This is a genomic window from Halobellus sp. LT62 (assembly GCF_037031285.1).
Taxonomy (GTDB): domain Archaea; phylum Halobacteriota; class Halobacteria; order Halobacteriales; family Haloferacaceae; genus Haloquadratum; species Haloquadratum salinisoli.
Genome location: NZ_JAYEZO010000002.1, coordinates 1 through 225,081 on the forward strand (window position 1 = coordinate 1; position 225,081 = coordinate 225,081).

General features: G+C 65.8%; 219 protein-coding genes, 2 tRNA genes, 1 rRNA gene and 1 pseudogene. 128 read left to right on the plus strand and 95 right to left on the minus strand.

The window, feature by feature from the left end; genetic code table 11:
* A 16S ribosomal RNA gene (locus U5919_RS09310) occupies positions 1-189 on the minus strand; the annotation flags it as partial.
* Positions 190-1,063: 874 nt separating this feature from the next.
* Positions 1,064-1,396, minus strand: coding sequence for a non-histone chromosomal MC1 family protein (locus tag U5919_RS09315; protein WP_336023902.1), 333 nt, complete (start codon positions 1,394-1,396; stop codon positions 1,064-1,066).
* Between the two features lie 291 nt (positions 1,397-1,687).
* Here U5919_RS09315 and U5919_RS09320 point away from each other — a divergent pair, with 291 nt between their 5' ends.
* Complete coding sequence (locus U5919_RS09320; protein WP_049987936.1) at positions 1,688-1,885, plus strand: hypothetical protein; 198 nt, start codon at positions 1,688-1,690, stop codon at positions 1,883-1,885.
* Positions 1,886-1,963: 78 nt separating this feature from the next.
* Positions 1,964-3,067, plus strand: a complete 1,104-nt coding sequence (locus tag U5919_RS09325) for a quinone-dependent dihydroorotate dehydrogenase (RefSeq protein ID WP_336023903.1) — start codon at positions 1,964-1,966, stop codon at positions 3,065-3,067.
* A gap of 43 nt (positions 3,068-3,110) precedes the next feature.
* Here U5919_RS09325 and U5919_RS09330 read toward each other — a convergent pair whose 3' ends face one another.
* From U5919_RS09330 to pheS, 3 genes are all read right to left on the minus strand, one after another.
* Positions 3,111-5,741, minus strand: coding sequence for a valine--tRNA ligase (locus U5919_RS09330; protein WP_336023904.1), 2,631 nt, complete (start codon positions 5,739-5,741; stop codon positions 3,111-3,113).
* 77 nt (positions 5,742-5,818) lie between these two features.
* Positions 5,819-7,621 (minus strand): phenylalanine--tRNA ligase subunit beta, encoded by a 1,803-nt coding sequence (locus U5919_RS09335; protein ID WP_336023905.1) that lies wholly within the window; start codon positions 7,619-7,621, stop codon positions 5,819-5,821.
* Positions 7,621-9,192, minus strand: coding sequence for a phenylalanine--tRNA ligase subunit alpha (gene pheS, locus U5919_RS09340; RefSeq protein ID WP_336023906.1), 1,572 nt, complete (start codon positions 9,190-9,192; stop codon positions 7,621-7,623). Before pheS ends, U5919_RS09335 begins: the two co-directional genes overlap by 1 nt.
* A 404-nt stretch (positions 9,193-9,596) precedes the next feature.
* Here pheS and U5919_RS09345 point away from each other — a divergent pair, with 404 nt between their 5' ends.
* Complete coding sequence (locus U5919_RS09345; RefSeq protein WP_336023907.1) at positions 9,597-9,884, plus strand: amphi-Trp domain-containing protein; 288 nt, start codon at positions 9,597-9,599, stop codon at positions 9,882-9,884.
* Positions 9,885-9,937: 53 nt separating this feature from the next.
* On the opposite strand, the gene U5919_RS09350 is transcribed toward U5919_RS09345, so the two are convergent.
* The 3 genes from U5919_RS09350 to U5919_RS09360 all read right to left on the minus strand — a co-directional run bounded on the left by U5919_RS09350 (position 9,938) and on the right by U5919_RS09360 (position 13,826).
* Positions 9,938-11,578, minus strand: coding sequence for a tryptophan--tRNA ligase (locus U5919_RS09350; protein WP_336023908.1), 1,641 nt, complete (start codon positions 11,576-11,578; stop codon positions 9,938-9,940).
* Entirely contained in the window at positions 11,575-12,756 is a 1,182-nt protein-coding gene (gene endA / locus U5919_RS09355; RefSeq protein ID WP_336023909.1) for a tRNA-intron lyase, read from the minus strand. The genes U5919_RS09350 and endA overlap by 4 nt, the downstream gene beginning before the upstream one ends.
* 323 nt (positions 12,757-13,079) lie before the next feature.
* Complete coding sequence (locus U5919_RS09360; protein ID WP_336023910.1) at positions 13,080-13,826, minus strand: DUF91 domain-containing protein; 747 nt, start codon at positions 13,824-13,826, stop codon at positions 13,080-13,082.
* A 75-nt stretch (positions 13,827-13,901) separates the two neighbouring features.
* Between U5919_RS09360 and U5919_RS09365 the strand changes: the two genes are divergently transcribed.
* Together U5919_RS09365 and U5919_RS09370 are read left to right on the plus strand one after the other, a co-directional pair.
* Positions 13,902-14,555 (plus strand): HAD family hydrolase, encoded by a 654-nt coding sequence (locus U5919_RS09365; protein ID WP_336023911.1) that lies wholly within the window; start codon positions 13,902-13,904, stop codon positions 14,553-14,555.
* 110 nt (positions 14,556-14,665) lie between these two features.
* Complete coding sequence (locus U5919_RS09370) at positions 14,666-14,881, plus strand: hypothetical protein (protein WP_336023912.1); 216 nt, start codon at positions 14,666-14,668, stop codon at positions 14,879-14,881.
* A gap of 13 nt (positions 14,882-14,894) precedes the next feature.
* Here U5919_RS09370 and U5919_RS09375 read toward each other — a convergent pair whose 3' ends face one another.
* Positions 14,895-17,237, minus strand: a complete 2,343-nt coding sequence (locus U5919_RS09375; RefSeq protein WP_336023913.1) for a DEAD/DEAH box helicase — start codon at positions 17,235-17,237, stop codon at positions 14,895-14,897.
* Between the two features lie 216 nt (positions 17,238-17,453).
* Here U5919_RS09375 and U5919_RS09380 point away from each other — a divergent pair, with 216 nt between their 5' ends.
* Positions 17,454-17,729, plus strand: a complete 276-nt coding sequence (locus U5919_RS09380; RefSeq protein WP_336023914.1) for a ubiquitin-like small modifier protein 1 — start codon at positions 17,454-17,456, stop codon at positions 17,727-17,729.
* A 60-nt stretch (positions 17,730-17,789) separates the two neighbouring features.
* Here the strand turns inward: U5919_RS09380 and U5919_RS09385 are convergent, their stop codons facing one another.
* A complete protein-coding gene (locus U5919_RS09385; RefSeq protein WP_336023915.1) occupies positions 17,790-19,466 on the minus strand; it encodes an aldehyde ferredoxin oxidoreductase C-terminal domain-containing protein in 1,677 nt (558 codons plus the stop codon).
* Between the two features lie 6 nt (positions 19,467-19,472).
* Between U5919_RS09385 and lipA the strand changes: the two genes are divergently transcribed.
* The 3 genes from lipA (at position 19,473) to U5919_RS09400 (ending at position 21,969) form a co-directional block, all read left to right on the plus strand.
* Entirely contained in the window at positions 19,473-20,501 is a 1,029-nt protein-coding gene (gene lipA, locus U5919_RS09390; RefSeq protein WP_336023916.1) for a lipoyl synthase, read from the plus strand.
* A gap of 62 nt (positions 20,502-20,563) precedes the next feature.
* On the plus strand, positions 20,564-20,977 hold the full coding sequence (locus tag U5919_RS09395) for an EamA family transporter (RefSeq protein WP_336023917.1): 414 nt from the start codon (positions 20,564-20,566) through the stop codon (positions 20,975-20,977).
* A gap of 98 nt (positions 20,978-21,075) precedes the next feature.
* Positions 21,076-21,969 carry a hypothetical protein gene (locus U5919_RS09400; protein WP_336023918.1) on the plus strand — a complete coding sequence of 298 codons (894 nt, stop codon included), beginning with the start codon at positions 21,076-21,078 and terminating at the stop codon, positions 21,967-21,969.
* A gap of 54 nt (positions 21,970-22,023) precedes the next feature.
* On the opposite strand, the gene codB is transcribed toward U5919_RS09400, so the two are convergent.
* On the minus strand, positions 22,024-23,418 hold the full coding sequence (gene codB, locus U5919_RS09405) for a cytosine permease (RefSeq protein ID WP_336023919.1): 1,395 nt from the start codon (positions 23,416-23,418) through the stop codon (positions 22,024-22,026).
* A gap of 127 nt (positions 23,419-23,545) precedes the next feature.
* Here codB and U5919_RS09410 point away from each other — a divergent pair, with 127 nt between their 5' ends.
* Together U5919_RS09410 and U5919_RS09415 are read left to right on the plus strand one after the other, a co-directional pair.
* Positions 23,546-24,874 (plus strand): cytosine deaminase, encoded by a 1,329-nt coding sequence (locus tag U5919_RS09410; RefSeq protein ID WP_336023920.1) that lies wholly within the window; start codon positions 23,546-23,548, stop codon positions 24,872-24,874.
* 102 nt (positions 24,875-24,976) lie between these two features.
* Entirely contained in the window at positions 24,977-26,041 is a 1,065-nt protein-coding gene (locus tag U5919_RS09415; RefSeq protein WP_336023921.1) for a DNA cytosine methyltransferase, read from the plus strand.
* Between the two features lie 8 nt (positions 26,042-26,049).
* Here the strand turns inward: U5919_RS09415 and serB are convergent, their stop codons facing one another.
* Complete coding sequence (serB, locus tag U5919_RS09420; protein WP_336025545.1) at positions 26,050-26,748, minus strand: phosphoserine phosphatase SerB; 699 nt, start codon at positions 26,746-26,748, stop codon at positions 26,050-26,052.
* Positions 26,749-26,859: 111 nt separating this feature from the next.
* On the opposite strand from serB, the gene serA reads away from it, so the two are divergent.
* Positions 26,860-28,455, plus strand: coding sequence for a phosphoglycerate dehydrogenase (gene serA, locus U5919_RS09425; RefSeq protein ID WP_336023922.1), 1,596 nt, complete (start codon positions 26,860-26,862; stop codon positions 28,453-28,455).
* 422 nt (positions 28,456-28,877) lie between these two features.
* A complete protein-coding gene (locus U5919_RS09430) occupies positions 28,878-29,786 on the plus strand; it encodes a ferritin-like domain-containing protein (protein ID WP_336023923.1) in 909 nt (302 codons plus the stop codon).
* An 87-nt stretch (positions 29,787-29,873) separates the two neighbouring features.
* On the opposite strand, the gene thrC is transcribed toward U5919_RS09430, so the two are convergent.
* Positions 29,874-31,139, minus strand: coding sequence for a threonine synthase (gene thrC / locus U5919_RS09435; protein ID WP_336023924.1), 1,266 nt, complete (start codon positions 31,137-31,139; stop codon positions 29,874-29,876).
* Between the two features lie 130 nt (positions 31,140-31,269).
* Complete coding sequence (locus U5919_RS09440; RefSeq protein WP_336023925.1) at positions 31,270-31,647, minus strand: helix-turn-helix domain-containing protein; 378 nt, start codon at positions 31,645-31,647, stop codon at positions 31,270-31,272.
* A gap of 169 nt (positions 31,648-31,816) precedes the next feature.
* Here U5919_RS09440 and U5919_RS09445 point away from each other — a divergent pair, with 169 nt between their 5' ends.
* Positions 31,817-32,863 carry a sensor histidine kinase gene (locus tag U5919_RS09445; RefSeq protein WP_336023926.1) on the plus strand — a complete coding sequence of 349 codons (1,047 nt, stop codon included), beginning with the start codon at positions 31,817-31,819 and terminating at the stop codon, positions 32,861-32,863.
* 5 nt (positions 32,864-32,868) lie between these two features.
* Here the strand turns inward: U5919_RS09445 and U5919_RS09450 are convergent, their stop codons facing one another.
* Complete coding sequence (locus U5919_RS09450) at positions 32,869-33,108, minus strand: DUF8001 family protein (RefSeq protein ID WP_336023927.1); 240 nt, start codon at positions 33,106-33,108, stop codon at positions 32,869-32,871.
* Between the two features lie 60 nt (positions 33,109-33,168).
* A complete protein-coding gene (locus U5919_RS09455) occupies positions 33,169-33,855 on the minus strand; it encodes a DUF5828 family protein (RefSeq protein ID WP_336023928.1) in 687 nt (228 codons plus the stop codon).
* Positions 33,856-34,002: 147 nt separating this feature from the next.
* Here U5919_RS09455 and U5919_RS09460 point away from each other — a divergent pair, with 147 nt between their 5' ends.
* The 3 genes from U5919_RS09460 (at position 34,003) to U5919_RS09470 (ending at position 35,422) form a co-directional block, all read left to right on the plus strand.
* Complete coding sequence (locus U5919_RS09460) at positions 34,003-34,437, plus strand: cupin domain-containing protein (protein WP_336023929.1); 435 nt, start codon at positions 34,003-34,005, stop codon at positions 34,435-34,437.
* A gap of 1 nt (position 34,438) precedes the next feature.
* Positions 34,439-35,119, plus strand: a complete 681-nt coding sequence (gene upp, locus U5919_RS09465; RefSeq protein WP_336023930.1) for a uracil phosphoribosyltransferase — start codon at positions 34,439-34,441, stop codon at positions 35,117-35,119.
* Positions 35,120-35,209: 90 nt separating this feature from the next.
* Positions 35,210-35,422 (plus strand): DUF7569 family protein, encoded by a 213-nt coding sequence (locus U5919_RS09470; RefSeq protein WP_336023931.1) that lies wholly within the window; start codon positions 35,210-35,212, stop codon positions 35,420-35,422.
* 115 nt (positions 35,423-35,537) lie between these two features.
* Here the strand turns inward: U5919_RS09470 and U5919_RS09475 are convergent, their stop codons facing one another.
* The 4 genes from U5919_RS09475 to U5919_RS09490 all read right to left on the minus strand — a co-directional run bounded on the left by U5919_RS09475 (position 35,538) and on the right by U5919_RS09490 (position 40,251).
* Positions 35,538-36,389, minus strand: coding sequence for a hypothetical protein (locus tag U5919_RS09475; RefSeq protein ID WP_336023932.1), 852 nt, complete (start codon positions 36,387-36,389; stop codon positions 35,538-35,540).
* A gap of 356 nt (positions 36,390-36,745) precedes the next feature.
* Positions 36,746-37,531, minus strand: a complete 786-nt coding sequence (locus U5919_RS09480; RefSeq protein WP_336023933.1) for an IMPACT family protein — start codon at positions 37,529-37,531, stop codon at positions 36,746-36,748.
* 92 nt (positions 37,532-37,623) lie between these two features.
* The gene (trpY, locus tag U5919_RS09485; RefSeq protein ID WP_336023934.1) at positions 37,624-38,127 is read right to left on the minus strand and encodes a TrpY family transcription regulator; all 504 of its coding nucleotides are present in this window, start codon (positions 38,125-38,127) and stop codon (positions 37,624-37,626) included.
* Between the two features lie 90 nt (positions 38,128-38,217).
* Positions 38,218-40,251, minus strand: a complete 2,034-nt coding sequence (locus tag U5919_RS09490) for a Cdc6/Cdc18 family protein (RefSeq protein ID WP_425604212.1) — start codon at positions 40,249-40,251, stop codon at positions 38,218-38,220.
* A 937-nt stretch (positions 40,252-41,188) separates the two neighbouring features.
* On the opposite strand from U5919_RS09490, the gene U5919_RS09495 reads away from it, so the two are divergent.
* The 5 genes from U5919_RS09495 (at position 41,189) to U5919_RS09510 (ending at position 44,308) form a co-directional block, all read left to right on the plus strand.
* Positions 41,189-41,830 (plus strand): Era-like GTP-binding protein, encoded by a 642-nt coding sequence (locus U5919_RS09495; protein WP_336023935.1) that lies wholly within the window; start codon positions 41,189-41,191, stop codon positions 41,828-41,830.
* A 5-nt stretch (positions 41,831-41,835) separates the two neighbouring features.
* Positions 41,836-42,225: a DUF2073 domain-containing protein gene (locus U5919_RS09500; RefSeq protein ID WP_336023936.1), complete on the plus strand. Its 390-nt coding sequence runs from the start codon at positions 41,836-41,838 to the stop codon at positions 42,223-42,225.
* A 56-nt stretch (positions 42,226-42,281) separates the two neighbouring features.
* A complete protein-coding gene (locus tag U5919_RS09505; protein WP_336023937.1) occupies positions 42,282-43,160 on the plus strand; it encodes an OapC/ArvC family zinc-ribbon domain-containing protein in 879 nt (292 codons plus the stop codon).
* 104 nt (positions 43,161-43,264) lie between these two features.
* Entirely contained in the window at positions 43,265-43,354 is a 90-nt protein-coding gene (locus tag U5919_RS15930) for a hypothetical protein (RefSeq protein WP_425604213.1), read from the plus strand.
* 162 nt (positions 43,355-43,516) lie between these two features.
* Positions 43,517-44,308, plus strand: coding sequence for a DUF7089 family protein (locus tag U5919_RS09510; RefSeq protein WP_336023938.1), 792 nt, complete (start codon positions 43,517-43,519; stop codon positions 44,306-44,308).
* Positions 44,309-44,356: 48 nt separating this feature from the next.
* Here the strand turns inward: U5919_RS09510 and U5919_RS09515 are convergent, their stop codons facing one another.
* Positions 44,357-44,935, minus strand: a complete 579-nt coding sequence (locus U5919_RS09515) for a DUF7090 family protein (RefSeq protein WP_336023939.1) — start codon at positions 44,933-44,935, stop codon at positions 44,357-44,359.
* Between the two features lie 94 nt (positions 44,936-45,029).
* On the minus strand, positions 45,030-45,485 hold the full coding sequence (locus tag U5919_RS09520; RefSeq protein ID WP_336023941.1) for a DUF2391 family protein: 456 nt from the start codon (positions 45,483-45,485) through the stop codon (positions 45,030-45,032).
* 204 nt (positions 45,486-45,689) lie between these two features.
* Here U5919_RS09520 and U5919_RS09525 point away from each other — a divergent pair, with 204 nt between their 5' ends.
* The gene (locus tag U5919_RS09525) at positions 45,690-46,370 is read left to right on the plus strand and encodes a class I SAM-dependent methyltransferase (protein WP_336023942.1); all 681 of its coding nucleotides are present in this window, start codon (positions 45,690-45,692) and stop codon (positions 46,368-46,370) included.
* Here the strand turns inward: U5919_RS09525 and U5919_RS09530 are convergent.
* The 3 genes from U5919_RS09530 to U5919_RS09540 all read right to left on the minus strand — a co-directional run bounded on the left by U5919_RS09530 (position 46,348) and on the right by U5919_RS09540 (position 50,670).
* A complete protein-coding gene (locus U5919_RS09530) occupies positions 46,348-47,637 on the minus strand; it encodes an ABC transporter ATP-binding protein (RefSeq protein ID WP_336023943.1) in 1,290 nt (429 codons plus the stop codon). The two genes, U5919_RS09525 and U5919_RS09530, sit on opposite strands and share 23 nt — an antisense overlap.
* A gap of 2 nt (positions 47,638-47,639) precedes the next feature.
* Positions 47,640-49,310 (minus strand): ABC transporter permease, encoded by a 1,671-nt coding sequence (locus U5919_RS09535; protein WP_336023944.1) that lies wholly within the window; start codon positions 49,308-49,310, stop codon positions 47,640-47,642.
* A 217-nt stretch (positions 49,311-49,527) separates the two neighbouring features.
* Positions 49,528-50,670, minus strand: a complete 1,143-nt coding sequence (locus U5919_RS09540) for a thiamine ABC transporter substrate-binding protein (RefSeq protein ID WP_336023945.1) — start codon at positions 50,668-50,670, stop codon at positions 49,528-49,530.
* A 129-nt stretch (positions 50,671-50,799) separates the two neighbouring features.
* Between U5919_RS09540 and U5919_RS09545 the strand changes: the two genes are divergently transcribed.
* Complete coding sequence (locus tag U5919_RS09545; protein ID WP_336023947.1) at positions 50,800-51,921, plus strand: AI-2E family transporter; 1,122 nt, start codon at positions 50,800-50,802, stop codon at positions 51,919-51,921.
* Here U5919_RS09545 and U5919_RS09550 read toward each other — a convergent pair whose 3' ends face one another.
* The 3 genes from U5919_RS09550 to U5919_RS09560 form a co-directional block, all read right to left on the minus strand.
* Positions 51,922-54,534, minus strand: coding sequence for a DEAD/DEAH box helicase (locus tag U5919_RS09550; RefSeq protein ID WP_336023948.1), 2,613 nt, complete (start codon positions 54,532-54,534; stop codon positions 51,922-51,924).
* Positions 54,535-54,612: 78 nt separating this feature from the next.
* Positions 54,613-54,807, minus strand: coding sequence for a hypothetical protein (locus U5919_RS09555; RefSeq protein ID WP_336023949.1), 195 nt, complete (start codon positions 54,805-54,807; stop codon positions 54,613-54,615).
* A gap of 80 nt (positions 54,808-54,887) precedes the next feature.
* Positions 54,888-55,130, minus strand: coding sequence for a ferredoxin (locus U5919_RS09560; RefSeq protein ID WP_336025549.1), 243 nt, complete (start codon positions 55,128-55,130; stop codon positions 54,888-54,890).
* A 179-nt stretch (positions 55,131-55,309) separates the two neighbouring features.
* On the opposite strand from U5919_RS09560, the gene U5919_RS09565 reads away from it, so the two are divergent.
* Positions 55,310-58,039 (plus strand): DEAD/DEAH box helicase, encoded by a 2,730-nt coding sequence (locus U5919_RS09565; RefSeq protein ID WP_336025552.1) that lies wholly within the window; start codon positions 55,310-55,312, stop codon positions 58,037-58,039.
* Positions 58,036-58,548, plus strand: coding sequence for a KEOPS complex subunit Cgi121 (cgi121, locus tag U5919_RS09570; RefSeq protein ID WP_336023950.1), 513 nt, complete (start codon positions 58,036-58,038; stop codon positions 58,546-58,548). Before U5919_RS09565 ends, cgi121 begins: the two co-directional genes overlap by 4 nt.
* A 163-nt stretch (positions 58,549-58,711) precedes the next feature.
* On the opposite strand, the gene U5919_RS09575 is transcribed toward cgi121, so the two are convergent.
* Positions 58,712-58,784, minus strand: a tRNA-Gln gene (locus U5919_RS09575).
* A gap of 390 nt (positions 58,785-59,174) precedes the next feature.
* Here U5919_RS09575 and U5919_RS09580 point away from each other — a divergent pair.
* The 5 genes from U5919_RS09580 (at position 59,175) to U5919_RS09600 (ending at position 66,239) form a co-directional block, all read left to right on the plus strand.
* Positions 59,175-60,986, plus strand: a complete 1,812-nt coding sequence (locus U5919_RS09580; protein ID WP_336023951.1) for a nitrite/sulfite reductase — start codon at positions 59,175-59,177, stop codon at positions 60,984-60,986.
* Positions 60,987-61,073: 87 nt separating this feature from the next.
* A complete protein-coding gene (nasA, locus tag U5919_RS09585) occupies positions 61,074-63,167 on the plus strand; it encodes an assimilatory nitrate reductase NasA (protein WP_336023952.1) in 2,094 nt (697 codons plus the stop codon).
* A gap of 377 nt (positions 63,168-63,544) precedes the next feature.
* A complete protein-coding gene (locus tag U5919_RS09590; RefSeq protein WP_336025554.1) occupies positions 63,545-64,843 on the plus strand; it encodes an MFS transporter in 1,299 nt (432 codons plus the stop codon).
* Positions 64,844-64,922: 79 nt separating this feature from the next.
* Positions 64,923-65,498 (plus strand): IMP cyclohydrolase, encoded by a 576-nt coding sequence (locus tag U5919_RS09595; protein ID WP_336023953.1) that lies wholly within the window; start codon positions 64,923-64,925, stop codon positions 65,496-65,498.
* Positions 65,499-65,555: 57 nt separating this feature from the next.
* On the plus strand, positions 65,556-66,239 hold the full coding sequence (locus tag U5919_RS09600) for a metallophosphoesterase family protein (RefSeq protein WP_336023954.1): 684 nt from the start codon (positions 65,556-65,558) through the stop codon (positions 66,237-66,239).
* A gap of 29 nt (positions 66,240-66,268) precedes the next feature.
* Here the strand turns inward: U5919_RS09600 and U5919_RS09605 are convergent, their stop codons facing one another.
* Entirely contained in the window at positions 66,269-67,447 is a 1,179-nt protein-coding gene (locus U5919_RS09605) for an aspartate kinase (protein WP_336023955.1), read from the minus strand.
* A gap of 229 nt (positions 67,448-67,676) precedes the next feature.
* Here U5919_RS09605 and U5919_RS09610 point away from each other — a divergent pair, with 229 nt between their 5' ends.
* Positions 67,677-68,291 (plus strand): hypothetical protein, encoded by a 615-nt coding sequence (locus U5919_RS09610; protein WP_336023956.1) that lies wholly within the window; start codon positions 67,677-67,679, stop codon positions 68,289-68,291.
* A gap of 12 nt (positions 68,292-68,303) precedes the next feature.
* Here the strand turns inward: U5919_RS09610 and U5919_RS09615 are convergent, their stop codons facing one another.
* On the minus strand, positions 68,304-69,977 hold the full coding sequence (locus tag U5919_RS09615; RefSeq protein WP_336023957.1) for a DNA-directed DNA polymerase II small subunit: 1,674 nt from the start codon (positions 69,975-69,977) through the stop codon (positions 68,304-68,306).
* A gap of 111 nt (positions 69,978-70,088) precedes the next feature.
* Here U5919_RS09615 and U5919_RS09620 point away from each other — a divergent pair, with 111 nt between their 5' ends.
* Positions 70,089-71,111 carry a S24/S26 family peptidase gene (locus tag U5919_RS09620; protein ID WP_336023958.1) on the plus strand — a complete coding sequence of 341 codons (1,023 nt, stop codon included), beginning with the start codon at positions 70,089-70,091 and terminating at the stop codon, positions 71,109-71,111.
* A 7-nt stretch (positions 71,112-71,118) separates the two neighbouring features.
* On the opposite strand, the gene U5919_RS09625 is transcribed toward U5919_RS09620, so the two are convergent.
* Positions 71,119-71,823 carry an Sjogren's syndrome/scleroderma autoantigen 1 family protein gene (locus tag U5919_RS09625; protein ID WP_336023959.1) on the minus strand — a complete coding sequence of 235 codons (705 nt, stop codon included), beginning with the start codon at positions 71,821-71,823 and terminating at the stop codon, positions 71,119-71,121.
* Between the two features lie 66 nt (positions 71,824-71,889).
* Positions 71,890-72,414 (minus strand): DedA family protein, encoded by a 525-nt coding sequence (locus U5919_RS09630; protein ID WP_336023960.1) that lies wholly within the window; start codon positions 72,412-72,414, stop codon positions 71,890-71,892.
* A 109-nt stretch (positions 72,415-72,523) separates the two neighbouring features.
* Between U5919_RS09630 and hemB the strand changes: the two genes are divergently transcribed.
* From hemB to recJ, 12 genes are all read left to right on the plus strand, one after another.
* Positions 72,524-73,504: a porphobilinogen synthase gene (gene hemB / locus U5919_RS09635; protein ID WP_336023961.1), complete on the plus strand. Its 981-nt coding sequence runs from the start codon at positions 72,524-72,526 to the stop codon at positions 73,502-73,504.
* Between the two features lie 335 nt (positions 73,505-73,839).
* Positions 73,840-75,267 (plus strand): ammonium transporter, encoded by a 1,428-nt coding sequence (locus U5919_RS09640; RefSeq protein ID WP_336023962.1) that lies wholly within the window; start codon positions 73,840-73,842, stop codon positions 75,265-75,267.
* Positions 75,260-75,619 carry a nitrogen regulatory protein GlnK1 gene (gene glnK1 / locus U5919_RS09645; protein WP_336023963.1) on the plus strand — a complete coding sequence of 120 codons (360 nt, stop codon included), beginning with the start codon at positions 75,260-75,262 and terminating at the stop codon, positions 75,617-75,619. Before U5919_RS09640 ends, glnK1 (U5919_RS09645) begins: the two co-directional genes overlap by 8 nt.
* 536 nt (positions 75,620-76,155) lie before the next feature.
* Complete coding sequence (locus U5919_RS09650) at positions 76,156-77,574, plus strand: ammonium transporter (RefSeq protein WP_425604214.1); 1,419 nt, start codon at positions 76,156-76,158, stop codon at positions 77,572-77,574.
* Positions 77,571-77,939 (plus strand): nitrogen regulatory protein GlnK1, encoded by a 369-nt coding sequence (glnK1, locus tag U5919_RS09655; RefSeq protein WP_336023965.1) that lies wholly within the window; start codon positions 77,571-77,573, stop codon positions 77,937-77,939. Before U5919_RS09650 ends, glnK1 (U5919_RS09655) begins: the two co-directional genes overlap by 4 nt.
* A gap of 109 nt (positions 77,940-78,048) precedes the next feature.
* Positions 78,049-78,906, plus strand: coding sequence for a CPBP family glutamic-type intramembrane protease (locus U5919_RS09660; RefSeq protein ID WP_336023966.1), 858 nt, complete (start codon positions 78,049-78,051; stop codon positions 78,904-78,906).
* Positions 78,907-78,983: 77 nt separating this feature from the next.
* On the plus strand, positions 78,984-80,342 hold the full coding sequence (gene hemL / locus U5919_RS09665; RefSeq protein ID WP_336023967.1) for a glutamate-1-semialdehyde 2,1-aminomutase: 1,359 nt from the start codon (positions 78,984-78,986) through the stop codon (positions 80,340-80,342).
* Between the two features lie 66 nt (positions 80,343-80,408).
* Positions 80,409-81,110 carry a hypothetical protein gene (locus tag U5919_RS09670; RefSeq protein WP_336023968.1) on the plus strand — a complete coding sequence of 234 codons (702 nt, stop codon included), beginning with the start codon at positions 80,409-80,411 and terminating at the stop codon, positions 81,108-81,110.
* 109 nt (positions 81,111-81,219) lie between these two features.
* Complete coding sequence (hemC, locus tag U5919_RS09675) at positions 81,220-82,320, plus strand: hydroxymethylbilane synthase (RefSeq protein WP_336023969.1); 1,101 nt, start codon at positions 81,220-81,222, stop codon at positions 82,318-82,320.
* 2 nt (positions 82,321-82,322) lie between these two features.
* The gene (cobA, locus tag U5919_RS09680) at positions 82,323-83,180 is read left to right on the plus strand and encodes a uroporphyrinogen-III C-methyltransferase (protein WP_336023970.1); all 858 of its coding nucleotides are present in this window, start codon (positions 82,323-82,325) and stop codon (positions 83,178-83,180) included.
* The gene (locus U5919_RS09685) at positions 83,177-83,944 is read left to right on the plus strand and encodes a uroporphyrinogen-III synthase (RefSeq protein WP_336023971.1); all 768 of its coding nucleotides are present in this window, start codon (positions 83,177-83,179) and stop codon (positions 83,942-83,944) included. The genes cobA and U5919_RS09685 overlap by 4 nt, the downstream gene beginning before the upstream one ends.
* 275 nt (positions 83,945-84,219) lie before the next feature.
* Positions 84,220-85,671, plus strand: a complete 1,452-nt coding sequence (recJ, locus tag U5919_RS09690; RefSeq protein WP_336023972.1) for a RecJ family nuclease — start codon at positions 84,220-84,222, stop codon at positions 85,669-85,671.
* 732 nt (positions 85,672-86,403) lie between these two features.
* Here recJ and U5919_RS09695 read toward each other — a convergent pair.
* Positions 86,404-87,210 (minus strand): DUF7847 domain-containing protein, encoded by an 807-nt coding sequence (locus U5919_RS09695; RefSeq protein WP_336023973.1) that lies wholly within the window; start codon positions 87,208-87,210, stop codon positions 86,404-86,406.
* A gap of 109 nt (positions 87,211-87,319) precedes the next feature.
* Between U5919_RS09695 and U5919_RS09700 the strand changes: the two genes are divergently transcribed.
* From U5919_RS09700 to U5919_RS09720, 5 genes are all read left to right on the plus strand, one after another.
* Positions 87,320-87,643 (plus strand): DUF5783 family protein, encoded by a 324-nt coding sequence (locus U5919_RS09700; protein WP_336023974.1) that lies wholly within the window; start codon positions 87,320-87,322, stop codon positions 87,641-87,643.
* Between the two features lie 78 nt (positions 87,644-87,721).
* Positions 87,722-88,081 (plus strand): NifU family protein, encoded by a 360-nt coding sequence (locus U5919_RS09705; protein WP_336023975.1) that lies wholly within the window; start codon positions 87,722-87,724, stop codon positions 88,079-88,081.
* Between the two features lie 87 nt (positions 88,082-88,168).
* A complete protein-coding gene (locus U5919_RS09710) occupies positions 88,169-89,728 on the plus strand; it encodes a sulfatase (protein ID WP_336023976.1) in 1,560 nt (519 codons plus the stop codon).
* A 629-nt stretch (positions 89,729-90,357) separates the two neighbouring features.
* On the plus strand, positions 90,358-91,725 hold the full coding sequence (locus U5919_RS09715; protein WP_336023977.1) for a glycine cleavage T C-terminal barrel domain-containing protein: 1,368 nt from the start codon (positions 90,358-90,360) through the stop codon (positions 91,723-91,725).
* Between the two features lie 141 nt (positions 91,726-91,866).
* Positions 91,867-92,532 (plus strand): helix-turn-helix domain-containing protein, encoded by a 666-nt coding sequence (locus tag U5919_RS09720; RefSeq protein WP_336023978.1) that lies wholly within the window; start codon positions 91,867-91,869, stop codon positions 92,530-92,532.
* A 314-nt stretch (positions 92,533-92,846) separates the two neighbouring features.
* Here the strand turns inward: U5919_RS09720 and U5919_RS09725 are convergent, their stop codons facing one another.
* From U5919_RS09725 to U5919_RS09735, 3 genes are all read right to left on the minus strand, one after another.
* Entirely contained in the window at positions 92,847-97,091 is a 4,245-nt protein-coding gene (locus tag U5919_RS09725) for a DNA-directed DNA polymerase II large subunit (RefSeq protein ID WP_336023979.1), read from the minus strand.
* Between the two features lie 2 nt (positions 97,092-97,093).
* On the minus strand, positions 97,094-97,513 hold the full coding sequence (locus U5919_RS09730) for a PPC domain-containing DNA-binding protein (RefSeq protein WP_336023980.1): 420 nt from the start codon (positions 97,511-97,513) through the stop codon (positions 97,094-97,096).
* 133 nt (positions 97,514-97,646) lie between these two features.
* Positions 97,647-97,814, minus strand: coding sequence for a DUF7556 family protein (locus U5919_RS09735; protein WP_203229141.1), 168 nt, complete (start codon positions 97,812-97,814; stop codon positions 97,647-97,649).
* 358 nt (positions 97,815-98,172) lie between these two features.
* Between U5919_RS09735 and U5919_RS09740 the strand changes: the two genes are divergently transcribed.
* From U5919_RS09740 to argF, 15 genes are all read left to right on the plus strand, one after another.
* A complete protein-coding gene (locus U5919_RS09740) occupies positions 98,173-99,348 on the plus strand; it encodes an alpha-hydroxy-acid oxidizing protein (RefSeq protein WP_336023981.1) in 1,176 nt (391 codons plus the stop codon).
* A gap of 101 nt (positions 99,349-99,449) precedes the next feature.
* A complete protein-coding gene (locus tag U5919_RS09745) occupies positions 99,450-100,295 on the plus strand; it encodes a CBS domain-containing protein (RefSeq protein WP_336023982.1) in 846 nt (281 codons plus the stop codon).
* Positions 100,296-102,095 carry a glycine--tRNA ligase gene (gene glyS, locus U5919_RS09750; RefSeq protein WP_336023983.1) on the plus strand — a complete coding sequence of 600 codons (1,800 nt, stop codon included), beginning with the start codon at positions 100,296-100,298 and terminating at the stop codon, positions 102,093-102,095.
* A 4-nt stretch (positions 102,096-102,099) separates the two neighbouring features.
* A complete protein-coding gene (locus U5919_RS09755; RefSeq protein WP_336023984.1) occupies positions 102,100-102,753 on the plus strand; it encodes a dolichol kinase in 654 nt (217 codons plus the stop codon).
* 66 nt (positions 102,754-102,819) lie between these two features.
* Positions 102,820-103,305, plus strand: a complete 486-nt coding sequence (locus tag U5919_RS09760; protein WP_336023985.1) for a cation:proton antiporter regulatory subunit — start codon at positions 102,820-102,822, stop codon at positions 103,303-103,305.
* On the plus strand, positions 103,305-104,507 hold the full coding sequence (locus U5919_RS09765; RefSeq protein ID WP_336023986.1) for a cation:proton antiporter: 1,203 nt from the start codon (positions 103,305-103,307) through the stop codon (positions 104,505-104,507). Before U5919_RS09760 ends, U5919_RS09765 begins: the two co-directional genes overlap by 1 nt.
* Before the next feature lie 520 nt (positions 104,508-105,027).
* On the plus strand, positions 105,028-106,245 hold the full coding sequence (locus U5919_RS09770) for an argininosuccinate synthase (RefSeq protein ID WP_336023987.1): 1,218 nt from the start codon (positions 105,028-105,030) through the stop codon (positions 106,243-106,245).
* 3 nt (positions 106,246-106,248) lie between these two features.
* Positions 106,249-107,730 carry an argininosuccinate lyase gene (argH, locus tag U5919_RS09775; RefSeq protein WP_336023988.1) on the plus strand — a complete coding sequence of 494 codons (1,482 nt, stop codon included), beginning with the start codon at positions 106,249-106,251 and terminating at the stop codon, positions 107,728-107,730.
* 204 nt (positions 107,731-107,934) lie between these two features.
* The gene (lysW, locus tag U5919_RS09780) at positions 107,935-108,114 is read left to right on the plus strand and encodes a lysine biosynthesis protein LysW (RefSeq protein ID WP_049985548.1); all 180 of its coding nucleotides are present in this window, start codon (positions 107,935-107,937) and stop codon (positions 108,112-108,114) included.
* A gap of 1 nt (position 108,115) precedes the next feature.
* The gene (gene lysX, locus U5919_RS09785) at positions 108,116-108,988 is read left to right on the plus strand and encodes a lysine biosynthesis protein LysX (protein ID WP_336023990.1); all 873 of its coding nucleotides are present in this window, start codon (positions 108,116-108,118) and stop codon (positions 108,986-108,988) included.
* Complete coding sequence (gene argC, locus U5919_RS09790) at positions 108,985-110,061, plus strand: N-acetyl-gamma-glutamyl-phosphate reductase (protein WP_336023991.1); 1,077 nt, start codon at positions 108,985-108,987, stop codon at positions 110,059-110,061. Before lysX ends, argC begins: the two co-directional genes overlap by 4 nt.
* 35 nt (positions 110,062-110,096) lie before the next feature.
* On the plus strand, positions 110,097-111,092 hold the full coding sequence (locus U5919_RS09795; protein ID WP_336023992.1) for an acetylglutamate/acetylaminoadipate kinase: 996 nt from the start codon (positions 110,097-110,099) through the stop codon (positions 111,090-111,092).
* Positions 111,089-112,228, plus strand: coding sequence for an aspartate aminotransferase family protein (locus U5919_RS09800; protein ID WP_336023993.1), 1,140 nt, complete (start codon positions 111,089-111,091; stop codon positions 112,226-112,228). The genes U5919_RS09795 and U5919_RS09800 overlap by 4 nt, the downstream gene beginning before the upstream one ends.
* On the plus strand, positions 112,225-113,373 hold the full coding sequence (locus U5919_RS09805) for a [LysW]-lysine hydrolase (RefSeq protein WP_336023994.1): 1,149 nt from the start codon (positions 112,225-112,227) through the stop codon (positions 113,371-113,373). Before U5919_RS09800 ends, U5919_RS09805 begins: the two co-directional genes overlap by 4 nt.
* A gap of 6 nt (positions 113,374-113,379) precedes the next feature.
* Positions 113,380-114,279: an ornithine carbamoyltransferase gene (gene argF, locus U5919_RS09810; protein WP_336023995.1), complete on the plus strand. Its 900-nt coding sequence runs from the start codon at positions 113,380-113,382 to the stop codon at positions 114,277-114,279.
* Positions 114,280-114,320: 41 nt separating this feature from the next.
* Here the strand turns inward: argF and U5919_RS09815 are convergent, their stop codons facing one another.
* Entirely contained in the window at positions 114,321-116,396 is a 2,076-nt protein-coding gene (locus tag U5919_RS09815) for a M61 metallopeptidase family protein (RefSeq protein ID WP_336023996.1), read from the minus strand.
* A gap of 76 nt (positions 116,397-116,472) precedes the next feature.
* Positions 116,473-116,931: pseudogene (locus U5919_RS09820) on the minus strand (DUF6789 family protein).
* A gap of 163 nt (positions 116,932-117,094) precedes the next feature.
* On the opposite strand from U5919_RS09820, the gene U5919_RS09825 reads away from it, so the two are divergent.
* A complete protein-coding gene (locus U5919_RS09825; RefSeq protein ID WP_336023997.1) occupies positions 117,095-119,272 on the plus strand; it encodes an ATP-dependent DNA helicase in 2,178 nt (725 codons plus the stop codon).
* Positions 119,273-119,303: 31 nt separating this feature from the next.
* Here the strand turns inward: U5919_RS09825 and U5919_RS09830 are convergent, their stop codons facing one another.
* Positions 119,304-119,843, minus strand: a complete 540-nt coding sequence (locus U5919_RS09830) for a 2'-5' RNA ligase family protein (RefSeq protein ID WP_336023998.1) — start codon at positions 119,841-119,843, stop codon at positions 119,304-119,306.
* A gap of 40 nt (positions 119,844-119,883) precedes the next feature.
* Positions 119,884-120,084 (minus strand): DUF7554 family protein, encoded by a 201-nt coding sequence (locus U5919_RS09835; RefSeq protein WP_336023999.1) that lies wholly within the window; start codon positions 120,082-120,084, stop codon positions 119,884-119,886.
* A 128-nt stretch (positions 120,085-120,212) separates the two neighbouring features.
* Here U5919_RS09835 and U5919_RS09840 point away from each other — a divergent pair, with 128 nt between their 5' ends.
* Positions 120,213-121,397 (plus strand): SPFH domain-containing protein, encoded by a 1,185-nt coding sequence (locus tag U5919_RS09840; protein WP_336024001.1) that lies wholly within the window; start codon positions 120,213-120,215, stop codon positions 121,395-121,397.
* 36 nt (positions 121,398-121,433) lie between these two features.
* Entirely contained in the window at positions 121,434-121,580 is a 147-nt protein-coding gene (locus U5919_RS09845; RefSeq protein WP_336024002.1) for a hypothetical protein, read from the plus strand.
* A gap of 30 nt (positions 121,581-121,610) precedes the next feature.
* On the opposite strand, the gene uvrB is transcribed toward U5919_RS09845, so the two are convergent.
* The 6 genes from uvrB to U5919_RS09875 form a co-directional block, all read right to left on the minus strand.
* Positions 121,611-123,740, minus strand: a complete 2,130-nt coding sequence (gene uvrB / locus U5919_RS09850; protein ID WP_336024003.1) for an excinuclease ABC subunit UvrB — start codon at positions 123,738-123,740, stop codon at positions 121,611-121,613.
* Positions 123,741-123,836: 96 nt separating this feature from the next.
* A complete protein-coding gene (locus U5919_RS09855) occupies positions 123,837-124,541 on the minus strand; it encodes an ABC transporter ATP-binding protein (protein WP_336024004.1) in 705 nt (234 codons plus the stop codon).
* Positions 124,534-125,298, minus strand: a complete 765-nt coding sequence (locus tag U5919_RS09860; RefSeq protein ID WP_336024005.1) for an ABC transporter ATP-binding protein — start codon at positions 125,296-125,298, stop codon at positions 124,534-124,536. Before U5919_RS09860 ends, U5919_RS09855 begins: the two co-directional genes overlap by 8 nt.
* Positions 125,291-126,319, minus strand: coding sequence for a branched-chain amino acid ABC transporter permease (locus U5919_RS09865; protein WP_336024006.1), 1,029 nt, complete (start codon positions 126,317-126,319; stop codon positions 125,291-125,293). Before U5919_RS09865 ends, U5919_RS09860 begins: the two co-directional genes overlap by 8 nt.
* A gap of 1 nt (position 126,320) precedes the next feature.
* Positions 126,321-127,217 carry a branched-chain amino acid ABC transporter permease gene (locus U5919_RS09870; protein ID WP_336024007.1) on the minus strand — a complete coding sequence of 299 codons (897 nt, stop codon included), beginning with the start codon at positions 127,215-127,217 and terminating at the stop codon, positions 126,321-126,323.
* A gap of 23 nt (positions 127,218-127,240) precedes the next feature.
* Entirely contained in the window at positions 127,241-128,578 is a 1,338-nt protein-coding gene (locus U5919_RS09875) for a substrate-binding protein (RefSeq protein ID WP_336024009.1), read from the minus strand.
* Between the two features lie 301 nt (positions 128,579-128,879).
* On the opposite strand from U5919_RS09875, the gene U5919_RS09880 reads away from it, so the two are divergent.
* A complete protein-coding gene (locus U5919_RS09880) occupies positions 128,880-129,926 on the plus strand; it encodes an aliphatic amidase (protein WP_336024011.1) in 1,047 nt (348 codons plus the stop codon).
* Positions 129,927-130,094: 168 nt separating this feature from the next.
* Complete coding sequence (locus U5919_RS09885) at positions 130,095-130,364, plus strand: DUF7553 family protein (RefSeq protein ID WP_336024013.1); 270 nt, start codon at positions 130,095-130,097, stop codon at positions 130,362-130,364.
* 167 nt (positions 130,365-130,531) lie between these two features.
* Here U5919_RS09885 and U5919_RS09890 read toward each other — a convergent pair whose 3' ends face one another.
* Entirely contained in the window at positions 130,532-131,146 is a 615-nt protein-coding gene (locus U5919_RS09890; RefSeq protein ID WP_336024015.1) for a transcription antitermination protein, read from the minus strand.
* Between the two features lie 125 nt (positions 131,147-131,271).
* Between U5919_RS09890 and U5919_RS09895 the strand changes: the two genes are divergently transcribed.
* Positions 131,272-132,849, plus strand: a complete 1,578-nt coding sequence (locus U5919_RS09895) for a stage II sporulation protein M (protein ID WP_336024017.1) — start codon at positions 131,272-131,274, stop codon at positions 132,847-132,849.
* Between the two features lie 138 nt (positions 132,850-132,987).
* On the opposite strand, the gene U5919_RS09900 is transcribed toward U5919_RS09895, so the two are convergent.
* Positions 132,988-133,854: a sulfurtransferase gene (locus U5919_RS09900; protein ID WP_336024019.1), complete on the minus strand. Its 867-nt coding sequence runs from the start codon at positions 133,852-133,854 to the stop codon at positions 132,988-132,990.
* Between the two features lie 252 nt (positions 133,855-134,106).
* Here U5919_RS09900 and U5919_RS09905 point away from each other — a divergent pair, with 252 nt between their 5' ends.
* Both U5919_RS09905 and U5919_RS09910 read left to right on the plus strand, forming a co-directional pair.
* The gene (locus U5919_RS09905; RefSeq protein WP_336024021.1) at positions 134,107-134,889 is read left to right on the plus strand and encodes a sulfurtransferase; all 783 of its coding nucleotides are present in this window, start codon (positions 134,107-134,109) and stop codon (positions 134,887-134,889) included.
* A 59-nt stretch (positions 134,890-134,948) separates the two neighbouring features.
* Positions 134,949-135,755, plus strand: coding sequence for a hypothetical protein (locus tag U5919_RS09910; RefSeq protein ID WP_336024022.1), 807 nt, complete (start codon positions 134,949-134,951; stop codon positions 135,753-135,755).
* Between the two features lie 20 nt (positions 135,756-135,775).
* Here U5919_RS09910 and hisB read toward each other — a convergent pair whose 3' ends face one another.
* Positions 135,776-136,420 carry an imidazoleglycerol-phosphate dehydratase HisB gene (hisB, locus tag U5919_RS09915; protein WP_336024024.1) on the minus strand — a complete coding sequence of 215 codons (645 nt, stop codon included), beginning with the start codon at positions 136,418-136,420 and terminating at the stop codon, positions 135,776-135,778.
* A 39-nt stretch (positions 136,421-136,459) separates the two neighbouring features.
* On the minus strand, positions 136,460-136,678 hold the full coding sequence (locus tag U5919_RS09920) for a hypothetical protein (protein ID WP_336024026.1): 219 nt from the start codon (positions 136,676-136,678) through the stop codon (positions 136,460-136,462).
* Between the two features lie 63 nt (positions 136,679-136,741).
* Between U5919_RS09920 and hisG the strand changes: the two genes are divergently transcribed.
* The gene (gene hisG / locus U5919_RS09925; RefSeq protein WP_336024028.1) at positions 136,742-137,587 is read left to right on the plus strand and encodes an ATP phosphoribosyltransferase; all 846 of its coding nucleotides are present in this window, start codon (positions 136,742-136,744) and stop codon (positions 137,585-137,587) included.
* Between the two features lie 21 nt (positions 137,588-137,608).
* On the opposite strand, the gene U5919_RS09930 is transcribed toward hisG, so the two are convergent.
* A complete protein-coding gene (locus tag U5919_RS09930) occupies positions 137,609-137,989 on the minus strand; it encodes a DUF7473 family protein (RefSeq protein WP_425604215.1) in 381 nt (126 codons plus the stop codon).
* A 21-nt stretch (positions 137,990-138,010) separates the two neighbouring features.
* Positions 138,011-138,574 carry a TATA-box-binding protein gene (locus tag U5919_RS09935; RefSeq protein ID WP_336024030.1) on the minus strand — a complete coding sequence of 188 codons (564 nt, stop codon included), beginning with the start codon at positions 138,572-138,574 and terminating at the stop codon, positions 138,011-138,013.
* 146 nt (positions 138,575-138,720) lie between these two features.
* Between U5919_RS09935 and U5919_RS09940 the strand changes: the two genes are divergently transcribed.
* Entirely contained in the window at positions 138,721-139,710 is a 990-nt protein-coding gene (locus tag U5919_RS09940; protein ID WP_336024032.1) for a methyltransferase domain-containing protein, read from the plus strand.
* Positions 139,711-139,749: 39 nt separating this feature from the next.
* Here U5919_RS09940 and U5919_RS09945 read toward each other — a convergent pair whose 3' ends face one another.
* The 4 genes from U5919_RS09945 to U5919_RS09960 form a co-directional block, all read right to left on the minus strand.
* Complete coding sequence (locus tag U5919_RS09945) at positions 139,750-140,841, minus strand: molybdopterin-dependent oxidoreductase (protein ID WP_336024034.1); 1,092 nt, start codon at positions 140,839-140,841, stop codon at positions 139,750-139,752.
* 73 nt (positions 140,842-140,914) lie between these two features.
* Positions 140,915-141,520, minus strand: coding sequence for a protein sorting system archaetidylserine decarboxylase (locus U5919_RS09950; protein ID WP_336024036.1), 606 nt, complete (start codon positions 141,518-141,520; stop codon positions 140,915-140,917).
* Position 141,521: 1 nt separating this feature from the next.
* Positions 141,522-142,616: an AAA family ATPase gene (locus U5919_RS09955; RefSeq protein ID WP_336024038.1), complete on the minus strand. Its 1,095-nt coding sequence runs from the start codon at positions 142,614-142,616 to the stop codon at positions 141,522-141,524.
* A gap of 184 nt (positions 142,617-142,800) precedes the next feature.
* Entirely contained in the window at positions 142,801-143,256 is a 456-nt protein-coding gene (locus U5919_RS09960) for an SHOCT domain-containing protein (RefSeq protein ID WP_336024040.1), read from the minus strand.
* 98 nt (positions 143,257-143,354) lie between these two features.
* Here U5919_RS09960 and rnz point away from each other — a divergent pair, with 98 nt between their 5' ends.
* Together rnz and U5919_RS09970 are read left to right on the plus strand one after the other, a co-directional pair.
* Entirely contained in the window at positions 143,355-144,284 is a 930-nt protein-coding gene (gene rnz / locus U5919_RS09965) for a ribonuclease Z (protein ID WP_345786354.1), read from the plus strand.
* Between the two features lie 86 nt (positions 144,285-144,370).
* Positions 144,371-146,353, plus strand: coding sequence for a DUF460 domain-containing protein (locus tag U5919_RS09970; RefSeq protein WP_336024042.1), 1,983 nt, complete (start codon positions 144,371-144,373; stop codon positions 146,351-146,353).
* 21 nt (positions 146,354-146,374) lie between these two features.
* Here the strand turns inward: U5919_RS09970 and U5919_RS09975 are convergent, their stop codons facing one another.
* Together U5919_RS09975 and U5919_RS09980 are read right to left on the minus strand one after the other, a co-directional pair.
* The gene (locus U5919_RS09975; RefSeq protein ID WP_336024043.1) at positions 146,375-146,692 is read right to left on the minus strand and encodes a PLDc N-terminal domain-containing protein; all 318 of its coding nucleotides are present in this window, start codon (positions 146,690-146,692) and stop codon (positions 146,375-146,377) included.
* Between the two features lie 158 nt (positions 146,693-146,850).
* Positions 146,851-147,609: a hypothetical protein gene (locus U5919_RS09980; RefSeq protein WP_336024044.1), complete on the minus strand. Its 759-nt coding sequence runs from the start codon at positions 147,607-147,609 to the stop codon at positions 146,851-146,853.
* A gap of 198 nt (positions 147,610-147,807) precedes the next feature.
* Between U5919_RS09980 and U5919_RS09985 the strand changes: the two genes are divergently transcribed.
* Both U5919_RS09985 and U5919_RS09990 read left to right on the plus strand, forming a co-directional pair.
* The gene (locus U5919_RS09985) at positions 147,808-148,803 is read left to right on the plus strand and encodes a tyrosine--tRNA ligase (RefSeq protein WP_336024046.1); all 996 of its coding nucleotides are present in this window, start codon (positions 147,808-147,810) and stop codon (positions 148,801-148,803) included.
* 91 nt (positions 148,804-148,894) lie between these two features.
* Positions 148,895-149,065, plus strand: coding sequence for a hypothetical protein (locus tag U5919_RS09990; protein ID WP_336024047.1), 171 nt, complete (start codon positions 148,895-148,897; stop codon positions 149,063-149,065).
* Here the strand turns inward: U5919_RS09990 and hisA are convergent.
* Both hisA and U5919_RS10000 read right to left on the minus strand, forming a co-directional pair.
* A complete protein-coding gene (gene hisA, locus U5919_RS09995) occupies positions 149,037-149,762 on the minus strand; it encodes a 1-(5-phosphoribosyl)-5-[(5-phosphoribosylamino)methylideneamino]imidazole-4-carboxamide isomerase (RefSeq protein ID WP_336024048.1) in 726 nt (241 codons plus the stop codon). The two genes, U5919_RS09990 and hisA, sit on opposite strands and share 29 nt — an antisense overlap.
* A gap of 89 nt (positions 149,763-149,851) precedes the next feature.
* Positions 149,852-150,082, minus strand: coding sequence for a DUF7860 family protein (locus U5919_RS10000; RefSeq protein WP_336024049.1), 231 nt, complete (start codon positions 150,080-150,082; stop codon positions 149,852-149,854).
* A 157-nt stretch (positions 150,083-150,239) separates the two neighbouring features.
* Between U5919_RS10000 and U5919_RS10005 the strand changes: the two genes are divergently transcribed.
* Both U5919_RS10005 and glmM read left to right on the plus strand, forming a co-directional pair.
* Entirely contained in the window at positions 150,240-150,497 is a 258-nt protein-coding gene (locus tag U5919_RS10005; RefSeq protein WP_336024050.1) for a DUF8151 family protein, read from the plus strand.
* A gap of 97 nt (positions 150,498-150,594) precedes the next feature.
* Positions 150,595-151,962, plus strand: a complete 1,368-nt coding sequence (gene glmM, locus U5919_RS10010) for a phosphoglucosamine mutase (RefSeq protein WP_336024051.1) — start codon at positions 150,595-150,597, stop codon at positions 151,960-151,962.
* Positions 151,963-152,015: 53 nt separating this feature from the next.
* Here the strand turns inward: glmM and U5919_RS10015 are convergent, their stop codons facing one another.
* From U5919_RS10015 to hisI, 3 genes are read right to left on the minus strand one after another with little or no spacing between them, the layout of a single operon-like run.
* Positions 152,016-152,273: a hypothetical protein gene (locus U5919_RS10015; protein WP_336024052.1), complete on the minus strand. Its 258-nt coding sequence runs from the start codon at positions 152,271-152,273 to the stop codon at positions 152,016-152,018.
* An 8-nt stretch (positions 152,274-152,281) separates the two neighbouring features.
* The gene (locus tag U5919_RS10020; protein ID WP_336024053.1) at positions 152,282-153,490 is read right to left on the minus strand and encodes a DUF7118 family protein; all 1,209 of its coding nucleotides are present in this window, start codon (positions 153,488-153,490) and stop codon (positions 152,282-152,284) included.
* Positions 153,491-153,494: 4 nt separating this feature from the next.
* Entirely contained in the window at positions 153,495-153,860 is a 366-nt protein-coding gene (gene hisI / locus U5919_RS10025; RefSeq protein WP_336024054.1) for a phosphoribosyl-AMP cyclohydrolase, read from the minus strand.
* 125 nt (positions 153,861-153,985) lie between these two features.
* Here hisI and U5919_RS10030 point away from each other — a divergent pair, with 125 nt between their 5' ends.
* Positions 153,986-154,984, plus strand: a complete 999-nt coding sequence (locus tag U5919_RS10030) for an arsenic resistance protein (protein WP_336024055.1) — start codon at positions 153,986-153,988, stop codon at positions 154,982-154,984.
* A 28-nt stretch (positions 154,985-155,012) separates the two neighbouring features.
* Here the strand turns inward: U5919_RS10030 and U5919_RS10035 are convergent, their stop codons facing one another.
* Positions 155,013-156,077, minus strand: a complete 1,065-nt coding sequence (locus tag U5919_RS10035; RefSeq protein WP_336024056.1) for a prepilin peptidase — start codon at positions 156,075-156,077, stop codon at positions 155,013-155,015.
* Between the two features lie 100 nt (positions 156,078-156,177).
* Here U5919_RS10035 and U5919_RS10040 point away from each other — a divergent pair, with 100 nt between their 5' ends.
* Both U5919_RS10040 and U5919_RS10045 read left to right on the plus strand, forming a co-directional pair.
* The gene (locus U5919_RS10040; protein ID WP_336024058.1) at positions 156,178-158,034 is read left to right on the plus strand and encodes a helicase C-terminal domain-containing protein; all 1,857 of its coding nucleotides are present in this window, start codon (positions 156,178-156,180) and stop codon (positions 158,032-158,034) included.
* 435 nt (positions 158,035-158,469) lie between these two features.
* Complete coding sequence (locus tag U5919_RS10045) at positions 158,470-158,658, plus strand: DUF7317 family protein (protein ID WP_336024059.1); 189 nt, start codon at positions 158,470-158,472, stop codon at positions 158,656-158,658.
* Between the two features lie 78 nt (positions 158,659-158,736).
* On the opposite strand, the gene U5919_RS10050 is transcribed toward U5919_RS10045, so the two are convergent.
* The gene (locus U5919_RS10050; protein ID WP_336024060.1) at positions 158,737-159,861 is read right to left on the minus strand and encodes a 60S ribosomal export protein NMD3; all 1,125 of its coding nucleotides are present in this window, start codon (positions 159,859-159,861) and stop codon (positions 158,737-158,739) included.
* A gap of 123 nt (positions 159,862-159,984) precedes the next feature.
* Here U5919_RS10050 and htpX point away from each other — a divergent pair, with 123 nt between their 5' ends.
* The 5 genes from htpX to radA all read left to right on the plus strand — a co-directional run bounded on the left by htpX (position 159,985) and on the right by radA (position 165,044).
* Positions 159,985-160,854, plus strand: coding sequence for a zinc metalloprotease HtpX (gene htpX / locus U5919_RS10055; protein ID WP_336024061.1), 870 nt, complete (start codon positions 159,985-159,987; stop codon positions 160,852-160,854).
* 20 nt (positions 160,855-160,874) lie between these two features.
* Positions 160,875-161,528, plus strand: a complete 654-nt coding sequence (gene pspAB / locus U5919_RS10060; RefSeq protein ID WP_336024062.1) for a PspA-associated protein PspAB — start codon at positions 160,875-160,877, stop codon at positions 161,526-161,528.
* Between the two features lie 264 nt (positions 161,529-161,792).
* A complete protein-coding gene (locus tag U5919_RS10065) occupies positions 161,793-162,461 on the plus strand; it encodes a hypothetical protein (RefSeq protein WP_336024063.1) in 669 nt (222 codons plus the stop codon).
* Positions 162,462-162,529: 68 nt separating this feature from the next.
* Positions 162,530-163,888 carry a hypothetical protein gene (locus tag U5919_RS10070; RefSeq protein WP_336024064.1) on the plus strand — a complete coding sequence of 453 codons (1,359 nt, stop codon included), beginning with the start codon at positions 162,530-162,532 and terminating at the stop codon, positions 163,886-163,888.
* Positions 163,889-164,012: 124 nt separating this feature from the next.
* A complete protein-coding gene (radA, locus tag U5919_RS10075) occupies positions 164,013-165,044 on the plus strand; it encodes a DNA repair and recombination protein RadA (protein ID WP_336024065.1) in 1,032 nt (343 codons plus the stop codon).
* A 231-nt stretch (positions 165,045-165,275) separates the two neighbouring features.
* On the opposite strand, the gene U5919_RS10080 is transcribed toward radA, so the two are convergent.
* Positions 165,276-165,632, minus strand: a complete 357-nt coding sequence (locus U5919_RS10080) for a four-helix bundle copper-binding protein (protein ID WP_336024066.1) — start codon at positions 165,630-165,632, stop codon at positions 165,276-165,278.
* A 287-nt stretch (positions 165,633-165,919) separates the two neighbouring features.
* The gene (gene sufU, locus U5919_RS10085) at positions 165,920-166,339 is read right to left on the minus strand and encodes a Fe-S cluster assembly sulfur transfer protein SufU (RefSeq protein ID WP_336024067.1); all 420 of its coding nucleotides are present in this window, start codon (positions 166,337-166,339) and stop codon (positions 165,920-165,922) included.
* A 105-nt stretch (positions 166,340-166,444) separates the two neighbouring features.
* On the opposite strand from sufU, the gene U5919_RS10090 reads away from it, so the two are divergent.
* From U5919_RS10090 to U5919_RS10100, 3 genes are all read left to right on the plus strand, one after another.
* Complete coding sequence (locus U5919_RS10090; RefSeq protein ID WP_336024068.1) at positions 166,445-166,774, plus strand: DUF7347 domain-containing protein; 330 nt, start codon at positions 166,445-166,447, stop codon at positions 166,772-166,774.
* Between the two features lie 94 nt (positions 166,775-166,868).
* A complete protein-coding gene (locus U5919_RS10095; RefSeq protein ID WP_336024069.1) occupies positions 166,869-167,603 on the plus strand; it encodes an AzlC family ABC transporter permease in 735 nt (244 codons plus the stop codon).
* Positions 167,596-167,901: an AzlD family protein gene (locus U5919_RS10100; RefSeq protein ID WP_336024070.1), complete on the plus strand. Its 306-nt coding sequence runs from the start codon at positions 167,596-167,598 to the stop codon at positions 167,899-167,901. Before U5919_RS10095 ends, U5919_RS10100 begins: the two co-directional genes overlap by 8 nt.
* Here the strand turns inward: U5919_RS10100 and U5919_RS10105 are convergent.
* From U5919_RS10105 to U5919_RS10120, 4 genes are all read right to left on the minus strand, one after another.
* Positions 167,885-168,472, minus strand: a complete 588-nt coding sequence (locus U5919_RS10105) for a mechanosensitive ion channel domain-containing protein (RefSeq protein WP_336024071.1) — start codon at positions 168,470-168,472, stop codon at positions 167,885-167,887. The genes U5919_RS10100 and U5919_RS10105 overlap by 17 nt on opposite strands.
* A 91-nt stretch (positions 168,473-168,563) precedes the next feature.
* Positions 168,564-169,841: a bifunctional cysteine desulfurase/selenocysteine lyase SufS gene (gene sufS / locus U5919_RS10110; RefSeq protein ID WP_336024072.1), complete on the minus strand. Its 1,278-nt coding sequence runs from the start codon at positions 169,839-169,841 to the stop codon at positions 168,564-168,566.
* 322 nt (positions 169,842-170,163) lie between these two features.
* Entirely contained in the window at positions 170,164-170,463 is a 300-nt protein-coding gene (locus U5919_RS10115; RefSeq protein WP_336024073.1) for a DUF424 domain-containing protein, read from the minus strand.
* Positions 170,463-171,230 (minus strand): tetratricopeptide repeat protein, encoded by a 768-nt coding sequence (locus U5919_RS10120; protein ID WP_336024074.1) that lies wholly within the window; start codon positions 171,228-171,230, stop codon positions 170,463-170,465. Before U5919_RS10120 ends, U5919_RS10115 begins: the two co-directional genes overlap by 1 nt.
* Positions 171,231-171,352: 122 nt before the next feature.
* Here U5919_RS10120 and thpR point away from each other — a divergent pair, with 122 nt between their 5' ends.
* A complete protein-coding gene (gene thpR / locus U5919_RS10125; protein ID WP_336024075.1) occupies positions 171,353-171,913 on the plus strand; it encodes an RNA 2',3'-cyclic phosphodiesterase in 561 nt (186 codons plus the stop codon).
* A gap of 35 nt (positions 171,914-171,948) precedes the next feature.
* On the opposite strand, the gene U5919_RS10130 is transcribed toward thpR, so the two are convergent.
* Positions 171,949-172,887 carry a DMT family transporter gene (locus tag U5919_RS10130; protein ID WP_336024076.1) on the minus strand — a complete coding sequence of 313 codons (939 nt, stop codon included), beginning with the start codon at positions 172,885-172,887 and terminating at the stop codon, positions 171,949-171,951.
* A gap of 150 nt (positions 172,888-173,037) precedes the next feature.
* On the opposite strand from U5919_RS10130, the gene U5919_RS10135 reads away from it, so the two are divergent.
* From U5919_RS10135 to ftsY, 6 genes are all read left to right on the plus strand, one after another.
* Positions 173,038-173,190, plus strand: a complete 153-nt coding sequence (locus U5919_RS10135; protein WP_049985609.1) for a 50S ribosomal protein L39e — start codon at positions 173,038-173,040, stop codon at positions 173,188-173,190.
* A gap of 2 nt (positions 173,191-173,192) precedes the next feature.
* A complete protein-coding gene (locus U5919_RS10140; RefSeq protein WP_336024077.1) occupies positions 173,193-173,471 on the plus strand; it encodes a 50S ribosomal protein L31e in 279 nt (92 codons plus the stop codon).
* Between the two features lies 1 nt (position 173,472).
* Entirely contained in the window at positions 173,473-174,138 is a 666-nt protein-coding gene (locus U5919_RS10145; RefSeq protein ID WP_336024078.1) for a translation initiation factor IF-6, read from the plus strand.
* 224 nt (positions 174,139-174,362) lie between these two features.
* A complete protein-coding gene (rpl18a, locus tag U5919_RS10150) occupies positions 174,363-174,548 on the plus strand; it encodes a 50S ribosomal protein L18Ae (protein ID WP_336024079.1) in 186 nt (61 codons plus the stop codon).
* Complete coding sequence (gene pfdA / locus U5919_RS10155; protein ID WP_336024080.1) at positions 174,545-175,012, plus strand: prefoldin subunit alpha; 468 nt, start codon at positions 174,545-174,547, stop codon at positions 175,010-175,012. Before rpl18a ends, pfdA begins: the two co-directional genes overlap by 4 nt.
* 36 nt (positions 175,013-175,048) lie before the next feature.
* Entirely contained in the window at positions 175,049-176,290 is a 1,242-nt protein-coding gene (gene ftsY, locus U5919_RS10160) for a signal recognition particle-docking protein FtsY (RefSeq protein ID WP_336024081.1), read from the plus strand.
* Positions 176,291-176,318: 28 nt separating this feature from the next.
* On the opposite strand, the gene U5919_RS10165 is transcribed toward ftsY, so the two are convergent.
* A complete protein-coding gene (locus U5919_RS10165; protein ID WP_336024082.1) occupies positions 176,319-176,990 on the minus strand; it encodes a LysE family translocator in 672 nt (223 codons plus the stop codon).
* A gap of 61 nt (positions 176,991-177,051) precedes the next feature.
* Between U5919_RS10165 and U5919_RS10170 the strand changes: the two genes are divergently transcribed.
* The 4 genes from U5919_RS10170 (at position 177,052) to U5919_RS10185 (ending at position 181,002) form a co-directional block, all read left to right on the plus strand.
* Positions 177,052-178,464, plus strand: a complete 1,413-nt coding sequence (locus tag U5919_RS10170; RefSeq protein ID WP_336024083.1) for a signal recognition particle protein Srp54 — start codon at positions 177,052-177,054, stop codon at positions 178,462-178,464.
* A gap of 225 nt (positions 178,465-178,689) precedes the next feature.
* Entirely contained in the window at positions 178,690-179,271 is a 582-nt protein-coding gene (locus U5919_RS10175; RefSeq protein WP_336024084.1) for a magnesium transporter, read from the plus strand.
* On the plus strand, positions 179,272-179,829 hold the full coding sequence (locus U5919_RS10180; RefSeq protein WP_336024085.1) for a magnesium transporter: 558 nt from the start codon (positions 179,272-179,274) through the stop codon (positions 179,827-179,829).
* A gap of 123 nt (positions 179,830-179,952) precedes the next feature.
* Positions 179,953-181,002 carry a nucleoside recognition protein gene (locus U5919_RS10185; RefSeq protein ID WP_336024086.1) on the plus strand — a complete coding sequence of 350 codons (1,050 nt, stop codon included), beginning with the start codon at positions 179,953-179,955 and terminating at the stop codon, positions 181,000-181,002.
* 77 nt (positions 181,003-181,079) lie between these two features.
* On the opposite strand, the gene U5919_RS10190 is transcribed toward U5919_RS10185, so the two are convergent.
* Both U5919_RS10190 and U5919_RS10195 read right to left on the minus strand, forming a co-directional pair.
* Positions 181,080-181,499, minus strand: a complete 420-nt coding sequence (locus U5919_RS10190) for an RNA-binding domain-containing protein (protein ID WP_336024087.1) — start codon at positions 181,497-181,499, stop codon at positions 181,080-181,082.
* Positions 181,496-182,128 (minus strand): AAA family ATPase, encoded by a 633-nt coding sequence (locus U5919_RS10195; RefSeq protein ID WP_336024088.1) that lies wholly within the window; start codon positions 182,126-182,128, stop codon positions 181,496-181,498. Before U5919_RS10195 ends, U5919_RS10190 begins: the two co-directional genes overlap by 4 nt.
* A gap of 145 nt (positions 182,129-182,273) precedes the next feature.
* On the opposite strand from U5919_RS10195, the gene U5919_RS10200 reads away from it, so the two are divergent.
* The 3 genes from U5919_RS10200 (at position 182,274) to U5919_RS10210 (ending at position 184,270) form a co-directional block, all read left to right on the plus strand.
* A tRNA-Arg gene (locus tag U5919_RS10200) sits at positions 182,274-182,347 on the plus strand.
* A gap of 328 nt (positions 182,348-182,675) precedes the next feature.
* On the plus strand, positions 182,676-183,041 hold the full coding sequence (locus U5919_RS10205) for a Rieske (2Fe-2S) protein (RefSeq protein WP_336024089.1): 366 nt from the start codon (positions 182,676-182,678) through the stop codon (positions 183,039-183,041).
* 98 nt (positions 183,042-183,139) lie between these two features.
* Positions 183,140-184,270: an amidohydrolase family protein gene (locus U5919_RS10210; RefSeq protein ID WP_336024090.1), complete on the plus strand. Its 1,131-nt coding sequence runs from the start codon at positions 183,140-183,142 to the stop codon at positions 184,268-184,270.
* 3 nt (positions 184,271-184,273) lie between these two features.
* Here the strand turns inward: U5919_RS10210 and U5919_RS10215 are convergent, their stop codons facing one another.
* Entirely contained in the window at positions 184,274-184,588 is a 315-nt protein-coding gene (locus tag U5919_RS10215; RefSeq protein WP_336024091.1) for a hypothetical protein, read from the minus strand.
* Between the two features lie 144 nt (positions 184,589-184,732).
* Between U5919_RS10215 and mdh the strand changes: the two genes are divergently transcribed.
* The gene (mdh, locus tag U5919_RS10220; RefSeq protein ID WP_336024092.1) at positions 184,733-185,647 is read left to right on the plus strand and encodes a malate dehydrogenase; all 915 of its coding nucleotides are present in this window, start codon (positions 184,733-184,735) and stop codon (positions 185,645-185,647) included.
* A gap of 30 nt (positions 185,648-185,677) precedes the next feature.
* On the opposite strand, the gene U5919_RS10225 is transcribed toward mdh, so the two are convergent.
* Both U5919_RS10225 and U5919_RS10230 read right to left on the minus strand, forming a co-directional pair.
* Positions 185,678-186,076 carry a CBS domain-containing protein gene (locus tag U5919_RS10225; protein ID WP_336024093.1) on the minus strand — a complete coding sequence of 133 codons (399 nt, stop codon included), beginning with the start codon at positions 186,074-186,076 and terminating at the stop codon, positions 185,678-185,680.
* A 264-nt stretch (positions 186,077-186,340) separates the two neighbouring features.
* Positions 186,341-188,074, minus strand: coding sequence for an excinuclease ABC subunit C (locus tag U5919_RS10230; RefSeq protein ID WP_336024094.1), 1,734 nt, complete (start codon positions 188,072-188,074; stop codon positions 186,341-186,343).
* Between the two features lie 133 nt (positions 188,075-188,207).
* On the opposite strand from U5919_RS10230, the gene U5919_RS10235 reads away from it, so the two are divergent.
* The 3 genes from U5919_RS10235 (at position 188,208) to U5919_RS10245 (ending at position 190,561) form a co-directional block, all read left to right on the plus strand.
* Complete coding sequence (locus U5919_RS10235; RefSeq protein WP_336024095.1) at positions 188,208-188,501, plus strand: DUF7967 family protein; 294 nt, start codon at positions 188,208-188,210, stop codon at positions 188,499-188,501.
* Between the two features lie 114 nt (positions 188,502-188,615).
* Positions 188,616-189,644, plus strand: a complete 1,029-nt coding sequence (locus U5919_RS10240; protein ID WP_336024096.1) for an ABC transporter ATP-binding protein — start codon at positions 188,616-188,618, stop codon at positions 189,642-189,644.
* Positions 189,641-190,561 carry an ABC transporter permease gene (locus U5919_RS10245; protein ID WP_336024097.1) on the plus strand — a complete coding sequence of 307 codons (921 nt, stop codon included), beginning with the start codon at positions 189,641-189,643 and terminating at the stop codon, positions 190,559-190,561. The genes U5919_RS10240 and U5919_RS10245 overlap by 4 nt, the downstream gene beginning before the upstream one ends.
* Positions 190,562-190,592: 31 nt before the next feature.
* Here U5919_RS10245 and ligA read toward each other — a convergent pair whose 3' ends face one another.
* Positions 190,593-192,665, minus strand: coding sequence for an NAD-dependent DNA ligase LigA (ligA, locus tag U5919_RS10250; protein WP_336025558.1), 2,073 nt, complete (start codon positions 192,663-192,665; stop codon positions 190,593-190,595).
* A 242-nt stretch (positions 192,666-192,907) separates the two neighbouring features.
* Here ligA and U5919_RS10255 point away from each other — a divergent pair, with 242 nt between their 5' ends.
* The 7 genes from U5919_RS10255 (at position 192,908) to fer (ending at position 200,722) form a co-directional block, all read left to right on the plus strand.
* Positions 192,908-194,137, plus strand: coding sequence for a pyridoxal-phosphate-dependent aminotransferase family protein (locus U5919_RS10255; RefSeq protein ID WP_336024098.1), 1,230 nt, complete (start codon positions 192,908-192,910; stop codon positions 194,135-194,137).
* Positions 194,138-194,345: 208 nt separating this feature from the next.
* A complete protein-coding gene (locus U5919_RS10260; protein WP_336024099.1) occupies positions 194,346-195,719 on the plus strand; it encodes an O-acetylhomoserine aminocarboxypropyltransferase/cysteine synthase family protein in 1,374 nt (457 codons plus the stop codon).
* On the plus strand, positions 195,716-196,921 hold the full coding sequence (metX, locus tag U5919_RS10265) for a homoserine O-acetyltransferase MetX (RefSeq protein WP_336024101.1): 1,206 nt from the start codon (positions 195,716-195,718) through the stop codon (positions 196,919-196,921). Before U5919_RS10260 ends, metX begins: the two co-directional genes overlap by 4 nt.
* 53 nt (positions 196,922-196,974) lie before the next feature.
* The gene (locus U5919_RS10270) at positions 196,975-197,388 is read left to right on the plus strand and encodes a hypothetical protein (RefSeq protein ID WP_336024102.1); all 414 of its coding nucleotides are present in this window, start codon (positions 196,975-196,977) and stop codon (positions 197,386-197,388) included.
* Positions 197,389-197,552: 164 nt separating this feature from the next.
* Positions 197,553-198,767: an inorganic phosphate transporter gene (locus U5919_RS10275; protein ID WP_336024103.1), complete on the plus strand. Its 1,215-nt coding sequence runs from the start codon at positions 197,553-197,555 to the stop codon at positions 198,765-198,767.
* A 58-nt stretch (positions 198,768-198,825) separates the two neighbouring features.
* The gene (locus U5919_RS10280) at positions 198,826-200,124 is read left to right on the plus strand and encodes an O-acetylhomoserine aminocarboxypropyltransferase/cysteine synthase family protein (RefSeq protein ID WP_336024104.1); all 1,299 of its coding nucleotides are present in this window, start codon (positions 198,826-198,828) and stop codon (positions 200,122-200,124) included.
* 208 nt (positions 200,125-200,332) lie between these two features.
* Positions 200,333-200,722 carry a ferredoxin Fer gene (gene fer, locus U5919_RS10285; protein WP_336024105.1) on the plus strand — a complete coding sequence of 130 codons (390 nt, stop codon included), beginning with the start codon at positions 200,333-200,335 and terminating at the stop codon, positions 200,720-200,722.
* Positions 200,723-201,039: 317 nt separating this feature from the next.
* Here the strand turns inward: fer and U5919_RS10290 are convergent, their stop codons facing one another.
* Together U5919_RS10290 and U5919_RS10295 are read right to left on the minus strand one after the other, a co-directional pair.
* The gene (locus U5919_RS10290; protein ID WP_336024106.1) at positions 201,040-202,446 is read right to left on the minus strand and encodes an ATP-binding protein; all 1,407 of its coding nucleotides are present in this window, start codon (positions 202,444-202,446) and stop codon (positions 201,040-201,042) included.
* 263 nt (positions 202,447-202,709) lie between these two features.
* Entirely contained in the window at positions 202,710-202,913 is a 204-nt protein-coding gene (locus U5919_RS10295; protein ID WP_336024108.1) for a DUF7561 family protein, read from the minus strand.
* A gap of 152 nt (positions 202,914-203,065) precedes the next feature.
* Here U5919_RS10295 and U5919_RS10300 point away from each other — a divergent pair, with 152 nt between their 5' ends.
* The 3 genes from U5919_RS10300 to U5919_RS10310 are packed head-to-tail and all read left to right on the plus strand — an operon-like array spanning position 203,066 to position 205,798.
* On the plus strand, positions 203,066-203,980 hold the full coding sequence (locus U5919_RS10300) for a YkgJ family cysteine cluster protein (protein ID WP_336025559.1): 915 nt from the start codon (positions 203,066-203,068) through the stop codon (positions 203,978-203,980).
* Between the two features lie 25 nt (positions 203,981-204,005).
* Positions 204,006-205,067 (plus strand): NAD(P)H-binding protein, encoded by a 1,062-nt coding sequence (locus U5919_RS10305; RefSeq protein WP_336024110.1) that lies wholly within the window; start codon positions 204,006-204,008, stop codon positions 205,065-205,067.
* Positions 205,067-205,798 (plus strand): DUF7530 family protein, encoded by a 732-nt coding sequence (locus U5919_RS10310; RefSeq protein ID WP_336024112.1) that lies wholly within the window; start codon positions 205,067-205,069, stop codon positions 205,796-205,798. Before U5919_RS10305 ends, U5919_RS10310 begins: the two co-directional genes overlap by 1 nt.
* Positions 205,799-205,811: 13 nt before the next feature.
* Here U5919_RS10310 and U5919_RS10315 read toward each other — a convergent pair whose 3' ends face one another.
* On the minus strand, positions 205,812-205,985 hold the full coding sequence (locus tag U5919_RS10315) for a DUF5786 family protein (protein WP_336024114.1): 174 nt from the start codon (positions 205,983-205,985) through the stop codon (positions 205,812-205,814).
* 130 nt (positions 205,986-206,115) lie between these two features.
* Here U5919_RS10315 and U5919_RS10320 point away from each other — a divergent pair, with 130 nt between their 5' ends.
* Positions 206,116-207,108 (plus strand): DUF5784 family protein, encoded by a 993-nt coding sequence (locus tag U5919_RS10320; RefSeq protein ID WP_336024115.1) that lies wholly within the window; start codon positions 206,116-206,118, stop codon positions 207,106-207,108.
* A gap of 112 nt (positions 207,109-207,220) precedes the next feature.
* Here the strand turns inward: U5919_RS10320 and U5919_RS10325 are convergent, their stop codons facing one another.
* Entirely contained in the window at positions 207,221-207,505 is a 285-nt protein-coding gene (locus U5919_RS10325; RefSeq protein ID WP_336024117.1) for a DUF5789 family protein, read from the minus strand.
* A 155-nt stretch (positions 207,506-207,660) separates the two neighbouring features.
* On the opposite strand from U5919_RS10325, the gene U5919_RS10330 reads away from it, so the two are divergent.
* A complete protein-coding gene (locus U5919_RS10330; RefSeq protein ID WP_425604216.1) occupies positions 207,661-208,503 on the plus strand; it encodes a PHP domain-containing protein in 843 nt (280 codons plus the stop codon).
* A gap of 86 nt (positions 208,504-208,589) precedes the next feature.
* Positions 208,590-208,754 (plus strand): DUF6757 family protein, encoded by a 165-nt coding sequence (locus tag U5919_RS10335; RefSeq protein ID WP_175454563.1) that lies wholly within the window; start codon positions 208,590-208,592, stop codon positions 208,752-208,754.
* 303 nt (positions 208,755-209,057) lie between these two features.
* Here U5919_RS10335 and thsA read toward each other — a convergent pair whose 3' ends face one another.
* Positions 209,058-210,710: a thermosome subunit alpha gene (thsA, locus tag U5919_RS10340; RefSeq protein WP_336025561.1), complete on the minus strand. Its 1,653-nt coding sequence runs from the start codon at positions 210,708-210,710 to the stop codon at positions 209,058-209,060.
* A gap of 202 nt (positions 210,711-210,912) precedes the next feature.
* On the opposite strand from thsA, the gene U5919_RS10345 reads away from it, so the two are divergent.
* On the plus strand, positions 210,913-211,686 hold the full coding sequence (locus U5919_RS10345) for a DICT sensory domain-containing protein (protein ID WP_336024119.1): 774 nt from the start codon (positions 210,913-210,915) through the stop codon (positions 211,684-211,686).
* 21 nt (positions 211,687-211,707) lie between these two features.
* Here the strand turns inward: U5919_RS10345 and U5919_RS10350 are convergent, their stop codons facing one another.
* The 3 genes from U5919_RS10350 to eif1A all read right to left on the minus strand — a co-directional run bounded on the left by U5919_RS10350 (position 211,708) and on the right by eif1A (position 213,557).
* Positions 211,708-212,250, minus strand: a complete 543-nt coding sequence (locus U5919_RS10350) for a KH domain-containing protein (protein ID WP_336024121.1) — start codon at positions 212,248-212,250, stop codon at positions 211,708-211,710.
* 90 nt (positions 212,251-212,340) lie between these two features.
* The gene (gene rio1 / locus U5919_RS10355; RefSeq protein ID WP_336024123.1) at positions 212,341-213,270 is read right to left on the minus strand and encodes a serine/threonine-protein kinase Rio1; all 930 of its coding nucleotides are present in this window, start codon (positions 213,268-213,270) and stop codon (positions 212,341-212,343) included.
* A complete protein-coding gene (eif1A, locus tag U5919_RS10360) occupies positions 213,267-213,557 on the minus strand; it encodes a translation initiation factor eIF-1A (protein ID WP_049985645.1) in 291 nt (96 codons plus the stop codon). Before eif1A ends, rio1 begins: the two co-directional genes overlap by 4 nt.
* Positions 213,558-213,716: 159 nt before the next feature.
* Between eif1A and U5919_RS10365 the strand changes: the two genes are divergently transcribed.
* Complete coding sequence (locus U5919_RS10365; RefSeq protein ID WP_336024125.1) at positions 213,717-215,024, plus strand: amidohydrolase; 1,308 nt, start codon at positions 213,717-213,719, stop codon at positions 215,022-215,024.
* Between the two features lie 443 nt (positions 215,025-215,467).
* Here U5919_RS10365 and U5919_RS10370 read toward each other — a convergent pair whose 3' ends face one another.
* From U5919_RS10370 to U5919_RS10400, 7 genes are all read right to left on the minus strand, one after another.
* Positions 215,468-216,592, minus strand: a complete 1,125-nt coding sequence (locus tag U5919_RS10370; RefSeq protein WP_336024126.1) for a zinc-binding dehydrogenase — start codon at positions 216,590-216,592, stop codon at positions 215,468-215,470.
* Positions 216,593-216,643: 51 nt separating this feature from the next.
* Positions 216,644-217,672: a dihydrodipicolinate synthase family protein gene (locus U5919_RS10375; RefSeq protein ID WP_336024127.1), complete on the minus strand. Its 1,029-nt coding sequence runs from the start codon at positions 217,670-217,672 to the stop codon at positions 216,644-216,646.
* Positions 217,673-217,782: 110 nt separating this feature from the next.
* On the minus strand, positions 217,783-219,108 hold the full coding sequence (locus U5919_RS10380; RefSeq protein ID WP_336024128.1) for an ABC transporter substrate-binding protein: 1,326 nt from the start codon (positions 219,106-219,108) through the stop codon (positions 217,783-217,785).
* 86 nt (positions 219,109-219,194) lie between these two features.
* Positions 219,195-219,878 (minus strand): cysteine hydrolase family protein, encoded by a 684-nt coding sequence (locus U5919_RS10385; protein WP_336024129.1) that lies wholly within the window; start codon positions 219,876-219,878, stop codon positions 219,195-219,197.
* A 74-nt stretch (positions 219,879-219,952) separates the two neighbouring features.
* A complete protein-coding gene (locus U5919_RS10390) occupies positions 219,953-220,744 on the minus strand; it encodes an ABC transporter permease (RefSeq protein WP_336024130.1) in 792 nt (263 codons plus the stop codon).
* Positions 220,745-220,871: 127 nt separating this feature from the next.
* Positions 220,872-221,678 (minus strand): ABC transporter permease, encoded by an 807-nt coding sequence (locus U5919_RS10395; RefSeq protein ID WP_336024131.1) that lies wholly within the window; start codon positions 221,676-221,678, stop codon positions 220,872-220,874.
* The gene (locus tag U5919_RS10400; RefSeq protein ID WP_336024132.1) at positions 221,675-222,463 is read right to left on the minus strand and encodes an ABC transporter ATP-binding protein; all 789 of its coding nucleotides are present in this window, start codon (positions 222,461-222,463) and stop codon (positions 221,675-221,677) included. Before U5919_RS10400 ends, U5919_RS10395 begins: the two co-directional genes overlap by 4 nt.
* Positions 222,464-222,727: 264 nt before the next feature.
* Here U5919_RS10400 and U5919_RS10405 point away from each other — a divergent pair, with 264 nt between their 5' ends.
* The 3 genes from U5919_RS10405 (at position 222,728) to U5919_RS10415 (ending at position 224,878) form a co-directional block, all read left to right on the plus strand.
* Complete coding sequence (locus U5919_RS10405; RefSeq protein ID WP_336024134.1) at positions 222,728-224,224, plus strand: aldehyde dehydrogenase family protein; 1,497 nt, start codon at positions 222,728-222,730, stop codon at positions 224,222-224,224.
* A 177-nt stretch (positions 224,225-224,401) separates the two neighbouring features.
* Positions 224,402-224,620 carry a DUF7979 domain-containing protein gene (locus U5919_RS10410; protein ID WP_336024135.1) on the plus strand — a complete coding sequence of 73 codons (219 nt, stop codon included), beginning with the start codon at positions 224,402-224,404 and terminating at the stop codon, positions 224,618-224,620.
* Between the two features lie 42 nt (positions 224,621-224,662).
* Positions 224,663-224,878 (plus strand): hypothetical protein, encoded by a 216-nt coding sequence (locus tag U5919_RS10415; protein ID WP_336024137.1) that lies wholly within the window; start codon positions 224,663-224,665, stop codon positions 224,876-224,878.
* The last annotated feature ends 203 nt before the right edge of the window (positions 224,879-225,081 follow it).

Genomic DNA, 225,081 nt, shown 5'->3' on the forward strand with positions numbered 1-225,081 from the left:
TTTGTCACTCTCGGTGTTCAAACAGGAGAGTTCTATCACGAATTAGCCTCAGTTTCCCGAGGTTATTCGCGTCTGTAGGGTAGATTGGCCACGTGTTACTGAGCTTTCCGCCACGAGTGTGAACTCGTGCGACTAGCATGGCTAAATCGGACTCCGATAGCAATGGCCTCCGGCAGGATCAACCGGAATGGGTCCCTCCCCGAAGGGAGGGGGGTGTGGCGGGATTTCCTCTCCGTGAAGAGAGGAGATCACCAAATATCATTGCGTGGTCCGTTCAGTGGTTCAGTGAACACCAGACAGGTGTCACCGAACCACCAAGGCTAACATCAGATCCCATCTGTACGGCGGACCGCAGGGGTGGAATCCTCATCTCTTGCGGACATAAGCATACGTCGGATAGAGCCATAAAGGCTCCGATCCGCGATGCTTGTCGACCGAAGTCGACGTGTCCGATCGGGCACGGGGTTGAACCGCACCCAGTCGCGGTGTGTCGTTCGCATTCATCCGAAACCGACTCGAACACTTAAGCCCGTCGTATCACCCTCGGCCCGAGACCGGGACGAGGGTTGACGGGGGTTCGAGACGTTCCGTCGTAGATCCCGCCCGGGGCGACCCGAGTGGGTTTCCGCGTATTTCTACGAATGCCGGGGTAACATAAAAGACCGTCGAACCGTCCCCGCTACGTTATGCGATTTCACACCGAGCGGTAACAAAAGCACCTCGACGATCGACAGGCGCTGACAACAGTTGTGACTACGGTAGCGTACATAGGGAGTATCGGAAATCCTCAGAGAATCCTCGCCGGACCGTCCGACGAGAATCTATGGACAGTTACGATACTCCCGATAACGAATAGGTATCGCGCGGCCGGAGGCCGACACGTCATCCCTCGCGTGTCGCGTCGGGTCTGGTCGGGTAGTAACCGCGCGAACGTACGTCGTCCGGGTACGGGGAAAGTGATGTCGGATCGGTCCGACGGGACGGATCAGAGAGCGAACGGTGATACAGATGAGAAGCGAACCTCTATTCGAACGGCGGGCGGACGCCTCGCGCGCGGTGAGAGTTATTTATCGATGTGTTCGATGCCCTGCTTCGCGACGTTTCCTCTCGTGACTTCGGACACCTCGTTCTGTTGCATCCAGCCGGGCTTGTCGTTCGGAGCGGTGTCGCGCCACGCCCACGCCTCGTACACGTGCACGCGATCGGTTCCCCGTTCGAGCAGGCGTATCTCGGTCGGCTCCGCCTTCGCCTCGTCCTCTGACTCGTAGGACTCGTATCCTTCGAGCCGGCGGGCCGCTTTGAGTGCGGCCTGCCGCGGCATCCGGCCGGTGAACTGTTTGGTCTTCTCTCCGTCCTCGAGCATCACGAAGTTCCGTTTGCCGTCCTCTCGTACCATCGATATGTACCTCTATGGCAACGATGCACATAGTCTGGCATAAATATATCGGCAAAAATCGATTGCAGCGGCGGGGTCGCGAGCCGAGTCGCCGGGTCGGACACGCTTCGCGCCGGGCGCGTGAGACGAGCGTCACGCCGCTGAGGGAGCATTTTCACCGCCTGTCTGGGGGCTTCGAGTGCGAATTTTGCCGTCGAACCGAGCCAACATCACCGTTTCGGGGCGAATCGAAGCAAAGCGTAAACAACACTTATGTATGTGCTGTGGCGAAGCATCGCCTAGACAGCTCCGATGGTTCGGAAAAAGAAGCTCAGCCCGAGTGGCGCGAAAGACGAAGATGGCGAGTACCACAACGTACACGTCAACCTCCACGAAGACGAACTCGCCGTGGCCGGAATGGAAATCGGCGACGAGGTGTTCGTCCGGGTCCGAGACGGCAAGATCATCATCCAGAAGGCGGACCCAGACGCGGTCGAACACGACTTCTGAGCACCCGATGATCCGAGGAACCGACCGATCGGCACCGATCCGCCGGACGAGCCACGCCCCATCCGAGAGCGAACCGTGATGCGTACGGCCTACCGCACGATACGACCGCTCTTGTTCTCTCTGCCCGCCGAGACCGCACACGGCGCGGTCCACCGCGGGCTGAACGCGATCCAACACACGGCGATCGAGGATCGCCTTCGCGACCGACTCGTCGTCGACGACGACAGACTCGCCGTCGAGGCCTTCGGTCAGTCCTTCTCGAACCCCGTCGGCGTCGCCGCCGGATTCGACAAGAACGCCGAACTTCCCGCGATCCTCGGTGCGCTCGGCTTCGGCCACGTCGAGGTCGGCGGCGTCACCGCACGCGCCCAGCCCGGGAACCCCCGCCCGCGGATGTTCCGGCTGGTCGAGGACCGCGCCATCGTCAACCGGATGGGACTCAACAACGAGGGCGCAGAGGCGGTCGGCGAACGCCTCAGGACGAGCCCCGATCCGGGAATCCCCGTCGGCGTCAACGTCGCGCTCTCGGAGGCGACCGACGCCGACGACGCGCCCGAAGACTACCGCTACACCTACGAGCGCGTCGCAGACGTTGCCGAGCAAGGCTCGGCGGCCTGCCGGACGTCGTCCGGCACCGTCGCCGACTACCTCGCGGTCAACGTCTCCTGTCCCAACAGCGAGGGGATGCGCGAGCTCCAGAACCGCGACGCCTTGGAGGCGATCCTCGGCGAACTCGTCGACGCTGGCGCGTCGCCCCTGCTCGTGAAGCTCTCACCCGACCTCCCGGGACCCGCGATCGAGGACGCCCTCGCCGTCGTCGACGACTTCGACCTCGACGGCGTCATCGCGACGAACACGACGACCGATCGACCCTCTGGTCTCAAAAGCCCGAATCGCGCGGAAACGGGCGGTCTCTCCGGGAAACCGATCGAAGCGCGCGCGACCGAGATGGTCCGATTCGTCGCCGAGCGGACCGACGTCCCCGTCGTCGGCGTCGGCGGCGTCTCAGACGCTGCGGGCGCGTACGCGAAGATCCGTGCGGGCGCGAGCCTCGTGCAACTGTACACCGGCCTCGTCTACGAGGGGCCGACGCTCGCGCGCGACATCAACGAAGGCCTCCTCGAGTTGCTCGAAGAAGACGGCTTCGAGAGCGTCGAGGACGCGGTCGGCGCAGATCTGTAGCACGGCCGCAGAAAAACAGTGGACGAGTAGACGAGCGTCGAACTCAGTCGTCGCGGTGGACGATCACGACCGCATCGCTCGCTTCGAGCATCTCGCCCGCGCCGACGTACTGTCGCTCCTCTTCGATCTCGAACATCTCCGGCTCCAGTTCGACGCCCGCGACGTGGAGTTTCCCATCCGCCGTCTCGTAGTCGCCCTCCGCGAGCGCGGCCTCGATTTCTGAGACCCGACTGCCGAACTCGGGGCCGACCAGCGAGTAATCGAGGTCGACGCCGGTGACGACCGATTCGATCGCGGGGCGTTCATCGAGGGTGTCGAGCTCGCGGACGTGCATCACGCCCGAGATGTCGGCCTCGAATCCTGAGATATCGCCCCAGACCTCGACGTGGTCGAGTTCGGCGTTCATCGACAGCTGCTCGTCGCTCTTGTACTTCCGAAGCGCGCCGACGACCGCCATCGCCGTCTCGCCGGCCTCGACGTCGGCGTCGACGCCGAGCGGCTCGGGCCAGCCGCTGCGGTGAATGCTCTCGCTTGCCTCGTGCATATCGTCCCAGAGCTCTTCGGTCGCGTGCGCGAGAATCGGCGAGAACAGTTTGAGAAAGCGCCGGTGCGCGACGTCGAGCGTGTACGCCGCCGATTCGTCGCCGTCGTTCTCGCGGACGCGCTGCTTGGCGATTTCGAGGTAGTCGTCGCAGAACGTGTGCCAGAAGAACCCTCGAAGCCCGTCGCGGGCCTTCGAGAACTCGCGGCTCTCGAATAAGTCGGTGACGCGCTCGATCTCCTGATCCAACTCCGCGAGCAGCCAGCGGTCCAGTTGGGTGAGGTCATCGTGGTCGAACTGCGCGGGCGCGTCCTCGGTCAGGCCCTCGACGAGTTTCGAGGCGTTCCAGAGCTTCCGCAGGAGTTTCTCGCCCGCGCGAAGGCCCTTCTCGGAGTAGGGAAGGTCGTCGCCGACGGCCGATCCCGCCGCCCAGTAGCGCGCGGCGTCGACGGGGAACTTCGAGACGACCTCGTCCGGCGAGACGACGTTGCCCTTCGACTTCGACATCTTCTCTCGGTTCTCATCGAGCACCATCCCGTTGATCATCACGCTGTCGAACGGCACCTCGCCGGTGTGCTCGTAGCACTTGACGACGGTGTGGAACAGCCAGAAGGAGATGATGTCGTGGCCCTGCGGGCGGAGGTCGAACTGGTAGAGTTCGGGGTTCTCGAAGGTGAATCCCGAATCTTCGTCCCAGTCCCAGCCCGCGTTGATCAGCGGCGTGAGCGAAGAGGTCGCCCACGTGTCGAAGACGTCGTTCTCGGGCTCGAACTCGTCGTGGCCGCACTCGGGACAGGCATCGATCGGCGGCTCGTCGCTGAGGGGATCGACCGGGAGGTCGGCCTTCTCCGCGAGGACGACGTGCTCGCAGTCGGCGCAGTACCACACCGGGAACGGGATGCCCGAGGAGCGCTGCCGGGAGATGGCCCAGTCCCACTGAAGCCCCTCGATCCAGTTCTTGTAGCGGGTGAACATCTTCTCGGGGAACCAGTCCATATCGCGGCCGGCCTGCAGGTACTCCTCGCGCTTGTCGAGCAGTTCGATGTACCACTGGTCCTTCACGAGGAACTCGACGCTCGTCCCGCAGCGCTCGTGGACGTTGACCGTGTGGGTGATCGACCGCCGGTCCAAGAGCGCGCCCGCGTCGTCGAGGTCGTCGACAATGGCCTCGCGGGCCGCCTCGGAGGACAGCCCCTCGTACTCGCCGGCGACGTCGGTCAGCGTGCCCGACTCGTCGATGGCGATCCGGAGGTCGAGATCGTGCGCTTGGTACCACTCGATGTCGGTCTGGTCGCCGAACGTACAGCACATCACGACGCCGGAGCCGGTCTCCATATCGACCCGCTCGTCCGCGATGATCGGGACCTCCTGATCGAACAGCGGGATCTTCGCTTCCTCGCCGACGAGATACTGGTTCTCGTCGTCGTCGGGGTGGACGAAGACGGCGACGCAGGCGGGGAGCAGTTCCGGTCGCGTCGTCGAAATCGTGAACGTCTCTGTCTCGTCGTCATCCGCGCTGCCGACGACCTCGAAGGCGATATCGTGGAAGTGACTCGGCTGCTCGTCGTCCTCGGTTTCGACCTGCGAGATCGCCGTCTCGCACTCGGGACACCAGATCGCCGGCGCGCGCTGGCGGTACTCGCGGCCCCGCTCGTAGAGGTCGATGAAGGAGAGCTGTGAGGTCCGCTTGACTTCGGGGGAGATCGTCTGATACGTCTGGTTCCAGTCGATCGAGATGCCGAGGCTCTGCATCTTCTCGGTGAACTCCGCCTCGTAGCGCTGGCAGACCTCCCGCGTCATCCGCTGGAACTCGCGGCGCTCGTAGTCCTGGTGGCGGACGTCGAGTTCGTCCTCCGCGAGGCGCTCGGAGGCGATGCCGTTGTCGTCGTAGCCGAACGGGAAGTAGACGTCCTTCCCTCTCATTCGGTTGAACCGAGCGACGAAGTCCTGCAGCGTGAAGCCGTAGACGTGGCCCCAGTGCAGGCTCCCGGATACCGTCGGCGGCGGGGAGTCGATCGAGAAGGCGGTGTCGGGGTCGGCCGCGCTTCCCTCGTACGCGTAGGTCTCGTCGTCGACCCACCGCTCTTGCCACTTCTGCTCGACGGTTTCGGGGTCGTATTCTCCGCTCGGCATTCTCGGGCGAAAATACCGGCGGGCGGCGTGTTAAGTCACTCGATTACCCGGACTCCAAGAGAAAGCGAGGGGTTCGGTTACTCGTCGCCCAGCGCGTCCAAATCGAACTCGAAAGCGGCGACGGGCAGTTCGAGATCGTGCTCGACGAGGACCGAGGGATGGAGTTCGCCGACGACACCGACGGTCTCGCCGTCGATCGCGACTTCCGCGACGCGCCCGTCGATGAACGAGGGGTGCTCGGTCGGCGGCGTTTCGAGGTCGACGTCGAAGTCCCGGCAGATCGCCTGTAGGCGCGCTTTCGCGTCCTCGTAGGTGGCGTCGTGACGCGCGAGCACGCCGGCGACGTGGCGACGCTCGCGAACGCGGGTGTTCACGTCGTCGTCGCGCTCGCCCACGAGGCCGACCTCCGCGAGGTCCTGCGGATACGCGCGGTGCGTGTTGTTCTCTAGGACCATCACGAGCGACGGCAACGCCCACGGCCGGAGGATCTCGTAGTCCTCGCTGTAGGGCTCGGTGATCTGAACCGGGTCGCCGCCGCCGAGGTAGTCGCCGCCGGCCTCGACGTTCATTCGGTCGTAGACCTCGGCCTCGCTCGTCATATGGAAGTTCAGCAGGTCCTCGAAGCCGAGACCGGTCAGGACGTTCCGGGTCGCCGCTTCGAGTCGCGAGCGCTCGTGGCGGCCGCCGACCGTCCCGACGTCGGGATACCGCGGTTCGAGTTCGTCGAAACCGTACGCGCGCCCGACGTCATCGATGAGGTCGAGCGGATGGAGTACGTCGACGCGGTACGGCGGGACCGACACCTCGTAGACGGTGGTCGCGCCGTCGGCGGCGTCCGTACCGGTATCCCCCTCGGCGTCGACGCTCGTCGCCGCGGCGGCACCGGTTTCCCCGTCGACGACTGCGTCGAGGCCGGAGCGCTCGAGGAGGTCGATCACCTCGTCGCTCGTGAACTCGACGCCGAGCATCGTCTCGATGCGGTCGTGGGTGACGGATTTCGTCTCGACGTCGAAGTCGGGGCGGACGAGCGTCCGTTCGCCCTCCGGCGACGACTCGCCGTACTCGATCTCGACCTCCTCGATCGTCGCGCCGCGCGCGGAGAGCGCGTAGCAGATGATGTTGCACATCCGGTCGATCGTCCACTGGTCGGTTCCCGTCAGCTCGACCAGCAGTTCGCGGGAGTCGGTCGACACCTCGGTCCGGCGACCGTTGATGACCGGCGGGAACGAGAACAGGCCGAGTTCGTCGTAGATCGCCGGGTAGCGGTCGTATTCGGCGACGAGATCGGCGTACGTCCGGCCGGTGTCGTGCGCCTCCAGCACCTCCGTGGGCGTCATCTCGCGGTCGCTGTCGAGCGGGACGAACGTGTCGCCGTCGGGAGCGATACCGGTGTACGTGATCGAATTCCCGTCGCCGTCTTCTGTCAGGTCGTCGCCCTTGATCGCGACGAGGTCGTGGATGCCGATCGCTCCCTTCGCACGCTTGCGGCCCATCGTCGCGTGCAGTTTCTCCTGCAACTGGATCAGCGAGTCCAGCGCGGCCTCATCGAGGTCGACGCCGCGGACGATCGCGCCCGTCACGTACGGCCGCTCGTCGGGGACGTCCTCGTCGACGACGTACGTGAAGTCGGGGTCGTTGGTAGCGGGCACGGCCACGCCGCGCGCGTCGCCGTAGTGATAGCGCAGCGAGCGCGCGACGCCCTCGACCGACAGCCGATCGAGGCGGTCGGGTCCGAACTCGAACTGCAGGAGGCCCTCCTCGGTCTCGCCCTCGTACTCCAGTCCGAGTCCGAACAGGTCGGATTTCAGTTCCTCGTCGCCCTTCTCCTCGTGACCGGTCAGTTCCCGGAGCTCGTCGGGGTCGATGTCGACGACTGGCATCAGTAGGTCACCTCCGCGCCGCGGAGGAACTCAAGGTCCGCGAGCGTGCCGTGCAGGTCGCGGATGTCCTCCGCGCCCGTCGTGAGCATCGCGAGACGCTCCAAGGCGAGCCCCCACGCCATCACGTCGTGCTCGACGCCCAGCGGTTCGAGCACCTCGTCGCGGAACATTCCCGAATTCCCGATCTCGATCAGTTCGCCCGTCGTGGGATGTCGCCCGAACAGCTCGAATGACGGCTCCGTGTAGGGGTTGTAGTGCGGTTTGAACTGAATGTCCGTAATGCCGAACTGCTCGTAGAACTCGACGAATGTCCCCATCAGATCCCGGACGGAGAGGTCCTCGGCCATCACCCAGCCCTCGATCTGGAAGAATTCGAGGAGATGCGTCGCGTCCAGCGTGTCGTTTCGGTAGACCTTCTCGACGGAGAAGAACCGCTGCGGCGGTTCGAGTTCGCCGACTTGGGTACCGGAGAGGTAGCGCATCGACAGCGACGTGGTGTGCCCGCGCAGCGCGATGGCCCGAGCGAAGTCCTCCGACCACGGCGAGTGGTAGCCGTCGCCGTCCTCGCCGACGCCCTCGCGGTGGGCGCTCTCGACGCGGTCGACGAGATCTTCGGGCAGGTCCTCGATCGGCGGCACGTCGAGCGCGAAGCGGTCCCAGTGGGTCCGCGCCGGGTGGTCCTGCGGCATAAACAGGCAGTCGTTGATCCAGAAGTCCGCGTCGGCGTGCGGGCCGTCCATCTCTTGGAAGCCCATCCCGACGAGGACGTCCTTCACGCGCTCGGCGGTCTGGCGGAGCACGTGCGTCTTGCCGCCGCGGACATCGGGCGCGTCGGCCTCGACGTTGTACTCGGTGAACTCGACGTCCGCCCACTCGCCGGAGGTGAGCATCTCCGGAGTTAACCGATCGACGGTCTCGGCGGCCTCGACGCCCTCCATCAGCGCCGTGACGCCCGCGTCGGTGAGCGTGACGGTCCGGACCGTCCGCTCGTGGCGCTCGATGAGGTTCCGGGAGACGAGCTGGTCGAGGACGTCGCCGTCGACATCCGCGAGCGGGCCGTCGGTAGGACCGTCGCTTTCCGCGTCATCGCCGGAACCGACTCCCCCCGCGTCGGACGCGGCGTTCGCGAGCGCGACGAGCGCGACCGCCTCGGGATCGGATTCGGGGTCCGAATCGCCGTCGGCCGCGAGTTCGCCGCTGTCGATGCTCCCGTATCCCTTGCGTCCGAAGTTCGCCAAAGCGATGTCGACCTCCGGCCCGTCGAGGTCGGCCGCGCCGATGACGCGACCCATCTGCACCGGTTCCGCGGCCGCGCCCGCCTCGATCGCGGCGCGGTACAGGCGCACCTCGGGAAGTCCGGCGTCGACGTACGCGCGGCCCTCCTCGGTCAGTTCGTACTCGACGGACTCGGACTCGGCGACGTCGACGAGACCGTCGTCGCGAAGCTCGAAGACCGCCTGCGTCACCGTCTCCGGCTTCAGGCCCGTCTCCTCGGCGAGTCGGTCGATCGGCTGTTCCTCCGTCGCGCTCGCGGCGTTCAACACCGCGACCTGTGGTTCGGGTAATTTCATGTATATCGTCAAGTCTCGCTGCGGCGTCGGTCGTTGTCACGTCTACCGACCGGCCGCCAGTTAGCAGTTCCGAAGACCGCAGAGCGCCTCGTGTCTCCGCGGAGCCGCCCTCGCTCCAACCGGACCGAATCGAGCGGTTTCGCCGCCGGCTTCGACGCGCTCTCGAGGAGACGACGCGTCGCACTCGGCGGGTCCGCCGCTCTCAGTCGATCCGGAAAAAGAAGACGGACCCGTCGATGTCGGTCGATTGCGTGTCGACGCCGCGCGCTGGGAAGTCGGGTCCGTGGCGCATACGCGAGTCGACTTCTCCGTTCGACAAAACGGTTGCGAAAGTGTGCGATCGAGTACCACGAAGAGGTGTCGTCGGACGTGCGTTTAAGAGTCGGGGCGTCGTATTAGCCCCTATGCCCGAAGAGGTCCTGTTCAAATCTGAGAGCCGACAGAGCCGAGCGGAAATCGCCACGTATCTGCGCTCGGTCGCCGACAAACTGGAATCGGGCGAGCCGGTCACGCTCAGTGCCGGCGACCAGTCGGTAACGATGGAGCCGCCCGCGCAGCCGACGTTCGAGGTGAAAGCCGAGCGCGAGGGGCCGACCGGCGCGCCCGGCGAACTGAGCATCGAACTCGAACTGGAGTGGGACGAGGGTGAGGGAGACGGCGACGGCGCTGGCGGCGATCTGACGATCGAATAGCGCGACGAGGTCGAATCGCGCCGGCGGCGACGAACCGACGGAAACGAAGCGACTCAGTCGTCGCCGGGAGCGACGCCCCGCCGTGACGACTCCAGCGTGATATCGAGGTCGTCGAGGACCTCCTCGGCCTCCGCGCGCTTCTCTTGGTGGTCTTCGAGGAACGCAGACATTAGTTCGGCCGCCTGCTCCTTGCAGCCGCCGCAGAGGCGCTCGCCGCCGACGCACTCGTCGTAGACCTCCTTCGCGAACTCGTCGTCGTCGCCCGCGAGCAGGTACGCGTAGAGTTCGTAGACCGGACACTCGTCCGCCTTCCCGCCCAGCCTGCGCTGCTCTTCGGCGGTGTCGCGGCCGCCGGTCGTCGCGGACTTCACTTTCTGATATCCGTCTTCGGGGTCGTCCAACAGGGAGATGTGCGACGCCGGGATCGACGAGGACATCTTTCCCCCGGTCAGGCCGGTCATAAATCGGTGGTAGATCGACGACGGCGGAACGAAGCCGTAGCCGCCGTGGTCGAGTTCGATCTCGCGGGCGAGCGCTTCTGCGTCCCCGGCATCGAGGTCGAACGCGTCGACGTGCTCGTCGTAGCGGCGCTTCTCGCCGTCGATGGCCTCGATCAGCGCCTCGAAAGCCGCCGCTGTCGCGTTGCGGTTCAGGAAGCGGACGCGGGGGCGCAGCGGCTCCATTCCGCCGTTTTCGAGTTTCTCGATCGCCGACTCGCGGACGTCGTCGCCGACGATCACGCCGAGTTCGTCGAGCGAGTCGAGGCCAGCGAGCCACGCGCCCGCCTCCTCACACCGGGGCGTGTCGGGGTCGTCGGCGTAGGCGTCGCGGGCCTCGTAGACGGTACCCACGAGCGCGCGCTCGGCGTCGTTGAGCTCGAAGCTCGCGTACGCCTCGGTCATCTTGAAGAATCGCATCCGCGCTGCGAGGTCGCGCGCGAAGCGGACGTGCGGATCCTGATCGGGGCCGACGGGGATGACCGTCGGCTTCGGCTCCTCCAGTTGTGGGTAGAGGATGTCGGCCATCTGCGTGACGACCGACTGCATATGCGAGACGTTGGTCTCGCCGTCGAAGCCGTAGATACCTTGGAACTCCGAGAAGTTCGCCTTCGAGCCGAGTTCGAAGGCGAGGTCCTGCAGCTCACGGTTGTCCGATTGGCGATACAGTTCGCCCTCCTCGGGGTCGAAGCCGAGCGCGAGCAGGCTCAAGAGGTAATCGCGGGCGTGCTCGTCGATCTCGGTCCAGCTCATCCCCCGGGCGGAGTGGGCTTCGAGGTCGGCGATGAGCCCGTAGGCGTCTGCGCCCTGCTCTTGGTGCCAGATGATCTCGTCGAAGACGAGCTTGTGGCCGATGTGCGGGTCCCCGGTCGGCATAAACCCCGAGAGGACCGCGGCGTCGTCGCCCTCGCGGAGCGCCTCGGCGACGGGGTCGTAATCGCGGTGCCCGAAGATGACGCCGCGGCGCATCAGGTAATGGGGGTTCGGGACCTCGGGGAGCACGTCGTCGAACTCCTCGATGCCGAACTCCTCGAAGAGCTTTCGGTAGTCCGAGACCGTCGAAGAGCCCCACGGGTCGAGCGCGACGTCGTCGGCACCCGCGGCGGAGTCGCTCTCTGCGCCGCCGTCGGTGGCCACCGGGCGCGACTGCTTGTCGGGCTCATCCTCGCGCTCGCGGGCGTCGTGGTCTCGTGTCATGGGGTCAGTCGGGCTACCGAGAGCCAGTCTATCTGGCCGTTCGCCCCGGTGAGCGCAAAAACCATTCGCTTCCGGACCCCGCCGGCCAGCCGGACGTCCAAGGAGAGGTCGCGCGGGTAGAACGCGTGTTCCGGCGCGAGCACGCGCACGAGATCCGTCGAGTGGCTCAGCGAGTCGACGTCGGTGAACTCCTCGTAGACGCGGAAGTCAGCGCCGAATTTGAACCCGCTCTTGGGGACGACGCCGCGGTCCCGGAGCGCGGCGTAGGCGCGGAGACGCCGATCGAAGCGCTCGCCCTCGACGTCGCGAGCGAGCGCGACGACGGCCTCGCTCTCGAGGTCGATGGCCCCGCGCTCGGCGAGGTACGTGCCCTCGACGAGCGAGAGCTGTATCGGCCCCTCGTCGGCGTTGCGGCCGAACAACCGCTGGCCGTAGAAGCGGTTCTCATAGAGGTCGTCGGCGTCGTAGCAGACCACCCGGTCGTCGAGCAGGTCGGCCTCGACGTCGGTGGGTACGGTTTCGTCGGGTGCTCCGTCGTCACCGCTCCCGTCGCCTCCGCCGAGTTCGGGATCGTCGTCCGTCTCGAAGTACGTGAGGTCGCCGTCCTCGTCGACGACCGCGAGGACGACCCCGCCGAGCGACGAGGCGGGGACGGACTCGCGCTCACCGACGACGCGGACCCGATAGGCGACCTCGCCGTCCCACGGGCCCTTCCCGCGCGGGTAGACGACGAAGTCGACCTCGGCGTTCGAGGCGGCCGCCTCGGAGCTGTCGCGTTCGTCGGCAGCGCTGGTGAGGGCGTCGTCGACCCCGGGCCACCCTTCCCGCGCTGGCGAGAGGTAGAACCCGCGGTCGCGGAGGTCCTTGTAGACCGCGAACCGGAGCGCCGCACCCGTTCGGACGAGGAACGCACGGAAGTTCAAGCGGGGCGCGTCGCTGTCGACATCCGCCCCGCCGGCGTCCACTCCGTCAGCGTCCACCCCGTCGGCGTCGCCGTCGACTCCGCGCTCGTCGACGACGGCCGCTAAGTCCCCGCGCGAGAGGAGGTGTGCCGCCTCCACGGGTGCCAGTTCGATGCGGTTGCGATCGAGCGGGCGGCCGTAGCCGCGGGCGTCGTAGAACCGCTGTCTGGCGTCGCCGCCGACGCGGACCACGCCGTCGGCCAGTGTCCCGTCCATACGTCATCTGGGAGTCGGCGAGGACATAGGGGCTGCGATTATGCGAGTGATATGGGGGCAGTGGCGCTGTGAGGGCTGGGGAGATAGTGTTGCCACTGCAAGCCCCCGCCCGCTCGACTCGGGGGCCCCATCTGCGCTCCTCGTCGCTCGCTTCGCTCGCTCCTGCGGTGCTTGACGGGTCCGCCTTCGCCGACCGGGCGGCCCCTTGCGAACCCACCCACAGCACCGCACCGGCCTCACCCTTCCCAGCCGACTCCTCGCGCGGCGTGGCCGCGCGACGGAGCGCGCGTCAGCACGCGCCGGGAGCATCGTCGTCGAGTGACTCAGCGCGCGACCTCGAATCGATCGCACGTCGCGTCCAGACACCGCCGGCCGCGCGCGGTCTCGAAGACCGGCAGGCCGCAGTCGCAGTCGTCGACGACGACGCCTGCCGGAATGGCGAACGCGCTCTCGCAGTCGGGGTAGGCGTCGCAGCCGGCGAGCAGGCGGCCGCCGCGGCGGATGATCCGAAGCGGCGACCCGCAGTCGGGGCAAGTCCACTTGCCGTCGAAGCGATCGCGGACGGCGTCATCGAGCGACTCACACGAGCGATCGAGACAGAGCTCGAAGGCCGCGCCCGCCTCCGCGCGGATCTTCGAGAGGCCGCAGACGTCGCAAGGCTCGTCGAGGACCGTCGCGCCCGCCGGGAGCGGGTAACGGACGTCGGTATCGAGCCCGCGGACGTCGCCGCCCGCGCGCACCAGCGGTTCGTCGGTGTCGGGGTGTCTTCCGACCGGGACGCCGGCCTCGGTGACCGGGTACTCGGCCCAACCCGACGTCTCGTGAGAGACGACGCGGAGGACTTGCTCGCCCGCGCGGGCGACGAGGCCGAACCCTCCGTCGTCGGTCTCGACCGTGAGCGAATCGGGGCGCGTCAGCCACGCGACCGGCTGGTAGCCGTCGGCGTCGTGGACGAGGACGGTGCGGTCGGGCTTGACCACGATCGCGACTCGACCCCGCTGTGTGCGGGCGCGATCCCCTTCGAAAGTCGTCGTGCAGTCGCCGGCGAAGACGCGAATCGTCTCGGACATACGGCGGGCGTGGTCCCGCCATCAGTGATAAGGGCTCTCACGAAGGTCTTTGCACGAGGGCGATTTTCCCCCTATATGGACGTTCCCGACGACGCGGTGTTGTTCGATATGGACGGCGTATTGGTCGATTCGGAGACGTACTGGCACCGCTTCGAGGACGAGTGGGTGTTCGCCGAGGCCATCGAATCCGGGGATCCCGCTCACGAGGAAGTAACCGGGATGCCGTACTACGAGATCTACGACTATCTCGATGAGACGTACGGGACCGCCGTGAGCAAAGACACGTTCACCGCGAAGTACGAGGAGCGCGCCGAGTCGCTGTACGGCGAGCAGGTCGTGTTGACAGACGGCGTCCCGGCGCTGTTCGATGCGATCCGTGACGACGGGCGGAAACTCGCGATCGTCTCCTCCGCGCGGCGCGCGTGGATCGAAATCGTGCGCGAGCGCTTCGCTCTCGACCCGCTCGATCTCGTCTTGAGTGCCGAGGAGATCGACGAGCCCGGCAAGCCCGAACCGTACGTCTACGAGCACGCCGCCGCCGAGTTAGGGCTCGACCCCGCAGACTGCGTCGTCGTCGAGGACTCGATCAACGGCATCAACTCGGCCGTGCGCTCGGGGGCGTTCACGATCGGCTTCCGCTCGACGCACAACGCCGAGTTGGACCTCTCCCGGGCCGACGTCGTCGTTGAGAGCTGTGCGGAGTTGCGAAGAGTTCTCGAAATCGACTGAGCGGTGCGAAAAGTGAGCGAGCGACCCAGACAGTGAGCGACTGAGCGACCCAGACAGTGAGCGACTGAGCGACCCAGAAAACCTAATTCCGTGTCCGCCCGACTGATCGTATGACCGAACACACCGGGACGACCGCGCTCGTCGAGGCGCTCCGCGACCGGCGTCGCAACGGGGCCGCGCTCCTCGTCGTCGTCGGTGTACTGGTCGGTGCGGCGCTGGTCGGATCGAGAGAAGCGTACTTCACCGCGGCACTGGTGATCTTCTCAGTCTGGATGGCTTGGTTCGTCCTCGCCTGCATCGAGTGGATCAAGCGCGCCGATTTCTAGCGAACCGTCCGGGTTACCTGTCCACGGCGACCGTCCGCGTCGCCTGAACGGGGTGTAGCGGCTCGTCGGGGAACGTCACCTCGATGGTGAACTCCAGTTCGTCGGCGTTCGCGCCGAAGACGCCCACAGGAACGGTAATCGACTCCGAGAGGTACGCCTCCGTCGCCGACATCTCGACGCCGTTGACCGTGACCCGGATCCCGGCCGCCGTGCCGCCGCCCGCGTTCTGGACGGTGACGTCGCACATCTCGTTTTCGCCGGGCGCGATGCGATCGGGGAAGTCACCCCACGAGATCTCGATCGCGGGGAACTTCCGGGCGTTTTTCATGATGCGCTCTGCGACGCCCGCGGAGAGCCCAGCCCGTTCGAGTTCGTCGGCCCCGGCGGCGACGACGTCGGCGGGGCTGTGGAGGCCGCCCGTCGCGAGCGTCCGCGCCCGGTTGGGACCGATCCCGTCGACCGCGGTGAGGCCGACCGCGTCGCGCGGGACGCCGTGTTCGACGCGCGCTTCGACCCGACGCGCGAGGTTGGCCGCCCGCGGGCCCGAGAACTCCGAGAGGAACTCTCTGAGCGCGGAGAGGAGGCGTAAGGCGTTCTGCCGGATGATCCACGCGTCCGAGCGCAGGTCGGCGGGCGTGCTGTTTTCCATCCCGGCGTGGAGGATCGCGAGCACCTTCCGCGGGCCGTCCTCGAAGTCGGTCGCGACGTCGGAAAGCACCGCGTCGACCGCGTCGGATTCGGACTGTCGCGCGGAGACGGAGTCGAACTCTTTCGCACCCGCGACGGCTTCGAGGATCGCGTCCGCGGAGATCGTCTCGCGCTCGCAGAGGTCGTGAAAACGTTCTGCGGTCTCCAACCGGAGGTAGTATTTCGAGGCGAGTCGGCCGAGCGCGGTGCCGCCGACAGAGAGGTCCTCGCCCATCTCGACGAAGCCGCGGGCGACGAGCGATTCGAGCGTCTCACGCACGCGCTCTCGGAGGTTCTCGAAGCCGTACTGCGCGGGTTTCGACTTCGCGCGCTGGTAGTAGAACGTCGTCTCCAACCACGACATCACGTCGTCGAGATCGCGTATCGTTCCCATCGCGATCTCGGCGTTGAGATGGGAGTCCAGATCCTCCGCCAGCCGCGATTCGATCTCCTTGCCCTCGCGCAGCAGTTTCCGGTACTTGTCGGCGTCGGCGCGGTCGCAGACGACCCACCCGTAACCGACGTCGTCGTAGCCGGGGCGGCCCGCGCGCCCGAGCATCTGGAGGATGTCGAGCGGCGAGATGTCGACCTCTCCCTCCAGCGGGTCGTGATACTTCGTGTCGCGGATGACGACGCAGCGCGCCGGGAGGTTCACGCCCCACGCGAGCGTCGACGTCGAGAAGAGTAACTGGATCTTCCCGTCTTTGAACCACTCTTCGACGCGGTCGCGGTCTTCTTTTCCGAGCCCCGCGTGATGGAAGCCGACACCGTCTGGCGCGCCCTTCGCGAGTTCGTCGTCGGCGAGCTCTTTCGCCTCGTTGTGGAAGTCGTAGTCGCCGCGCGCGCCCATCGGGATGTCGCGCTCGGCGATCACGTCGCGGGACTTCCCGGCGGCGCGCACGGCGTCCTGCCGCGAGGAGACGAACACGAGCGCCTGCCCGCCGTCGCGGATGTGCTCTTCGGCGAGATCGAGCGCGGTGTAGAGCCGCCGGTACTTGTCGGCGAAGGCGTTGTCGCCGTGGGTGTACGTCTGCACGCCCGCGTGGAGGTCGACCGGCCGGTAGTCGTCGCCGAACTCGAACGTCGTCTCCGGCGGGGCGTCGAGCCACGCCGCGACGTCCTCGATGTTGGGCATCGTCGCCGAGAGCGCGACGACGCGCGGATCGCAGATCCGGCGGAGTCGGGAGACGGTCACTTCGAGGACCCCGCCGCGCGTGTCCGAATCCAGCAGGTGGACCTCGTCGATGACGCAGCAGTCGACGTCGGCGATGAAGGAGTAGCGCGCGGAGTCGTGCTTCCGCGTCGCCGAGTCGGTCTTCTCCGGCGTCATCACCAAGATGTCCGCGCGCTCGGCGCGTCGGGGGTTCAGGTCGCGCTCGCCGGTGACGACGTAGACGGAGTAGCCCAGTTCCTCGAAGCGCTCCCACTCGGATTCCTTCTCGTTGGTGAGCGCGCGCAGCGGGGCGATAAAGAGCGCGGTGCCGCCGCGATCGAGTGCCCGACAGATCGCCAGTTCCGCCAAGGCGGTCTTGCCGCTTGCGGTCGGCGCGGCGGCGACGACGTTCTCGTCGCGTTCGAGGATCGCGGGCGCGGCCTCCCGCTGCATTCGATTGAACTCGTCGAAGCTGAACGCGTCGGCGAACTCGGGGACGATCTCGGCGACCTTCACGCGGCGCACCTCCGAGCGGGTGGGGAAGTCACGACACCCGTCGGAACGAGATGAGTCCGGGGAGAGATCGGAGCGAAACGGGTCATACAGGAGAGGGAGACCTCCGGCGGCAAAGTCGTTTCTCCATCGGCATCGCACTCGAAGCTCATCGCGAGTTCGGGTCCGAGCGAAGACACGATCCCCGAATCTCATTAGCACCCACGCCGAAGCCGGAGTATGCAAGTCGAATGCGGCTTTTTCGGCCCGTTCCGCGACCGCGTCGGAACGAAGACCGTCGTCGTCGACACCGACGCCGACGCGGTCGGCGACCTCTTGGCCGAACTGGAGGAGGCGTATCCGGAACTGGACGGGCAGCTGCGAGACGGCGACGAACTGGCCGGCGATGTCGTGGTGACGCTGAACGGCCGCCACGTCCAACACCAGTCGGGGTTCGAGACGCCGCTGTCCGAGGGCGACGTGCTTCGGGTGACGAACGCCGTCTACGGCGGGTAGAATCGAGTGGCCCACGGAGGCCGATCGAAGGGATGAGGCCGGTCGCGAACGCGACGACGCTCAGTCGTCCGCCGGCGTCGCGGCCGCGCCGGCGTCGAAGCGCGCGTCCGGGACGGTGCCGTCGTTGTCCCACTCGCGGGCCGCGTAGTACGCGTCGATCGCGGCGTCGACCTCGGGCAGGTCGTACGGGAGCTCGTCGTCGCTCCGGTCGAACCCGCGGCGGTTGTTGAAGTGCCGCTCGCGCTCGATGACGCCCTCGCCCACCGCGAGCAACTCGTCGTAGTCGGCGTCGAACAGGGCCTCGAAGGCCTCCTCGTCGATGTACTGCCCGGAGAACGCGCAGACGACGCCGGAGTCGCGGAACGCGCAGTAGTTCTCCTGTTCGATCAGTGTCTCGATCTTGTCGGTGGTGCCCTCCGCGTCGATGACGCCGCCGTAGGTGAGTCCCATCATCTCGGCGTAGAGGTGGTCGCCGCCGCGGTTGGCGACGGCGTACTGGAGGCCGAGTCCGTGCAGGACGCGCCCGTCGTGGGCGGCGAACTCCATTCCCTTCATCGTCATGTCGTCGACGCCGAGTTCGCCGTGCGCGCGGTGGACGCCCTCCGCGAGCAGGTCGCCGACGCCCTCGCGCCGCGCGATCTGCTCTGTGACCTCCTGTGCGAGTTCGGCGTTCCCGAACTCCCCTTCGCTGGCGAGGTAGGCGGCGACGGTGACGCCCGCGGAAACGGTGTCCATCCCGTACTGGTCGCACAGTTCGTTCGCCTTCATAATGTCGACGAGGTCGCCGACGCCCTGATTCGATCCGAACGAGTAGATGGTCTCGAACTCCGGGCCCTCCGTCTCGACTCCCTGTTCCTCGTCGCGCGTGGGGAGCTTGCAGGCGAACGCACACTGCGAGCACGCCGCCTTCTTGTACTTCTTCTCCTCGACGGCGTCGCCGCCGATGTCGGCGGCGTGCTCGAACTCGTACTCCTCGAAGTACCGCGTCGGCAGCGAGAAGTTGTCGTTGATGAACTCGGTGCCGCCGGCGGTTCCCTGCCGCTTCATCGAGTCGTCGGCGGTGGCCGCCGCGCGGTGGACCTCCGCGGCCGCGTCGGCGGGCACCTCGACCGACTGCTCGGCGTCACCGTCGAACGTGATCAGTTTGACGTTCTTCGCGCCGAGCACCGCGCCGAGGCCGCCGCGGCCGAACGCCCGCGAGTCGAACGTCATCGCGCTGGCGAACCGAACCTGATTCTCGCCGGCCGGGCCGATCGCGACGCAGTTGTCGGGGCCGAGGTCGTAGTGCTCCTCGGCGTAGTCGCTCACCTCGGGAACGAGCGCCCCGTCGAGTTCCGGCACCGCCTCGAACGTCACGCCGTCGTCGCGGACGTGGACGGCGAGCAGTTCGTCGCTCGATCCGACGAACTCCACGACGCTGTTGCCCGTCCCGGTGAAGTTCCGCGAGAGGTAGCCGCCCGCGTTCGAGGAGAGCAGGCCGTCGGTCAGCGGCGAGAGCGCGGTCATATTCATCCGCCCCGTGAAACTCATCCGCGAGTGCTGGAGCGGCCCTGTCGAGAGATAGAGCCGGTTTTCGGGACCGAACGGGTCGGCGTCGAACGGAATCCGGTCGTGCGCGAGGTGCGTCGCCGTCGCGCGGCCGCCGATCGTGTCCGCGAGGAGGTCGTCGATGTCGGTTCGCGTCGTCGTTCGCTCCGTGAGATCGATTGTGAGGAGCGGGCCCTTCGCGTGAAGCATTTTCGGGTGCTACGGAACCACAATATAAGCATTTTTGGGGAAGGAGACGGCGCACGGAAGAGCCACCCGCAGGCTTTTGCTCGCCCGCCCAAAGAGGGGAGTATGAGCGGCAGGCGGAAACCCGACTGGTTGAAGATGCGCCCGCCGTCGGGGCGTCAGTTCACCGACATCAAGTCGACGCTCCGCGATCGGGACCTCCACACGGTCTGTGAGGAGGCGAACTGCCCGAACATGGGCGAGTGCTGGAGCGGCCGCAACGGCCCCGGGACGGCGACGTTTATGCTGATGGGCGATCGGTGCTCGCGCGGCTGTAACTTCTGCGACGTCGAGACCGGCGGGATGGAGGCGCTCGATCCCGACGAGCCCGCGAACGTCGCCGACGCGGTCGCCGAGATCGGACTCGACTACGTCGTGCTCACCTCGGTCGACCGCGACGACCTCCCGGATCAAGGTGCCGGGCACTTCGCGCGGACGATCCGCGAGATCAAGGATCGCGATCCGGGGATCTTGGTCGAGGTGCTCATTCCGGATTTCCAAGGGGAACCCGATCTCGTGCGGAAGATCATCGAGGCCGGCCCTGACGTGATCGCGCACAACATCGAGACGGTCGAGCGGCTCCAGTGGCCCGTGCGGGACCGTCGCGCGGACTACGAGCAGTCGCTGTCGGTCTTAGAGCAGGTGTCCGAGGAGTCCGACGTCTACACCAAAACGTCGATTATGCTCGGTCTCGGCGAGTACGACCACGAGATCTATCAGACGCTCTCGGACCTGCGGGAGGCCGACGTCGACGTCGTCACGCTGGGGCAGTACCTCCAGCCCTCTCGCTCGCATCTGGACGTCTTCGAGTACGTCCACCCGGACGCCTTCGAGACGTGGCGCGCGGTCGCGGAGGACGAACTCGACTTCCTCTACTGCGCGTCGGGCCCGATGGTCCGCTCGTCGTACAAGGCAGGAGAGCTGTTCGTCGACGCCGTGCTGCGAGAGGGCAAGAGTGTCGAGGCCGCCCGGCAGGAAGCCCGCGCGGCCGGGACCTAGCCCGCACTCTCGGACCGAGCTCGCGACGGGGATTTTTTCAATCGAGGTCGGAAACGGGCGGTATGGTCTCGACGGGAATCGCACTGGCGTTCGGATCGCTGCTGTTGTTCGGCGGGTGGGCGGTGGCGGCCGGCCTCGCGACGCGGTCGATCTCGACCGCCAACGCGGTGTTTCTGTCCTACGTCGCGAGCATCGGGGTCGCCGGGGCGTACGTCCTCGCCGCGAAGCAACCGATCACCGGCACGAGAGCGGACGCGGGGTTCGCGCTCGCCTCCGGCACGTTCCTCGCGGCCGGGAGCATCAGTTTCTACGCCGCCCTGACCCGCGGGAGCATGGCCGTCGTGTCGGCCATCGCCGCGCTGTATTTCGTCGTTCCCGCGATCGTCGGCATCGCGTACCTCGACGTCGCCGTGACGACGACGAACGTCGTCGGACTCGTTCTCGCGGCCGTCGCCGTGGTCCTGATCGCGTTGTGAGCGGCTGTGTGCGGCTAGTCGAAGGAGGAACTAGCAGGTTCCCAGAGCGGGAACCGCTTCCCGTACCGATTTGAACCTCGGGCGTGAGAACCGAGCGTATGCCCGGAATGGACGAGGAGACGGCCGATATGATTCTCTCGGTTCGGGAGGATTCTCGGCGGAAAGCGGTGCTGTCAAATCTTGCTGACGGCGCGAAGACCGTTCGAGGAGGGTCGAACAGCGCCGCCAACGCCGACGTGAAGGCGATCCTCTCGTCGTTCGTCGACGACGAGATCGCCGATCGCGACGGCGACACGTACGCCCTGACGGACTTCGGCGAGCGCGTCCACGAGTACGCGACGCGGGATTGGAACCCATCGAACGAGGGGACGAAGCGGGCGGCGACCTTCGAGACGCTCGCTGACTGCGAGTGGCACTGCTCGGCGTGTGAACTCCCCAGTTCCCAGCCCGCGAAGGACATCCAGATGCTCCGCAAGGAGGGCTTCGAGTTCGTCCAGAACACCGGGCAGGGACAGGGGGATTACCGCCACTGCGAGCGCTGCGAAGACACCACGTTCCACCGGAAACTCAAGTACCCGTTCCCGACGCAGAAGTCGATCACGCGGCAGGATATGCCCGACTCGTTCAAGCGCCGCGTCCGCGACCTCTACGACCACCGCGACGCGTTCGACGGCTCCTCGCCGAGCACGACGCTGGAGGTCGACCATCGGGTTCCGGAGGTCCGGTGGGAGGAATCGGAGAGTTTCGACTACGACTCGATGAGCGACGCGGAGGTCCGAGAGCACTTCCAGATCCTCACGCGGACGCACAATCTCCTGAAGAGTCGCAAGTGCGAGGCCTGCGTCGAGAGCGGCGAGCGCCCCCAGTTTATGGAAATCGAATACTACTACGAGGGAAGCGAGGAGTACGACGAGGACCTCGGGTGTGTGGGCTGTGGGTGGTACAACCCGCAGCAGTGGCGTGAGTCGCTGCACGAGGAACTGGAAAGATGAGCGCGGACGCGGCGGTGAGCCGTGACAAAAGAGACGCTTCAGCGCGTCAGCCGTTCAGAGGTGCTCGGCGTCGTCGAGGACGTCGTGACCGTCGACCACGCCGTTGGTTTCGAGCAGGTAATACAGGGCGAGGTGTGCGACGAAGGCGGCGACGAGACCGTTCAGCGCCGCCCCCACGGGACCCGGGATGACCTGTGGGGCCGCGAGCCCGGGGACGACCTGTCCGGCGGTGAACACTGCCACGACCGCGCCGACGACGTAGGCGAGGACGCCCGTCCAGCGGACGTCCGCGAAGCGAACGTCCTCCATCTTCGGGACGCGCATCCGCCAGCACAGGAGGAAGTCCGCGATGAGAACGCCGCCGAGCGGCGGGACGTACTGGCCGAGCGTCGAGAGCCACGGAAGCAGCAGGCTGTCGGCACCGACGAGCGCGAGGATGATCCCGATCGAGCCGCCAACGAGGATGAAGGGCCGCTTCCGGTCGAACTCGAAGGCCTCGCTTCCCGCGACGCCGAAGGCGTACGCCGCGTTGTCGTTCGTCGTCCAGATGTTGAGAATCAGCGCGATCAGGCCGACCGCGGCGAGGCCCTGCGCCGCGAGCACCTCGTAGAGGTCGCCCGCGGGCGTGACGCTGTAGACGGAACCACCGACCGCACCGGAGAGAAAGAGAAAGCCGTTGCCGACGAGGAAGGCGATGAGTCCCGCCCAGAAGCCGACGCGCGTGCTACTGGCGAAGCGCGCCCAGTTCGGGGCCTGCGTCCCGCCGCTGATGAACGTGCCGACGACGATCGTGACCGCGGCGGCGAAGCCCATCTCTCCCGCGCCCGACGCGACGAACAGACCGGAGAGGCCGCCGACGTCCTGCACGGCGATGAAGATCGACAGCAGGCCGACGCCGACCAGAATCGGGACGGCGATCAGCGAGAGCGTCTCCATCCCCTCGTAGCCGAAGTACGCCGTCGCGAGGTGGAAGATCCCCCAGATGAGAATGAGTGCGGCCGTGAACGTCGGCGTGTCGAGTCCGAAGAACGTCGCCGTCGGGATCGCGACCATCGGGATCGTGACGCCGAACCAGCCGACCTGCGTGCCGCCGAGAATGAGATCTGCGAACTTCGCCCCCCACCGTCCGAAACTGTAGCGTGCGAGAAGTACTGTCGTCAATCCGGCTTTCGCCGCGATCCCGCACAGGGTCGCGACGTAGACGCCCAAGATCACGTAGCCGGCGGCCATCGCGGTCAGCATCGGGCCGAAGCCCATCGCCGCGCCGACTTCCGCGCCCGCCCAGAGCGTGCCCGCGAAGAACACGAACCCCAAGAGGACCGCCGAGATGCTCACCAGTCCCTTCCGTTCGGTTGCCGGAACGTGATCGAGCGGATAGTCGGGGTCCGGAAGTTCCTCGTCGCCGAACACGAACCGTCGCCACGCGGACGTGTCGTCTTCTGTTGCCATCAGTGACCGCTTTCGTTGTGTTTTTATAAAATTGGGGATGTCGACCACATTTGTTGTCACGGATCCGGATCGAGTCCGCCAGAGAGCAGAAATAATTAACCGTCGGACGGCCGCCTCTCCGACAGAGATGTCCGACTACATCGTCACGAACGGCCGAACGATCGCCGGCGACGTTCCCGGACTCCGTCCGGCAGACCGCCGAGAGTCGCTCGGCAACGCCGTCGACGTCGAGATCCGCGACGGCGTCATCGATCGAATCGTACCCGCGGGCGAGGGTGACCCGGACGCGTTCGCCGCCGATTGCCGGTACGACGCCGACGGGCGACTGCTCACGCCGCCGCTCATCGAACCGCACGTCCACCTCGACGCGACGGGAACCGCGGGCGACCCCTCGTGGAACGACAGCGGGACGCTCGCGGAGGGCATCGAGGTGTGGGCCGAATACAAGAAGGACATCACCGTCGACGACATCCTCGACCGGGCGACGAAGACGGTGGAGTGGTACGCCTCTCACGGCGTGACGCGGATCCGGACGCACGCCGACACGACCGAGCCGTCGCTGACGACGGTGGAGGCACTGGTCGAGTTGAAATCCCGCGTATCCGACCTCGTCGACCTTCAGGTGGTCGCGTTCCCACAGGACGGCATCCTCACCGGCGAGTCGAACGAGGACCTGCTCTCCGAGGCCGTCGAGATGGGCGTCGACCTCGTCGGCGCGATCCCGCACAACGAGTACACCCGCGAGGACGGGGTGAAAAGCGTCGAGATCGCCTGCGACCTCGCCGAGAAACACGACCTCCCGCTCGATCTCCACATCGACGAGACGGACGATCCGGGCTCGCGGTTTACGGAGGTGCTCGCCAGCGAGTCGATCAAGCGAGGAATCGGTGACCGCGTGACTGCGAGTCACACGACGGCAACGCACTCGTACAACAACGCGTACGCGGACAAGCTGATCTCGATGCTCGCAGAAAGCGGCGTGAGTGTCGTGACGAACCCGCCGGACAACTCCGTCCTGCAGGGCGCGTACGACGACTACCCGCGGCGGCGCGGCCACACGCGAATCGACGAGCTCCGAGCGGCGGGCGTCACGGTCGGCCTCGGCCACGACTCCGTGCTCGATCCGTGGTACCACTACGGCGTCGCCGACCCGCTGGACGCCGCGTTTATCCTCGCGCACTACGCCCACATGGCGGGTCGCGGCGACGTCGAGGTGCTCTGGGAGATGCTCACGGCGGCGAACGCCGAGATCTTCGGCGCGGACGACTACGGACTCGCCGAGGGCAACGAGGGCTCGCTGGTCGTCTACGACAGCCCCGACGGGTTCAACGCGTTGCGGCGGCAAGCGCCGCGGACGCTCGTGCTCAGAGACGGAAAGCCCATCGCGGAGACCGAGCCGAGCACGACGACCGTTCACCGATCGGGCGGACCAGTCCCTGTCGACTACAAGCGGTAAGCCGCCTCGTCGCTGACGACCTCGTCGGACGCGTCGAGAGGGCGTGCGATACGCCCCGGGGCGTTTAAATACGATCGCGAACGAGACACGAGCAGATTCCGAATGCCGGACCTCGAATCCGATCGCTCGTCCATCAAGGTACTCGATCTGTTCTGCGGCGGCGGCGGGCTCTCGGAGGGCTTCCTGCAGGCCGGCTACGACGTCGTCGCGGGCGTCGACGCCAATGCGGACTTCCTCGCGACGTTCGAACACAACCACGAGGACGCGCTGGCGATCCACGCGGACCTCTCGGAAGTCGGCCCCGAGGAGTTCTTCGCGGAGTACCCGATCGAGCGCGACGAGATCGACGTCGTGATCGGCGGCCCTCCCTGTAAGGGGTTCAGCATCGCGGGCCACCGCGACCCCGACGACGAGCGCAACTACCTCGTCGGCAACTTCATCGACTTCGTGGAATTCATCCAGCCCGCGGCGTTCGTGATGGAAAACGTCCCGGGGATCAAGTCGATGGAGGGCGGCGGCACGCTCCGAGCGATTCTGGAGGGCTTCGAGCGCGCGGGTTACGAGAAGCCCGCCTACGAGACCCTCGACGCGGCCGACTACGGCGTCCCGCAGAACCGTCGACGGGTGATCTTCCAAGGCCGGCGCGACGGTTCGCGGCCGACCTATCCCGAGCGGACCCACGGCCCCTCGAAGCAGGCGACGCTGACCGGAAAGCGGTTGCAACCGCACGTGACCGTCGAGGACGCGCTGTTGAAACGAGGGGCAGACGAGGAGGAACTGCGGCCGATCGAGGAGTTGCCGAACCACGACGAGACCGACCACTCAGCGGAGATGGTCGAGCGGATCTCCGAGGTCGAACCCGGCGAGAGCCTCTATGAGAGCTACGGCGACAGCTGGCGGCGACTCCCCCGCGACGAGCCCTCGATCACCGTCAAGGAGAACCACAACGCGCCGTTCATCCATCCCGTCGAGGACCGCGTCGGCACCGTCCGCGAGTGCGCGATCCTCCAGTCGTTCCCCGACGACTACGTCTTCCAAGGCCCCAAGAGCACGCAGTTGAAGGTCGTCGGCAACGCGGTCCCGCCGGGGCTCTCGAAGGCCATCGCGGAGGCGTTGGCGGAGGATCTGGCGGCGATGCGGCAGGCGAGCGTCGCGGACGCGGAGTGAGAAAACAGCTACGCTTCGTCGCTGCGCCGCAACACGTTGTAGCCCTCCAGCACCTTTCCAAGCCGGTACATCGACGCGACGACGACGTCACAGGACGGGCGGACGGCGTCTTTCGGGATGTAGCCCACTGACAGCCCCGCGACCTCTAACATCGGCAGGTCGTTCGCGCCGTCACCGACGGCGATAGTGCGAGAGAGCGGGACGTCGAGGTCGGCCGCGAGCGATTCGAGCGCGTCGTCTTTCGTCCCGGTGATGAGCGGCCCCTCGACGTCGCCCGTCAGACGGCCGCCTTTCATCGGTAAGCGATTGGCGACGATGGTGTCGACCTCGACGCCCTCGCGTTCGAGTGCGGCCTCGACGCCGCGCTCGAAGCCGCCGGTCAGGATGGCGACGTGATGACCGGCATCGCGGAGTCGCGCGATGAGGTCGGCCGCACCGGGTCGGAGTCGGACCCGCCCGAACGCGTCCTCGGCTTCCTCCGCTTCGAGTCCGTCGAGTAGCGAGGCGCGCTCGCGGAGGCTCTCGGCGTAGGATATCTCGTCGTTCATCGCGCGCTCGGTGATGTCGGCCATCCGATCGGCCACGTCCTTTTTCTCGCCGAGGAGGACCGTCATCTCCGAATCGGAGAGCGTTCCGTCGAAGTCGAAGGCAACGAGTCGCATACGCGAGAGTCTGTCGGAGAGGCTTTCAACCCACCTATCCGCCAGCACCCCGTGAATCGGTAGCAACTGTCAGGGGTGGGAGGAAATAACACGCAGTAGAGCGTCGCTCGCACCGATGAAGAAACGTTTAACCGGGAACCAGAGATGGGTTAGGATATGAAGGTCCTTATTACGGACCCGATCGACGACGCCGGTCTGGAACGCCTCCGAGAGGCGGGCCACGACGTCGAGACGGCCTACGACCTGGACGGTGAGGCGCTCTTAGAAGCAGTCGCGGACGCGAACGCCCTCGTCGTCCGGTCCGGAACGGAGGTGACCGAGGCGGTTTTCGAGGCCGCCTCGGACCTCGTCATCGTCGGTCGCGCCGGGATCGGCGTCGACAACATCGACATCGACGCCGCGACCGAGCACGGCGTCATCGTCGCGAACGCGCCGGAGGGGAACGTCCGCGCGGCCGCAGAGCACACGGTCGCGATGTCGTTCGCCGCGGCGCGCTCGATCCCGCAAGCTCACGCCCGTCTGAAAGCCGGCGAGTGGGCGAAAAGCGACTACCTCGGGACCGAGCTCAACGGCAAGACGCTCGGTATCGTCGGCCTCGGCCGCGTGGGCCAAGAGGTCGCAAAGCGTCTCGACGGGCTCGGGATGGACCTCGTCGCCTACGATCCCTACATCAGCGAGGAGCGCGCCGACCGACTCGGTGCCGAACTCGTCGAGTTCGAGGCGTGCCTCGAGCAGGCCGACTTCCTCACGGTACACACGCCGCTGACGCCCGAGACAGAGGGAATGATCTCGACCGATGAACTGGCGCTGATGGGCAGCGGCTACCTGATCAACTGCGCCCGCGGCGGCGTCGTCGACGAGGACGCACTCGCGGCCGCGGTCGACGAGGGAACGCTCGACGGCGCGGCGATCGACGTGTTCGCCGAGGAGCCAGTCTCCCCTGATAGCCCGCTTCTCGACGTCGACGACATCGTCGTCACGCCCCACCTCGGCGCGTCGACGGAGGCGGCACAAGAGAACGTCGCGACGTCGATCGCCGATCAGATCGACGCCGCGTTCGCGGGCGAGCCAGTGATGAATGCGCTGAACGCGCCCTCGGTCGATGAGAGCGTCTTCCCGCGCATCCGGCCGTACATCGGCCTCGCCGAGACCGCCGGAAAGGTCGCCGCTCAACTCCTCGACGGTCGGATATCGAAGGTCGAGGTGTCCTACGAGGGCGACATCGCCGAGGAAGATATCGAACTCGTGACGGCCTCGGCACTGAAGGGCGTCTTCGAGCCGCTGGAGTGGCAGGTCAACGCCGTCAACGCGCCGCAGATCGCCGAGGAGCGCGGCATCGACGTCACAGAGTCGAAGCGTCTGCAGTCGGATGACTTCCAGAGTCTCGTGACCGTCACCGTCGGCGACGAGGAGGACTCTCTCAGCGTGTGCGGAACGCTCTTCGCCGGTGACGACCCGCGGATCGTCCGCATCGACGGCTACCGCGTCGACGCCATCCCCCACGGGAAGATGCTCGTCGCGCGGAACGCCGACAAGCCCGGTGTCATCGGTTTCATCGGCTCGGTGCTCGGCGATTACGACATCAACATCGCGGGGATGTTCAACGCCCGCCGAGACGAGGAAGGCGGCGAGGCGCTCACCGTGTACAACCTCGACGATCCGGTCCCGAAGGACGTCCTCGAAACGCTGCTCGCCGACGATCGGATGATCGACGTTCGATACCTGACGCTGAACGGCGAAGACGACGAATAAACCCGCCAACCGGCCTTTTGATCCGATTGAACGGCGGTTTGTGTCCATCCGACTCGAGAGGTTCGTTGTAACGACCGTAGCGATCGAAAGCGGGATTCTCAGGAATCGCACCGATTTGAGAGTGCAATATCTGCCGGCCCTACCGGAGGGTTCGCCGGTCGTACTTGAAACAAATCGGGCGTACCGAAGACAAAGACGAGCGTACTCGTAGACAAAGACGAGCGTACCCGAGACAGTCGACCGTTCTCAGAGCGAGCACGGAGGTCGTCGTCGCTGCGGTGAATAGGGCGAAAGGCGAAGTAAACTCCGGCGACCCGCCCCGTATTTTCTGACGGGGGTGTCCGTACCGACTCCGGGCCGGCGCATAACAATCCGCGGTCGAACCGATGGTGACATCGTCGGGGACGCACCCGGCAGAACTTATGACCGGACCAAACGACATAGACGAGCGCGCGGCGCGGATCGCCACATCAGTGAAGGAACGCCTCGAAGACGGACGCAGTTCACGACGGAGTTTTCTGGGTCGCACGGCGTTGCTCGGCGGGGCGTTGGTCGCGCTCGGCGGCGGGACGGGAAACACCATCGCACAGCAGGATGAAGAGCCCGACGAGGAGCCCGAGACCGAGGAGGGGGACGCCGGTGCCGCGTTCGACGACGTGGAGGGTACCGACGTCGACGTGTTGAACTACGCGCTGTCGCTCGAACACCTCGAGAACGCGTTCTATCGCGAGGCGCTCGAGGAGTTCGACGAGGACGACTTCGCCGACGCGGAGTTGTTGGCCGAGTACGACGAGGAGTTACGAACGACCATCTTCGGCTACGTCGAGACGATCGCCGAGCACGAGGCCGCACACGTGGAAGTCCTCGGGCAGGCAGTCGAGTTGCTCGGCGGGACGCCAGCCGAAGAGGCCTCCTACGACTTCGGCTACGAGAGCGTCGACGAGTTCTTCGGAGTCGCTCAAGTGCTCGAAAACACCGGCGTTGCGGCATATCAGGGTGCGGCCCCGTTCGTCGAGAGTCCGGATCTCCTCTCGGCGGCACTATCGATCCACAGCGTCGAGGCGCGCCATGCCGCACTGTTGAACGAGGTGACCGGCGAATCGCCGTTCCCCGACGCCTTCGACCCCGCACAGACCCAATCTGAGGTACTCGGAGCGGTCGAAGGGTTCATCGAGTCGCCTGACAGCGAAGACGACGGAGATGCAGAAGACGGCGAGGAGGACGAAGAGCCGGAGACCGAAACCGAGACGGAAGCGGGACCAGCGAACGAGACGGAAACCGAAGCGACGCCGACCGAGGAGCCGCCGGTAGACGAACCCACCGACGAATAGACCGGAGACCTCACTGACTAAACAGTACCGCGCGCGTGCAGCCCGAGAACTGACGAGTGAGCCGGTCAAATGGCACCGCTCGCGCGATCAGTTCGCGCCGATGTGTTCTAAGACCGCAGCGGTGTCGTTCGGCACCGGCTCGGGCTTGCCGCCCGCCTCGAACGCCGCATCGGGGTCTTTGAGCAGGTGCCCAGTCGTGAGGCAGACGACGTCCTCGTCGGCGTCGACGACGCCTCGGTCGCGGAGTTTTTTGAGACCGGCGACCGAGGCCGCCGAGGCGGGTTCGACGCCGATGCCCTCGCGCGCGAGGTCGCGCTGGGCCTCGGTGATCGCCTCGTCGGAGACGGCGACCGCCGTGCCGCCGGTTTCGCGAATTCCGGGCAGGGCCTTCGGCGCGTTGACCGGGTTGCCGATGCGAATCGCCGTTGCGCGCGTTTCGACTTGCTCCCAGCGCTCGGTGTCGTCCCAGCCGTTTTCGACGGCCTCGACCATCGGGGCCGCGCCCTCGGCTTGGACGCCGGTGAGCTTCGGGACTTCGGCTGGGTCGAGAGAGCCGGACTGAACAAGTTCGCGGAACGCCTTATACAGTGCAGCGGTGTTGCCCGCGTTGCCGACCGGCAGGACGATCCGGTCGGGGAAGCGGCCGTAGTCGTCGCGGAACTCTTCGAGGATTTCGAGGCCGATGGTCTTCTGCCCCTCCAGCCGGAAGGGGTTCAGCGAGTTGAGGAGATACACCTCGCCGCGCTGCGCGAGGTCTTGGACGATGTCGAGACAGGCGTCGAAGTTGCCGTCGACTTCGAGGATGCGCGCGTCGTGGAGCGCGGCCTGTGCGATCTTCCCGGCGGCGACCTTCCCGGACGGCAGGAGCACGAGCGTCTCCATCCCGCCGCGAGCGCCGTAGGCGGCGAGGGCGGCGGAGGTATTTCCGGTGGACGCGCAGGCGAGGCGGTCGACGCCGAGTTCCTTCGCGACGCGGACGCCGACGGTCATTCCGCGGTCCTTGAACGACCCCGTCGGGTTCATCCCCTCGTGTTTGATCCGGAGCGTCTCGACGCCGACGTCCTCGCGGAGTCGCGGGGCCTCGTGCAGCGGCGTGTCACCCTCAGGAAGGCTGATCCCCTCCTCGAAGGGAAGCGCCGAGCGATATCGCCAGACGCCGCGACCCTGATCTCGGAAGTCTTCGAACGTCGGCGGTTCGGCGTAGCGCACTTCGAGCAGATTACCGTCCTCGCCGGTGTATCGGATCTCGTCGAACGGGGCGTACGTCTCGCCCGTCTCGATGTCCGCGAGCCAGACGCCGTCGTCGGCGACGTCCGGGACGTCCGGCGCGGGAGCGGTGAGTTCGAGGCTCATTGTCCGACGTCTCGCGTTCGGCGGTGAAAAGGGGGGCGGTTCGTGTTCAGTTGTTCGCGTGCAATAGATCCTGCAGTGGTTCGCGCTCGTGGGTCGTCGGTGGCGTCATCCCTTCGTTCGTCCTGCCGTGCTACTCTTCGATCCCGCCGTACTCCTCGATACTCCGATGCACGCGCTCGGTCCACTCGTCGAGAGCGCCGTGCAGCATCTCCTTCGCCTCCGGCAGCTCCGTCCCGGTGTACTGGTAGATGTACCCACCGGAGTCGAGGAGCCGCCGCTCGCGGCTGGCGAGCCCCTTGTCCATCAGCGTCGTCAGCGAGCGGTTGACGTTACTCCGGTCCCGATCGAGGATGTCCGCGAGCTCGGCGACCGTACTTCCCGGATGCTCCAAGAGCGTGATGTACGTCCGGCTCTCGTGGCGCTGAATGCCGAACACGCACGCTAGCACCTGCTGAAATCCCGGGTCTTCGGTATCCAAGAGATCGCTCATCTCTGGCACGTCACTCATACGGGTATCTCCTCGCCGCCGCGACTAAAGTGCCGCGTCGTCGGCAGCGCGTCCGACCGTACGAGAAGACGGTATCCCCCCGATAGTAGCGAAGGAAGTTCCCGCTCCGGCGTTTTTAAACGGTTAAGTATTATCAGCGAACTACTGGCCCGTACCGAACGTCGGCACTATGTGTGATTCTGACGCCCCCTCAATACAGAAAGAGCCGCCAGAAGACGGCTACCAAACGCTGGTCGACAACTTCCCGAACGGGGTGATAGTGCTCTTCGACGCCGACCTCCGGTATCGGATCGTCGGCCCCGCGGTCCTTCCGTTCTCGAAGCGGGACGCGGCGGCGATGGTCGGAAAAGACATCTTCGAGTTGTTTCCGGCGGACACCGCAGCGCAGCTCGAACCCGCATTGCGATCCACACTCGACCGCGAAGAAGCGTCGCTCGACGTCGAGTTCGGAACCCGCGTTCACCACATCGAGACCGAGCCCGTCGACATCGACGGCGACCCCTACGGCGTGTTGGTCACGCAGGACGTCTCGGAGGCGCGCGAGACCGAACACACGCTCAAACGCCAGAACGAACGGCTCGATCAGTTCGCCAGTATGAGTTCACACGACCTCCGCAGCCCGCTCAACGTGGCCGCCGGTCGGTTGGAGCTCTTCAGAGAGACGAACGACGCGGATCACCTCGCCGCAATCGAGGAATCCCTCGAGCAGATCGACGAGCTCACGACGGATCTCACCGGACTCGCGCGAAGCGAGCGGTCCATCGAGGAGTACGAACCGGTCTCGCTGGACGCCGTCGCGCGGTCCGCGTGGGAGATAATCGACACGCGGGAGGCGACGCTGGAGACGGAACCGTGTTCGATCGACGGCGACGAGAGTCAGCTACAGGCGCTCTTCGAGAACCTCTTTCGCAACGCCGTCGGCCACGGGGGCGCGTCAATCACCGTCAGCGTCGGCCCGTTGAACGACGGGTTCTACGTCGAAGACTCCGGGATGGGTATTCCGGCCGAGAAACGAGAGACGGTCTTCGAACACGGCTTCACGACCGGCTACAGCGGGACGGGGACAGGACTGACGATCGTGCAGCGCATCGCGGCAGCGCACAGATTCGACGTGAGTCTACGCGACAGTTCGACGGGCGGCGCGCGCTTCGAGTTCCACGAACAAAGCGCTGAGACGGTGAGAACGTCGAAGACCTCACCCGCTGACAGCGCGTAGACGAGTCACTCCACGCGACCGTATCCCATCTTCTCGATGCACGCGAGCATTCCCTCCTCGTCGGCGTGTTTGTGGAGCGTCGTGGGCGTGTCGCAGTAGTACGTCTCGCCGTCGTGGCGGAGCGACAGTTGGTGAGTGCCGCCGAGGAGCTCCGCCTCGACGACGACACGACGTCCCTCCCGGAGGGCGTCGAGGATCTCTTCGCCGGTCAGTTCCCCGGATTCGATGCGGAGTGGCTCAGACATATCCGCTGATTCGTCTGAAAGACCATTACTGTAGCCGTTGGAGCGCACAACAGCGTCCAATCAGTTCGTCGTCGACCGAGAACGGTCGTCCGAGGGCGGCGGTTCCACGCCTTCGGCCGCTTCGACGGTTTCGGTCTCCTTCTCGGTGTCGACGTGCCAGCGCGTCACCTCGTCGTCGAACGCCCCGAGGCGGTCGCTGACCTCGGATTTCAGGTCGTCGTCGTTGACGTTCACCTCGAAGATGAACGACACCTCGTCGTCGCCGCGCGCGGACTTCTGGATGTTCGCGCTGACGAGTTCGTTGTCGAAGTAGTACGGCGCAAGCTGAGTCATCACCCGTTGGTAAACGGTGTTTTCGACGCGTCGCAGCATCCGTCGACCGGCCGAATCGGCCGCGCGCGCGACGTAGCCGAGCGACTCGGACCAACGCTCGACGGCCTCGTCGTTGTCGCCCTCCTCGACCTTCTCGTACGATTCGGAGAGTCGCTCTCCAGCGGTCTGGAGGTCCTCATCGGGTTCTTTACCGGCCTTTTCTCCCTCCCCCTCACCGACGCTCGCTTGGGCGGCGGTCTTCTCGCTCACGTCCTCGCCGAGTCGCTCGTGGGACTTCGGCCGCCACTCGTCCCACTCCTCGAAGGCGTCGCTATCGACACCTGCGTCGCGAAGCGCGCGCGTGATCCGTTCGCCGTGCTCGACGACGTCACCCCAAGTCCCCCGAACTTTGAATCCGGAGACGCTCTCTTCCATCGTCTCGGACGAGGTAGGCACGTCGAGGTATAAAACTCTACTCCGTGCTGTGCGAGCGTCACGCACGGATCCTCGAGAAATCGTCATCCATCGCTCGCCTCCCCGGAGACCCGGGAGGCTTTTGTGCCGAACCGAAATGTATCGGGTATGGGATACACCGTAGTAAGCCAAGAGGCGGTGAGTCCGGCAGCGGAGCGGCCGTGCGAACTGCGTCGGCTCTCCGATCCTGCGGGACTGTCGAACGTCGCGATCAACCGGTTCCGCGCGGAACCCGGCGAGCAGATTCCGCTGGCGTACCACTATCACGACGAACAGGAGGAAGCGTTCTACGTCCTCTCGGGGACGTTACTCGTCGAGACGCCGGAGGAGACGTACCGCGTCGAACCGGGGTCGCTGTTCGCCGCGACCCCCGGCTCTCCCCACAGGGCGTACAATCCGGAAGACGCGGCGGAGGCCGTCGAGATTCTGGCGATCGGCGCACCCGCCGTGAGCGGCGATGCGAACGTCTACGAACCGGACGAGTCGACTGCGGAGCCCGACGCGACCGGTTCGGACGCAAGCGACGCCGAAGGAGGGAACTGAGATGGCCATCGAGGACCGCGACAACGCCTACCTGATCACCCACGCGCTCGCGAAAGACACGCTCTCGCGGCTCCGCGACGTCGAGACCGAACAGGTCGCATTCCGGAAGGGGCTCGTCAAGCTCGGTCGGATCTGCGGGTACGAGATCATCGACGGCGCGATGGAGACCGAGTACGTCTCCGTCCAAACGCCGCTGACCGAGACGACCGGCGAGCGCGTGAAGGGCCTCGACGACGTCGTGATCGTCAACGTCCTCCGCGCGGCCACGCCGTTCGTCGAGGGGCTGTTGAAGGCGTTCCCGCGGGCGAAGCAGGGCGTTATCAGCGCCGGCCGCGACGAGAGCACCGGGATGGACGAGGAGGGGAGTTTCCCGATCAGCATCGACTACGTGAAGCTCCCCGAAATCACCGAGGACGACACCGTCATCGTGGCCGACCCGATGCTCGCGACCGGATCGACGATGTGCACCGTCCTCGAACACGTCCTCGAATCGGCCGACGTCGAACCCGCCGACCTGTTCGTGCTCTCGGCGGTCTCCGCGCCCGACGGGCTGTTGCGCGTCGGCGAGGCGTTCCCCGAGGCGGACCTCCTGACGGTCGCCATCGACGACCACCTCGACGACGACGGCTACATCATTCCCGGACTGGGCGACGCCGGGGACCGCGCGTTCCGAACGACGTGAATCCGATTTCGGTCGAACGACGTGAGTTCGACCCCGATCGCTTCCGAATCGACGTGAACAACTTTACCGACGCGCCGCACAGGGGGACGTATGACCGGAAGCGAACCCTGCGATGCCTGCGGCGATCCGATCGAAGAGGCGCTCGCGCGCACCGTCCAGTTGAACGTCGACCGCTCGGAAGTCGATAGCCAACGACTGTGTCCGGCCTGTTTCGCCGACTGGATCGAGCGCTATCGGATGAAAATGCAACCACAGGCACCGGACAGCGAGATAAACGCCGACACCGACATCATCGTCGACTGAAAACCGTTCGCGTTCGTCGATTAAAGCCTGTTCGCGTTCGTCGACTGAATCAGGAGCGCGTCATCGCCTCATCGACAGAGCACCTCACACTGCGTACAGTCGCGGGTTGTCGTTCTCACACCGCGTACAGTCGCGGGTTGTCGTTCGGATCCTCGTAGATCGCGATATACGGCGATCCGCTCTCGTCGTCGGGACACGCTTCGGTCCGTTCGACCGGGAACGACTCGCCGGTCGTGTTCGCGGCGTCGAGATACAGCGTCACCGGATACGTCTTCGAGTCGAACCCCATCACGTGTTCGTTGTAACCGTCCTGCACGTTCAGGTGGGCACGGACGGGCGGTCGTTCCTCGCGCTCCGGCTCACCCGGATGCCTGTATTCGCTCCAGTCACCGGCGGCGCACACGGCGTAGTGCGGCGTTTCGACGCGCTCGGGGAACGGCGTGGGGTTATCGACGACGATCGACGCGACCCGGAGATCCTCACGCGGGGAATCGGTGATCTCGACCTGATTTTCGACTTGAAGTTCGTAAGCGAGACCGCCGGAAACGACGTCGACGACGAGGACGACCGCGACAATGGCGGAAAGAGCTCCGAAGAGGTAGGTCGCCTGTGTGCCGGTGAGGAGTCGGTTGCCGCCGTCGAAGCGCGTTCGGAGGACGAACAGCGCGGCCGCGAGCAGTAGCAGTCCCAACACCGTCACGCTGCTGCCAAGGTCGAACGTGTTGACGAGGTTGAAGAAGACCCCGACGACCGAGACGACGACGACGCCGTAACTGAGGAGCGTCAACTGCCGGTCATCGGTTCGCTGCGAGATGGCGAATATCCCGGCGAGAAAGCCTACCGCGAGGAGTATCTTCGTTACCGGCGAGGTGCCGAGATCGACGTTGAAGACGAAAAACAGCACGGCAATCGTCGTGAGTACCGCCGCCGCGCCGTTGAACAGCGTTTCCGAATCGAGAGCGACCATACGAGCCGTTTCGCGAACCCACACCAAGAATGTCGGTGTAGGACAAAGGTCCGTTTCAGCCATCGGCCGCTGTCGTCGGCTGATCGACGACGGCGGGTTGACCCCCTCTTTTCATCTCGAACCACGCCGCTGTCTGTCGAATGCAATTCGAATCGAAGGTGCGGAACCGAACCCCCGTCGGTTCCGGAAAGAGAGTATGAAATCAATTGGCGTACGGAGTCGTGGCCGTGCAGAGTCGTGCCGTACAGAGTTGTGGCCGGACCGAAGTGTGCGGATCGAGGTATATCGAATCAACGCCTGTCGGATCAACGCTGCCGAATCGACGTGTTTCAGGTCGAAGTACGGCTCAGGCGCGACTACCCTTCGATGTCGGCGCGGCCGCTCGTCGCGCTTCGAATCCGGTCTCGGAGTCCACCGGCCTCGTCGACGGGAACGCGGACGTCGAACGCGACGTCGGCCTCGTACGTTCCCTCGAACTCGACGTTCACGCTTTCGAGGATTCCTCGGACCGTCCCGGAGTCGTCGTATTCGACGGTCACGACGAAGCTCTCGTGCGGGACCGTCTCGACGACGCCCGCGTCGTCGACGGCGTCCTTGACGGCGCGCGAATACGCGCGAGCGAGACCGCCGACGCCGAGGTTCGTCCCGCCGTAGTAGCGCGTGACGACGGCGACGACGTTTCTGACGTCGCGCTGAACGAGGACGTTCAGCGCGGGCTTGCCGGACGATCCGGTGGGCTCGCCGTCGTCAGATTGGTACTCGCGAAGCATCGGTTTGGAGGGTTGGCCGGAAGAGTGGCCGGACGATGTCGTCGACGAGTCATCGACGGGTGTCGACCGCGACGGGTTGTCGGCAGGTGTCGACCGCAACGAGTCATCGGACGTCGAACACGACGAGTTGTCAGCGGACGTCGACCGCGACGAGTCCTCGGCGGGAACGCGATACGCGGGGACGTTGTGCGTCGCGTCCGGGTGTCGGTCTCGAATCCGATCGATAAACGACTCGGCCTCCGCGACCGTGTTCGCGGGGGAAACGTAGCCGATGAACTCCGAACCCCTGATCTCGAAGTGGGCCTCGCCGGAGTCAGCCACGGTCTCGAACGCGCCGGGGGTTGTTTCGGGTTGGTCGGACGAGTCGGTCACGGTCGATTGTAGCGCCGCTTTCGATGAAAAGGGTTCGCGTCCGTGGTCTCCGACGGGTGATCAGATGGTGCTGATCCGTCGCACGAGGGCGATCAGGTGATGCTAATCCGTCGCACGAATTCGAGCGCGGAGAGTTCGTTGAGCAAGTCGCCCGGGAGCGGATCGTCGGTCACGACGTACAGTTTCGGCTCGTCGGTGAACTCGGGATCCTCGCTGATCGTCTGTCGGATGGAGATGCCGCGCTCGGCGAGCCGAGACGTGACCTCGGCGACGATTCCGGGACGTTCGGCGTCGTTGGGTTCGATCGTTAGGACCGAGAGGTCCAGAACGGGCGCGAGATCCATCAGGCTCGGGATCGACGAGATGTTCTGGAAGATCCGTCTGAGCTCTTCGTCTTCGAGGATCGCCGTGGTCGTCGAGTCGACGACGCGACGGTCGACGTCGATCTCGCGGGCGATTCCGGTGTTCGGAATCTCGATGCCGCCGGAGACGACTCGGCCGTCGTCGTTGACGGAGAATCCGCGTTCGAGGAGCAGGCGGATGACCGCCTGTTGGCTCGGGCTCCCCTCGAACTTCTGCATAATCTCGTCGAACATCCGTCAGCAACGTCCACGGCCAATGCTATTATTGTAGCGTTTGCAGCGGCGTCGTGTTCGAATCCGTTAGATCGTGAACCGGACTCGGATTCAGTTGTCGAATCGGGCCTGCACGAACGGCTGGGCGTTCTCGATATCGCCGAGCCGGGAGTCCGAAAGGAGGACCGCCTCGGTTTCGTCGAGGGGTACCGAAAGCGAGATCTCTTTCGTGCGGCCGTAGCGGCCCTTCGAGACGACGACGGCGTTGACGATCCCGAGCATATCTAGTTCGGAGATGAGGTCGGTGACGCGCCGCTGCGTGAGGACGTCGGCGTCGATCTCCTCGCAGAGGCGCTTGTAGATGTTGAACACTTCTCCGGTGTTGACGTTGTGGACGCCGTTCTTTTCGAGGAGAATCGTCGAGAACAGGACGATCTTCGATTGGGTCGGGAGCGTCCGAACGACCTCGACGACCCGGTCCAGTTCGATCTTGTCTTGGGCCTGTCGGACGTGCGCCTCTTCGACGGTATCGGCCTGTCCGCGCTCGGCGAGCTCGCCCGCCGTTCGGAGGAGATCGAGTGCGCGCCGGGCGTCGCCGTGTTCCTGCGCGGCGAAGGCCGCACACAGCGGGATCACGTCGTCGGTGAGCGCCTCGTGTTTGAACGCCACGTTCGCGCGGTGCTGGAGGATATCTCGGAGTTGGTTGGCGTCATACGGCGGGAAGACTATCTCCTCCTCGCCGAGGCTGGATTTGACCCGCGGATCGAGGAAATCGGTGAACTTCAGATCGTTCGAGATGCCCATAATCGAGATCCGCGAGTTTTCCAGTTCGGAGTTCATCCGCGAGAGGTTATACAGCGTGTCGTCCCCGGATTTCTCGACGAGTTTGTCGATCTCGTCGAGCATAATGACGACGACGCGCTCCTCGTAGTCGACGGCGTCGAAGAACGTCGAATACACGCGGTCTGTCGGCCATCCCGTCATCGGAACGGGCTCCATCTCGTCGCGGTCGGATTCGAGCTCTTCGATCCGCGCTGTGATCGCTTCTCTCGTCTCGTAGGCCGACTCTTCGAGGACAGCTGAGTCGGAGTCCACGCGCGAGCGGAGGTCGGTCAGCTCGTCGAGTGTAGACTCGATCAGCGCTTGGTTCTTCTCGATGAACTTGTTCGCCAACTGCGCGAGCACGCGGTACTGCGTGTCGGTGACTTCGCAGTTGATGTACTCGACCTCGCAGGGGACGTCGTACTTTTTCGAGGTGGATTCGAGCTCTTGGCTGACGAACTTCGCGCTCGCCGTCTTTCCGGTCCCGGTCTTGCCGTAAATAAGGATATTCGAGGGCGTTTCACCTCGGAGTGCGGAGACCAGAATCGTCGCCATCTGGTTGATCTGTTCGGTCCGATGCGGGAGTTCGTGCGGGGTGTACGACGGCCGGAGGACTTCCTTGTTCTCGAAGATCGGCTCGCCCGAGAGCAGGTCGTCGAACAGTCCCTGACTGTCGTCGTCGTCGAGAACGACTTCGTCGAGACTGACGTCGGTGTCGTCAGAAGCCGAACCAGTGCGCGTCGAATCGTCGGGGCCGATGCTCTCTTTGATATCGATGTCCTCGGGAGTGACCGGACGGTCTATCGATTCGGTGTCCTCTTGCTTCTGTGTCTCGTTTATGTCTTCGTGACTCTGTTCCCCGTCCGCGTCTGGCGTAGTCGCGGTCGTGGCAGGAGACTCGTTTCCGGAAGGCGAGGTGTCATCCCAAGACGGGGAATCAGATCCACTCACGGCCACGTTTCCACTCGAAACAGAGGGGTCTTCGCTCGGGTCCGTATCGGACCGCTCGACGGAAGCGACGTCGCGCTGGGAACGGTTCGATGACGACTCGGCTTCCACATTCGAGGCTGGCCCGTTTTCACTGTTCGATGCCGAGTCAGATTCGGCCCTCGATTCCGAATGAGCAACGGTGGATTGACCGTCGTCGAGAGAGACGTCATCTACCGGGACACTACCATCACGATCATCGCTTCGGAGCACGTCTTCACTGCGGTCGTCTCGCTCCGAGGACGGCGTTTCAGCCCCGGTTAATCCCTCATTACCCGCGTGCTCGGCTGTGTCAGTCGGCCCCTCGTCGTCGCCGGACTGTTGGTTTTTTTCCATTCGTGTACCCCCTTATTTCGACTGGAAATCACGCCCCGCAAAGCCGGTAGATCGGAGAAGGCGCGGGAGAAAAACGAATTCAGCCGTTTCTCTTTCCTCGACGTGTCCAGTTGATGCAGACGAAGCAAAGGACCACCCACTACAAAAAACTTGTCTCTTTCTTGTTGACTTTAACCAATGAACTCAGACCGTCGACCACCTACCGTAGGTGCGTCCTACCGAACCCGATCTCGGGACCGTCTCGGTCCGACCGCCGCCGGACTTCTGCCGAGCTTTCTCGGTGGATATGGATTTGTCGGGAACCGTCAATGCTCGCGATCGCGAAGGTTGGATTCATCCCGCTTCTCTCGTACCCGCGTCTCTGTTGGCCTGTTCTGATCGTCTTTGCCCTTGCCCCCCACCCCTTCATTTCAGGTGGAACCAACCGAGAGGCCGTCCGCCCTCGGATACACCAATAATAACATCACTAAAATTAAATAACTATATGGTCTAAATTAATTCTTTGTCTGCAGTACGGGTCCGTTTCAAATCAGTAGATAATAAATCTACCGCTTTGGGGAGGCCCTCCACGCTGGCCCCCCACCACTGTATTCGCGTTCCACCCGAAACGAAGGGGTGGGGGGGGGCGGCCGACCTTTGTCGATGACGAGATCCCGCTGCCGACGGGACTGAATCTTGCCCGATAAGTCGGTACCTCATCCACCGAGTGGGCGACATCGACTAGCCCACCGTCAAATTCACAGTCGACTGTGAACGAGCTCCCGTCCGCGACAACGACCCGTTCTATTCGCCCGTCTACGGGTCTCCAGCCCGTTAGCCCCTCCCTACCCACCTGTACACGGTCATTCCGTCTGACGCAGTGTTTAAGTGAACACGGGAATGTGGTACCTCCATACGCCCCTCCACGACCCGGTATCGGGAGGCGCGGGAGGCCAGGATGGGACTGTTCACAGACCTCAGAGACAGCATCTCACGGGCCGTCGACCGGATGTTCTCGGACGCCGAGCCGAAGCGGATCGGCATCTACGGACCGCCGAACGCCGGGAAGACGACCCTCGCAAATCGAATCGCACGTGATTGGACGGGTGACGCCGTCGGCCCCGAGAGCCACATCCCGCACGAAACGCGACGCGCACGCAGAAAGGAGAACGTCGAGATCGAGCGGAACGGAAAGAGCGTCAGCATCGACATCGTCGACACCCCCGGTGTCACGACGAAGGTCGATTACAAGGAGTTCCTCGAACACGATATGGAGAAAGACGACGCGGTCCGCCGCTCTCGCGAAGCGACGGAGGGCGTCGCCGAGGCGATGCACTGGCTCCGCGAGGACGTCGACGGCGTGATTTACGTGCTCGACAGCACCGAGGACCCGTTCACGCAGGTCAACACGATGCTGATCGGAATCATCGAGAGCCAAGACCTCCCCGTGCTCATCTTCGCGAACAAGACTGACTTGGACGACTCGAACGTCCAGCGCATCTCGAACGCGTTCCCACAGCACGAGACGGTTCCGCTCTCGGCGCTCGAAGGGAACAATATGGAGGAAGTGTACGGGAAGATCGCGGAGTACTTCGGGTGACCACGATGCCGGAAGCGACACCCGGAGATTCCAGAAACGGCGTTCAGATCGACCTGATCAGCGGAGCGCGGATGGAGGGGCTCACGAGTATGGAGAAGATCCGACTCATCCTCGACGGCGTCCGCGATGGGAACATCGTCGTCCTCGAAGAGGGGCTCGCGCCCGACGAGGAGTCGAAGCTCATCGAGGTCACGATGACCGAGATCAGTCCCGACGAGTTCAACGGCATCGAGATCGAGACGTACCCCCAGACCGGCGGCGGGAGCCGAGGGATCCTCGGCCGGATTATGGGCAAAGAGTCGACGAAGAAACTCACCGTCATCGGTCCCGCGAACCAGATCGAGACACTGCACAAAGACGAGAACCTCATCAGCGCGCTCGTTTCCAGAAAGTAATGACTCCGAACGCACCCCGTCGTCGGCGACGCGAACCCTCTCGATAACCCAACACGATGCCTCACGAATGCACAAACTGCGGGCGAGTGTTCGACGACGGGTCCAAAGAGATGCTGTCGGGCTGTCCGAACTGCGGCGGAAACAAGTTCCAGTTCCGACCGTCGACGTCGACTGACCCGGACGAGAGCGCCTCGGCGGACCCGGATCCTCGGTCGAATCAGAAGCCCCAGTCGGATCGAAAACCTCGATCGGATCAGAACCCTCAGTCGGATCGAAAGCCCCGATCGGAACCGGACTTGGACGGTCCCGCGGGTTCCGACCAGTCACCGTCGACTCCCGATTCCGCGCCACGCACGGACGCGAATACGCCGCCCACGACGCCGCGAGACGGCGACAAATCGGACCGTCCGCGCCTGTCTCGCTCGTCGAAATCGTGGCCGGGCCAAGACGAGGACTCCCAGCCTGCGGACCGATCGCCGGAACCCACGCCTGAATCGCGGCCCGATCCGGACGCGGAGCGAACCGACGCCGAGACCGATACTGACGGGACGGCGCTGTCGGCCGACGACTCCGCAGAGGACACGGCACAGGCGAGCGCCCGGAGCGACGTCGTGTCGCCCGACGAACTCGCGGCGGCGAGTCGGACGAGCTCGACGACGGACGAACCCGCTGATGCGTCTCCCTCTCCGAACGAGAGCGACGGACGCGTCATCGAACCATCGAGCGACGAACGCCCCGACCTCGACGACCTCCGCGCGGAACTCAACCAGCAGTTCGAGAGCATTCGAATCGTCGCACCCGGCGAGTACGAACTCAATCTGATGGAGCTGTACGACCGCACGGAGTACATCATCTCGCTGCAGGAAGACGGCCGCTACGTCATCGAAGTCCCGGACACGTGGGATACAACTCCCGACAGCTCGTCGGACTCGTAGCGATCTCGGCGCGACGGACGTACGTGACGCGTTTTCGACGCCGTTCGCGGGAACCGCTCGGCCGTATTGAAGCTTTTATGCGCTCTGCCCGAGACGGCCACAGTATGAGTCAAGCGACCAAGATCGTCCTCGGTACCGTGGGTGTGTCGGCCGTTCTCGCCATCGCGATCCTCTTCGCGCTCGCGTTCGGCTGACGCCTATAGTAGGATTTGTAAGTCTTCACTCACGCGATCGCACGCATCGTGCGATCGGCCGAGTAATCAGTTGCAAATCCTACTATATGCTACGCTCGACCGTGAGACGCACGTCGATCTCTCGATCGCTCCGCTGAAACCGTCTCGCCTCCAACGATGAGTATGTTCGAGAGACGCGACCTTTCTGCGGACGTCGACGCAGTGCGCGAAACCCACGCGCCCGAGGCGATCGTATTGAACGTCGCGACCGACTTCGAGACGGTTCCGTCGGCGGCGGCGGAGGATCTCGGTCTGCTCGTCGACGAACTCGATCCGGCGACGTACCCCCGCGAGTGGCTTCCGGACGACGCCCCCAGTGAACTCTACGCGTACGCGGGTCCGGATTTCACCGTAGGGATGCCCGGCGACGGGACCGTCGCGTGGACGCGGCAGACGATCCCGCCGACGGTTCTCGTCAAAAAGCGCGCGGAGGGGACGCCGGCCGATTTCCTCGAATTTCTCCTCGCGGAAGCGTTCGTCCAACTCGGCACCGACGCGCCCGAGCATTTCCTGCCGTTCTTCCGGGAGACGTATCGCGACCTCGATGCCGCCGTCCCGCTCGGCCCGGCCGACGTCTACCAGATCGCTGCTGCCCTCTACGACGCGTGGCTCGGCCTCCAGACGAGAGCGACGTTCGTCGCTTGGGAAGACACCCATCCGGACCTCTACGACGCGTGGGACGATGCCGGAGACAGATTGGAGGGCCGACTCGCGACGCTCCCACGGTCGGTCGCCCGCGGTCAGACGTCGTTCGCGGAGGCGACCGAGTACGCCTGCTCGGCGGTCAAACACGGGCTGGATCTCCCCGCGCCGTTCGCCGCGCTCGACACGCAGGCGTTCGTGGAGTACGGCGCGGAGTACGGGGTCAAGTGGGCGTCGAAGACGTTCGAGAAACTGGAAGGCGGCGAGGAGTGAGGTCCGCGCCGGTGTGAGCCGTGCGGTCGACCGGATAACGCCCGTCGCTCAGAATTCGGTTTCGACGTGGCCGTCGACGTCGAGTTCGACGACGGCGTCGAAGAGGTCGCGGAACCGCTCTATCGTCTCCTCGTCGTGGACCTCGTTCGAGAGGTGGAACAGCCCGACGGCGTCGTGTTCGTCGAGGAGGTCGAGCAGTCGTTTGCTCGCCTCGTACGCGCCGTCGACGTCGGCGTAGTACGCCATCTCCGTCACCGAATCGACGCTCACTCGGAGCTTTCCGTCGTGGGATTGTAAGAACTCCCGCGTCTGCGAGACGATCCCGTCGAGGTCGTCCGGGGCCGAAACGTAGTGGACGCGGTCCGTCCGGCGTCGAGTGTACCCCCGTTCGACGGAGAGCGTGTCGAGGACGACCGCCTTCGATTCGTCGACGTCGTAGTGTTCGAGTTTCTGTTCGACCTCGCGGGCGGTCGTCCGCGTCGAGATGACCAAGAAATGATCCGTGTCCGTCTTCAGAAAGTCGGTGTCGATCCGATCCGTTTCGCCGATACTCGGGTGTAAAAGGAGGATTCCTGTCCCGCCGGGGATCGAATCCGGTGCGTTGTCGATCGCGAGCGCGTAATCCATATCCGTAGGTGCGCCCCCGCGGACTTAACCGTGCGGGAGACACTCGCGGGATCTCACGCCGGGCGATTCGGACGACGCGTCCGACACGTACGCGTCAATACAGCGAGTCCGCGGTCGCCGCGCCGATGACGCTGAACACCGCGCCGATACTGATCGCCTTCAGCGTCGATCCGACCAGATATGGATCGATGCCGATTCCGGCGACCCCGACTCGCGCCGCCTCTGACGTGCCGATGAACGTCCCCGGCGCGTCGAACGCGATCGCGAGGATGATCACCGACAGGTACGAGACGGCGATGAGTGAGATGAAGCGGAGGGGAACGCCGCCGACCTCCGTCTCTCGATCCGGGTTTCTGTCGTCGGCCTTATACAGCGCCCCGTAGCCGATTGCGAGGACGATAATCACCGTGAGAAGCGCCTGAGCCGGCCCCATACTCTGTGCGAGCACCCACACCTCCTCGGTGACGACGAACGGCCCGGCCAACAGGAACCCGCCGACGATCTGTTGGACGGTGTCCGCGAGGGCGAAGCGGCGACGACGACCGACCATACGCGATCAACGGCACCGATTTGTAAATAAACCCCGTCTCGTGCCGCTCCTCCCGTTTGTCCTCTCTCGTCCCCGACCCGCACCAGACTTCTCGACCCGAAACGGATTCCCCGACCCGCACCAGACCCCTCGACCCGAAACGGCCCTCCCGGTCACCGGGCTGCGATCCCAACGGTTCTTGTCCCGTCCGGACGACGCGTCTGTATGAGCGTGAGAGCCGAGTTCGACGCGTGGGCGACGGACGGACGCGACAAGGGAATGGAAGACCGCCACTGGCACACCGCCAAGCACGCGCTCGCGCGAATGCCGGTCGAGTCCGGCGACACGGTCCTCGATCTCGGATGCGGGAGCGGCTACGCCGGACGCGCTCTCTCCGACACCAAGAATGCGGGACGCGTCTACGGCTTGGACGGGTCGCCCGCGATGGCGAAAAACGCCCGGTCCTACACCGACGCCCCGAACGTGGGCTACGTCGTCGGCGACTTCGACGACCTTCCCTTCGCCGACGACACCGTCGACCACGTCTGGAGTATGGAGGCCTTCTACTACGCGACGGACCCGGAACACACGCTCGAAGAGATCGAACGGATCCTCCGCCCCGGCGGCACGTTCTACTGTGCGGTCAACTACTACGAAGAGAACGTCCACTCCCACGAGTGGCAAGAGCGGATCGACGTCGAGATGACGCGCTGGTCAGCCGAGGAGTACCGAGCGGCGTTCCGTGAAGCCGGACTCTACGTCGCAGAACAGGATTCGATCCCGGACCACGAGATCGAGATTCCGGCGGTGGAGGCCTTCCCGACCGAGGACTGGGAGTCTCGGGAGGCGATGGTCGAGCGCTATCGGACCTACGGAACGCTTCTCACGGTCGGCGTCGCTCCCTGACCTCGACGACGTGCGCCTCGCGGGCGTCGAAACCGACCCGCACCGCTCCCGAGAGCGTGTCGTCCGCGCGCACTGTCAACTCCCGACTGTTCCACCGTAAGTGCAGCCGCGTCGAATCGCCGAGGAACTCGGATCCGGATACGGTCGTACCGAGGACGTTCGACACCGCCGTCGAGTCGCCTTCGGATCGACGGCGCTCCTCCCGGCCGTCGCCACCGTGAATCTGCATCTGTTCGGGTCGAACGCAGAACACGACGCGTTCTCCCTCAGAGACCGGCACCGACGTCTCGATGTGGAGATCGCTGCCGTCGACGTCGACCGTGAGGTGCTGTGATGGTCGAAACTCCGAATCTGGTCCACTACTGTCTTCGCCCTCGTCTCCCCGATCGAACCCTTCCGTTTCAACTGGAGATTCGCCGGATTGAGACGCCGAACGAGGGCGTTTTTCCGCGCTCCGGTCTCTGACGTCGACGACCGTTCCCTCGAAGACGTTGTTCTCGCCGACGAACTCCGCGACGAAGCGGGTCTCCGGACGGCGGTAGACCGCCTGCGGCGTCCCGATCTGTTCGATCCGACCGTCGTTCATCACGGCGACCCGATCGGAGATCGCGAGCGCCTCCTCCTGATCGTGGGTCACGTACAGAGTGGTGATTCCGAGGGTCGATTGGATCTCTTTGATCTGCACCCGAAGCCGCTCTCGGAGGCGGGCGTCGAGCGCGCTCATCGGCTCGTCGAGGAGCAGGAGGTCGGGGCCGGGGGCGAGCGCCCGTGCGAGCGCGATCCGCTGCTGTTGGCCGCCGGAGAGTTCGGTCGGGTCTCTGTCTCCCGCGCCCGGCAGGTCGACGAGGTCGAGCAGCGACGCCACGCGCTCGTCGCGAGTCGTCCCGTCGGGCGGATCCGCGAACCGGAGCCCGTAGGCGACGTTCTCCGCGACCGAGAGGTGCGGAAAGAGCGCGTAGTTCTGGAAGACGACGCCGACGTCTCTGTCCTCCGGCGGCACGCCGCGCATCTCCGTTCCGTCGAACCGAATCGTCCCCGACGTCGGCGAGTCGAACCCGGCGACCAGTCGGAGCGTCGTGGTCTTGCCGCAGCCCGACGGGCCGACGAGCGTGAAGAACTCGCCGTTGTCGACCTCGAAGCTGACGCCCTCGTCGACCTCGGGGTTGGCGCTCTCGTCGACGGTGAGCGGACCCGCTTCGTCCCGTCGTTCTCCGAGCGCGACGGTTTCACCGTACTCCTTTCGCACGTCTTCCAGTGTCAATCTCATGTTCAGAACCCTCCTCGCCCGCCGTACCGACCGCCGAACCGCTCGATGATCACGAAGCTCAGGCTGGTGACCGCGAGCAGGACACAGCCCATCGCCGTCGCCGGACCGAGTCGTCTCCCCAGATACCGTTCGACTGCAACGGGCATCGTGTAGCTCGTCGATCCCTCCGCGAGGACGACCGTCGAGTCGAACTCGCCGATCGAGATGGCGAAGGCGAACGCCGCGCCCGCGACGACGCCGGCGGCGACGAGCGGTAACTCGATGTCGACGAGCGCTCGCACCCGAGTCGCGCCGAGGCTCCGCGCGGATTCGACCAGCCGCGGATCGAGGTTCCCGAGCAGCGGCGCGACGTTGCGCGTCACGAACGGGTACGCGCCGACCGCGTGCGCGGCGACGACGGCGATCGCCCCGGTCACTTGGATTCGGGTGCCGAACGCCTCGGCGCCGAAGACGAGCCCGCGAAGCAGGCCGAGGCCGACGACGATCCCCGAGACGGCGAACGGGGCCATCGCGAGCGCGTCGATCGCGGCGCGCCCGCGGAAGTTCCGCGTCGTCAACACGGCCATCACGACCCCCATCGGGACGGCGACGAGAAGCGTCCCCACCCCGAACCGCAGCGAGTTCGCGATCGCCGGGAGCGGCCGAACCTGATACGACGCGCCGGTCTGCTGCCGTTCGAGGAGGAACAGGTAGTGATCCAGCGTCAGTCCGCCCTGCGGCCCCGTCAGGCTCGTGAGTACCATCGACGCGATCGGGCCGACGAACACCGCGAGCACGACGAGGCCGTAACCGGCGATCGCGAGCCGCGTCGCCGTCGCCTTCGCGCTCCACGAGCCGGGCCACAGCGACTTCCGCGGCTGCGGTCGCGCGCCCTGTCCAGACCCGCGCTTGCTGCCTTCATAGCGGAGGTACCAGTACGTCAGCCCGAGCGAAATCGCGGTCTCGACGACCGCGAGGGCGGCCGCCTCGGCGTACGCGAGGTTCTGGATCCGCGAGTAGATGAACACCTCGACGGTCGCGAGTTGGAAGCCGCCGAGCGCGAGCACGATCGGGAACGACGCGAACGTGAAGACGAACGTCAGCGTCGCGCCGACCGCGACGGCCGGGAGCAACTGCGGAAGGACCACGTCGCGAAACGCCCACGTCGGCGACGCGCCGAGGCTACGAGCCGTCTCGATCGCGGAGGCGTCGACGCTCTCCCACGCCGCGGTCGTCACCCGCGCGACGAGCGGCGCGTTGTAGAAGGCGTGCGCGATCACGATCGCCTCGAGGGTGAAAAGCAGTTCCACCGGCGGCAGACCGAGTGCGCCCAAGACTCCGTTGAGCGTCCCGTTCCGGCCGAACGTCGCGACGAACCCGATCGCGACCATGATCGAGGGCATCACGAACGGGAGGATCGTCAGCGAGCGTAGCGTCTCTCGCCCCCGGAACTCGAACCGCGAGAGGATCCACGCGCCGGGCAGTCCCAAGGCGACGGACGCGACCGTCGACAAGAGCGCCTGATACGCCGTGAACCCGAAGATGTCCACGAGGTAAAACCGCGAGGTGAGAACCGAAACGAGCGGTTCGACCGTCGGTCGCCCGTCGACGAACACCGCGTCGACGAACACGGTCGCGACCGGGTAATAGAACACGACGACGAGGACGAGCGCGGTCGCTGCGGCTCCGAGCATAAGCGCTCGGGCTTCGAGCCACCGACGCAGGATCGACACCGCGGAACGGACTGCGGGGAGAGTGCCGTGTCGGGTCGACCCGCCGTCTGATAGTGGTGGCTTCACAGTCCCGGAGTCGCCGTCGCGTCCATCACTCGGTGACAACTCGTCGTGGCGGTCGCTTGCCGGCGAGTCATCGCTTTCTCCTTCGCTCGCTGATGAATTACCGCTCCCGCCGTCACTTGCTGGCGAACTGCCGTTCCCACGCCTGCGTCCACTCACTCACGTTGTCTCGAAGTTCGTCGTACGTGAAAGTGACTGCTTCAGGCGGTGCTTGGGCGTACTCGGCGAACTCCTCGGGCAACTCCGCCGTCGTCGTCGCCGGGAAGGCGACGTTCCGCTGGGCGATCTCACCCTGCACGTCGGGCCGCAGCATAAACTCGAAGAAGTCGCGCGCCAGTTCCGGCTCGTCGGTCCCCTCGAAGATCGACATCCCCTCGGGGTAGGCGTAGCCCTGATCGTTCAGGAACCGGATCTGGTGCTTCGCGAGGTCTTCGCCCGACTGGCTGGCGTACACTTGGTCCGTCGAGTAGGAGACGACCATCGGGGCCTCCTCGTTCTCGTAGGCCGTGTACGACGTCGACCAATCGGAGAGCACGCGAACGTCGTTCGCCTGCAGTTCTTCCCAGTAATCGAGATACCCGTCCGGCCCCTTCGCGTCGATCGTGTGCAGCAGGAACGACTTCCCGGTCGAGCTCCCTGCCGGGTTCTGCGCGAGGAGGTCGCCCGCGTAGTCGGATTCGAGGAGGCCGTCGAACGTCTCGGGGGCGACGAAGTCGCCGCCGTCGAACGTTTCGTTGTACACGAGACTGATGTAGCTGGTGTCGTACGGGACAATTCGGCCCTCGGGGTCGAAGTTCAGGCCGTCCTTCACGTCGCCCCGCCCGGACACGTCGTCGACGGCGGTAAACAGGCCGTCGTCCAACCGCTCGTCGATCCGGATGAGCATATCCACGTTGAGGCCGACGTACACGTCCGCGTCGATGTCGGCCCCCTGGAGAGCCCGCTCGATGTAGTAGTTGATCTCGCTGTCCGGGGTCGCGAACGTGATCGTCGCGTCGAACTCCGATTCGAACGTCTCCTTGAGCCACGGACCGGGACTTGTCGAGGGCGCGTCCACGAACGCGCCGTACGTCGAGACGACGAGTTCCGGGGTGCCCGGCCCGGCGGTCCCAGTCGCCGTTCCATCGGTGCTGTCGCCGTCGCCGCCCGTGGTCGGTTCTGCCGTCGATCCGTCGTCACCGCCACCGCCGCCGACGCAGCCCGCCACTCCGGCGACACCGCCGGCACCGACCGTTCGCAGGAACGTTCTCCGTTTCATTACTGAGTAATTTCACCCAGTGGTATTTAACCGTGGTGCATCGGTGTCGGGAGCGCGGACGGATCACTGCCGATGGTTCTCACGGCGGATCGGAGCAACGCTCTTGTCGCTCCGCGCCGACTCATAGGCGTGTCGCTCAATCGACGGTATGCGCTCGGTGGCGTGTTCGTCCTCGTCGGCGTCGCGACCGCAGTGCTCTTGGCGTCCGTTCTCGGCACCGTGTTCTTCGCCGTGACGGTCGCGTACCTGCTCTGGCCGGTTCGAAAGGGCCTCGTCTCGCGCGGACTGTCTCGACGCCTCGCGAGTGGTGGAGCGACGGCTGGAGCGTTCGTGATGACGCTCCTGATTTTCGTCCCGCTCGCCGTCGTCGCCTATCTCCGGTTCGATTCCTTCGTCGCCCTGCTTGAGTTGCTCCCCGAGACGCTCGAATTCGCCGCCTTCGGATTCGAGTATTCGATCACGCTCGAATCGCTCACCGCACTGTTGGTGACGATCGTCGAGCAAGCGGCCAGACGCGCTGCGACCACCGCGCCCGTCCTCCTCGTGAAGGCGACGCTCTTCGTCTTTCTGGTCTACTCGCTGCTCTTCTACGGCGAGGACGCCCAGCGCGCCGTCATCGCGCTCGTTCCATCCGGATACCGCGACGCCGCAGTGGCCCTGAACCGCCGCGCCCGCGAGACGCTCTTCGCGATCTACGTCCTGCAGGCGGCCACCGCCCTCGGGACGTTCGTCCTCGCGCTGCCGGTGTTCTACGCGCTCGGCTACGACGCGGTGGTGACGCTGTCGACGGTCGCCGCAGTGTTGCAGTTCATCCCGATTCTCGGACCGAGCGTCCTTTTGGCGGGACTCGCGGCCTATCACGTCGCGGTCGGCGAACTCGTCCGCGCCGCGCTCGTCTTCCTCGTCGGCGGCTTCGTTATCGCGCTCCTGCCCGACATCCTCGTTCGACCGCGACTCGCCCGCGAGACGGCCGACATCCCGGGCAGCCTCTACTTCGTCGGATTCTTCGGCGGCGTGCTCACGCTCGGGCCGATCGGGATCGTCGCCGGACCACTCGTAGTCGGCCTGTTCGTCGAGTCCGCCGCGCTGCTGTCGGCGGAGCTGAACCACTCGAATCTGTCGCCCGCTGACGTCGCTGACGACGGTGATGATGATTCGGCGGCGGCTGACGACTCCGGCGCTCTCCCCGACGACTCCGAGAGCGCCGGGGGTGCTGACCGCGATGAAGCGGACACCGGAGACAGTTCCTAGTCACTCGTACTCGCTGCCGACGACCTCGCGGATCCGCTCGGCGGTCACTTTCCCGATCCCGCTGACCTCGCGGAGGTCGTCCTCGCGCGCGGTCATCACGCCCTCGACGGTTCCGAACTCCTGCAGGAGGGACTGGGCGGTGACGGGACCGATGTCCGCGATCGAGGAGACGACGTACTCCTGCTGTTCGGCGAGCGTCTTCGCGCTCTTCTCGCCGTGGACGCTCACGGCCCGATCGCGTTCGGTCTGCTCGCGCTCGGCGATCGTGAGCAGTAGTTCTGCGGTGTCGTCGGCGTCGCGCGTCTGTAGGACGCTCACGTCGAAGTCGACCGCCAGCGACGCGAGCGCCCCTCGAATCGCGCCGGGGTGGACGTTCCGCTCCTCGTAGAGCCCCTCCCCCTCGACGATCAACACCGGGCGGGCGTACGCCCGGGCGAGGTCGCCGATCTGCTCGAAGATCGACCGGTCGTCGCCAAGCAGCGTGTCGAGGAAGTCCGCGACCGACTTCCGCTCGACGGCGACGCGGTCCGAGAGGACGTAATCGCCGACGGCCAGCGTTTCGAGCCGCGTTCGGACGCCATCGCGCTTCGAGAGGTCCTTCGCGATCGAGGCGTCGAGTTCGCGCTGGTCGACGACGATTTCGGTCGCTTCGTCATCCTGCGTTCCGGCGGTGGCGACGACTCCCTTCTCGCCGTCTTCATCCGCGTCCGCCGTCGCGCCACTGGTCTCTCCGTCCTCGTCGTCGCCGTCGTTCGCTTTCTCACCGCTGTCCTCGGCGTGCGCGCGCTCGATCTCCTCGTCGGTCGGCCCGAAGTCGGTGAGCCCCGCCTGCCCGTTCGTCGCCGGTGCGTCGCTTTCGGCGCGTTCCGCGGACGTCGAGCTCGCGGCCTCGCCGACCTTGTCGGATTCGTCGCTGCCGACGCGGGCAGCGTCGCTTTCGTCGTCCGCGACCTCGTTGCCACCGTCCGCACCTTCGCCGCCACCATCTGCACCTTCGCCGCCGTCGTCCCCGCCTTCGCCATCTTCGTACGCCGCCAACCCCCGCTGTTCGGGGTCCAATTCCGCTTCGATGTCGCCGGCGACGCTCTTCAAATCCCGAAGCTCCGACTCCATCTCTTTCTCGCGTCGCCGCGAGATCCAGAAGAACGCCTCGTCGCGGGTGTCTTCGGCGAGCAGGACCACGACGCTGCCCTCCGCCTGTCGGCCGGTCCGCCCCTTCCGTTGGATCGAGCGGATCGCGGTCGGCACGGGCTCGAAGAAGAGCACGAGGTCGACCTCGGGGACGTCCAGCCCTTCCTCGGCGACTGACGTGGAAACGAGTACCTCGAACTTCCCGTTTCGGAAGGCGTCGAGCGTCTCCTGTTGCTCCTTCTGGGTCATCCCCTCGGAGCTCTCCTTGTCGCCTTGGCCGACGAATTTGCGGACCTCGAACGACGCCGAGAGGAATTCGGTCAGCGCTTCGGCGGTGTCGCGCGACTCGGTGAAGACGATGACGCGCTCGCCGCCCTCGATCCCGAGCGTCTGTGCGAGCAGGATTCGCGCGCGGGAGAACTTCGGGTGCGTGCCGTCGAAGCTCTCCGCTAACCGCATCGCCTCTCTGACCTTCGGCTCGGCGACGAGCCGCTGGCTCGCCTTCGACGCGCCCGAGGAGCGCGCGGCGTTGCGCTGGCGCTCGAAGTAGCGCCGGACGGACTCGACGGACTGCGTCTCGACGAGCTCGACCGCCCGCCGGAGCTTCATCACCTCCGCGTGCGTCGACATCCCCTTGTAGCCGTCCGATTTGTCGGCGTCCATCAGCTCTTGGAGCTTCCCGCGCATCCGGTTCAGCTGCTTCTGAGAGATGTCGGGTTGGGTCGTGTTCGTCACGCCGAGAGACTTCAATTTCTGGAGGCGGTCTTTGATCACCTCGTTGAGCGCGTCGCGGATCTGCAGGATTTCGTCGGGCAACTGGATGCGCTCCCATTCGACGGAGGTGTCGTGGGTGTACTCGTCGACGTCGGCGTCCTCTTCTGTCATCACCTCGACCTCGCCGATCCCGAGGTTCTCGCACACTTCGAGGATCGCCTCCTTATCGCCGCCGGGAGAGGCACTCATCCCAGTCACGAGCGGTTTCTCGGCGTCGGCGTGGTAGCGCTCGGCGATGTAGACGTAGGCGTAGTCGCCGCTCGCGCGGTGACACTCGTCGAAGGTGAGGTGAGTGACCTCCGACAGCGAGATCCGCGAGCCGACGAGGTCGTTCTCGACGACCTGCGGCGTCGCGACGACGATTCGGGCCTCGTCCCACGCTTCCGCTCTATCGTCCGGCCGGATCTCGCCGGTGAAGACGACGATCTCCTCCTCGGGGATCGAAAGCGCCTCCCGGTAGAAGTCGGCGTGCTGCTGGACGAGCGGTTTCGTCGGCGCGAGAAACAGCGCCTTTCCGCCCACCTCGTGCAGCCGATCGGCCGTCACGAGCAGGCTCACGGTCGTCTTTCCCAACCCGGTCGGGAGGCAGACGAGCGTGTGCGCCGCCCGGGCCGTCCCCGCGAGTCGGACCTGGTAGAGCCGCCGTTCGATGAACCCGGGGCTCAAGAGCGGATGGTCCACGTACGCGGGGTCGTCGGTAGCCGCCATCACGCACGATTGGGCGTCACCGCTGTTAAGGGTTCGCCGACGAGAGTGAAAGTGAAATCGACGGCATCGACCGTTCGATCACCCGTTCTCGTCCGGCTCCGCGGTGAATTCGTAGTCGGATCGGTCGACGATTCTCTCGCGGAATCCGCCGCCGAATCCGTCGTCGGGCAGCTCGCCGCTCACGCTCTCGCGCTCCTCGACGGAGTCCGGCAGCGACGCCCCGATCAGGTCGGCCCACTCCGTGAGGTTCCGCCCGGTCTGTCGGTGACTCATACTCCTCCCTCGGGCGACATACTCTCTACGAACGTATATAACGATTGTGCTGCTCTGGACGATTCGCGACGGAACCGGTCTCACACGACCTGTTCGCCGTCGTCGTCGTACAGTTCGATCGCGTCTACGGGGCACGCCCGCGCGGCGAACTCGGCGTCCAGCTCCGCGCCCTCGGGGACCTCGAGCTCGAATATGTCGTCTTCGACCTCGGTCGACTCCGCGAGATCGGCCTTGCCGTCGTCGAGGTTCTTCTCGAACGCGTCCCACTCGTCGACACACTGGAACATCCCGATGCAGGTCTCCCTGTCGTAGCGGATCTTCATACTCATACACGCCGTTGGCGGAGCGACCACATAGCCGTGACGACGCAATGGGGACGCGGCAGCGACGCGGCAGCGACTCGGCGGCGACGCGATGGGGACGCGGCGGCGGCGTGGTTTTCGGCTCGGTCGACCGCCCCGACTCCGACTGTTTAAACCCGAGGACGGCGTACCTCCCCTCGATGCGACCGGAGGAGGTACCCGAACTGCCCGAGGAGGTGGCCGCCCACCTGCGAGACGAGGGTATCGAGGAGCTCTATCCCCCACAGGCGGCGGCCGTCGACGCGGGCGTCAGCCGCGGCGAGAGCGTCGTCGCGTCGGTGCCGACGGCCTCCGGAAAGACGCTCGTCGCGGAGCTGGCGATGCTGTCGAGCGTGGCCCGGGGAGGTAAGGCGCTCTACATCGTCCCGCTCCGGGCGCTCGCCTCCGAGAAGAAGACCGAGTTCGAGCGCTGGGAGCAGTACGGCTTCGACGTCGGCGTCTCGACGGGCAACTACGAGTCGGACGGCGAGTGGCTGGCCTCACGCGACATCATCGTCGCCACCTCCGAGAAGGTCGACTCCCTCGTCAGAAACGGCGCGGCGTGGATCGACGACCTGAGCTGCGTCGTCGCCGACGAGGTTCACCTCGTTGACGACAGCCACCGCGGTCCCACGCTCGAAGTCACACTCGGGAAGCTGCGGACGCTCAACCCCGGTCTGCAGGTCGTCGCGCTCTCGGCGACCGTCGGGAACGCCGACGTCGTCGCCGACTGGCTCGACGCCGAGCTCGTCCAGTCCGACTGGCGGCCGATCGACCTCCGGATGGGCGTCCACTACGGTAACGCGGTCAGCTTCGACGACGGCAGCCAGCGCGAGGTCCCGGTGAAATCGGGCGGGCGACCGACCGCCGCGCTCGTCGACGACGCGCTCGCCGGCGACTCCGGCGCGCAAACCGACCTCTCCGACGCGGATTCCACCAGTGTCACCGACGACATAGATAGCGACTCCGACACAGACAACGACGCCACTGACGACACAGACGGCGTCGACACCGACATCGTCGACAGCGATATCAACGCGGACAGCGGCGACACCGACGCCGTCGCCAGCGACGACACCGACCAGGGCTCTTCGCTCGTCTTCGTGAACTCCCGGCGGAACGCCGAGGCGTCGGCCAAGCGGCTCCGCGACGTCGTCGAGCCCCACCTCACAGAGGACGAGCGCGGACGACTCGCCGAGTTGGCCGCGGAAATCAGAGGCGTCTCCGACACCGAGACCAGCGACACGCTGGCGAACTGCGTCGCGAAGGGTTCGGCGTTCCACCACGCGGGGCTCGCTTCCGAACACCGCTCGCTCGTCGAGGACGCGTTCCGCGACCGCCTCATCAAGTGTATCTCGGCGACGCCGACGCTCGCCGCGGGAGTCAACACGCCCAGCCGACGCGTCATTGTCCGCGACTGGCGGCGCTACGACGGCGAGTTCGGCGGGATGAAACCGCTCGACGTGCTCGAAGTCCACCAGATGATGGGCCGGGCGGGTCGTCCCGGCCTCGATCCCTACGGCGAGGCCGTCCTCTTGGCGAAGAACTCCGAGACGCGCGACGAACTCTTCGAGCGCTACATCTGGGCCGATCCCGAACCGGTCCGCTCGAAACTGGCGGCCGAACCGGCACTTCGGACGCACGTGCTCGCGACGGTCGCCTCCGGCTTCGCCCACACCCGCGGGGAACTGCTGGAGTTCCTCGGACAGACCCTGTATGCGACACAGACCGACGAGTCGGGGCGGCTCGAACGCGTCACCGAGGACGTGCTCGCGTACTTGGAGCGCAACGAGTTCATCGAGCGCGACGACGACTCGCTCACGGCGACGAGCGTCGGCCACACCGTCTCGCGGCTCTACCTCGACCCGATGACCGCCGCGGAGATCATCGACGGGCTGGAGTGGGGCGCGGAGCACCGCACGGAGATGGTTCGCGCACTCGCGGGCGAGGGGGATGCGGAGTCGTCCCCGACGGATGCTTCCGCGTCGGAATCCGACGACGCGGACTCGCAGGACGTCGGGTTCCAGCGCGCCAGCGAGTTGGCTTCGGCGGACGGCGAGGCGTCGACGGACGGCGAGGCGTCGACGGACTCCGAGGCGTCGACGGACTCCGAGGCGTCGACGGACTCCGAGACGTCGACGGCGGACGACGACTCTCTCCCCGACGACGCCCCGACGTACCCGACGGCGCTCGGCCTCTTCCACCTCGTCTCTCGGACGCCGGATATGTATCAATTGTACCTCAAATCCGGCGACCGCGAGACGTACACGGAAATCTGCTACGAGCGCGAGGCGGAACTGCTCGGTCGCACGCCGTCGGAGTACGAGGACGTCCGCTTCGAGGAGTGGCTCTCCGCGCTGAAGACCGCGCGGCTGCTCGAAGACTGGGCCGACGAGGTGAACGAGGACCGGATCACTGAGCGCTACGGCGTCGGCCCCGGCGACGTCCGCGGGAAGGTCGAGACCGCCGAGTGGCTACTCAACGCGGCCGAACGCCTCGCGGGCGAACTCGACCTCTCGGCGGTGCCGATCCGCGAGGCGAAAAAGCGCGTCGAGTACGGCGTCCGCGACGAACTGTTGGATCTCGCGGGGATCCGCGGCGTCGGTCGGAAGCGCGCCAGACGGCTCTTCGAGGCCGGAATCGAGACCCGTGCGGATCTCCGTGAGGCCGACAAGTCGGTCGTCCTGCGCGCGCTGCGGGGACGCCGAAAGACCGCCGAGGGGATCCTCGAAAACGTCGGGCGGCGGGACCCCTCGATGGAGGACGTCTCGAAGGCGGGCATTGGTTCGGACGGATCGGCGACGGAATCCGACGGTCGAACCGAAACGTCGCCGGCGACGCGCCCCGACGGCGACCCCGAGGAACAGGCCAGTCTGGGTGATTTCGGATGAGCGCGGACGCGTTGCCGCTGTTCGTCGAGGGAACGGTCGATGTCGATGACGTCGACGCCTTCGTCGACGCACTCGACGACGTCTCGACGGAAACGGGTGCGACCGTCCAAGCGTTCGACGCCCGCTACATCGTCAGCGAGCGCCACCTCCGCCGCGCCGTCGAACTGGCCGATCGGGCCTTCGAACGCGGCGAGAACGTCGCCCGCGATCGGGGCGTCGAGATCCTTCTCTACGCCGCCGGGCGCAGGCAGATCACCGCCGCGCTCGAACTCGGCGTCTCTCCCGGACCGAATCGCGCGGTCATCCTCGTTGACGGCGGCGACACCACCGCCGCGGCCGACGCCGTGCGGGATCGCATCCTCGACGGCGTCGAGCCGACACTCGGCGAATACGATCCCGACCGCGTGAGGGCGTACTACGATGTCGACGACGCCGAACTCGCGGTCGTCGACGGTGACCTCGAATCGCTGGTGCTCGAACGGGTCGCGCTGCTCGTCGTCGAGAAGTAGCCCGTCGTTGTGGCACTCAGAACCCTTCGAAGCACCCCGCTCCCCGACCCCTGACCCCTTTATTTCAGGTGGAAAAGTTTTCGGTATATTCGGTTTGAGTTTTCAATATTATTTATAATACGTCAGAACAGCACGGCCGAGAATGTGCGAAAACGCGGAAAAGTAGTCCCACCAGGATTCGAACCTGGGTCGAAGCCCCCAGAAGGCTTCAGGATTGGCCACTACCCCATGGGACTGTGCTGTCTCGCTGCCGACGCCGCCCGTCGACTGCGTGACCAATCGTAACTCGCGGCTCCATATGAGTGTTGCGAAGTCCGGTATCGCCGTTGGCCTCTCCCTGTTGTCGGGCCCGGTATGGTCTGGCTCCAGACTCTCGACGGAGGCTGCTACGACCCTCACTCAATCTGATTCTAATTTTCGAAATAATCTCTGTATTTCTGGGTTTTTACATCCTTATATTGTCTTAACACGTGGAATTCTCCGAAGAATTAGTGTAGAACAAGAAAATTCTGTATATTTTAAACCTAAGATTTATGCCTCGGTCTCCTGTGTACCTATCCAGCGACGTATAATGATCCGCACGGAAATTGGTGCAATCGTGGACGATTGTAACCGTATGTTCTGATATGCCACACAAAAAAGAATCTTGGAAGGAGGAATGCTACGGTGACGAGGTTCGCGAGGCACTGCTCGAATTCGCCGACGAGGGATGGGAGTCGATCCCCGAAGACGAACGCGAGGAGTGGTTCGCCCGGTTCAAGTTCTGGGGAATCTTCCACCAGCGGTCGGGACAGGAGTCGTACTTTATGATGCGGCTCACCAACTGCGGCGGCGTACTCGACCCCGAGCAGCTGCGAGCGATCGGGGAGGTCGCCGCGGAGTACGCGACGGGCCCGGCGACCAATCCGGAGTTCGGCGACGCGTGGATCGATCTCACCACCCGACAGTCGATTCAACTCCACTGGCTCAAGCTGGAGGACATCCCCGAGATCTGGGAGAAACTGGAGTCGGTCGGCGTCTCCTCGCGCTCTGCGGGCGGCGACACGATGCGGAACATCTCCGGCTGTCCGGTCGCCGGGAAGGCCGAAGAGTACATCGAGAGCCGGCCGATCCTCGACGAGATCGAGACGGAGATTCGCGGCGATGACGCGCTCTCGAATATGCCGCGGAAGTTCAACATCTCCGTCTCCGGCTGCAAACAGGGCTGCGCGCAGGACGTCATCAACGACATCGGCCTCGAACCGGCACACAAGTTCGTCGACGGGGTCGAGGGGACCTCGACGAGCGGCCGGACGCAGTCCGGCAACGGCGGAGAAGTCGAGGGGTTCAACGTCCGCGTCGGCGGCGGACTCGGCGGCCGCGAACCCCGCCCGGCCCGACCGTTGGACCTCTTCGTCCGCCCCGAGCACGCCGTCGAGACGGTCCGCGCGTTCGTCGAGTACTACCACGAGGAGGGGAACCGCCAGAACCGCTCGAAGAACCGCGCGCGCTTCTTCGTCGACGAGGTCGGCACGGAGGCCATCCGCGAGGAACTCGACGAGCGGCTCGACTTCGAGTTCGAGACGGCCGGGACCGACTTCCGCGGCGAGTACACCTACAACGCCGGGCGACCCGTCGACCGCGGCCCGCACGACCACGTCGGCGTCTACGAGCAGGCCGACGGCCGGAACTACGTCGGCCTGTCGGTACCGGTCGGACGGCTTCCCGCCGCTGACGCGCTCACCCTTGCCGACCTCGCAGACGCCTACGGTTCGGGCGAGATCCGACTGAGTCGCCGGCAGAACCCGCTCGTGATGGACGTCGCCGACGAGGACCTCGAGGATCTCCTCGCGGAGCCGCTCTTGGAGCGCTACAGACCCGAACCGAACCCGTTCGAGCAGGGCGCGATGGCCTGTACGGGCACGGAGTTCTGTTCGATCGCCCTCACCGAGACGAAAGCCCGGATGGCGCGGCTCGTCCGCTGGCTCGGCGACAACGTCGACGTCCCCGACGACGTCGAGCGGATCAAGCTCCATTACTCGGGATGTACCGCCGACTGCGGACAGGCGATGACCGCCGATATCGGCTTCCAAGGGATGCGCGCGCGGAAGGACGGCGAGATGGTCGAAGCCCTCGACGTCGGCGTCGGGGGTGGTATCGGCGCGGAGCCGTCGTTCATCGAGTGGGTCCGCCAACGGGTGCCCGCCGACGAGATTCCGGGGTTGGTTCAGAACCTCCTCGAGGCGTACGCGGCGCTCCGCGAACCCGGGCAGACGTTCCGCCAGTGGGTCGACGCGACCGGCCACGAGACGATCGTCGAACTCGCCGAGCCCGAAGAGGTCGACGGCTACGAGGACCTCTGTCTCACCGACGCCAAGCAGTCGTGGTACCCGTTCGACGAGGGGGCCGGCCCGGCACCGACCGACTCGGACGGGCGACCGCTGGAGGCGGACGATTGATCACGATGATGACGCCTCGGTGTCGTACGCCGCGAATCACCCGCCGCGCCACGGTGCCGCGGGAGTTCAACACGTCCATCCGAACCGATGAGTGACTGGGTTCCGACGACCTGTATGCGGTGTGCGGTCGGCTGTGGCCACGTGCACCGCGCGGTCGACGTCGGCTACGGCATCGACACGGTCCGCGGCGACGCCAGCCACCCGGTCAATCAGGGATTGGCCTGCGCGAGAGGCATCGGCGAGAGCCGCGATCCCGACGGCGAGTGGCTCACGAAGCCGCTCGTTCGCAAGGACGGCGAGTTGGAACGGACGACGTGGGACTTCGCACTGTCCCGCGCCGTCGAAGGGCTCCGAGCTGCCGCGGAACGCGGGCCCGACGAGGTCGCGATCCTCGGCAGCGGCCAGCAGACCAACGAGGCCGCCTACCTCCTCGGGAAGGTCGCCCGCGGCGGCTTCGGGACGCGCTCGTACGACGCCAACACGACGCTGTGTATGGCCAGCGCGGTCACGGCGTACTACGAGGCGTTCGGCAGTGACGCGCCCCCGTGCACCTACGACGACATCGACGACGCCGAGCGACACGTCGTCTGGGGGGCGAACCCCGCGGTCGCACATCCCGTGCTGTTCCGCTGGATCCGCCGCGCCGCCGACGAGGAGGACGTCGAGATCGTCGTCGTCGACCCCGTGCGCTCGGAGACCGCCGAGAACGCCGCCCACCACGTCGCGCCCGAACCGGGTCGCGACTTGGCGCTCGCCCGGGCCGTGCTCGCCCGGCTCGTGGAGACCGACCGGATCGCCCACGAGTTCGTCGACACCGCGACTGACGGCTTCGAGGCGCTGTTGGACGCGCTTCCGGACGCGAGCACCGCTGCGCGCGACGCGGGCGTCGATCCCGACGACGTCGACCTCCTCGCGGACGCGTTCGATCGCCGAACGCTCCTCTACTGGGGGATGGGGATCAACCAGCACGTGCAGGGGACCGAGACCGCGCGGGCGCTCGTCGACCTGACGCTCGCGACCGACAACGTCCGCCCCGGCGCGGGGCCGTTCTCGCTGACCGGCCAAGCGAACTCGATGGGGACGCGCGTGTGTTCCTCGAAGGGCACGTGGCCCGGTCAGCGGCCCTTTGCGGACCCCGATCACCGCCGGACGGTCGCCGAGCACTGGGGCGTCTCCGCCGATCGCCTCCCCAACGACCCCGGCCCCGGTCCCGTCGGCATTCTCGAATCCGAACCGGCGGCCGTCTGGACGGTCGCGACCAACCCGGCGGCGGGAATGCCCGATGCCGACGCGGCGCGCGAGCGACTGGCGGACACCTTCCTCATCGCACAGGACGCCTTCCACACGGAGACGACCGAACTCGCCGACGTGGTCTTCCCGGCCACGACGTGGGGCGAGTCGGAGGGCACCACCACGAATATGGAGCGGACGATCTCCCGCGTCCGGGCGGCGACCGACGCCCCGAGCGGCGTCCGCTCGGACTCACAGCTTATCGCGACGGTCGGTTCACGGCTGTTCCCGGAGCTGTTCCCGACGCGCGATCCCGATCCGGCGGCCGTTTTCGAGGAGTTCGCGGCGCTGACCGAAGGGACGATCGCGGACTGTTCGGGTATCTCTCACGACGTCCTCGACGACGTCTATGCGATCCGCTGGCCCGCGTCCGATCCCGACGACGGCGGCGGCTACCGCTACTACGAGGAGCGCCCCGACGGCGACGAGGCGTGGTCGTTCCCGACGGCGACGGGTAACGCCCAGTTTTCGACCAGTCGACAGGGAGCGTTGCCGGAACCCACCGACGAGTCGTACCCGCTGACGCTCACGACGGCGCGCGAGGCCGACGGTTACAACACCGGCGTCCGTTCTCGCGGCGGCGAATCGGGCGAGCTGTGCGCGCGGATCCACCCGGACACGGTCGCCGATCACGACGACGCGTGCGTCGACGGCCGGCTCTCGATCGTCTCGCGCCGCGCATCGGTGACGGCGACAGTCGACCGCGACGAGGCGGTCCCCGAGGGCGTGGTCTGGCTCCCGATCCACCACCCCGAAACGAACAGGCTGACGCTTCCGGACCGCGATCCCAAGTCGAAGGAACCGCACTTCAAACAGTGTGCGGTTCGGCTCGTTTCGTCCGATTCTGTGTCGACGCCGACCGCGTCGGCCGCGGGCCGCGCCGACGACTGACTGCCGTTTCCGTTTTCATTTCTCATCGCCCGGGATTGCGCGTTTCGGAGCGGTTGCGGCGAGCAAACGGCTCTTCTCCTCGGTGTGGCGTCGACAAAACGAAATATTTGTAATATACTGTATAGAAAAATACAAATTGAAATCAAAACTGTATAATTACATTAATACACTCGGTACTAGATTGTATTCCTACCTAGTCCACCTAACACACTGTATTTGATAAGGAATACGCTTATCAGGCGGATAACGATCAATTGAATCGTGAATATGTGGGCAAACACTCACCTAGACTCGATTCAATCGCCTGAATGCGATGTTTCAATAAATAAAAGTGAAGATTTGGTTAGATCCGGGGCGCTGCTATGAGTCTGATCCGGATGACGAAGTACCGGACGCTGCTGCTCGCGACCGTCGGATTCAATTTCTCGTTTCTGATCTGGTTCTCCTTCGCGCCTTTCACCGGACCGATGGCCGAGGAGTTCGGGCTCTCGCTCGCGGAGATCGGAATCCTCGCCAGCGCCGCGATCTGGCTCGCGCCGTTCGGACGGATCCTCACTGGCTGGCTCTCCGATAAGTACGGCGCACCGACGGTCTTCGCCATCGTGTTGGGGTACGTCGGGGTCTTCTCGATGGCTTCGGCGTTCGCCCAGAGTTACGCGGTCTTCTTCATCGAACGACTCATCGTCGCAACGGCAGGAATCACGTTCGTCATCGGTATCCAGCACGTCTCCGAGTGGTTCGAAGAGGGAGAACTCGGCACGGCCGAGGGAATCTACGCCGGGATCGGCAACGCCGGGGCCGCGGGCGGCGCGCTCGTCCTCCCGCGCGTGTTCGGCGAGGGGTGGAGCGGACCATTGTTCCAGACGAACTGGCGGGCCGCGTTCTTCTACACCGGCGTCGTCTCGATCGTCTTGGCAGTCGCGTACTACGCGCTCGGTGAGGCCGCCAAGAGCGACGCAAAGCGGCAAGCGACGAAGGACAACGCGAGCTTCAGAGGCTGGTTCTACACCGCGACCCGGTACGGAACGGTCGTACTCGCGCTGGCGTACGTAATGACGTTCGGCCTCGAACTGTCGATGAACGGCTGGCTCGCCACCTACTACCGCGAGGGGTTCGCGACGAACGACCTCGTGCTGGCCAGCACCTTCGCGGCGACGTTCTCGATCGCCGCGGGACTGCTCCGCCCGATCGGCGGCTACGTCAGCGACGTGCTGGCCCGTAACGAGAAGGACATCCTTCCGTTCTTCACCGGGCGCTACCGCGAGCAGTGGACGTTCCTCACGCTGTGTTTCGTCGTCTGCTCGATGCTCGGAATGACCGCCGCCGGGCTCACCGGCGAGGTGCTCATCGCGGTCGCGGCGGGCTTCCTCGTCGGCACCGGCTGTGCGCTGGCGGAGGGGTCGATCTTCGCGCAAGTCCCGGCGATGTTCCCCAACAGCTCCGGCGCGGTCGCGGGCGTCGTCGGCGGCGTCGGGACCGTCGGCGGCATCGTCTACCCGCTCGTCTACTCCGCGCAGTTCCTCCCGAACCTCCATACCGGCTACTCGATCGTCGCCGCGTCGATGATCCCGATCGTCCTGTTGACGGCGTGGGTGTTCCAGCCGAAGATCGCGAGCGTCGCCAACGAGGACGGCTTTACGAGCGATCGTCGGACGACCGCTCCGGCGGACGACTGACTGGAAAGAAGCGGGGCGACTGCCGCCCGTTCGTGCACAATCCACCACCTATTTATTCCGCTCTTGACCATCTTCGTGTATGTATATCGGCCGATTCGTGATCGTTGCGCCCGATTTCGGCGCGTACCGCGTCTCCTCTCGATCGTTTCCGAACCGGCAGATCGTCGACCGCGACGGCACGCTGACGGTCGCGCCGACGCCGGACGCGCCCGAGAACGACAACCCCTACGTCTCCTACAACTGTGTCCGCGAGGGCGGCGATTCCGTCGTCGTCGGCAACGGCTCCCACGTCGACCCGATCGCCGAGAAGTTGGATCTCGGCTACCCCGCGCGCGACGCGCTCGCCTCGGCGCTGCTCGCGCTGGATTACGAGAAGGACGACTACGACACCCCCCGCGTCGCGGGCGTCGTCGGCGAGGAGTCGTACGTCGGTATCGTGCGCCGGGACGCGCTCCTCGTCGAGGCGGTCGACGAGCCCACGCTGGTCGCGACCTACGAGGAGGACGAGCCGACACCGATCGAGTTCGGCGCTGACGCCGGCGACCCGGCCGCCCTCGCCCGCGCGGCGTACGGCCTCGACTACGAGCACGCCGTCTGTGCCGCGGCCGTCACCTACGACGAGGGTGACGTCGACGTCGGTATCTACAACGGCTGACAGCGGCGCGCCGCGGTCTCGCCCGCATTTTTTGTCTTCCGAGCCGTACCCTCGCGTATGCAGGTCGCCGTCATCTCGGACATCCACGCGAACAAGGTCGCGCTCGACGCCGTCTTCGACGATATCACGCGCTCGTCGGGAGCGGACGGCGACGCGCCCGACGCGGTCGTCTGCGCGGGCGACGTCGTCGGCTACAACCCGTGGCCCGCCGAGTGCGTCGCGGCCGTGCGCGAACGGGAGATCCCGACCGTGATGGGCAACCACGACCGCGCGACGGCCGCGGACACGTCGTTCCGATTCAATTCGATGGCCGCCGCGGGGGTGGAGTACGCCCGGCGCGAACTCGACGACGACGCGATCGCGTGGCTCTCGGCGCTTCCGGATACGAGAACTGTCCTCGACGGGTCGATCAAACTGGTCCACGGTCACCCCGACGACCCCGACCGGTACACCTACCCCGAGGAGTTCTCGCCGTCGATGCTCGGCGATGAGGACGTGCTGGTGACAGGACACACCCACGTCCAAGGGCACGAGCGGTTCGAAGAAGGGATCGTGATGAACCCCGGCAGCGTCGGCCAGCCGCGCGACGGCGACCCGCGGGCGGCTTACGCCGTGGTCGATCTCGACGATCTGTCGGTCGACGAGCGGCGCGTCGAGTACGACGTCGACGTCGTCGCGGACGCCGTCGACGACGCCGGACTTCCCGAACGAATCGGAACGCGGCTGTACGATGGTCGGTGATCGGTGGCCTCGTTGGGCCGATACCCCGTTCAGAACTCGTCTTGGACGATTTCGAGCGTCTCCTCTCTGTCGTCCCACGCGACGAAGATCGCGACGGAGGTCGCGGAGGTGATGACGTCGTGGATGTTGATCCCGGCCTCGGCGATCGGCTGGACGATGTCCTGAATCACGCCGGGGCGGTTCGGAAGCTCCCCGCCGGTGACGCGGATGACGGCGATGTTGTCGTCGACGGTGACAGACGAGAGCGTCTGGTCGTCGACGACCTTCTCGTGAAGCAGGTTCTCGGCCTCCTCGGCGCGGTCCTCGCCGACGTAGAAGGTCACCGAGTCCATCCCGGAGGCGACCGCGTCGATGTTGATCTCGGCCTCCCGAAGCGCTTGGGAGAGGTCCGCGAGGATGCCCGGGCTGTTCCGGATCGCGCGCCCCGCGACGGTGACGCAGACGAGCGGCTCGTCCTGCATATCGATGAGGTTCTGGAACTGCCCCTCGATGAGCGTCCCGCCGGTGAGTAAGTCGCCGTGTTGGTAGTGGACGACCCTGACGTCGAGGTCGTCGTCCTTGTACGACAGCGCCGACGGAGCGACCACTTCCGCGCCGCGAAACGAGAGGTTCCGCAGCTCGTCGACGGTGATTCGACCGACGTTTCGCGCGCCCTCGACGACGCGGGGATCGCCGGTCATAACGCCCTCGACGTCGGTGACGATGACGACCTCGTCGGCGTCCATGTACCGACCGAGCATCACCGCGGTCGTGTCCGATCCGCCGCGGCCGAGCGTCGTGATCTCACCGTCGAGGTTCTGCGCAAGAAAGCCCGTGATGACCGGGACGACGTGATCGAGGTCCGCCGCGAGTTCGCCCGCGCGCCGCTGGGTCTCCTCGACGTGGACCTCGCCGAGATCGTTCGCGATGACCGGCCACTCGTCCGCGCCGGGTTCGACGAAGACGGCGTTGACGCCGCGTGCGGCGAGCGCGGCCTTGAGCATCCGGACGCTCGTTCGCTCGCCCATCGAGACGATCTCCGCGCGGTCGCGGTCCTCGGCGTCGAACTCGATCTCCTCTAAGAGTTCGTCGGTCGTATTGCCCATCGCACTCGCGACCACGGCGATCTCGTGACCCGCCTTGACCGCGGCGGCGATCGAGTCGGCGGCGCGGTTGATCCGATCGCCGCTTCCGAGCGACGTCCCACCGAACTTGGCGACTACGCGCACGGTCGGGCCTCCTGTCGGCAGACGAGACTGAGCTGCGAGTGGTGCTCTGACATAGCCGACCTTTACCGGGGGGAGTGTAAAATCTTGTCTCCCGTCTCAACCGTTGCCGAGTTTCTCCGCGACGTCGGCTCCGACAGAACGAGTCCGGGACTCGATCGTTCGACACGTCTCGTACCCGCCGTCGAAACTCCCGCGTCAGTTTAAGTTGTTGCCGCCCGAAGGTAGTGGTATGGACGTCGAGGTCCGAGACGCGGTCGAGACGGACGCCGAGTCGCTCGGGGCCATCGTCGACCTCCCGGCCGACGTGCTCCGCAACGTCGTCCACGACCGGACGGTCCGCCTCGCGGTCGCACCGCACCGCGATCCGGGGCCGCACGCGGACGTCGCCGCCGAACGCACTACCGACGTGGAACGGACTGACGCGGACGCCGATGCAGAACGGACTGACACGGACCGCGCCGCCGACGAGACGGCCGATGTCGATGCAGCCGGCGAAGTTGGCGAGGCTACCGAAACTGACGAAGCCGCCCAACCCACCGCTGGCGAGACCGCCCACCCTGACGACGCTCCCGCCGACGAGTCCATCCGCGGTTTCGTCGCGTTCGACGTCGAAGACGGAACGGTCCACGTCACGCAACTGGCCGGCGACGCCGCGGTCGCCGAACGGCTGCTCGCCGAGCCGGTCCGATTCGCGGTCAACGAGGGATTTGATGTCGCGCTCGTCGTACCGGAGTCCGACAGGGAAATCACGTCTGCAGCCGAGGCCGCGGGCTTCGAGTTAGTCGGCCCGGGGCCGCGCTTCGGTGGTGAACCCACGACGAAATACCGGTTTTCCACCGAGTGAGAACTCTCGGAATCAAATGAATTTCCGCACGGTCATCTCGAGCGTGTCGAGGTCGAGGATCGGCGCGTGGCCGACGTCGGGGTCGATGTTGACCGACTTCTGGAAGTCGGTCTGGGCCTGCCAGCAGCCGGAGTTCACGGCGAGAACGTCGTGGTACTTCCCCCAGCCGAGCTTGTGCACGTGGCCGGTGTGGAACACGTCCGGAACCTCCTCCATCACCAGATAGTCCTTCTCCTCGGGCGCGAGACGCGTCTTCCCGCCGAACTGTGGCGCGACGTGACGCTTCTTCAGGAGCTGATACATCGCCTTGTGGGGGTCGTCGTAGCTCGCCTTCTCGGCGGGCAGCTCCGCGATGACCTCGTCGAGCGAAACGCCGTGGTACATCAGCACCTTCACGCCCTCGACGGTCACGAACGACGGGTTTCCCGTAATTCGGGCGTCGTGAGCGCTCATGATGTCTCTGAGGTTCTCGTCGAATCCCGGTTGGGGCTCGGCGAGCCGGACGGCGTCGTGATTCCCCGGGATCATCAGAATCTCCATATCTCCGGGGACGTCCTTGAGATGCTCCGAAAACGTTTCGTACTGCTCGTAGATGTCGACGATGTCGAGTTCCTCGTCCTGATTCGGGTAGACGCCGACGCCCTCGACCATATCGCCGGCGATGAGCAGGTACTCCACGTGTTCGGCCTCTTCGGTGTGGAGCCAGTCGGCGAAGCGCCCCCACGCGTCGGCGACGAACTCCTGACTGCCGACGTGGACGTCGGAGATGAGCGCCGCCTGAACGTGTCTGTCCGCCGTGTTCGGCGTGTACGTCCGCGGCACGTCCGGGAAGTGCATCGAGTCGACGAATATGATCCCCGCGTCGTCCGAGAGCGTGCCTTCGACAGCGATGCACTCGTCCAGTAGCAGTTCGTCGACCAGCTCGGCGAACCCCCGGTCTTTCATCACGAGGCAGGGGAACGTCCCGGTGGTGTCCTCCAACTCAACGAGCCAGTGACCGCTCTTCGTCGAGCGGACGTCGTTGACGAGGCCGATCATCGCCGCGTCGGTCCCACCGCTCATCGACTGGATGGCGTTGGCCGGCCGATGGTTCACTCGCCCGCGGAGCTGCTTCGAGAGCTTCTCGTAGCGGTCTCTGAACACCTTCACGAAATCGCCGTACTCGCCCGTCCCGGTGCTCTGGCCGGTCACGTCGCCGCTGACTTCCAGCGAGCGAAGCGAGGGATCGCGGGCGCGTGGTTCGACCGGTGTGTTCGGTTCAGGAGTTGTGCTCGATCCAGCCGTCGTGTTCGGTTCGGGGGTCGCATCCGGTTCAGGAGTCGAACTCGATTCGGTCGAACGACCGCCGCCAGACCCCTTCGTTTCCTGTGGAACTCCACTATCTTGATCCTCCGCAGTTTCCTCCGAAATCGATCCCGTTTCTCCAGTCGAAACAGAGGGGTCTGACTGCGTCGGAATCTCGCTCTCGATTCCGTCGGGATCCGCTGCAGCCGACGGTTCGGCGAGCGCGCTCCGGACGTCCGCGGCCGTGATTCGGAGGGCGGTGTCGTCAACGGACTCGACGACCCGGCTGAGCGCTCGATCCGGGTTATCGGCGCTCGCGATGAGCGTCACGGCCTCCTGTTCGGCGTTGTATCCGCGCGCGGTGAGTTCCTGCACGATCCGAACCGGCGTCTCCAGGGGCACACCGGCCGAACGCGGTAGCGGAAGAAAAACGTACTGAACGAGGGCATCACGGGTGACCTCCCGGCACCGTGGTCAGAAGGTTGAAACGCGGCGGCGCAGAACGTCCGGTAGATGACGGACGAAGACGGGAACACGCCGGATCGTCCGGACGACGCGCCGCACGACGACGTGGCCCCGTCCGGTCGAGGGGACGTCGCCGACGACGGGGCGCAGCGCGACGAGAGCGCGGTTGAGAGCCCGGATCCGACGGACGCAGACGAACCAGTCGACGCACTGGGCGCAGGCGAAGCGGACGATGGAGACGAAGCGGCCGAAACCGGCGAAGCGTCCGACGCAGACGAACCGGCCGCGACCGACGATTCGACGGCGACCGACGATTCGACAGCAACCGACGACTCGATCCGCGATGCCGACGAGGACGACCACATTCCCCCTAGCGTCGCCGCCTCCCGTCGGGAATCCCGCCGTCCTCGCCCCCAACCCGGAACCCGGGCATCCGACGGCGACGCGGGGTTCATTACGCGCTTTCGAACCGCACGCAGCGGTCCGCTCTTGTTCATCCGCGAGACGCTCTACAGCGCGCTCGCGGTCGTCGCCGTGGGGTTCCTGCTGTTCGCCATCAGCGGCGTCTGGCCGCCGATGGTCGCCGTCGAAAGCGGGAGTATGGAACCGGAGATGTACCGCGGCGATCTCATCTTCGTCACCGAGGAGCACCGCTTCACGCCGGACTACGCCTACGGCGACACCGGCGTCGTGACGGTCGAAATCGGCACTGAAGAGGGGTACCGGAGCTTCGGCGGCAACGGATCTGTCGTCATTTATGCGCCGCCCGGCCGCGCCGGATCGCCGATCATCCACCGGGCGCACTTACACGTCGAGGAGGGCGAAAACTGGTACGACCGGGCGGACCCGGCGCACATGCGCGCGGACAACTGCGGGGAGCTCCCGAACTGCCCCGCCCCGCACGCGGGGTTCATCACGAAAGGGGACGCCAACGGTCAGTACGATCAGGTCACGAGCGTCGCCGACACCGCGGGACCGGTTCGCCCCGAGTGGATCCGCGGCAGCGCGCGACTGCGTATCCCGTACTTGGGACACATCAGGCTCGAATTGGCCGGGGCGTTGGCCGGCTGAACCGAGGTTAGTCCAGCTCGTCGAGCGCCGCGGCGGCCTCCCGCGCCGCCGCGAGATGCTCCTTTGCGCGCCGCGGGTCGTCGGTCTCCTCGGCGAGTCGGGCGTGCCGCGTCAACGCGCCGAGCAGCGCCTCGCGGGCCCCCCGGTCGTCGGCGGACGCGGACGTGGCGTCGGCTGTCGGCGTCGACAGTCCGGTGTCTCGCGTCGGCGCGGGCCGCTCGGCGTCCTGTGGGGTCGATGGTTCGCCCCCGGCGTCGTCGGCGACGTCGGCCTGTGATCCCACCCCGGCTCCCCGCCCTGCCGTGGCCGCCTCCGGAGTCGCGGTCCGGGCCTCGTCGGCGACACCGACGCCGGATGCAGCACCGTCTGCGGCCGCTCCGCGTTCGTCGGAAGTCGTTTGCGCGTCCGGCCCCGGCTGCTGAGCCGCCGTCGCTTGCTCGTCCGCGGCTGCCTGTCTATCTGCCGCGGTCTGCCCGTCTCCCGCCTGCGCGTCGGCGTCGCCCTCGCCTGTGACGCGCTGGCAACTCGGACAGAACTCCTGGCCTTGGTAGCGAAAGATCGGCGACCCGCAGTCGTTGCAGTGTCGATTGGTCATCGTCGCGCCCTTCAACAGCAGCTCGCTCATCTGCTGGGTCTCCTTGCGCCGCTCCTCGTCTCGCTCGTACTTTTCGCGCAGTCGCTCTCGCTCCGCTTCCTCGTCGAAGTCGCTCACGTCTGTTCCGAACGCGACCGACCTCGAAAAATCCTCCGCCGACGTGAAACGGATCTGGACGGCCACTCAGAGCAGCGTGTCCGCGTACAGAAACAGTCCCGCGAGCGCGACCTCGAAGATCAGCGTGCCGACGGCCGACAGCGCGACGAACTGCCGATCGTCCATTTCGGCAAAGCCCGCGGGGACAGTGAGCATCCCGCGGGTGAAGAGCAGGGCGTTGCTCACGGGCACGACGATCGGGCCCCACTTCTCGAACCACCCGTCGAACCGGTCGAGTTTCGATTCGCTGATGCGAAACCACGACTTCGAGAGGAGGTATTCGCGACCGCCGCGCTGTGCCACCTTGAACAGCGCGTACTGGCCGAGCGTGGCTCCCAACACGGCGACGGCGAGCACCGGAATCAGCGCGTCGCCGCCGAGAAGCAAGAGCGATCCCGGGACGATGAGCTCGCTCGGCATGAAGTACATCAGCATCGCGCCTTCGAGCACGAAGACGCCGAAGAGCGCGAGGTACGCCCATTCGGATTCCAAGAGTGCCGTCAGCCGGGGAGGCATCGCGTCGAGTTGGAGGACCAGTGGCGGCACGTGCATCAACTGTACCTTTTCGGGAGATTCACAAACGTATTTCGTTCGCGTTCGGAGAGGACCATACCGGCCGCGACTCCGATGCGATTTTTTCCACTGGCCCCGAAACCCCGGTATGAACCTCACCGACCGGCCGCGACGGCTCCGACGCGACGGCATCAGGTCGCTCGTCAGCGAGACGGAACTGACCGCCCGAGACCTCGTCGCACCGGTCTTCGTCGACGCGACCACCGACGAGCGCGTGCCGATCGAGTCGATGCCGGGCCACGAACGCGTTCCCGTCTCTAATGCGGTCGACCGCGTCGAAGACGTGTTGGAGACGGGCGTCGAGGCGGTGATGGTGTTCGGGATTCCCGAGTCGAAAGACGAGCGCGGATCCCGCGCGTGGGCGCGAGACGGTGTCGTCCAAGCGGCCGTCCGGGACATCACGGCCGAAACCGACGCGTACGTGATCACCGACGTCTGTCTCTGCGAGTACACAAGCCACGGCCACTGCGGCGTGCTCGAAGCCGACGCCGAGTCGGACCCGACGCTCACCGTCCGGAACGACCCGACGCTCGAACTGCTCGCGAAGACCGCGGTCTCGCACGCCGACGCGGGCGCGGATATGGTCGCCCCGAGTTCGATGACCGACGGGATGGTCGGGGCGATCCGCGCCCGCCTCGACGACGCCGACCACGAGGACGTTCCGATCATGTCCTACGCGGCGAAGTACGAGAGCGCCTTCTACGGTCCCTTCCGCGACGCCGCCGACGGCGCGCCCGCGTTCGGCGACCGCCGTCACTACCAGATGGACCCCGCAAACGGGCGCGAAGCACTCCGGGAGGTCGCACTCGACGTCGAACAGGGCGCGGACGTGCTGATGATCAAGCCCGCGCTCGCGTACCTCGACGTCGTGCGCTCGGTCCGCGAGGCGTTCGACCACCCGGTCGCCGCGTACAACGTCTCCGGCGAGTACGCGATGATCCACGCCGCCGCGGAGAACGGCTGGCTCGACTTGGAGGGGGCGGCCCACGAATCGCTGCTCGCGATGAAACGCGCCGGAGCCGATCTCATCATCACGTACTTCGCCGAGGATCTCGCGGCGCGGCTCTGATCGAACCCCCCCGATAGTCTCTCCCTCGCGGCCGACGTACCCGTCGTCACGAACCCTGCCGCGCGCAACCTGAAACAGCCGATTTGGCAGGAATTGCCTGAACGAATGTCCAATATCTGTGGAGTAACTGCAGCCTTTCCAACACTCTTCAACCTTAGTCACCTTATATTCTTACCTAAATTATACGAATGTCTGGATAGACATAGGTATTTTAGACATATTCAACTCCAATCTTTATATATTTCCTCTCTTTGATCATCTCTCGTGATTCAATCCACGAAACACGTCGTATTTGGCGTATTGGTAGACAAACGTTTGGACAGTGAGGTGCTCGAATGAGCACGCTCTTACAGGTGGATCCGACCACCGTCGCGAACGGGATCAACAACGTCTGGGTCCTCGTAGTCACGTTCCTGATCTTCTTCATGCAGCCGGGCTTCGCCCTGCTCGAATCCGGGCAGGTCCGCGCGAAGAACGTCGGCAACGTGCTGATGAAGAACATGACCGACTGGATCCTCGGGACGCTGGTGTACTTCATCGTCGGTGCCGCCGTCGTAGGCATCGTCGGCGGCCTCACCTCGGGCGGTGACATCGCCGGCGCGTTCGCCCACATCGGCGACTCGAACGCGTGGATCGGGTGGCTCTTCGGCGCGGTGTTCGCGATGACGGCGGCGACGATCGTCTCCGGCGCGGTCGCAGAACGGATGAACTTCGACGCCTACGTGCTCTTCACCGTCCTGATGGTGGCAATCATCTACCCCGTCGTGGTCGGCTTCACGTGGGGCGGCGGGCTCCTCTCCAGTAGCGGCTTCATCGGCGGGGCGCTCGGCGCGGGCTACCTCGACTTCGCCGGCGCGACCGTCGTCCACATGTGCGGCGGCGTTGCCGGCTTGGTCGCAGCCAAGATGGTCGGCGCGCGCAAGGGCCGCTACGACTCGAACGGTAACAGTCAGCCGATCCCGGGCCACTCGATGTTGCTCGCGGTCCTCGGAACGTTCATCCTCGCGTTCGGCTGGTACGGCTTCAACGTCGGCACGCAGGCGACGATCCTCGCGGTCGCCGACGACGGTACGCTCACGTTCATGGGCTCGGCGCTCGGTCGCGTCGCCCTCGTGACGACGCTCGGTATGAGCGCGGGCGGTGCGATGGCGATGCTCACTTCCGCGCGCTACCAAGGGAAGCCCGATCCGCTCTGGACCGCGAACGGCATTCTCGCCGGGCTCGTTGCGGTCACGGGCGCGGTTCCCCACGTCACGTGGTGGGGCGGTGCGCTGCTCGGTGGACTGGGCGGTTTCCTCGTGCTTCCGGCGTTCCACTTCACCGTCGACAGACTGAAGATTGACGACGTCTGCGGCGTCTTCGCCGTCCACGGCGTCGCGGGCGCGGTCGGAACGGCGCTGATCCCGCTCTTCGCGGTCGGCGGCTTCGCGCTCAACCAGTTCGTGTTGCAGGTCGTCGGCGTCGTCGTGATCGCCCTGTGGACGGTCGTCGCCTCGGCGGTGGTCCTCGCGGTCATCGACGCGGTCGTCGGCCTCCGTGTGACCGAAGAAGAGGAGACCGAAGGCCTCGACGAGGGCGAACACGGCGTCTCGGTCTACCCCGAGTTCGTGCCGAACGAGAGCCGTGACGGCACCGTCGCGGCCGACGGCGGCGAACTCCGTACTGACGGCGGGAGCGTTCTCCACGGAGACGTCTCCACTCCGGGAAGCGTCACCGACGGCGACGCAGCGGCTCCGGACGCGGAGGTGAGCGGCGATGAGTGACTCGGAGACGCCGATCAAGATGGTGATGGCGTACATCCGTCCGGACAAACTCGGCGACGTCAAACAGGCGCTCGCGGGTGCCGGCGCACCGTCGCTGACGGTGACGAACGTCTCCGGACGGGGCTCTCAGCCCGCGAAGAAGGGGCAGTGGCGCGGCGAGGAGTACACGGTCGACCTCCATCAGAAGGTAAAAATCGAATGCGTCGTCGCCGACATCCCCGCCGAAGACGTCGTCGAGGCGATCCAAGACGGCGCACAAACCGGTGAACCGGGCGACGGGAAGATTTTCGTCCTCCCGGTCGAGTCGGCCTCTCAGATCCGGACGGGCGCGACGGGTCCCGACGCGGTCTGATCGGGATAATCGTACGCCCGCATCGAATTCTCTCCGGACTCGTTCGGTCCACGGATACCGCCCTTTTCTCGTCCGTCCGAGCGAATTCGGCGTGGAGTCGTCGAAGCCGCTGGACCGCCAGTTTCGAGAGCCGCTCGACCTCGCGGTATCGACGCCTTTTGATCGTTTTGTGCCTCGTCTCGAGAGCGTCCCCGCGGATTCGGACCGGATCCTCTCCCACGAAACAGCCCGCGACCCGGAGCGCGCGCGCCTATTCCGCCCCGATCTATCTGATTAGTTATACTATGTCCGTCGAGTTACTCGGCAACATTTGTCCTCCTTCTTCGGATTTCTTCCCCTTATATTCCTTTAATCCCATAGTAACTTTGACAGACGTCTGAATATCGAGGATAAATTTTACAAAATAAACGCTAAGTGTTTTAATACTCTATGTGGATAGAATCAGTCGAGATTCGCAAAACGAATCTGTCCAAAACTGACTAAATGATGTACGAACGTCCAAGCCAATTCGGTGCACCATCGACGAGAGGTAACGTATGCTGAGTGCGGCGCTTCAATCGGACCTGTCCGCGGTCGTAGAGGGCGTGAATATGATGTGGGTCTTGACGGTCACGTTCCTGATCTTCTTCATGCACGCCGGGTTCGCGATGCTCGAAGCGGGCCAAGTCCGCTCGAAGAACGTCGCGAACCAGCTGACGAAGAACCTGCTCACGTGGAGCGTCGGCGTCATAGTGTTCTTCCTCGCTGGCGCGGCGATCTCGACGATCGTCGGCGGCGCGACCGGCGGCGGCTCTTACTCCGTCGTCGGCGCGTTCACGGACCTCTACGCGCCCGAGTCGGGATCGGCTGGCGTCTGGGTCAACTGGCTCTTCGGCGCGGTGTTCGCGATGACGGCGGCGACGATCGTCTCCGGTGCGGTCGCCGGCCGCGCGAAACTCCGCGCGTACGTGAGTTACACGATTCTGCTCGCTGCGGTCATTTACCCCGTGGTCACGGGCTTCACGTGGGGCGGCGGGTTCCTCGACGCGCTGGGGTTCTACGACTTCGCGGGCGGCGTGATCGTCCACGCGATGGGCGGTATCGCCGGGCTCACCGCCGCGTGGATCATCGGCCCGCGCGTGAACCGCTTCAACGACGACGGCTCCGTGAACGTCATCCCCGGTCACTCGATGACGTTCGCCGTCCTCGGAACGCTCATCCTCGCGTTCGGCTGGTACGGTTTCAACGTCGGTACCTCGGCGTCGCCGCTGGCGCTCTCTGACTCGGGCGAAGTCGTCCTCGGTTCGTTCTCGACGGTCGGGCGCGTCGCGCTCGTGACGACGCTCGGAATGGCCGCCGGCGCGATCGGTGCCGCGGCGGTCGCGACGTACAAGACCGGCAAGGTCGACACGCTCTACGTCGCGAACGGCCTGCTCGCCGGGCTCGTCGGCGTCACTTCCGTCACCGACGTCATCGTCTGGCCCGGCGCGATCGCGATCGGCCTGCTCGCCGGCGCGCAGCTGCCGATCGTCTTCGAGTTCGTCGAGAAGCGCCTCAAGATCGACGACGTCTGCGCGGTCTTCCCCGTGCACGGCTCCGCCGGCGTCCTCGGCGCGCTCGCGTACCCGTTCGTCGCGACGGCGTTCTGGAACGGCAACGCGTCGTTCGTTTCGCTGGCGATCCCGCAGGTCGTCGGCGTCCTCGTGATCTCCGTCTGGACGTTCGCCGCCACGGCGCTCGTCTTCGGCGCGTTCCGCGCGGTCGGACAAGCACGCGTCTCCCAAGCGCACGAACTCGAAGGCCTCGATTCCTCCGAACACGGCGTCGACACCTACCCCGAGTTCGGCGGTCCCGATGACGCCGGCGCGCGCGTCGACGGCGGAGTGATCCGCTCCGACGGCGGCGTCGCCGACGTCTCCCCGAACTCGCACCGTGCCGAAACTGTTTCCGACGACGAAACCGAGAAAGACCTATGAGCGACACAGAATCCAACGATATCCCGATCAAGATGGTACTGGCGTACATCCGTCCGGACAAGCTCTCGGACGTGAAACAGGGGCTCGCGGAGATCGGCGCACCGTCGCTGACGGTGACGAACGTCTCCGGACGGGGCTCTCAGCCCGCGAAGAAGGGGCAGTGGCGCGGCGAGGAGTACACGGTCGACCTCCATCAGAAGGTGAAGATCGAGTGCGTCGTCGCCGATATCCCCGCCGAAGACGTCGTCGACGCCATCGCCGAGGCGGCCAACACCGGCGAGAAGGGCGACGGTAAGGTGTTCGTCCTCCCGGTCGAGTCGGCCCGACAGATCCGGACGGGCAAGACCGGTCCGGACGCGGTATAGCGCGCGTCGCCCTCGCGACGCCGAATCGACGCTCGCGGATGCGATTCGGAGACACTTCGGGAGCGCTTCGGAGAGAAAAAGCAAAGACGACCCCTCGTTCTTTTTCGGTGTGCAACTGACGCCAGTGACCGCCGTCGGGCTCGTCGTCGCGCTCGCGGGGTTCACGCTCCTCGATCGAGCGCGACGAGCCCGCGACGGCCGACGCGCCGCCGATGGTGATGCTGCCGGTGCCGACAGTGCCGCTGGTGGCGATACTGCTGGTGCCGCTGGTGTCGCCGATGCGGCCGCCGCCCGACCGCTCGACCTCCGCGAACACGCGTGGAAGTGGGTGGTTCCGACGGCGCTGCTCGTCGTCGTCGCCGCTGAGGGCAACTCGCTGGCGTCGATCGGCTGGCGGGTCGACGCTCCCGTTCGCCTCCTCCAGCAGGTCGGCCTCGGCGTCCTCGTCCTCTCGGGGCTGAACGTCCTCGCGGCACCGCTGTGGGCGCGCGTCGGTGACGGCGGCGAGAGCCTCACGGTGGGAATCGGCTCGTTCGCCTCCCTCTCGGTCCCCGAGCGGTTGTTTGTCGCGTTCACCGCTGGGGCGACCGAGGAGACGGCCTTCCACGGCTACGCGTTCGAACGGCTGTTGTCGCTCACCGGCAGCGTCCCGCTCGCCGGCGGCGTCGCCTTTCTGGCGTTCACGTTCGGCCACCTCGGCGACACGTGGGACCGCCACGCAGTGTTCCGGATCGCACAGCCCGCGCTGGTGACGACGCTCCTGTACCTCTGGTTCCGTTCGCTCCCGGCACTCATCGCGATTCACGCGCTGAACGACGCCCTGAGCCTCCTTCTCGCGGATCGATTTGCACCCGACGTCGACGAGCAGGCCGCGTCCGGCGTCGACGAGCAGACCGCGTCCGGCGTCGCAGCCGACGCGGAGACCGGCCCGGGCGCGGCGACCCTCGATTGGCTCCGCGGCGAGTGAGCCCGAATCGAAGCGGGCTCGTCCGCCGGTCCGCGGAAGCGACAAGGATTTTGCACACCCCGGACGAAGCGGCGCGTATGAGACACGACGAGTCGCGGGCGCTGTACGACAGAGCGCTTTCCGTGATCCCCGGCGGCGTCAACTCCTCGGTTCGGGCGACGCGGCCGTACCCGTTCTTCATCGAGCGCGGCGACGGCGCGCACGTCGTCGACGCCGACGGCAACCGCTATCTCGATTACGTGATGGGCTACGGCCCGCTCCTGTACGGCCACGAGATGCCCGACCCGGTCCGTGCGGCCGTCCAATCGCACGCGTCGGAGGGGCCGATGTACGGCGCGCCGACGGAGGTCGAAGTCGACCTCGCGGAGTTCGTCGCCCGCCACGTCCCCTCCGTCGAGATGATCCGCTTCGTGAACTCGGGGACGGAGGCGACCGTCTCGGCCGTCCGGCTCGCGCGCGGCTACACCGGCCGCGACAAGATCGTCGTGATGCAGGGCGGCTACCACGGCGCGCAGGAGTCGACGCTCGTCGAGGGGAGCTTCGAGAACGCCCAGCCGAGTTCGCCGGGCATCCCCTCGTCGTTCGCAGAGCACACCCTCCCGATCCCGTTCAACGACGCCGCGGCCGCAGAGCGCGTCTTCGAGGAATACGGCGACGAGATCGCGGCGGTGCTGACGGAGCCGATTCTGGCCAACACTGGCATCGTCCACCCCGTCGACGGCTACCACGAGCGACTCCGCGAACTGACCGACGCCCACGGCGCGCTCTTGATCTTCGACGAGGTCATCACGGGCTTCCGCGTCGGCGGCCTCCAGTGCGCGCAGGGCAAATTCGACGTCACGCCCGACGTGACGACGTTCGGCAAGATCGTCGGCGGCGGCTTCCCGGTCGGTGCGATCGGCGGGAAGGCGGAGATCCTCGAAGGGTTCACGCCCGCGGGCGACGTCTTCCAGTCGGGCACCTTCTCGGGGCATCCGGTGACGATGGCCGCGGGCTACGAGTCGCTGAAATACGCCGCCGAGAACGACGTCTACGACAACGTGAACCGCCTCGGCGAGCGCCTTCGAGAGGGAATTTCGGACATCGTCGCCGACCAAGCGCCCGCCTACACGGTCGTCGGCACCGACTCGATGTTCAAGACGGTCTTCACGCGCGAGGGGCCCGAAGCGACCGACGACACCGGGGCCGGCGACGCGACGGTCTGCGACGCCGGCTGCGTTCAGGACGAGTCGTGCGCGCGGTACGACTACTGCCCGAAGACGGGCGCGGACGTCGCCGACGCAGAGACCGAGCGCTGGGAGCGGATCTTCTGGCAGGAGATGAAAGAGCGGGGCATCTTCCTCACGGCGAATCAGTTCGAGTCGCAGTTCGTCTCCTACGCGCACACCGACGAGGATGTCGAGGAGACGCTCGAAGCGTACAAGGAAGCGCTCTAACACCGGTACTGCCCCATATCCGGGCTCGCCCCCGCCTTTTTGTACGATAGCGGCGAAAGGCCGCGTATGAGCAGCCCTCCACACGACGAGCCGACGGACGACACCGACGACCCCGTCGACGACCCCAACGAGCCGACTGCCGGCCGAGACGACCCCGGAGGGGAAACGGACGACCCGTCGTCGACGCACGACCCCGGAATCGGCCGCCGCGAGACTCGCGAGTCCGGCGCGTCGAGCCCGGTCCGCGAGGACACCCGGCCGGGCCCTCGCGGCGACGACCCGTGGACCGGCACTGGCGGGACCGAATCGACCGGCGCGACCGGCGCGGCGACCTCGCAGTCGACCGCCGAGAAGGACTTCGACGACCCGATCGGCGGCTTGCTCCCCCGCGCGAGCGTCGATTCGCGGTGGTGGTACTGGATCGCGGCGATCCCGCTGTACGTCGTTCTCGGCGGCCTGCTCGCGATCCTGTTCGTCGGCGCGTTCCTCTTCGATCTCTTCCTCACCGGCGGCATTGCCACGATCTTCGGCGCGTTCATCGTCGTCCCCGTCTTGGGACTGCTCGGCCTCGTGCTGTCGATTATGTACCCGATCGCGACGTACGTCGACGCGCGGGCCATCGCCGAGTCCGACGCCTCGTGGACGCCGGACCCGCTCGTCTGGGGGCTCGCGGCGCTCGCGACCGAGGTCCTCAGCGCGTTCACGCTCAGCGTCGTACTCGCGATCTACTACCTGTACAAGCGCCACGTCGCGGTCGGAACGCCCTGAATCAGGGACGAAGTACGCCCGAATCCGCCGCCACGTCCGCTGGTGAGCGAGCGGCGTCGACGCGACGGAAGTGGTGGCCTTTTCACCCGTGGCCGCCGAGGATGCGTCAATGACTACTCGCGGGACACTCCGACTGGCGACGCGGGGCTCGGATCTGGCGCTTCGGCAGGCGGCGATCGTCCGGGAGACGCTCGAAGACCGCCGGTTCGACGTCGAGCTCGTCGAAGTCGAGACGCGCGGCGACCAGATCAGAGACGAGCTCATCCACCGCCTCGGCAAGACCGGCGCGTTCGTCCGCGCGCTCGACGAGAAGGTGCTCGACGGCGAGGTCGACGCCGCGGTGCACTCGATGAAGGATATGCCCACCGAAGGGCCGAACGAACTCGTCGTCGCGGGCGTTCCGATGCGCGAGTCGGCCGCGGATCTGCTTCTCACGCCCGACGGAACCGAACTGAAGAACCTTCCCGCCGGTTCCGTCGTCGGCACTTCCTCGCTTCGACGGAAGGCACAGCTCCTCGCCGAGCGCCCCGACCTCGAAGTCGAACCGCTCCGCGGCAACGTCGATACGCGGATCGAGAAGCTGCTCGCGCCCGAACTGCAGGCCGAACACGAGCGGCGCGTCGACGCCGACCGCAACGAGGGCCCCGACAGCAAAGGCGACGAGGCAGTCGAGGAGTTCGATCAGTCGATCGAGGAGTGGTTCGACGGCCTCGCGGAGATCGAGCGCCGCGCGCTCGAACGAGAGATCGACACCGAGTACGACGCCATTGTCCTCGCGGAGGCGGGACTCCGACGCACGGGCCTCTTGCACCACGTCGAGTACGCCCGGTTCGACCCCGCGACGTTCGTGCCCGCGCCCGGGCAGGGTGCCATCGCGATCACCGCCCGCGCCGATAGCGAGGCGACCGAGGAGATCCGATCTGCCGTCGATCACCCGCGGACACGTGTCGAAACGACCGCCGAGCGGACGGTGCTCGCGGAACTCGGCGGCGGCTGCATCGCGCCGATCGGCGTCCACGCGAAGCTGCAGGGCGAGTACGTCCACGTGAACGCGCGCGTGCTCTCCGCCGACGGCGAGGACGAGGTGGCCGCGAGCCGCGACCTCCCGGTCGACGATCACGCTAACGCCGCCGCGGCGTTCGCCGCCGACCTCGCAGAGCGCGGTGCCGACGACCTGATAGCCGCGGCGCGCGAAGCCGCGGAGGAGTGACGATGGCTGAGGAAGATCCCGCCCCGATTGTCGACGCGGATTCGACCGACACTGCCGGGTCGACTGGACCGCCCGGCACCGTCTACCTCGTCGGGAGCGGCCCCGGCGACCCGGAACTGCTGACCGTCAAGGCGCGGCGTCTCCTCGACGAGGCTGACGTCGTGCTCCACGACAAGCTCCCCGGGCCGGAGATCCTCGATTCGATCCCCGAGGACAAGCGCGAGGACGTCGGCAAGCGCGCGGGCGGCGAGTGGACGCCGCAGGAGTACACGAATCGGCGACTCGTCGAACTCGCTCGCGAGGGCAAGGACGTCGTCCGGCTGAAGGGCGGCGACCCGTTCGTCTTCGGCCGCGGCGGCGAGGAGATGGAACATCTCGCCAGCGAGGGTATCCCCTTCGAGGTCGTGCCCGGAATCACCTCCGCGATCGCGGGACCCGGAACCACCGGCATTCCGGTCACCCACCGCGATCACACCTCTTCGGTCTCCTTCGTCACGGGCCACGAGGATCCGACGAAGGAGGAATCGGCGGTCGATTGGGAAGCGCTTGCGGCGACCGGTGGGACGCTCGTGGTCCTGATGGGCGTCGGCAAACTCCCGAAGTACACGCAGGCGCTGCGCGAGGCCGGGATGGATCCGGAGACGCCGGTCGCGCTGATCGAGCGCGCGACGTGGCCGGAGATGCGCGTCGCGAGCGGAACCCTCGACGACATCGTCGACGTACGGGACAGAGAGGGGATCGAACCCCCCGCGATCACCGTCATCGGCGAGGTGGCGGCGACCCGGGCGCGCGTCGTCGAGTTCCTGCGGAACCGCACTGGAACGGAGAAGCCGGCGGAATCGGAGGAGCCCGCGAAATGACCCGCGACGTCCACGTCGCGGTCTTCCGCCCGGATGACGAGCGGATGGCGGAGGCAGTCGAACTGCTCGAATCGCTCGGCGCGGTCCCCGTTCCCGATCCGATGCTCGAAGTCGAACCGACGGGAGCGGTTCCGAACACCGGAAACGCGGGAGACGGCGCTTCCGTCGACCTCGTCGTCCTGACGAGCAAGACCGGCGTCGAGATTCTCGACAAGGCCGGATGGACGCCGGGAACGGCCACGCTCGCCTGTATCGGGCCGCGGACCGCGGCCGCCGCGCGCGCCGCGGGCTGTACGGTCGACGCCGTCCCCGAGGAGTACACGTCGTCGGGACTCGTATCGACGCTCGAAGGCGTCGTCGACGGGATGCGCGTCGAAGTCGCACGCAGCGATCACGGCAGCGACGTGCTCCTCGACGGGCTTCGTGAGGTGGGCGCGAACGTGCACGAAACGGTCCTCTACCGGCTCGTCCGACCCGAGGGCTCCGGGCAGTCGACGGTGATGGCCGCCGGCGGCGACCTCGACGCCGTCTGCTTCACCTCGTCGCTCACCGTCGAGAACTTCCTCGCGGCCGCGGAGGAACGCGGCGTCCGCGAGGAGGCCGTCGCCGGCCTGAACCGCGCGGTCGTCGGCGTCATCGGCGCACCCACCCGAGAAACGGCCGAAAGCCACGGCATCCGCGTCGACGTCGTCCCCGACAACGCGACGTTCGACGAACTCGCTGCCGCCGCCGTCGAGGAAGCCGCGCCGACGTACCACGAGTGAAGAACCACGGACTATTGTTCGACAACTGACCCCCCCGACGATGGCGACTATACAACTATCGGGGTGGGACTGGAAGGGGCCGCGCTCTCGACTCGGAGGGCTCGCTGCGGTCCTCATCGCTCACTACGTTCGATCTTGCGGTCCTTACTTCGCCTGCCTTCGTCGAGAGCTCGGGGGCTTCCGAGGGCGTCTACACACCACTCTCGCATCACACGCTACTGTCAACACACACGTACGGGCGTGGGTTTAAATCCGAGAGCGACTCAGGGCCGGGTATGAGCGCGGACACGACGACGAGCGCCGACGGGCCGGTTCCCGAACTCCGCGAGCGGGCCGTCGCCTGCGCGGACCGGCTCAGAGACGCCGACCGCGTGCTGCTCGCGTCCCACATCGACGCCGACGGACTCACGAGCGCCGCCGTCGCCGCCGCGGCCCTCGAACGCGCGGGGATCCCGTTCGAGACCGTGTTCGCGAAACAACTCGACGAGAAAGAGGTCGCCCGGATCGCCGCGACCGACTACCGGACGGTGCTTTTCACCGACTTCGGGAGCGGCCAGTTGGACGTCATCGCGCCCTACGCGGCCGACGGCGCGTTCACGCCGGTTGTCGCCGACCACCACCAGCCAGCCGAACTGCCGGACGACCTCGACGAACCCGACCACCACCTGAATCCGCTGCTGTTCGGCCTCGACGGCGCGTCGGAACTCTCCGGGGCGGGCGCGAGCTACGTCCTCGCTCGCGCGCTCGAACCGTCAGACGGCGACAACCGCGACCTCGCGGCGCTCGCCGTCGTCGGCGCGGTCGGCGATATGCAAGCAACGGACGGCGGCCTCTCCGGTGCGAATCAGGGCATCGTCGACGAGGGCGTCGCCGCGGGCGTCGTCGAGGAGGCGACCGATCTCCTCGTCTATGGGCGACAAACGCGACCGCTGCCGAAGTTCCTCGAATACGCCAGCGACGTCCGGATTCCGGGGATCACGAACGACGCCAACGGCGCGATCGAGTTCCTCTCGGAACTCGATTTGGACCTGAAGGAAGGCGGCGAGTGGCGTCGCTGGGTCGATCTCACGATGTCGGAGCGCCAGACCGTCGTGAGCGGCCTCCTGAAACGAGCAATCGCCTCGGGTGTCCCCGCGAGCCGGATCGACGCGCTCGTCGGGACGACCTACACGCTGACCGAGGAGGCCCCCGGAACCGAACTCCGAGACGTCAGCGAGTTCTCGACGCTCCTGAACGCGACGGCTCGGTACGAGCGCGCGGACGTCGGCCTCGCGGTCTGTCTCGGCGATCGAGAGGGCGCGCTCGACCGCGCTCGGACGCTGCTGAGAAACCACCGTCGCAACCTCTCTGAAGGCCTCCAGTGGGTGCAAAACGAGGGAACAACCGTCGAGGACAACGTCCAGTGGTTCGACGCCGAAACGAGGATCAGAGAGACCATCGTCGGCATCGTCGCCGGGATGGCGGTCGGCTCCTCGGGGATCCGCGGCGACGTTCCGATTCTCGCCTTCGCCGAGAAGTCCGACGAGGAGGTGAAGGTCAGCGCCCGCGGGACGCACGCGCTCGTCCGTCAAGGGTTGGATCTCTCCACGGTGATGCGCGAGGCCTCGCGCGCCGTCGACGGCGACGGCGGCGGCCACAACGTCGCCGCGGGCGCGACGATCCCGACCGGCTCACGCGAGGCGTTCGTCGCGGAAGCGGACCGGCTCGTCGGCGAACAGTTGTCGTAGGTGAGGATGTGGCGTCTATTGGATGTTGATATCGCTGAATTTGGTTTATGAAGTGGTAGGCGGTAGCGCTGTGTGCGCGTTCGATAGGTGGAAGTAGCTCTGTATCTACCGATTTTAGCCTCACGCGTCTTCGTGAGCGTCTCGTCAGTCTCGCGAAGCCTTGGCTGTTGAGACACGCGAAACTACTCCCGTGGTGTTCCGGAGAATTCGGTGAACCGCTTCAGAGTGTAGTCGATACACCGCTCCATTGTGTACGACGAATGAGTCTCGTTGTGAGCATCGTAACGCGGATCTGTCGAGTGCGAATCCCGACTGCGGTCTGATGCAGCATTCGCCAGCAACTGCCCCGGGTGTTGCCGACGAGTGCTGCTGTCACGGCTGACACTCACTGCGGTATCGCATCGTCGAAATATCTCTCTCGTCGGCGGACCACTCCTCATCCGTCTCGTCAGCGTTCAAATACGTGGGTAACACCTGTGAGCACTCCACCAACCCTTCCTCTCCACTCGGCTGGCCAACCGGCAGGTGAGATCAGAAGGAGACTCTCGAAGTAGATCTCGCTTTTCGATCAACCACAGCACGCTCTAAATGCCGCTAGTGTTGATAACGGCGTCAACGACGACGTAGCGCCCGACACGCGTTTATTCGATGATCGACGATTTCGCTGTCTCCTCTCTCGATATATCCTATGATGCTACATACAACACCAACGAATCGTTGACGGCGATCGTCCTACTCGGCGATCTTTCGATAGAACGCCACCGAAAACACGGAGAAAAACCCCCCGAACAGGGTTCCGAGCACGAGTACGCCCACTCCAACGCCGGCGAGTACCGGGAGCGACGGCGCGGGCGCTGCGTTCCCCATCACAGACGTCGTCGTCCCCTGCGAGAGCAACGCCGACGCTCCGGCGAATCCGAGACCGGCGAGTGACCCCACAACGCCGGCGAGGAGCACGTAGCCGATCGTGCTCAGGAGATTTTCGCGAACGACGGCGATGCTCCGTTTGAGTCCCTCGACCGCGTCGCGACCTTCGAGGACGATCGCCTGCCCGTAGAACTGCAGGAAGAACACGACGAGCAGGTACGCGAGGATTCCGATCGCGGCGACGACGCCGAGCGCGACGAGGACCGCGAGGTTCGGTCCGCCGAACTGCCCGCTGCCGATGAGCAGGACGCTCCCCGCGATACCGGCGACGAAAGCGACCATTCCGAACGTGAAGTTCACGGCGAGGAGCACGAGATACGCGACGAGGATCGCCACGTAGTGGCGCTTCCCGCTTTCGAGGAACGTCGCGAACGAGGTCCGCCCGTCGAGCGCCTCGTCGGCCATCGCGAGCAGTCCGCCTTGGAAGAAGGGGATCGCCGCGATCGAAAGCAGTGAGACGAGCGCCGAGGCGACGCCGGCGAGGATCGGATTCACCGACTGCAGGAGCAGCACGGGTAGTTGGACGAGCATTACGACGAGTACCGGAACGAACAGTATCGGATTTCGAACGAGAGCGCCGGGGCTCTCTCGGAGGGCAGTCAGGACGGCCATACGCTGACTGATCCGGGGAACGACATAAACCTACGCCGCACTCCTGATTCGCTGTCCGGACGCCCCGGGACGAAAACCGGTTTGTACCGTCGGCGGCGAACGCAGGAGTATGACCGACTTCGATCCCGAGAAGTTCGAGGATAAATACGCCAACTACTTCCCCGAACTCCAGCGCGCGTACAAGAACGCCTTCGAGACGATGAACGACGCGTACGACTCCGAACTCGTCCACGCTATCGACCAGCAGATCCTCAACGAGTCCGAGCCGTTCTACGAGGACGGCGACTTCCGGATCGAACTCCCCGAGAATCCGACGGAACGACTGACCGCGGTCGTCGTCGACGACGAGAAGCTCTCCGGCGTGTTGGACGCGTACGTCGAGGAACTCCGCCGACAGCACCGTCGCGTGTTCGGGATGGACGCCGACGAGTGAGGCTCGAATTTGTGAATCGACCGGCCCGCTCGTGGCGTGAACCAAAGGCCTAAGCCGATTGACGCCCAAGCCGAGAGTATGAGCACGGACGCTGCAGGCGGCGACGACGACCTGAAAGAGCGCGTCACGAACTTCCTGCGCCGGAACTTCCCGCAGATTCAGATGCACGGCGGATCAGCGGCGATTCAGAACCTCGACCGCGAGAGCGGCGAGGTCACGATTATGCTCGGCGGCGCGTGTTCGGGCTGCGGTATCTCACCGATGACGATTCAGGCGATCAAGAGCCGGATGGTCAAAGAGATCCCCGAGATCGAGATGGTCCACGCCGAAACCGGGATGGGCGGCGGTGGCCACGACGACGGAATGGCTCCGTCGTTCCCCGGCGAGGAGAGCAGCGAGGACGCCGACAGCGACGAAGGTCCGCAGGCCCCGTTCTAACCGAAATTCGGTCCTTCGCCGGTTTTCGCGTTTCGCTGACGTCGCAGGACCGGTGGCTCTTTGACGTCGTCGATGAGATGTGAGAGTATGACCACCGAATCACCCGAGAACGTTCTCTTCGTGGTGATGGACACGGTTCGGAAGGACCGGCTCACTCCCTACGGCTACGACCGTCCGACGACGCCGAATCTAGCAACCTTCGCCGAGGAGGCGACCGTCTTCGAGGAGGCAGTCGCGCCCGCGCCGTGGACACTCCCCGTGCACGCGTCGCTTTTCACCGGGATGTACCCCTCGCGGCACGGTGCGGATCAGGAGAACCCCTACTTGGAGGGCGTGACGACGCTCGCGGAAACGCTCTCGGCGGCGGGATACGACACCGCCTGTTACTCCTCGAACGCGTGGATCACGCCGTATACGCACCTCACCGACGGCTTCGACGATCAGGACAACTTCTTCGAGGTGATGCCCGGCGAGTTCCTCTCGGGGCCGCTGGCCCGCGCGTGGAAGGCGATGAACGACAACGAGGCGCTTCGGGCCGTCGCGGACAAACTCGTCAGCCTCGGCAACACCGCCCACGAGTACTTCGCGGGCGGCGGCAGCGCCGACTCGAAGACGCCCGCCGTGATCGACCGAACGAAGGCGTTCATCGAAGAGTCCGAAAAGTCGTTCGCGTTCATCAACCTGATGGACGCGCACCTGCCGTATCACCCGCCCGAGGAGTTCGCAGCGGAGTTCGCACCCGGCGTCGACTCGACCGACGTGTGTCAGAACTCCAAGGAGTACAACTCCGGTGCGCGCGAGATCGACGCCGACGAGTGGGCGGACATCCGCGGCCTGTACGACGCCGAAATCGCGCACATCGACGACCAGCTCGGGCGGCTGTTCGACTGGCTGAAGGCGGAGGGTCGCTGGGACGACACGATGGTCGTCGTCTGCGCGGACCACGGGGAGCTACACGGCGAACACGACCTCTACGGGCACGAGTTCTGCCTGTACGACCCGCTCGTGAACGTCCCGCTGATGGTGAAACACCCCGAACTCGACGCCGATCGCCGCGAGGACCAGGTCGAACTGCTCGATCTGTACCACACCGTCCTCGACGCGCTCGACGTCGACGGCGGGACACCCGCCTCGTCCGGTGGCGACGTGGTCGCGCTCGATCGGACGCGCTCGCTCGTCTCCGATTCCTACCGCGAGTTCGCCGGCGTCGACGACGACACCGACGCGGCCGGGCGTGACCCCGGAAAGCGCGGCGGCGGCGAGTACGCCTTCATCGAGTACTCCCGACCGGTCGTCGAACTGAACCAACTCGAGGAGAAGGCCGCCGACGCCGGGCTCACGATCCCGAGCGACTCGCGGTTTTACTCCCGAATGCGCGCCGCGCGCCGCACCGACGCCAAGTACGTCCGGATCGATCGGATCGCCGACGAGGCCTACCGCCTCGACGACGACCCCGGCGAGACCGAGAACGTCGCGGGCGAGGGTGACCCGAGTATCGAGGACGTCGACGAGACGCTCGCGGACTTCGAGTCGGCGATCGGCGGCGCGTGGACCGACGCGCTCGACGACGACGTCGACGACGACACCGTCGACGAGATGGACGACGAGGCCCAAGAGCGGCTTCGAGACTTGGGGTATCTCGAATAGACCCACCTTTTTCCACGGAGGGGTCCTGCGGACCCCTCCGCGCAAAAACCTGTCTTGCTGAGCGGAGCGAAGCAAGGCTCGTGAGACGCGGAGCGTCTCACGGCGGAGGGAAAAATGCCGAGCGTTCGGCCTTCGGCCTCACGCTCGGTGAATCGTGCGAACGGGGTTCGAAAGGACCCTCGTTCGCGCGAATGCCTCTGTGCGGCAGTAGGTACTTTGCACCGCGCGTTGACTGTGATCTATGACCAGTCGAGACGACGACGAGGACAGCGAAATCAACGAGACCCTCGACCGGCTCGTGGACTTCCTCGCGACGTATCTACCGTGAGATCGGTCTCCGCAAAGGAATCTCCCGAACCAACGAGTGACGCGCGGAAGGGGTCGAAAAACACGAAATATCCTGAACCCGGTATAAGTGGGTTATACGTTTAAGCTACAGAACGATACGGTTACGAGTCCTCTACTCACCTGTATGCCACGCAGTACCCCAACCGACAATCGAAACAGGGCGACTGAACCGGAATTTTACCTCCCCGCCGGTGCCGGCGTGTCGTTCATCGCCAGTCGATTCGAGCGTGTCTGGGCGACGCTATTCAACCATCGCGTTGAACCATCGGGATAGATCTCTAATGTCTAGAGAACAACACCAGCCGAACCATCCCAGCGTCGACCAATCGGATCGTACCATCCCCAGAAATCTCCGTCAAACAGGCGACGCAGACGTCGACCTCGTGATCTCGAACCGAGTCCGTAAGTCTCCGTTCTGGCACCTCTCCGTCGAGGAAGGCTGTCACGAGGCGACGGTGTACAACCATATGTATCACCCGCGGGCGTTCATCGACCCCGAAGACGGCGGTTCGAAAGCCGAGTACGAACTGCTGGTCAACGACGTCGCGCTGTGGGACGTCGCGGTCGAGCGCCAGATTCGCGTCAAAGGGCCCGACGCCGAGGCGTTCGTCAACTACGTCATCACGCGGGACGCGACCGACATCGAGCCGATGCGTGGCAAGTACGCCATCTGCTGCAACTATGACGGCGGTATTCTCAACGATTTCGTCCTGTTGCGACCCGACGAGGACGAGTTCTGGTTCTCTATCGCCGACGCCGACCTGCTGCAGTGGTTGCAAGGGGTCACGGTCGGGAACGACTTCGAGGTCGATATCGACGAGATCGACGTCTCGCCGATGCAGGTCCAGGGCCCGAAATCGACCGACGTGATCGAGTCGCTCATCGATGACGCGGTCGAAGACGTCCCGTACTACGGACTGTTGGAAGCGACGATCAACGACGTCCCGGTACTGGTGAGCCAAACGGGCTTCTCCGGAGAGGCGGGATTCGAGATATACGTCCGCGAAGCGACGACGAACGCCGAAGCAGTGTGGAACCCGGTACTCGAAACAGTCAAAGACCACGGCGGGGCCGCGGGACCAGTAAACGGTCGTCGGCGGATCGCTGCCGGAATCCTGTCGTTGGGGCAGGATATGGACCACGAGACGTCGCCGTTCCAAGTCAATCTCGGCTATCAGGTGCCCGACGACAAGGACGCGGACTACGTCGGCAAAGCCGAACTGGAACGCCAGAAGGAAGCGATCGAGAACGGCGAGTTCCCGTTCACGCACAAACTGATCGGGCTGAAAATGGCAGGCGAACCGATTATGGAGTGGGCCTCGGACTTCTGGCTCATCTCTGACCCGGAGACGGGGGAGGAATGCGGGTACCTGACGTCGGCGGGGTGGAACCCGGAGCTCGAGACCAATATCGGCCTCGGATTCGTGCCAGCGAAGAAACTGCAGGCCGCGACCGACGTTTCGCTCGACGACTCGATCTACGACGCGGACGTCGACATAGAGTTCGAGGTACACCTCCCGGACGAGTACGCTGCGGTGCCCGGCGAACCCGTATACGCGACGCTAGCGAAAGTTCCGTTCAAAGAGTCAGTCAATCCCAGCGCTCGCGAACAGGCCAAGATTCACGCTAGGGACGATATGGACGATTGAGAGTCGTTTCTCCGAGAACGAACTGTGACGAACGCAGCGATTTATGCCCAGATAATACGTATTGCAGGATAGATTTCACCGAGCGTCTCAAACGTGCTCACTTATACCGCTTAGTACACTAACACTCCAACCTACAGAACTATGAGTGATATCAAAGCGGTCGTCCGAGCCAAGCACCCTGATATAGTGCTCACAGGGGCAGTCACTCACGACCGAAGCTCGAAAGTCAAGTCGGTGTCAGAGGCGGGAACTGACCCGACGTCGGGGAAGTTCTTCTATCACATTGAATCGTCTGATTTCCGCCAATTCGAAGACGGATTACGGAATGACAGTACGATCGGCGAGTTCGAACGGGTCATCGAAACCAGAGACAACAAGGCGATCTATAGCTTCGAGTACACAGACGAAGCGAAGATCCTCTCACCCGTAATTTCGGCCGCGAACGGTGTCATCCTCGATATGGAGAACGACGGAAGCGCGTGGATTCTCACAATATGGATGCCCGAGCGAACGGATCTGGTTCATCTCTGGGACTACGCGAAACAGAATGACGTCGATATCGATTTACTGCGCGTGAACGAGTACGATAGTTTAGGTAACACGGACGCTGGGCTGACCGATAGTCAGCGAGAAGCACTCCTCGTCGCGTTCGAAGCAGGGTATTTCAAAGAACCACGGAGCGCAACTCTCGGCGAGGTCGCCGCTGATCTGGATATCTCTCAACCTGCTGCCAGTGGTCTTCTTCGACGTGGAATCCAGCGACTCATCATCTCGTCTCTGGTTGATGACAGTGAAAAGCCGGAGTGATCACCGGCGACTCGGTGCCGTGCCGACGATGACACCCTGAGGGCACGACTCGCGTCTCCGTCAGCGTGGCGGTGTGTAGTCGAGTGAGTAGGTACCGGAGATACCTCGGGGAGCGCCCCGCGTTGTGCCGGTCAATACGCAGTGTCATCACTCAGCAAATTCGTCGTAACTGAACGTGAAACCAACTTCGTCGACTCCTTACTGAGCGGTGGCTTCTAGGATCTCCTACCGCGAGCGAGGCCGAAGGCCGAGCGAGCGGCTTTTTCCCTCCAGGTTTTTGAACAGCGGGAACCCCCTGCTGGAAAAAGGTGGGTCTACATAAAGTCCGCAAACCCTGACTGCTTGTTTTTGTCGTTCTCGAAGACGGATTCGAGGCTCTGTTCGAGCACTTCCAGCCGCTGTTTGGTGTACTCCCGACAGCCGAACTCCTCGGCGACGTGGATGGCGGTGTCCATGTACTTGTTCACCGAGCCCTTGTGCACTGTCAGGTTCACCCGCCCGCCGCACTCGCGGCAGTCGCCGGTGAGCGGCATCCGCCGGTACTTCTCGCCGCAGTCGAGACAGCGCGTCTCCTGTCTGGAGAAGGCCCGCAGATTGCCGATCAGATCGGGCAGGAAGTGGTACTCGATGACCCGCTCTGCGACGTCGGTCTCGTCGACCGCGCGGAGTTTCCGAGCGAGTTCGAGTTGGGCGTCCATCTTGTCCATCATCGAGCCGAGCGTCTTGTAGGCGGAGAGATCGGGACCGAGCGCGATGTCGGTCGTGTCGTGGGTGTGGTCGAAGCCGCGGTACTCGTCGTCGGTGCCGAGCGTGTCCTCGCCGAGTTGGATCAGTTCCTCGACGTCCTCGGGATCGTCGAGTTCGAGCGTCGCCTCGTAGAATTCTCTGGGATACTGCCGCACGATGTCCATATTGTGCGCCTCGTCGTCGATCTCGCTGGGATCGATGCGGGAGGACATCACGAGGGGGGCGTCCATCTGCCCACCACGCTTGTCGGGGAGATACTGCTTCGAGAAGTTCAGGAGGCCATCCATCAGCAGCATCACGCAATCTTCGTCGCCGTCACACTGGCCGGTATATATTGAATTTGATAGGAGTGTGTGAGTGCCTTCGACGGTCAGGCAGTACGTGTGACTGACGTCACTTTCGATGTATTCGACGGTTTCGACCGGATCGGTCGCGACACCACCGTCTGCACGCGCGCGATCCGCCCCCGCCTTCGCTCCACGTCGCTGGAATGGGGGATGAGGTGAAACCGGGAGCGAATCGCCGGGAGCGACCTGTGATGCCTCGACTTTCTCGACGCTTCCGTTCCACCGACAGAGTTCGTGGTCGGCTGTGACCGTTATCTCCCGACCGCTTCGGGTCTCAATTCGTACGAGATGCTCAGGTGCGACGTGTTTCGAGACCGCTTCGACCGGCTTCAGAACCTCCTCGCCGCCTTCGGTAATGGACGGGACGAACACGTCGCCGTCGAGTTCCTGCACGAGCGTCCCGAAGTCGTCCTCAGTCGGGTCTTCGAGGCGCGGTTCCACGAGATTACGGATCGGCCCGTAGTGCCAGTCGCCTGCCTCGTCCTCGAACCAGACCTTCGTCTCGGGATGGAAGCAGTTCCGACGCTTCGCGGCGTGGAAGTACGGATGCGCGTAGCCGACGGCGGCGGACGTGAAGCCGACGACGCGGCCGACGACCGCGGCGGACGTGTGCGGGGCCATCCCGAAGACGAGTTCGCCGACGAGTTCCTCCCGTTCTTCGACCTCGTAGAACGCGGGCAGTCCGTAGTACTGCTCTAAGAGATCGTCGACGAAGTCGGCGGTCTTGAGCATGTGTTCGGCCGCGCCGTCCGAGAGCACGATGTCCTGGACTTTCAGCTCGACCAGCTGATCGTCGAACTCCAGCGGTTCGCCGTCGATGTCGGTCTCATAACCCAGTTCGCGGAAGTCCGCGGCGGTCACGTCGAGTTCGGCCGGCCGGACCGCCGTGACGGGGAGGTCCGTCATATCGTAGCGGACCGTCCCGTCCTTGAACGACGTGACGCCGTTTTTCGCCCGGAGGACGCCCTTCTCCATCGGTTCGGGCGTCTTATTCGCCGAGGTGAGACCCTTCACGCCCTTCAGGATGTCGTAGGCGGCCTCGCGCTCGCCCACCGTTTCGAGTGCGCGGCGGTACTCTTCGCCGACGTCGACCGAGAACCAGTCGGGGCTCGTGACGTCGCGCTCGCAGCGGTCGCAGTACACGCGCCCGGATTCGTCGGGTTCGACGGTCTGGTCGCACTCCTTGCACTCGTAGTGGGGTTCGGTGTGGATGCCGCAGTCCGAGCAGGTCGTCCGGTAGGTGTGCGTGCCGCAATCCGGACAGACGCGGTCGCCGACGCGGACGTCGACGACGCCGCGACGGCCCCGCTCGTCTCTGTGCCGGGCGGCCTCGGCGACGTTACGCTGGTTGCCGCCGGACTCGCCGATCGGAAAGAGCGTGTGGACCGCGGGAGAGAGGTCTCGCGATTCGGACTTCTCGGGGCGGCCCATCCGGTTGCCGACGCGGGTCGGCGCGCGCTCGCGGATCTCGAACGGCGCGACTTCGTTGACGGCTTTCACGGCGTTTTCGCCGTCGTCCCACTCGCGGGCTGACGGGGGGATGTCGCCCGGCTCCCACGTTCGTTCGAGTTCGCGGGGCCCCTCGCGCTCGACGAATCCGAGCGAGCGGACCAGCAAGCGCCATTCCGGAACCCGAATCGACTCCTCGCGTTGCGTGTGCTCGACGAGCAGGTGTTCGAGGATCTCGGCGATCGCCGCCGACTTCTCCAGTTCGAGGACCGTGCCGGTCCCACTCGCGGCGTCGCTGCCCTCATTTGCTGCGTCGTCGACCGTCGGACCGCCGGCCTCGTCGGAACCGGCCGCCAGCCCGCCGTCCGCCTCGGCGCTGACGACCCGTCCGGCCGCGACGGCGTCGGCGAGGTCCTCGAACTGGTCGACCGAGATGTCGTGCCACAGGTACGTGTAGTCCGGATGCAGCGGACAGTCGTAGTCGGTCGCCCACTCCGCCGCCTCCGTCGGCGTCGGCTGTTCGAGGTCGACCGCGGGGTCGTCCGCGAGCGCTTGGACCGGTCCCCCGGCGGCCTCGAAGTCCTGCACCCACCACTCGTAGACGTACGAGGCGGGCGCGAGCTGGTGGTTGTTCTCGACGAATTCCCCGAAATTGACGAGGTATTCGCCGAGATCGATGATCTTCTCGACCCCGTTTCTGATTTCGAGTGCTTCCTCGGGGTCGTCGATTCGGCGGACGTCGCCGTTGGCGAGGCGGACCGTCGGGCCCTCGATGGAGTCGACCGGGATGACGCCCGCGGCCTTGCCCGGCCGCTCGGTCTTGATCTGCGTCCCGGTCGCGAGGAAGTCGTCGACGAGGTGCATCGTCGCCGGGTGGACGCCCGCGGTCGCGAAGCCGTGATTGCGCGCGCGCCCGTACCGGAGCCTGAACCCGCCCTCCGCGCTCGGGTGACCGAAGACGGGGCGACCGGCGATGAGGTCCCTAAGGTACTTCATCGACGGATCGAGCCGGGGCGGTCGGGCCGGTTCGTCGCCGGTCTCAAGGTGCTCGCTGTCGTCGCTCTCGGTGTCAGTGCCGCCCTCTCCGTCAGCGTCGCTGTCTTCGCCGTCCGCTTCTTCTCCGCTCGACGCGTCGATTTCGGCGTCGTCAGGGTCTGTCGCTTCGGCGTCTTCTTTGCCGATGGTGCCGTCGATGAGGTCCTGCAGCCACGGCCAGTCGACCTCGTCGAGGCCGCGGGTGTAGCGCTGGATCTTCGGCGCTTTCAGCGCGATTCCCTCCGCGAGCACGAGGCACATCCCGCCGCGGGCGGAGTTGGTGTCGACGCGTTCGAGGTCCCGGAAGCCCGAGACCTCCTCGTCGCCGGTGGCCTCGCCGTCGAGCATAATCGGCATGTGCTCGGCGATGAACTTCGTCTCCTTGTCCTTCGGCGAGTACTGGAGCCCCGTTTCCTTGTCGTAGAGGGCGACCTCCTCGGCGTAGCGCTCGACCTCTTTTCTCTGTGCCTCGTACTCCTCGATACCGAGCAGCGAGCGCGCGTAGTCGGCGACGAGCACCGACAGCGCTTGGGCGGTCCCGCCGGCCGAGCGGATCGGTCCCGCGTAGTAGACGTTCACGAACTCCGTCCCGTCGTCGTTTTCGAGGATTTCGACGCGGTCGATCCCCTCGATGGGGGCGGCGACGACACCCTCGGTGAGGAGCGCGACCGCCGTCCGCACCGCGCCCTCGACCTTCCCCGCGCGGCTGTCGTAGTCGCCGACCGTGCCTTCGACGAAGTCGGTGACGAGTTCGAGGGCGGCCTCCTCGCGGGACATCTGCCCTTCGAGTTCGCGGACGCGCTCGGCGACGCCGGGGATCCCGAGGATGTTTTCCACCCTGTCGGCCATGTCCCTCGCGACCGGAATCTCGACCTCGGGTTCGGGGTCGTAGCCCATTCCCTTCGCGCGCTCGGCGCGGTCGAACGCCTCGTCGAGCCGGGATTCGATCCGCTCGAAGTACCGCTCGTCCTCTTCGTACACGGCTACAGCCAGAGGTCCAGATCGGTCACGTCGTCACGTTCCCGTTCGAGCGACTCGTCGAACGCGCGGAGGTAGACCTCGCCGGCGAAGACGGTCGCGGCGTTGAGATGCCCCGCGAGCGCCTGTCCGCTGGGACGGGAGAGTATCGCGTGCGTGTGCGCGAAGCGCTCGCCGTCGAGGTCGGCGACGTTACCGACGCAGGCGGCGACCTCCAGCGGTTCGTCGAACGTCACCGACTGGTACTCTTTGTCATCCTGATCGTAGAACCACACTTCGGCGTCCTGAACCGCGCCCATCGCCTGAAACCACGCGGCGTCGATCCCCTCGAGATCGGCGAACTCCTCGATCTCCGTGCGCCAGTCGGCCCCCGTTTCGAGCCGAAGCAGAAACTCTCGGCTCGCGTCGACCTCGCGGTAGTGCATACCCTGTTGCTCGGGAGTCGCGGACAAAAATCATGCTGTCCCGACGGTGCGGCGTGAACTGCTGTCATCCTCGTGAGCCACGCCGGCGCTGCCGCTCGCACGTCGGCGTCGAAAAAATAGCCGAACCGCGTGCTTACGCCCAGTCTCGGAGCGACGGTGCTTCCGATACCCGCATCGAGAGCCACGCATCATCGCGGGAAACGTCCGCGATAATGAACTCCGCCTGAGCGGGAGTGGAGTCCACCGAGGCCATCACCTCGGCGCGCGACGCGTCGGACACAGCCGTCGCATTCGGCGTCATGTTTGTGAGTGTGTCTCATTCATACATAAACCCGTCGGATCGGAGCCGCCGTCGATCTGACGAATGTGCATAATTCTCACACAGAAACAGACTATATCTGTGCATATTTGGGATTTTACGAGACGTATGGTCGGTAGAAACCGGCTGATCGTGCGAGTATGTACCAAGTATCACGACACATCTAGACACACGGAAACGCATCCGATACTACGCGACTTTGCGGAAATCCACCAACCGTCGGAGAAGGTATCGTAGCGTTTGCAACTGACCGCTCATCCGACCGCACGCTGTCGTGCGATCGAGTGGGTGAATACTTGCAAACGCTACTATAATTGCCGTATGACAACACACGGTAAGTATGGCCGACGACCCACCGACACAGCCGGGAACGCGGCGGATGGCACGTGTGTTCACCGAGGGACGGGGCGGGGAGACGCCCGGGATTCCGATGAGCTACGAGGACCTCGAAGCCGCCGCACTGGACGCGCTCTCGCCCGAGGCGTACGACTACGTCGCCGGCGGCGCGGGCGGCGAGGACACGGTCGACCGGAACCGGGAGGCGTTCCGACGGTACCGCCTGCTTCCGCGAATGCTCCGCGACGTCGCCGAGCGCGACCTCTCGACGACCGTCTGCGGTACGGAGCTTCCACATCCCGTGATGCTCGCTCCGGTCGGCGTCCAATCGATCATCCACGAGGAGGGCGAGCGCGCGACGGCTCGGGCGGCCGCGGAGTTGGGGATGGGGCTGATCGCCAGTTCCGCGGCGTCGACGACGATGGAGGACGTCCGCGCGGAACTCGACGACGCGCCGGGGTGGTTTCAGCTCTACTGGAGTTCGGATCACGACCTCGCGAGGAGTTTCGTCGATCGGGCGACGGACGCGGGATACGAAGCCGTCGTCGTCACGCTCGATACGCCGATGCTCGCGTGGCGCGAGCGGGATATGCAGCGGGCCTACCTGCCCTTTCTCGACGGCGACGGCGTCGCGAACTACTTCTCGGATCCGACGTTTCGATCCCGCGTCGACGGCGACGTCGACGAGGACCCCGAGGCCGCCGTCGACGAGTTTCTGGACGTCTTCAGCGATCCGACGCTGACGTGGGACGACTTCGCGTGGCTCTGTGAGTACAGCGATCTCCCGGTCGTCGCGAAAGGGATCCTCCACCCGGACGACGCCGAACGCGCGGTCGACGCCGGGGCGGCGGGCGTCGTCGTCTCCAACCACGGCGGCCGCCAAGTCGACGGTGCGGTGGCCGCCCTAGAGCAGCTTCCGGATGTCGTCGACGCCGTCGACGAGGAGGTCGACGTGGTCTTCGACAGCGGGATCCGCCGCGGCGCGGACGTGTTGAAAGCGCTCGCACTCGGTGCCGACGCCGTCCTCCTCGGCCGTCCGTACGTGTACGGGCTGGCTCTCGACGGCGCGTCCGGGGTCCGGGAGGTCTGTGCGAACCTCCTCGCTGACTTCGATCTGGCGCTCGGTTTGATCGGTCACGACGACGTGGCCGACGTCGACGAATCGGTGCTCGCCGACTGACGGGGGCTCGTCGTCCGGCGAGATCCGCCGCCGTCGAAACCGGATCTACGGGCTCCGGGGGCTTCAAAGAGTACAAGAGGTGTGACGCAGTACAACGCCGTATGAACGTAGCCGACGCGATGACGCCCCGAGAGGACGTGGTCACTGTCGAACTCCCGGGGACCCGCGACGACGTGTTGGAGTACCTCCAAGAACGCGGCTTTTCGTCCGTCCCCGTCGTCAAGCGGACCGACGGCCGCGAGGAGTACCGCGGCCTCGTCTCCCGCGAGGAGCTGATCGAGAGCCCCGACGAGGACCAACTCGCGGTGCTGATGCGTGACGTTCCGACCGTCACCGCCGACACCAGCGTCGAGGAGGCCGCCCACCTGATGCTCGATGCGGGAACGCGTCGCGTCCCCGTTGTCGACGGCGAACTCGAGGGCATCGTCACCGTCACCGACGTCGTGCGCGCGATCGCCCGCGAGGAGGTCGACGTCGACGCCACCGCCGGCGACGTCGCGACGAAGGACGTGAACACGACGTACGACGCCACGCCGCTGCCGGTGGCTGAGCGCGAGATCTACTACGCGAACGTCCCCTATGCGGTCTGTCTCGACGACGAGGGGCGGATGAACGGCATCCTCACCGAGGTCGACATCATCGACGTCGCCCGCGTCGTCGAGGGCGAGGACGACACGGGCGATTCCTTCGCCGAACAGGACGACGAGTGGATGTGGGAGGGAATCAAGGCTATCGGGAGGCGCTACGTCCCGACGCGGAACGTCGAGCTCCCGGCCGAGCCCGTCTCGACGTTCATGTCCGATGACCTCGTGACGGTCTCGACGCGCAAGTCCGTCGTCGAGGTCGCCCAGGCCCTGATCACCGAGGACATCGAGCAGATCCCGCTCGTCAGCGGCGACGAACTGATCGGCATCGTCCGCGACGTGGACTTACTGGAGGCGCTGTAGATGAGCGAGGAGCGAACGGAGGGCGAGCGGCTCGCCGAACTCGCGAAACGCCGCGGCTACTTCTTCGGCGCGAGCGGTGCGTACGGCGGCGCGGCCGGTTTCTACACCTTCGGCCCGCAAGGGGCGGCGCTGAAGTCGAACGTCGAGGACGCGTGGCGCGACCGCTTCACCGTTCAGGAGGGCAACTTCGAGATCGAAGCGCCGACGATTATGCCCGAACCGGTGTTCGAGGCCTCCGGCCACCTCGACGGGTTCGACGATATGCTCGTCGAGTGTCCCGATTGCGGTACCTCCCACCGCGCGGACCACCTCATCGAGGACAACACCGGTCTCGAAGACGCCGAATCGCTTCCGGTCTCGGAGGTCGAAGACCTGATTGCCGAACACGACCTCCAGTGTCCGAACTGCGGCGGCCACCTCGCCGGAGAGCCGGTCGAGGACTTCAACCTGATGTTCGAGACGAATATCGGCCCGGGGTCGTCGACGCCGGGCTATCTCCGACCGGAGACGGCGCAGGGCATCTTCGTGGAGTTCCCGCGCATCAAGGAGTACGCGCGCAACAGCCTGCCGTTCGGCGCGACGCAGATCGGCCGCGCCTACCGCAACGAGATCTCGCCGCGGAAGAGCATTGTCCGGACTCGGGAGTTCACCCAAGCGGAGTTAGAGCAGTTCGTCGACCCCGAGCGCGACGAACCGGATCTCGACTCCGTGCGCGACGTCGAGGTCGTCCTGTATCCGGCGACCGAACAGGGGGCCGACGACGGCGAGTACGTCGAAACCACCGTCGGCGAGGCCGTCGACGAGGGCATCGTCGGCGACGCGTGGATCGGCTACTTCCTCGGAGTCGCCCAGGAGTGGTACGAGCGCGTCGGCGTCGATATGGACCGATTCCGCTTTCGACAACATCTCGCGGGCGAGCGTGCCCACTACGCCGCGGACTGCTGGGACGCCGAGAGCGAGGTCGACGGCGACTGGATCGAGATCGCCGGCTTCGCCTATCGGGGCGACTACGACCTCTCGAAACACGGCGAGCACAGCGACGACGACTTCACGATCTTCCGGCAGTTCGACGAGCCGAAGAACGTCGAGAAGGCCGTCGCCGACCCGGATATGAGCGTGCTCGGACCCGAGTTCGGCGGGGCCGCCGCCGACGTGCAGTCGGCGCTCGAAGAACTGGCCGAGCGCGACCCCTCGGCGTTCGATACGGAGGAGGTATCCGTCACGGTCGGCGGCGAGACGAAGACCGTCGACGCCGACGTGGCGAACTTCCGGATCGAGGAGCGGACGGTCTCGGGCGAGCACATCACGCCGCACGTGATCGAACCCTCGTTCGGGGTCGATCGGACCGTCTACACGCTGCTCGCGCACGCGTACAACGAGGACGAGGTCGCCGGCGAGACGCGCTCGTTCCTCTCGCTGTCGCCGGCGGTCGCGCCGACGGACGTCGGTGTCTTCCCGCTGGTCTCGAACGTCGACGAGCTCGTCGATCGCGCCGAGGCGCTCGTCGAGGACCTTCGAGAGTCCGGGTTCAGCGTCGTCTACGACGACTCCGGCAGCATCGGTCGCCGCTACCGCCGGCAGGACGAGGTCGGCACCCCGTTCTGCGTCACCGTCGACCGCGACGGGCTGGAGGGCGACGATCCCGACAGCGTCACGATCCGCGAGCGCGACACCGCCCGCCAAGTCCGCGTGCCCCTCGAATCGCTGATCGAAGAGCTTCGCGCCGTCACGAGCGGCGACCGGTCGTTCGACGACCTCGTCGAGACGTACGACCTCGTCGAACCGGGCGCGGACGCGTAAGACGGTGCCCTCCGCGCAATCGAGTTCCGGTGTCCTCTCGAACGTCTCCGAGAGCGAACTCAAGCGTCGCCTCGTTCACGCGAGCGGGACCGGGCTTCCGCTGTTGTACGTCCTCGAGTTCGTCTCGTGGGACCAGTTCGGCCTCGTGATGCTCGTCTGTGCGGCCGCAGCGGCCGTCTTGGAGTTCTTCCGGCTGGTCGTCGGTCTCGACTGGGCGATCTACGACGAACTCACGCGCTCCTACGAGCAGACGAACGTCGCGGGCTACGCGCTGTATATGTTCAGCATCACCGCCGTCGTCCTCGTGTTCGCGCCGTACATCGCCGTTCCCGCCGCGCTGATGCTGACGATCGGCGATCCGGTCTCGGGGCTGCTCGGGACGACGCGCGCAGCCGACGAATCGAAGCGCCTCCGGACGCTTGGCGCGATGTTTGCGGTGTGTTTCGCCGTCTCTGCGCCGTTCCTCGTTCCCGCGGTGGGTACGGTCGTCGGCCTCGCGGCCGCCGTCGCGGCCGCCCTCGCCGCGACCGTCGCGGACGGCTTCAAGCCGGTCATCGCGGGCTACGTCGTCGACGATAACCTCTCGATCCCTCCCGCGGGCGCACTCGCTGCCAGCGCCGTGCTCGCGGTTGCCGGCGCTGCGCCCGTCTTGGGCTGAACACCGGGATTCGCTGACGCCGATCCGACGCGATACTTTTTGTACGATCACGACCAAGCGCGGTCCGTGACGGTCTACGAGAGCGACCTCCCGGGCGTCGGAAAGAAACACGAGATCGATTTACCGGACGGCACACAGCTCGTGGTCGTCACCCATAACGACGGGCGGCGAGAGGTGTTTCTGCGCGAGACGTCCGACAGCGACTCGGAGAAGCTGTTCGAGCTCCCCGACGACTTGGCGAGACAGATCGGGACGATCTTGGAAGGGGCGTACTTTCAGCCGGTCCAATCGCAGAACATCGAGACGCTGCTCGGCGGTGACACGCTCTTAGAGTGGGTCGAGGTCGACGCGGACTCACCGATCGTCGGCCAGACGCTCGGCGAGTCTGACCTCCGCGCGGAGACCGGCGCGTCGGTCGTCGCGATCGAACGGGGACAGGACGTGATCCCGTCGCCCGGTGGCGACACGACGATAGAGGCGGGCGACACGCTCGTCGTCGTCGGTACCCGTGCGAACTGTGCGGACTTCGAATCGCGCGTGACCAGTGCATAATGGCGGCAGGGCTCTTCGAACTCGGACAGGTGTTCGCAGTTCTGGCAATCTCCGGAGCGCTCGCGCTCCGGATCGGCCTGTCGGTCATCCCGCTGTACGTGGTCGGTGGGATGCTCGCCGGTCCCTTCGTCGCCGGTCGGTTCGGTCTCCCGCACGTGCCCGAAAGCGAGATGCTCACGATCCTCGCGGAGGTCGGAATCGTCCTCTTGCTGTTCTTTCTGGGACTGGAGTTCAGCCTCGATCGACTGTTGGCCGCACGATCGCGAATCACCCGCGCGGGCGTCGTCGACGCCGCGATCAACCTCCCGCTCGGGATCGCGCTCGGTCTCGCACTCGGTTGGTCGATCGTCGAGGCGCTGCTGCTCGGCGGGATCGTCTACATCTCCTCGTCGGCGATCATCACCAAGACGCTGATCGACCTCGGCTGGATCGCCAACGACGAGGCCGACCCGATCCTCGGGACGCTGGTCTTCGAGGACCTCTTTATTGCAATCTATCTCGCGATCGTCGCCTCGCTCGTCCTCGGGGGAACCAGTGCGGGACTCAACGGCCTCGGGCGGTCGCTGGCGATCGCGTTCGGCTTCCTCGGTGCGCTACTTTTGGCCGTCCAGTACGGCACGGCGTTCTTCTCTCGCGTCCTCGATGTCGCCGACACCGAGTCGTTCGTTCTCCGGGTACTGGGCGTGGTCGTTCCCATCGCCGGATTCGCGCTGTCGATCGGCGTGAGCGAAGCGGTCGCGGCGTTTTTCGTCGGGATGGGCTTTTCGACCAGCGGGCACCGCGAGCGGATCGAACGACAGCTCACGTCCGTCCGCGACGTCTTCGCCGCGGTCTTTTTCTTCTGGATCGGCGTCGGCACCGACCCGCGACTCCTCGTCGGCGTCGCCGTCCCGCTCGCGGCGGCCGTCCTGTTGACGACCCCGGCGAAACTGCTCTCGGGCTACGTCGGGGGTCGCGTCTACGACCTCTCGGAGCACCGTGCGCTCCGGGTCGGCATCGGGCTGGTGCCGCGCGGGGAATTCTCGCTCGTCATCGCCGCGCTCGCAGCCGGCGGATCGACGACGGTAATGCAGGAGACGATCCCGGCGCTCGCCGTCGGCTACGTGCTCGTGATGAGCGTGTTCGGAACGCTGTTGATGCAGCGTTCGGACGCCGTCGAGAGCGTTCTCGCTCGATTTCTCCCCCTCGGTACCGACGCCTGACCACGGCGGGAAGCCCCGACAGAAATTCCGAGTTGTCCCAGATAGAGCGCGTTGACCGACCTCCGCACCGACTACAATTTCAGCACGCTGTGGATGTCGTTGCCGCCGAGGAGGTTCGTACGCCTCGTTGACCTTTTCCAGTGTATACTCCTGCGTGATTAGCTCGTCGAGCAGGTAGTCGTCGTCGATCGGCCGTCCAGCGGCGCTCTGTCTCGAAAACGTTTAGTACGACGCGTCTGTTTCACACTCCTAATGACGCGTCTCTCTCGGATGCGCACTCGCGCCCCGTCGAGAGTCGCGACTCCGTTCGCCTCGGCGCTTACTATTCCGATTTCCGCCGAGACGACCGACGCCGCGCGACGACCGCGACGACGGGCCCGTTAGGCCCACTATTACCTCTCCCACTGTCGTATCGAATCAACTCACAAGCGAGTAGCGTCTCTATAGGCATTGCTGCGATTTAATTTCTAAACTTTAAACCGTGTATTTTATACGGATGAGCGTTCGAATCGGAGATATAATGACAAGCGTGGCACTCGCGTTCTCGGGCGGCCTCGACACGACAGTCTGCGTCTCGCTCCTGCAGGAGGAGTACGGCTACGACGAAGTCGTCGGCGTCACCGTCGACGTGGGGCAACCCGAATCCGAGTTCGAGGAGGCACAGGAGACCGCCGACGCACACGGTCTCGACCTGCACGTCGTCGACGCGAAAGACGAGTTCGCGGATCTCTGTTTCGACTCCGTGCGCGCGAACGCGACGTATCAGGGCTACCCGCTCGGCACGGCGCTCGCGCGCCCGGTCATCGCGAACGCGATCCTCGACGTCGCCGAGGCGGAGGGCTGCGACGCCCTCGCGCACGGTTGCACCGGCAAAGGAAACGATCAGCTCCGCTTCGAGGTCGTCTGGCGCGCCTCCGACCTCGACGTGATCGCGCCCGTCCGCGAACTGGAACTCACCCGCGAGTGGGAGCAGCAGTACGCCGAGGACAACGACCTCCCCGTCCAGTCGGGCAACTCCGGCGTCTGGTCGATCGACACCAACCTCTGGAGCCGCTCGGTCGAGGGCGGACAGCTCGAAGACCCCGGATACGTGCCCCCCGAGGACATCTACGAGTGGACCGACGACCCCGCGAACGCCACCGAGACAGAGGTAGTGGAAATCGCGTTCGAGGACGGTTACCCCGTCGCGCTCGACGGCGAGGAGCTCTCGCCGCCGGAGCTCATCGCGGCGCTGAACGAGCAGGCCGGCAAACACGGCGTCGGCCGCACGGATATGATGGAAGACCGTATGCTCGGGCTGAAGGTCCGCGAGAACTACGAGCACCCGGCGGCGACGACGCTTCTCACCGCCCACGAGGCGCTCGAACAGCTCGTCCTCACGAAAGACGAGCGCGACTTCAAGCGCTCGATCGACGCCGAGTGGGCCCAGAAGAGCTACGAGGGCCTCGTCGATCACCCGCTCGTCGGTGCTCTGGAGGGTTTCATCGACGAGACGCAGACGCGCGTCACCGGCACGGTGACGATCAAGTTCCAGGGCGGGCAGGCCCGCCCGGTCGCCCGCGATTCGGAGTACGCCGCCTACTCCGAGGACGCCGCGTCGTTCAACACCTCCGGCGTCGGCGACATCACCCAACAGGACGCGACCGGCGTCGCGAAGTACCACGGGTTCCAGTCGCGCCTCGCGAACGCCGCCATCGACGCCGTCGAGGGCGACGCGGACGAAGGCGACTGGGAGTGAGCGATGACGGGCGAGGGTGCTGACAACGGGGAAGAACGTTCGAGCGTCGTCCGCCGCGACCGCTTCAGCGGCGGCCCCGCCCGCGGCTTTATGTCCAGTCTCGCGGCCGACGAGCGCATCTTCGCCGCCGACCTCGCCGTCGACCGCGCGCACGTGGTGATGCTCGCCGAGCAGGATATCGTCGCTGACGACGTCGCCGGTGAGATTCTCGCCGCGCTCTCCGACGTCGAGTCCGCGGGCCACGGGGCGCTCCCCGACGGCGAGGACGTCCACGAGGCGATCGAGACGGCCGTCGTCGAGCGCGTCGGCCCCGACGGCGGCAAGATGCACACCGCGCGCAGCCGCAACGACGAGGTCGCCGCGTGCATCCGCTACCGCCTGCGCGAGGACCTGCTCGACGCGATCGAGGCGACGCTCGCGCTCCGCGAGGCGCTCGTCGAGGTCGCCGCCGAACACGTCGACACCGTGATGCCCGGCTACACGCACCTCCAGCCCGCCCAGCCGACGACGGTCGCGCACTTCCTGCTCTCCTACGAGTCGGCGTTCGCCCGCGACACCGCGCGCCTGTTGGACGCCTACGGCCGGGCGAATCAGTCGCCGCTCGGCGCGGCCGCGTTCGCGGGCACGCCGTTCGACATCGACCGCGAACGCACGGCCGAGTTGCTCGGCTTCGAGGGCGTCGTCGCGAACTCGATGGACGCCTCCGCCGGTCGCGACTTCCTCGCGGAGTCGACGGCGGCGCTGACGACGCACGCGGCGACGCTCTCGGGCCTCGCGGAAGACCTCGTGATCTTCGCGAACAAGGGCTTCGTCGACCTCGCCGACGAGTACTCCTCGACGTCGTCGATTATGCCGCAGAAGGTCAATCCCGACACCCTCGAGCTCGTCCGCGCGGTCGCGGGCGACGCCGTCGGCGGCCTCTCCGGACTCCTCACGACGCTGAAAGGACTCCCGCGCGCGTACAACCGCGACCTCCAGCGCGCGACGCCGCACGCGTGGGAGACCGTCGACGCGGTCTCGGAGGCCACCGCGGTCGTCGCGGGCGCGGTCGCCACCGCAGAGTGGCCCGAGGAGGCGCTCGAAGCGGCGGCCGGCGACGGCTTCTCGACGGCGACGGGTGTCGCCGACGCCCTGGCGATGGCGGGCGTGCCGTTCCGGACGGCCCACGAGGTGCTCGCGGCGGCGGCCGAGCGCGCCGACGGCGAGACGCCCGACCTCGCAACACTTGACGCGGTCGCAGCCGACGTGCTCGGCGAGTCCCTCTTCGAGTACGTGAGCCGCGAGCGCGTCGAAGCCGCGCTCGATCCCATCGAGAGCGTCGCCAGCCGCGATTCGCTCGGCGGCCCTGCTCCATCCGCAGTCGCCGCACAACTCGACGACGCCGGCACGGCGCTCGCCGCCGACCGCACGACCTACGACGATCGCACGACCGCGCTCGACGACGCCGCGGAGTCGCTGGAGGCGGAGGTGGAGGCGTATGCCTGAGCGTCCACCGGTCCCACCGTCACCACCGCGTCGGCGATCGCGGCCGCGACGGTCCCCTCCCGGGGACATTCATATATGAAATCAGACATAGATTTCACACGGGCGTATCCTTCGACTGTTCTGCGCCGTTAGTGGTTTCACTGCTCGGGTAATTTATCCGACAACTTCGATGGGTTTAAGTCGCTTCCTCGCCCATCGATCGGTATGGCAGAGACCATCACCGCAGAAGACCCGCTGACCGGAGAAGAAATCGAGATCCCCGCCGACGTCGAGGTCGGCGAAATCGTCGACAGCCCCGCGACCGGCGCGGAGCTGGAGGTCGTCTCGGTCGACCCGATCACACTCGAAGAGGCCCCCGAGCTCGAAGAGGACTGGGGCGAATAAGATGAAAGTTGGGCTGCTCTACTCCCGGATTCGGAAGGACGAAAAGCTCCTCCTCACGGAGCTCCGCGAGCGCGGCCACGAGGTGGAGAAGATCGACGTCCGGAAGGAGCAGTTCAACATCGCCGAACCGCCGGAATCGCTCGAGGGGGTCGACCTCGTCGTCGACCGCTGTCTGGCGACGAGTCGGAGCCTCTACACGACGCAGTTTTTGGACGCGTACGACATCCCGGTCGTCAACGGTGCCGAAACCGCCGACATTTGTGCCGACAAGGTGAAAAACAGCCTCGCGCTCGAACGCGCGGGCGTGCCGACGCCGAACACGGAGGTCGCCTACACCGTCGACTCCGCGATGGAGACCATCGAGGAGTTCGGCTACCCCTGCGTGATCAAGCCCGTCGTGGGCTCGTGGGGTCGCCTGATGGCGAAAGTCGAATCGCCGTCGGCCGCCGAGGCCATCCTCGAACACAAGGCGACGCTCGGCCACTACCAGCACAAGGTGTTCTACGTGCAGGAGTTCGTCGAGAAGCCCGGCCGCGACATCCGCGTGCTGGCCGTCGACGGCGATCCGGTCGCCGCGATGACGCGCTCGTCGGACCACTGGCTCACCAACGCCGCGAAGGGCGGCAAAGTGGCCGAGTTCGACCTCGACGACCGCGCCCGCGAGCTCGTCGAAGCCGCCTCCGACGCCGTCGGCGGCGGGCTGCTCGGCGTCGACCTGATGGAGACTGGTTCCGATTACACGGTCCACGAAGTAAACCACACCGTCGAGTTCAAGGCGCTGAACGACGCGGTCGACGTCGACGTTCCCGCGACGGTCGTCGACTGGCTCGAATCGAAAGCCGAACAAGCCACCGGGACGGAAACAGCCGTATGAGTGGTGACGATTCACACGCGGACGCCGGGGACGACGCGGCCTACACCGCCGCCGTCGTCGGCGGCTCCGGATTCACCGGCGGCGAGCTCCTGCGCCTGCTGTATCAGCATCCCGAGTTCGACGTCGTGCAGGCGACGAGCAGATCGAAGGAGCGCAAGACCGTCGGCCACGTCCACCCGAACCTCCGCGAGATGGACCTCCGTTTCACCTCGCCGGAGGAACTCGAATCCGTCGACGCGCTCTTCGCGGCGACGCCGCACGGCGTCTCGATGGAGCACATCGACGAGTTTCAAGACGCTGCCGACACCGTCGTCGACCTCTCGGCGGACTTCCGCCTCGATACGGAGGAGCAGTACGACGAGTGGTACGACGGGCACGTCTGTCCCGAATACCTCGAAAAGTCGGAGTACGCCCTGCCCGAGATCAACCGCGAAAACCTCCCGGGGGCCGAACTCATCGCCTCCGGCGGCTGCAACGCCACCGCGACGATCCTCGGGCTGAAGCCGCTGTTCGACGCCGGCATTCTGGAGGGCGACGAGCAGGCCGTCGTCGACGTGAAGGTCGGTTCCTCGGAAGGCGGTGCGGGCGGCGGCGATGCCTCCAGCCACCCCGAGCGCTCGGGTATCGTGCGCCCGTACGCGCCGACCGGCCACCGCCACGAGGCCGAGATCGAGCAGTTCCTCGGGCTCTCGGTCTCGTTCACCGTTCACGCCGTGGATATGATCCGCGGTGCGAGCGCGACCTGTCACCTCTTCCCGAGCGCGCCCGTCTCGAAGGGTGACCTCTGGAAGGCCTACCGCGACGCCTACGCCGACGAGCCGTTTATGCGGACCGTCGCCGGCGGTGGCGGCGTCTACCGCTACCCCGAGCCGAAGGCCGTCGCCGGGACCAACTTCGGCGAAGTCGGCTTCGAGATCGACCCCGGAAATAGAAGACTGGTCGTCTTCTCGGCGATCGACAATATGATGAAAGGCTCGGCCGGACAGGCCGTCCACGCCGCGAACATCGCGCTCGGCATCGAGGAGACGGCTGGCTTGGAGTTCACGGGACTCCACCCCGTCGGCGCGCCCTGACGACAATCGACTTACACGTACCACGACGTACACGTATGACCACCGAACCCACCACACACGACGATTCACGCGACGCCCGCCAGACGCAGCAGTTCGGACCCGAGGCGGCGCGACCGCTTCGCACCGACGGCGGCAGCGAGGAGTCGCTCCCGCCGGTCGTCGTGAAGGTCGGCGGCGCTCGCGCGGTCGACCCAGCGGGCGCGGTCGAGGACGTCGCCGAACTCGTCGAGCAGGGGAGGGAAGTCGTCGTCGTTCACGGCGGCTCGACCGCCGTCGACGACACGCTCGAAGAACTGGGCGAGGAGCCGACGTACGTCGAGACGCCCGGCGGCGTCGTCGGTCGCTTCACCGACGAACGTACGATGGAGGTGTTCTCGATGGTGATGCCCGGCAAGCTCAACACCGACCTCACGGTCACGCTCCGCGCTGCCGGTGTGGACGCGCTCGGCCTCTCCGGCGTCGACGGCGGCCTCCTGACCGGCCCGCGCAAGTCGGCCGTTCGGGTCGTCGAGGACGGGAAAAAGAAAATCAAGCGCGGCGACCACTCCGGGAAGATCACGGGCGTCAACGGCGCGCTGCTGGAGACGCTGCTCGGCGACGGCTACACGCCGGTCGTCACCGTGCCGATGCTGGCCGACGACGGCGTCGCGGTCAACGCCGACGCCGACCGCGCGGCGGCGGCCGTCGCCGGCGCGCTCGGCGCTGAACTGGTGGTCCTCACCGACGTTTCCGGCGTCTACGCCGACCCCGACGACGCGTCGACGCTGATCGAATCGGTCGCGACTCCCGCGGAATTTGATACACTGACGGACGCCGCGGAGGGCTTTATGACGAAGAAAGTGATGGCGGCGAAGGAGGCGCTCGACGGCGGCGCGGTGACCGTCATCGTCGCCGACGCGAACGCCGACGACCCCATCATCGCGGCGCTTGACGGCGGCGGCACGCACATCCACGCCAGCGCGGTCGCCGATCCCGACGAGGGGACTGACGCCGAGGACAGTGACGCCGAGGAGACGGAGGTGACACAATGAGCGGCGGCTTCGTCTTCTCCGAGAAACCGATTCAGATCGAGTCCGGCGACGGTGCGTACCTGTACGACACGAAGGGAACCGAGTACCTCGATTTCGGGGCCTCCTACGCCGTCACGCCGCTCGGACACTCGCATCCGGCCGTCACCGAGGCGATTCAGGAACAGGCCGAGACGCTGACCTACGTGCAGGCGTCGTACCCCGTCGAGGTCCGCACCGAACTGTACGAGAAGCTCGCGGCGCTCGCGCCCGGCGACATCGAGAACGTCTGGCTGTGTAACTCCGGGACCGAGGCCAACGAGGCGGCGATGAAGTTCGCCCGCGCGGCCACCGGCCGCTCGAAGATCGTCGCGACCAAGCGCGGCTTCCACGGTCGCACGATGGGCGCGCTCGCGATGACGTGGAAGGACAAGTACAAGAAGCCGTTCGAGCCGCTGGCCGGCGGCGTCGAGTTCGTCCCCTACGGCGACGGAGAAGCGCTCGCCGAAGCCGTCGACGACGAGACCGCGGCGTTCTTTGTAGAGCCCGTACAGGGAGAAGGCGGCATCCACCCCGCCACGACCGAGTACCTCCAGCACGCACGCGAGGTGACTGACGAAGCGGGCGCGGCGCTCGTCTTCGACGAGATCCAGACCGGCGTCGGACGCACCGGCAACCTCTGGGCCTGCGAGGGCGTCGGCGTCGAGCCCGACATCCTCACGTCGGCGAAGGGGATCGCGAACGGCCTGCCGCTCGGTGCGACCCTCGTGAAAGACTGGATCGCGGATAATCCCGGCGACCACGGGTCGACCTTTTCGGGGGGTCCCGTCGTCTGCGCCGCGGCGAACGCCACGCTCGATACGATCGTCGACGAGGACGTTCCCGCGCACGCCGCACACGTCGGCGAGTACCTGCGGAGCGAACTGGAGGCGGCTGCGGAGACCCACGACCTGCCCGTCCGCGAGGTGCGCGGTTCGGGGCTGATGATCGGTATTCAGATCAAGCGCGGCGCGAACCGCGTGCTGAAGAACCTCGCGCTCTCCGAGCAGGTGCTCGCGCTCCCGGCGGGTCGGACGGTCGTCCGCCTGCTCCCGCCGCTGACCATCGACGAGAGCCACGCCGACCAGTTCGTCGAGTCGTTCGCGGAGGTGCTGGGATGAGCGCCGAACTCGACGACGAGGAGGTCGCCGACGGCGAGTCGGTCTCGGCGACCGAGGGAAACGCCGTCGGCTTCGGGATGAACCACGGCGTCTTCGACGTACAAGAGAATCTCACCGAGGGGCTGACCGAGGCGCAGACGCTCTTGGCGGATCTCGTCTCGATTCCCTCGCCGTCCGGCGAGGAGACCGCGGCCGCAGAACGCCTGAAGGCGTTCTTCGAGGCGCACGACCGCGAAGTGTGGATCGACGACGTCGGCAACGTCCGCGCGCCCGCCGACGACTCGGTGCTTCTCACTTCCCACATCGACACCGTCCCCGGCGACGTGCCGGTGAAGATCGAGAACGGCGTGCTCTGGGGTCGCGGGAGCGTCGACGCCACGGGACCGCTCGCGTCGATGGCCGTCGCGGCCGTCGAGACGGGCGTCTCCTTCGTCGGCGTCGTCGGCGAGGAGACCAGTTCTCGCGGCTCGTGGCACCTCGTCGAAGACCGCGACGCGCCCGAGGCCGTCATCAACGGCGAGCCCTCCGGATGGGACGGAATTACGCTCGGCTACCGCGGCTTCCTCTCGGGGACGTACGTCTCGACGAGTGAGTTGGGTCACTCCTCGCGTCCCGAGGACAACGCGATCCAGTCGGCCGTCAACTGGTGGTCGAGCGTCGCGGACTTCTTCGACGAGGACGAGTCCGACGGCGTCTTCGACACCGTGACGACGAAGCCGGTCCGCTTCGACGGCGGGCCCACCGAGGACGGCCTCGCGGTCGAGGCGACCGTCGACGTGCAGTTCCGCGTCCCGCCGAAGTTCACCATCGACGACATCCGCGAGGTCGCGGAGGGTGAACTCACCCGCGGCGGCGTCCACTGGGAGAAGCCGATCCCGCCGGTGATGACGAGCCCGCGCACCGAGGTCGCCCGCGCGTTCCGCGTCGCGATCCGGCAGGCCGGCGGGGAGCCGCGCTTGCTCAGAAAGACCGGCACCAGCGATATGAACATCTTCGCCGGCGCGTGGGACTGTCCGATGGCGACCTACGGCCCCGGCGATTCGGATCTGGACCACGCGCCGAACGAACACCTCGACCTCGCGGAGTACGACAGCGCGATCGACGTGCTCGTCGACGTCTGCGAGCGCCTTCAGAAGCAGGAGTGAGACAGGATGCTCGAAACCGACCACTTCCTCGACATCGACGACCTGACGACCGACGAACTGCAGACCGTCCTCGACCGCGCGTCGGCGATCAAAGCCGGCGAGGACGACACGCGATTGCCCGATCAGACGCTCGGGATGCTCTTCGAGAAGCCGAGCACCCGAACGCGGATCTCCTTCGAGACCGGGATGACTCAGCTCGGCGGGCACGCCATCTTCCTCGGTCCCGAGGACATCCAGCTCGGCCACGGCGAGCCGCTGTCTGACACCTCTCGCGTGCTCTCCCGGTACGTCGACGCCGTGATGGCGCGGCTGTTCGACCACGAGGACCTGATCGAAATCGCCGAGTACGCCGACGTTCCAATCGTCAACGGCCTCACCGACGACGCGCACCCGTGTCAGACGCTCGCCGACCTGCTCACGATCAAGGAGGCCTTCGGCGGCTTCGACGACGTGCGGGTCGCGTGGGTCGGCGACGGCAACAACGTCGGCCAGTCGCTCGTGATCGGCGCGGCGATGGTCGGGCTGGATCTGACGATCTCGACGCCGGAGACGTACGGAATGGCCGACGCGGTGCTCGAACAGGCCGCCGAATTGGGCCACGAGCCGACCGTCGTCGAGGACCCGAAAGACGCCGTCGACGACGCCGACGTCGTCTACACCGACGTCTGGATCTCGATGGGGCAGGAGGACCAGCGCCACGAGAAGCTCGCGGCCTTCGACGGGTATCAGGTGAATAAGCGGCTGCTCGCCGACTCCGACGCGCAGGTGATGCACTGTCTGCCCGCCCACCGCGGCGAGGAGATCACCGGCGACGTCTTAGAGTCCGAGCGCTCGCTCGTGTGGGACCAAGCGGAGAACCGCCTGCACGCCCAGAAGGGGCTGCTCGTCGAACTGCTCGACGCCTGAGCTCCGACGCGACTCGAAGCGTCCGCGCTCCGCTTTTTGAGCTAGTCGTCCCTGCGGAGTCTGACCGCCGTCGCGAGCGCGACAGCGACGACGGCCGCGACCGTCACTCCCGGGCCGAAACCGGGCGTTTCCGTGTCGGTCTGGTCGCCGTCGCCGCCCGCATTCTCGGTCACCGTCACGTCGATCGTTTCCGCGGTTTCGTTTCCGAGGCCGAACGCGTAGGTGCCGGGCTCGTCAAGTCTGATCGCCGTTTCGATCGTCGACGACTCGTTCGCGTCGAGTCTGACAGTCCGGGTCTCGATGGGATCGCCCGCACGGGTGAACGTGAGGTTCGTCTCGCCGGGGTAGTCGGCGTCGTTTCGAACGACTGCGGAGAGTCGGACCCACTCGCCGGCCGGCAGGTCGGTCCGGTTCGCGGTGAGGTTCGACGCACGCGCGGTCGCCGGCTCGCGGACTTCGACGCGGAGCGTCACGTCGCCGACGGAGACCGTGCGGACGCCGGTCCGCTCGAAGGTGTGTGCGAACGTCAGCGTGTCTGATTCCTCGGGGGCGAGCCGTCCCGACTGCGTCGACACCGACTCGTCGTCGACGTGGAGCGTCGCCTCGTAGTCCCCGCCACCCCCGACGTTGGTCGCGACCACGTCGACGCTGAGGCGCTCGCCGGGGACGAGGGTGAGTCCGTCGACGTCGACCGAGCGGTTTCGGTACGCGCCGGAGACGCGGGCCGAGTCCGGACCCGACGCGATCGCGTACGTGACCTGCGTCGGGATCGATCCCTCGCCGAACGCCTCGCGGTGTTGCGTGGCGTTCCACATCGCGGGCCGGTCCGTCGTGGTCGTGTACCGCTCTCCGAGTCGGGCGACGTCGTCGCCGCCGGCCGCCCGGAGAGACGCGCGGACGTCCGCCGCGTCGACCTCCCCATCTCTGGCGTTCATCCGTCGGTAGACGTCTTGCAGCGACGCGTCGCCGTCGCTCGCCAGTCTGACCCGTCGGTCGAGTTCGCCAGCGACGAGCGCGCCGACGTAGTAGTTCGCGTTCTGTCGCCAGGTGTCCGGCCGCGTCATCACCGAGCCGTCGTACTCGCCCTCCCCGTGCGCGATCCGCGAGCGGAACGTCTCGTAGTCGATCCGCTCCGCTTCGAGCGACAAGAGCGCGGCGTAGTAGACGGCGCTTGCCTCGGTGAACCATCGGGCGTCGTCGGCCGCGACGTACCCCTGTCGGGTGTGGACGTACTCGTGGAGCCAGACGTTGTTCGCCTCATCGAGGCGCTCGAAGTCGCGGACCCACACGTCGGCTCCGCCGGTGTGGAGGCCGCGGACGCCCCACTGCAGGCCGTCCGGCGTCGGCGCGGCGACGACGAAGACGGTCTCGTCGCGGTCGCCGACCCGAAGCCGGTCTGAAGCGTCCGAGAACGCCGCGAACAACTCTTCCGGCGACTCTTCGAGGTCGGCCGCTTCGGGGACGATCAACCGGAACGTCTGCCCGTGTGCGGTGTGGGTGTACTCCTCGTGCGGTCCCAGAAAGCCGATCGTCGATCCGATCGCGCCCTCGTCGGTCACTGCCGATCGATCGAGGCCGACGTCGCCGCCGCCCGTCCACGACCAACTGTGGGACGATCCCGGCCGCGTGATGAGCGCCCACTCGCCGACGTCGACGAACGTCAGCCGACCGGGACCGCCGATCGGCCCGGTCTGCTCGACGGTGCGGTTGGCCGCCATCCGATAGTCGATCGTCGGGCGCTCCGTGGAGCCGTCCCACTCGTAGGTCCGCCCTTCCTGTCGATCGAAACCAGACGCGGCGACGACGGTCGATTCCGGCGGGAGCGTCACCTCGAGGCCCCGGAGCTGATCCGGGAGCCGATAGCGGTGTGTGACGTCGTACACGCCGGGCTCGTCGGGGACGAGTCGAAGACGCTGCGTGAGTTCGACGTTCGAGTCCGACACCGACGTCCGATCGACGTCCGTCGAGGACACGGAATCCGCCGCCGTCGCACTCTGGCTGACGTCCGGCGTGCCGTCGGGCCCGAGCGTCGCCGCTCCCGCCGGAGCGAAACCGACGCTGCCGACGAGGACGAGCACTCCGACGAACAGGCACGCCTCCCGCAGCCCCCGGCCCATAGGATGCCGTTGTACGTGAGCGTTATGAGCGTGCCGCCTCCGGTCAACGTGCCGCTTTTACCGCTCGATTTTTCGACTACGTCCGCAGCGCCGCGTAGACGACGCCGAGCACCGCGCCGTAGACGACGTGCCCGACGAGGCTCATCACGTTCACGTTCGGCAGCGGCGGGTTCGCCGGCGATCCGACGGCCGAGAGCCAGACGGGCATCACGAGTACGGCGAGTACGACTCAGAGGACGACGCCGTAGCCGATGCCGAGGGCGACGGTGCTTCCCGTCGTCAGCCCAGACCGCGTCGCCGCGACCGCGGCGAAGACAACACCCAGCACCGCGCCGTGAGCGACGTGGATCGCGAACCCCGCAGCGTCTCCAGAGAGGAAGTACATCGAGGTAATCGCGACCTCGATGACGGGGCGCGTCTGCATCACCATCAGCGCTCCCATCACGATTCCGGCGACGATTCCGGCGACGACGCCGTACTGCCACGCCCGGTCTTCCGTCTGTACTGCGCTCGTTGTGCTTGTTTCGGTTTCCATAAGCGAGACAACCGCTGCCTCCCGAATAATAGCATCTCGGGGGCGCGTTTGCGACGCACAAGACCGGAAGTGATATGTTGAATGATAGCGTATCTCAATGGAGGCCGGCCCGGACGCCTCGCGCGTCCGAGCCTTTTAATCGCAGGGGGGCCCAGAACTCACCGTGTCGACGACCGACGAGTACGAGCGGTTCTTCCCCTACGAGGAGCCGTACCCGAACCAGCGCTCGGCGATGGCCGAGATCGCCGAGGCGCTCGACGACGAGCGCGACGTCCTCTTAGAGGGCGCGCCGGGAACCGGCAAGACGCTCTCGGCGCTCGTGCCGGCGCTTTCGTACGCCCGCCGGACGGACAAGACGGTCGTCATCACGACCAACGTCCACCAGCAGATGCGGCAGTTCGTCGCGGACGCCCGCGCGATCACGCGCGAGGAGCCGCTGCGGGCGGTCGTCTTCAAGGGTAAGTCGTCGATGTGCCACATCGACGTCGAGTACCAGGAGTGCCAGACGCTGCGAGACACGACGCGGACGCTCGTCGAGAAGGAGGGCGAGCGCGCCGAACTGAACGATCAGGCCGAGGCGCTGCTCGATCGGATCCGCGAGGGCGCAGACGGCGCGGGCGAGGCGCGAAGCTCCGTGACCGACGAACTGGACGCGGTCGAATCCGAGCTCGAGGAGCTCCGCGACGGCAACGTCTGCGAGCACTACTACAACAACCTCACCGCGAGCAACGACGAGTTCTTCGAGTGGCTCTTCGACGACGTTCGAACGCCCGAGGAGATCTACGAGTACGCCGACGAGAAACAGCTCTGCGGGTACGAACTCCTGAAGGAGGGGATGGAAGCGGTCGATCTGGTCGTCTGCAACTATCATCACCTCCTCGATCCGAACATCCGCGAGCAGTTCTTCCGGTGGCTGGGCCGCGAGCCCGAGGAGGTCGTCACCGTCTTCGACGAGGCCCACAACATCGAGTCGGCCGCGCGGGATCACGCCAGCCGCGCGCTCACGGAGAACACGCTCGAAGAGGCGCTCACGGAGCTCGACGACACCGACGACTCCCGCGCGGAGTCGGCCGAAAACGTTCTCTCGGCGTTTCTGGGCGCGTTGCGCGCGACGTACGACGACGCGCTCGGCTTCGGCGAGCGCGAGCAGGTCGCCGACGACTGGCACGACCTCTCGATCGCGAACTCGGATCGAAGAGACGACCTGACGCTCGCCTTTCTCGACCGCTACGAGGGCCGCGGGATCGACACCGAGGTCGACCTCGCGCTGCAACTCGGGCGGACGCTCGATCGGGAGTACGAGGAGGCGTACAAGGAGGGACGCACGACGACGCGCTCGGAGTGTCAGACCCTGCAGGCCGCGGAGTTCATCGCGGCGTGGATGGCCGACGGCGCGAAGCTCGGTCAGCATCCGATGTGCTCGGTGCGACGAGACGGCGGCACCGACGAGGTGTACGGCCGCGCGGAGCTGTACACGTGCATCCCGCGGGAAGTGACCGAGACGCTGTTCGCGGAGGTCCACGCCAGCGTCCTGATGTCGGCGACGCTGCGCCCGTTCGACGTCGCCGCCGACGTGCTGGGGCTCGACGATCCCGTGACGATGGCTTACGGGCTCGAATACCCGGAGGATCGCCGCCGGACGCTGGCGGTGGAGGCCCCCGCGCTGTTCAGCTCCGAGCGGTCGGACCCGCAGACGCAGGCGGCTATCGCGGACGTACTCACGGACGCGGCGCGCTTCACGCCGGGGAACACGCTCCTGTTTTTCCCCTCCTACGCCGAGGCCGAGCGCTACCACGACCGCCTGCGCGGCCGCGCGGAGGTGACGAGCGACCTGCTCCTCGACGGCTCGGACGTCGACACCGAATCGCTGCGGCAGTCGTTCGTCGCGAGCGACGACGCGACGCTCTTTACGTCTCTCTGGGGCACGCTCGCGGAGGGGGTGAGCTTCGACGGCGACGACGCGCGGACTGTCGCGGTCGTCGGCGTGCCGTACCCGCATCTCTCCGAGCGGATGGAGGCGATCCAAGACGCCTACGACCGCGCGTACGACGACCGCGAAGAGGCCGGCTGGCGCTACGCTGTCGAGATTCCGACGATCCGAAAGACCCGGCAGGCGCTCGGACGGGTGATCCGCGCCCCCGACGACTACGGCGTCAGGCTGCTCGTCGACAAGCGCTACACCCAACAGAGCGTCGAGATGGGCAAATACGGCGTCAGAGAGAGCTTCCCGCGGGAGGAGCGGCTCGAACTCGTCGACGTCGCCCCCGGGAAACTGAAGTTCTCTATGTTGAACTTCTACGCCGACCTCGACGCCTATTCGGGCGAACCGCCGCGACCGTAGGCGGGGATTGGTGCGTCCGGCGGACGGTTCCTCACCGCAGCGGAATCCGCGCGGCGGCCTCGCGGTACCGCGAGTCCCAGACGTGCAGTTCCGTCGCCGTCCATTCGATCGGATCGATCGAGGTTCGCCCGACGAGGTTGTCGGCGTCGTCGACGCGCCCGCCGCGGGCGAGCGTGACGTGCGGGACGTAGTCGTCGCCCTCGATTCCGGAAACAGTCCCGAACGACTCGCAGAGCCGGCGGTGCAGCGCCTGCAAGTCGTCGCTCTCGACCGCGAGGAAAACGACGGGTCCGGCTCCCCGTGTGGGCGTCTCGAAGTAGTCGAGGCCGGTCACGCGGAGGTCGATCCCGCCCGAGCCGCGCCGCTGTGTTGCGCCGTGCTGTCGGAGTAGCGGGCGAAGCCGCTCCCGCAGCCGGGGCAGCGAGTCGGCGTCGTCGTCGAGCGCGGTGTCGAAGCGCTTCGCGACGAGCGTGTGGCGCTCGCGGATCCGCTCGAAGCGCGAGAGCTCCGGGTGCAACTCGGCGGCGACGCGCTTGAGCCCCCCCGGCACGGGGACGTTCAGACTGAACACGGATTGGGGTGCGCGCCCGGCGGACAAGAACGCTCGGACTTCAGATCCGATCGAGCAGCCAGAGTACGATGAGGACGATTATGACGAGTCCGAGGAGGGGACCCAAGACGCCGATCAGAAATCCGAAAGCCGTGTCGAGTATCTCGATCACGAGCCAAACGACAAGGAGTGCGAGGACGATCTTCAGGAGGTCCTCGACCTCCAGTGCGCCGCGGTCGGTGCCGGGTATCGGGAGACGCATAGGCGATCCCTCGTTTGCGACCCTGAAGTGCCTTCGGGTGAGTTCCCCCGCTCGATTGCGATCGCGCGCCCAAGGTCGATCTCTCATCCGCGGGACATCCTTAATGCCACAGCGTCACAAGAACCGCTATGGCCAACGTCTTCCGCGAACTCGGACGGCTCTCCACGCGCGGGTCGCCGGGATGGCTCCTCCCCGCCGCGGCCGTCGTCGCCGCCCTCCTCGCCGCCGGCGTCCTCTTCGGCGGCAACCCGATGGCCGTCGTCGGTCTCGTCGTCCTCGCGCTGGCGATCGCGGCCGTCTACAGCGCCGTCGAGATCGTCGACGCCTACGACAAAGAGGCGCTGACGGTGTTCGGCGAGTACCGCAAACTGCTCGAACCAGGTATCAACTTCATCCCGCCGTTCGTCTCGCGAACGTACCCCTTCGATATGCGGACGCAGACGCTCGACGTTCCCAAGCAGGAGGCGATCACGCGCGACAACTCCCCGGTCACCGCCGACGCCGTCGTCTACATTCGCGTGATGGACGCCAAGCGGGCGTTCCTCGAAGTCGACGACTACACGCGGGCGGTCTCGAACCTCGCACAGACGACGCTGCGTGCGGTCCTCGGCGATATGGAACTCGACGAGACGCTCTCCGAACGCGAGAAGATCAACCGCCGGATCAACGAGGAACTGGACGAACCGACCGACGAGTGGGGGATCCGCGTCGAGAGCGTCGAGGTCAGAAGCGTCAAACCCAGCGCGGTGGTCGAGAACGCGATGGAACAGCAGTCCTCCGCCGAACGTCGCCGGCGCGCGATGATCCTCGAAGCGCAGGGCGAGCGCCGCTCCGCCGTCGAGCGGGCCGAAGGCGAGAAGCAGTCGAACGTCATCCGCGCGCAGGGCGAAAAGCAGAGCCAGATACTCGAAGCGCAGGGTGACGCCATTTCGACGGTGTTGCGCGCGAAGTCCGCCGAGTCGATGGGCGAGCGCGCGATGATCGACCGCGGGTTCGACGCGCTCACCCGGATCGGCACGTCGCCGTCGACGACGTACGTCCTCCCGCAGGAGTTGACGAGCCTCCTCGGGCGCTACGGCCGCGGACTCACCGGCGGTGCCGTCCAAGAGTCGGCCGGGCTGGAGAGCCTCGATTTCGACGCCGAGACGCGGGAACTCCTCGCTCTCGACGACGTCGACGAGATACTCGCGACGACCGACGGGATCGAGGGGATCGACGCTGTCGGCGACCTCTCCGGGCGCGACGACGGCGAAGCGACCGCCGAGACCGACGTCGATCTGAACCTCGACGCGTCGTACGACTCGTCGAGATAGAAGCTGTTAGGTGGATGGATTCCGTCGGTCGCGACGATGACAGCGCTGCTTCACCTCGGAGTCGAGCACCCGTCCGCACTGTGGCTCGTCGGCGTCGGGCTGCTCACGTTCGTCGCGGGACTACTCGTCAATCTCTACCGCTCCCGTCGATCGGACGGACCGCTCGACGCCGCGGATCGATAGCGTCCGACTCGAACGCGTCGGCGTCGTGGGTCACTCTCCGGCGTCGTTGTTTACGTCGGCGGCTTCGCCGACCGGAACGCCGTCGAGCGGATCCGAACCCGGATCGACGCCCTCGTCGCTCTCGTCGAGGGCCTCGCCCTCGGCGATTCCGAATTCCCCCCTGAGCGAGCGGATCCGATCGCGGATGTCGGCCGCGAGCTCGAATTCGAGGTTGTCGGCGGCTTCTTGCATCCTGTCCTCCAGATACGCGATCTGCTCGCGCGCCTCCTCGGGGTCGTCGGGGTCGTCCGTCGCGGACGCGCTCTCTCGCTTCCCGCTGCCGGGCAGGTTCGTCTCGCCGACTTCCTTCTCGATCGTCTTCGGCTCGAAGCCGTGTTCCTCGTTGTACTCCTGTTGAATCCGGCGGCGGCGACGCGTCTCCTCGATCGCGGCGGCCATCGAGTCGGTGGTCTCGTCGGCGTAGAGAACGACCTCGCCCTCGACGTTTCGGGCCGCCCGGCCCATCGTCTGCACGAGCGTCGTCTCCGAGCGGAGGAAGCCCTCCTGATCGGCGTCGAGGATCGCGACGAGCGAGACTTCGGGAATGTCGAGGCCCTCCCGCAGGAGGTTGATCCCGACGAGCACGTCGATGTTCCCCAACCGGAGGTCACGGATCAGTTCGTGGCGCTCCAGCGTGTCGGTCTCGTCGTGCATGTACGCGACGGCAACGCCGGCCTCGTCGAGGTATTCCGTGAGGTCCTCGGCCATCCGCTTGGTCAGCGTCGTGACGAGCACGCGCTCCTCGCGCTCAATGCGCTCGTCGATGCGGTGCATCAGGTCGTCGACCTGCCCGGTCGCCGCGGCGATCTCGACTGCGGGGTCGACCAAGTGGGTCGGACGAACGATCTGTTCGACGATCTGCTCCGATTCCTCGCGCTCGTAATCGCCCGGCGTCGCCGACACGTACAGCGTCCGATCGGTCTTCTCCTCGAACTCCTCGAACGTCAGCGGACGGTTGTCGTAGGCCGTCGGGAGCCGGAAGCCGTTCTCGACCAACGAGTCCTTCCGGGACTTATCGCCCGCGAACTGCCCGCGGATCTGTGGTAACGTCTGGTGGGACTCGTCGACGACGGTGAGGAAGCCGTCGGGGAAGTAATCGAGCAGCGTGTAGGGGGCCTCGCCGGACTCGCGGTCGGACATATGAACCGAATAGTTCTCGATACCCGAGCAGTAGCCGGTCTCTCTGAGCATCTCGATGTCGAACGTCGTGCGCTCCTCGATGCGCTGGGCGGCGACGAGGTCGCCCTGCCGCTCGAAGTACTTCACGCGCTCTTCTTTCAGCTCCTCGATCTCCGAGATCGCCTCCTCTAACTGGTCTTCCGGAATCGAGTAGTGTTCTGCGGGGTGGACGAGGACGGCGGGTTCCTCGGAGACCACCTCGCCGGTGAGGGGGTCCAGTTTGGTGAGGCGGTCGATCTCGTCGCCCCAGAACTCGACGCGGACCGCGTAGCGGCCGTACATCGGGTACACCTCGACGGTGTCGCCGCGGACGCGGAAGGTCCCCTGCTGGAAGTCGACGTCGTTGCGCTCGTAGTTCAGGTCCACGAGCCGCGCGAGCAGTTCGTCGCGGTCGAGGCGGTCGTCGCGCTCGATCCGAAGCGCCATATCGGTGTAGTTCTTCGGGTCGCCGAGCCCGTAGATCGCCGAGACGCTCGCGACGACGATGACGTCGTCGCGGGTGAGAAGCGACCGCGTCGCCGAGTGCCGAAGCCGATCGATCTCCTCGTTTATCGACATGTCCTTGTCGATGTACGTGTCGGTCTGTTCGACGTACGCCTCGGGCTGGTAGTAGTCGTAGTAGGAGACGAAGTACTCGACGGCATTGTCCGGGAATAGGTTGCGAAACTCCTCGTAGAGCTGCGCGGCGAGCGTCTTGTTGTGCGCGAGAACGAGTGTCGGCTGCTGGAGCTCCTCGACGACCCACGAGACGGTGTTCGTCTTCCCCGATCCCGTCACGCCGAGTAGCGTCTGCTCGTCCATTCCGGACGCGTAGCCCTCGGCGAGCTGCTCGATTGCCTCGGGCTGGTCGCCCGCGGGATCGAAGGGGGCGTCGACGCGGAACTCTCGCTCGGCGGTCGGTCTGTCCGGCGAGAGCGGGCTCGATCCGGAGGTGTCGCTCATTGGGCGCTGTTGGGGGTACAGGCACTTGAGGCGGTCGGTCGGGTCGGCTTTGGAAACGATCGATCGGCAAAAAAGAGGCTGTGTTTTCGCGACGTCCTAGACGGAGAGGTACTCCTCGACAGCGCCGGAGGATTCGATCTCCTCGGGCGTTCCCTGCTCGACGACCCGCCCCGTTTCGAGGACGTAGCAGTAGTCAGCGACCGCGAGCGCGAGGTTCAGGTTCTGCTCGACGATGAGAACCGAGATCCCGCGGTTGTCACGGATCCGCTTGAGCTGCTCGCCGATCTCGTGGACGATCGAGGGCTGGATCCCCTCTGATGGCTCATCGAGCAACAGGTGGCTCGGATCGGCGTTGAGCGCTCGGGCGATCGCCAGCTGCTGTTTCTGCCCACCGCTCAACGTGCCACCCTTCGCATCGGCCTTCTCTTCGAGTGCAGAGAAGTACTCGTAGATGTACTCTGGCACCTCCCCCTTTAGGAGCAACTGGTCGCCGCTCGCGCTCCCGAGACGGATGTTGTTCTCGACGGAGATTGCGCCGAAGATGTCCCGTGACTGTGGAACGTAGCCGACGCCCCTCGCGGCCATCTCGAACGGCCGCAGCGTCGAGACGTTCTCGCCATCGAGGAAGACGTGACCTCCCTTGAGGTCGTTCAACCCCATAATGCCCCGGAGAAGCGTTGTCTTCCCGACGCCGTTGCGACCGAGAACGGCGGCGATCTGGTCGGTTTCGACCTCGACGTCGACGTCCCAGACGACCGTGCTTTCGCCGTAGCCGATCTGGACGTCCGAGGCCCTAAGCATCGGCGGCCTCCCCGAGGTAGATCTGCTGTACTGTCTCGTCGTTCTCGATCTCATCGATCGTGCCGCTCGCGATGATCTCGCCGCGGTCGAGGACGGTGATGCTTTCGGAGACTTTTCTGATGAAATCCATATCGTGTTCGATGACGACTATCGCGACGTCCTCAGTCGATCTGATCTCCTTGATGAGGTCGACGGTGTCGTTGGTCTCGCCGACGCTGATCCCCGAAGTCGGCTCGTCGAGGAGCAGGAGTTCCGGCTCCGCGCCCACGGCCATCACGATCTCCAGCCACTGTTTCTCGCCGTGCGAGAGCGTTCCGACTATCGTGTCCTGTTTCTCGTGTAGGTTCGCGATCTCTAGCAGTTCCTCGATCCGATCGCGGATGTCGCTGTCGTCGTGCGTCCGCAGCAGCGTCCACGGTGACGACGCTCGCGATCGGAACGCCAACCGCATATTCTCGAGAACGGTCTCGTCCTCGTAGACGCTCGTGATCTGGTACTTGCGGATGATTCCCCGTTGGGCGCGCTCGTGCGGGGGGACGTCCGTGACGTCCTCGCCGTCGAACGTGATCGTGCCCGCGGTCGCCGAGAGCTTCCCGGTCAGGAGGTTCTGGAAGGTCGTCTTCCCGGCCCCGTTGGGACCGATCAGCGCCTTCGTCTCGTTCGGCTGGACCGTGAAATCAACGTCATTGACCGCAGTGAACTCACCGAAGCGCTTGGTGAGTCCTTCGGCCTGCAACAGCGGATCGGCGCTAGTCATCGAGCTCACCTCCGGCACCGAGGTCGCTCCGCTTCGTGGATTGGAGGCTCGTCTGGATCCCCTCGACGGTATCGGAGAGGAGGCCGACAATTCCCCGCGGCGCGCCGATCACGACCGCGATGAAAAGCAGCGCGAGGCCCATCTCCCAGTAGTTGATCAGCACGTCGCTCAGCGTGGAGTTGAGGTACTGGATCAACAGCGCGCCGAAGACGGCCCCGATGAGAGTGCCGCGCCCGCCCACCGCGATCCAGATGACCACCTGCGTCGAGAGCACGAAACCGAGGAGGGGCGGGGAGACGAAGCCGTCGACCGTCGCGTACATACTGCCCGCCACGCCGGCCATCGCCCCGCTCAGCGTGAACACGATGAGCCGATACTGCTGGGTGTCGTAGCCGAAGAACTCCGTGCGCTCTTGATTGCCGCGGATCCCGCGCAGGACGCGGCCGAACGCCGAATCGACCAATAACCGCAGGAGGAGGTACGACCCGACGAGGACGCCGAGCGCGAGGTAGTAGCTCATCGTCGCCGTCAGCTCGAAGCCGACGACCTGGATCGACGGGATCCCGTAAATCCCGTTGAACCCGCCGAGGAAGCCGACGAACTCCCCGGCGACGCTCTCGAAGATGATCGAGACGATGAGCGTCGTGATCGCGAAGTACGAGCCTTTCACGTCGGCGCTGAAGAGGAACCAGCCCAAGACGAGCGTGAGAAGCGCCGCCAACGCAGGGGCGATGAGAAACACGACTGCCACGTCCGGGACGGCAGGAACCTCTTTCAACAGCTTCGCAGTGACGTACGCCCCCGCGCCGAAGAACGCCGCGTGGCCGAGCGTCAACAACCCGGTGTATCCCCACACGAGGTCGATCGAGAGCGCTAGGAGGGCGAACGTGAGGTACGTCGACCACGTGGAGACTCGGTACTCCGAGACGAAAAGCGGGAGCGCGACGAGCGCGAGCAGTCCCGCGAACTTCGCGATCGACGCCGGCGTCTTGAGCTCGACTACCGGATCTGTCTCCGCCATTTCACTCACCTCGCTCGGCCGCGGGAATGAGCCCTTCCGGCCGGTAGCGGATGATAACCAACGCGACCAACAGGACGGCCGCCTGTGCGATCGACGTGTACCCCGAGATAACCGTCCGAAACAGGTTGTCGAGCCCACCAAGCAAGATTCCGCCCGCGATGGTGCCGGTGAACGTCCCGACACCGCCGACGATGACGACGAGGAAAGAGTCGGCGAGCCACGCGATCCCCATCGTCGAGTTGACGCTCAGCAGGGGTGCCATAATCGCGCCTGACAGTCCCGCCAGCGCGGATCCGAACGCGAACGTCGTCCGGTCGGATACGCGGGTGTTGATACCGACGGCCGCGGCCATTTCGCGATCTTGGATCACGGCGAGCGCCATTATCCCGATGTCGGTGTAGGCGAACAGCCCGATCGTGATCGCCATTACCACGACCGTCACCACGATGATAAACGCCCAGTGGGCTGGATAGGTCACGCCAAGCAGCGAGATCGACCCCTCCAACGGGGGCGCGACGCTTTTTTGTGACGTCCCGAAGGCGATCGTCACGGCCTCTTGCAGCACGATCGCGATTCCCCACGTCGCGAGGAGCGTGTCCAGCGGCCGATCGTAGAGCCGCCGGATGAGAGTCACCTCCATCGCGACGCCGACGAGCCCCACGACGAGGGGGGCGATCACGATACCGAGCCACGGGGACAACCCCGCGCTCTGAACGGCGTAGGCCGTGTACGCACCGACCATCATCAGTGCGCCGTGCGCGAGGTTGAGCACCCCCATTAGCCCGAAAATGATCGTCAGCCCGGAGGCGACGAGGATGAGCCCCGAGATCGACGTGAGCGATATCAGTACCCGATCGGCTAACTGAAGCGGGACGACCGTTGCGAATGTTGAGATCATAACATACCGATTGCGTTTGTGAATTAGACGTTCAGACAGCCCTCAGCGACGGTGATCCCGGACGGCTCGATCTGCCCGAACTCGTTCAGCACCTCGAAGGTCCCGCTCTCGGCGTCGAACTCGCCGACGCGCGACTGCAGCGTCGCGTGGTGCGTTCCGGGGTCCATCTCGACGGTTCCCTGCGGGGCGTCCAGCGCGATCGGATTCTCCAGCGCGGATTTGACCGCGGAGCCGGACGACGCGCCGGGCGCGTGTTCCACCAGGGCGTCGCGCAGCATCAGCGGCCCCCAGTAGGCCGCCTCCGCAACGAAGTTCGGCGTGGTGTCGGTGCCGTAGGCCTCCTCGTAGCTCGAAATGTACTCGTCGTTAGCGTCGCTTTCGAGGCTCGTGAAGTAGGGCGCAGACGTCAGTACGCCGTCGGCGGCGTCGCCAGCGGCGATCGCCTCCTGTTCGCTCATTATGTTGCCGGCCCAGACCATTTCTTCTATCAGGCCGACCGAACCGGCCTGATTCAGCATCTCGACCATACTCGTCCCGACCGTGGTGAAGTAGACCGCGTCGGCGTCCGAGGACTGGATATCGCTGAGCTTCGACCCCCAGTCGGTGAACCCGAGCGGGACGTAGTCCTCGGCGACGATCTCGCCGCCGTTCTCTTGGACGAAGTCGTCGACGACCGCGTTGGTCGTGTGCGGCCACACGTAGTCCGATCCGATGAGGTAGAAGGAATTCACGTCGTACTCCTCCATCAGCCACGGGAGGTATGGCTGAATCTGCTGCTTCGGAACGGCACCGTTGAAGAAGACCCACTCGAGGCTCTCCTGCGGGATATTGACCTCGCCGCTGAACCCTTCTGCACCCTCGATCTCACGGCAGACACCGCCCTCGTAGAGCGTCGGGTAGAACAGCGGGACCTCGTTTTCGACGTAGATGTCGGTGATGGCGTTCCGCATCGCGCTGGTGTACGCCCCGAAGACGACGCTACACCCGTCGCGGTTGATGAGTTGCCTCGATTTTTCGATTCCTGTTTGCGGCGTCGATGCCGTGTCGGCCTTTACGAGTTCGATCTCGCGGCCGTCGATCCCGCCCGCGTCGTTGATCTGCTGCACCGCCAGTTCCGTGGAGTTCATCATCGGACGACCGATGACCTCCGTGCTCCCGCTCAACGCGTACAGCGCGCCCACCGTCAGCGGTTCGTCGCTCCCGCTGGATTCGCTGCTACCCTCGGTATCCGTACTCCCACCCGAGGAACCGCCGCCAGAACACCCGGCGAGGCCGGTAATCCCCGCCAAACCGGCCATCTTCAGTGCACTGCGACGATTGATTTCACGTCCGCGGTCTTCACTGGAACTTTCGTAGTCCATACCCTCTCGGTGTGAGAGAGATAAGTAAACAAATGTGTATTAGCGCAGTATTTGCAAACAATTGATTAAAATTAGTCAATATTACTGTACATATAGATACCTTATATGGGTTTTGAGTTGAAGTATTTTTAAATTCCTCGCTCGCCACCTCTTGGTAGCCTAGCTGCCGTTGTCGGGACTATCCCACTGAAGCTCTCGATATATGTCCTAAATCACCTCATATATGATCAATTGATGGAACAATATGGTCATAGCTTAAGAAAGAGTTAATCAGCCACTTCAGAATTAGACGCCTGTATCGATGAGACACGGTGATATTTCGTCGTCCGGAGACGCGGTCGGTGTCGCGGTCCATCAGACCTCGGCCCCAAGCCCGGAGTCGAAAGAAGAAGTGCTCGAACAGTGTGAGAACATCGCAAGCAAGATCGAGGGGATCAAGACCGGCGCTCCGGGGGTCGACCTCGTCATCTTCCCGGAGTACTCGACGCAGGGGATCACCTACGACGAGGACCTGATGAACGAGCTCGCGACGGAGGTACCCGGTCCCGAGACCGAAATCTTCTCGCGGGCCTGTGTGGAGAACGACGTCTGGGGCGTCTTCTCGATCACCGGCGAAAAACACGAAGACCACCCGGAGCGCAACCCGTACAACACGCTCCTGTTGATCGACGACGAGGGCGAGATTCGACAGAAGTATCGCAAGGTCATCCCGTGGACGCCGATCGAGGGCTGGACCGCGGGCGATCAGACGTACGTGACCGAGGGACCGAAGGGACTGAAAATCAGTCTCATCATCTGCGACGACGGGAACTACCCCGAAATCTGGCGCGACTGTGCGTACAAGGGGGCCGAGCTGATCGTCCGGTGTCAGGGATATATGTACCCGGCCAACGATCAACAGGAGGTCGTCGCGCGCCACGCCGCGTGGGCGAACAACGCCTACGTGGCCGTCGCGAACCTCGCCGGCAGCGACGAGGTGTACTCGTTCTTCGGCAACTCCAACATCGTCGGCTTCGATGGCCACGTGCTCGGACAGTGCGGTGGCGAAGAGGACGTGTGGCAGTACGCCGAACTCTCCGTTCCGGAGATCCGAGACGCGCGGGCGAATTGGCAGAGTCAGAACCACCTGTACAAGCTCCTCCACCGAGGCTACACGTCGACGGAGGCCGCCGGTCTCGGAGACGGAGAAGCGGCGAATCCCTTCCAGTTCTACGAGGACTGGGTGAGCGACCCCGAAGCGGCGAAAGAACAGATGGAGAGCATCACGCGCTCGACGACCGGGACGCCCGACGCACCGATCGAGGGGCTTTCAGTTCCCGAACCGGAGGATCTCACCGCGGACGACTGATTAGCTGTCCCGTGGCCTACTGTCCCACTAACCCTTCTTCCCGCTGTCAAACCGAGCTTCGATTACTTCGCTAACGTATCGAGCGCCTCGTCCCCGCGACACTCGATAGATCGTCTCTGGCAAATCCTGAACGGGAACTATTTTGACCCAGTCGACGTAGCGTTCGGTATGTCACACGAACTCCTCGAAGAAGCCAGTCAACGACTCCGCGACGCCTCCGAAGCCGCCGACGGCGACGTCCAGCGTCGGATCTACGACCAGTCAGACGCGCTCGCGACGCTCGCGGCGAGCGATCGGACGCCCGACCACGGTCGACTGGCGCGGCACATGAACGTCCTCGCCGAACTGGCCGACGAAACCGACGGAGAAGCCCACAACGCCGTCGTCGACGCCCGCGCGAAGGTCTCGGAGTTCCGCGAGGGCGTCGCGGGCGTCTGACGGACGGCAGCCGCGTGTCATCAGTTATCGACTATCACAGCCGCTGAACCCCCCTATTTCGGGTGGAACTGTGATTCCGCTCACCCATCTCTCGGGCTTTACTCACCCGTCTCTCAGACGGTCGGCGACGACGTCTCTGTACTGCTGGGTACGGCGATCGAACTCGCTTAACAGACGTTCTTCGGCTTGATTCCCATCGATTCCAGCGTCTCGACGTAGTCGTCGTAGGCGGCTTCGACGACCGCGTCGGCGGCGTCTTCGGCGGCGGCCCAGTTGTCGTCGCCCTCACAGGTCGCATCGAGCGCCTCGATCACGCGGTCGCGCTCGGCTTCGAGGTCCGATCGGTACCCGCGGAAGTCGTCGGCGGCCATCGGGTCCGCGTCGCCGACGAAGAAGCCGACCATCTGTCCGGCGTGTTCGAGCGCGACGAGCGAGCGACCGAGCAGGCCGCCGAGCCGGGCTGGCGTCGTCTCGAACGCCGCGAGCGCGTCGTACAGGTTCGGTTTCTCACCGATCTCGGGGTCGTCTGCAACGTCGGCGGCTCGATCGAGGGCGTCGGCCGCGAGGTCCGCGAAGAGATCCGCTTCGCCCCCGTCGCCGGATTCGGTCCACGATTCGAGCACCTCCGCGAGCGCGAGCGCGTCGGTCGCGGCCGCCGCACGGATGCGGTCGCCGTCCATTTCGCCGCCGGTGACGGCGTACATCGCCTTCGAGGAGCCCAGCCGGGAGAACGCCGTCTCGTGTTCGTCCTGCAGATCCGCCGCGAGGTCACTGCCGTTCATACTCCGTATTCGACCGCCCGCCGCTTGTAGGCATCGACAGCGCTCGAGTGTCCGTGTGAGCGCGTATCAGTTGTCCGCTTTCGACACTCCCGAAGTTCTATGTTCGTCGCCTGAGACTTCCGGGTGTGAAGCCCTCCCTCGCCCTCCGAACCGGCGGGCGGTTGCTCTTCGAGCGATCGTCGTCGGTGCTGCCGCTGTATCTACTTGTGACCGGCCTCTACGGTATCGCCCGCGTCCCGCTGCTCGTCGGCGGACTGCTCGCTCTCTGGTATCTGGGGGCGGCGGGTCGCCTCGATCCGTTGGTCGACGTCCTGCGTCAACTGAGTGAGTCCGGTGCGGCGCTCGATGCCGGCGGGACGGACGTCGATCCGGCCACCGTCGAGCAGATCGCACCCGAACTCGGCGAGGCGTTCGCCGGGCTGGTGACGCCGGAGACGATCGCGCTCGTCGCCGGCGGCGGCCTCCTGTCGCTCCTGCTCGCGCTTCTCGCCTCGGCGGTCGGCAGTGCGGTCACCGTCGGCGGACTGTACGGCCTCCTCCGCGGCGACGACGGCGTCCGCGCGGGCGTCGACGGCGCGGGCCGGTATTGGCGCTCGATCCTCGGTGTTCGACTCCTGCTTCTGGCCGCGCTCGCCGCGGTCGCGGTCCCGATCTTCGGGGTGCTGACCGCGATCGGGGGCTACCTCACCGCCGCGTTCGGCTCCGCGTCGGCGGCCGGGGTGGAGCCGGCGTGGGCGACGTTGGGCCTCGGTATCTTGGGAATCCTCTTCGGGCTGTTCGTCGGCGCGCTGCTTCTCGCCGCGGTCTTCGTCCTCTTCGCGTTCGCCGAGCAGGCCGTCGTCGTCGACGACGTCGGCGCGCTCGAAGCGATGCGGCGGAGCGTTCACTTCCCCTTCGAGCGACCCGTCGCGGTCCTCGTTTACGTCGCCGTCGCGTTCGGCGCGCTCTTGGCCTCCGGCGGAATCGGAAGCGCGGCGTCGACACTCGGCGCGACGCGGGTGACGGCTCTCCTCGGAACCGTCCTGTTCTCGCCGCTTCTCGACGGGTTCAAGACGTCGCTGTACGCGGAGACCGAACTGGAACGGGACTCCGACCTCGCCCCCGTCGACGAACGGCTTCGGTCCGCGTTCGTCGGCGGGCTTCGCGCCGCCGGCGGATTCCTCCGCACCAGCCCGCTCGCGAACCTCGCTTCGCTCGGGTTCGTCGCGGCCGGCGGCGTCGTCGGATGGTTCGCGACGGCCTCCATCGGCGTCTCGCTGCCGATCGGCGGCGACGTCGCGAACGTCTTCGGGACGTTCCCGGTGGGCACGTTCGTCAATCTCGCGGTGAACAACTGGCTCGTCGCCGTCGACCTCGCCTACAGCGGCCTCGCGGTCGGTGTCCCGGCCGCGGTCGGGCTGGCGTTCAACGGCCTGATTATCGGTGGCGTCGCGGGCGTCTTCGAGCCGATCGCCGTGCTCGCGCTGGTCGCCCCGCACGGGATCATCGAAATTCCCGCGATCGTCGTGGGCGGCGGACTCGGACTCTGGCTCGGTGGCGTCGCCCTCGGCGCGTTCCGCGGTCGCCGCGACGCCGACGATCTCGCGGCGGCGATCCGGCGGGGCTACCGAGTACTCCTCGGTCTGGTGCCGCTTTTCATACTTGCAGCGTTCATCGAGGCGTTCCTCACGCCGGCGATCGCGAGCGTCGTGCTCGCGGGGTGAACATCGTCTTCATCGGGTGAATATCGTTTTCATCGGGCGAGCGTCGTGCTGACAGAGTGAGCGTCACGCTCGCGGACTGACTCTCGCGAAAAATTCTGTTCGTGTCGTTCGGTCGTCTCGGCGACGACGATCCGACGGTTACTCCGCGTCGCCCGTCTCGATCGGCGCGCCGACGAGGTTGCCCCACTCCGTCCAGGAGCCGTCGTAGTTGACGACCTCGTCGTAGCCGAGCAGCTCGTGGAGCGCGAACCACGCGATCGAGGAGCGCTCGCCGATGCGGCAGTAGGCGACGGTCGTCTCCGAGCCGTCGATGCCCTTGTCGGCGTAGAGATCGCGCAGTTCCTCGGCGGACTTGAACGTCCCGTCGTCGTTGACGGTCGCGGCCCACGAGATGTTCTGCGCGCCGGGGATGTGGCCGCCGCGCTGGGCGGTCTCCTGCAGTCCCGGGGGCGCGAGGATCTCGCCTGAGAACTCCTCGGGCGAGCGGACGTCGACGAGCGGGAGCCCCTCGTCGACGGCGTGGTCGACGTCGTCGCGGTACGCGCGGATCGACTCGAACGGACCGCGGGCGGTGTAGTCGACCGCGGAGAAGCCGGGGACTTCCTGCGTCGTCGGGTAGTCGTTCTCGAGCCAGTAGTCGCGACCGCCGTTCAGCAGGCGGACGTCCTCGTGGCCGTAGTACTTGAACTGCCAGTAGGTGTAGGCGGCGAACCAGTTGGAGTTGTCGCCGTACAGGACCACGGTCGAATCCTCGGAGATACCGTGGCTGCCGAGCAGGTCCTCGAAGTCGTCCTTGTCGAGGATGTCGCGGTTGGTCTGATCCTGCAGTTGACTCTCCCAGTTGAAGCCGATCGCACCGGGGGCGTGACTCTCGTCGTACGCTTCGGTGTCGACGTCGACTTCGACCAGTCGATACGCGGGATCGTCGCTCTGGAATTCGTCGAGGTTCTCCTCCAGCCACTCGGGGGACACGAGCACGTCTTTGGCGTAACCGTCGTCTGTCATTGCACGCTCTCCTATGTTCCCCACCCCTATAATCCTCACAGCTACGGCGTGTACTGCCCGCCCTCCAGCGATGCGGAAAATTATGCCGCATTAAATGGACGTGACAGTACCCGGGCGCGCTACACTGCGATCACGTCGGATATCCCAGATGTAGCGCGCGAAATTACCAGCAATACTTTCTTACTTCTCTGACACCGGACGAATGCGGTTCAATCGGGCACGTTGAAGGGTCGGCCGACAGTACGGGTGCGTATGTACGAGAACGTCGTCGTCTCGGCCGACTGGCTGGCCGAGCGACTCGACGAAGTGCGGCTTATCGACGTCCGCGACGCGTGGGAGTTCGACGGCATCGGACACGTCCCGGGCGCGGTGAACATCCCGTTCGAGCGGTTCCGCAGCGACGCGGGCGACGAGGGGATGCTGCCCGGCGCGGAGACGTGGGAGTCGCTCCTCTCCGCGGCGGGCGTCGGCCCCGACGACGACGTCGTCGCCTACGACGACACCCACGGCGTCTTCGCGGCGCGCTTTCTGATCACGGCGGAGCTGTACGGCCACCCGCCGGACCGGCTTCACCTCCTCGACGGCGACTTCAGCGCGTGGAACCGAGCGCACGAGACGACGAGCGAGGCGTCCGACCCACCGACGGCCGAGTACGCGGTCCGCGACCCCGAGCACTCGCCGCTCGTCGACTACGCAACCGTCACCGACGCGCTCGCGGACGGCGAGACCGTCATCGTCGACACGCGCGACCCCGAGGAGTACGCCGAGGGCCACCTGCCCGGCGCGGTCAATCTCGACTGGCGGGAACTCGTCGACGACGAGACGCGCGGGCTGAAATCCGAATCCGAGCTGGCCGAGACGCTCGCCGACGTCGGTGTCGCGCCCGACAAGCGCGTGATCCTCTACTGCAACACCGCCCGCCGGATCAGCCACACCTACGTCGTCCTGCGCTCGCTCGGGTACGAGAACGTCGGGTTCTACGAGGGAAGCCTGACCGAGTGGACCGAGCGGGGCGGACCGGTCGAGACCGCGTAGGTCGATCTGCGCCATCGATGGGCGAATAGTTTTACCCGGTCGCTCGCGGAGGGACAGGTATGCCGATGCGCCAACTCCGGAACTGCGATTTCTGCGGCGGCGACGCCGCGGGCGTCTACGAGGCGATCCCGGCAGAACTGTCGCCGACTGAGGCCGAACAGCGTCGGGTCGTCCTCTGTGAGAACTGTCTCGGAACGCTCGAAACCGTCGTCGATCCGCTGCTCTCGCGGCTCGGCGTCGACCGCGACGCGGATTCCGCGGAGGCTGCGGAACCGACGGCGGACGCCGTTCCGTCGGCCGACACCGCGTCTTCGGATGCGGAGTCCCCGACCGAAGCGACGCCATCGCCCGAGGAAGCGGCGTCGACCGGCGACACCTCTCCGGCCGACGCCGCGGAGTCACGCGCTGCGGAGTCAGCGGGGGAGTCCGACTCCTCGGCGTCCGCTGCGTCGTCGGATAGGACCGTCCCGATGAGCGGATTCAACGCGCCGGAAGGGTACACGGACATCGCCGAGTACGACGGTTTTCAGGAACCCGACGAAGCCGGGGATCCCCCGTCGGAAGCGGGGGACGAAGCGGAGAGCCCCCGCGCTCGCGATTACACCCCGCAGTCGGGCGACTCACCCCGCGAGCAACCGCCCGGTGAGACGGCTTCGAGCCTCGGTGGGGCCAGCGAGGAGCCGGAGGACTTCCGCACCGTGATGCGGCTGCTCGGCAACCGGGAGTTCCCGATCCCGCGGAGCGACGTCGTCGAACTCGCCGGGAGCGCGTACCAACTCGATGACGCCCACGTCGACCGAATTCTCGATCACGCGATCGACCGCGGCGTGCTCGCCGACGAGGACGGAACCCTCAGAAAGGCGTAAATGCGAACCGGGGAACCGCGCTACAGCGTCCCCTTCGTGCTCGGCGTGTCGCCCCGCCGCGGATCGACGCGTGTGGCGTCGTCGAGGCTCCGAGCGAGCGCTTTGAACAGCGCCTCGACCTCGTGGTGGGCGTTGACGCCCTCGACCTCCGCGTGCAGCGTCAACCCGGCGTTCATCGCGAGCGAGTACGCGAAGTGTCTGGCCATATCGCTCGTGAAGTCGCCGACCTGCTCTTGGGAGAACGCTCCCGCAAACTCGAAGTGCGGCCGTCCGCTGACGTCGACGACGACGCCCGCGACCGCCTCGTCGAGCGGGACCTTCCGGTCGGCGTAGCGGACGATGCCGCGCTTGTCGCCCAGCGCCTCGGTGAACGCCTCGCCCAGCACGATCGCGACGTCCTCGACGGTGTGGTGGTCGTCGATCTCCAGATCCCCGTCGCACTTCACGGTCAGATCGAACAGCCCGTGCTTGGCGAACGCGTCGAGCATGTGGTCGAAGAAGCCGATCCCGGTCTCGGCGACGCTGTCGCCGTCGCCGTCGATCGAGAGCGTCACGTCGATGGTCGTCTCTGCGGTCTCGCGGGAGACGGCGGCGGTTCGGTCGTCCCCGTCCGCGGCTCGGTCGCCCCCGTCGGTCCGCGCGTCCTCGTCGCTGTGGTCGGTCATACCGGCGAATCGACGCCCGCGCCTATGATCGTTGTGCCTCTATACTCGTCTGCGGTGGTCTGTGTTGGGACCGGTGCGGTGCGATGACCTCGAAAGCCCCCGCCGTCGCGGGTCGGGGGACTCGCTGCGCTCCTCGTCGCTCCCGCTGGTCGCTCCTGCGGTGCTTGCGTCGCCCGCCTTCCCCGCGACGGCGGCCCCTTTCAACCCCGCCCGTGCCGGTTGTGCCGTCGCCATCGTCCACCCCTCCTCTGTCGTCATTTCTCACGGGGAACCCCAGTCCACGAGCGAAAGTGGTACGTCGCGGGCGCGTGATTTCAGGATATGCGCATCGCCGTCCCCAACAAGGGCCGCCTGCACGAGCCGAGCATCGACCTCCTCGAACGGGCCGGGCTCCACATCGAGAGCGCTGCGGACCGGAAACTGTACGCCGACACCGTCGACCCCGACGTGAGCGTCCTGTTCGCTCGCGCGGCCGACATCCCCGAGTACGTCTGGGACGGAGCGGCCGCGGTCGGCATCACCGGCCGCGATCAGGTCGTCGAGTCCGGCCGGGACCTCGTCGAACTCGTCGATCTGGAGTTCGGCCGCTGCCGACTCGTCCTCGCCGCACCGGAGGACGGCGACATCTCCGATCCGGCGGACGTCGCGGGCGGGAGCGTCGCGACCGAGTTCCCGCGGATCACCCGCGAGTACCTCGAACGCGAGGGAATCGATGCCGAAGTCGTCGAGGTAACGGGCGCGACCGAGTTGACGCCGCACGTCGAGATGGCCGACGCCATCGTCGACATCACCTCGACGGGGACGACGCTGCGGATGAACCGCCTCGCGATCGTCGACGAGGTGCTGGAATCGTCCGTCCGGCTGTACGCCCACCCCGACTACGCCGATGATCCGAAGGTCGAACAGCTCGTGACGGCCTTTCAGTCCGTCCTCGCGGCCGAGAACAAGCGCTACGTGATGATGAACGTCCCGCGGGAGAAACTCGGCGACGTCCGCGAGGTCATCCCCGGCCTCGGCGGCCCGACGGTGATGGACGTCGCCGGCGACGACCACGTCGCGGTGCACGTCGTCGTCGACGAGCGCGACGTCTTCGAGGTCGTCAACGACCTGAAGGCCGTCGGCGCGTCCGGTATTCTGGTCACCGAGATCGAACGGCTCGTGGAGTAGCGCCCGACTCCGGCATCGCTCCTACGCTGGAGCGCTCGTCAACAGCGCCCAGATCCCGAAGAGGACCGTCCCGAGGAGGACGCTGACGACGAAGTGAATGAGCGTGATGTACGCCGAGAGCTTCCGCGACTCGCCGTAGACGTACGCGATCGCGACACCGTCGAGGACGAGCGCGACCAGCAGACCGCCGAACAGGACCGGGTCGCGCTCGGCGAACGTGGACACGAGGATGCTCACCGCGGCGGGGACCGGGCCGACGAGGAACCCGTTTCGGACGGGGACGTCACCGAGGACGTTGCGTGCGGCGATGTGCGCGGTGACAGAGAGAAAGAGCGCGAAGACGGCGAACGTCCCGGCGATCGCGAGCGGCGTCACGGTCGCGGACTGCAGTGGGACCGACATCAGTGAATCAGAGACGACCCGTCAGCCGTCGAGCAGACCAAGATCGCTCAGTCGGGACACGATGACGTCGACCGCGTCGCGGGCGTCATCAGGCGCTTTCCCGCCGGTGATGACGAGCTTTCCGGAGCCGAAAAGCAGCGCGACGACGGAGGGTTCGTCGAGCCGGTAGACGAGGCCGGGGAACTGCTCGGGCTCGTACTCGATGTTTTCGAGACCGAGGCCGATGGCGATGGCGTTGAGGTTGAGGTTGCGCCCCAAGTCGGCGGAGGTGACGATGTTCTGGACCGTGATCTCGGGGTCGTCGTCGACCGGAATATCGAGTTCGCGGAGCTTATCGAAGACGATATGGAGGCTCTCGTGGACGTCATCGGTCGACTTCGCGCCGGTGCAGACGATCTTGCCCGAGCGGAAGATGAGCGCCGCGGACTTCGGGTTCTGGGTTCGGTAGACGAGGCCGGGGAACTGCTCGGGGTCGTAGTCCGCCCCCTCCAAGTCCATCGCCACGCTCTGGAGATCGAGCTCCTGACCGATCCCGGTGGAGGCGACGACGTTCTCGATGTTGATCGTGTCCTTGGGGTCGCTCATTATAACGACTTAAACGACGTATTTAAGGTTTAAAAAGGTTGGTGGGTGGTCTCGCGGATGTCGATCCGGAGTCGTGCCCCATCTACGTGGGGACACAGTCCGCGCGGAGTCGACACCCTGATTTGCGGCCCCGTCGAGATTCGGGCGTGTACTTCCTCGAACTCGCGGGCGAGGCCGACGACGAGGCGTTCGCCGCCTCCGAAGCCGAGCGAGCGGCCGCCTCGGCGGTCGAACGCGTCGCCCCAGGGCTCGCGACCGCCCGCGGCGTGCGCATCGACCGCGCGCCGACGCTCGCGTACACTCGGTACGTCTCCGAACTCCTCGGACGCGCCGAGGGGACGGTCGCCGATGCCGTCGCGGTCCTCACCGCGGCGTCGATCGAGCGGACGGGCAGCGTCGCGGTCCGCGCTCGCAACGTCCGAGCTACGGCGGACGTGAGCACGTCGGAAGCGGAGCGCGAACTCGGCGGCGTGCTCGTCGATCGCGGGTTCGACGTCGACCTCGACGACCCCGACCACGAACTCCGGGTCTGCTTCGCCGACGAGGTCTGCCTCCTCGGTTGGGCCGTTGCCGAGCGCGACGCGGCCTTCGGCTCCCGCGCGCCGACCGATCGGCCGTTCTTCCAACCCGGGAGTATGGCCCCGATGGACGCCCGCGCGTACGTGAATCTCGCGGCCGGGCGGTCGCTGCCGGAGGCGACCGTCCTCGATCCGATGTGCGGCACGGGCGGGCTGCTCATCGAGGCCGGACTGGTCGGCGCGCGCGCGGTCGGGTCCGACGCGCAGTCGAAGATGGCCCACGGGGCGGCCGAGAACCTCGAACACTACCTTCATCGCTCTCGCTGGGACGTCGTCCGCGGCGACGCGACCGAACTCCCCCTCACCGACGATGCCGTCGACGCGGTCGTCTTCGACGCGCCCTACGGCCGCCAGTCGAAGATCGCCGGCCACGAACTGGCCGATCTCGTCGGCGGCGCGCTCTCGGAAGCCGCGCGGGTCGCGAAGCGGTGCGTCCTCGTCGCCGACCGCTCGTGGGAGGCGGAAGCCAGAGAAACCGGATGGACGGTCGACGCACGCTTCGAGCGCCGCGTCCACCGGTCGCTGGTGCGGCACGTCCACGTGTTGGATCGGAATTGACCGAGGCGTACTACAGTGCGAGTCGGACCCGACGTGCTCTCACTCGAAGCCGCTGATCAGCGTCACGAGCCACTGCGCCGGATCGTCGCGCCGGCGGACCTCGACCCGCTGGATCCACTTGACCCACTGGAAGCCGCGGCGACCGGGCGCGACGAGGCGTATCGGCGCACCGTGACCGTGACTGAGCCGTTCGTCGCCGACGTGAGTCGCGAGGAGGGCGTCCCGGGCCTCTTCGATCGGGAGCGACCATCGGTAGCCCGTCACCGACACGAACCGGACGAACCGCGCCTCGTCGTCGACACCGGCCGCATCCAACAGATCGCCGATCCGAACCCCGCGCCACCGCTGCACCGTGTACCAGCCGCTCGTGCAGTCTAAGAGGGCCTCGTCGCTGCTGTCGAGACTGAGCTCGTCGTATCCGTAGTCGCGCGGCGTCTCCACCTCGCCCGCGACGGTCAGCGCCCATTCGGATCGGTCGACGGGATCGGGGTCGTCGGCGACCCACGAGGTGACCGGAAAGCTCGCGTTGCCCGCGCCCGCTCGCGGCTGTGACCCGGTGAACCGGCGGTCGGCTCCGGGTGTGTCGAGGGCGCGTTTGGCGAGCTCTTGGCTCCGGTAGGCCAGCGCGCCACTGAGCAGCAGCGCCGCGTATTTGATCGTCGTCCGCCGCCGGTGGAAATCGTGTCGCTGCGGGAGGCGAAACCGGCTCGTGAGATGCCACACGACCAGCGGAAGGAGCGCGATTCCGAACCCGACGTGCACGCTCAGGAGCGTCCAGTAAGCGATTCGCACGTCCAGTCCGAACACCCACGCGATCCCCGTCGCGAGCGCGCCGACCGCGGCCGTCAGCGTGAGAATCGAGACGAGCGTCGACGCCTGCCACTCCTCGCGTCGGGTGAGTCGGTATCGAACTCGGGCGAGCTTGAACCCCAAAAGCGCCACGAGCGTCAGACCGAGGATCCGGTGGAGCCAGAACACGGGCCACCCCGACGGCGACCCGAGGGTAAACGAGACGAAGCCGGTGACGATCTGGAGCGCGACGATCGAGAGGATCGACCAGTCGACGAGTCGCGGGGGCGGTCTGACGGCGTCGAGCGCGCGCCACGCGAGGGCTTCCGCCTCGGCTCTCATAGTTGTGAGAAGGGTTCGCACGGAAAGAAGCGTTGCGGCCGCGAGGGGCACCGCTCGTGCGGTGGTCGCGACGCTATCGCTCCTGCGCCGCCACGATCGACTCGCCCGCGCGGAGGCGGTCGCCCTCCTCGACCAGTAGGTCTTCCCGACCGTACGTCGGCGGCAGTAGCACGTCTGCACGCGATCCGAAGTCGATGTGGCCGATCCGCTGGGCGCGGGAGAGTTCCTCACCCCGCTCGACGTACGGATGGATCCGTCTGGCGAATGCGCCGGCAATGAGCGAGAGCTCCGCGGGCCCCTCGTCGGTCGCGACGTCGATGTCGACACGCTCGTTACGCTCGGATTCCTTCGAGAACGCCGGCAGGTGCTTGCCCGGGCGATGGGTGACGCGCTCGACGCGTCCCGCGAACGGCGCGCGGTTCACGTGGACGTCGGTGACGTTCATGAACACCCCCACGCGGAGCTGCTCGCCTTCTTTCCGTATGACGGAGACGCGGCCGTCGGCGGGCGAGACGACGCCGGGTCCGGACGGGCGGCGGTCGGGGTCGCGGAAGAACCACGCGACGAATCCGCCGACCGCGAGCGCGACGACCGAAAGCGGTGGGGCGAGAACCGAGAGCACTGCGGCGGCCGCGAACGTCGGAATCGCGAACCGTCGAACGCCGGGCGCGAAGCGCATCTCAGGCGAGGGCCTCCCCGTCGAGTTCGGACTGGCCGCCCGCCCACGCGGCGAGGAGGTGCGTGAGGTGGAGTCGACCGTCGCTGCCCTCCGCGAGGTCGAGGTCGGCGCTCCCGGCGAGTCGGTGGAGGCGGATCAGGTTCGCGTCGCCGAACTCCTCGGGGTACGTGTCGGCGACGTGCAGCAGTTCGGTGAGCAGTTCTTGGCCGCCGAACCCCTCGTCGTCGAGCAGCGTCGTCAGTCGCTTTCTGGCCTCGCGGATCTCGCCGGCTGCGGCGTCGTCGAGCACGGACTTCAGTTCGTCGTCGTGACCTGCCTCCGAGAGCGCCGTCCCCGCGGATTCGACGGTGATCTCGCCGTCGCCCTCGACAGCGGCGTGCTGGGCCGCAAGTATCGCGTATCTGAGGTCGCCGTCGGCCTTCGAGGCGACGAGGTTCAGCGCCATCGGCTCTGCGTCGACGCCCTCACTGTCGGCGATGTCGGCGAGCACCGTCTCGATCTCGTCGGTCGTCGGCGCGCGCACCGGCACCGGGAAGCACCGCGAGCGGATCGGCGGGATGAGCTTCGAGGGCTGTCGCGTCGTGATCACGAACTGCGTGTTGCGGTGGTACTGTTCCATCACCCGGCGAAGCGCCTGCTGGAAGTCCTCGCGGATCGTCTCGGCGTTGTCGAGGAGCACAGTCTTGTACGTCCCCGAGGCGGGCTGATAGGAGGACAGCTCCTGCATCACGTGCGAGATCATATCCCGCTTGGACCACTCGCGTTTGTACTTGTTCCCCTTGCCGCCGCGGCGGTACTGCTTCGAGAACTCGGTCTGTCCTTGGAGGAAGCGCGAAAAGCGCGGGTCTTCGCGGATCTCTTTCTTACTTCGGTCGAAGAAGTCCGCGACGTTGATCTCGATCAGGTCCGAGTCGGGGTCATCGTGCGCCTCCCGGGCTAGCGCGCGCACGGCGGCCGTCTTACCGACGCCCGCGGGCCCCTGCACGACGAGGTTCATCGGTTCGTCGACGGTCCGCGAGAGCCGCTCTCGGACCGCCGATTGCGGTAGCTCCGAGAGCGACGGCGCGTGCGTTTCGGTCCACAGGGGCGCGTCCATTGCCGTCGGGTAGTCGGCGGGAGGGTAAGAAACTCTCCCTCTGCGGCGGGGCTGCCGCGGGCACTCGCCGCCGGGGCTACTGCGGGCGCTCTCCTCCCGCGCTCTCGACGTCCGCGTCGCGCTCGCGGGCGACGCCGTCTGATTCTCTTTCCTCGGTGACTCGCTGACGGCTCTGTTCGACCCGCTAGCGCGCGTTCTCCGGCGTGTCGGTTTCGAGGAGCCGCTCCAGCTTCCGCTCGAACTGCTCGTCGGAGAGATCACCGCGCGCGTAGCGCTCGCGGAGGCGGTCGAGCGCGACGTCGACGCCCTCGCGACCCTCGCGTGTTTGGTCCGTCTCGTGTGTCTGGTCTGCCTCGCGCGTCTGACCCGCGTCTCGTTGCTCTCGCCGGTTCGCGTCCGACCGGTCGTCCGCGCCCGGGCGTTCCCCGCGAAGGAGCGACACCAGCGGGACGACCACCGCGTACCCGATGACGAAGATGACCCAGAACTCGACCGCATTGAGGATCGGGACGCCGAACAGCGAGCCCAAGCCCGCGCCGAGCACCAGCAACGCCGTCGCCCCGACGACCGGGTCGTCGGACTCGGAAAACCCCTCGTCCCACCGGCGTCGGTCGTCGCCGTCGCGCTCGCTTCGGACCATACGCCACCGTGCGTCTCGTTCGTACAAAAACCTCCGTGGCGTTCGGGACGCCGATCCGACACGCGTTTACCGCATCGCCTCTCAGGACGAGTATGTCGATGCGCGTGACGTTCCTCGGGACCGGCGGAGCCGTCCCGACGACCCAGCGGGGACCGAGTGCGTTCTTCGTCGAGCGCGAGGGCGACGGCCTGCTCTTCGACTGCGGCGAGGGCACCCAGCGGCAGATGATGCGGTTCGGCACCGGATTCTCGGTCTCGCACCTGTTCGTCACGCACCTCCACGGCGACCACGTCCTCGGGATCCCGGGGCTCGTCCAGACGATGGACTTCAACGACCGCGAGGAGCCGCTTTCGATCTACGGCCCGCCGGGATCGAAGCGACACCTGAAGCGGCTCGTCGAGGCCGGCGGCTACCGACCCGGGTTCCCGTTCACCGTTCGCGAGATCCGTCCGGGGAACGTCGCACTCGACGCCGACGAATACGAGATCCGGACGTTCGAGACGGTCCACCGAAACGTCAGTTCGATCGGCTACGCGCTCGTCGAAGACGACAGACGCGGTCGGTTCGACCGCGAGAAGGCGGAGTCGCTCGGCGTCCCCGTCGGGCCGGCGTTCGGCCGCCTGCACGACGGCGAGCGCGTCGAACTCGACGACGGTACGGTCGTCGAACCCGAGCAGGTCGTCGGCGACCCCCGCCCCGGGCGGCGGTTCGTCTACACCGGCGACACCCGCCCCGTCGACGCGACCGTCGAGGTCGCGGACGACGCGGACCTCCTCGTACACGACGCCACGTTCGCCGACGAGTGGGCCGATCGCGCGCGCCAGACCGGCCATTCGACCGGTCGGGAGGCGGCCGAAATCGCGAACCGGGCGGGCGCAAAGCGGCTCGCGCTGACCCACATCTCCTCGCGGTACGCCGCGGACGCGAGCCCGATCGAGCGCGAGGCGCGCGAGACGTTCGAGGGCGGGGAGGCGTTCGTCCCCGACGACGGCCGGACACTTGAGGTTCCGTACCCCGACGGAGAGTAGGACTCCCGGGTTCTTTCGAGGCCGTCGAACGCGCGCCACGTCGCCCTCGGCGTGGCATATATATCCGCAGCCGACCTACCTCGGGTGTGACCGACCGGACGAGTGCCCTCGATTCCCTCGTTTTCGGCGTGGACATCCAGAGCGGGGACGTTCGGGGCGACGCTCCCTCCTACGCCCTCGTCGCCTTCGACGGCGAGAACGTCGACCGCGACGTCGTCTCTCACCGCAAGCTCCGCCGACTCCTCGACCGCGAGGAACCGGCGATGCTCGCGACCGACAATATGTATGAGCTTGCGGCCGACAAGGACGCGCTCGTTCATTTCCTGCGGGCGCTCCCGGCCGAGACGAAACTCGTGCAGGTGACCGGCGCTGAGCGCCCCGAACCGCTCTCGCGGGTCGCCTCTCGACACGCCGTCCCCTACGGAAAGAAGCCGATGAAGGAGGCCGAGGCGGCGGCCCGGCTCGCGGCGGCGAACGTCGGCTACGAGGTCTCGGCCTTCTCCGACACCACGACGGTCAAAGTCTCTCGGGGACGCTCGACCGGCAAGGGCGGCTGGAGTCAGGACCGTTACACGCGACGCATCCACGGCTCCGTGAAGCGCCGCACTCGCGAGGTGAAACAGCGCCTCGAACAGGCCGATCTGGAATTCGAGGTCGACGTGACCGAGAAGTACGGCGGCTACGCGAACGCCGTCTTCACCGTCGAAGCGCCGCCGACGGACATCCCGGTCTCGACGGGCCGCGCCGGCGACACCCGCGTCGAGATCGAGCGCGAGCGCTACGACGGCATCGAGTTCGAGCCGCTGGTCAAACGTCGCGACCACGTCGTCGTCGGCATCGATCCCGGGACGACGACCGCGGCCGCCGTCGTCGGCCTCGACGGGCGGATCCTCGACGTATACTCGACGCGGACGGCCGACACCGCCGACGTGATCGAGTGGCTGATCGAGCGCGGTCGCCCCGTCGTCGTCGCCGCCGACGTGACGCCGATGCCCGAGACCGTCGAGAAGTTCAGACGGAGCTTCGACGCCGCGGGCTGGACGCCGAACTCTGATCTCCCGATCGACGAGAAGCTCCACCGGACCCGCGAGGCGTCCTACGAGAACGACCACCAGCGCGACGCGCTCGCGGCGGCGCTGTTCGCGCTCGACGATCACGAAGACCAGTTCGAGCGGATCTCGAAGAAGGTCCCACCGGACGTCGAACGCGGCGAGGTCATCGCCCGCGTCGTCGCCGGCGAGGAGTCCGTCGAGGCCGTCCTGCGCGACTTCGAGGAGGACGACGCCGACGACGGGAGCGACGAATCCGAGCACGAGGAGCGAGAGCTCACAGAAGAAGAAAAGGAGATCCGCCGCCTCCGGACGCGCGTCGAGCGACTGGAGTCACACGTTGACGACCTCGAAGCGACGATCGACGAGCGCGAGGAGACGATCTCGGAGTACGAGTCCGAGCTCTCAGACGCCAAGCGCGAGGAGCGCCGCGAGGCCAGAGAGCGCCGCGAGGTCAAGCGACTCGAACGCGACAAAGAGCGGCTCCAGCGTCGCGTCGACGAGTTAGAGACGGATAACGAGGAGCTCGACGACAAGCTCGAACGCCTCAAGCGCCTCTGGAAGCTCGATCACTCGAACTTCGCCGACGTCGACACCGACGGCGATCTCGTCTCCGTCAAGATCGTCGACCAGTTCACCCGCGACGCCATCGAGACCGCCGAGGAGCAGTACGGACTGGCCGCCGGCGACGTCGTCTACCTCCGCGACGCCTCCGGCGCGGGACGCTCAACCGCGGAGTTGCTGGTGGACGTCGACCCCCGCGTCGTCCTCCGTTCGGGCGGTAACCTCTCGGAGGTGGCCGATCAGATCCTCTTCGAGCACGACGTCCCCGTCGCCCCCGCCACAGACGTCACGATTCAGGAGATCGACGAGCTCGCAGTCGCCAGCGAGGCCGATGTCGAGGCGGCGATCGACGACTGGGAGCGCCGCGCCGAGGACCGCCAGAAGGAGCGGAAGGCGTCGATGGTCGATCAGATCATCTCCGAGCACCGCGCGGAGACGCGCGGCGAGAGCCGCTGAAGCGACTTTTCGATTTCCACGTCAGCGCAGCCCCGCGTCCGCACCGGCTTGATACGGTTCATCCGGCTGTCCGAGGAAGTAGTACGCGACGAAACCGACGAACGGGACGAGGAAGGCGAGCACCGTCCAGCCGACCGCGGAGTCGCTGCCGCGGCCGGTCGCGTCGATGTATACCCAGCCGGGGAGCGCGATGTGCGCCACGACGAAGTAGAGCCCGAAGGCCGCGAAGTAGGCGAACGTCCCGATGTCGGTGACGGCGAACCACATCACGACGAGCGGGAGGAATGCCACCGCGACCAACCCGGCGAGGACGACGAACGGCGAGCGGGTCGTAGCCATCAGCGGTGGTTGGAACCGCGCGCGTATGACCCTTTCCAGTGAACGTTTTCGGTGACCGGCGATCGATCGGTTCGGTCGCGGTCAGAACTGGAGTTCGCACGAAAAGCCGCCCTCGACGGAGCGAACGCTGATGCCGTGATCGAGGTGGACAGGGTCGTTTACGCCCGGCTCGACGTCCAGTTGAGAGCGATGGTCGTGCCGGGGTCGACGTGCTCCGTCGGCGTCACCTGAATCACCCGCGCCCACGTGCCGCCCTCGGGGGCGGTGTAGACGTCACCGCCGCAGTAACAGTCGACCTCCAGCGCGGTGTCCTCCTCTTCGTGTCCGTCGTGGGGGTAGCCGGTCCGGTCCCACGAACTCCACTCGAAGGTCTCCTCGTCGTCTTGGCGCGCGAGGAGCGTCACCATCAGCGGCTCGCCGATGGACGTCGTCCCGTAATGGACGTCCTCCCGGTCGGTGTCGACGGTGTCGAGCGCCACCGGCGGATCGGGGAGGAGGTCGACCTCACCGAGGTCTTGGGTGTCGTAGGTCTCCGTCGCCTGAACCTCGGCGTCCTCGGGCGCGTGATACACCTCGGTCGTGAACGGCAGCGAGGAGTCCTCGAGGCGGAAGCCGATCAGCACTTCGTCCGCGGATACCGACGTCTCCTCGACCAGCGTCGCGTGGACCTCCTCGGGGTTCCTGACGAACTGGTCGGCGTCGGATTCGTCGGCCGACGTCCGTTCCTCGGTCGCGTTCGCCGTCGACGTCGGTTCCGCGGTCGGCGTCCCAGTCGAGGCGTCGGTCGTCTCTTCCGTCGACTTCGACGAGCTACAGCCAGCGACCCCGGCGACGAGGACGCTACCGACTGTTTGGAGGGCTCTCCGCCGCGTGTGACCCATCTTCTTGCCCATAGGCGCGTGTGTCGTTGCGGTCACTTAACCACCCACAACCATTCACCCGGAATAAACGGCTTAGAGACCTCCTAAACGCCGCGAAAATGCGTTTGAAATTTTCAATACCGCGTCTCTCTCAGCGATAGTGCGGGGGTTGCGACTGCGTGCTGACCTCTCCTCCGAGCGGCGCGGCGACGTCATCCCAGAAGTCATATGCCGGAGTCGCGATTTGCTCTCAGTATGGACGCCTACGAGCTGATCACCCGGAACGTCTCCGAGGTGGTCACAGAGGACGAAGTGCGCGCGCTAGCCGAATCCCCCGACGGAAAGCGGGCGTACGTCGGCTACGAGCCCTCGGGCGTCCTCCACATCGGCCATATGCTGACAGCAAACAAGCTGATCGAACTGCAGGAGGCCGGCTTCGAGGTCGTCGTCCTCTTGGCCGACGTCCACGCCTACCTGAACGGCAAGGGGACGTTCGACGAGATCCGCGAGACGGCGACGAGAATGCAGGAACAGTTCGTCGCTTACGGCCTCGAGGAGTCGCAAACGGAGTTCGTGTTGGGGTCCGAATTCCAACTCGACGAGGAGTACATTCTGGACCTGCACGCCTTAGAGTTGGAGACGTCGCTCTCGCGGGCCGCGCGCGCGATGGCGGAGATCGCCGGCGGCGACACCGCAACGGTCGCGCAGGCGGTCTACCCGCTGATGCAGGCGCTCGACATCGTCTATCTCGACGTCGACCTCGCGATCGGTGGGATGGAACAGCGGAAGGTCCACATGCTCGCGCGGGACACCCTGCCGAGCATCGGTGCCGATTCGCCGACCTGCCTGCACACGCCGCTGATCGCGGACCTGACGAGCGGCGTCGGCAAGATGTCGAGCAGCGAGGGCCTGTCGATCTCGATGGAGGACTCCGCCGAGGACGTCGAGGAGAAAGTCAACAAGGCCTACTGCCCGCCGACGGCCGAGCCCGAGCCGACCGACGAGGGCGAGGAACGGGAGAACCCGGTGCTGCAGATCTTCGAGTACCACGTCTTCCCGCGGTTCGGCGAGGTCGTCGTCGAGCGCCCCGACCAGTACGGCGGCGACCTGCGCTACGACGCCTACGCGGATCTGGAGACCGACCTCGAATCCGGCGAACTCCACCCCGCGGACGCGAAGGGCGCGCTCGCGACGTATCTGAACCGACTCATCGAGCCCGGCCGCGAGAAGATCCGAGAGCAGCGTTCCTGACCGATCGCGTCCGACCGTCCGATCTTCACTGTCCCGTCTGACGCCCGTCTTGCTGAGATTGATGATCTCTCGCCGACGAGTGCGGGGAACGATGGGATTCAAGGGGATCGCGCTGGGGGCGTACGCGCTCTGTCTCGGCGGACTGCTGCTGTTCTCCGAGTCGGGCGTCGTGACCGGTCTCGGCGTCGCGGTGATCACGATCGCGTGCGCCGCGATCGTCTCCCGCGTCCACTTCAGACGTCCATCGCGTCCGCGAGGGTGAACGTCCCCTCGTAGAGCGCGGTGCCGACGACGACCGCGGCTGCACCGGCGTCCCGGAGCGCTCGGACGTCATCGAGCGAGGCGACGCCGCCGGAGGCGACGACCGGAATGTCGACGGCGTCGACGACGCGCTTCGTCACGTCGGTCTGGACGCCCGCCTGTTTCCCCTCGACGTCGACGTCGGTGAAGAGGATCGACCCCGCGCCGAGGTCCTCGTAGCGCGCGGCGGCCTCGGCGGGATCGAGTCCGGTCCCTTCGGTCCATCCCGCCACGAGGACCTCGCCGTCTTTCGAATCGAGGCTCACCATTACCCGGCCCGGATAGTCCGCCGAGATATCCGCGACCAACTCCGGGTTCTCGACGGCGGCCGTGCCGAGAATGACGCGGGCGACGCCCCGATCGAGGAGGTCGGCGGCATCCGCGGCGGTTCTGATCCCGCCGCCGAGTTGCACCGGCACGTCGACGGCGTCGACGACGGACTCGACCGCGTCGGCGTTCGCGCGCTCGCCCTCGAACGCGCCGTCGAGGTCGACGAGGTGCAGCGTCTCCGCGCCGGCGTCGACCCAGCGTCGGGCGGCGTCGACCGGGTCGCCGTAGCGCTTCTCCGTGCCGCGTTCGCCCTGCACGAGCTGGACGACCTCGCCGTCCTGCATATCGACGGCCGGGATGACCTCGAAGTCGGGGAAGAGATCGCTCATAGCGGTTTCTCTGCGACCCCGCGGCCTAAAGTCTCCGGAGCGCCGTGACGGTGGCATCGTCCGGGAAGACCACCACTCCGCTGAGCCGATCACTCCGTCAGCGGGAGCAGAATTCCGAACACGAACGGCGAGAGGAGCGCGATCGCCACGCCGATCCACTCGGCGTCGACGAGCAGCGCGTGTTCCCACGCGGGAACGGTCGTTCCGGTCGCCGCGAGCGCGAACTCGCCGAGCGCGCCGAACGCGAACAGACCGACTCCGAAGAGGAAGCTCCGTTTCGTCAGCGTCGGATAGTCGACATCGCCGTATCGCCCTGCCATATCTCTCCGCGCGTCGGCATTGCACTACATCGTTTCGCTTGGGGAATCGACGACAGATCGGGGGTGAAGTTGCGAAATCGACAGCCGTCGCGTCGACCGTCCCCGTCGCGATCGCCCGACCGAAAGACCCACAACAGCCGTTGGGGAACGGGGAGCTATGACAACGACCCTACTCGAAGTGGTCCCGCTTCTGATCGAACTCGCGGCGTTCGGCATCGGCGCGCTCGGACTCTCGCTCGTCGGCGCGTACGCCGAGCGCTTCGCGGTCGTGACGGCCCAGCACGGGCAGCCGATGCTCGGCCTCTGGGCGGCCGTAATGGGTGCCGTCGCGCTGTATTTCGCGTACTCGCTCACGACGGATCGGGTCGTCCCCGCGCTGTTCGCGCTCACCGGCCGCTCGTCGGCGACCGAATAGCCCCCGATCGGTCATCGAATAGCCCCCGATCGGTCGTCGACGACCGGATCCGGCCGTGTCGCAACCGCTTTCACTCCCGCCCGAGGAGTGACACCCAATGAAGCTCTTCGGTTCGAGCGGGGCGCGCGGCGTCGTCGGCGACGGCCTGACGCCCGAGTTCGTGCTCCGAATCGCGAAGGCGGCCGGAACGGTGTGGGAGACCGATCGGGCGGTCGTCGCCCGCGACACGCGAACGACGGGAGAGATGCTGACGAACGCGGCGACGAGCGGCCTCGAAAGCGTCGGAACCGACGTCGACCGACTCGGGCCGACGCCGACGCCCAGTGCCGTCCGCTACGCCGGTGAAAACGAGCGCCCGGCAATCGTCATCACGGCGTCGCACAACCCGCCGGAGTACAACGGCGTCAAACTCGTCGGCGCGGACGGGATCGAACTGTCCGTCGCAGACCTCGAAGTGATCGAATCGCACGTCCTCGATGAACGGTTCGGCACCGCTGCGTGGGACGAGGTCGGCGAGTCCCGACGGGTCGACGCGGCGAACCGCGAGTACGTCTCCGACCTCCTCGCCGCGGTCGACCGCGAGGCGATCGACGCCGCCGACCTGACCGTCGCGCTCGACCCCGGCCACGGCGCGGGCACGCTGACGAGCCCCGAGTTCTTCCGACGGCTCGGCTGCGACGTCGTCACCGTCAACGCCAACGCCGACGGCCACTTCCCCGGCCGCGACTCCGAGCCGGTCGAGGAGAACCTCCGAGACCTGACATCCCTCGTGCGGGCGGCCGACGCCGACGTCGGTATCGCACACGACGGCGATGCTGACCGCGCGGTCTTCGTCGACGAGCGCGGGGAGTTCGTCGCGGGCGAGGCGTCGCTCGCGGCGCTCGCGGCGGCCGCGCTCGAACCGGGAGACACCACCGTCGCGGCCGTGAACGTCTCACAGCGGCTCGTCGACGTCTGCGAGGACGTCGGTGCGGACCTCGAACTCACGCCTATCGGCGCGACGAACCTCATCACGCGCATCCGCGAACTCACCGCCGACGGCGAGCGCGTCCCGATCGCCGGCGAGGGCAACGGCGGGATCTTCTTCCCCGAGTACCGACTCGTCCGCGACGGCGCGTACGTCGGCGCGAAGTTCCTCGAACTCGTCGCCGAGCGCCCGGTCAGCGAGCTCATCGAGCCGTACACGGACTACGAGAACGTCCGCGTCAACCTCTCGTACGACGAGGAGCGCGAACTCGACGCGATGCTCGACGCCGCCGCCGGGTTCGCCGAATCCGCGGACGCCGAACTGAACACGATCGACGGCTACCGCCTCGACTACGGCGACGCGTGGGTGCTCGTCCGCCCCTCGGGGACCGAACCGAAGGTACGCGTCTACGCCGAGGCGAGAGACGAGGACCGCGCGGCGGAACTGGCCGAACGGGCCGCGTCCGCGCTCCGAAACGCGCTCGCCGATCTCGACTGACCGTCAGCACTATCGCAGATCTCGATTGGCGGCCCCGGCGCTGACGGCGACGCTTAGAGGGCGATCACGCCGAACAGTAGACAGAGCAGTCCCAACGCGAGCAGGCCGAAGCCGCGCTCGAGCTCGACGTCGTCGCGGTGGTCAGTGGCTCTTCTCCTGTCGGAGTCGCTCTCGTCTACCCGCCGGCCGAGGGTTTCAGTTGAATCGACGGCGTCCAGCCGTCTGATCGCCCGCCTCGTCCGCAAGGCCCGCGCTCCGTAATACAGACACAGCGCGCCCGCGACGAGGGCGACGGCGGAGACGACGACCATCGGCGGCGCTACGGACCCGCCCCGTCGGCGTCGCGCTCGCTGTCGGGGCTCCCTTCGAGCGCGCTCGACAGGCGCTCGCGGGCGTCTCGGAGACGTTCGAGTTCGGACGCGGCCGCGCCGGAGCGCACCCGCTCGCGCGCGTCGGCGTCGAGTTCCTCGTGCGCGCGAGCGACGAACCGGAGGTCGGCGTAGTCGTCTCGGCGTGTCAGGTCCCGAACGATCCTGAGCCGTGCGACGGTCTCTTCGCTCGCGAACCGACCGAGTAGCGACATCGCCTCGCGGGTCCAGATGCGGAGCGTCTCCGCGTCCGGCGGCGGCAGCGACACCGTCAGCGGTTCCGCGGAGAGCCGTTCGAGGAACGTCCGATGGACCGCGACGGTCGTCTGCAGCAGCGCGGGGTCCTTCGCGTAGTGGTCCAGTTTCGAGCCGGAGTAGTCGGCGTACTCCAACAGGGTCGGGATCGGCTCGTCGGCGTCTGGGCTCTCGCGGACGAACTCCCGCAGGTCGCGCGGCGGCGACTCGAACCCGACGAGCGGGAACGACTCCGCGCGTTCGAGCAGCCCGATCACGTCGATCGCGGGGGCGGACTCGTAGAACGTCCGGTACTCCTCGGTGACGGCCTCGTTGTACGCCTCGATGGGATCGCGAAGCTCTTCGACCGGCGCGTCGAGGTCGGCGTCGGCGAACGCGAGCATCTCCGCGCGCCGGTCGATCTCCTCGTCGAGGTCGCGCAGATAGAGTTTCGCGTCCCGTTTGGCCGCGGATATCGCCTCTTCGGCCGACTCGCGCCGGTCGAGGAGGTCGACGTACTCCGAGGCGGGTTCGAGGTCCGCGCGGGCGGCGTCGAAGTCGTCTTCGCTGAGCCGGCGGCGGTCCATCCGCTCGCCGGCGTCGTCGAAGGCGTCCTTCGCCGGAACGTCGTCAGCGAGGTCGTCGACGAGGTCGAGGAACTTCCCTTGGAACTCGACGTACGCTTGGAAGTCGCCCGTGCCGGTCGCCGACTCCTCGTAGCGGTCGAGCAGCCCGATCGCCTTTCGGTACGTGTCGGCCGCGGTGACGACGGCCTCTTCGCCGACGTCGTCGATCTCGGCCTCGATCCGATCGCGCCGCGCTCTGGCTTCTCGGAGTTTCTCGATCCGCGCCTCCGCGGTTTCGAGCGTGGCCTCGACGCCGTCGGAACCGCCGATCTCGCCGTCTATCGAGTCAGATTCGGCCATCGGTTCAGTAGACGTCGTCGGGATCGAACACGCGCTCGCCGACGTGCTCGCCGTCGACCGTGCGGTAGAAACAGGAGCGGTGGCCGGTGTGGCACGCGCCGCCGGACTGTTCGACTAGGTACAGCAGTGTGTCGGCGTCGCAGTCGACGCGGACCTCCGTGACCGACTGGGTGTGCCCGCTCGTCGCGCCCTTCTCCCAGAGCTCGTCGCGGCTGCGCGAGTAGTAGTGCGCCCGCCCCGTTTCGCGCGTCCGTTCGAGGGCCTCCGGAGAGACGTACGCCAGCATCAGCACCTCGCCGGAGTCGGTGTCCTGTGCGACGGCGGGGACGAGGCCGTCCTCGCCGAAATCGATCTCGACGTCGTCGGTCATTATCTCATCGGACGCCGTTGCGGCCGATAGGTCTTTTGCCCCCGTCAGCCGTCTGTCGGCCGCGACGGCGCGCGCGGCCCGGAGCAGAGCATCAGTGCTTTTGCCGCGCGTCGAGACGTCCGCGTATGCGCTCGAAGGCGTGGCTCCAGCGGAATCAACTCGCCGTCTACGCGGTCGGCGTTGCGCTCGCGGTGGCGTTCGGCGTCGGCGTCCCGTCCGCCGCGCCGCTGTTCGAGGCGTCGATCACGCCTGTCTTGGCGGTGCTGCTCTACGTGACGTTCTTGGAGATTCCCTTCGTCCGGTTTCGCCGGGCGTTCACCAACACCCGGTTCGTCGCCGCGGCGCTCGGGATGAACTTCCTCGTCGTTCCGGCGGTCGCCTTCGCGCTGACGCGCGTGCTCCCCGCCGACCCGGCGGTTCTGGTCGGCGCGTTTCTGGTACTCCTGACGCCGTGTATCGATTACGTCATCGCTTTCACCGACCTCGCGGAGGGGGACGCAGAGCAGGTGACCGCGGTGACCCCCGCGCTGCTCTTCGCTCAGTTCGCGCTGCTCCCCGTGTATCTGTGGCTCTTTCTGGGCGATCGGATCGGTCCCGTCATCAGCGCGGGGCCGTTCGTCGAGGCCTTTCTGTACCTTATCGCGCTCCCGCTGACGCTCGCGTGGGCCACGGAGGCGCTGACAGACCGCACGGAGGCGGCCCGGCAGTGGCAGTCGGCGATGGGCTGGCTCCCGGTGCCGATGATGGGCGCGACGCTTCTGGTCGTTATCGCCTCACAGCTTCCGCGCGTCGCGGAATCGGCGGGACAGCTCCTCGCGCTTGTCCCCGTCTACGCCGCGTTTCTGGTCGTGATGCCGATTCTCGGACGGATCGCCGCCGGGCTGTTCGAGATGAATGTTGGAGAAGCTCGGGCGCTCGTGTTCACCTCGGTCACGCGGAACTCGCTCGTGGTGCTCCCGCTGGCGCTCGCGCTGCCCGCGGGCTACGAACTGGCCCCGGCGGTCGTCGTCACGCAGACGCTCGTCGAACTGACGGGGATGGTCGTCCTCACGCGCGCCGTCCCCGCGTGGCTCGTTCCGACGGCACCGACGACGATGCTCCCCGCTCGGTTTCGCTCCGATTGAGTCGCGAAAAGCGACCGTCGAAGACGGCTCAGACGATTCCCAGCGCCCCCAGCGCGCCGAAGACCAGATCGCCGTACGTGAACGCCGCGAGCGTCCCGACGAACATCGGGACGAGAAACGGGATCCCCGGCGAGATCCAGACCTCCTCGCGCTCGGTGACGATCTCCAGCCCGCCCCGGAGCTTCTCCGGCGTCGTGCCGTAGGCGGTTCCCTCGATCTCGCTGAGGAACGTCTCGGCGGCCCACTCGTCGTCGCGGGCGTCGACCGCCCCTCCGTCGTCGCCGTCGACGACTTCCCCGCTGTCGCCGTCGCCTGTCTCGATAGTCTCCCCGCCGTCCGTTTCAACTCCCGTCGTGTCGTCGCCGCCGCTAGCGCCACCGTCGCTCTCGACGCCGACCGCGCCGTCCGTCGGATCGTACGTCTCGCCGACGCTCGCGGGGTCGCGGAACCGCTCGGGCGACGCCCGCAACTCGTCGAGCGTCAACCCACGCCAGCGCAGGTACATCCGAAGCGCGTCGATGTCCAGACCGTTCCGCGAGAAGCCGTCTGGCGTCTCGTACAGTCGCCCGTGCGCCTCTCGGAGCGCCGAAACCCCGATCCGGTGCCCGAGAAACGAAATCGGGAATCGCACGTCGCCGGCGAGGAGGTTTCGCGCGCCGAACGCGACCGGGTACGCGGCGGCGAGGAGGACGGTGTTCGTGAGAACCGTCATCGAGAAGACGCCGAGCGTCGTGACGACCTCCGGGAGCGTGAAGCCCGCGAAGTAGTACGTCGGATACGTCGGAAGCAAGATCGCGATCGTGATGAGCGCTTTCGCGTCCGCCCCCCCGAAGCCGCCGATCCACCAGAAGCCGTAGGCGATCGGCGCGACGAAGAAGAGGCTGACCGCGACGCGGACGAAAAAGAGGACGTCCGCGGACGTCGAAAGCGAGAGGTGGCCGACTGCCTCGACCGCGAGCAGGAGGAGACCGAGGCCGACCAGCGGGAGCCACGTCCGACTGGGCACCCGTCTGGTCTCGACGTCGCGCCACGCGGCCCACCCGAGGACCGGGAGCACGATCAACCGCAACAGATCCGGAGCGCTGGCGAACATATCGGGAAAGTGCCCCCGGGCGTGTTGTAGTTTGCGCCTCGGTATCACATTCGAGAGGCACCGTCTGAACCTTTTTATCCGAGAGCGGCACAGGGCGAGTGTGGACCCCGATCGGATTCCCTCGTCGTTTCCGGCCCCGAGCTACCGCGGCGCGCAGGAGCAGGCGCTCTCGGACATTCGTGACGCGTTCGCTGCCGGGAACGACGTCGTGCTCGTCCGCGCGCCGACGGGGAGCGGCAAGTCGCTGCTCGCGCGGGCCATCGCCGGCGCGGCGGCGACGACTGACGACGTCTCGCCCGCTGCGGCGACCGACGCGTACTACACGACGCCGCAGGTCTCCCAACTCGACGACGTCGCCGAGGATCCCCTCCTCGACGACCTCAACGTCATCCGGGGCAAATCGAACTACACCTGCATCCTGAACGGCGAGACCGACACGCCGGTCGACCGCGCTCCGTGCGTCCGACAGTCAGGATTCGACTGCTCCGTTCGGCACCGCTGTCCGTACTTCTCCGACCGCGCGATCGCCTCGAACCGACGCATCGCGGCGATGACGCTCGCGTACTTTATGCAGACCGCCGGCTCCGACGTCTTCCGCAAGCGCGACGTCGTCGTGATCGATGAGGCCCACGGGCTCGCCGAGTGGGCCGAGATGTACGCGACTGTCGACCTCAATCCGCGGACGGTCCCCGTCTGGGACGACGTGGGCGTTCCCGACGTCGCGAGCGAGGGCGACCCGATCGAACGGACCGTCCGCTTCGCCGAGACGCTCGCTGGCGTCGTCGAGCGGGCGAAGGACGAGCTGCTCCGAAAGCCCGATCTGACGCCCGACGAAGCGGCGCGTCGGGACCGCCTGCAGGAGCTCAGGTCGGAGCTTCAGTGGTTCGTCTCCGACTACCGCGATCCGGAGAGTCCGACCACGTGGGTCGTCGACCAACCCGACGGCGAGGGCGAGCCGATCTCGATCAAGCCGCTCGATCCGGCGCGTTATCTCCATCACACCGTCTGGGACCGCGGCAACAAGTTCGCGCTGCTGTCGGCGACGATCCTCAACAAGGACGCGTTCTGTCGGGGCGTCGGCCTCGATCCGTCGAATGTCGCCTTGGTCGACGTCGAACACACGTTTCCCGTCGAAAACCGCCCCCTGTACGACGTGACGCAGGGGAAGATGACGTACGACGAGCGGGACGAGACGCTCCCGAAGGTGGCGCGGACGCTAGTCCGGATTATGGCGAAACACGGGGACGAAAAGGGGCTCGTCCACTGTCATTCCTACGCGATCCAATCCGAGTTACGACGACGACTCGCGCAACTCGGCCTCGGCGGTCGCGTCCGCGGGCACGACCGCGAAAACCGCGACGCTGAACTCGAATCGTGGAAGGCGACCGACGATCCGGACGTCTTCCTCTCGGTCAAGATGGAGGAGGCGCTCGACCTCGCGGGCGATCTCTGCCGCTGGCAGGTCGTCTGCAAAGCGCCCTATCTCAACACGAACGACTCCCGCGTCGCCCGACGCCTCGGAGAGGGCCAGTGGTCGTGGTACCGGCGCGCGGCCCTCAGGACCGTGATTCAGGCCTGCGGCCGCGTCGTCCGCGCGCCCGACGATCACGGCGCGACGTACCTCGCGGACTCGTCGCTGCTCGAGTTGTTCGAGCGGACGCGCGGCGATATGCCCTCGTGGTTCCGCGAGCAGGTCGACCGGCTCTCGACGCCGGAGCTCCCCGAGTTCGATCAGGTCGCGGCCGGCGGTCGAGGCGGGTCCGACGCGGGCGGGGGACGCGGCCGGAACCGTCGGAACGGAAACCGCTCCGCGACGGAGACTCGCGGCGGGTCGTCGGAAGCGCCGTCACAGTCTTCGCGTGCGGCGCGGTCGGACGCGACGACTTCGTCGGATCGCCGATCGAGCGACGACGACCGGTCTTCTCATCCGCTGTCGGACGTTTGGGGCGACGGCTGAGATCGCCCGGACGTAACGCGCGTCGACGGTCACGAGCGCCCACCCGGCGTCCGCTCGCTCAGAGAATCAGCGCTGCCCCGTACGCGAACGAGGAGCCGACCATCAGCAACACGAGCACGAGCGCGAGTATCTGCTGTCGGTCCATACCCCTCGTACGGCGGCGCACACTTCAACTCTTTCGACCTCTCGGCCGAATTCGCCGGTTTCGACGACAGAAACGCCTCCGTGATACGGCCGCTCGCTGAACGATTTTTCAGCCTTCCACTCGGATTGCCGAACGAATAAATAATGAATGTTAATTTAGGTTTAAATACAAGACATATATTCGCTATCTTTTCCTTATTTGTATTGTATTATCTCCTACCAATGGGTGTTTGAGACATCATATCACAGAATACTTAACACCTTTCACTCCGTGGGTATGCTTGTCCGGCAATGTACACACACGGGCTGAACACGGCAATGACCCTGTACCGGAACGGAACACTGACGCTGTCGCAGGCGGCGTCTCGTGCGGGCCGCTCGACGGACGCGTTCGCTACGGCCCTCGTGCGGCACGGGATCCCGGTCCGTGAACGGCAGCGACGTTCACCGGCAGTCGACGGGCCGATTCAAGCCGACTGACCGCTCGAAGCTGTCGCTACCGAGGTTTCTGTGAACGCAGAGTCGCTTTATCCTCTTTCGTTAGCGTCGCTTCGGTGTCTACTCGCTTTCGCCGTTTTCGACGCGGTTCGGTAGAATATGCAGCCCTTGGCGGCTTTTCAACACGGTGACCGTCTCGGCGTCGCCGTCGACGTACGAGGGCCGCGCGATCGTCTTCGCCTCGTAGGTCTCGGGATCGAGCACCTGTATCGCGCGCTCGTCTTCGACGGTGACGACCGTCGTTTCGTCGGCGTCTTCGGCCGTGCCGATCTTTCGGGCGTCCGGCGTCTCCCCCTCCTCGAAGGAGGCCTCGTAGGGATCGCCGGTCGTGAGCCGAACGCCTTTCAGATTCCCGCGGACGCTTCTGACTAACACCGGGCCGTCGTCGTCCTCGGGCGCGACGACGTCGCCGGGTGCGAACTTCGGGAGCCGAACGGCGTAGGTCACGCGATACACTTCGTTGCCGTCGCTGTCCTCGGTGACGAGCGTCGGATACTCCCTGACGTGACCGCCTAGTTCCCGGACGATGTGCTTCGCCACGCCGCCGCCCATCTGGTTCGTCGAGATCTTGATGTCGGTGCCGTCGTCGGTCTCTTTGACCTCGGTGATGAACGCCTCGCGATCGCCGGTCTCCTCGCGCTCGGCGACGTACGCCTCGGCGATCTCGACGGCGCGCGCTTCCTCCTCTTTCGTCGGCGTTCGGCCGTCGGCGCGCACTTGGACGATACTGGCGTAGTAGCCGCCGGCGATCCGACCGCAGCGGTCGCACGTCTGTCGGGAGATCAGCACCGGCACTGTGACCTGCTCCTCGCGGTAGGTGTCGCGAACGACGCCCCCGAAGGTGCAGTGCATCCGGATGGTGTTCTCGTCGATCTGTTCGGGTTCGACGCCCCAGCGGATGTCCTCGGCGTTCACGTGGACGCCGAGCGCCTCGGTGACTTGTTCGATTGCGACGTCGGTGTAGTCTTTCGCACCGACGTCGACCCAGCGGTTTCCTTCGTGGACCGCGCCGCACTGCGAACAGACGCGGACCTCGATCCGGTCGGGGGCGTCGACGAGGTCGAAGTCCTCGAAGTAGCAGTCGTCACAGAGGACGGCGTCGCGCTCGCGGGGCTCGCCGGGAAGCGGGTCGGCACGCTCCGGAACGGGGTCGCCACAGCGCGGACAGAACTCTCCCGAACTCATCGGGCGAGATAGCGGGCCGAGGCGGTTAAGCGCGACGAAGTGACGGGGCGATCCCGCGCTCGATCTGTTCCGTCGGTGCCCGGTCTGCAACACCGTTTATTACCCCGAGGCCGTAGTCGGGATATGGACTGGAAACCCGACTGGGGACTCAGAGGCCGGATGGTCCTCACGATGTTCCTGCTTTTCGCCCTCTATCTCGTGTTTGTCGGAGCGCTGATCCAGACGGACTCGTTCTTCTTCCTCCCGGTAATGGGGCTTTTCGTCCTCGCGCAGTTCTTCTTCAGCGACAAACTCGCGCTCTACAGTATGGGCGCGAAGGAAGTGTCCGAGAACGAGTATCCGGAACTCCACGCGATGGTCTCACGGCTCAGCCAGCAGGCCGATCTACCGAAACCGACGGTTGCCGTCGCTGACTCGGGCGTCCCGAACGCCTTTGCGGCCGGTCGTTCGCAGAAGAACTCGACCGTCTGCGTGACGACCGAACTCCTCCGGACGCTCGACCGCGACGAACTGGAGGGCGTGCTCGCGCACGAACTCGCGCACGTGAAGAACCGCGACGTGATGGTGATGACCATCGCGTCGTTCCTCTCGACGGTCGCGTTTATGATCGTCCGGATGGGGTTTTGGTTCGGCGGCGGACGCAACCGGCAGGGCGGTGGCGGCTTCCTCGTCGCTATCGTCGCTTCGCTCGTCGTCTGGATCGTCTCGTACTTCCTGATCCGGGCGCTCTCACGGTATCGCGAGTTCGCCGCCGATCGGGGCGGTGCGCTCATCACCGGCCGACCGTCGGCACTCGCGTCGGCCCTTATGAAGATCGACGGCCGGATGGACAACGTTCCGAAGAAGGACCTCCGCGAGCAGTCCGAGATGAACGCGTTCTTCATCGTCCCGCTGAAGAGCGACGCCATCGGCCGACTGTTCAGCACCCACCCGGCGACCGAAAAGCGCGTCGACCGCCTGCGCGAACTCGAACGGGAGTTGGAGTCGCAGTGAACAGGCGAGGTGCGAGATAGATGGGGCTGTTCGATACGATTCGAACCGTGCTCGGCACGACCGCCGAGGCGGACGCGACCCGCGACGCCGACCCCGAGGACCTCTTCGGGATGAGCACCGCCTACGTCACGATGGAGGCCGACCTCGGCTTCCGCTCCGTGGACGCCGCGGCGCTCTGCTTTTCCGGCGTCGACAGCACCGACTTCTCGGACGTCGTCGACGACGTCGAGGCGATCCTCCGCGCCGGTGAGGAGGAGACGGGGACCGCTTTCGAGCTCCACGAGGACAGCCACGGCTGGGAGTGGGTGATCCTCCGCGATGACGATCCGGAGGACCTCGTGACGAGCGTCCACTTCGCGGCCGACGAGTTCATCGAACGCGGCTACGGCTCGCGGCTCCTCGCGGCGGTGTTCGGCTTCGAACGCGCCGGTGGCGGCCGAGGTACCGGCGGGAGCGACGACCGAACCGACGGCGACGCCGACCGCGCCTACTGGATCTACTCATTCCGTCGCGGGGCGTACTACCCGTTCGCCCCGAAGCCCGGGAAAGCTCGAAACCAACAGCTGGAGTTCAAGCTGGAATCGGTGCTCGACGGTGAGTTGGGGCTGGAAGACGACGAGTCCTACTGGTATCCGATGTGGTCCGATCGCGACGGCGGCCACCCGTGGGAGTGAGGCGGGTCGTCGGGAGCGGACGGCCCCTCGCGGGCGGACGAACTGTCGGGAGTGGCTTGGCGAACAGTCGGCACGGCAGTTGTCCCCGGAGCCGATCGGCTCCAGATATCGATACCCGCGTCGACGTGCCGAACAACCGCTACTCGACGCGGGGCAGTTCCCATCGCACGCCGCGTCTGGCCGCCCGTTCGTATATAAAAGCTCGCGCGATCGGGCTTTGTCGTTCCCGTGTCTATTTATTCCTCACTCGAATACGTCCACCCGATGCCCTCCAATACGCCCTCGCCGAGTAGGCGACGCCTCCTCCAGTCGGCGGCCGCCCTGTTGGGTGCCTCTGCGCTCGCCGGATGCGGCGGGAGTTCTTCCTCGTCGTCGGGCACCGCCCGTGCGGGACCCGACGCCAACCCGCCCAAAGACGCCCTGACTGACCCGACGCACGTCAGCCTCCGAAATTCTGAACTTGCTTCGATCGTTCGGGACGCCGAGTCGGAGACCGAGGAACCGACAGCGGGAGCCGACGGCGAAACACCCCGGTTCGACCGCTGGCAACACGAGCTCGTCGCCGACGCCGAGCGGGCCGAATCGCTCACGTTCGCCGACGTCGACGGCGTCGACGAAGCCCGATCGCTCCTCGAGGAGACCGACTTCGAGTCGGAGTCGATCTACGTCGAGGGCCACGCTGTCGAAGAGTGTTACGAGCGACAGCTCTGCTGGGTCCGCTGGACCGACTCCGAGATCGAGACCGACTACGCGCGGGTCCTCCGCGATGCCGACGTCGCCTGTGAGGCCGACGCCAAGGACTTCGTGACGAACCTAATCAGGATCCCGGCCGCGTTGGATCCCGACGATATCCGGAGCTACGGATCCAGCGGCGGCGGTCGGTGTCGGACGCCGAGTGGATCAATGGCGGCCGGAGAGGGGGAACAAGCGTGACTCGAACCCCTCAGAGCGACCGACTTGACAAACCCGTAGTTTTAGCTGTCTTTTCCAAAGGAACAAGCGTGACTCGAACCCCTCAGAGCGACCGACGGGGCGGCCAAACCGGACGCCGCGAATTTCTCGCGCTCTCCGGGGCGCTCGGGCTCGCCTCTCTCGCGGGATGTCTCGATCAGCTACCCGGATCCGGACCGAAGAGGATCGACGGCGACGCGGTCGCCGACGTCGCGAGCGACGAGGCACCCGAAATTGCCGAGACGCTCCCAGTCGACATCGGGGCCTCTTTCGTCGCCGAACAGCGCGAGATCGCTCGGGAGAAACTCGATTCGGTTCCCGCGCCGTTCGACGAGACGCAGATCCCGAACGGGGTGATCCGCGAACGGGTGAACGGCGAGTACGAGGCTGCACGCGAGGCGATCCGTACGTCTTCGGACGCCGGAACGGCCTACGAACGCCTCGACCGCGCCACGCGCGCCAGAACGAGCGCGCACGAGGTACAGCTCGCGTGGCGTTCGGTTGAGGAGGACGCGACGGTCGACGACCTCCGCGAGTCGCGGGCGGCTGTCGCAGACGACGTCGACGCGCTCGCTTCGCGATGGGAGTACGTCGGCGACGACCCGGTGCGGGCGGCGATCGTCCACGCGGAGGTCGAGCGCGAAATCCGTGGTGCCCGGAACTGGCTGTCATTCCGGGAGCGCGAACTCGAATACGCGGCGGAGCAGCCGCTCGATTTCGCGGATGTCGCAGTCGATATCGAACGCGCGCGGACCTCCGTGGCGGTCGCGTCGTACTATTTCGATCAGTTCCGGGGGGACCTCGCGCGGGAGGAGAACCAGCGTGAGCGATTCGAGACCGCGCGGAACGCTCTCCGGGAGCGCATCCGAACGCGTGGCGAGTCACTCCCCGACGAGAGCGAGGATCCGACGTCGCTCGTGAATCGAGACGTCGGACGAACCGCGGGCGTGATCGCACTCGACGATATCCTCCGGAACGCGCGGTGGCGTACCGAAGACCGCGGCGACGAGCGGGACCCGCCGTCGCTCGCGAGTGCCACGCCCACCGCAGCGAAAACGCTCGTGTACCTCCGCGCGTTCGAGGCGCTCCGCGAACGAATCGAGGACGGCGACGACGTCGCGGTCGAAGAAGTAGAAGACGTCTCTGAACTCCGGACGGACGCCGTCGACGCAATCAGCGCCGCCCGCGAGTCGGATCGAAACCGCCTCGTCGTCGACGCGCTCCTTCCGCGGTTCGCCCGGGAGCTCCGCTGGATCGACGACCGCCTCTCGCGATCCGCGGCTGACGTTCCCGTGGATTCTGCCGAGTGGGATGCTTCAGGGTACGTCGTCGTCGCCGAGACGTGCCGCGCAGTGGCACCCGTGAGCACCGAGGTCGCGTCGGTGTTGCGCGAGGCGACCGATCCGTAACCCGCGGCTTTCGGTTTGAACCTTCGTCGAACCGAACCTGTACCGCCCTCCCCGTCGCACGATTTCACTTTCACTATGCTGTTAACGAGGGTTTATGTGCAAGTGGGGCCCAGAGAGGTGTACGATGCCAGAAGACGATCTCGAAAGTCTCCCCGGAGTCGGCCCCGCGACCGCAGACAAACTCGCCGATTCGGGGTTCGAGAGCTATCAGGCGATCGCCGTTGCGAGCCCCGGGGAGATGTCCAACACCGCCGATGTCGGCGAGTCGACCGCGGCGGACATCATCAACGCCGCGCGCGACGCGGCCGACATCGGCGGCTTCGAGACCGGAGCGGCCGTCCTCGAACGGCGCGAACAGATCGGCAAGCTATCGTGGCGCATCCCAGAGGTTGACGACCTCCTCGGCGGCGGAATCGAGACGCAGTCGATCACCGAGGTATACGGCGAGTTCGGTGCCGGAAAGTCCCAAGTCACCCACCAGATGGCTGTCAACGTCCAGCTCCCGCCTGAGCACGGCGGCCTCGGCGGGTCCTGTATCTTCATCGACTCCGAGGACACCTTCCGCCCCGAACGGATCGACGATATGATGCGCGGCCTCGACGACGAGGTGCTCGCAGACCTCCTCGAACGCCGCGAGATCGAGGGAGCCCCGGGCGACGAGGAAGCGATGAACGACCTACTCGAGAGTTTCCTCGATCACATTCACGTCGCGAAGGCGTTCAACTCCAACCACCAGATCCTCTTGGCCGAGAAGGCCAAAGAGATCGCCCGCGACAACGAGGACGCGGAGTTCCCCGTGCGCCTCCTCTGCGTCGACTCGCTCACCGCGCACTTCCGCGCGGAGTACGTCGGCCGGGGCCAACTCGCCGACCGACAGCAGAAGCTCAACAAGCACCTCCACGACCTGATGCGCATCGGCGACCTCTACAACACGGCCGTCTTGGTGACGAATCAGGTCGCCTCGAACCCCGATTCGTACTTCGGCGACCCGACGCAGCCGATCGGTGGCAACATCCTCGGCCACACCTCCACGTTCCGGATGTACCTCCGGAAATCGAAGGGCGACAAGCGGATCGTCAAGCTCGTCGACGCGCCGAACCTCGCCGACGGCGAGGCCATAATGCGCGTGCAGGACGGCGGTCTGAAGCCCGAGTAGTCACCCACCTTTTTGAGCCTCGGGTGCGCTTCGCGCACCACTCGGCGCAAAAACTTGGAGGGAAAAAGGCCGCCGACGAACGGCCGAAGGCCGTGAAGTCGGCGGTGAACCGCTCGCTCACTGGGTTCGCTCGCGGATGCTCAAGACAGGCCATCTATCGTTAAACTCGGTACTCGACGAGACTGGTTATGACAGCGAAAAATAGGAGTAGGTTCCCGACTGGGCTCCCGCTTAGGCGCTCGCCATCTTCCGACAGCTCTCGGCACAGTCCCGCAGGACGTCGGCACAGACCTGGCAGTGCTCGGCGTCGTGGTTGCTACACTCGTCAGCACAGGCCTCGCACGCCTCCGCACAGGCCTCCGCGAGCGTGGAACTGTACATCGAACCACGGGCCATAAATCGAGCGTGGAGCGACGTGAGATCGGCGACGTCCCGGCAGAGACGGGCACACTCCTCCATATCTTCCTCACCGAGACACTCGTCGGCGCACCACTCACACACCTCGGTGGCTTCGTTGCAGTTCTCGATGCACGTTCGCTGATCGTCGTTCAGGCTGTTGATCTTGCCGACTGTTTCTGTAAGGGACATTGCGACTCAAGATACGGGTGGGATCGGATTAGGGTGCACGCCTGCACTTGCAGGGAGACTCCTTCGAATACCCCACCACCACCATCAACTCCCCTATTCAGTTCGCACCGTCGATCTCTCGGCTAATTCGTCGTAGCTGAGTGTGAAATCAATCCGGTCGACAAGTAATCCACTGGTGATTTCTACGATCTCCTACCGCGAGCGAGGCCGAGCGAGCGGCCTTTTTCCCTCCAGGTTTTTGCACGGAGGGGTCCGCAGGACCCCTCCGCTGGAAAAAGGTGGGTTGATTAGTCTTCCGTCGTTGTCGCGTCGATCTCGATGTCGCCCTCGTGGATCTTCGCGCCGTCTTGGGCGACCTGCCGGGCGAGCACGGCGCATTTGATCCGCATCGGCGAGATGTCGACGCCGAGCATCTCGGTCACGTCGTCGGTGTCCATCGCGTCCAGTTCCGAAAGCGTCAGCCCGCGGAGCTTCTCTGAGAGCATACTCGCGGAGGCCTGACTGATCGCGCAGCCGTCGCCGGTGAACGTCACGTACTCGATCGTCTCGCCGTCGTCTTCGAGCCTGACGTTCACCGTGATCGTATCGCCGCAGGACGGATTCTCCCCCGTGTGTGAGAAGTCCGGATCGGACATCTCGCCCTTGTTCCGGGGGTTCTTGTAGTGGTCCAGAATCTGCTGCCGATACATATCCGAGCCCATTCCCATTGTTGGCGGAGGTACGGCAGTCTCGCGCAAAAGGGTTCCGCCGCGCGATAGGATAGATACGGCAAACCGGTACTTCTACGGGAGTTTAACCCGAAGAGCCGACCGATGGCGATTCCCACTTGGCTGAGCGATTCGGAGGCCTTTGGATCGCGGTCGCTTTCGGCCGCCGAGGTCGACGACGTCTCGGAGACGCTCGACGTCCTCGCGAGTCCGCCTCGACTCGAAATCCTCGCGGTGCTTCACCGCCGATCGGACCCGATCCGCTACGCCGACCTCCGCGCCGAACTCTCGATCGACGACAAGGGGCGGCTGAACTACCACCTCCGTCAGCTCGACGGTATCGTCGCCCGCGACGAGGGTCGCTACGCGCTCACCGGACGTGGAGAGGAACTCGTCGAGGCAGTGGCCGCAGCGGACGTCTGGCGCTCCCGATAGGGGTTGACGGGCTTCGGTTGGAACGTGGCAGCCGTCGGGAGAAGGTCGCTTCTCCGAGAATTTACGTCTTGGGGCTGTCAAGTTGGCCCCGCCGATGAGTCAGAAGCGAGATGAATCGCCGACGGATCCGTCCGATCCGAGCGAGTCGGTATCGTTCTCACTGGCCGGGTTCCGAAGCGGGTTCGTCCGATGCGCGCCGATCGCCCTCGGCGTCGCGGGTTACGGGTTCGTGTTCGGTATCCTCGCCGACCGGGCGGGTCTCAGCGCGGCCGAGGCGACGCTGATGAGCGCGACGGTCTTGGCCGGGGCCGCCCAACTCGTCGCGGTGGAGATCTGGTCGGAACCGATTCCGGTTCTCGCGGTCGTCGGGACGACGCTCGTCGTGAACCTCCGGTATCTGCTGATGGGTGCGGCGCTCCGGCCTTGGTTCAGACACCTCTCGCCGATCCAAGCGTACGCGAGCGTGTTTTTCACCGCCGACGAGAACTGGGCGCTCACGATCGGCGAGCTGCGCTCCGGTAGCCGACGGGGTGCATTCCTGCTCGGGAGCGGATTCGCCATCTGGCTGTTCTGGGTCCTCGCCACGCTCGTCGGCGCCACCGTCGGCGGCGGCGTCGAACGCCCAGCTCGGTTCGGCTTGGATTTCGTCCTCGCTGCGGTGTTTCTCGTCCTCGCGACCGAACTCTGGGAGGGACGATCCTCCCTCCCCGCGTGGACGTTCGCCGCCGTGGTGGCGGTGCTGACTGCTCACTGGCTGCCCGGGTACTGGTACGTGCTGTGCGGCGGTCTAGCCGGAAGTCTCCTGCAGGCGGTGTGGTACGATGGCTGATCTCGATCCGGCGGTCGTCGCCGTCATCGTCGCGATGAGCATCGCGACCTACGCGACGAAGGCGGGCGGCCTCTGGCTGCTCGCTCGGATCGAACTCTCCGAACGGACCGAGGCGGCGCTCGACGTGCTCCCCGGAGCGGTCGTGATCTCGCTTCTCGTGCCGACGCTCTCGGAGTTCGGTGCCCCCGGGCTGGTCTCCGCCGTCGTGGTCCTCGTCGTCGCTCGACGGACCGGTGGCGTCCTCCTCGCGTTGGGGGCCGGGATGTGCGCGGTGGTCTCGCTCAGGTATCTAGTGTAGCGTCGGCGTTGGTGTCGGTGTCGAGGTCGCCGAGCTTCGTCCACTTCTTCTCGACGTCGCGGTTCGCCACGACGACGGTTTCGCCCTCCTCGTTTCTGAACCGGGTCTTCCGCAGTTCGATCGTCTCGACGACGCCGGTCACCGGATCGGATTTCACCCGATCTCCGGGGTTGAAATCGGGGTCTCGAAGCAGATAGACGCCCGCGACGGTGTCGGCGATCATGTTCGAGAGCGCGTAGGAGACGCCGAGCGCGACGAACCCGGCGGCGGTGCCGAGACTCGCGGCAATCTCGCCCATCCCGAGGATTTCGAGGAGGGTCAACGCGGCCCCGAACCACAGGAAGATCCCGGCGATTGTCGCCCCGAGGTCGACGATGAGCCCCTGTTCGTCGGGGTAGATCGCCGCGAGCGTGTGGCGAACCGCGCTCGTCACCAGTCGGATCGCGACGTACGCGAGGAGGAGAAAGACGACGCCCGTGAGTAGTTTCGGCGCGGCCTGCTGTATCCCCGCCGCGAACTCGTTGACCGTCCGCTGAACCGTTTCGAGGACGAACCCGACGGCTGTTGACATTGTTGTCTGAGCGTCACGCGGCCGTCACTAAGCGTTTTTGTCACCTCGCCCGTCGTGGTGGGTTCGGAGGGGCGGGGGCGGGAGCGAAAAATCAGGCGAAGAGTTGCCGTGCGTCGTCGACGCCGTCGACGAGCGCGTCGATCTCGGACTTCTCGTTGTAGACGTAGAACGACGCGCGCGTCGAGGCGGGAACGCCGAGTTTGTCGTGCAGCGGCTGCGTACAGTGGTCTCCGGCGCGGATCGCGACGCCGTGATCGTTGAGGATGCTGGAGAGGTCGTGCGCGTGGACGCCTTCGAGGTTGAACGCGACCAGCCCGCCGCGGTCATCGCCCGGCGGCCCGTAGATTTCGATGTCGTCGAACTCCGTCAATCGGTCGTAGGCGTACTCGGCGAGCAGTTCCTCGTGGGCCTGCACGCGGTCCATTCCGATCTCGTCGAGGTAGTCGATCGCGGCGTGCAGCGCGATGCCCTGCGCGATGACGGGCGTGCCGGCCTCGAACTTCCACGGGAGGTCCTCCCACGTCGAGTCCTCGTAGGTGACGCTTCTGATCATCTCGCCGCCGTAGAGGTACGGCTGTATCGACTCCAGAATGTGCTCTTTTCCGTAGAGCACGCCGATGCCGGTCGGCCCGAGCATCTTGTGCCCCGAGAAGGCGAGGAAGTCGGCGTCGATCTCGCCGACGTCCACGGGTCGCGTCGGCACCGACTGCGCGCCGTCGACGAAGACGTACGCGTCGTGTTCGTGCGCCAGATCGGCGAGGTCCGAGACGGGCACGACCGTTCCGAGCGTGTTCGAGACGTGAACGGCCGACACCATCGCGGTGTCGTCGTCGATCAGTTCGGCCGCGTGGTCCATATCGAGGCGTCCGTCGTCGTCGACGCGGATGTACTCGACGCTCGCGCCCGTCTTTTTCGCGATCTGCTGCCACGTGACGAGCGACGCGTGGTGCTCCATCTCGGTCAGGACGACGGTGTCGCCCGGGCCCAACTCGGCGAGCCCCCACGCGTAGGCGACGAGGTTCAGCGACTCCGTCGTGTTCTTCGTGAAGACGATCTCCTCGCGACCGTTCGCGCCGATGAACTCCGCGACGCGGTCGTGGGCGTTCTCGTAGGCGACTGAGGCCTCTTGGCTCAGGTGGTGGATACCGCGGTGGACGTTGGAGTTGTAGCCGTAGTAGTAGTCGACGATGGAGTCGACGACGGGTTTCGGCGTCTGCGTCGTCGCGGCGTTGTCGAGGTAGACCAGCGGACGGGTGTCGTCGGGGCCTTCGCCCGGCGTCTCGATGTCGCCGCCGACCTTCCGGTCGAGAATCGGGAAGTCCTCGCGGATGGCGTCGACGTCGATCGGATACGATTCCTGCGTTCTCATTGAAGTCCGATAGTGGCCGCAGGACTAACACGGCTTCGGTCTGGACGGGAATACGCAACGGGTAGTGGTTACGAGATGGTGTCCTCAGAGGGTGAGTGAAGACTTGCAAACGCTACAATACCTGTTCTGCAGCATCGGCTATTTTCAGTAGGTCACTAGTCTTCATCTGTGAGATTACCACAGAATCGCCGAATCGTCCGCTGTGTCTAGGTGATTCTACCGCGAGCGAGGCCGAAGGCCGAGCGAGCGGCCTTTTTCCCTCCAGGTTTTTGCACGGAGGGGTCCGCAGGACCCCTCTGCTGGAAAAAGGTGGGGGTGTTTTCTACATCCAAAGGAGTTGCGCGTGCAGCGTCCCGTCGACCGAGAGCACGCGCTCCTCGTCGATGATTCCCGCATCGACGGCGACGGAGACGGTGCGTTCGCCGACGAGGTTGGCGACGCTGGCCCGGGTGAGACTGTCGATGACGGCGTCGGCGTCGACTTCTTCGGCCTCCTCGCCGCCGTAGAACGCTTCGGTCACGTCGAGCTCGATATCGCCCTCGATGTAGGTCTCGCCGAGGCATTCGGGGTCACAGACGGAGACGAGCAGTCCATCCGACGTCTGTCGTTCTCGGAGGAGCATCACCGTCGCTGTTGTTGTCCGGGCTGTCCCTGCTGATCCAGCAGCTCCTGTTCGCGTTCCTGTCGCAGTTCCTCGGCCTGCTGTTGGACCTCCTCGGCCTGTTCGTCCTCGCCGAGTTCTTCGAGCGCGCGAGCCTTCTCTTCGAGGACGTCGGCGGTGCGCATCCCCAGTCGGATCGCGTTGTCGAAGGCGTTGACGGCCTCCTCGTTCAGGCCGCGCTCGCTCAGGAAGAATCCGCGGTTGTACCACGCCTGCGGGAAGCGCGGGTCGGTCTCGACGGCGCGCTCGGCGTGATGTAGCGCGGCCTCGATCTCGCCGGCGTTCCACAGCGCGTACGCGAGGTTCGTCTCCGCCGACGCCGCGTGCTCGGAGTCGTCGTCGATGCGGAGCGCCTCCCGATACGCGCCGATCGCCTCGTCCCACTCCTCCAACTCGGCGTGGGCCGCGCCCTTGTTGACCCACGCCTCTTGGGCTTCGATGGAGTCCTCTTCGGCGAACCGCGCGGCGCGCTCGAACGTCTCGGTGGCCTCCTCGAAGCGGTTGATCTGCATATACGAGAGCCCGACGTCGACGAGCTGTTCGACGTCGATCTCGTCGGTGGCGATGTTCCGCTTGTCCAGTTCGTCGGTGAGGACGCGCGTGTCGACGGGGTCGACCTTCGTCGGGTCGACTTTCAGCTCCGGCGGGTCGAGTGTGAACTCCTCGTAGTCCTCGGAGAATCCCTGCCCCGAGGAGAACTCGTGATCGTCTCGCTCGCCGTCTGTCATACCGCCGGATTGGACGTGAGGACGGTTAAGCACTGCGTCACCGGGACGATATCTGTTTGTCACGAGCGTCGCACCGCGTCGCGGGGACGAATTTCTTGGTCGACGCGCGCCTAGCGTGGTATATGCGACTCTTCGTCAGCATCGACCTTCCGGACCGCCTCGCCGACGACGTCGCCGACGCGCAGCGGCGCTTCGCCGACGCCGAGGGGCTCCGCTTCGTCGACCCCGAACAGGCGCACTTGACGCTGTTCTTCCTCGGCGACACCGACCCCGACCGGCTCGACGAAGTCGAATCCGCGCTGACGCGCGCTGTCGACGACGCCGACGTCGATCCCTTCGAGCTCCGCCTCGGCGGCTTCGGCGTCTTCCCCGCGCTCGACTACATCAGCGTCCTGTGGGCGGGCGTTCGCGACGGCGGGGGCGCGGCGGAGACGACGCGCCTGCACGAGGCCGCCGAGGCCGAGTTGACCGCGCTCGGCTTCGCGGCCGACGACCACGAGTTCACCCCGCACGTCACCCTCGCCCGGATGGACGACGCCCGCGGGAAGGACCTGGTCCAGCGGGTCGTCCGCGAGACCGATCCGGATATCGGCGCGTTTCGGGTCGAGGAGGTCCGATTGACGAAGAGCACGCTGACCGCCGAGGGGCCGGCGTACGAGACGGTGGCGTCGTTCCCGCTGTGAGTCGTCGGACACGCGTCCCGCGACCGGGCGCTTCGTCAGTCCGCGCCCGGTGCCTGCGGCTCCGGCCCCTCGCGCCACTGCCGGAGCTCCGCGCGGATCGTTCGGCGCTTGACGAGGAGGAAGCCGCCGAAGATGATTGCGAAGCCGAACACGGTCGTCGGCGCGAGCGACTCGTCGAGGACGGCCCAGCCCGTCACGGCGGCGAAGATGGGGATGACGTACTCCAAGAGGCTCACCTCGACCGGCCCGACGCGGCGGAGGAGCCAGAAGTACAGCCCGAACCCGCCGACGCCGGCGACGACCGCGAGGTAAATCAGCGAGAGGATTCCGTCGGTCGTCCACACCACGTCCGTCAGCGACTCGCCCGGCAGGAGGGCACTCATCGCGTGCAGGACGACCGCGCCGACGAACATCATCCACGCCTGCTCGGCCAGCATCGGCATCGTCGCCTCCGAGTCGTGCGTCAGGACCGCTCCGAGGGCGAAGGCGAGCGCCGATCCGAGCACGAGGCCGATTCCCCAGAGATTCGAGCCAGCGAGGTTCGAGGGATCCGGGTTCGCGATCGTGACGACGCCGACGAAGCCGAGGCCGACGCCGAGCATCCCCGTCTGACTGAGTCGCTTCCGCGTCGCCGTGAGTCGCGTCAACGCGGGCGTGATGACCGGGATCAGCCCGAGCAGCACGGCGGCGACGGCGCTCGTGACGTACTGCTGCCCGGCGAACAAGAGCGCGTGGTGGACGCCGATGAGGAGGACGCCGCCGGCGAGGATCGGCCGCCACTCGCGGCGGCCGGCGGGTCGAAGCCGGTCGCCGTGCCACGTGGCGAGAGCAAAGAGCACGGCTGCGGCGAGATCGAACCGGAGCGCCGCGAACAGCGCGGGCGGGAGCCATTCGAGGCCGACTTTCGTCACCATAAACGCGGTGCCCCAGATCGCGGCCGCGAGGAGAAAGACGGCGGCGGTCAGATGTCTCATTGATCGAACGGAAGCGAAGCGTCGTGTTGAAAGTCTCGAATCTGCCGCGAAGAGGCGTTCTATCTCCACAATTGCGTGTGAATCGCACGCACGAGATGGCGAGGTCGAAGGAACAAGATTTTATGCGGGCCCGAGGTAGAGACGGGCACTATGAGCAAGAAGTCGAAGGCCAAAAAGAAGCGCCTGGCCAAACTGGAGCGCCAGAACACGCGCGTTCCGGCCTGGGTGATGATGAAGACGGATATGGAAGTCACGCGAAACCCCAAGCGTCGCAACTGGCGGCGGAGTGACACGGACGAGTAACGATGAGCGCCAGCGACTTCGAAGAGCGAGTCATCACGGTACCGCTTCGAGACGTCAAGGCCGTCCCCGGCCACGAGCGCGCAGGTCGCGCGATGTCTCTGATCCGAACTCACCTCGCAAAGCAGTTCTCGGTCGACGAGGACGCCGTCCGACTGGACACGTCGCTCAACGAGACGGTGTGGGCGCGCGGCAAGCAGAAGCCGCCGAGCAAGCTCCGCGTGCGCGCCGCCCGGTTCGACGAGGACGGCGAGTCCATCGTCGAGGCGGAGCCGGCCGAATAGCGTGCTCCGCGCATCCTTCGCCGGGTCGCCGTACGTCGGCGTGTTCGCCCGCGCGACGGATCACGTTCTGATCGTCCGTCCGGACGCCGAGGCCGACGTCGTCGACGCGATGAGCGAGGAGCTCTCGATCCCGGCGGTCACCACCACTGTCGGCGGCTCCGGAACCGTCGGCGCGCTCGCGACCGGCAACGAGAACGGTATCCTCGTCACCAGCCGCGCGACAGAGCGCGAGAAGGAGGCCATCGAAGAGGCGGCAGACCTCCCGGTCGCGGAACTCCCGGGTCGGATCAACGCCGCCGGCAACGTCGTTCTCGCGAACGACTACGGCGCGTACGTCCACCCCGAACTCTCCGAGGAGGCCGTCGACGCCGTCGAATCGGCTCTCGGAGTCCCCGTCGAACGCGGCGAACTCGCCGACGTGCAGACCGTCGGCACCGCCGCCGTCGCGACCAACGGGGGCGCGCTCTGCCACCCGAAATCCCGCGAACCGGAACTCGAAGCGCTCGAAGCGCACCTCGACGTCCGCGCGGACATCGGGACCGTCAACTACGGCGCGCCGCTCGTCGGGTCGGGACTCGTGGCCAACGAGACCGGCTACGTCGCCGGCGAGGACACGACCGGCCCCGAACTGAGCCGGATCGAGGACGCCCTCGGCTACCTCGACTAGCCGCTTTTCCGGAAATCGCGACGAGCCGATTTCGCTCGTCGACATCACGCCGTTCGGATGTCTGATCAGGTATCGGCGATCCGGTATCGGACTGTCGCCGCGCTTTCTGCGACGCCCCGTCTACTCGTACGCCAATCTCCGAGAATCGTTCTCACGGCCCGAATCGCCCGTTCTCGGGATCCCGAGTAGGAAGATACTTCCCGCTCGCTCGGGAACCTACGTCTATGAGTGACTTTACGGTTAGCGGCCGGTTCCAGAGCCGCGATGGGTCCAGCGAGTTCACTACCACGGTCGAGGCACCGAACGAGAACGTCGCCCGCGACCGCGTGTACGCGAACATCGGGAGCCAGCACGGCCTAAAGCGCACGCAGATCGAACTCGACGAGATCAAGGAGGTGTCCGCGGCATGATGGGTGGCGGCGGTCAACAGCAGCTCCAGCAGCTCTCCCAAGAACTGCAGGCGATCGACGAGGAGATCGAAGCGCTCGAATCCGACGTCGACGACCTCCAGAACGAGCAGACCGAGATCGACGAGGCGATCGAGGCAATCGAGACCCTCGACAGCGGCTCCACCGTCCAAGTCCCACTCGGCGGCGGCGCGTACGTCCGCGCTGAAATTCAGGATATCGACGAGATCATCGTCGGACTCGGAGCCGACTACGCGGTCGAGCAGTCGTCCGACGACGCTGCGGACGCCTTAGAGACGAAACAGGACGCGCTCGACGACCGCATCGCGGAGGTCCGCGAAGAGATCGAGGAGCTGGAAGACGAGAGTTCCGACCTCGAACAGCAGGCCCAGCAGATGCAACAGCAGATGCAGCAACAGCAGATGCAGCAGATGCAGGAAATGCAGGACGACGGCGACGGCGAGTAACGTCGCACGCAGCACCCGACTTGCGGCCCGACATCCATGTTTGACGGATTGAAAAAGAAACTCGACAGTTTCCGGGAGGACGTCGAAGAGACGGCGGTGGAGAACGAACCGGCGGACGCCGACCCCGACGACGCCGCGAGCGACGTCGAGGAAGTCGATACCGATGCGACCGGCGCGACCAGCGCGCCGGAAACGCCCGAAGCCGACATCGACACGGCAGCGGCGGACGTGGGAACTGTCGACGCCGGCGCGGCCGCCGGTTCCGCGGCTACGGACGATAGTACGACCGCTGCCGACGACGCACCCGCTACCGACGGCGACGCGACCGCTCTCGCCTCCGAGGAGGCCGAGACCGCGCTCCGAGAAGACGACGAGGAGGACTCGGGTCCCGGCCGGTTCAAGCGCGCGGCGGCGTTCGCCACGGGGAAAGTCATCATCGAGGAGGGGGACCTCGAAGATCCGCTCTGGGAGCTTGAAATGGCGCTCTTAGAGAGCGACGTGGAGATGAACGTCGCAGAGGAGATCCTCGACACCGTCCGCGAGAAGATGATCGGCGAGACGCGCGCGCAGGTCGAGACAACCGCCGAACTCGTCGAAACCGCGCTGCACGACGCGCTCTACGACGTCATCAGCGTCGGCCAGTTCGACTTCGACGGACGCGTCGCCGAGGCGGACAAACCAGTGACGATCGTCTTCACCGGCGTCAACGGCGTCGGGAAGACGACGAGCATCGCGAAGATGGCGCGGTACTTCGAGAAGCAGGGTCTGTCGGTCGTGATGGCTAACGGCGACACCTACCGCGCCGGGGCGAACGAGCAGATCCGAAAGCACGCCGAGAACCTCGACACGAAGCTCATCTCCCACGAGCAGGGCGGCGACCCGGCGGCCGTGCTGTACGACGCCGTCGAGTACGCGGAGGCGCACGACATCGATGTCGTCCTCGGCGACACCGCCGGACGGCTCCACACCTCGAACGATCTGATGGCCCAACTCGAGAAGATCGACCGCGTGGTCGACCCCGATATGACGCTGTTCGTCGACGAGGCCGTCGCGGGCCAAGACGCTGTCGAGCGCGCGAAGACCTTCAACGACACTGCCGAGATCGACGGCGCGGTCCTCACGAAGGCCGACGCCGACTCCAACGGCGGCGCGGCCATCTCGATCGCCTACGTCACCGGCAAGCCGATCCTCTTTCTCGGGATCGGCCAAGGCTACGACGACATCGAACGCTTCGATCCCGAGCGGATGGTCGCGCGGTTGGTCGGCGGCGAAGAGTAGCCGCTCCCGCGGTCTTTTCGCGTAACTCTCACTCGACCGCCAGCGCCAGCCCCAGCACGATCATCGCGCCGCCCCCGACCCAACTCAGCCGCGAGGTCGCCGCCGCCGAGGTCAGTGTTCGTCCGACTCGCCCGGACGCGACGGCGACGCCGCCCAGATACACCGCCGTCAGAACGGCGTACGTCGCCCCGAACAGAAACATCCGGACCTCGGCGTCGGGGCCCGAGCCAGCGAACCCGGGGAGGAACGCGAGAAAGAACAGCGCCACCTTCGGATTCAGGGCATTCACGAGGACGCCGCGGTAGAAACTGCCCGTCGCGTCCGCGGACCCGCTCCCTCCCGAGTCGTCGGATCCGCTGGCCGTCGCATCGGCGACTCCGTCGCCCGCGCCGTCGGTGCCACCGAACTCGTCGTTCCGGATCGCCTGCACGCCCAGATAGACGAGGTAGACCGCGCCCGCGTACTTGACGATCTGATACGCTGCGGGCGCGGCGCGGAGGAGCGCCGCGAGACCGAGAGTCGCGGCTGCCGTGTGAGCAAGGACGCCGGTAGCGATCCCGAACGCCGATCTGACGCCGGCGTCGCGGCTCTGGACGCCCCGCGTGAGAACGTACATCGTGTCCGGGCCGGGCGTGAGGATCAGCGCGACCGCGGCGGCGCAGAAGGCGAGATACGTCGGAAGGTCGGGAACGACGGACACGCGCTGACCTCTCGCCGCCGCAGAAAAAGCCTTTACCCGCGCGGCGGCGTAGAGAGCGCTAATGGTACTCGACAATCTCGGGAGTTCTCTCCGCAGCAGTCTCGATACGCTGCAGGGGAAATCCCGCCTCGACGAGGAAGACGTCGAGGAGATCGTCAAGGAGATCCAGCGCTCGCTGCTCTCCGCCGACGTCGAAGTCTCTCTCGTGATGGACCTCTCCTCGTCGATCAAAGAGCGCGCGACCGAGGAGGAACCGCCCGCCGGGACGTCCGCGCGTGATCACGTCCTCAAGATCGTCTACGAGGAACTCGTCGACCTCGTCGGCGAGTCGACCGATCTCCCCTTAGAGTCGCAGACGATCCTCCTCGCCGGGTTGCAGGGTTCGGGGAAGACGACCAGCGCCGCGAAGATGGCGTGGTGGTTCTCGAAGAAGGGCCTGCGCCCGGCGGTCATTCAGACCGACACGTTCCGCCCCGGCGCGTACGACCAGGCCAAGCAGATGTGCGAGCGCGCCGAGGTCGAGTTCTACGGCGACCCCGACGAGTCCGACCCCGTCAAAATCGTCCGCGAGGGTCTCGAAGCGACCGAAGACGCCGACGTTCACATCGTCGACACCGCCGGTCGGCACGCGCTCGAAGACGACCTCATCGCCGAGATCGAGGAGATCGAATCGGTCGTCGACCCCGACCGCTCGCTGCTCGTGCTCGACGCCGCGATCGGGCAGGGCGCGAAAGAGCAGGCCCGCGAGTTCGACGACGCCATCGGCATCGGCGGCGTCGTCGTCACCAAGCTCGACGGGACGGCGAAAGGCGGCGGCGCGCTGACCGCCGTCAACGAGACCGGCTCCTCGATCGCCTTCTTGGGCACCGGCGAGACGGTCCAAGACATCGAGCGCTTCGAGCCCAACGGCTTCATCTCCCGGCTTCTCGGGATGGGCGACCTCAAACAGCTCTCCGAGCGCGTCGAGCGCGCGATGGCGGAGACGGGAGACGAAGAGGACGACTGGGACCCCGAGGACATTATGAAGGGGTCGTTCACCCTCAAGGATATGCAAAAGCAGATGGAGGCGATGAACCGGATGGGGCCGCTCGATCAGGTCCTCGATATGATTCCGGGCCTCGGCGGCGGCTTCAAGGATCAGCTCCCCGACGACGCGATGGACGTCACGCAGGACCGGATGCACGCCTTCGACGTCATTATGGACTCGATGACCGACGACGAACTGGAGAACCCCCGCTCGATCGGGGCCTCTCGAACCCGTCGGATCGCCCGGGGCTCCGGCAAGGACGAGGAGACCGTCCGCGAGCTCCTCGAACAGCACAAGATGATGGAACAGACCATCCAGCAGTTCCAAGGGATGGGCGACGGCGATATGCAGCGGATGATGAAGAAGCTCCAGAACCAGGGCGGCGGTGGCGGCGGAATGGGCGGCCTCGGCGGCGGAGGCGGTGGCGGTCTGGGGCCGTTCGGGTAGTCCATCTTAGTCTGTTCGGATAGTCGGTCTGGATCAGTTCGGATAGTCGGTCTGGATCAGTTCGGATAGTCGGTCTGGATCAGTTCGGATAGTCGGTCTGGATCAGTTCGGATAGTCGGTCTGGATCCGTTCGTGCAGTTGGACCCGATCGGCTGTCTCGCTGACTTTCTTCGCGACCGATCGCGACACGTCCGATTTTTCACCCCTCCGGTCGTCGGTCGTCGTATGACCGTCCGGGACGTCGCCCGCGATGCCTATCGGGAGGCGCTCCCAGCGCTCGCGGCGAGCCTCGTCGGGGGGCTCTTCGCGGGCGTCATTCTCGGCGGGATGCGCGCGGAGCTGCGAGCGGTCCCCGGGCTCTTGGTCCTCGTTCCGGCGTTGCTCGCGACCCGCGGTAACGTCTACGGGTCGCTCGGCGCGCGCATCTCGACGGCGCTGCACCAGGGGCTCGTCGAACCGCGGATCCGCGGCGGCGACGAACGGCTACGATCGGCGGTCGCGGCCGCGCTCGCGAACGGTCTTTTGACCTCCGCGTTCGCGGCCGTCGCCGCCTTCTCGATTCTCACCGTTCTCGGCGACAGCGTCGCGCCGCTTCCCGTGCTCGTCGCCATCGCGCTCGTGTCCGGACTCCTGTCGGGGATCGCGCTCGCGGGCGTCGTCGTCACCGCGGTCTTCGCCGGGTATCGTCGCGGGCGAGATCCCGACACGCTCGTCGGGCCGCTGGTGACGACGACCGGGGACCTCTTCGGGATGCTCTTTTTGCTGCTCGCGGTCAGGCTCGTTCTGGCGGCGTCGGGGGTGCTGTAGGTGCCGACCGAGTGGACCGTCCGCGCGATCACGCGGGCGATGCTTCCGGTGCTTTTCGTCCTCACGATCGTCGAGCTCGGGAGCGGGCTGGTGCTCGGTCGATTCGAGGCCCAGTTGTTACGGTATCCGACGCTTCTGGCCTTGGTGCCGGTAACGATCGGCACCGCGGGGAACCTCGGAAGCGTTCTCGCGGCGCGGCTCTCGACGTCGTTTCACCTCGGGACGCTCTCCTTTGCTCCCGACGACGAGCACCTCGTCGGCAACGCGGTCGCCACGGTCGCGCTCGCGTCGTCGATTTTCCCCATCGTCGGCGTCGGCGCGTGGGGGCTCACCGCACTCGTCAGCGGGGCTCGGTTGCCGCTGCGCACCGTTTTTGTCGTCGCTGTCGTCGCCGGCATCGTGCTCGCTGTCCTCGTCATCGTCGTGACCTTCGCCGCGACGTACGTCGCCTACCGGTTCAGCCTCGACCCCGACGACGTGGTGATCCCGGTCGTCACCAACACCTGCGACGTCCTCGGCGTGGTGGTCCTGTTCGCGACGGTCCAATTGCTGCTGTGAGGCGACCATCGGGGCTGCACAGACGCCGATTGGTCGCCGCCTCGGGCCGCAACCGACGCCGATTGATCGTCGCTGCGGGCCGCAATCGACGCCGATTAGTCACTTCCGTACGGAGTGGGAGCTATGCAACCGGGGGCAGTCGCCGACGCCATCTGGCCAGTCCTCATCGACGTCGTCTGGCCCATCCTCGTCGAGGTCGCGCCGCGAGTGGTCCGCATTTCCGTTTTCATCGCTGTCGGCGTCTTCCTCGCGAACGTCGCCGTCGGCTTCGGCCTCGTCGAGCGGATCGCGACGGTCTCGAAGTACCTCACTCGCCCGGCGAACCTCCCGGACGAGGTCGGCACGGCGATCGTCACGACTGCAGCGTCGACGACGGCGGGCTACGGGATGCTCGCGGAGTTCCGCGAATCCGGCCGCTTGGACGATACGGAGACGCTCATCGCCGTCACGATGAACACGTTCTTCGGGTTCGTTCAGCACATCTTCACGTTCTACGCGCCGGTGTTGATCCCGATTCTCGGCCTCGAAGTCGGGCTGCTCTACGTCGGGGCGCGCGCTCTCATCGCGCTGGGAATCACGATCGCGGGCGTGGCCGCCGGGACCGTACTGCTCGCCGGTCGCGACGGCGACGCTGGGGAACGGGCGGCGGCAACCACCCCTGACGGAGGAATCGCTGACGCCTCGACGAGCGCGGCAGGCGTCGGGAAAGACGAAACTGAGCCGCCACTGGCAGTGCTCGAAACCGCCGCTGAGAAGACGTGGCCGAAGCTGAAGCGCATCGTTCCGCGACTCGCGGTCGTCTACGTGCTCGTCACGCTCATCGTCCGGACGCAGGATCTCGAATCGATCACCGCGGCAGCGGAGCCGCTGACGGCGCTGCTCGGGCTCCCCGGCGCGTCGCTGCCGGTGATCGCGGTGTTCGCGTTCGACACGACCGCCGGCGCGGCGACGATCGCGCCGATGATCGGCTCGACGTTCACGCCGCGGACCGCCGTCGCGACGATGTTGCTCGGCGGAATCATCTCCTTCGCCGTTTCGACGTTCAAGCGCTCGATTCCGTTTCAGTACGGTATCTGGGGGCCGGCGTTCGGCTCGAAGGTGATCGCGGTCAACACGGCGCTAAAGATCGTCTTCATCGCGGCCGCGCTGATCGCACTGCTCGCGCCGATCTGACTCGGCGTCGCCTCACGTTCGACTCGCGCTCGTCAGGACTGGGCGGCGTTATCCCCGCTCGCAGAGACTGAATCGCGTCACTCCCGCTCGTCGGGGTCGATGGGCTGTCCTTTCTCGGTCGGTGGCGCGACGTGATCGATGTACGCCTCGACGTCGGGGTCGGAGACGGTGACGTGCACCTGAATGTCACCGAGTTCGTCGGGGTTGCCGACGGCGAAGTTGATGACGCCTTTGAACGCGGCTTGCTTCTTCAGCGCGAAGGAAAAGCCTTCGTCGTCGGCGCGCTTGAAGAACTCCGTTCGAGCGGTTTCGAGGATCGCCTGATCGTGCAGCCGCTCCGAGAAGCGCTCCAAAGAGTGCGTCTCCCCGACGAGTTCGCCTGCGCGGTGCTCGAACTCGACATTCGGAAAGAGGTTCCTCACGGCGTCTTCGACGCGGTCGGTCACCTCGGTATCGCGCACCGGTGCGACGATCCGCGCTTCGATGTGGTAGATCATCGCGACTCACCGGCGTCGGCCGTGGGCGTCGAATCTGGGCTTCCGTCGTCCGCGACGCGCACGTACTCGTCGTCAGCCAGACTCGCGAGGTCGTCCGCGAGGATCGCCCGGATGCGCTCGCGGAACGCATCGAGCGTGTCGGTGTTGTGGACGACGACGTCGGCCTCGTCCATCACGTCGCCCATCCCGAACCCGAGCTCGCGCTCCTCGCGCGCTCGAAGCGCCTCCCTGTCGACATCGCTTTCGTCACGGTCGCGTTCGAGGAGCCGCTCCGCGCGGGTCTCGAACGGCGCTTCGATGCTCACGAGCAGGAAGTCCTCGCCGAACGCCTCGCGGAAGCGGTCGAGTTCGACGTCTGATCGAAGGCCGTCGACGAGGACGACGTCGCTCCCTTCTAACGCCGATTCGATCAGCGGGAGCGACTGCTCGGCGATGGCCGCGGGGCCGCCCTCCTCGCGGAGCGTCCGCGCCATTTCGCCGTGGTGCTCCGCGGGGTCGAGACCGCGATCGCGACACGCCTGCCGAATCACGTCGCCCATCGTGACGACCGGAACGCCGCTGTCGCGGGCGACGGCGGCGGCCTCGCCCTTTCCGCTGCCGGGCAGTCCGACGGTGCCGATGACCTTCATTACGCGTCGGTTCACGGCACCGAGCCTTACGCGTTGCGCTCGGCGGTCTCGCTCTCAGCAGCCGTTTCGGATTCGCGGGCGGTGACGCCGGAGACGACGCCAAACCCGCATTCCTTTTTACCCGCGACCGAATTGACCAATCCGAGGGCGCGTAGCTCAGTCGGACAGAGCGTCGGACTTCTAATCCGATGGTCGCGGGTTCGAATCCCGTCGCGCCCGTACAGCGAGGAGCGTAGCGACGAGCGAACCGGCGCGCGGGATTCGAATCAGGGAGCGAACGGAGTGAGCGACCGTGGTTCGAATCCCGTCGCGCCCGTACAATCAGAAATTTCACTCGCGCGACGTACTCCCGATCGTTGACACTCTCGGGGGTCCCGTCGTGCTCGCTGGCGCTCGCGGGGATCCCGTCGCGCCGCGAAGTTGGCCGAGTGAAGCGATGTATGTCTGAACGCACCGAGCGCGATTAGCTCTGTTGCGCACCTGCCTCCCGCACCGCGGTTGTGACAAGTTGCCAAACTATTATGCCACCATCTCCGAGAGTAGGGATATGGCGACACACTCCGTTGTCGATGCGGACGAATTGGCTCCCGGCGATCACCTCGTCGTCGAACTCGAGGGGAAAGAGATCGGTGTCTACAACATCGACGGGGACTACTACGCGTACACGAACTGGTGTGCCCACCAGAGCGGGCCGGTCTGTGAGGGTCCGACCTCCGGATTCCTAGAGGCCGAGTTCGACCGCGACCAAATGGAGACGACGACCGAGTACGTCCGCGAGGGCGAGATCGTGGCCTGCCCGTGGCACGGGTGGGAGTTCGACCTCGTGACCGGCGAGTGCCACTCGAAGCCCGGCGTGCAACTGATCTCCCACGACGTCGACGTCGAAGACGGCGAGATCCACGTGACCGTATAGGGAGGCGTCGACCACCGCCGTCTGGCCGTCCCCCGCTCGCCTCGATCCTTCGTTGCAGCCGGCTGAACACTTATTGTGCGACCGTCAGAGTGTGTGGTATGGGAACGGCATCCACGCCATCCGAGGAAGAACCGATGGAGGACCTCCTCGTCGTCGACACCGACGTCCACGTCCCCGAGCATCACCCCGACATCGCCGAGAAGGTGGCCGCGAAGATGGAGATGCCGTACAGCCACCTCCTCGATCCGAACAAGGGGACCGGGGGGTACGGGTTCCCGTCGTCTGGCAGCCACAGCGAAGTCCCGGACACCCTCAGTGTCTTCGGCGGTCGCGACGACGTGTCGGGCGATGTCACCGACACCGAGGCGTACATCGACGAACCGCTTCGCGAGGGGTTCGGCGTCGACTATCCGATCATCAATATGCAGCCGATGTGGGACGTCTACCCCGACACCGAGCAGATCGTCCAACAGATGCCGGCCGCCAACGACGTCCTCGTCGAGGAGTTTATGGACGCGAACGACGACTACTTCGGGCTGATCGCCGTCCAAACTCGCGATCCGGAGGCCGCTGCCGCCGAGATCGATCGCCTCGGCGACCACGACCAGCTCGTCGGCGTGTTCATCCATCCCGGCGGGCAAGAGCGCGGCCTCGGCGAGTCGCGGTACGATCCGATCTGGGCCGCTGCCGAGGACCACGGGCTTCCGATCGTCTTCCACACGACGGCGACCGGGCACATGTGGGATATGGCGGGGCTCTACCGCACGATGTCGAAGATGCCGGAAATCCACACGCTCAGTCACCCGTTCGCGATGATGTGGGTCGTCACGAGTCTGATCGCGAACGGGACGCCCGCGAAGTTCCCCGACTTGGAGTTCGTGATCCTCGAATCGGGTATCGGCTGGGTGCCGTATCTGATATCGCGACTCAATCGGGAGTACAGCACGTGGCGAAGCCAAGTCCCGCTGTTGGAGAAGATGCCTGAGGAGTACATCCGCGATCAGTTCTACTTCAGCACGCAACCGCTCGGCGAGTTCAACAAGCGATCACATATGGCCGATATGATCGACATTCTCGGACCCGAGAGCATTATGTTCTCGACGGACCACCCCCACTACGACTTCGACAATCCGGAATCGATCCGGGGGTTCTTCAGCCATCTCTCCGGGGAGGACCAGCGGGCGGTCTTCGGCGAGAACGCGATCGAGGTATTCGATTTGCCTGTCTAAGGGCTACTCTATCGCCCGCTCGACCCGTTCACGAAAGGTTTCGGCGTCGAGGTGGTACCTCGTGTTCCCGTTCTCGTCGCGGGAGCGGTCGACGGTGAAGGCGCATTCGCCGTCGACTCGGACCTCCCAGTTGTCGGGGTACTCCGTATTGATCCCGAGAACAGTGATCGTACAGTCGTATCTCGACTCCAGTTGGGACACAACGTCGTGGACGTACGTGCCGTTCTCGAATCGCGCTGGCTCGTAAGACGGGAGGTCCATCCGCTCCCGCTCGCGCTCGTTCCTGACCCACCAGTCGGGCTTCGCGCGGTCGTCCATAGCTGGCCGTACGGCGGCGTGGTGTTTGTATGTTGGTTGCGGTGCTAGCCCGAATGGAGTGACGTGTCGCCGAGACGCGTTCCCGACACGCTTTCAGCCTGCGCCAAAGCGTTTAATCGACCGCGGAGGCAACTCTCACCCGTTATGACGAAAGTAAGCGTGGTCGGTGCGGCCGGGACCGTCGGCGCAGCGGCCGGGTACAATCTCGCGCTCCGCGACGTCGTCGACGAACTCGTCTTCGTGGATATTCCGGACAAGGAAGACGAGACCGTCGGGCAGGCCGCCGACGCGAACCACGGGATCGCCTACGACTCCAACACCGAGGTCGTTCAGGGAACCTACGAGGACACTGCCGGGTCCGACGTCGTCGTCATCACGGCGGGTATCCCCCGTCAGCCCGGACAGACGCGGATCGACCTCGCCGGCGACAACGCGCCGATTATGGAGGATATCGGCTCCTCGCTGGCGGAGTACAACGACGACTTCGTCTCGGTTACGACCTCGAACCCGGTCGATCTGCTGAACCGCCACCTCTACGAGTCGGGGGGACGCGACCGCCACAAGGTGATCGGCTTCGGCGGTCGCCTCGACTCCGCGCGCTTCCGTTACGTGCTCAGCCAACGGTTCGACGCGCCCGTGCGAAACGTCGAGGCGACGATCCTCGGCGAGCACGGCGACTCGCAGGTCCCCGTCTTCTCGAAGGTCCGCGTCGACGGCGCGGATCCCGAATTCACGGCCGACGAGCGCGAGGGGATTCTCGGCGATCTCAAGGAGTCCGCGATGGACGTCATCGAACGCAAGGGCGCGACGCAGTGGGGGCCGGCAACGGGCATCGCCCATATGGTCGAGGCGATCCTCCGGGACACCGGCGAGGTCCTCCCCGGTTCGATCGTCCTCGACGGCGAGTTCGGCTACGAGGACACGGCCGTCGGCGTGCCGCTCAAACTCGGCTCCGACGGCGTCAGGGAGGTCGTCGAGTGGGACCTCGACGACTACGAGCGCGACCTTCTCGACGACGCCGCGGAGAAACTCTCCGAGCAGTACGAGAAAATCGCGTAGCAAACTGGTCGTTCGTCCGCTTTTTCCGATTCAAACGGACGCCGTCCGGAACTGAGAGAGATACGACGCGAGATCCGTCGTCGTCACGATACCGATGACCGCGTCGTCGTCGTCGACGACGGGGACGTGGTGGATGCCGTGGTCGACCATCGCTTCTGCCACTTCGGCGATCGGCGTCTGCGCACCCGTCGTCACGTCGACCGGCATCATGTACTCCGAGACCGGCGTCTGATCCTTCGGCTTCCGCTCGGCGACGATCTTCACGAAGTCCGTGTTCGTCAGTATTCCGACGAGCCGCCCGCCGTCGACGACGACGACCGAGCCGATCTCGGCGTCCAGCATCTTCTGTGCGGCCTCCTCGACCAGCGTGTCGGGCGAAACGGTGTGGACCGGCGAGGACATCACTCGCGCGACGAAAATATCGTCCATAGTTCAGTGGGGCGTGTTAACGACTATTAAGGATTTGGCTCGCGGCGGTCGGCCGTCGGGCGATCATTTATCTATGAAGACGCGGCCAGCAGCCCCGTGATCTGAGAGTCACTCCGGGCCGGGTCGCGGTTGTTCGGCACGGCGGCCCGGAAACCGAACAGCGACGACGCCGAGTCGGGGGCGTCGCCGACGCGGGTGCCGACTGTTCGCCTTTTCGCTAGCGATGCGTCCGGCGATGCGGAACGGTCGCCGCCAACGCGCCGCTCACAGTCGCTTGCGTATCGTCCGCGCGGTCTGTTCGCCGATACCGGGGACGTCGGTCAGGTCTGCGGTCGACGCGTTCCGGACGTTCTCGACGCTCCCGAACCGCCGCAGGAGGGCGGTCCGCGTTTTCTCGCCGACGCCGGGGACGTCGTCGAGGACCGTCCGAACGTCGTCGCGGAGCGTCTGGTGATACTGGACGGCGAAGCGGTGCGCCTCGTCGCGAACGCGCTGGAGGACGTGCAGCGCGGGGTCGTCGCTGTCCCAGTCGCGAACGCCGGTTGGTGTGACGACGAGCTCTCGCTCCTTCGCGAGCGCGACGACCGGCACGTCCCAGCCGGTCGCCGCGAGCGCGTCTCGGGCCGCGCCGAGCTGTCCCTCGCCCCCGTCGATGAGCAGCAGGTCCGGATCGGGGCGGTCATCGCGCCCCTCGATGGCGCGTTCGGCCCGCCAGCGGACGAGCTCGCGCATCCGCGCGTAGTCGTCGTTGCCGTCGACGAGTCGCTTACGGCGGTAGTCGGTCTTCTCGGCGGAGCCGTCGACGAAGCAGACGTCGCTGCCGACGACCGCCGTGCCTCCGGCGTGACTCACGTCGAAGCCCTCGATTCTGGCGGCCGACGGGAGCCCCAGCTCGTCCGCGAGACTCGCAAGCCCGTCCCCCCGATTCGGGCCGCTTCGAGCGTTCTTGAGCGCCAGCTCGACGAGTTTCGACTCCCGTCCAGCACCCGGGACGCGGACGTCGACTCCTTCGGCGTTCAACCACGCGACGACGTCGGCGTCGTCCGGGCGCTCCGAACAGAGGATCGCGTCCGGGAAGTCGCGTTCGGCGTAGTACTGCGTCAGAAACGCCGTGAGAACCGCCGCAGATCGTTCTCCCCCCTCGGGGGCGTCGAGGTAGTGCCGCGAGCGATCGACCAACTGGCCGCGTTCGCTGTGTAGCCGCGCGACCGCCGCGCCGTCGCCCTCGACGGCGACGCCGAGGACGTCGACCGCGCGTTCGTCGCTTCGCGTCGAAACCGCCTCTTCACCCGCGCCGTGGAACGATTCGATGGCGTCGAGCCGGTCCCGGAGGTTCGCGGCGCGCTCGAACTGCTCGGATTCGGACGCTGTCTCCATCGCTCGTCGGAGCGGATCCGCGAGTACGCCGGTCTCGCCCGTAAAAAAGCGGACGACCGACTCGACGTCCTCTCGGTACGCGTCGGGGGAGATTTCGCCGGTGCAAGGGGCGGTGCATAGCCCCATCTCGTAGTCGAGACAGGGTCGATCCCGGTTCGCGTACTTGTGATCCGAACAGCCCCGGAGGCCGTAGACCTCGCGGAGTGCCTTCACCACGGTATCGACGCGGCTCTTGTCGGTGAACGGCCCGAAGACCGTCGCGCCGGGGTCGGGATCGCGCGTGACTTCGATCCGCGGGATCGGGTGGTCCGTCAGTTGGACGAGCGGGTAGGACTTGTCGTCCTTCAGCCGGACGTTGTACCGCGGCTGGTGGCGCTTGATCAGGTTCGCTTCGAGCAACAGCGCCTGCGTCTCCGTGTCAGTGACGGCGACGTCGATCGAATCGGCGCGCTCGACCATCTGCCGGATGCGCTCGCTCCGCGGATCGGCGTACGAGCGGACCCGATCCCGGACGTCGACCGCCTTGCCGACGTAGACGACGTCGTCGCTATCGAGGAACTGATAGACGCCGGGACCGGCCGGTAACTCCGCGGCCCGCTCGCGAAGTTCGCTGCGCTCCATTGCCCCGACGTAGCGGGCGAGCGGGCTTGAGGGTGACGCGACAGCACTGACCGCAACGACGCGTCGAAATCGGGCCGACGAACGACAGCGTCGAGGCGGTAGCTACAAACGGCTGCCGCGCCGAGCGGTGGCTATGGCCGATGCCGACGACCGCGACGGAGCCGACACCGTTCGCTGCTGGCTGGTCGAACGCACCTACACCGACCGGGGACTCGTGGATATGATCTACGCGACGCCCGACGGGGCAGCCGTCCGCCGGAAACAGGTCTCGACGACGATTATGCGTCAGCGCGGAACCGGCACCACCGCCGCGGTCGATGTCGACGCCGCCGACCTCGAACCCGTCGAGGACGAGGAGACGAGAGAACGCTACGCGGCGGAGGTCGAGCGCGTGCGCGAACAGCACGGGCCCGACGACGAGATATAACGGCGCTCAGTCCCGACGACGAAACGTAACAGGCCCGGATTCCACCAGAAATCCCAGTCTCAGCGCTGATTCTCTCACCAAACGCTTTATGCGCGGATCGGACAACCCACGAGTATGAGTGCTATCGAACTCGACGGAGTGACGAAGCGGTTCGAGGACGTCACCGCCGTCTCGGATCTCTCGCTCACTGTCGAGGAGGGGGAGATATTCGGCTTTCTCGGGCCAAACGGGGCGGGGAAGTCGACGACGATCAACCTGCTACTCGACTTCGTTCGGCCGACGTCCGGAACGGTGTCCGTCCTCGGACACGACGCCCGCGAGGACAGTGTCGCCGTGCGGGAACGGACCGGCGTGCTCCCCGAGGGCTTCGACGTGTACGATCGGCTGACGGGCCGCGCCCACGTCGAGTTCGCCATCGACTCGAAGGACGTCGACGTCGAGCCCGACGCGGTCTTGGACCGGGTCGGACTCGCCGACGCGGCGGACAGACAGGCCGGCGGCTACTCGAAGGGGATGCGCCAACGGCTCGCGCTCGCGATGGCGCTCGTCGGCGACCCGGACCTCCTGATCCTCGACGAGCCCTCCTCCGGGCTCGATCCCGCGGGTGCGAAAGAGATGCGCGAGATCGTTCTCGCGGAGGCCGAGCGCGGGACGACCGTCTTCTTCTCCAGTCACATCCTCGAACAGGTCGAGGCCGTCTGTGACCGCGTCGGCATCCTCCGCGCGGGCGAGCTCGTCGCCGTCGACTCGATCGAGGGGCTCAGAGCCGCCTCGGACGCCGACGCGACTCTCCGCGTGACCGTCGGCGAGCGCGTCGACGACGACGTCCTCGCCGCCGTCCGCGACCTCGCGGGCGTCGACCGCGTCGACCGCGACGGCGACGACGCGCTCCGCGTGGCCTGCGAGAGCGACGCGAAAACCCGCGTCGTCACCGAACTGGAGGACAGCGGTGTCAGCGTCACCGACTTCACGACCGAGGAGGCCTCCCTCGAAGATCTGTTCCTCGCGTACACCGAGCGCGACGAGGCCGTCGAAAGCGCGGTCGACGACGAAGCCGAGAACGAACCCGGAGACGAATCTGGGGACCAAAGCGGAGACGAACCCGGAGACGAACCCACCGAGGATGCGGAGGTGACGCGATGAGCTGGCAGGCCGTCGCGCGCAAGGAGTTCCGCGACGCCATCCGCTCGCGGTGGCTCCACGGTTCGACGCTGTTTTTCGCCCTCTTCCTCGGCGGTGCGCCGGCGCTGTTCTTCGGTCTCTTGGTCCCGCCGGACCTCCGGCAGGTCTCGAACCTCTTCGGGTTCTTCGCCGACCTCGGCGTGTTCAGCTTCTCGTTCCCCGGCCTGCTCGCGTTGATCCTCGGGTTCGTCGCCCTGTCGACGTCGTACGGCTCGATCACCGAAGAGCGCGAGAGCGGCTCGATCAAGCTCCTGCTCTCGCTGCCGAACTCCCGGCTCGACGCGATGACCGGAAAGCTCCTCGGACGCTCGGCAGTCGTCGTCGTCGCCCTGCTCGTCGGGTTCTTCGCGACGTTCCTCGTGCTCCTCGCGACCGGTACGCGGTTACAGCTCGGCTCGTTCGTCCCACAGGTCGCGCTCACGGTGCTCTTAGGGGTCGCGTTCGTCTCGATCGGCCTGAGCCTCTCGGCGCTCGCGGACTCGAACCGCGAGGCGACGCTCGCGACGATGGGGCTGTACCTCGTCTTCGCCGTCCTCTGGGGATCGATCTCCGAGGGAATCCCGAAACTCCTCAACTACGCGGCCGAGGAGGTCGGAATCGGGGCGCTCTCGGAGGGACTTCGGGTCAAGATCGGGGTGTTCCTGAAGTACCTGAACCCGCTGAAAACGTACGAGACGCTCGCTGCACAGGTGTATTACGGCCCCGAACAGGCGCGGCTCGTCACGACGACGTTCGGTGAGCAGGCGGTCCTGACGCCGATTCTTCGGGAGTCGATCCCGTTTTACTTCTCGGGGTGGTTCCTCCTCGCGATTCTGCTCGCGTGGATCGCGATTCCCGCGGTGATCGGCTACCGGGCGTTCGAACGCGCGGACCTCTGATCTGCGATCCGGGACGGTCGCGACCGAGCGGCTACCCCTCCGGTGGATACCCGATCCCGTACTCGGCGAGGAGTTCCTCCAATTCCCGTTCATCGAGCACCGGCACGTCGTTGGCTTCGGCGTCGGCCAGCTTACTCTCGCCGGGGTTCTCGCCGACGACGAGGTAGTCGGTGTTGCCGGAGACGCTGCTCGTCGCCGACGCGCCGTGTCGTTCGACGAGGGCTTGGGCGTCGCCGCGAGTCACCGACAGCGATCCGGTGAAGACGAACGTCAGGCCGTCGAGCTCGTCGTGTTCGTCGTCTGCTTCGACCGCCTCGGGCTCGACGCCGATCTCGCGGAGTTCCTCGAGGACCGCGCGGTTCTTGTCGTTCGCGAAGAACTCCGCGATGTGCGCCGCGACTGTCGGTCCGACGTCATCGACGGCTTCGAGCGCGTCCTCGTCGGCGTCCACCACGGCGTCCAGCGAGCCGAACGCCCGCGCGAGGTTTCGGGCAGTGCTGCCGCCGACTTCCGGGATTCCGAGCGCGACGAGGAAGTCCGAAAGCGACGGTGAGCGAGTGGCGTCGACGGCGTCGATGAGGTTCCGCGCGCTCGTCTCTCCCCACCCGTCCAGTTCCGCGAGGTCGTCGACCGAGAGCCGGTAGAGGTCCGGCAGCGACGTCACCACGCCCGCGTCGACCAGTTGTTCGACCCGTTCCTCGCCGAGGCCGTCGATATCGAGCGCGCCGCGGCTCCCGTAGTGGACGATCGCGCGGATCAACTGCGCGTCGCAGCTGAGTCCGCCCGTACAGAACGCCAGCGGGCCGTTGCGCTCGACGGGGCTGCCGCAGACCGGACACGTTTCGGGGAATTCGAACGTCCCCGCGGCGCGCTTTTCAGTCACTTCTGCGACCTCGGGGATGACGTCGCCCGCGCGGCGAACGCGCACCTCGTCGCCGACGTCGACGCCGAGGCGTTCGATTTCATCGGGATTGTGTAAAGACGCCCGCGAGACGGTCACGCCGCCGACGTCGACCGGTTCGAGGAGGGCGACCGGCGTGAGCCGTCCCGTCCGTCCGACCTGCACGACGACGTCAGTGATCCGAGTGATCTCCGCGCGCGGCGGGAACTTGTAGGCGAACGCCCAGCGGACCGCGCGGGTCGTCGCGCCCAACCGCTCGCGGGCGTCGCGGGCGTCGACTTTGATGACAGTGCCGTCGATCTCGTAGTTCAGGTCCTCGCGCGCCGCCAGCAGGTCGTCGCGATAGTCGATCGCGTCCTCGACCGACTCGACGACCTCGACGCGGTCGTTGACGTGCAGGCCCCACTCGCGCAGTCGATTGAGCGTCGCCGACTGGCTTTCTGGAACCTCGCTCGCGTCGAGGACGTCGTAGAAGAAGCAATCGAGCGGTCGGTCGGCCACGACGCCGGGATCGAGTTGCCTGAGGGTGCCGGCGGCGGCGTTCCGGGGGTTCGCGAAGGGTTCCTCGTCGCGCTCGACGCGCTCGCGGTTGTGCTCGCGGAAAGCGTCGCGGGGCATATACACCTCGCCGCGGACCGAAAGCGAATCAGGGGAGTCGCCGCGGAGCCGCAGCGGGATCGAGCGGATCGTCCGCACCTGTTCGGTCACGTCGTCGCCGCGCTCGCCGTCGCCGCGGGTCGCCGCGCGGACGTACTCACCGCCCTCGTAGACGACCTCGACCGAGAGACCGTCGAACTTGGGCTCGCAGACGTAGTCGACGTCGCCGACGGCCTCGCGCACGCGGCGGTCGAACTCCCGGAGGTCGTCGGCGTCGGTCGACTGCTCGATCGAGAGCATCGGCGCGCGGTGTTGGACCGTCTCCAGTTCCTCCAGCGGTTCGCCGCCGACGCGACGCGTGGGGCTCGCCTCGCTGTCGAGGTCGAAGGTCGCCTCCAACTCTCGAAGCCGCGCGAACAGCTCGTCGTACGCGCGGTCGGAGATCAGCGGATCAGCCCGCACGTAGTAGCGGTGGTCGTGCTCACGAATCGCCGCGCGGAGCTCTTCGGCTTGGGCTTGGGCCTCCTCGCGAGTCAGCGCCTCGACCGGCTCGAAACCGACGTTCGGCTCGCGGAGATACGGGTTGTCCGGATCGGCGTAGGCCAGTTCCGGGCGATCGCCGTCGTGTTCGTTTGCTTCCGCCTCCGGCGACGTCTCGTCGCTCATTCTATCGGCGGGTCGGACGCGGCGGAGTTAGGTGCTTCGTCAGACGGTGATCCCCGTCGGCAGCGCCGGGGCGGCGCGTCTCGGTAGGCCGACGAACGCGCCGAGCGAGCGACCGCCGGAGAGCGCTCACAGCGTCGACGGAAACCCGTATCGCTTATCCCTGCGGACGGCAATCGCGGCGTATGGAAGAGGACTTCCTGCTCCTCAACCCCGGCCCGGTGCCGATCACCGACGAGGTGTCGGCGGCGATGGACCAGCCGATGGTCTCACACCGGTCCGCGGCGTTCGAGGCGGTCTACGAGCGTGCACAGGACGGTCTCGACTACATCTTCGAGCAGTCGACGCTCGACGGATCGTCGACGGCGACCGCCGGGGGCGGAACCTCGCTCATTCTCAACGGCACGGCCTCGATGGGAATGGAGGCGGCCGTCGCCAACGTAGTTGGCAGCGCGGGACGAAGTCCCGCTGGCGACCGGACGCAGTCCGGTACAGACGGCGGACACGTCGTCGCCCTCGTCAACGGGAAGTTCGGACGTCGCTTCGCCCGAATCGCAGAGCGCTACGCCGACGTCACGCGGGTCGAGGTCCCGTGGGGCGAGTCGATCCCGCTGGAGGACGTTCGCGCGGTCGTCACCGACGACACGGACGTCGTCACGATGGTCCACAACGAGACGAGTACGGGACTGTTGAACCCCGTCGCGGGCGTCGGCGAGATCGCCGAGGAATACGACGCGCGCTTCGTCGTCGACGGCGTCACCTCCATCGGCGGCGACGCCTTCAAACTCGACGAGTGGAACGTCGACATCGCGATCACCGACTCCCAAAAGGCGCTCGCCGCGCCGCCGGGAATCAGCGCGGTGTACGTCACGAGTGAGGTCGAGTCGTCCCTCGACGGTGAATCCGCGCCGTTCTATCAGGACTTGGAGTGGCACCTTCGAAAAGCGGAGTCCCACCAGACGCCATTCACCAGCGCGGTCCCGCTGTTCCGCGCGATGGCGGTCGCCGTCGAGGATATCGTCGAGGAGACGATGCCGACCCGGATCGCCCGACATCGCCGCCAAGCCGAGGCGTTCCGCGCCGGCTTCACGGCGATGGGACTGGAACTGTTCGCGGCCCCGACGGGTGCCACCGAACTGTCGAACACCGTGACGGCGGTGTCGCTGCCGGACGCCGTCTCGGGCGACGACGCCGACGCGTTCTTCGACGGCGTCACGGAGCGCAACGTCAGCATCTCCGGCGGTCAGGGCCACCTCGGCGGCACCATCTTCCGCGTGAGCAATATGGGCGGCCTCCCCGACGACGCCATCCGCCGCGGCGTCCGGACCGTCGGCGAGGCGATGGCCGACGCGGGCGTCGACGTCGACGTCGAGGCCGGGCTCGACGCGGCCGACGCCGAACTCGACGCCGAGTGAGCTACGCCGGGTGAGCCACGCCGCGACCGGGATCGGCGCGACCGGTGCCGAACTCGACCTCTGCGGTTTTTCTCCTCCGTTCCGGGCGTCTCGACCGATAGCGTTGCGACCGCGGTGTCGCGTCCGGGCGAGGAACGGTACCACGCACCGACCTCGTCCGTAACCGCTGGTTATAAGTCTGCGAACGAATATGCGTATTATACATAGTATGGTCGATGGCTTCCACACCCGGAGTCTGCACGCCGGTCAGGAGCCGGACGAGGCGACAGGCGCGCGAGCGCCGCCGATCTATCAGACTACCTCTTACGCGTTCGACGACGCCGACCACGCCGCGGACCTGTACGCGCTCGCGGCCGACGGCGACGTCTATTCTCGCATCTCGAACCCGACGACGCGGATTTTAGAAAACCGGCTGGCGGCGCTGGAAGGCGGGGTCGCGGCGGTCGCGACGGCCTCGGGGATGGCCGCGCTCGATTCGGCGACGAGCATCCTCGCGAGCGCGGGCGACAACGTCGTCGCCTCCGCGGATATGTACGGCGGGACCGCGACGTACCTCACGAAGATGGCGACGCGCCGGGGCGTCGAGATCCGGGTGGTGGACACCCTCGACTACGAGGAATACCGAGAGCAGATCGACGAGGACACCGCGTTCGTCCACGTCGAGACGATCGCCAACCCCTCGCTGAAGACGCCCGACTTCGAGCGTCTGGCGGACGTCGCACACGCCAACGCCGCGCCGCTCGTCGTCGACAACACGTTCGCGACGCCGTATCTCTGCCGACCGATCGAACACGGTGCGGACATCGTCTGGGAGTCGACGACGAAATGGATCCACGGGTCGGGAACGACGATCGGTGGCATCCTCGTCGACGGCGGCACGTTCCCGTGGAAGCACGCGGACTACGACGAGCTCTCCGGGACGAACCCGGCCTTCGGGATCGACTTCGTCGAGCGCTACGGCGACGCGGCGTTCGCTAACGCGGCCCGTCAGCGCGCGCTCCGTACGCTCGGCAACCAGCAGTCGCCATTCGACGCGTGGCAGACGATTCAGGGGTTGGAGACGCTGCCCCTCCGGATGGCTCGCCACTGCGAGAACGCCCGCGCCGTCGCGGAGTTCCTCCGCGAACACGACGGCGTCGAGTGGGTGTCGTATCCGGGGTTCGAGGCGCACCCGACCCACGAGAACGCGCGCCGGTATCTGGGCTCCGGCGACGGAGACCGCGCTGCCGACGAGACCGCCAACGCGGGCGACGATATCGACGACGGGGAGTTCGGCGGTATGCTCACGTTCGGCCTCGCCGGCGGCTTCGAGGCGGCCAAGCGGACCTGCGAGGAGACAGACCTCGCCTCGTTCCTCGCGAACATCGGCGACGCGAAGACGCTTATCATCCACCCCGCATCGACGACGCACGCACAGCTTTCGGAGGAGGAACAGCGCGCCGCGGGACTCTCTCCCGAGATGCTCCGCCTCTCCGTCGGCATCGAGGACGCCGCCGACGTGATCGCCGACTTGGACCGCGCGATCAGCGCGGCGAGCCGAAGCGTTTCGGGAACCGGGAACGAAGCGGGGGGCGAGAAATGAAGACCGACAGCGGAACCGTCGAACTCGGCCGCTTCGACTTCGAGTCCGGCGACGAGATCGAGAACCTCGCCGTCGCCTACGAGACGTACGGCGAGTTCGATGGAGAGAATGCGATTCTCGTCTGTCACGCCCTCACCGGCAGCCAGAACGTCGCGGGCTACGGCTCCGGGACGGCCGGACAGGCCCGCGCGTGGTGGAACGACATCGTCGGCCCCGGGAAGGCCATCGACACGAACGAGTACTACGTCGTCTGCGCCAACCTCCCCGGATCGTGCTACGGGACGTCGGGGCCGTCGTCGGAGGACCCGAACGGTGAGGTGTACGGCACCGACTTCCCGCCCGTCACGGTCGGCGACTGGACGCGCTCGCAGCGACTCCTCCTCGACGAACTCGGCGTCGGCCGCCTGCACGCCGTCGTCGGCGGGAGCGTCGGCGGGATGAACGCGCTCGACTGGGCGAAGCGCTACCCCGACGACGCGCGCCATATCGTCTCTATCGCGGCCGCCGCCCGCCTCGACGCCCAGTGTCTCGCCCTCGACGCCATCGCCCGCCGCTCGATCACGACCGATCCGAACTGGAACGGCGGCGAGTACTACGGGACCGGCGACCGGCCGACCGACGGCCTCGCGCTCGCCCGACAGATCGGTCACGTGATGTACCTCTCGAAGGCGTCGATGGAACAGAAGTTCGGCCGCCGTGCCGCCGGGCGCGACGCGCGTCGGGACTCGTTCCCCTCGGATCCGGCGGCGGCGTTCTTCCCGTACCGCGACGTCGAGTCGTACCTCGACTATCAGGCCGAGAAGTTCGTCGAGCGCTTCGACGCGAACTCGTATCTGTACCTCACCCGCGCGATGGACGATTACGACCTCGCGGAGGGTTACGAGGACGATGCCCGCGCGCTCGCCGCCTTCGAGGGTGAGGCGCTCTTGCTCTCCTTTACCGGCGATTGGCACTTCACTACCGAGCAGTCCGAGTCGGTCGCGAGCGCGTTCCGCGCGAACGACGTCCCGGTCGCTCACCACGTCATCGACTCGGACCACGGCCACGACGCGTTCCTCGTCGAACCGGAGAAGGTCGGCCCGCCGCTGCGGGACTTCCTCGACTCGGGCGTCGAGGGGCGCGCCGTCCACGACACCGACGAACCGGATCCCGACACCGGCAACGATTTCGCGCCCGTTCACGCGTCGCTGTTCAGTCAGTGACGATCCTGACGGAAACCCGAACACACTTTTCTCGCCCCGCCGTTCGCTGACGTATGTCTCCCGCCGACTTCCTCGCTCGCCTCGTCGGATTCGCCGGTGCACTCGCGGGCGGTGCGCTCGTGTGGGGCGGCCTCTTCGTTCCGCTCGCGGTCGCCGACGGCGCGCGCGGCGTCGACCTCCTCGCCCGCGGCGCGGTCGCGAACGTCGCCGTCGCCGGGGCCGTCGTCGGAATCGGGTTCCTGATCGCGGGACTCGCCGTCCTTGTCGACCGGGGACGGACCGTCGCCGTCTCGGTCGGTGGCGTCGTCCTCGTCGCCGTCGCCGCGCTCCTCGCATTCGGCGTCGACGTCGGTGTAGGGACCCCGACCGCGGCCGGCGACGTCGGCGTCTTCGGCGCGCTCGGCGTCGGAACCGTCGGGCTGGCGCTCGTGCTCGCGGGCGCGCGAATCGGTCATCGATCGGTTTGAGTTGCCGTCGAGCACCGAGCGCCCAGAGCGGGTATCGTCGGCCCGTGTCGCATCGAGCCATGATCGCAGGCTGTCAGTAGAGCGCACGTCCCGGCCGCCGTTCAGCGCTCGATCGGTCCCGGAGGGCTTTTTTCCGATGGTCTCCAGTACCAAGACGTTCTACCGTGTTCGATCCGCTTCTCATTGTCGGACTCGTCGTCGCCTGTTTCGTCGCGTACAACATCGGCGGCGCGACCACCGGTCCGGCGTTCGCCCCGGCGGTCGGGGCCAACATCGTGACCAAGACGGTCGCTGCCGGCCTGATGTCCGTGTTCTTCTTCCTCGGGGCATGGACCATCGGTCGCCAAGTCGTCGACACCCTCGGGCAGGAACTCGTCACCGATCCGGCGGTGTTCACGCTGCTTTCGAGCATCGTCGTCCTGTTTTTCATCGGCGGCGCACTGCTCTTGGGCAACATCTTCGGCGTTCCGGCGTCGACGTCGATGACGGCGGTCGGTTCGATCGCGGGACTCGGGACGGCCGCCGGCGAACTCAACTGGGCGGTGATGGGGGAGATCGCCTCGTGGTGGATCCTCGCGCCGATCATCGGCTTTTGGGTCTCCGGGGTCATCGGCCGGTACTTCTATCAGGACATCGTGCGGCTGATCGCGATCGATCGCGGGGACGGGTCGCTCGTGGAACTCGATCGATCGGGTCGGTTTCCGAAGCCGGTTATCGGCGCGGGAACGGAGCGTCGCGAGTTCGTCGGAGCCGTGGTCGTCGTCACCATCAGCTGTCTGATGGCGTTCAGCTCCGGAACGAGCAACATCGCCAACGCCATCGCACCGCTGGTCGGCAGCGGCGCGTTGGAGATGAGTCCGGGTATCTTGATCGGCTCCGCGGCGGTCGCCGTCGGGGCGTTCACGATCGCCCGTCGAACGATGGAGACGCTCGGTAACGACATCACCCAGCTTCCGATGACCGCGGCCATCATCGTCGCGGTCGTGAGTTCGACCATCGTGATCGTCCTCTCGGCGATCGGGATCCCCGCCAGCTTCGTCGTGATCGCGACGATGAGCATCGTCGGCCTCGGCTGGGGCCGAGCGACTCGGACGACTACCATTGACGAGGGAGTGCGCGGCAAGGAGACGCCGCGGGTCTCGGTCGGAGCGCTCACCGCCGACGAATCCGCACCGACGATCGGTAACCCGGGATCGCCGGACGACGTCCCGAAACAGCGGATCGGCGAGGGCTCGCCGGAAGACATCCCGCGCGCGTCGGACCTGTTCGATCCGGAGACCACGATGCGAGTCATCGTGATGCAGAACGTCGTGCCGGTCATCGCGACCGTCGGCTCCTACGTCAGCTTTCGGGTGTTGTTCTCGCTGGGCGTGCTCTGACGCCGGCAATAACTACCGGGTGTAAAGTTTTACCATCCACACGCGAGAAGCGGGCGCTATGGCAGACGACGACAAGCCGCTCGGATTCGGGACGCGGAGCCTTCACGCGGGTCAAGAGCCTGATCCGGCGACCGGCGCGCGCGCACCGCCCATCTACCAGACGACCTCGTACGTCTTCGACGACGCTGACGACGCCGCGGGCCAGTTTGCACTGGAAAAAGAGGGGTTCATCTACAGCCGGCTGATGAACCCGACGGTCGCGACGCTGCAGGAGCGTCTCGCCTCGCTCGAAGGCGGCATCGGCGCGGCCGCGACCGCGTCCGGAATGGCCGCGCTCGACCTCGCGACGTTCCTACTCGCCAGCGCGGGCGACAACATCGTCACGGCGGCGTCGCTCTACGGCGGCACCTACACGTACTTCACCCACACCGTCGAGCGCCGCGGGATCACGACGAAGTTCGTCGATACGCTCGATTACGACGCCTACGAGGAGGCCATCGACGAGGACACCGCCTACGTCCACCTCGAAACGATCGGGAACCCCGCTCTGGTCACGCCCGACATCGAGCGGATCGCCGACATCGCCCACGAGCACGACGTGCCGCTGTTCGTCGACAACACGTTCGCGACGCCGTACCTCTGTCGCCCGATCGAACACGGCGCGGACCTGGTGTGGAATTCCACGACGAAGTGGATCCACGGCGCGGGGACGACGATCGGCGGGGTCCTCGTCGACGGCGGGTCGTTCCCGTGGGCCGAGAACGCCGAGAAGTACCCCGAGATCGGGGCGTCGAACCCGGCGTACCACGGCGTCAACTTCGCCGAGCGCTTCGGCGACGCGGCGTTCACCTACGCCGCCATCGCCCGCGGCCTGCGCGACCTCGGGAACGCCCAGTCGCCGTTCGACGCGTGGAACACCATCGAGAAACTGGAGTCGCTGCCGATGCGGATGGAGCGCCACTGCGAGAACGCGATGGCCGTCGCGGAGTTCCTCGAAGCCCACGACGCGATCTCGTGGGTCAACTACCCCGGGCTGGAGAGCCACGAGACCCACGAGGAGGCCGGCGAGTACTTGGAGGGCGGCTACGGCGGAATGATCACGTTCGGCCTCGACGCCGGCTACGAGGCCGCCCGCGACACCGTCAACAACGTCGAGCTCGCCTCGCTGCTCGCGAACGTCGGCGACGCGAAGACGCTCGTGATCCACCCGGCGTCGACGACGCACCAACAGCTCACCGAAGAGGAGCAGGCGGCCGCGGGCGTGACGCCGGATATGGTCCGCCTGTCGGTTGGGATCGAGGACGTCGACGACATCATCGCCGATCTGGAGCAGGCGATCGGCTCGGCGACGAACTGAGGCGAACCCGTTTCGTCGTCGACTCGTCGCACCCGCTTTCGCCCGCGAGTACGATTTTTGCTGCCGCTGATTTCCGCGCTAACGTGTAAACGATCGTACCGTTCCGCCCCCGGACGGCGAAAAAACCGAACAGTTACGCGGTTTCAGTCGGCTCACTGCGAAAACTGAACAGCAAAGTCTAATGGGAAGGCACACAAACCACCTGCTGATGCCTACCGTAGAATACCTCAACTACGAAGTACTGGACGACAACGGCTGGGACCTCGACGACGACGACCTCTTCGGTCAGGCGGCCGACGCCGGCTTGGACGCCGAAGACTACGGCACCCTCGAAGTCAATCAGGGAGAGTACATTCTCGAAGCCGCCGAGGCACAGGGCTACGACTGGCCCTTCTCGTGCCGCGCCGGTGCCTGTGCGAACTGCGCGGCCATCCTCAAAGAGGGCGAGATCGATATGGATATGCAGCAGATCCTCTCCGACGAGGAGGTCTCAGAAAAGAGCGTTCGCCTGACCTGCATCGGCTCGCCGGCGGCCGACGAGGTCAAGATCGTCTACAACGCGAAGCACCTCGACTACCTGCAGAACCGCGTCATCTGAACAACAGCGTACAACGTGCGTTAAACAGATGAACCGTATCCCGGGATCGCGCGGCCACCGATCCTCGGGAAATATCCACCATTAGACCATTTAACGGCTATTCTACGCTGAGACTTGGACTGCAAACAGAACCAGGTGTCGCTTTCAGCCGTGAGCTGTATGTCATCTAATTAACGGCGTTCACGGTGGTTAAACGGACGCGGGGCTTTGGAAGGGTGACGACTGCTCAGACCACCCGTTTCCGGCCTGAACTAACTCTTCCGACCGGTTTCTCTTTCAGCGTTAACCGCGTGTAGAACGGACTGCTTCCCCCGTAGTCAATCGGACAGTGTCTCAACGACATCGTCAACCGTGAAGAGACCGAGGTCGTCTCGCTCCTCGGCTGCTTCCTCCAGTGACGACGCGAACCCACTTCGGCTGAACAGTGCGTACTCGTAGTTCACCTCGCCGTCGGTCGGAGTCCACTCGATTTCCGGTGCCTCCTGTTCGAGTTGGGCTAGGACGTCGTACCCCATCGATTGTTGCTGGAATTTCGCCTCCCCGACCAGTAACGTGTCGCCGTTCGTCGGGGCCACGATATCGATCTCGCGTCCGTCGGTGTCCCACCACCGATCCGGGACTTCCGTGAACGTGTACACGTCCCCGTACTCGTAGAGAACTGCTCGTTGACAGAGTCGTTCGAACGTCGTACTGACGAAGTCCGGGAGATGTGGTTCGACGAGTTCGTCGTACGCATCTGCCCCGAACACTTCGTACCGGGACGAACGGCCGTGTACGAACCGGAACCAGAACGCGAACAGTTGGTCTCGGATTCGATACCGGCTGTTTCGACTCCGGGACGGATCAACGGTAACCGGATACTCCTGCTCGATTATCTGGAGTTCCCGCAGGCGCGAGAGGTAGTAACTCGCGCTGTTGGCGTTGATCCCGGCAGCTTGGATGATCTCGTTTCGCTTGTGGTTCCCCTCGGCCAACGCTTTCAGAACGGCGAAATACCGATCCACCTCATCCAGTTCCCGGTACAGGACGTCCTCGGGCTCCTCGTGGAGGCCGCCATCACGGAGTAGCAAGGTTTCCGTAATGTTCCCCTGTAGTGACTGCGTATCGTCCACAGCCCTGAGGTACTCCGGTGTTCCCCCGAACACGCCGTACGCGATTACCTGTTCGGCTGGCGCGTAGTTCGGGAAGAACTCCATCGCGGCAGCGAACGGGAGCGGGCCGATTTCGAGTTTCCCGTTCGGCCGTTTGGAGATGCGGCCGTACAGCGGTGAACTCCCGTCGAGCGCTATCTTGTGTATCATCCCGATCGCCGAGCCAGTCAGCACGAAGGTCGCAGCCGTATCTTCGACGTTGTGGTCCCAGAGCCGCTGAATGAGAGAAGGGAGCGCTTCGTTTTCGTCTACGAGGTACGGGAATTCGTCGAGGATCACGATTGCGTCCTGTTCAGCGAGATGCGTGAGAACGTTCTCCCAGTCCTTCCGAATCCGGTTGACTCCCGGGAACACCGTTGCAGCATCAGCGATGAAGGAGTCGAGTTGCTGCTCCGTCGTTCCGTGTGCAGCCTGATGGTACACCGCGTCGTCACGGTCTTCGATGGATTTGACGACGAGCGCTGTCTTCCCCATCCGCCGACGTCCGTAGACGACGCTCAACTCCGCAGAGTCACTCTCGTATAACTCGTGGAGCCTGTCGAGTTCCTGCTCTCGGTTGACGAACGCAGCCATGCTCTTACTTCGGCTCACCAGCACATAAAATGTGCATATAACGTAGTCCAGACTATCGTAGTTCAAGCTACGGTAGTTGAGACGACGATTCTTCAGCGTATGCGAGCACGGGGGAAAGAGAACCTTGTCATCTGACGATCGACGTTCGACACCCGCTCGGCGGCGGCTTTCGTCGAGAAAGTCGTTTTTCCGGAACAGCTACTTTTTCGGCGAGAGTTCGGAACTGACCGAGGACTGCTCCGACGAGCGACTGGCGGTTCTCCTCACAACGCTTGTACGTCTTCGCTCGTCACCACGCGTTCGTCTGGCAGGCGTGCGATACAGTCGTGACACAGAAAGAACTCGCCGCCGTCGTCGAGCTCGAGCGTCATTCCGCCCGTCGATTCCGTCTCGAACGACCAGAAGTCGCCGATGCCGCCGGCGATCCGAACGGATCGACCGCACCCGTCGCAGGGCTCACTCGTCATACCGAAGAACGGCACCCGGGGTAGATACGTCCTGCGGCGTCTGTCGTAGCGTTTGCGAGGCTTGATTCACGGACCGCACTGCGCTCGTTGCCAACTGATCGAGACGACCTCTCCCGGATCATTCTTACCGTGGGAGGTAGTATCATATGTCGATGAAACTGAACTGCGAGGGCTGCGCCGGTTGCTGCATCGATTGGCGGCCGCTCGCGGAGACGCCCTCCGATCACGAGCGCCGGGGACCGGGCGAACCGCTCGACGACGCGTACAACCTCGTGCCGCTGACGCGCGATGAGGTGGCTCGGTTCGTCGAGCGCGGTTTCGGTGACGTCCTGACGCCGCGGCTGTGGCGCGTCGACGAGGAGACGCCGGGCGTCGTCGTCGACGGCGTCCGAGTCGCCGCGCTCGACGGCCGCCCCGCCTTCTTCGTCGGCCTCCGGAAACCGCCGAAGCCGGTCGCGCCGTTCGAGACCGAGACGCGGTGGTTGCGAACCTGCGCCTTTCTCGATCCCGAGACGCTGCAGTGTCGGATCCACGGCTCCGAGAGCTACCCCACCGAGTGCGCGACGTATCCGAGCCACAACCTCGACCTCGGCGTCGAAACCGAGTGCGAGCGGGTCGAAGCGAAACAGGGCGGCGAGCGACTCCTCGACGGCACACCAGAGGCCGACAGTGCCGGATTGCTCCTCGGGCCACAGGCCGTCGGCGCGAAGGTGTTCGGCTATCCGGACCCCGCGGAACTCGCGGGCATCGTCGACCGGATGCGACGAGGCGCACTGACCGACACGGACCGTGCGGCGTTCGTCGGCGTCGCGGCGGGATCGCAACCGGGGTCGCTAGCAATCAACGACGAACGCGCCGCGGCCGCGACGGCCGACGTCCTCGACGCCGATTCGTGGGTGGGCCGGGCGATCGACGAGTGGATCGCCGCCGCCGATGAGGACGGCTCCCGTGCGATCGATCCGCCGCGCGCGGACGCCGTCGAAGTGTCTCGTGGAGCCCCCGAAACGCCCGGCTGGGACGCGGTCTCTGACCGACGGGCCGACGGTGCCTCCGGCGAGAACGGTTAACCTGACGCGGACCCAACCCTTTCGTATGAGAGTTCTCGTGACCGGTGCGACCGGCTTCGTCGGGAAGCGACTCGTTCCCGCGCTCCTCGCGGCCGGACACGACGTGACGGCGCTCGTCCGCGACGCGAGTCGATACGACCCGTACCCGTCCGTTCGCGTCGTTGAGGGCGACCTCCTCGAAGCCGGCAGCTTCGATGACGCCTTGGATGTCGACGTCGCGTACTACCTCGTCCACTCGATGCGTTCGGGGCCCGGTTTCGAGGAACGGGACAGACGCGCGGCGAAGAACTTCTCCACTGCGGCCGACGAACACGGCATTGGACGCGTGATCTATCTCGGTGGGCTCGGAGAGGACCGCGACCGCCTCTCGGAGCACCTCCGCTCGCGGCGCGAGGTCGAGCGCGTTCTCGCGGAGGGATCCTACGCGCTCACGACCCTGCGGGCGGCGATTCTGCTCGGCGCGGGCTCGGCGAGTTTCGAGATGATCGTGCAGTTGGCGTCGCGACTGCCGGTGATGGTGACGCCGCAGTGGGTCGAGACGCCCTGTCAGCCCGTCTTCGTCGACGACGCCATCGCGTACCTCGTCGGCGTTCTCGATGTCCCGGAGACGGCGGGCGAGACCTACGAGATCGGCGGCCCGGACGTGCTAACGTACCGTGAGATCCTGACCCACGTTGGTCGCATTCGCGGCCGCGAGCCGGTAATCGTCCCGATCCCGATCCTCTCGCCGACGCTCTCGTCGCTGTGGATCGGGTTCGTCACCGACGTCCCGGCGACGGTCGCCCGACCGCTGATCGAGGGGCTGAAAAATCCGGTCGTGGTGCGCGATCACCGAATCGAGTCGCTGATCGACGTCGACCGCACACCGTTCGACGAGGCCGTCCGTCGAGCGCTCGGGTACTGGAGCGACGACAACAGTGGGGAATCCGACGGCGCTGGCGACAAATCTAACAGCGCTAGCGACGAATCCGACGGCGCTAGTGACGGGGCTGATGGAACGACCGCCCACCGGATACCGTCCGCCGACACTACCGCCGGCGGGGAGTCGGATCGACAGACGAACCCCGATCCCGGTACCGAGCGCTGATGTCTCGATCGCACCCCCGCTATGAGTCCGATATCGAACTGTACGGTGACACGTGGGTCTATGAGAGCATCGTCGGAGCGATTCCCGGACTCGACCTCTCGGACGGACAGGCGATCGCGGTCCAATTCCTGCTCTTCGAGACGGGTGTCCTCGTCCTCGCGTGGCGCTACGGCCTCTGGTCGGCCGTGATACCGGGAACCGTCGCGGTGGGGGTCGCGGCCGCCGGGAGCGGGGTGATGCGGCAGTTCGGTCGAGGGACGCGTCGGCTCGATCTCCCGGAACCGTACCGCCGACTCCTGTTCGGATCGAGCATCGAGACCGTCCTCGGCGTCGTCGCCTTCGTCGGATTCGTCACGCACCTGTTCGTGTTCGACCCCCGCGTTGCCGACGTCCCGCTTCTCGAAGCGCTGTTCGGCTCCGAGCCGCCGGTTCCGGCGGTATTTCTGATGCTTCTGATCCTCTGGGACCTCTGTTACCGCATCGGCACCTCGTGGTGGGCGGCTGTCGTGGCGCTGTGGCGGTCGTGGCGGTACGCCTTCGATGCCGAGACGGTCCGTCGGCTCCGACGGTTGGACGCGCTCAACGTCGTTTTCGGCCTGACGCAGATCGCGTTGGTCCCGTTCCTCTTCGACCGTCCGGTCCTTCTCGTCGCCGTGGCCGGTCACGTGGTCGCGGTGACTGCCGTCTCGTTGGCGGCGATGGCGACGCTCACAGTCGAATCGGACCGATAGGATTGCGAAACCGTTACTCGCCTTGCATCCGCTTGAACTGATCGAGGAGCGCCTCCGTCGAGTCGCCGGAGTCGTATTCGATGGACCCTCGATACACCGTTCGGTCGTCCGAAAAGTCCGTATCGACTGTCCCGTTCTTCCGCTCACGACGCTCGTGTTCGTCGTCGTCGTATGCGCCCATCGACATGGTACACCATACCGTGTGAGTGGTACCCACATATATGTATCGCCGTTTTCACCGGTGATATTCGCGATCGTCGGACGGAACGACGCCTCCCGTCCGACAGTATAAACCGAGGGGCGCGCAACTGACACGTGTGGCACGTCCGATCCGCTTTCGACACGCACCCGGTCGCTGGACCGAAGACCGGGTGGTCGGTCAGATCTATCGCGACTTAGACCGCAATCTCGGCGCGATCCGTCGCCGTCCGTGGTTCAAACAGCCCGACCGATATCGAGGCGAGCGCTTCGAGATGGACAACGGCGATATCGCGCTGTTCCTGTGGAACGACGAGGAGGCCTACTGGCTCGGCAACACCGAGACGCCGGAGGCGCTCTGGCGCACGGACAAGTACAGCTTCGACGCTGTCCCCAACGACGTTTCGCGGTGGGCGACGCGGGAACTCACCGCGCAACTCCACGAGGAGACCCCGTGGCTCGAACCGTACCCGCACCTCTCGTGGTTCTTCCTCCCGGTCTTTCTCTCGAAGGACGGTCGCGAGACGACGCGGCAGTTCTTCGACGAACACGCGGCCGGGTTCCCCGACGCCACCCGCGAGGAGGCCTTGGAGTTCTACGAGACGTTCCTCCGCACTCGGGTCCTCGATCCGTGGCGCGAGGTGATGGCCGGCAAACTCGGGACCTCCGAGTACCTCGATCTCACGCGGATGACCGCCGCGATGGGCGAGTTCAACGCCGGGCACCTGCTGGTCGAGGCGGGCTACGAGATCACGCCGGAAATCGAGGTTTCGACCGGTCATGCGATCGACTACCGCGCGGAGGAGCCGGACAGCGAGGCCGTTCTCGTCGAGGTGACGCGCCCGACACCGATGGGGAAGCGACGGGCTGGCACCCCGGTCGCCGCCGTCCGCGACACGGCGGCGACGAAGTCCGACGGCCAGTTGGAGGAACACGGCGGCGGCGTCGTCCTCTTCGTCGACTGCTCGTCGTTCCCCGACGACGAGTGGCAGTCCGTCATCGCCGAGCGGCCCGAGGTCTATCACCGTCCGGCGGTCGTCTTCCGGCTTCGACCCGACGGTCACGTCGAGGGGTACACGAAAGGAAGCGTCCCGCTCACGCTCCCGTTCTAGCGATCGCTCGCGTTCGGCTCTAGAAATCGCTCACGCCGGCTCCAGTGTCGCTTGCGCTCCCGGTATCGGAGTCGCAATACCGATGGATCGCGAAAAAATCCCGCGACGTCTCTCAGAACGAGACCTGCTCTGGACCGCTTTCGCCCATCGCGTAGGCGTCGCGATCGCTGTAGTACCGCCGACCGATGGCCTCGTGGCCGAGACCGCAGAACAACGCCGACTGCGCGTCGTCGGCTGTGACGTAGGTTTCCGAGCCCGCACGGGCGAGTACGTCTCCGAGGCGGGCGGTCCCGTTGGGGAGTTCGATAGTCCGGTCGCCGTACGCCTCGATGAGTTCCTCTGTCGTCGCGGGGAACTCGTGAGCGTCGATGAGTTCGCCAGTGTGGTTCAAGCGCATTGCATCCGATTCTCTGTGCTCGACATTCTTAATGGTTTTATATGATGATATATTGAGTGGCTTAATTCTTTAATGATCATTAATTGCTGAAGTGTGACACGAGAACCGTTCGCACGGTCGCAAGGGCTTTGAGACGCCGTGGCCGACGTAGTACCGTGACTCGGGAACGCGACAGCGACGGCGTCGACGCCGCCGTGCACGACGCGCCAGCGGCCGATCTCCACGTCCATACCACCGCTTCGGACGGGATCCTTACGGTTTCCGAACTCCCGGTGGCGGCCCGGACGGGCGGTGTCGACGTCGTCGCCGTCACGGACCACGATCGCGTCCATCCCGAGCTGGACGCGCCGGTGCAGACGATCGACGACGTGACCGTCGTTCGGGGCATCGAGCTCCGGGTCGACGCCGGCGATCAGCGACTCGATCTCCTCGGATACGGGTTGGAAGCGACCGACGGGATCGACGCGGTAACGAGGCGCATCCAAGAGAACCGCAAGACGCGCGGGGCGGAAATCGTCGAACGCGTCGAAGCGCGCCTCGACGTCGATCTCGACATCGAGCTGGAAGATGGTATCGGGCGGCCGAACATCGCCCGCGCGATCGAGGCGAGCGATGCCCCGTACGACTTCGATTCGGCGTTCGAGGAACTGATCGGCACCGGCTGTCCCTGCTACGTCGAGCGCTATGTCCCCTCGTTCTCTGCGGGCGTGCGGGCCCTCCGCGACTCCTGTGCCGTCGTCGCGCTGGCGCACCCGTTCCGCTACGGCGACCCCGAGTCGGCGCTCGATCGCGCCCGTGAACTCGACGCAGTCGAACGGTTCTATCCGTACAGCGGGGCCAGCGCCGACGCGGAAGACCGCGCCTTGGTGGATGCCGTCGCCGACGAGGCGGACCTGCTGCTGACCGGCGGATCGGATGCGCACGATCGGGCCCTCGGGCTCGCGGGACCGCCGCCGTCGGCGTTCGATCCGATCGCCTCGCGTCTGTCGGGCGTCTGACCGCCCCGCCTGAACGCGCCGCTGGTTCTCGGAGCAGATAGCCGCGAGCGTAGACTTAAACCCCGGTGGGAACGTACGAAGCGTGTATGAAGTGCCACTACTGCGACCGGGACGCGGCGTACGCTGCGGAGAAAGACGGTATCAAAGTCGGCCTCTGTGAGCGACACTTCCGGACGCAGGTCGAGGCGTTAGCTGATTCTGAGGAGTTGGCGGCGATTCGCGAGCAGATCGATATCGACCGGACGGAGTAGCCCCCCCGAACGAGTCGTTCGCACGCTTCGGGTACTACCGCTCGTCTCGCAATGACCGTCCGCACTCCGGACACGCTTCATCGAGTATCGTGACAGACGCGTCGCAGTCCGGGCAGAACTCACGGTAACAGGCCTGATCTCCCATCGGTGTCCGTTCGCCGCCGAGACACAAATTACTAGCGACGTCGCTAGCGAGCGCTGTTCGACTTCCTTCGGCCGCACAAAAAATTCGGATCGTCGCTGGCGTTCGGCGCGCGGTTCGAGGCGTGACGTTGGGGGTGTGGTGGCGTGTTCAGACCGCTTTCACATTGCGCCGCCCATACCGCCCATTCCGCCCATGCCACCCATACCGCCGGGTGCACCGCCGGGCGCGCCGCCCTCGTCGCCGCCGTCGTCGCTGCCGCCGCCCTTGAGGTCGCCCGCGGCGATGACGTCGTCGATGCGGAGGATCATCACGGCCGCCTCGGTGGCGGACTCGATGGCCTGCGTCTTGACGCGGAGGGGTTCGACGACGCCGTCGTCCTCCATGTTCACGATGTCGCCGGTGTAGGCGTCCAGACCCGCGGAGGTGTCGCCGTCGGAGTGCTCCTTGCGGAGGTTGACGAGCGACTCGATGGGGTCGAGACCGGCGTTCTCCGCGAGGGTGCGCGGGATGATGTCGAGCGCCTCGGTGAACGCCTCGATCGCGAGCTGCTCGCGGCCGCCGACGGAGCTGGCGAACTCGCCGAGCTCCATCGACAGTTCGGTCTCGCTCGCGCCGCCGCCGGGCAGGACCTGCCCGTCTTCGAGCGTCGTGCGCACGACGCCGAGGGAGTCGTCGATGGCGCGTTCGAGCTCGTCGACGACGTGCTCGGTGCCGCCGCGGAGGATGAGCGTGACGGACTTCGCATCCTCGACGTCCTCGACGAAGATGCGCTCGTCGCCGCCGATGTCCTTCTGGGCGACGGAGCCGGCGAAGCCGAGGTCGTCGGCCTCGATGTCGTCGAGCGAGCCGACGACGTTGCCGCCGGTCGCGCGGGCGAGGCGCTTCAGGTCGGAGGACTTCGCGCGGCGAACCGCGAGGATACCCTCCTTCGCGAGGTAGTGCTGGGCCATGTCGTCGATGCCGTCACCGACGAAGACGACGTCGGCACCGACGTCGACGAGCTGATCGACCATTTCCTTCAGCTGCTCTTCCTCTTGGTCGAGGAACTGCTGGAGCTGGTCGGGGTCGGTGACGTTGACTTCCGCGTCGATCTCGGTCTCGCGAACTTCGAGGGCCCCGTCGAACAGCGCGACGTTGGCGTCCTCGACGCCGAAGGGCATGTTCTCGTGGACGCGTTCCTTGTCGACGATGACGCCCTCGACGAGCTCGGAGTTGTCGATCGAGCCGCCGACGACCTTCTCGACGGAGACGTTGTCGATGTCGATGCCGTCGTCGTCGGCGACGGCCAGCACGGCGTCGACGACGAGTTCGGCGAGCAGGTCCTTCGAGGACTCCGCACCCTTGCCGGTCATCGCCGTCTCGGCGATCTTGACGAGGGTCTCGCGGTCGTCCTCGCCGACTTCGATGGCGTTCTCCTCGAGGATCTCCTTGGCCTTCTCGGCGGCTTGGCGGTACCCCTGCGCGATGGTGGTCGCGTGGACGTCCTGCTCGATGAGCTCCTCGGCCTGATCGAGGAGTTCACCGGCGACGACGACGGCGGTCGTGGTGCCGTCGCCGACCTCGTCCTCCTGCGTCTCGGAGACTTCGACGATCATGTTCGCCGCGGGATGATCGATGTCCATCTCCTTGAGGATCGTGACGCCGTCGTTCGTGACGACGACGTTGCCCGTGGAGTCGACGAGCATCTTGTCCATTCCTTTCGGACCGAGCGTGGTCCGTACGGATTCGGCGACCGCTTTGCCCGCCGAGATATTCATCGACTGCGCGTCTTTACCCTGTGTGCGCTGGGAGTCTTCGCCCAGAATGATCATCGGCTGACCCTGCTGCATTCGCTGAGACATATTCGCTCCGATGATTGTTTGTGCTTCTATATAAACGCGTCGCTACCGGCATCGGAAGTGGCTCCATACGCTCGATAGTGGGTGTTAACATCTAACATATATGCTATTTATATATCCCGTTCACTGTCCGTTGTGTAAAGTTCTATTACGTCGACCGACAGTGTACCGGGCGATGGTACTCCGGGAGTTCATCGACGAGTTCGCCGACGGGAGCGCGGACGCCTCCCTATCGATCGTCAACGGCGAACAGCCCCCGATGGTCGCCCGGATGCTGAACTCGCTCTTCGACGAGCAGCCGGTGGCCGTCTCGGAGGTCGCTCGCGTGCTCTCGGATTCGGACGTCATCCAACTCCGCCGCGACGGCACCGTGGTTTCCCAATCGGAGTTTCGCGACGTCCGCGACGCGGTTCTCGCGGTCAATTCGGACCTCTACATCACCGGGTCGCGTCCGCTCGAAGACGTGGAGACGCCCGCGGTGATCCGCGATCTCGAGGGAACCAGATTCCGCGTTCGCGGGTATCCGGCCGGCACGAAGGGAAAGCTCCTCCTCATCGAAATCTCCCGGTACATCGAGTCGCTGGCGCTCCGTCACGGCGACGGTGAGCTCCACACCGGATTTCAGCGACTCTCGCGCATTGTCGACGAGCGGGGCACTCAGCGCGCCTACGAGAAACTCGCGGACACCGACCTCGACGTTCACATCTACGGTATCGGCGAGGCCGACGCGCTCGCCTCTCATCCGGTCACCGTCCACAACGACGACGTCGAGGAGATCCGCCGCGGCTGGTTCGTCGTCTTCTCACCCCCGCCGGTTTCCGACGAGACCGGCGCGGCGCTCATCGCCGTCACCGACGACGACGTCGAATGGGACGGTATCTGGCTGATCGACATCGACGCCGCGCGAAAAGTCTCGGGGTATCTCTCGACGGAATACGGCGCGGAGTAGCGGCTGCGATCGGACCGAGCGCTACCCGGACTGACGCACGTCGAACCCCTGCGTGAGTTCGTTGTGCTTCCGTTCGAGGAAGGAGTACACCGCACCGTGCGGCGCACCGTCGAGAATCATCCCGACGGCGCGTCGGACCGCCTCGACCTCCTCGGGCTGGCCGATGACGCCGAGTGTCGTGCCCTTGATCACGACTTCCGCGCCCGTGAGTTCCTCCATCAGCTCTCTCGTCCGGCCGTTCTCGCCGATGAGCCGACCTTTCTGTCGCTTGAGGTCGTTCTTGTTTCGGGTGTGTGATTCGAGGTCGACGAGTTCGAACGTCCGGAGCTCCCCGTCCAGCAGCGACAGTGCGGATTCGGGCGTGAAGCCTCGACCGATCGCGCGGACGATGTCGGGGGCGACCATCCCGCTGACGGGGTCGCCGACGTCGTCGATGGCGACCGACCCGCTCTCGGAATCGATGTCGAGACGGACTTCGGCGCGACTTTCGATCTCGCGCATCGTCTCACCCCCCTCGCCGATGAGGACGCCGATGCGGTCTTGGGGGATCGTTACGTGTTTCATACGGCCGAATACCCGGTGGAGCCGTTTAAGAGTTTGTTCGTCGATCGGTTCGCGGTGCGTGCTCTCCGGACTCCGCTCAGCCCATCGTCGTCAGGTCCGGCCGTCGTCACCGCGGTCGTCGAGATCGCTCGGTGCCTCGGGGTCCCCGCTCGGATCCGCCTCGACCGCGGTGACAAACTCGTACAGTTCGTCCTCGCTCACGTCGAGGCCCTGCCGGCCGAAAAAGGCGGCCACGTTGCGGCAGTCTCGGCGGAGGAACTCTCCGGCGTTCGGGTGGTGGACGGTCACCGCCTGCCCGAGGTCGATCACGACGAGTTCGCCGTCGTGGATGATCATATTGTATTCGGAGAGGTCGCCGTGGACGAGCCCCGCAGCGTGGAGTCGACGCATATACTCCGAGACGACTTCGTAGGCTGTCTCGGGATTCTCGACGTCGACCTCGGCGAGCCTTCGCGCTCGCTCTTCGACGAGTCCGACGAGCTCCATCACGAGGACGTTGCGCTCGACGGCGATCGGCCGCGGAACGCGAACGCCCGCCTGTCGGGCGCGTTCGAGGTTCGCGAACTCCTTTTGGGTCCACGCGAGCACGACCTGTTTCTTGTCGTTGCCGATCCCCTCGAATCGCGGGTCGCCCTCGAGATACTCCCGCATCTGCCGGAAGTTCGAGGCGTTGATCCGGTAGATCTTCACGGCGACATCGCGCTCCGCTCCGTCGTCGCTGCCGAGCGCCTCGTAGACGTTCGCCTCCTTACCGGTCGAGATCGGCCCGCCGAACGCATCGATGTGGCCGTCTTGGACGAGTTTGTAGATCGCGGCGAACGTGGCGTCGTCGAAGACCGACTGCTCGACTTTGAACTGGTCGGCGTCCTTCAACCGCTTGCGGAACTCGTCGAACTCGCGGTCCCGTCGACGGGCGATTCTGTCGGCTTCGGTGTCGGAAACGTCGATCTCTTCCCACTCGTCGCCCGGGGCGTCAGCCTCGTCGGGAGCTAAAAAACCGTAGTCGTCGGAGTCTGTCACTGAATGTGTCCTTCCTCGCGGAGCTGGTCGGCCTCGGACTTCTCGTAGCGCCAGGTGATATCGCCCTTCTCGTCCTGCCAGTCCCACGGTTCGACGAGCACCACGTCGTCCTCGCGGATCCAGATCCGCTTTTGCATTCGACCGGGGATACGCGCGGTGCGCTCGACGCCGTCGGCGCACCGGACTTTCACGCGGTTCGCTCCGAGCATATTCGTGACGACGGCGAACACCTCGTCGTCGTCGGGCATCCGGAGGTCCCGCCGCCCTCCGTTCTCGTCGTCGCTCATACGCGGGCGTTCGTCGCGCCCCGGTTTAAGTTCTGCGAGAGTCGACGAAATCGGCTTTGGAGGCGAATTTCGTCACTCGCGGCGAATTCGTCTGGGGACGGTGCGCAGCCGAGACCGACAGACGACAGTCTCATAGGCCCACCGTCGGTAGCGGCCGGTATGGCAACTGATAGGCTTCTCGTCTCCGGCGGTCGGGTGTTGCACCCGGACGCGAGTGTCACCGAAGCGGACGTGCTCATCGATCGCGATGCTGGGCGGATCGAGGCCGTCGAATCAGGGCTGTCGACCGAATACGATGTCAGCGAGACGCTCGACGCCTCGGGCGGACTCGTGATTCCCGGGCTCGTGAACGCGCACACGCACGTCGCGATGACGCTGCTCCGCGGCTACGCCGACGACAAACCGCTCGACGCGTGGCTGCGGGAGGACATCTGGCCCGCGGAGGCCGAACTCACCGCCGAGGACGTCCGCGCCGGGACCGAGTTGGGACTCGTCGAGATGATCCGCTCGGGGACGACGACGTTCGCGGATATGTACTTCCACGTGCCAGAGGTCGTCGAGGCCGTCGACGAGGCGGGGATGCGCGCCCGCGTCGGCCACGGCGTCGTCACCGTCGGCAAGGACGAGGCCGACGCCCGCGCGGACGTCGAAGAGAGCCTCGACGTGGCCCGCGAGTACGACGGCGCAGCCGACGGCCGGGTCCGGACGGCCGTGATGCCGCACTCACTGACGACCGTCGATGAGTCCCTGTTCCGCGAGGCCATCGCTGCGGCTCGCGAGGACGGAATTCCGATCCACACGCACGCGAACGAGACCGCCGACGAAGTCGACCCGATCGTCGAGGAACGCGGCGTGCGGCCGCTCGCGTACGCGGACGACCTCGGAGTGCTCTCCGACGCCGACTTCCTCGCGCACGGGGTCCACGTCGACGACAGCGAGATCGACCTCCTCGCCGAGCGCGGCACGGCGGTCGTCCACTGCCCGGCGTCGAATATGAAGCTCGCGTCGGGAATCGCGCCCGTGCAGAAGTTGCTCGACGCGGGCGTGACTGTCGGCCTCGGCACCGACGGCGCGGCCTCGAACAACGACCTCGACCTCTTCGACGAGCTGCGAGACGCCGCGATGATCGGGAAGCTCGGCGCTGACGACGCGTCGGCGGTGCCCGCCGAGGCAGCAGTCCGGATGGCGACCGAGGGCGGCGCGCGGGCGCTGTCGCTGCCGGGCGGACGGGTCGAAGTCGGCGGAGCCGCGGACCTCGCGATCGTCGACCTCGATGCGCCCCACCTCGCTCCGGCGCACGACCTCGTGAGCCACCTCGCGTACGCCGTCCGCGGCTCCGACGTCCGACACACGGTCTGCGACGGCCAAGTCCTGATGCGTGATCGCGAACTCAAGACGCTCGACGAGCGGGAGATTGTCGAGGTGGCGCGCCGGCGCGCGGTCGATCTCGTCGCCCGCGCTGAGTGAGAACGCGACGTCGGAGACTCGTTCCGGTCGGTAGCTCTCTTCTCGTCTGCGCCGCGGCCGTACGCCGCTGGTCGATCCTGTCGCGAGCAGCTATTCTCCGGTAGAGTCCAATCCACGTTCTCTCGAATGTATGGGGTCGGTACGGAGTACGCGATCACTGACGAACTCCCCCCGTGTCGAACGCTGCGTATCTCCAAAATCACTAGAAAAATATTTAGACAAATAACAAATATAAGATTAACGTGAAATTCTAAAAAGGATAAAGAATCGGAATATAGCCGATAAACTGGTTAATATTGTATAAAAATACATAACAAAAAATATATTCTTACTTAAAGCTATCAACTTCTATACTTATCGATGGGATGAGCTACATCCGATCGTGTTTCCGCTCACGCCGGTGGTGGGGTCACGCGCTCGCGACGTGCGAGCCGTCCGCCCACTCAGGGGATAATGAGCTGTCTGATGCCCGACCCCGAATCCAGTTCCGAAAGCGCCTCGTTGACCTCGTCGAGGGTCCGTTCACCGCTGATGAGGGGATCGAGATCGAACCGACCTCGTGCCACCATCTCGGCGAGTTTGGGGATGGCCGTCGGGAGGTCGTACGATCCGTTGAACGAGCCGACGATCGACCGCTCGCCGAGCACGACGTCGAAGTAATTCAACTCCGTCTCCTTCGTGCCTCGCGGCGGCGCTCCGACGAGAACGGCCGTTCCGAGCGGAGCGAGCGACTCGATCGCCTGCTCGGCGACGCCGACGTTCCCCACGATCTCGAACGCGTAATCGACCCCGTCGTCCACGATGTCACGTATCTGTTCGACGGGGTCGGCGACGCCGGAATTCACGGTGTGCGTCGCCCCGAGATCCGCGGCGAGATCGAGCTTTTCGTCGACGAGATCCACCGCGATGACCCGCCCTGCACCCCGAACGTCCGCCGCTTGAATCGCGGAGAGCCCGACGCCACCGCACCCGAAAATGGCGATGTCCGCCCCGGGTTCGATGTCCGCGGTGTTCATCACCGCGCCGGCACCGGTGAAGACCCCGCATCCCAAAAGCGACGCGTGTCTGATGGGGATCTCGTCGGTGACCGGGATCGCGACCTCCTCGGTGACGATAGTGTACTCGCTGAACGAGGACACGCCGTGACAGTGGTAGATCGGAGATCCGTCGAGCCGAAAGCGACGGGCCCCCGTCCGGAGTGTCCCCGCTTTACGCGCTTGCACCCGGCGCTCACAGAGGTTCGAGCGTCCGATACGGCAGTACTCACACCGCCCGCAGGACATCCGTCCGAGCACGACCTGTTGGCCGACTTCGACGGTGGTGACGTCGTCGCCGACGGCTTGGACATAACCTGCTCCCTCGTGGCCCATCACGAACGGGTACTGCTTGTCGTGGTGGCCGCGACTCATCGAGATGTCGCTGTGACAGAGACTGGCGGCTCCGATCTCGATCAGTACCTCGGTTCCGGTCGGCGCTTCGACGTCTATCTCTGCGGTTCGTACGGGCCGCTCTGTCGCGAAGTCCCCGGACTCTAGCGGTCCCATCAGGACGGCTGCGGTCGATTTCATAGGTGATCTAATGCTGTCTGGGTGGTCGAATTCGGCTGCTGATCGGGCATCTCAGAGAGTCCGAACGGGGTTGTTCATCACCCGCTCGCGCTCGGCAGTGTCGATCGTCTCGAGGCCGGTGTTCCGGAGTAACTCGTCGATCCGTTCGACCTCTTCGGCCGACGGTGCGGGCATCGGGGGGCGCATATACGGGTGAGAGATGAAGCCGCGAAGCCACGTGGCCACCTTGTAGCGCGGGTGGAGACGCGTCTTGTTCTCGGCGTAGATGTACTCGTGGAGGTCGCGGAGGCCACCCTCCCAGATCTCTGTCGCCTCGGCGACGTCGCCGCGCTTCCAAGCCAGATAGTGCTCCAGCATCGGCTCCAACGCGTAGTTGAGAGAGCCGGAGATACTCCCGTCGAAAGCACCGGAATCGAGCATCTCGTGGTAGTAACTGCCCGAGGCGCACATCACGTTCACCTCCGGGTCGAGCTCGCGAATCGCCTTGGCGATCTCGTCGTATCCCTCGGCGTTGTACGTCATCTTCCACCCGACGACGTTCTCCACTTCACGCAGTACCGCTGTTGTGGGCTCGCGCGGTAGCCCCGCGCCGTACTCGGCCGATAGCGGCGCGGTGGGGTGGACGATAATCGGGAGGTCGGCGACGTCAGCGACCGACCTGACGTGGTCGACCCACACTTCGGGATACGCCTGTGATCCCCCGGCGGTGATCACTTCGAGGCTTCCCATCGGCGGCAGGAGGAAGATCCCGTCTGCCCCCCACGCTTCGACCGATTCCGCCCGTTCGAGTACCTCATCACGGCGCAACCCGAAGACGCCCACGAACGTCGGTACCGCGTCGTCGATTACGTCGAGGGCGAACTGCGTCGTCTCTTCGTACTCGTCGTCGGTCATATAGAACACCTCGCCCGCCTCCGGGTTGACGACGAGACCGCCGTGTTCGAGGAAGGTCTCATTCGAGAGGTGATACTGCAGGAAGGCCTCGTAGGCCTCGTAGTCCACCTCGAACGATCCCGCCTCGAACGGTGTGATCAGCGCGTTGTACAACTTATCGTACGTGGATCGACCTCGATATGGCATTCGTGTACACGTCTCAGTCTCGTCGGCACCACATAAAGATACGGTCTGGCTGCGAGAGGTTCCATACCGGTTGTTTAGCCGGTATTCGACGTTTCTGTACGCCGCCGAGGTTAGTTTCCACTGAGGGGACTGTTGCACACCTCGTCGACCGGGAACTCCGACGGAGACGTGTGACCGGTGAAGTCGGGCCAGTCGGCGGGGGAACGCTCCTGCCACTCCGCGAAGACGTCCTCGCCGACCCGTTCTTCGGACTCCGGAACCCGGCCGATGTTATCGAGCGCCTCCTCCAAGAGATCGGTCGCGAAGATCTCCTCCGCCGGCACGGTCTCTTCGATGTACCCCTGACACGCAAGGAACTCCTGGTGAGCCAGTATGTCGTCAGTCCACAAGCGCCCGTTCTTGTTGTGGAAGTAGGGGACGGCGGTCCGGATGGAGGACTCTGGATTGTCGAGCGCCTCGGCGACGAGCGGTGCGACGTCGTCGCTCGCGAGGCCACCCAAGTCGTAGTACGTCCGAATTCCCTCGATATACGCTTCGAGCCACCTACGAGCGACACCTCGGCGCTGATTCTCGAAGGGGCCACCGATCGTGATCCCCGCGATCTGCACGTTCGGTGCCGATTGGTTCGAGTACTCGATGAACTCGGCGTCCGTTCGCTCCTCCATCAGCGGTCCGAGGGGATCGATGATCTGGGCGATATCGATCGCGCCCGAATCGATCGCGGAGATCATCTGTGGGAACGGCATCGTCTCGACGTTGATGTTGTCCCACGAGAGGTTGTCGTTGACCGCGATCGACCGGGCCAGCATGTATTCGCTGACCGACGCCGTGGTGTTCAGCGCGATCGTCACCGGCGTTTCGACGTCCGCCAACGACATCCCGTCTTCGTGGAGGTCACTCCTGATGTAGTACCGGTTCCCGACTGGTAGTCCGGGCGTCGAACTCGCCTCGTCGGCGACGAGGCTGATGGGAATGTCGTCGCTGATCGCGTTGAACGTGCTGGCCCCGACAGCGCCGATCGAAATGTCGAGTTGACCGGTCGCCAGTTGGGTTGTCACCCTCGATGCGGCGATAGAGGTCGCCAACTCGAGCTCGATCCCCCGTTCCTCGAAGTACCCTTGCTCTCTGGCGACCCAGATGGGCGCGGTCGCCGAGGCCGGAACGAACGACATCCGGACGGATTCCATCGATCCGTTCGCTGGGTTCGATGTCGTCGTCGGCCCGCTCGTTTCCGTGCCCCCGCTCGACGAGTCGCCGCTGTCTCCTCCCCCACTGTCGCCCCCGCTCGAACAGCCGGCTAATGCCCCGGCGAGCGTTGCGGCACCGGCCGCCAAGAACTTTCGCCGGTTCGTAAACCGCCCCGTCGACGTCGAGGACCCACCTGTCGGTGAGTTGCTACTGTACCCCTGACTATCCCGCATGGTATTTTCTCGCACACTGTGTGAGTTACTATAACAGCGTATATATTTTTCTATTTATGTGACTGGAGAGAACTTCTCCTGTGAGGGACGGGTACACGCACTTACGGAGCGTAGGCGGCGAGCCGATCTTCGACCTCGCTTACCGGTGTCACGTCGGCGTACTTCATATCGAGATCGAACAGCGTGACCTCGTGAGAGACGGTCCCGCGGTCGGCCACGCACTCGGGCGGGACGATGACCCGATAGCCTCGCTCGAACCCGTCGACCACGGTGCCGCGGATGCAACCGCTCGTCACGAGTCCGGTGACGATCAGCGTATCGATACCGTAGCGCCGGAGGAGCGCGTCGAGGCGTGTCCCGAAGAACGCGCTCCGTCCGGGTTTCCGGAGGACGATGTCGCCCTCGCCCGGCGCGACCGCCGGTCGGATCTCGTTCCCCTCATCGGGGTCGAACGGGGCCGTGGACTTCGATAGCTGCGTTGTCTCCGTGCCCTCCAAGCGGTCCCGACGTTCGAGCCCTTTGACGTGGATGCGCGGAACGCCGTGTTCTCTCGCTGCGGCGAGTAACCCCGCGGTGGCTTCGATGGCCGGGTCGGCCGTATCGGACCGGCCGAGCGGCCAACCGTCCTCGCTGAACTGGCGGGTGAAATCAACGGCCACGATGGCGACGGCGTCGCCCCATCCGATCCGAGCACCGAACCCCGCCTTCTCGAAGTACGCCAAATCCGAGTCGGGGATGAGGTCCGGGATGTACGCCTCGTCGAATCGTGCTGATTCCGAATCCATACCTCTCGTGCTCCGTGCGCCGATAAAAACCCACCGTGTTATAGTATCTTTCCAACAAAAAACGCCGTCACAGATCACTCCGCCGAGACGCCGCCCGCCGCGGGTTTCCACGGGATCGCGTGGTCCGCGAACCACGCCAGACCGTACGTGATGAAGATTCCACCGACGCTGACGACGAGGATAGCGGCGTACATCTGTGCGGTCTGTAGTGTGCTCCACCGGGTCCAGATGAACGCTCCCAGACCCTGACGGGCGGCGATGAACTCGATCGAGATCACGATGAGAAGCGTCGTGTTCAGAGTCAGGCGCAGTCCGGTGAAGATCATGGGGAGCGCTCCCGGCAGCAGGATCTCCGTGAAGTAGGTGTACGGCGAGTCGACGCCGTTGTCCTTGGCGACGTCGAAGTAGAGATCGCCGATTTCGGAGACCCCCCGCATCGAGTTGAACATCACCAAGAAGGTCGAGGCGAGCGCAGCCGTCCCGATGAACGCTCCTTCGCCAACACCGAGGACCAACATTAACAGCGGCAGCAGGGCGATCTTGGGGAGCGGATACGTCGCCCCGACGATCGGGAAGATCAGTGCCTTGATCGTTCGGCTCCACCCCATCGCGAGCCCGATGATGATCCCCGGGATACTAGCGATGAGTGACGCCCAGAAGACCCGCGTCGCAGTGATTCGGATATGCTCGAGGAAGTCGTTGGTCTGCAGCAGCGTCACGAGTGCGTCGAGTACGTCTGTCGGTGGGGGGACGAGATACGCCGGGATGACCTGCAACACGCCGATCAGCACCTGCCAGACGACGAGGATGCCGATCACCGATCCGGCGCGGATGAGGTGCGTCTTCGAGACTGTCGTCGCGTTCATTGGTATCGAGTGGCGCTCCCGAGCCCGCGGCTACGGCCCGGTCGGTTCTCACAGTGCCGTCCTCGCGCGAGTGGGTCGGTACGTCCGCCGTGAATGTGTGTTGTCGTGTCTCTCATTTTGAACACCCTTAGAAGTCTTGCCACCGCACGAGGTACCGCCCCGTCCACTCGATGCCGTACGTGAAGACGACGCCGAGGAGGTTGATCGCCGCGATCGCGACGTACATCCGGTCGATCGTGAAGAGCTCCCACGAGTTCCAGATGACGTACCCGAGACCGCTGTCGGCGGCGGCCATCTCGACGACGATGATGAGGATGAAGGCGACGCCCATCCCCAGGCTGAGTCCGGAGAAAATGTGCGGGAGCGACGCCGGGAGCAGCACCTCTCGGATGAGGGCATACCCGGTCGCGCCGTTGTCGTGGGCGGCCTCGATGTAGACCGGATCTACCTCGCGGGCCCCCGCAACGGTGTTTATCACGACGAGGAGGAAGATCGCCGAGCCGAGCGCGAGGATCCGAGAGAAGTCGTTGAGACCGAACACGAGGAAGATGACGGGGAGCAGCACCACCTTCGGCAACGGGTACAGCGCGCTGACGATCGGATCGATGATCGCGTAGAGGCGGTCCGACCACCCCATCAACAGCCCGACTACCACCGCGAGCGCGCTCGCGACGATGAACGCGGGAAGCACCCGTCCGAGGCTCACGAGCGTATGGTGCACCAGCGACCCGTCGGCCAGCAGTCGCCACCCCGCGCTGAGGATGGACGACGGGGCCGGGAAGAACCGGGTATCGATGAGCTCCGTTCGCGCCCCGATCTCCCATCCGAGAAGGAGCAGCAGCGGTGAGATCCCATTGAGGACGAGCTGAGAGTCGAGCCGTCGGTCGAAGAACCGCCGCACGACTTGGACCCATCCGAGCGTACCGCTGCTCATTTTTGTTGATTCACCTTCATCGCCCGCGTTACCTCCTCACCCAAGACCTCGCGCGCCTCGTTTCGATACCGAGTGAACGCGTCGCTGTCTCTGACCGCTTTGGTTCGGGGTCGGGGGAGATCGATATCGATGGTCGTCTTGATGGTTCCCGGGCGTGCGCTCATAATCCCGACTCGGTCCCCGAGCACGATCGCCTCGTCGATGTCGTGGGTGATGTAGATCGCTGTCGTCTCGGCGGCGTTCCAGATGTCGAGCAGTTCCTCTTGGAGCTGCTCTTTGGTCTGGGCGTCGAGGGCTCCGAACGGCTCGTCCATCAGGAGTATCTCGGGATCGTTCGCGAAGGCCCGGGCGATGCCGACGCGCTGTTTCATCCCGCCGGAGAGCTGGTGGGGATACGAATCCTCGAAGCCCGAGAGGTTCACTTTCTCGATGTACTCTCGGGCGATCTCGTTTCGCTCCGCTTTTCCGACTCCCCGCATCTTCAGGCCGAACGCGACGTTGGCGATGACGGTCTTCCACGGGAAGATCCCGTACTCTTGGAACACCATATTCGTGAGCGGTTTGTCGGCCTCGCGATCGTCGCGGATCTCGACGCTTCCGGACTCATAGTCGACGAATCCGCTGATCACCCGGAGAAGAGTCGATTTCCCACAACCGCTCGGACCGAGAAGGCAGTAGAACTCGTTGTCTTGGACTTGCAAATCGAAGTTGTCGATCGCCGTGACCGTGTGCGGCGGCGATCCGTACGTCTTTCGCAACCCCGAGATATCAACACGCGCGGTCATTGGTTCCCGAGTGTTCCACCGTGGATTTGTCTGTCGCACTCATTGCTCGCAAGGTACGCGGTATACGAAAGCATAGCTGTTCCTTTCGCTCTCACACCATAAAATTATCCCGTGTGAGGGCGGCGAGGCCGTCTCCGAACGTCAGTCGCGTCGACCGACTCTTTCGTGCGTTGCGTCGCACGACTGCGTGTGATCCGGTGGCCGACCGGCGACAAACGCGGCTCTCGTGCGTAACTATTTGTAGCGGCTCCGTGATGAGAAATTATGCGAGAGAGCACGCTTACGACAGTCGCCGGCGAGACGGTCAGGCTCCCCATCGTGGAACAGCAGTACATCGACGGTTCGTTCGTCGACGGCGGAGGGACGCTCGCCACGGTCCACCCGCCGACGGGAGAACCGCTCGCCGATCTCCCGGTGGCGACGGCTGCAGACGTCGACGACGCGGTTGCGGCGGCTAACGCGGCGGCGGCGGAGTGGCAGTCGTTCGATCACCTCGAGCAGGCGCGGCGCGTCGAGGCGTTCGCCGACGCGATCGAAGACCACCACGCGGAGCTCATCCGGCTCGAGGTCGCAGACAACGGGAGCTGTCGGTCGCTGTTCGAGCGTGACGCGCAGATCGCTTCGAGCTCGGCGCGCCATTACGCCGGGCTCGCAACCGAACTCAAAGGGCAGACGATCCCGACGCCCGGAGAGACGTTCAACTATACGCAGCGGGAACCCTACGGTGTCATCGGCGATATCGTCCCGTTCAACCACCCGCTGATGTTCGCCGCCAAGGACATCGCGGCCGCGCTTACCGCCGGCAACACGATCGTCCTCAAGCCGTCCGAATACACGTCGCTCTCTACGCTGTACCTCGCGTACCTCATCGACGAGGGCGGGATGTTCCCCGACGGCGCTGTCAACATCGTCACCGGGGGCCCCAGCGTCGGCGAGGCGTTGGTCCAACACCCCGACATCGATCTGAACCATATGCGCGGCAGCTCGGCGACGGGCAAGGCCATCCTCGAGAGCGGCGCACAGCATCTCACACCGCTCGTCGGGGAGATGGGCGGGAAGAACCCGGTCATCGTCTACCCCGACACCGACGTTGAGGCGGCCATCGAGGGAACCGTTACCGGGATGGGTCTCCCGTGGGAGGGACAGTCCTGTGCGAGCGGGTCGCGTCTCCTCGTGCACGAATCGCTCGCCGACGAGGTCGTCGCCGGCGTAGTCGAGCGGTTCGAGAGCGCCCGCATCGGCGACCCGTTCGACGCGGACAGCGAGGTGGGCTCTCTCGTCTCCGAGACGCAGTACGAGCGCGTCCTCGACCTGATCGAGACGGGGGTCGCCGAGGGCGGGACCGTCCTGTGCGGCGGCGGCCCGGCGACGGACGTCGCCGACGGCTACTACGTCGAACCGACGGTCGTCGAGGTCTCCTCGGAGAACGTCCTCGCCAACGAGGAGGTCTTCGGCCCGGTGCTGTCGGTTATGCGGTGGAGCGAGTACGACGAAATGATTTCTCTCGCGAACGGCGTCGACTACGGACTGACCGCCAGCGTGTGGACGAACGACATCCGGACCGCAAAACGCACGATCGACGACCTCGAGGTCGGGTACGTATGGGTCAACCAACACGGCACGATCTATCCGGCGACCCCGTTCGGCGGGTTCAAAGAGAGCGGGCTCGGAAAGCACGGCGGTCTCGACGAGCTGTTCTGTTACACTCGAGAAAAGAACGTCAACTTCTCGCTCGAAGGCGATACCCTCCCGAACCGCTGAGCGGCCCTCTGTGGGCCGGATGCCGCTTTGTGTTCTCCTCTTGTTTCCCCTGATTGTGCCCGTCGCGACTACGACTACGTCGTTAGCGGCCGGCCCGGGACTCACGCGCCGTAACCGCGTTCCTCCGTCCGGAAAATTAAAGACGATGAACGTATATGACTCACTCGGTTACGTGCTATGGCAACTCAACACACGGTCAGACAAGTTGACACCGTCCCGTCCGGTGCCCGCGTCTGTCACTACGACGAGCTCGAGGAGACGGGCAAGCACCGGTTCGCCGAAGCGGTCAAATCGCTCCGAAAACGCGAGGAGACGTGCGGGTTGGCGGCCGATATCGGAGAGGACTGCTGTGACGTCGTCAAGTTCACCGACTACTACCTGCTCGAACGGGCGTAACGTCGAGACCGCGCGACCCATTGGACCAACGGACACGATACGATGTTGTCACCGAAGCTACCGACGTTCTCCGGCGCGATCGACCGGCTGTTAGGCGTACAACCGCAACGGAACCACTGTCGGAACTGCGGCCACCACGCGAGCGAGGCCGACAGTGGATACGAGACGGTCTCGAACCCCTATGGAGCGATCAACGTGCGCAGCTGTCCGGACTGCGGACACGTGATGCAGGTTCTGACGCTGGGTATCTACGAGTGAGGTGTCTCACTCCGAGCTCGCGACCGACGAGCGACGGTGTCGTAACCGCTCGCGAGCGCTGAGCGGCGTGTTCTCTCACGGACGCTGAATGGCGTGCTCTCTCACGGACGCTGAGCCGATAATCACGGGCGCGACGCCAGAACGAAACCGGACTGTTTCGTGGACGGGTTGTGCTACCAGTCGAACCCGAAACGGACGAAGTA

What these genes read in the sequence shown, in the direction of transcription:
- U5919_RS09315 (WP_336023902.1), bottom strand. Translation starts at nt 1,396, where the DNA reads ATGGTACGAGAGGACGGCAAACGGAACTTCGTGATGCTCGAGGACGGA.
- U5919_RS09320 (WP_049987936.1), top strand. Translation starts at nt 1,688, where the DNA reads ATGGTTCGGAAAAAGAAGCTCAGCCCGAGTGGCGCGAAAGACGAAGAT.
- U5919_RS09325 (WP_336023903.1), top strand. Translation starts at nt 1,964, where the DNA reads ATGCGTACGGCCTACCGCACGATACGACCGCTCTTGTTCTCTCTGCCC.
- U5919_RS09330 (WP_336023904.1), bottom strand. Translation starts at nt 5,741, where the DNA reads ATGCCGAGCGGAGAATACGACCCCGAAACCGTCGAGCAGAAGTGGCAA.
- U5919_RS09335 (WP_336023905.1), bottom strand. Translation starts at nt 7,621, where the DNA reads ATGCCAGTCGTCGACATCGACCCCGACGAGCTCCGGGAACTGACCGGT.
- pheS (WP_336023906.1), bottom strand. Translation starts at nt 9,192, where the DNA reads ATGAAATTACCCGAACCACAGGTCGCGGTGTTGAACGCCGCGAGCGCG.
- U5919_RS09345 (WP_336023907.1), top strand. Translation starts at nt 9,597, where the DNA reads ATGCCCGAAGAGGTCCTGTTCAAATCTGAGAGCCGACAGAGCCGAGCG.
- U5919_RS09350 (WP_336023908.1), bottom strand. Translation starts at nt 11,578, where the DNA reads ATGACACGAGACCACGACGCCCGCGAGCGCGAGGATGAGCCCGACAAG.
- endA (WP_336023909.1), bottom strand. Translation starts at nt 12,756, where the DNA reads ATGGACGGGACACTGGCCGACGGCGTGGTCCGCGTCGGCGGCGACGCC.
- U5919_RS09360 (WP_336023910.1), bottom strand. Translation starts at nt 13,826, where the DNA reads ATGTCCGAGACGATTCGCGTCTTCGCCGGCGACTGCACGACGACTTTC.
- U5919_RS09365 (WP_336023911.1), top strand. Translation starts at nt 13,902, where the DNA reads ATGGACGTTCCCGACGACGCGGTGTTGTTCGATATGGACGGCGTATTG.
- U5919_RS09370 (WP_336023912.1), top strand. Translation starts at nt 14,666, where the DNA reads ATGACCGAACACACCGGGACGACCGCGCTCGTCGAGGCGCTCCGCGAC.
- U5919_RS09380 (WP_336023914.1), top strand. Translation starts at nt 17,454, where the DNA reads ATGCAAGTCGAATGCGGCTTTTTCGGCCCGTTCCGCGACCGCGTCGGA.
- U5919_RS09385 (WP_336023915.1), bottom strand. Translation starts at nt 19,466, where the DNA reads ATGCTTCACGCGAAGGGCCCGCTCCTCACAATCGATCTCACGGAGCGA.
- U5919_RS09395 (WP_336023917.1), top strand. Translation starts at nt 20,564, where the DNA reads ATGGTCTCGACGGGAATCGCACTGGCGTTCGGATCGCTGCTGTTGTTC.
- U5919_RS09400 (WP_336023918.1), top strand. Translation starts at nt 21,076, where the DNA reads ATGCCCGGAATGGACGAGGAGACGGCCGATATGATTCTCTCGGTTCGG.
- codB (WP_336023919.1), bottom strand. Translation starts at nt 23,418, where the DNA reads ATGGCAACAGAAGACGACACGTCCGCGTGGCGACGGTTCGTGTTCGGC.
- U5919_RS09410 (WP_336023920.1), top strand. Translation starts at nt 23,546, where the DNA reads ATGTCCGACTACATCGTCACGAACGGCCGAACGATCGCCGGCGACGTT.
- U5919_RS09415 (WP_336023921.1), top strand. Translation starts at nt 24,977, where the DNA reads ATGCCGGACCTCGAATCCGATCGCTCGTCCATCAAGGTACTCGATCTG.
- serA (WP_336023922.1), top strand. Translation starts at nt 26,860, where the DNA reads ATGAAGGTCCTTATTACGGACCCGATCGACGACGCCGGTCTGGAACGC.
- U5919_RS09430 (WP_336023923.1), top strand. Translation starts at nt 28,878, where the DNA reads ATGACCGGACCAAACGACATAGACGAGCGCGCGGCGCGGATCGCCACA.
- thrC (WP_336023924.1), bottom strand. Translation starts at nt 31,139, where the DNA reads ATGAGCCTCGAACTCACCGCTCCCGCGCCGGACGTCCCGGACGTCGCC.
- U5919_RS09440 (WP_336023925.1), bottom strand. Translation starts at nt 31,647, where the DNA reads ATGAGTGACGTGCCAGAGATGAGCGATCTCTTGGATACCGAAGACCCG.
- U5919_RS09445 (WP_336023926.1), top strand. Translation starts at nt 31,817, where the DNA reads ATGTGTGATTCTGACGCCCCCTCAATACAGAAAGAGCCGCCAGAAGAC.
- U5919_RS09450 (WP_336023927.1), bottom strand. Translation starts at nt 33,108, where the DNA reads ATGTCTGAGCCACTCCGCATCGAATCCGGGGAACTGACCGGCGAAGAG.
- U5919_RS09455 (WP_336023928.1), bottom strand. Translation starts at nt 33,855, where the DNA reads ATGGAAGAGAGCGTCTCCGGATTCAAAGTTCGGGGGACTTGGGGTGAC.
- U5919_RS09460 (WP_336023929.1), top strand. Translation starts at nt 34,003, where the DNA reads ATGGGATACACCGTAGTAAGCCAAGAGGCGGTGAGTCCGGCAGCGGAG.
- upp (WP_336023930.1), top strand. Translation starts at nt 34,439, where the DNA reads ATGGCCATCGAGGACCGCGACAACGCCTACCTGATCACCCACGCGCTC.
- U5919_RS09470 (WP_336023931.1), top strand. Translation starts at nt 35,210, where the DNA reads ATGACCGGAAGCGAACCCTGCGATGCCTGCGGCGATCCGATCGAAGAG.
- U5919_RS09475 (WP_336023932.1), bottom strand. Translation starts at nt 36,389, where the DNA reads ATGGTCGCTCTCGATTCGGAAACGCTGTTCAACGGCGCGGCGGCGGTA.
- trpY (WP_336023934.1), bottom strand. Translation starts at nt 38,127, where the DNA reads ATGTTCGACGAGATTATGCAGAAGTTCGAGGGGAGCCCGAGCCAACAG.
- U5919_RS09490 (WP_425604212.1), bottom strand. Translation starts at nt 40,251, where the DNA reads ATGGAAAAAAACCAACAGTCCGGCGACGACGAGGGGCCGACTGACACA.
- U5919_RS09495 (WP_336023935.1), top strand. Translation starts at nt 41,189, where the DNA reads ATGGGACTGTTCACAGACCTCAGAGACAGCATCTCACGGGCCGTCGAC.
- U5919_RS09500 (WP_336023936.1), top strand. Translation starts at nt 41,836, where the DNA reads ATGCCGGAAGCGACACCCGGAGATTCCAGAAACGGCGTTCAGATCGAC.
- U5919_RS09505 (WP_336023937.1), top strand. Translation starts at nt 42,282, where the DNA reads ATGCCTCACGAATGCACAAACTGCGGGCGAGTGTTCGACGACGGGTCC.
- U5919_RS15930 (WP_425604213.1), top strand. Translation starts at nt 43,265, where the DNA reads ATGAGTCAAGCGACCAAGATCGTCCTCGGTACCGTGGGTGTGTCGGCC.
- U5919_RS09510 (WP_336023938.1), top strand. Translation starts at nt 43,517, where the DNA reads ATGTTCGAGAGACGCGACCTTTCTGCGGACGTCGACGCAGTGCGCGAA.
- U5919_RS09515 (WP_336023939.1), bottom strand. Translation starts at nt 44,935, where the DNA reads ATGGATTACGCGCTCGCGATCGACAACGCACCGGATTCGATCCCCGGC.
- U5919_RS09520 (WP_336023941.1), bottom strand. Translation starts at nt 45,485, where the DNA reads ATGGTCGGTCGTCGTCGCCGCTTCGCCCTCGCGGACACCGTCCAACAG.
- U5919_RS09525 (WP_336023942.1), top strand. Translation starts at nt 45,690, where the DNA reads ATGAGCGTGAGAGCCGAGTTCGACGCGTGGGCGACGGACGGACGCGAC.
- U5919_RS09530 (WP_336023943.1), bottom strand. Translation starts at nt 47,637, where the DNA reads ATGAGATTGACACTGGAAGACGTGCGAAAGGAGTACGGTGAAACCGTC.
- U5919_RS09535 (WP_336023944.1), bottom strand. Translation starts at nt 49,310, where the DNA reads ATGCTCGGAGCCGCAGCGACCGCGCTCGTCCTCGTCGTCGTGTTCTAT.
- U5919_RS09540 (WP_336023945.1), bottom strand. Translation starts at nt 50,670, where the DNA reads ATGAAACGGAGAACGTTCCTGCGAACGGTCGGTGCCGGCGGTGTCGCC.
- U5919_RS09550 (WP_336023948.1), bottom strand. Translation starts at nt 54,534, where the DNA reads ATGGCGGCTACCGACGACCCCGCGTACGTGGACCATCCGCTCTTGAGC.
- U5919_RS09555 (WP_336023949.1), bottom strand. Translation starts at nt 54,807, where the DNA reads ATGAGTCACCGACAGACCGGGCGGAACCTCACGGAGTGGGCCGACCTG.
- U5919_RS09560 (WP_336025549.1), bottom strand. Translation starts at nt 55,130, where the DNA reads ATGAAGATCCGCTACGACAGGGAGACCTGCATCGGGATGTTCCAGTGT.
- U5919_RS09565 (WP_336025552.1), top strand. Translation starts at nt 55,310, where the DNA reads ATGCGACCGGAGGAGGTACCCGAACTGCCCGAGGAGGTGGCCGCCCAC.
- cgi121 (WP_336023950.1), top strand. Translation starts at nt 58,036, where the DNA reads ATGAGCGCGGACGCGTTGCCGCTGTTCGTCGAGGGAACGGTCGATGTC.
- U5919_RS09580 (WP_336023951.1), top strand. Translation starts at nt 59,175, where the DNA reads ATGCCACACAAAAAAGAATCTTGGAAGGAGGAATGCTACGGTGACGAG.
- nasA (WP_336023952.1), top strand. Translation starts at nt 61,074, where the DNA reads ATGAGTGACTGGGTTCCGACGACCTGTATGCGGTGTGCGGTCGGCTGT.
- U5919_RS09590 (WP_336025554.1), top strand. Translation starts at nt 63,545, where the DNA reads ATGACGAAGTACCGGACGCTGCTGCTCGCGACCGTCGGATTCAATTTC.
- U5919_RS09595 (WP_336023953.1), top strand. Translation starts at nt 64,923, where the DNA reads ATGTATATCGGCCGATTCGTGATCGTTGCGCCCGATTTCGGCGCGTAC.
- U5919_RS09600 (WP_336023954.1), top strand. Translation starts at nt 65,556, where the DNA reads ATGCAGGTCGCCGTCATCTCGGACATCCACGCGAACAAGGTCGCGCTC.
- U5919_RS09610 (WP_336023956.1), top strand. Translation starts at nt 67,677, where the DNA reads ATGGACGTCGAGGTCCGAGACGCGGTCGAGACGGACGCCGAGTCGCTC.
- U5919_RS09620 (WP_336023958.1), top strand. Translation starts at nt 70,089, where the DNA reads ATGACGGACGAAGACGGGAACACGCCGGATCGTCCGGACGACGCGCCG.
- U5919_RS09630 (WP_336023960.1), bottom strand. Translation starts at nt 72,414, where the DNA reads ATGCACGTGCCGCCACTGGTCCTCCAACTCGACGCGATGCCTCCCCGG.
- hemB (WP_336023961.1), top strand. Translation starts at nt 72,524, where the DNA reads ATGAACCTCACCGACCGGCCGCGACGGCTCCGACGCGACGGCATCAGG.
- U5919_RS09640 (WP_336023962.1), top strand. Translation starts at nt 73,840, where the DNA reads ATGAGCACGCTCTTACAGGTGGATCCGACCACCGTCGCGAACGGGATC.
- glnK1 (WP_336023963.1), top strand. Translation starts at nt 75,260, where the DNA reads ATGAGTGACTCGGAGACGCCGATCAAGATGGTGATGGCGTACATCCGT.
- U5919_RS09650 (WP_425604214.1), top strand. Translation starts at nt 76,156, where the DNA reads ATGCTGAGTGCGGCGCTTCAATCGGACCTGTCCGCGGTCGTAGAGGGC.
- glnK1 (WP_336023965.1), top strand. Translation starts at nt 77,571, where the DNA reads ATGAGCGACACAGAATCCAACGATATCCCGATCAAGATGGTACTGGCG.
- hemL (WP_336023967.1), top strand. Translation starts at nt 78,984, where the DNA reads ATGAGACACGACGAGTCGCGGGCGCTGTACGACAGAGCGCTTTCCGTG.
- U5919_RS09670 (WP_336023968.1), top strand. Translation starts at nt 80,409, where the DNA reads ATGAGCAGCCCTCCACACGACGAGCCGACGGACGACACCGACGACCCC.
- hemC (WP_336023969.1), top strand. Translation starts at nt 81,220, where the DNA reads ATGACTACTCGCGGGACACTCCGACTGGCGACGCGGGGCTCGGATCTG.
- cobA (WP_336023970.1), top strand. Translation starts at nt 82,323, where the DNA reads ATGGCTGAGGAAGATCCCGCCCCGATTGTCGACGCGGATTCGACCGAC.
- U5919_RS09685 (WP_336023971.1), top strand. Translation starts at nt 83,177, where the DNA reads ATGACCCGCGACGTCCACGTCGCGGTCTTCCGCCCGGATGACGAGCGG.
- recJ (WP_336023972.1), top strand. Translation starts at nt 84,220, where the DNA reads ATGAGCGCGGACACGACGACGAGCGCCGACGGGCCGGTTCCCGAACTC.
- U5919_RS09695 (WP_336023973.1), bottom strand. Translation starts at nt 87,210, where the DNA reads ATGGCCGTCCTGACTGCCCTCCGAGAGAGCCCCGGCGCTCTCGTTCGA.
- U5919_RS09700 (WP_336023974.1), top strand. Translation starts at nt 87,320, where the DNA reads ATGACCGACTTCGATCCCGAGAAGTTCGAGGATAAATACGCCAACTAC.
- U5919_RS09705 (WP_336023975.1), top strand. Translation starts at nt 87,722, where the DNA reads ATGAGCACGGACGCTGCAGGCGGCGACGACGACCTGAAAGAGCGCGTC.
- U5919_RS09710 (WP_336023976.1), top strand. Translation starts at nt 88,169, where the DNA reads ATGACCACCGAATCACCCGAGAACGTTCTCTTCGTGGTGATGGACACG.
- U5919_RS09715 (WP_336023977.1), top strand. Translation starts at nt 90,358, where the DNA reads ATGTCTAGAGAACAACACCAGCCGAACCATCCCAGCGTCGACCAATCG.
- U5919_RS09720 (WP_336023978.1), top strand. Translation starts at nt 91,867, where the DNA reads ATGAGTGATATCAAAGCGGTCGTCCGAGCCAAGCACCCTGATATAGTG.
- U5919_RS09730 (WP_336023980.1), bottom strand. Translation starts at nt 97,513, where the DNA reads ATGCACTACCGCGAGGTCGACGCGAGCCGAGAGTTTCTGCTTCGGCTC.
- U5919_RS09735 (WP_203229141.1), bottom strand. Translation starts at nt 97,814, where the DNA reads ATGACGCCGAATGCGACGGCTGTGTCCGACGCGTCGCGCGCCGAGGTG.
- U5919_RS09740 (WP_336023981.1), top strand. Translation starts at nt 98,173, where the DNA reads ATGGCCGACGACCCACCGACACAGCCGGGAACGCGGCGGATGGCACGT.
- U5919_RS09745 (WP_336023982.1), top strand. Translation starts at nt 99,450, where the DNA reads ATGAACGTAGCCGACGCGATGACGCCCCGAGAGGACGTGGTCACTGTC.
- glyS (WP_336023983.1), top strand. Translation starts at nt 100,296, where the DNA reads ATGAGCGAGGAGCGAACGGAGGGCGAGCGGCTCGCCGAACTCGCGAAA.
- U5919_RS09765 (WP_336023986.1), top strand. Translation starts at nt 103,305, where the DNA reads ATGGCGGCAGGGCTCTTCGAACTCGGACAGGTGTTCGCAGTTCTGGCA.
- U5919_RS09770 (WP_336023987.1), top strand. Translation starts at nt 105,028, where the DNA reads ATGACAAGCGTGGCACTCGCGTTCTCGGGCGGCCTCGACACGACAGTC.
- argH (WP_336023988.1), top strand. Translation starts at nt 106,249, where the DNA reads ATGACGGGCGAGGGTGCTGACAACGGGGAAGAACGTTCGAGCGTCGTC.
- lysW (WP_049985548.1), top strand. Translation starts at nt 107,935, where the DNA reads ATGGCAGAGACCATCACCGCAGAAGACCCGCTGACCGGAGAAGAAATC.
- lysX (WP_336023990.1), top strand. Translation starts at nt 108,116, where the DNA reads ATGAAAGTTGGGCTGCTCTACTCCCGGATTCGGAAGGACGAAAAGCTC.
- argC (WP_336023991.1), top strand. Translation starts at nt 108,985, where the DNA reads ATGAGTGGTGACGATTCACACGCGGACGCCGGGGACGACGCGGCCTAC.
- U5919_RS09795 (WP_336023992.1), top strand. Translation starts at nt 110,097, where the DNA reads ATGACCACCGAACCCACCACACACGACGATTCACGCGACGCCCGCCAG.
- U5919_RS09800 (WP_336023993.1), top strand. Translation starts at nt 111,089, where the DNA reads ATGAGCGGCGGCTTCGTCTTCTCCGAGAAACCGATTCAGATCGAGTCC.
- U5919_RS09805 (WP_336023994.1), top strand. Translation starts at nt 112,225, where the DNA reads ATGAGCGCCGAACTCGACGACGAGGAGGTCGCCGACGGCGAGTCGGTC.
- argF (WP_336023995.1), top strand. Translation starts at nt 113,380, where the DNA reads ATGCTCGAAACCGACCACTTCCTCGACATCGACGACCTGACGACCGAC.
- U5919_RS09815 (WP_336023996.1), bottom strand. Translation starts at nt 116,396, where the DNA reads ATGGGCCGGGGGCTGCGGGAGGCGTGCCTGTTCGTCGGAGTGCTCGTC.
- U5919_RS09835 (WP_336023999.1), bottom strand. Translation starts at nt 120,084, where the DNA reads ATGCGTCTCCCGATACCCGGCACCGACCGCGGCGCACTGGAGGTCGAG.
- U5919_RS09840 (WP_336024001.1), top strand. Translation starts at nt 120,213, where the DNA reads ATGGCCAACGTCTTCCGCGAACTCGGACGGCTCTCCACGCGCGGGTCG.
- U5919_RS09845 (WP_336024002.1), top strand. Translation starts at nt 121,434, where the DNA reads ATGACAGCGCTGCTTCACCTCGGAGTCGAGCACCCGTCCGCACTGTGG.
- uvrB (WP_336024003.1), bottom strand. Translation starts at nt 123,740, where the DNA reads ATGAGCGACACCTCCGGATCGAGCCCGCTCTCGCCGGACAGACCGACC.
- U5919_RS09855 (WP_336024004.1), bottom strand. Translation starts at nt 124,541, where the DNA reads ATGCTTAGGGCCTCGGACGTCCAGATCGGCTACGGCGAAAGCACGGTC.
- U5919_RS09860 (WP_336024005.1), bottom strand. Translation starts at nt 125,298, where the DNA reads ATGACTAGCGCCGATCCGCTGTTGCAGGCCGAAGGACTCACCAAGCGC.
- U5919_RS09865 (WP_336024006.1), bottom strand. Translation starts at nt 126,319, where the DNA reads ATGGCGGAGACAGATCCGGTAGTCGAGCTCAAGACGCCGGCGTCGATC.
- U5919_RS09870 (WP_336024007.1), bottom strand. Translation starts at nt 127,217, where the DNA reads ATGATCTCAACATTCGCAACGGTCGTCCCGCTTCAGTTAGCCGATCGG.
- U5919_RS09875 (WP_336024009.1), bottom strand. Translation starts at nt 128,578, where the DNA reads ATGGACTACGAAAGTTCCAGTGAAGACCGCGGACGTGAAATCAATCGT.
- U5919_RS09880 (WP_336024011.1), top strand. Translation starts at nt 128,880, where the DNA reads ATGAGACACGGTGATATTTCGTCGTCCGGAGACGCGGTCGGTGTCGCG.
- U5919_RS09885 (WP_336024013.1), top strand. Translation starts at nt 130,095, where the DNA reads ATGTCACACGAACTCCTCGAAGAAGCCAGTCAACGACTCCGCGACGCC.
- U5919_RS09890 (WP_336024015.1), bottom strand. Translation starts at nt 131,146, where the DNA reads ATGAACGGCAGTGACCTCGCGGCGGATCTGCAGGACGAACACGAGACG.
- U5919_RS09900 (WP_336024019.1), bottom strand. Translation starts at nt 133,854, where the DNA reads ATGACAGACGACGGTTACGCCAAAGACGTGCTCGTGTCCCCCGAGTGG.
- U5919_RS09905 (WP_336024021.1), top strand. Translation starts at nt 134,107, where the DNA reads ATGTACGAGAACGTCGTCGTCTCGGCCGACTGGCTGGCCGAGCGACTC.
- U5919_RS09910 (WP_336024022.1), top strand. Translation starts at nt 134,949, where the DNA reads ATGCCGATGCGCCAACTCCGGAACTGCGATTTCTGCGGCGGCGACGCC.
- hisB (WP_336024024.1), bottom strand. Translation starts at nt 136,420, where the DNA reads ATGACCGACCACAGCGACGAGGACGCGCGGACCGACGGGGGCGACCGA.
- U5919_RS09920 (WP_336024026.1), bottom strand. Translation starts at nt 136,678, where the DNA reads ATGACGACAGAGGAGGGGTGGACGATGGCGACGGCACAACCGGCACGG.
- hisG (WP_336024028.1), top strand. Translation starts at nt 136,742, where the DNA reads ATGCGCATCGCCGTCCCCAACAAGGGCCGCCTGCACGAGCCGAGCATC.
- U5919_RS09930 (WP_425604215.1), bottom strand. Translation starts at nt 137,989, where the DNA reads ATGTCGGTCCCACTGCAGTCCGCGACCGTGACGCCGCTCGCGATCGCC.
- U5919_RS09935 (WP_336024030.1), bottom strand. Translation starts at nt 138,574, where the DNA reads ATGAGCGACCCCAAGGACACGATCAACATCGAGAACGTCGTCGCCTCC.
- U5919_RS09945 (WP_336024034.1), bottom strand. Translation starts at nt 140,841, where the DNA reads ATGAGAGCCGAGGCGGAAGCCCTCGCGTGGCGCGCGCTCGACGCCGTC.
- U5919_RS09950 (WP_336024036.1), bottom strand. Translation starts at nt 141,520, where the DNA reads ATGCGCTTCGCGCCCGGCGTTCGACGGTTCGCGATTCCGACGTTCGCG.
- U5919_RS09955 (WP_336024038.1), bottom strand. Translation starts at nt 142,616, where the DNA reads ATGGACGCGCCCCTGTGGACCGAAACGCACGCGCCGTCGCTCTCGGAG.
- U5919_RS09960 (WP_336024040.1), bottom strand. Translation starts at nt 143,256, where the DNA reads ATGGTCCGAAGCGAGCGCGACGGCGACGACCGACGCCGGTGGGACGAG.
- rnz (WP_345786354.1), top strand. Translation starts at nt 143,355, where the DNA reads ATGCGCGTGACGTTCCTCGGGACCGGCGGAGCCGTCCCGACGACCCAG.
- U5919_RS09975 (WP_336024043.1), bottom strand. Translation starts at nt 146,692, where the DNA reads ATGGCTACGACCCGCTCGCCGTTCGTCGTCCTCGCCGGGTTGGTCGCG.
- U5919_RS09985 (WP_336024046.1), top strand. Translation starts at nt 147,808, where the DNA reads ATGGACGCCTACGAGCTGATCACCCGGAACGTCTCCGAGGTGGTCACA.
- U5919_RS09990 (WP_336024047.1), top strand. Translation starts at nt 148,895, where the DNA reads ATGGGATTCAAGGGGATCGCGCTGGGGGCGTACGCGCTCTGTCTCGGC.
- hisA (WP_336024048.1), bottom strand. Translation starts at nt 149,762, where the DNA reads ATGAGCGATCTCTTCCCCGACTTCGAGGTCATCCCGGCCGTCGATATG.
- U5919_RS10000 (WP_336024049.1), bottom strand. Translation starts at nt 150,082, where the DNA reads ATGGCAGGGCGATACGGCGATGTCGACTATCCGACGCTGACGAAACGG.
- U5919_RS10005 (WP_336024050.1), top strand. Translation starts at nt 150,240, where the DNA reads ATGACAACGACCCTACTCGAAGTGGTCCCGCTTCTGATCGAACTCGCG.
- glmM (WP_336024051.1), top strand. Translation starts at nt 150,595, where the DNA reads ATGAAGCTCTTCGGTTCGAGCGGGGCGCGCGGCGTCGTCGGCGACGGC.
- U5919_RS10015 (WP_336024052.1), bottom strand. Translation starts at nt 152,273, where the DNA reads ATGGTCGTCGTCTCCGCCGTCGCCCTCGTCGCGGGCGCGCTGTGTCTG.
- U5919_RS10020 (WP_336024053.1), bottom strand. Translation starts at nt 153,490, where the DNA reads ATGGCCGAATCTGACTCGATAGACGGCGAGATCGGCGGTTCCGACGGC.
- hisI (WP_336024054.1), bottom strand. Translation starts at nt 153,860, where the DNA reads ATGACCGACGACGTCGAGATCGATTTCGGCGAGGACGGCCTCGTCCCC.
- U5919_RS10030 (WP_336024055.1), top strand. Translation starts at nt 153,986, where the DNA reads ATGCGCTCGAAGGCGTGGCTCCAGCGGAATCAACTCGCCGTCTACGCG.
- U5919_RS10035 (WP_336024056.1), bottom strand. Translation starts at nt 156,077, where the DNA reads ATGTTCGCCAGCGCTCCGGATCTGTTGCGGTTGATCGTGCTCCCGGTC.
- U5919_RS10045 (WP_336024059.1), top strand. Translation starts at nt 158,470, where the DNA reads ATGTACACACACGGGCTGAACACGGCAATGACCCTGTACCGGAACGGA.
- U5919_RS10050 (WP_336024060.1), bottom strand. Translation starts at nt 159,861, where the DNA reads ATGAGTTCGGGAGAGTTCTGTCCGCGCTGTGGCGACCCCGTTCCGGAG.
- htpX (WP_336024061.1), top strand. Translation starts at nt 159,985, where the DNA reads ATGGACTGGAAACCCGACTGGGGACTCAGAGGCCGGATGGTCCTCACG.
- pspAB (WP_336024062.1), top strand. Translation starts at nt 160,875, where the DNA reads ATGGGGCTGTTCGATACGATTCGAACCGTGCTCGGCACGACCGCCGAG.
- U5919_RS10065 (WP_336024063.1), top strand. Translation starts at nt 161,793, where the DNA reads ATGCCCTCCAATACGCCCTCGCCGAGTAGGCGACGCCTCCTCCAGTCG.
- radA (WP_336024065.1), top strand. Translation starts at nt 164,013, where the DNA reads ATGCCAGAAGACGATCTCGAAAGTCTCCCCGGAGTCGGCCCCGCGACC.
- U5919_RS10080 (WP_336024066.1), bottom strand. Translation starts at nt 165,632, where the DNA reads ATGTCCCTTACAGAAACAGTCGGCAAGATCAACAGCCTGAACGACGAT.
- sufU (WP_336024067.1), bottom strand. Translation starts at nt 166,339, where the DNA reads ATGGGAATGGGCTCGGATATGTATCGGCAGCAGATTCTGGACCACTAC.
- U5919_RS10090 (WP_336024068.1), top strand. Translation starts at nt 166,445, where the DNA reads ATGGCGATTCCCACTTGGCTGAGCGATTCGGAGGCCTTTGGATCGCGG.
- U5919_RS10095 (WP_336024069.1), top strand. Translation starts at nt 166,869, where the DNA reads ATGAGTCAGAAGCGAGATGAATCGCCGACGGATCCGTCCGATCCGAGC.
- U5919_RS10100 (WP_336024070.1), top strand. Translation starts at nt 167,596, where the DNA reads ATGGCTGATCTCGATCCGGCGGTCGTCGCCGTCATCGTCGCGATGAGC.
- U5919_RS10105 (WP_336024071.1), bottom strand. Translation starts at nt 168,472, where the DNA reads ATGTCAACAGCCGTCGGGTTCGTCCTCGAAACGGTTCAGCGGACGGTC.
- sufS (WP_336024072.1), bottom strand. Translation starts at nt 169,841, where the DNA reads ATGAGAACGCAGGAATCGTATCCGATCGACGTCGACGCCATCCGCGAG.
- U5919_RS10115 (WP_336024073.1), bottom strand. Translation starts at nt 170,463, where the DNA reads ATGCTCCTCCGAGAACGACAGACGTCGGATGGACTGCTCGTCTCCGTC.
- U5919_RS10120 (WP_336024074.1), bottom strand. Translation starts at nt 171,230, where the DNA reads ATGACAGACGGCGAGCGAGACGATCACGAGTTCTCCTCGGGGCAGGGA.
- thpR (WP_336024075.1), top strand. Translation starts at nt 171,353, where the DNA reads ATGCGACTCTTCGTCAGCATCGACCTTCCGGACCGCCTCGCCGACGAC.
- U5919_RS10130 (WP_336024076.1), bottom strand. Translation starts at nt 172,887, where the DNA reads ATGAGACATCTGACCGCCGCCGTCTTTCTCCTCGCGGCCGCGATCTGG.
- U5919_RS10135 (WP_049985609.1), top strand. Translation starts at nt 173,038, where the DNA reads ATGAGCAAGAAGTCGAAGGCCAAAAAGAAGCGCCTGGCCAAACTGGAG.
- U5919_RS10140 (WP_336024077.1), top strand. Translation starts at nt 173,193, where the DNA reads ATGAGCGCCAGCGACTTCGAAGAGCGAGTCATCACGGTACCGCTTCGA.
- rpl18a (WP_336024079.1), top strand. Translation starts at nt 174,363, where the DNA reads ATGAGTGACTTTACGGTTAGCGGCCGGTTCCAGAGCCGCGATGGGTCC.
- pfdA (WP_336024080.1), top strand. Translation starts at nt 174,545, where the DNA reads ATGATGGGTGGCGGCGGTCAACAGCAGCTCCAGCAGCTCTCCCAAGAA.
- ftsY (WP_336024081.1), top strand. Translation starts at nt 175,049, where the DNA reads ATGTTTGACGGATTGAAAAAGAAACTCGACAGTTTCCGGGAGGACGTC.
- U5919_RS10170 (WP_336024083.1), top strand. Translation starts at nt 177,052, where the DNA reads ATGGTACTCGACAATCTCGGGAGTTCTCTCCGCAGCAGTCTCGATACG.
- U5919_RS10175 (WP_336024084.1), top strand. Translation starts at nt 178,690, where the DNA reads ATGACCGTCCGGGACGTCGCCCGCGATGCCTATCGGGAGGCGCTCCCA.
- U5919_RS10185 (WP_336024086.1), top strand. Translation starts at nt 179,953, where the DNA reads ATGCAACCGGGGGCAGTCGCCGACGCCATCTGGCCAGTCCTCATCGAC.
- U5919_RS10190 (WP_336024087.1), bottom strand. Translation starts at nt 181,499, where the DNA reads ATGATCTACCACATCGAAGCGCGGATCGTCGCACCGGTGCGCGATACC.
- U5919_RS10195 (WP_336024088.1), bottom strand. Translation starts at nt 182,128, where the DNA reads ATGAAGGTCATCGGCACCGTCGGACTGCCCGGCAGCGGAAAGGGCGAG.
- U5919_RS10205 (WP_336024089.1), top strand. Translation starts at nt 182,676, where the DNA reads ATGGCGACACACTCCGTTGTCGATGCGGACGAATTGGCTCCCGGCGAT.
- U5919_RS10210 (WP_336024090.1), top strand. Translation starts at nt 183,140, where the DNA reads ATGGGAACGGCATCCACGCCATCCGAGGAAGAACCGATGGAGGACCTC.
- U5919_RS10215 (WP_336024091.1), bottom strand. Translation starts at nt 184,588, where the DNA reads ATGGACGACCGCGCGAAGCCCGACTGGTGGGTCAGGAACGAGCGCGAG.
- mdh (WP_336024092.1), top strand. Translation starts at nt 184,733, where the DNA reads ATGACGAAAGTAAGCGTGGTCGGTGCGGCCGGGACCGTCGGCGCAGCG.
- U5919_RS10225 (WP_336024093.1), bottom strand. Translation starts at nt 186,076, where the DNA reads ATGGACGATATTTTCGTCGCGCGAGTGATGTCCTCGCCGGTCCACACC.
- U5919_RS10230 (WP_336024094.1), bottom strand. Translation starts at nt 188,074, where the DNA reads ATGGAGCGCAGCGAACTTCGCGAGCGGGCCGCGGAGTTACCGGCCGGT.
- U5919_RS10235 (WP_336024095.1), top strand. Translation starts at nt 188,208, where the DNA reads ATGGCCGATGCCGACGACCGCGACGGAGCCGACACCGTTCGCTGCTGG.
- U5919_RS10240 (WP_336024096.1), top strand. Translation starts at nt 188,616, where the DNA reads ATGAGTGCTATCGAACTCGACGGAGTGACGAAGCGGTTCGAGGACGTC.
- U5919_RS10245 (WP_336024097.1), top strand. Translation starts at nt 189,641, where the DNA reads ATGAGCTGGCAGGCCGTCGCGCGCAAGGAGTTCCGCGACGCCATCCGC.
- U5919_RS10255 (WP_336024098.1), top strand. Translation starts at nt 192,908, where the DNA reads ATGGAAGAGGACTTCCTGCTCCTCAACCCCGGCCCGGTGCCGATCACC.
- U5919_RS10260 (WP_336024099.1), top strand. Translation starts at nt 194,346, where the DNA reads ATGGTCGATGGCTTCCACACCCGGAGTCTGCACGCCGGTCAGGAGCCG.
- metX (WP_336024101.1), top strand. Translation starts at nt 195,716, where the DNA reads ATGAAGACCGACAGCGGAACCGTCGAACTCGGCCGCTTCGACTTCGAG.
- U5919_RS10270 (WP_336024102.1), top strand. Translation starts at nt 196,975, where the DNA reads ATGTCTCCCGCCGACTTCCTCGCTCGCCTCGTCGGATTCGCCGGTGCA.
- U5919_RS10280 (WP_336024104.1), top strand. Translation starts at nt 198,826, where the DNA reads ATGGCAGACGACGACAAGCCGCTCGGATTCGGGACGCGGAGCCTTCAC.
- fer (WP_336024105.1), top strand. Translation starts at nt 200,333, where the DNA reads ATGCCTACCGTAGAATACCTCAACTACGAAGTACTGGACGACAACGGC.
- U5919_RS10290 (WP_336024106.1), bottom strand. Translation starts at nt 202,446, where the DNA reads ATGGCTGCGTTCGTCAACCGAGAGCAGGAACTCGACAGGCTCCACGAG.
- U5919_RS10295 (WP_336024108.1), bottom strand. Translation starts at nt 202,913, where the DNA reads ATGACGAGTGAGCCCTGCGACGGGTGCGGTCGATCCGTTCGGATCGCC.
- U5919_RS10300 (WP_336025559.1), top strand. Translation starts at nt 203,066, where the DNA reads ATGAAACTGAACTGCGAGGGCTGCGCCGGTTGCTGCATCGATTGGCGG.
- U5919_RS10305 (WP_336024110.1), top strand. Translation starts at nt 204,006, where the DNA reads ATGAGAGTTCTCGTGACCGGTGCGACCGGCTTCGTCGGGAAGCGACTC.
- U5919_RS10310 (WP_336024112.1), top strand. Translation starts at nt 205,067, where the DNA reads ATGTCTCGATCGCACCCCCGCTATGAGTCCGATATCGAACTGTACGGT.
- U5919_RS10315 (WP_336024114.1), bottom strand. Translation starts at nt 205,985, where the DNA reads ATGTCGATGGGCGCATACGACGACGACGAACACGAGCGTCGTGAGCGG.
- U5919_RS10325 (WP_336024117.1), bottom strand. Translation starts at nt 207,505, where the DNA reads ATGCGCTTGAACCACACTGGCGAACTCATCGACGCTCACGAGTTCCCC.
- U5919_RS10335 (WP_175454563.1), top strand. Translation starts at nt 208,590, where the DNA reads ATGAAGTGCCACTACTGCGACCGGGACGCGGCGTACGCTGCGGAGAAA.
- thsA (WP_336025561.1), bottom strand. Translation starts at nt 210,710, where the DNA reads ATGATCATTCTGGGCGAAGACTCCCAGCGCACACAGGGTAAAGACGCG.
- U5919_RS10345 (WP_336024119.1), top strand. Translation starts at nt 210,913, where the DNA reads ATGGTACTCCGGGAGTTCATCGACGAGTTCGCCGACGGGAGCGCGGAC.
- U5919_RS10350 (WP_336024121.1), bottom strand. Translation starts at nt 212,250, where the DNA reads ATGAAACACGTAACGATCCCCCAAGACCGCATCGGCGTCCTCATCGGC.
- eif1A (WP_049985645.1), bottom strand. Translation starts at nt 213,557, where the DNA reads ATGAGCGACGACGAGAACGGAGGGCGGCGGGACCTCCGGATGCCCGAC.
- U5919_RS10365 (WP_336024125.1), top strand. Translation starts at nt 213,717, where the DNA reads ATGGCAACTGATAGGCTTCTCGTCTCCGGCGGTCGGGTGTTGCACCCG.
- U5919_RS10370 (WP_336024126.1), bottom strand. Translation starts at nt 216,592, where the DNA reads ATGAAATCGACCGCAGCCGTCCTGATGGGACCGCTAGAGTCCGGGGAC.
- U5919_RS10375 (WP_336024127.1), bottom strand. Translation starts at nt 217,672, where the DNA reads ATGCCATATCGAGGTCGATCCACGTACGATAAGTTGTACAACGCGCTG.
- U5919_RS10385 (WP_336024129.1), bottom strand. Translation starts at nt 219,878, where the DNA reads ATGGATTCGGAATCAGCACGATTCGACGAGGCGTACATCCCGGACCTC.
- U5919_RS10390 (WP_336024130.1), bottom strand. Translation starts at nt 220,744, where the DNA reads ATGAACGCGACGACAGTCTCGAAGACGCACCTCATCCGCGCCGGATCG.
- U5919_RS10395 (WP_336024131.1), bottom strand. Translation starts at nt 221,678, where the DNA reads ATGAGCAGCGGTACGCTCGGATGGGTCCAAGTCGTGCGGCGGTTCTTC.
- U5919_RS10400 (WP_336024132.1), bottom strand. Translation starts at nt 222,463, where the DNA reads ATGACCGCGCGTGTTGATATCTCGGGGTTGCGAAAGACGTACGGATCG.
- U5919_RS10405 (WP_336024134.1), top strand. Translation starts at nt 222,728, where the DNA reads ATGCGAGAGAGCACGCTTACGACAGTCGCCGGCGAGACGGTCAGGCTC.
- U5919_RS10410 (WP_336024135.1), top strand. Translation starts at nt 224,402, where the DNA reads ATGGCAACTCAACACACGGTCAGACAAGTTGACACCGTCCCGTCCGGT.
- U5919_RS10415 (WP_336024137.1), top strand. Translation starts at nt 224,663, where the DNA reads ATGTTGTCACCGAAGCTACCGACGTTCTCCGGCGCGATCGACCGGCTG.